Here is a 230,686-nt window from a genome sequence, read left to right on the forward strand (position 1 = left end):
TGGTTTGTAATTTTCTTGGCTGTTAAAACAAAGTCCGATATTATATAGAGTCCGGCCCATTAATTGTGGCTGCTGTTCTGCCTCTGCCATGGCATAAGCCTTTTTAAAATGCTGAATTGCTTCATCATATTGCTTTAAGTCAAGAAAGTTGGTAGCGAACAATGAATGGCACTGAAGCACCCTTATATTATATGCCTCCTGCTTATGATAAATTTTATAAGCCTGCCGGGCATAATCCATAGAAAAATAAGTCTGTTTCATATAATAGTAGGACTCTGACATCTTAAAATAAAATTCAGCTTTCTCGATACAATCTTTGACAAAATCAAGCTTATATTCAGCTTTCTTAAAAAACTGAATCGCTGAAAGATATTCACGGCATTCCAGCTCATACATCCCCCGGAAAAAATTAAAATAATAATCAAGACGTCCGGTCAGCCGGGCCTGCTTTTTATCAATATCCGCGAGCAGATCCGATAGTCTCGGCTGTTCTTCTATCCGCTGCGATTCCAGCGGTTCGAGGTATTCGAGCATCAGATTGTGGCGGAATTCCATGAGAGAATAGTATAGATGAAGATCCTGATCATCTTCCAGACCTGCAAGTTCTTCTTTGATTTCTCTCCGCAAGTACTCGGCGTCCGGGATGCTGAACCTTCGAATGTACATATACCATTCGTTGATTTTTTCTCCAACCGCTGAAGATGATAAAACACTCGCCACTATTCCGAATCCCTCCCTTCCACGTTATGTATATGACATATTTTATCATTTTCATTCGGAAGGATAGCGCAAAAATACCGCAATGTTTTCTTTCGTTAAAACCGCATGTCTGCGGATATCATTTCAAAAATCCACTATTATCCCCACAATTTGTACAAGCAAACAAATCCACCTTCCCATATTCTGTTGTATCTGCGTGAGCAGTGTATGTCTGAAAAGGAAGTGAAGATATGAGAAATAACAAGCTTTCCTTTAAAGAAAAAGCAGGAGCCGCACAAGAAGAATGTTTATGTTTTTGCGAGGAAGAAGCAAGCCGTGAAGCGATGTTTCAAGCGCCGATTGAATTGCCTGAGGGGTTTGTCGTTGATCCGGCTGAAGCTGTTGCAAACGTGACGTGGAATGCAGACAGCCTTTCTTGTGTCATTGAACGCTGTTTCATTGAGACGGGGCCAGAGCCTGATGAAATCGGTGTTCAATTCGCAGTGCGCCTGCAGGGAACTGTTACGCTTCTCGTCAGTGTCTCACCAGTGCGAAATCAATATGGACAAGGGAACGGGTCTGTTTCTGTCATCCGCAATGCAGAGATTGACCAAGTCGTCTATTATTCTGATGAACCCGATGATTGCCCGGATGTCAGTGACATTACGATTGAGAACCTTATTGTCGTTCCGCCATTCTATGGCAGTCCTTTATCGGTGACGGGCACGATTGTGTTTGTTCCTGAGCCGGAACCCGTTTATGCGTTTACAGCGAATCCAAATGATCAATCAGTTTCTGTGATTGATACAAACACTCATACTGTTGTGACAACGATTGCTCTACCATACCGGCCGACAGGTATTGAAATAACTCCGGATAAAAGTGCTGTGTTTGTTTTGCACTTCAACAATAATGTGATTTCTGTCATCGATTATGACACTTTAACAGTGACAGCATCCATACTGCTGGATCAGCCGCCTGGATCGATAAAATGTATCCCAAATCATGAGTTTGCTTATGTTCTCGGCGATACTGCGATTTATGTGATTGGAATTGATACGTTAACTGTGGATAGGTCGATTCCTGTGGAAGGATTTGATTTTGCAATTGATCCCAATGGGTTATTCGCCTATGTTCTTGATTTTGGTTTAGTGCAAAAAGTGGACCTATTCACCGGTGAAGTCACAGGAACGATTGAACGAGAGCTTATCGTATCATCCATAGAAACAAATTGGCCGGAGCGGTATGCGTATGTCTTAGAACAAGAATTCTTATTCAATTATTTGACGGTTATTGACTTAAATACGTTTACGATCAGCATTACCCAAGAGCTGGAGCCTGATGGCCAATATGTAATGTTTACGAGTGGATCAGAGGTGTATTTACATGACAGCTTCACTGGCAATTTATATGCTGTCAGTCCGAATGGTGCAGGCGTTATAGGAAATGTTCCGCAATCGGCAAGAGACTTTGCGTTTACTCCGAATGGCGAATTTCTGTATGCTGCTCATTTTTTAGAGCAGAACATCACTGTTTACAACACGGATGATTATTCTGTGGAAACTGTGATATCTCTTGGGGTTTCACCGGGAGATATTGTGATTTAACCAACTGCATGCTGTACATTTCTAAAAGGACGTGAATTCATGAAAAAGAATGATCTGTCTGCTTTACAGGAAAATTGTTTCTGTTTTTGTGATGAGGAAATTAGCAGAGAAGCGCCGTTTCAAGTGCCGATTGACATTCCCGAGGGGTTCACCATTGATTCTGCCGAAGCAGCTGCGACGGTTACATGGAGTACTGATCATTTATTATGTATCAGTGAGCCTTGCTTAATCCAGACTGGGCCGGAACCAGAAGATATCGGTGTTCGATATGCCGTGAGAGTAAAAGGGACCGTTACGCTTCTTGTCAGTGTGTCGCCTGTACGAAATCAATATGGACAAGGGGACGGGTCTGTTTCTGTGATTCATACTGAAGAGATTGATCAAGTTGTTTATTATGCAGCGCAGTCTGGCCGCTGTCCTGATTTCAGTCAAATAACAGTGGAAGATCTTCTCATTGTACCGCCTTTCTACGGCAGTCCGCTTACGGTGACCGGGACGCTTGTTTTACCGCCACCGCCAGACCCTCAATCGTATGTGTTTACAGCCAATTCAGGAGACAGCACGGTTTCGGTTATTGATTCAGATTTAAACACTGTTGTAAAAACAATCCCTTTTTCTGACGTGCCAACTAATCTAGGCGTTACTTTCGATAAAGCTTTCACGTATGTCCTCCATGGGAATACCAACCTTGTCTCAGTGCTAGATAATAAAACATTAACCATCATAAATACCATCACTGTTGGAGGAGGGCCGAGAAAGGTTGAATTTGATTCAACAGATGAGTTCGCGTACGTGATGGCCGCCGGATCTATATATATGATCAACATGGCCTCTCAATCGGTCATTGATGTCATTCCGATACCCGGCGCTTTAGACTTTGCTCTTGATCCGAATGGACAGTATGTCTATACCGCTAATGGAAGCAGTTGGTCGGTTGATAAATATGATGTAAATACTGGGCAGTTGGTAGAAAGTATCATAGATACATTTGAATTTCCCAGTTTAATTGCCACTCCTTACGCTGGAAATTTTGCGTATGTGTTGAATGGTGAGCTGCTGCCGAAAGGTGTAACGGAGATCAGTTTGTCACCATTAAGCAGGGGAGGCGACTTCAACCGTTTATTGGAAACGCTGAGGACGATTGTATTTTCTCGCGATAGCACTAGGGCTTATTTTCTAGAGCCATATAGTGAACCGTTTCTCATTAATAACTTATACGTAGTTAATACGGCTGGACAGAGGATCATTGCAAACGTGTCTCTGCCCGGCGCCTTTGACCTCGCCGTAACACCTGATAATCAGTACATTTATGCAGCACAGCCCGGCGACAATACCGTAACCGTGTACCGCACGAGTGATTATACAGCCATGACGGTGATTCCGGTTGGGACTGGTCCGTCAGCGATTGCGATGTAGCTTATTTCACAGGTTGAGAGAAGCAGAGCTGCGATAAAAAAATCGTTTATAAATAAATGAGCCGATCTGCTGGATGGCAGCCAGGATGATTAAAAACAGCAGTTCACTTATGGTGAAACTGAGCATCCGCCAAACCCCTGCTGCTGCCAGCGCTCCCGCATGCTCTTTTTTGAACAGGCTGACATGCTGGAAAAGCTGCAGCAAGTACGTCCGCATAAAATACAATAAATACAAAATCAGTAACACCGCGAGTCCCATTGATACGGCAAGGGGCGTGTGAAAGCGGAAAGGGACGGCTTTGACGATTTCGTACACGCAGCCGAATATGATGACTTGGCATAATACAGCAGCCATCACGTGTGTTTGGCGGACGTTTTTATCGCTGTCACGCAGCGCTTTGACATCGTTGGCATTTCTGCTGCACAATCTATGTTGCCGGAAGTCGCAGCAGCTTCGATGAGACTGTGGGAGTTTCTGATAAGCTGCTGTCATGTTTTTTACGGATTGGGTGACATAGTGATATGATTTCCTCTTCTCATAAGGAACTGCTTTTTATGAGGTTTATCTTCAAATCTAATGAGCAATGATGGTAAGATAGAAGCAGTTGAAGTTTACAAGCTGAATGATTATACTATTCAAGTCAAAGTGGAATGATGAAAAGGACGTGTCAAAATGAAGCAAGAGACACCGATAACACTCCATGTGAAGTCTGTGATCGAGGATGACGGAAATGATGAAGTCATCGAATTCCGTACTACCGGATTTTACTATGTAAAACAACAAAAAGTGTATCTATCTTATTATGAAGAACACGACCTAGGCAAAGTAAAAACGATTGTGAAGGTGAGCGAAGGCGAAGTCCTGATCATGAGGTCAGGCGCTGTTAAAATGAATCAGCGTTTCATAACGGGAGCTTCCACAATTGCGAAATATAAAATGTCATTTGGTGAGCTTGAGCTGGAAACAAGCACAAAATCGATTCAATCTGATCTCGGTGAAGAAAAAGGCCGAATCAGCATCGCATATGACATGCATGTCGGAGACGGGCAGCAGCATTTACATAATATGACGATCACGTATGAGGGAGGAACTCACGCATGAACATTGCGGAACAAATGAAGGACGTGCTGAAGGAAGAAATCAAAGCGGCCGTTCTGAAAGCGGGCCTGGCGGACGAAAGCCAGATTCCAAGCGTACTGTTAGAAACGCCGAAAGAAAAAACACACGGTGATTATTCCACAAACATGGCGATGCAGCTGGCGAGAATCGCAAAAAAAGCGCCGCGCCAAATCGCTGAGGAGATCGTGGCGTCATTTGATAAAGGCAAAGCTTCCATTGAAAAGATGGATATTGCGGGACCTGGCTTTATCAACTTTTACATGAACAACAGCTACTTAACAAAACTGATTCCGTCCGTGCTTGAAGCGGGTGAACATTACGGAGAGACAAACATCGGACAAGGCGAAAAGATTCAGGTCGAATTCGTATCAGCCAACCCGACGGGAGATCTTCACTTAGGCCATGCGCGCGGCGCGGCGGTAGGTGACGCGCTGTGCAGTGTTCTTTCTAAAGCGGGCTATGATGTGAGCCGCGAATACTATATTAATGATGCGGGCAACCAGATTAACAACCTGGCGCTTTCCGTTGAAGTCCGTTATTTTGAAGCGCTCGGTCTCGAGAAACCGATGCCGGAAGACGGCTACCGCGGCGAGGATATTATCGCCATCGGGAAAAAGCTTGCCGAAGATTTCGGCGACCGTTTCGTACATGAAGAGGAGAGCGAACGTCAGGCGTTTTTCCGTGAATACGGCTTAAAGTACGAGCTTGATAAACTTCGCTCCGACCTGGAAAATTTCCGCGTACCGTTTGACGTATGGTATTCTGAAACGTCACTGTACGAAAACGGAAAAATTGATCAGGCGCTTGAGGCGCTTCGCGAAAAGGGCCATGTATACGAAGAGGACGGCGCGACATGGTTCCGCTCCACAACGTTCGGCGACGATAAAGACCGTGTGCTGATCAAAAAAGACGGTTCATACACTTATTTGCTGCCGGATATCGCATACCATAAAGACAAACTTGACCGCGGATTCGACAAGCTCATCAATGTATGGGGCGCGGATCACCACGGGTATATTCCGCGTATGAAAGCGGCGATTGAAGCGCTCGGTTACAAGAAAGGCACATTGGAAGTTGAGATCATTCAGCTCGTTCATTTATACAAAAACGGCGAAAAAATGAAGATGAGCAAACGTACGGGGAAAGCCGTAACGATGCGCGACTTGATTGAAGAAGTCGGCTTGGATGCCGTGCGTTATTTCTTCGCGATGCGCAGTGCTGATACGCACATGGATTTTGACTTGGATCTTGCCGTATCCACATCTAACGAAAACCCTGTGTATTATGCACAATACGCACATGCACGTATTTGCAGCATGCTTCGCCAAGGGGAGGAGCAGGGACTTAAACCGGCGGCAGATCTTGATTTCAGCCATATTCAATCAGAAAAAGAATATGACCTGCTGAAAACGATCGGCGGCTTCCCTGAGGCAGTGGCAGAAGCGGCGGAAAAACGCATTCCTCACCGTGTCACAAACTATATTTATGATCTGGCTTCCGCTCTGCACAGCTTCTACAATGCGGAGAAAGTCATCGATCCGGAAAATAAAGAGAAGAGCCGCGCGCGTCTCGCTTTAATGAAGGCGACGCAAATTACGCTGAACAATGCGCTTCAGCTGATCGGCGTATCCGCTCCGGAAAAAATGTAATGATGATCAAAGGACAAAGTCTTCGGGCTTTGTTCTTTTTTTGTATATAAAGCGTGTGATGTAATTCACAATCCCGCACACTGAGTTTTTGTATGATAAGACTGATATTGAATCAGTGAAAGGGGCAAGCCGAATGATCAATCGTCAACATATTCAATTATCGTTGCAGTCATTAAGCTTAGTGGCAGGGTTTATGGTGTGGGTGCTGATTTCATCGCTCATTTCTCAAATGACATCAGATATTCATTTAAGCAAAGGCGAAATTTCATTGGTGACGGCGATTCCCGTTATTCTCGGATCGCTTCTCCGTATTCCTTTAGGATATTTAACGAACAGGTACGGGGCGCGGCTGATGTTTATGATCAGCTTCATCCTGCTTTTGTTTCCTGTATTTTGGATCAGTATCGCGGATTCTTTATTTGATTTAATCGCGGGCGGCTTTTTCTTAGGGATCGGGGGAGCGGTATTCTCCATCGGAGTGACGTCCCTCCCGAAATATTATCCGAAAGAAAAGCACGGTGTCGTCAATGGGATTTACGGTGCCGGAAACATCGGGACCGCCGTTACTACCTTTGCGGCGCCGGTTATCGCTCAAGCCGCGGGATGGAAAGCAACCGTGCAGATGTATCTTGTTTTGCTGGCTGTTTTCGCATTACTGCACGTTTTGTTCGGCGACCGGCATGAGAAGAAAGTCAAAGTTTCCATAAAGACACAAATGAAAGCCGTTTACCGAAATCATGTGCTGTGGATGTTGAGCCTGTTTTATTTTATTACGTTCGGCGCCTTTGTCGCCTTTACCATCTATCTTCCGAATTTTTTGGTTGAGCATTTTGGGCTGAGCCCTGCGGACGCCGGTCTGCGGACGGCCGGCTTTATTGCGGTCTCTACGCTGCTCAGGCCTGTGGGAGGGTTTCTTGCAGATAAACTGAGCCCGCTCCGCATTCTGATGTTCGTTTTCGCAGGGCTTACGCTGTCAGGGGTCATGCTGTCATTCTCCCCGACGATCGGCCTTTATGCGTTTGGATCGCTGACGGTGGCAGTCTGCTCAGGGATTGGAAACGGGACGGTATTTAAACTGGTGCCTTTCTATTTTTCGAAGCAAGCGGGGATTGCCAACGGTATTGTGTCTGCTATGGGCGGACTGGGCGGTTTTTTCCCTCCGCTGATTCTGGCAAGTGTATTTCAGGCAACAGGCCAATACGCGATCGGGTTTATGGCGCTTTCAGAGGTCGCGTTAGCCAGCTTTGTTCTTGTGATCTGGATGTATTGGCAGGAAAGAATGAAAACACATACGGAGAGAAACAGTCAGAGCCTCAATTCATAATGATCCATTCACAAGATTGTTAGTTTTTTCTGGGTGAGTGCAAATCAAGTCACGTTACAATATACATACGCAACGTGACTTTCTTCGAGGTGAGCTCATGAATATTCTCTCTGTCCGAAAATCTGATAAAGAACTTCTTTCCCGCGAACTGCATGAATTGCTGGAATCGATCAGTACGAAAAGGAAAATGAAAAAACATACTTATTTGTTTCAAGAAGGAATGGATGCAAAAGAGCTTTATCTGATTCAGTCAGGACTCATTGAAATCGGCAAGCTGACATCTGACGGAAAAGACCTGACGCTTAGAATCTGCCAAAAAAACGATATTGTCGGGGAATTGACGCTATTCACAGATGAGCCGAGATATATGCTCAGTGCGAAAGTGTTAGAGGATGGCGAGGTGCTCGTCATTAATAAAAACAAGCTGGAAAAGGAATTGATCCAAAACGGTGTTTTGACGTTTGAATTTATGAAATGGATGAGCACCCATCTTCGAAAAATCCAGTCCAAGATCAGGGACCTGCTTCTTCACGGCAAAAAGGGGGCGCTCTATTCCACCCTTATCCGCTTATCAAACAGCTACGGGGTGGAACGAAGCGACGGGATTCTGATTAACATTGTGCTGACAAATCAGGATTTGGCCAAGTTTTGCGCGGCGGCAAGGGAGAGCGTCAACCGCATGCTGGGAGACCTCCGCAAACAAGGGGTTATTTCGATAGACGAAACCGGAAAAATTATTTTGCACAAGCGGGACTATTTACGATGCGAGATCGAGTGTGAAAATTGTCCGCTTGAGATCTGCAATATTGACTGAAAAAAAACAAGGGCAGCCGGTGTCCTTGTTTTTCAGCTTGTGATACATATACACATGACGGCGAAAAAGAAGCCGGCATTTACGATTTCCAGAATGCCGATCGTTTTCACCGGCCAGTCTCTTCCGTGAAAAAACCAGGCCCGCAGACTGCTTGGGATAAAAGCGAGAAACGCCCAGCCTGCCCCAAGAAGAGCCGATAAAAAGGGGAGCAAGAGGTGATATCCCCACGACCAGTATGCAAAGGTTCTGTTTTTTCTCTCCCGTATGACCGATTTCACATAAAAAGAACTCCCGACAAAAAATAAAGCGGATTGCAAGAATAGAAACCAAGCCCAGCCGTCAAGGGTTCCCGTTCCCAGCCAGCAGCTCGCAAGCCCGCCTGAACAAAAGAACAGAACACCCGCAATATCATTCGTGAGCGCCCGTTCGTTTTTTCGGCGGGCATAATGCGTATGTATGAGAAACAGCGGCAATAAAAAAACGCCGATCCAGACGAGCTGCGGCCTATGATAGACAGAAATGATCAAAAAGCAGCAGGCCGGAAAACCGTAATACCATATCCACTTTTGATAGGGCTGAAGCTGTTTCTTTTTCAAAGCGAGCGAAACGGGATAAACCGTCAAGTAAAGGAACAGCCAGCCCAGAAAGAGCGGAATATGCCAGAAAACCGGGCCTCCCTTGACCATGCCGAGTAAAAATGGAATCAGCAGCATCGCCCATGCGCCGTGCTGCTTCGGAATCATCGCCTTCATCGAAACCCTCCTTTTTATTTCATTATAAGTACAAACACTCTCCTGATAAGTGACTTTTATCATACAAGCTGTGAAATACATCACTGCCGCGCGGGCTCAATCGGGCTACACTAAAGCTATCCTTAGCACAGGAGGCTTTCCTATGAATCAGTGTGACTATTTATTATTTCTGAAACAACTTCCTATGTTTAATGAAGTGCCTCTGTCCATTGTCGAAACCTTGCTGAAAAACGGGACGTTTATCCGCGGCTCATCTGACCAATCTCCATCCTTTCTTCATTCACAATCCGTTTATATTGTATTAAAAGGCAATATCCGTTTTACGGACAGCAGGCTCCCTGAAGGGTCGCAAACCGTTGCGCTGTGGGAAAAAGGCGATGTGTTTCCGATTGATGAAAAAGGCGGGCTCTCTTTATCGCCTTTTATCTCAGTCAATGCCTCACCGGATATTCTGGTACTCCATATTCCATATTCCGTATTTAAGCAAATGATGTCTTACCATCCGAGGCTGCAAATGAACTTTTTGGCGATGCTTCAGCAAAATGTCTTCTGTTCCTATCAGTTGTTTTTGCGGTATCTGCATACATCACGGGATGAAAACGCCGAACCCGGTTCTTAAACAGAACCGGTTTTTTTTGATGACGCCGGGCATCCCCATATCGTTTGAAAATCCTTCCTGCTGCTCTATGTGAACGTTTTGTGAAAAAAGCAGAGTGTGTGACATAGTTCACAAGGAAACGCGCCGTCTCTGTTTATAGTGTACATAGCATCACCTGACTCGGAAGGAGTGAACGATCATGAAGAAAAAGAAAATGAGTCCGTTGCTCAGGAGATTAAACTATTTTTCTCCTATCGAACATCATTCAAATAACCATAGCCAAACGACAAGCGAAGATCGTGATTGGGAGAATGTATACAGAAACAGATGGCAGTACGACAAAGTCGTTCGCTCCACCCACGGCGTCAACTGCACGGGTTCTTGCAGCTGGAATATTTATGTGAAAAACGGAATTGTCACGTGGGAAGGACAAAACTTGAATTATCCATCAACAGGCCCGGATATGCCTGATTTCGAACCGAGAGGCTGCCCGCGGGGGGCCAGTTTTTCATGGTACATTTACAGCCCGCTCCGTGTGAAATATCCATATGTGCGAGGTGTGCTGATCAATTTGTGGCGGGAAGCATTGCAGGCGCATCAAAATCCGCTGGATGCCTGGAAATCGATCGTTGAAAACCCTGAAAAAGCGAAGTCCTATAAACAGGCAAGAGGGAAAGGCGGCTTTGTCCGCGCGGAATGGCCGGAGGTGCTGAAGCTGATTTCAGCCTCTCTGCTGTATACAGTGATGAAATACGGGCCTGACCGGAATGTCGGTTTTTCTCCGATCCCGGCGATGTCCATGATCAGCCACGCATCAGGTTCGCGATTCATGTCGTTAATCGGCGGCCCAATGCTCAGTTTTTATGACTGGTATGCGGATCTTCCGCCGGCGTCCCCGCAAATTTGGGGCGACCAGACGGACGTTCCGGAGAGCAGTGATTGGTACAATTCAGGCTATATCATCACATGGGGCTCCAACGTTCCGTTAACGAGAACGCCTGATGCGCATTTTCTGGCGGAAGCCCGCTATAAAGGCGCTAAAGTCATTTCGATCAGTCCCGATTTTGCGGAATCCTCAAAGTTCGCAGATGACTGGCTGAGTATCCGCCAGGGGACTGACGGGGCGCTTGCGATGGCGATGGGTCACGTCATTTTGCAGGAATTTTACGTGAACCAAGAAACTGAACGTTTTATTGAGTACGCGAAGCAATACACCGATTTTCCATTCTTCGTCACTCTTTCAAAAGAGAACGGCGTGTATACAGCGGGACGGTTTCTGCATGCAAAAGACATCGGGCGGCAGACAAAAAATGATCAGTGGAAGCCGGCGGTCTGGAATGAACAGACAGGTGCGTTTGCCATACCGCAAGGCACAATGGGCTCCCGCTGGGACGGGCAGCAGAAATGGAATCTGCACATGATCGACGAAGACACCGGGGAACCGATTGAACCCCGTCTCTCCGTGCTCGGAATAGAGGACGAAATCGGCATGGTGCGCATTCCGTATTTTTCAGATGACGGAAACAAAGTGCTTGAGCGGGATCTTCCTATTAAAAAACTGGATCTGAATGGTGAAGAGACGTACGTCACGACCGTGTTTGACTTGATATTGGCCAACTACGGCGTGAACCGGGGCATCGGCGGACAATCAGCCGCATCCTATGATGATCCCCGTCCGTTCACACCTGCCTGGCAGGAACAGATCACGGGAATTAAAAGAGAAGCCGTTATACAGATTGCCAGGGAGTTTGCCCAAAATGCGATTGATACAGACGGCAGATCCATGATTATCGTAGGGGCGGGGATCAACCACTGGTTCAACTCCGACACGATTTACCGTGCGGTGTTAAATCTTGTTTTACTCGTAGGCGCCCAAGGTGTAAACGGCGGAGGCTGGGCCCATTACGTGGGGCAGGAAAAACTCCGTCCGGCTGAAGGGTGGCAGACGATTGCAACCGCAAAGGACTGGGAAGGCGTGCCTAAGCTGCAAAACGGCACCTCGTTTTTCTACTTTGCGACAGACCAGTGGCGTTATGAAGACCAGCCGATCAGTGACTTGGCTTCACCGATCGCCGCGTCATCCCGCTACAAGCATCACGCCGATTACAATGTGCTGGCGGCGCGATTAGGGTGGCTTCCGTCTTACCCGACATTCAATCAAAACGGCATTGATCTGTACAAAGAAGCTGAGAAAGCGGGGGCGGCGACACCTGAAGACGTAGGTGCGTACGTGGCCTCACGGCTTCAAGAGAAAAAACTGAAATTCGCGATTGAAGACCCTGACAATGAAGTGAATTTCCCAAGGAATCTCTTCGTATGGCGGGCAAACCTGATCTCAAGCTCAGGGAAAGGGCATGAATATTTTCTCAAGCATCTGCTGGGGACGACGAACGGTCTGATGAATGACGACAGCGACAGCATCCGCCCTGAAGAAATCAAATGGCGGGAGCAGGCGCCGGAAGGCAAGCTCGACTTGTTAATCAATCTTGATTTTCGAATGGCGGGTACGGCGCTGTATTCCGATATCGTGCTGCCGGCGGCGACATGGTATGAAAAACACGACCTCAGCAGCACGGATATGCATCCGTTTATTCATCCATTTGCTCCGGCCATCTCGGCGCCATGGGAATCGAAGTCAGACTGGGATATTTTTAAGGCGCTGTCAAAAGCCGTTTCCGATCTGGCGGAAGAAGTCGATATGGAGCCGGTGAAAGAGGTAGTCGCAACGCCGCTCCTCCACGACACCATGCAGGAATTGGCCCAGCCATTCGGCAAAATCAATGACTGGAGCAAAGGCGAATGTGAAGCCATTCCGGGAAAAACGATGCCGAACATCCATGTCGTTGAACGGGATTACAAACACATTTTTCATAAAATGACCGCGCTCGGCCCTCATACGGCTTTAAAACCGAGCGGAACAAAAGGGATGAGCTGGTCGATTGCGGATGAATATGAATCACTCAAACAGAGACTGGGAGAAACCGATTCAAACAGCGTTGCCAAAGGATGCCCGAATATAAGTGAAGCGAAGCAGGCGGCGGAAGCGATTTTAACCCTGTCGTCCACCTCAAATGGAAAAGTCGCCGTGAAAGCATGGGAATCACTTGAAAACATTACCAATCTGGAGCTGAAAGACCTGGCGGAAGAGCGCAAGGAAGAATGCTTTACGTTCGAGCAAATTACAGCCCAGCCGAAAACGGTCATCACCTCTCCGGCCTTTACCGGTTCAGAAAAAGGAGGGCGCAGGTACTCGCCGTTTACGACGAATGTGGAAAAATTAATTCCGTGGCGGACGCTGACAGGCAGACAATCCTATTATGTCGATCATGAACTGATGATGGAATTCGGTGAAACGATGGCGACATTTAAACCGATCCTCCAGCACCGTCCGTTCCTAAGCAAGCGGCCTGATCAAGAGGGCAAAGAAATAGTTCTTAATTATTTGACGCCGCATAATAAATGGTCCGTCCACAGCATGTATTTTGATTCTCTGCCGATGCTGACGCTGTTCCGCGGCGGGCCGACTGTGTGGATGAATAAAGATGATGCTGCGGATACGGATATCAAAGACAACGATTGGATTGAATGCTTCAACCGAAACGGCGTTGTCGTCGCGAGAGCGGTTTTGTCTCACCGGATTCCTAAAGGAATGGCGTTTATGCACCATGCCCAAGACCGCCACATCAATGTGCCCGGCACAAAACTGACGAATAACCGCGGAGGCACCCATAACAGCCCGACAAGGATTCACGTCAAGCCGACCCAGATGATCGGCGGCTATGCCCAGCTCAGCTACGGCTTTAACTACTATGGCCCTACGGGGAATCAGCGCGACCTGAATGTCGTCATCCGCAAGCTGAAGGAGGTCGATTGGCTTGAAGATTAAAGCGCAGATCGGGATGGTCATGAACTTGGATAAATGCATCGGCTGCCACACGTGCAGCGTCACCTGCAAAAACACGTGGACAAACCGTTCCGGTGCGGAATATATGTATTTTAATAATGTAGAAACAAAGCCCGGCATCGGCTACCCGAAGCAATGGGAGGACCAGGACAAATATAAAGGCGGCTGGACGTTGAAAAAAGGAAAGCTTGAACTGAAATCAGGCCCGAAAACAAACCGGCTTGCAGGCCTTTTCTATAATCCGAATCAGCCGACGATTGATGACTACTATGAACCTTGGAACTATGATTATGAAACATTAACAAACAGCCCGCAAAAAAAGCACCAGCCGGTGGCGCGGCCGAAATCGTCCTTAACGGGGGATTTCATGAATATCGAATGGGGCCCGAACTGGGAGGATGATCTCGCTGGCGGCCACATTACAGGGCTTGAAGATCCAAACGTGCAAAAGATGGAGGAATCGATCAAAACTGAATTCGATGAAGTCTTTATGATGTATCTTCCGCGTATTTGTGAGCACTGCATTAATCCGGCGTGCGTGTCCTCCTGCCCGTCCGGCGCCATGTACAAACGTGAGGAGGACGGCATTGTGCTTGTGGATCAAAACGCATGCCGTTCATGGAGATATTGCGTCTCATCCTGTCCTTATAAAAAAGTCTATTTTAACTGGCAAACGAACAAAGCGGAAAAATGCACACTCTGCTTTCCGCGCTTGGAGGCGGGGCTGCCGACTATTTGCTCTGAAACGTGTGTTGGCAGAATCCGCTATCTCGGCGTCATGCTGTATGACGCGGACAAAGTGGAGGAAGCGGCATCGGTTGAAAATGAAAAGGATCTCTACCATTCCCAACTGGACGTTTTTCTTGATCCGAATGATCCTGAGATTGCCAAACTGGCAAAAGAACAAGGCATCCCGGCTGAATGGATAGAAGCGGCGCAGCAATCGCCGATCTATAAAATGATCATTGACTGGAAGATTGCGCTGCCGCTTCATCCAGAGTACCGCACGCTGCCAATGGTGTGGTACATTCCGCCGCTCAGTCCGATTATGAATCTCTTTGAAGGAAAAGGAAGCCGGCAAACGGCGGAAGCTATTTTTCCGGCTATCGACCAAATGAGAATTCCGATTGACTATTTGGCGCAGCTGTTAACAGCCGGTGATACGGATCATATTCGGTCAACGTTAAAGAAAATGTCTGTCATGCGCCAGTATATGAGGGCGGTTCAGACGAATAAATCCATCGACCCGGCATTGGTCTCCAGTGTCGGCTTAACAGAACAGCAAATTAAAGACATGTATCGGCTGCTGGCAATCGCCAAATATGATGACCGTTTTGTGATCCCGAGCAGCCATCGAGAAGAAGTGTCAGATTTATATGCTGAACAAGGGAGCTGCGGTTTATCATTTTCAGGCGGCCCCGGCTCTTGTTTCTAATTTTTCATAAATGAGGTGTAATAACATGAACACCACAGACCGGCAAATGACGTTCTTCGCTCTTTCCGTTCTTCTCTCTTATCCGGATGAAGAGTGGAGAGCCGAGATTCCCGATTGGAAGGCTCTTATCCATGACATCACCAATCAGCAAATCCGGGAGAAATTGCTGCACTTTTTAGAGGTGGCAGCAGGCTTTTCTCCGCAAGCGCTGATTGAACACTATGTGTATACGTTCGATTTCGGAAAAAAAACGAATATGTACGTCACCTACTTTAACTCAGGCGAACAAAGGGAACGCGGCATTGAATTGCTGCATTTAAAAAACACCTACCAGCAATCCGGTTTCCTGCCGACAGAGAAAGAACTGCCTGATTACCTGCCGCTGATGCTGGAATTCGCCGCGGTTGCGGAGATTGAAGCGGCGAGAAGCGTGTTTGAAAAATATCTGTCCAATGTGAGGGAGCTGGCTTCGCGCCTCGAAAAAAATAACAGCATCTATGCTGAGCTGCTGCACGTACTGCAGGCCGCACTGGAAAACATCGGTGTACGTGAAAGCACTGAAGAAGGGGCTGTTCAGGCATGAGCGGGCAGATCCTCTGGGGCGTGATGCCATACATTGTATTGACAATCTTTATCGGCGGGCATATTTACCGCTATCAGCATGACCAATTCGGCTGGACGGCGAAATCAAGCGAGCTGTTAGAAAAGAAAAAACTCGCCGCTGGTAGCACACTTTTTCATTGGGGACTGCTGTTCGTTGTCGGCGGACATGTCATGGGAATTCTGATCCCGGAAGGCGTGTATACTGCACTTGGCATTTCAGAGCATACGTATCACAAAATGGCGATCGGCGCTGGCCTGCCGGCGGGGATGGCGGCATGTACCGGACTAGTGATCCTGACGTACAGAAGGCTGTTTGACAAAAGAATCCGCAAAACCAGCTCGCCATCGGATATCCTTACGCTCATCCTGCTTCTGTTCATGATGCTGTCAGGTGTTGCGGCCACGTTTCTCAACATTGATTCGAAAGGATTTGATTACAGGGCAACGGTGGGGCCGTGGTTCAGGGAAATTGTTTTGTTCCGGCCTGACGCTTCTTTGATGGAGAGTGTCCCGCTATGGTTTAAGTTTCATATCATGATCGGATACGTCGTTTTTATCCTTTGGCCGTTTACAAGATTGGTTCACGTATTCAGCCTGCCGCTCAAGTATTTGACCCGCAGCTATGTCGTGTATCGGAAACGCTCGTGAAAATCCCCCTTGCAAGAGGGGGATTTTTTTATAAACGTGAGATATTTTCTGCCAATGAAATGGCTGGGCGGCCGCGATTCCTGTTATGTTTGATGTGGAAATAACATCAACAAAAGGAGCGTGAAGAATGAAGCGGATTTTACTCATTTTAACTGCTTGTCTGATGACAAGCGCCGGGGTCCTGACGCTCAGACATTCTCATGTGTTGACCGGCGGCACAGCCGGACTGTCACTAAGCCTGACATACTTGTTTCATTCCCCGTTTTCCATTATCTTCTTTCTGATCAATATCCCGTTTTATGTGTTTTCTTTCGTCAGAATGGGCGTCAAATTCACCCTATCCACCGTTTTTGCAGTCACAGCGCTGACTTTGTTTACAAGCGCGGATCACTGGCTGCCGTCTGTCTCTTTTTCACCGCTTGCCGGGTCGATTTGCGGCGGAGCGCTGATCGGGTTCGGCCTGTCGCTCATGTTTTATCATCAGGCATCGCTCGGCGGCGCCAATATCCTCGCTTTATTTCTGCAAAAGCGCTGCGGATGGAATCCGGGCGCGGTTAATTTCCTCTTCGATTTTGGGGTAGTGCTGGCGGGCATTTTTTCCGTCGGATTGCTGAGAGGGATCTTCTCCTTAGTGTCGATTGCGGTCACGGGCCTGATCGTCGGCTTCTTCAAAAATAAAATCAAAGGCAGCTACTCCCTCAATCCGGCATTGCTTCAGAACATCACACCCGGCCAATCACAGGAAGCTTCATCATAAGCCTTTCCGCTCGTGCGGAGAGGCTTTTTCATATGTTTACAAGCCGGAAAACAGAGGGTATACAGAGATATCGGATCAGATGGGAGAGAGTCGGGATGCTGAAAAGGAGACTGGAATTTTGCTTTTTATATATGATGCTTATCGGAGCATATGTCATATGGTTTTTTCCGGTTTCCAGGCTTGAGTTTTACGGAGGGGTGCTTTGCTATGCAAGCATTATTTTGTTCAGCATCTATTCGTTAATTCTTGAAAACCGCACCTCGCAGCACACGCTGTTATGGATTCATATTCTTGTGTTTTTTCCGATCGCCGGGTACTTATTTTACCTTTTTTCCGGCCAGCTTTATGAAAAAGGCAAGCTGTTCAGGTCGAAACGGACATACAACCGGGAAAAGCTGAGAACGATATTTGATATGGAACAAACTCCCGACCTGTCCGGGCTGAAAGGAAATCAGAAGCGTTTCTTTCAATATTCAATCAAGGCGTCCCATATGAATATTAATACAAAAAGCAGGCTGAAGGTGCTCAAAAACGGGGACGAAACATTTCCGGAGCTGTTTGAGGCGCTCCGGGAGGCCGCGTCATTTATACATATTGAGTATTACATGTTCAAATCAGACATGCTCGGGCACAAGATGATGGACATTATGATGGAAAAGGCGCGTCAAGGTGTGGAAGTGCGGTTTTTGTTCGACGCGGCCGGCAGCCTGAAGCTGGCCGGAAAAGATATTAAAAAACTGAAACGCGCGGGTGTGAACATCGTCCCGTTTCTGCCGCTGAAATACGGTTTTTTCAACCAAAAATTCAATTTCAGAAATCACCGCAAGATCGTCATCGTTGACGGGAAAGTCGGTTTTGTCGGCGGGCTGAATGTCGGCAAGGAGTATATCGGCAAAGACCAAGATGTCGGCTTTTGGCGGGACACACATATGAAAGTCGAAGGAGAAATCGTTCAGACACTCCACAGCATTTTTATGCTTGATTGGGAATACGTTTCGGATGAGGTGCTGATTGATCAGAAAGCATATACCCGCCCGGTTGCGGCAGAAAGCGGCGGCGTCTATCAAGTCGTTCCGACAGGCCCCGATATGAAGGAGCGGATGAGCGATCTGTATTATGCCATGATAGCGGCGGCCGAATCGTCTGTATGGATCGCGACGCCTTATTTCGTGCCGAATGAGCCGATCCGCACAGCGCTAAAGGAGGCTGCTGCCAGAGGCGTCCGGGTGCGTGTCATGGTGCCGGAAACCAATGACGGGTTTTTAACCCAGTACGCGACGAGATCGTATTTCCCCGAGCTTCTTCGCGAAGGAATCGAAGTCTATTCTTATCAAAAAGGCTTTATGCATCAAAAGGTGCTCATCACTGACGGAAACCTCGCCTCTGTCGGGACGGCGAATATGGACATGAGAAGCTTTCAGCTGAACTTTGAAGTCAATGTCTTTTTTACGGATCAAGAGGCGATCAAAGATCTTGAAGCGCATTACCTGGAGGATATGAAGGAGTCTGAAAAAATCAGCCCCGTCCGTTTCTATAAGCGCACATTATGGGAAAGAACGAAGGAATCCTTCGCACGGTTATTTTCCGGCGTTTTATAAAAAACGCTTTTAAAACTCCTTGTGTATAGTATAATTGAGAAATATTATCATTAAGAACGAGGCACAAGGAGGACGGAATCGTGCTGCGACAATTTTTTTCTTATTATAAACCGTACAAAAAGCTGTTTTTTCTCGACTTCTTTTCTGCCATCGCCGGCGGATTGATGGAGCTGAGTTTTCCTCTGATTGTCAATTACTTTATCGATACATTGCTCCCGGGGCGGGATTGGAGTCTGATTATTTTGACTTCCGCTGCTTTATTCGGGGTCTACGCCCTCAGCTCGGCACTTCAGTATGTTGTGACGTATTGGGGCCATATGCTCGGCATTAACATTGAAACGGATATGCGGAAAAAGCTTTTCGACCATCTGCAAAAGCTTCCGTTCAAATTTTACGATAACAACAAAACGGGCAGTTTAATGTCCAAGCTCACCAATGATTTGATGTATATCGGAGAAACCGCCCACCACGGGCCTGAAGACCTGTTTATCGCGATCATGACGATTTTGGGCGCGTTCGGTGTGATGCTGTTTATTAACTGGCAGCTTGCGCTGTTGACTTTTATCATTATGCCGGTCGTCATATGGCTTGCTTTGTATTTCAATAAAAAAATGACCTCTGCGTTTACAAAACTGAACAAAGACGTCGGAGACTTCAGCGCGAGGGTTGAAAACAATATCGGCGGCATCCGTCTTGTTCAGGCTTTCAGCAATGAAGCGTTTGAAACGCAGCGGTTTGACGTGAACAATCAGCGTTTCCGCAAAACAAAGCTGACGTCTTATAAAATCATGGCGAAAAACGGCTCGATCAGTTACATGCTGACAAGATTCGTCACGCTGTTCGTCTTATTGTGCGGCACATGGTTCGTGATCCGCGGATCGTTATCTTACGGGGAATTCGTCGCTTTTGTGCTGCTGACGAACGTTCTGTTCCGTCCGATTGATAAAATCAACGCGATTATTGAGATGTATCCGAGAGGCATTGCCGGTTTTAAAAGCTTTATAGAAATACTGGAAACGGAGCCTGATATCAAGGACGCCCCGAACGCGAGACATGTGTCCGGTTTAAAAGGGAATATCCGTTATGATGGTGTGTCATTCGGTTACGAAGAAAACAGTCCGGTTCTGTCGGGAATCAATTTGTCCATTCATGCCGGGGAGACAGTCGCATTCGTCGGGCCTTCGGGAGCGGGAAAATCAACGCTGACAAGTCTGCTGCCGCGCTTTTATGAGCCGTCTGAAGGCGTGATTTCCATCGACGGAATCGATATTAAGGACATGACGCTGTCATCATTGCGCGGACAAATCGGCGTCGTCCAGCAGGATGTCTTTCTGTTTTCCGGCACATTGCGGGAAAACATTGCTTACGGGCGGCTCGATGCGTCTGAGGAAGAAATCTGGCAGGCCGTCCGCCAGGCGCATTTAGAGGATTTGGTAAACGGGTATCCCGACGGTTTAAACACGGTGATCGGCGAGCGCGGCGTGAAGCTGTCAGGCGGGCAGAAGCAGCGGCTTTCCATCGCCAGAATGTTTTTGAAAAACCCGTCGATCTTAATTTTAGACGAGGCTACATCAGCCCTCGATACAGAAACGGAAGCCGCCATTCAAAAATCGCTGCAAGAGCTGTCTGAAGGACGCACAACGCTTGTGATCGCCCATCGGCTGGCTACGATTAAGGATGCGGACCGGATCGTCGTCGTCACGAAAGATGGCATCGCTGAACAAGGTCATCATAAGGAACTGCTGGCATCCGGCGGCATGTACCAGAGACTTCATCAGGCCCAATTCGGCGAGCTGATACATCAATAAAAGAAAAAGGATAGACGAGCGGGGGCCGGGCAGCCTCCTGTCTATCCTTGTTTTATGTAGTCCGTATTTAATGGGCTTCTTTTTGCGCAGGTTCGATGATATGTTTGAAACGGTCAACAAGCTGCACCGCTTTCTTTCCTTCCACTACAATTAAATATTCTTGTTCTTTATGGGCCATTCTGAACGTTTCCAGCTCAATGATATCTTTGATTTTGCACATCGTTTTTTTAGAGTAGATATACAGCTCGTGGCCTCCCGTGTGGCAAAGCTGATAAAGCTGAAGCATGTTTCGTAAAGTGAACTTCTTAGCTGCTATTTTCAAAGATGTAATGTTTTTCATATGTTTTCTCCTCCGTCTGATGGTCTGTTATTTCGGAAATTCCCCATATAAACGGGTGATAAACCTGGTTATGCCTTCCACTTCAGCACTCCGCCCGCCAGGCGTTTGACTCCGCGGATGGCGCTTAATTCTTCGACGAGCCGGAGCAGCGCCCGGTCTTTCTCTTTCGCCTCAATCATAAAATCGATGTCCGTATCCCATTGTCTGAACCGCTCCAGCACCGGCAGAATAAAATTCGCATCCACATAGTCCGCATGACTGCGTATGGCTGATTCTGATTTTGGCGAGGAGAGATGGACCTTCGGCTTTAAGCCGATCCGCTGCCATGTTTTGATCATCCGCGGAAGAATGTCATCTAAATCAGCGTCATCGGTCGGATTGGCGTAAAAATGGTGATAATCAAACACAAACGGAATGCCTTCTTGTTCACATACACTGAGTGTTTCCTCGGACGTATATGTTTTATCATCGTTTTCTAAAGTCATCCGCTGTTTGATGACATCGGGAAGTTCTTTCAGATTCACGCGGAAACGGCCAAGCGCGCTTTGTTTGTCACCGTAAGCGCCTCCGACATGGATGTTGATGACGGAACGGTCCGCGATGTCCATTGCGTCCAGCATGTCATAATGATAGGCCATATCCTTGACCGCATTTGCGGTAATCTCCTGTTTCGGGCTTGTAAAAAGCGTGAATTGGTTCGGATGAAAGCTCGTTCTGAGGTCATATTTTCTGACCAGCCCGCCGATCTCACGAAACTCCTGGCGAAACGGCGTGACAAAATCCCACAGCACATCCGGATGGGTGGCGAGCGGCACAATCGAGCTTGAGAACCTGTACAGCGGGATGCCGTGGCCGACCACATAGTGGATGGTGCGCAGCGTATTGGTAAGATTTGCTTTCGTCACAGAAAGCAGGGCGTCTTTCCGCTCACTGCGGGAAAGCTTGGTATAGCGCGCATATGTTAAGGTTTTGGCGGGGGACGCGTCCCAAAGGCGCATGGCGTTTGCGACGAATCCGAATCTGAACAGCATATGGTTTCTCCTTTATAAAAAGTAAGATATGGCCTTTCCGAGCCATTCTGCAGGAAGCTGTCTGACGGAGCGCTGTTTCACTTTTTCTAATGTGAGAAGCTCGGATTTTTCAATGTCCTGCTTTATGGTTGAAAGCACTTCCTTTGTAAAGGTTTCATCATGAATGATGACATTCACCTCTTCATTCCAGAACAGACTCCGTTTATCAAAATTCGGCGTGCCGATAATGCTGATGCGGTCATCAATAATGAAAGCTTTGACATGATAAAAGCCTTGATAATACCGATAGATGAGGCAGCCGGCCTTCAGAAGCTCGGGATAATAGGTAAAAGCTGTTTCCCGAACGAGCGGGTGGTCTGACTTCATCGGCACGATCAAGATGACTTTGACGCCTTTTCGGCAGGCTGAAATAAGCGCTTCCTGAAGCTTTTTGCTCGGTACATAATAAGGCGTGCCGATAATGATTTTTTTCTCCGCCTTACGGATGCAGTTTTCATAATGCGATTCAAGCGAAAAACCGTCAGATGCATATGTCCTATGAGAGATATTCCCTTCGGATAATGCGGGATAAACCCCGGGTGATCCGAGTGCCTTTCCGGTGTTTCGTTTCAGATCGCTTACAAAAAGAGTCTGAAGATCCGCCGTGCCTTCGCCGGTCATCCGCAGGTGATAATCCTCCCAGTTTCCGAACTTCGCTTTTTTGCCGAGGTACTCTTCAGCGATATTAAAACCGCCGACATAGCCGATTTTGCCGTCAATGACGGTCACTTTCCGGTGATTCCGTTTTTGCAGCCTGAAAAATAGAAACGGAAATGCCGGTTTATTTAGAAAATGAACGTGAACGCCGGCTTTTTTCATCGTTTGAATGGAAGGCTTTTTCACTTGGCGGCTGCCCGCCCAATCGAGCAGCAGATATACGGAGATGCCGGCCTGGGCCTTTTCTTTCAATAAATCAAACATCTCATGGCTGACTTGGTCGTTCTTCATAATAAAAAACATCATATGAATAGAAGAGACGGCTTGGCGGATATCGGCCGTCATCTGCCGCACAAGCTCGCTGCCGCAGTGAATGAGTGTGATATCACTCTTTTTCGGGTCAAAAACGGGCTCATACGCCTGTTTTTTGTACGCCGCCCGGCCAAGCAGCATATCAAGCAGCATAAGTGCGATCAATATGATAAAAATGACAAGCAACACAAAAATGACCTTCATACCGACGCTCCTTTCCGAAGTATTCGTAGTGTGCCCTGAGAATGTGAATTTAATTATTGACTGAACACTCATTCATTATTTATGATAAAGTAAAGATATGACAATGAAGAGGGGTATCAGAACAAAGGGGGAGACAAGATGAACGCATTTCTCATGGTAAACGCGCTGCTGTTTTCAGCTGTAACCGCTTACGCCGTTTATTTATTCGTTTACCTGATCAGAACGAGGATCGCTTATATTAAGCTCGGCCAAAGGGAAGAATTTGATAAACGCCTGAAAGAACGTCTTCAGAAGATATGGGTGAATGTATTCGGACAGAAAAAACTGCTGAAAGATAAAAAGAGCGGCATCATCCACGTTCTGTTTTTTTACGGTTTTATACTCGTTCAGTTCGGCGCAATTGATTTTATTCTGAAAGGGCTGCTTCCTGACCGTCATCTGCCGTTCGGTCCGCTTTATCCGGCGTTTACCTTTTTTCAGGAAATCGTCACGTTTCTGATTTTAGTCGCCGTAGTCTGGGCGTTTTACCGGCGCTACATTGAAAAACTCGTCAGACTGAAACGCGGGTTTAAAGCGGGGCTTGTCCTGCTGTTTATCGGCGGACTGATGGTGACGGTGCTTCTCGGGAACGCCATGAACCTTTTATGGCACGATCATTCTCTGTCTTGGACGGAGCCGATCGCCTCCTCCATTGCGATTGTGCTCGGCGGTCTTTCAGCGCCGGCGGCCGCCGCCGTGTTTTATGTTTCATGGTGGCTTCATCTGTTGTTTTTGCTCAGCTTTTTAGTGTACGTGCCGCAATCAAAGCATGCGCACTTAATTGCAGGTCCGGCGAATGTGTTCCTCAGCAGGCTGGATTCAAAAGGAAAGCTGGAAAAAATCGATTTCACCGATGAGACGAAAGAAAGCTACGGCGTCGGAAAGATTGAAGACTTCCGCCGTTCTCAGCTTGTCGACCTTTACGCCTGCGTCGAATGCGGCCGCTGTACAAATATGTGTCCGGCCTCCGGTACGGGCAAGATGCTCTCGCCGATGGACCTCATTTTAAAACTCAGAGACCATTTGACGGAAAAAGGCGCTGCCGTGACGTCAAAATCTCCGTGGGTGCCCGCACCCGTTTTTCAGCACACGAAAGCGAATCAGCTCGCCGCGGCTTCCTCAGGGGGAGGATCGCGTGAAGCGGCCGCAGCCATCGATTACAACCCGAGCTTAATCGGCGATGTCATCACGGAAGAGGAGATTTGGGCGTGCACGACTTGCCGCAACTGTGAAGATCAATGTCCGGTCATGAATGAACACGTTGATAAAATTATCGATCTGCGCCGCTATCTTGTGCTTACGGAAGGGAAGATGGACAGCGACGCACAGCGGGCCATGACAAGCATTGAAAGACAGGGAAACCCGTGGGGCTTAAACCGGAAAGAGCGGGAGAACTGGCGGGAGCAGGCCGATACAGAGATTCCGACAGTGAAAGAAATGAAAAAACAAGACAAAGAGTTCGACTATTTGTTTTGGGTCGGCTCAATGGGTTCCTACGACAACAGGAGCCAAAAGATTGCCGTCTCATTTGCAAAGCTGCTTAATGAAGCGGGCGTATCCTTTGCGATTCTCGGCAATAAGGAAAAAAACTCAGGCGATACGCCGCGCCGTTTGGGCAACGAGTTTCTGTTCCAAGAGCTGGCGGAACACAACATCGGCGAATTTGAAAAACACGGGATCAAAAAAATCGTCACGATTGATCCGCACGCTTATAATATGTTCAAAAATGAATATCCTGATTTCGGATTCCGGGCCGAAGTCTATCATCATACTGAATTATTAGCCGAGCTTGTGTCACAGGGAAGACTAAAACCGCTTCACCCGGTGAATGAAACGATTACCTTCCATGACTCGTGCTATTTAGGAAGATACAATGAAGTGTATGAGCCGCCGAGAGCGATCTTAAAAGCCATTCCGGGCGTTCAATTGAAGGAAATGGAGCGCAGCCGCGAAAACGGGATGTGCTGCGGCGCCGGGGGAGGGCTCATGTGGATGGAAGAAGAAACGGGGGCCAGAATCAACACGGCCCGGACTGAGCAGGCGCTTTCTGTCAGTCCGACGGTCATCAGCTCCGGATGTCCTTACTGTCTGACCATGCTCGGTGACGGTACGAAAGCGAAAGAAGCCGAAGACGCGATCGGCACTTATGATGTCAGTGAATTGCTCGCCATGTCTGTATTCGGCGCCGAAAAACAAGAGTCTTTATAGAAAGAAGCGGGCCGCCGGTGCATATGCCGGCGGCTTTGTTTTCGCACATCAGCCGATTTATGAAGGGACGGCTCTAAAATTTCTTAAATTACGCTGTTAAGGGTAGCATATTCTGTTTTAATTTGTTTATAATGAGAGGTATGGTTTATGAACAAAACAATACAAATTCGTTCTTATTATAGGATAGAAACAGATACATATAAGTAATAGAAAGGGAGTGTCCGACCTTGAGTATCAAACAATATTCTCAGGAACAGCTGAAGCAGATGGCTTTAGTTGAAATCGCTCACGAAATTTTCTCAGAACATAAAAAACCGGTTCCGTTCCAGGAGCTGCTGAATGAAATGATCTCCTTGCTCGGTGTTACGAAAGAGGAATTGGGCGACCGTATCGCCCAATTTTATACAGACCTGAACATTGACGGCCGCTTTATTGCTCTGTCAGACCAGACGTGGGGGCTTCGCAGCTGGTATCCGTACGATCAGCTGGATGAAGAAACACAGCCGACTGTAAAAGCGAAAAAGAAAAAAGCGAAAAAAGTCGTTGAGGAAGATCTCGACCTTGATGAATTCGAGGAAGTTGACGAAGATGACATCGATCTCGATGAAATAGAAGAAGATATTGACCTTGAAGCAGACAGCTTTGACGACGAAGATATCGATGAAGAAGATGACGACGAGCTTGAGATCGAAGACGAGATGATTGAAGAAGATGAGGAAGATTATGATGATGAGGAAGAGGATCGCAAAGACTGATTTTATATCAGCAAAACGATCTTGACTTTCATTGTCGAACTATGTAGTATGTATTTTGGGCTCTTCAAAAAGAAGAGAATTCATAAGAGTGCTACGCTCCCTTTCAAGAAATTGAAAGGGAGCTTTCTTATTTTCATCTCCCAAATTCTTTTACACATCATTTGTTTTTAGTGAAATGATTTTCTATAAAACGGCACATTTTAAGGAATGTAGCGCAGACCGAAGAGAGGAGCAAACGAAATGACGAAATATATTTTTGTAACCGGGGGAGTTGTATCATCACTCGGAAAAGGAATTGTGGCTGCGTCACTTGGCCGCCTTTTGAAAAACAGAGGCATGAGCGTCACCATCCAAAAATTTGACCCTTATATCAACGTTGACCCGGGAACGATGAGCCCGTACCAGCACGGTGAGGTATTCGTTACCGATGACGGCGCTGAGACTGACCTTGACTTAGGGCATTATGAGCGGTTCATTGACATTAATCTGAACAGATTCAGCAACGTGACGACTGGTAAAATCTATTCTGCCGTATTGAAAAAAGAGCGCCGCGGGGACTACCTCGGCGGAACGGTTCAGGTCATTCCGCACATCACAAATGAACTGAAAGACCGCGTGTACCGTGCAGGCAAAGAAACAAACGCAGATGTAGTCATTACTGAGATCGGCGGAACAGTGGGAGACATCGAATCCCTTCCGTTCCTTGAAGCCATCCGTCAAATGAAAAGCGACATCGGCCACGAAAACGTGATGTACATTCACTGTACGCTTGTTCCGTACATCAAAGCGGCGGGCGAGCTGAAAACAAAACCGACGCAGCACAGCGTAAAAGAGCTGAGAAGCCTCGGTATTCAGCCTAATATCATCGTCGTGCGCACGGAAATGCCGATTTCTCAAGATATGAAAGATAAAATCGCGCTCTTCTGCGATATTGACACGAAAGCGGTCATCGAGTGCGAAGATGCGGACAACCTTTACTCCATCCCGCTTAACCTTCAGGAGCAGGGACTCGATAAGCTTGTCTGCGATCATATGAAATTAGAATGCAAAGACCCGGATATGACGGAATGGAAAGACCTTGTCACGAAAGTGAAAAACTTGTCTAAAACCATTACAATCAGCCTCGTCGGTAAATACGTCGAGCTTCAGGACGCTTACATTTCAGTCGTTGAATCACTGCGCCACGCCGGCTATGCGTTTGACGCTGATGTGAAGATCAAATGGATTAACGCCGAAGAAGTGACAGAAAGCAATATTCAAGAGCTGACTAGCGGCACAGACGGAATCATCGTGCCCGGCGGTTTCGGAGACCGCGGTGTAGAAGGGAAAATCATCGCCGCCAAGTATGCGCGTGAGAATAAAATTCCGTTCTTCGGCATCTGCCTCGGTATGCAGATTGCATCCATTGAATATGCGCGAAACGTATTAGGTCTGGAAGGGGCTCACTCTGCGGAGATCGATCCGTCCACTCCTTATCCGATCATCGACCTTCTGCCGGAACAAAAAGATGTCGAGGATCTTGGAGGGACGCTCCGTCTCGGACTGTACCCTTGTAAGCTTCAGGAAGACACGAAAGCCTTCGAAGCGTATGCGGATGAAGTGGTATACGAACGCCACCGCCACCGTTATGAATTCAACAACGAATACAGACAGCAAATGGAAGAGAACGGTTTTGTGTTCTCAGGAACAAGCCCTGACGGCCGTCTTGTGGAAATCATCGAGCTGAAAGACCATCCTTGGTATGTCGCTTGCCAGTTCCACCCTGAGTTCAAATCAAGACCGACAAGACCTCAGCCTTTATTCAAAGACTTTATCGGCGCTTCCGTACAAGCTGCAGAACAGAAGTAATAAAAAAAGACTTGCCTCCTTTAAAAGCGGCAAGTCTTTTTTCTGCATCAGGCATATTCCTGCATCATTTCCTTTAACGTAAAGGACAGTGCGTGATAGACATACAGGCCTGTCATTAATGAAGGAAAGCCGTATCTTGTCCCGTCTTCATCAGGCAGAAGCGGCATTTTTAATTTGCTGTCAATATGAACATCACAAAATTCTTCAATCCCGGTTTGATCTTTGATGACAGGAGATACGCCAACGAGGCCGATCCCTTTTTCATAAAGCTTTTGAGCCAGCGCCTGTTCTTCAGCCGTGCCCGGACCTGAACAAAACATCAGCACCCTGTCGCTTTCTGTAATCGAATCAGCTGTATCCGGAAACGCTTTGACGGAAGGCATCGGTTCTGAGCCGAGTTCCGCCTCGCACAAAATGCCCTGCATCTCATTTGCGCCGTATAAATAAATGGTATGGCCGCTGACGGCTGCCTGCGCCAGCAGGCGCGCGCCGTCTTCTATTGCTTCGGATTCCTTATCCTGAATGCGGGAAAAAATGCCTGCAAGCTGCGTCGTAAATATCTTTAACATGAGTGAAACCTCCTTTACACATACAAGAACAGTATACAACAAAAGAGAAAATGCTCAGAAAATGTCGGAAAGTAGACTATTATAATTAAAGGAAATGTGAAAATCAAACAGAATACATAAACAACTGCTTCCTTTTGACGAAAATGATAATATTGGGGTGTAAAATGATGAATGAAAAGATTTTAATCGTAGATGACCAATACGGTATACGCATATTGCTCAATGAAGTGTTTCATAAAGAAGGGTACCAGACGTTTCAGGCCGCCAACGGCATACAGGCGCTGGACATCGTAACGAAAGAACGGCCCGATCTCGTGCTTTTAGATATGAAAATCCCCGGCATGGACGGAATCGAAATTCTCAAGCGCATGAAGATGATCGACGAATCTATCCGCGTCATTATCATGACCGCTTACGGAGAACTCGATATGATTAAGGAATCAAAAGAGCTCGGAGCGCTGACTCATTTTGCGAAACCTTTTGACATTGATGAGATCAGAGACGCGGTGAAAAAATATTTACCTCTAAAATCGAATTAATAAAATTAGAAACAATTATGTCATTGTGTTGCCGATTTGTCGAAAAGTTGGTATCCTAGAGATGGAGAAAAAGCGATCTGTTGTTTTACATATGACAGGTTTTTATGGTCATGCTATAGGTGGAAAGCTTTTTTCGAGAAGAAGCAAATCAGGCTACATAAGGAGGACTTTCGACATGCCTTTAGTTTCAATGACGGAAATGTTGAATACAGCTAAAGAAAAAGGATATGCTGTTGGACAATTTAACTTAAATAACCTTGAGTTCACTCAAGCTATTTTACAAGCAGCAGAAGAGGAAAAATCCCCGGTTATTCTTGGTGTTTCAGAAGGCGCGGGACGCTACATGGGCGGCTTCAAAACAGTGGTTGCCATGGTTAAAGCTCTTATGGAAGAATACAAAGTGACAGTTCCTGTCGCCATTCACTTAGACCACGGTTCAAGCTTTGAATCTTGTGCGAAAGCGATTCATGCAGGCTTCACTTCTGTAATGATCGACGCATCTCACCACCCGTTTGAGGAAAACGTAGCAACTACAGCTAAAGTGGTTGAGCTTGCTCATTTCCACGGCGTTTCAGTTGAAGCTGAGCTTGGAACTGTAGGCGGACAGGAAGATGACGTGATCGCTGAAGGCGTAATCTATGCTGACCCTAAAGAGTGTCAAGAACTTGTAGAGCGCACTGGCATCGACTGCCTTGCACCTGCACTGGGTTCTGTTCACGGCCCTTACAAAGGCGAACCGAACCTCGGTTTCAAAGAAATGGAAGATATCGGAAAATCAACCGGCCTTCCATTAGTACTTCACGGCGGTACAGGAATTCCGACTGCCGACATTAAAAAATCAATCTCACTTGGTACGGCTAAAATCAACGTAAACACTGAAAACCAAATTTCTTCTGCAAAAGCTGTCCGCGAAACATTGGCAGCTAAGCCGAACGAATACGATCCTCGTAAATATCTTGGACCTGCTCGTGAAGCGATCAAAGAAACGGTTATCGGCAAAATGCGTGAGTTCGGTTCTTCAAACCAAGCTTAATCCAATGTAACATCCATAAACCGCCTGACAGGATTGACAGGCGGTTTTATGTCTTACCTTTAGAAAGCGCAATCATGTTTTACAGTTCTGAAAATTTATTACTGGGGAGGCTTTCCTTATGTTATTTTTCATTGATACAGCAAACATTGACGAGATTAAAGAAGCTTATGAACTTGGCGTTCTTGCCGGAGTTACGACAAACCCTAGTTTAGTGGCGAAAGAAGCTGACGTGTCTTTCCATGACAGACTTCGTGAGATTACGGAAGTCGTGAGCGGATCAGTAAGCGCGGAAGTCATTTCCCTGAATGCTGAAGAAATGATTGAAGAAGGTAAAGAACTTGCGAAAATCGCACCGAATATCACGGTGAAAATACCGATGACGTCTGAAGGGTTAAAAGCCGTAAAAGCGCTGAGCGACCTGAACATTAAAACAAACGTAACGCTCATCTTCAGTGCCAACCAGGCGCTTTTGGCGGCAAGAGCCGGGGCGACTTATGTATCTCCGTTCTTAGGCCGTCTGGATGACATCGGCCATAACGGTCTTGAACTGATTTCAGAAATAAGACAGATTTTTGACATTCATGACATTGATACACAAATCATCGCAGCTTCCATCCGTCATGCGCAGCACGTGACTGAAGCCGCTTTACGCGGTGCACATATCGGTACGATGCCGCTGAAAGTCATTCACCAGCTGGCGAAACATCCGTTAACGGATAAAGGCATCGAGCAATTCTTGGCAGACTGGAATAAATAAGGGTGAAAAGGGCGGCAAACCGGTTGCATCCGTTTGCCGCACCCTTATGTTTTCCTGTTTGGCAGCGGGCCTTAAGTATCAAAGTGAAGAGTGTGTTTCCCCGGAATGTGAACCCGGCGGGCCTCTGTGCATCCTGTGTTAAAAATGCCCCGCAAAGCTTCGCTATTTTCTTCCTGTTATTTTATAATGTCCTTGTATTCTTTCTCTTCGAATTGGCTACATTTTGGACAAGAGCTTTATTTGCAGAGACAGAATAAAATGCCATTTTATTTACGCTCCGCAGCTATCTTCTTATGGAAGGAGACTATCATGGAAAAGTTGAATATTGCCGGCGGCGATCCGTTAAACGGAACCGTACATATCAGCGGCGCGAAAAACAGCGCCGTCGCATTGATACCCGCAACCATTCTGGCAAATTCCGAAGTAACGATCGAAGGGCTTCCGGAGATCTCAGATATTGAAACGCTGCGTGACCTGCTGAAAGAAATCGGCGGAAACGTCCATTTTGAAAAAGGAGAAATGGTCGTCGACCCTTCCCCGATGATCAGCATGCCGCTTCCCAACGGCAAAGTGAAAAAACTCCGCGCTTCCTATTACTTAATGGGCGCGATGCTGGGCCGCTTCAAACAGGCGGTCATCGGACTGCCGGGCGGATGCCATCTCGGGCCGCGGCCGATTGACCAGCACATCAAAGGGTTTGAAGCGCTTGGGGCGGAAGTCACCAATGAACAAGGCGCGATTTATCTGCGCGCCGAAAGGCTGAGAGGCGCACGGATTTATTTAGATGTCGTCAGCGTCGGAGCGACGATCAATATCATGCTTGCCGCTGTACTGGCTGAAGGTAAAACCGTGATAGAAAACGCCGCCAAGGAACCTGAGATTATTGATGTTGCCACATTGCTCACCAGCATGGGCGCAAAGATCAAAGGCGCGGGAACCAATGTAATCAGAATCGACGGCGTAAAAGAGCTGCACGGATGCAGGCATACGATCATTCCGGACAGAATTGAGGCGGGCACCTTTATGATCGCCGGCGCCGCGATGGGGAAAGAAGTCATTATTGATAATGTCATACCGACTCACCTGGAGTCTTTAACGGCGAAGCTCAGGGAAATGGGTTTTCACATTGAGACGAGTGACGATCAGCTTCTTATGCTCGGCGGGCAGAAGCAGATAAAACCGGTCGACGTAAAAACGCTTGTTTACCCGGGATTCCCGACTGATCTTCAGCAGCCGATGACATCTCTGTTAACGAGAGCCAGCGGTACGAGCGTCGTAACCGACACCATCTACTCGGCCCGATTTAAACATATAGATGAGCTGAGACGGATGGGGGCCAACATGAAAGTGGAAGGCAGATCGGCCATTATCACAGGTCCGGCCGAGCTTCAGGGCGCAAAAGTAAAGGCGAGCGATCTGCGTGCAGGTGCTTGTCTGGTCGTCGCCGGGCTCATGGCTGACGGCGTAACCGAAATTACCGGTCTTGAGCATTTAGACCGCGGCTACAGCAATCTTGAGAAAAAACTCGAAGGTCTGGGCGCCACAATCTGGCGGCAAAGGCTGACGGACGAAGAGATAGAACAGCTCCAAAATTCATAGAAATGCGGACTTTTGAGAGGAGATCGTGTTGAAATGGAAAGAAGCTTATCGATGGAATTGGTTCGAGTCACTGAAGCGGCGGCTTTAGCATCTGCCAGATGGATGGGCCGCGGGAAAAAAGATGAAGCTGATGATGCGGCGACAAGCGCAATGCGTGACGTGTTTGACACGGTGCCGATGAAAGGCACGGTCGTGATCGGGGAAGGCGAGATGGATGAAGCGCCGATGCTTTACATCGGCGAAAAACTCGGAAACGGATACGGCCCGCGCGTCGATGTCGCCGTCGATCCTCTTGAAGGCACAAACATCGTAGCGAGCGGCGGCTGGAATGCGCTGACGGTGATCGCGGTCGCCGACCATGGAACACTGCTGAACGCCCCGGATATGTATATGGAAAAAATCGCGGTCGGTCCCGAAGCGGTAGGCTGCATCGATATTGAAGCGCCTGTCATTGATAACTTAAAAGCCGTTGCGAAAGCGAAAAACAAAGACATTGAAGATGTCGTGGCAACCATTTTAAATCGTGACAGACATGAAAAAATCATCTCTGAATTGCGTGAGGCGGGCGCCAGAATCAAACTGATCAACGACGGTGATGTCGCGGGCGCCATCAATACGGCCTTTGACCATACGGGAGTAGACATTCTCTTCGGTTCAGGCGGGGCTCCTGAAGGCGTGCTGTCTGCCGTTGCGTTAAAAGCGCTCGGCGGCGAAATCATCGGCAGGCTTCTGCCGCAAAGTGCGGAAGAGCAGGCCCGCTGTGAGCGAATGGGCCTTGATGTATCCAAAGTGCTCCGGATGGAGGACCTTGTGAGAGGGGATGACGCCATTTTTGCCGCAACGGGCGTCACGGACGGAGAGCTGCTGAAAGGCGTTCAGTTCAAAGGCTCCGTCGGCACGACTGAAAGTCTGGTCATCCGGGCGAAATCAGGAACGGTCCGATTCGTTGACGGAAGACACAGCCTGAAGAAAAAACCAAATCTTGTGATCCGGCCATAAATAGAGAAAAGCGGGACGGAAAGTCCCGCTTTTCTTTTGCAATAAAGAGTCAACCCTATCATTTATATGTCAAAGCATTATTTAAGTTGAATAATTTTTTGAAATGAGGTAAAAATAAAGAGTGCTGCGATTTTTCTGTGTCATTCCTTCTTTTGAGTACTGGGAAATTTTCAAATTCTACCGCATACAGACGATATAAATATTGATCTTCTCAAGTTTTTGTCCTCGCTTCCTTCAAAACTCATTAAGACATTCCTTTTTTAAAAAAGCGCCGATCATGGGTGGAAGTGTTACCGATAGAAGTTCCTGAACGTTTTATAAAAGAATGTGCTTTGGCGGAATCATGCGAAGCAGCCGATTTGAATGAAAACAGCAATACATTGACTATGAAAAGCGTGGTGTTTTTATGAAAGACGTATCTATTTCCTCTTTGGAAAATATGAAATTAAAAGAACTATATGAACTGGCCAGACATTATAAAATCTCCTACTACAGCAAACTGACTAAAAAAGAATTAATCTTTGCCATTCTGAAAGCCAACGCCGAGCAGGAGGATCTTCTGTTTATGGAAGGCGTGCTCGAAATCATCCAATCGGAAGGATTCGGCTTCCTCAGACCGATTAATTACTCGCCAAGCTCAGAAGACATCTACATTTCTGCTTCCCAGATCCGCCGCTTTGATTTAAGAAACGGTGACAAAGTATCCGGCAAGGTGCGTCCGCCGAAAGAAAACGAACGCTATTACGGACTTTTGCACGTTGAAGCGGTAAATGGAGACGATCCGGAATCTGCGAAAGAGCGCGTCCATTTTCCTGCACTGACTCCGCTTTATCCGGACCGCCAAATGGTGCTTGAGACGAAACCGAATTATCTCTCAACAAGAATTCTCGATATGATGGCTCCCGTCGGTTTCGGCCAGCGCGGTCTGATCGTAGCGCCGCCGAAAGCCGGTAAAACCATGCTGTTGAAAGAAATCGCTAACAGCATTACGACAAATCAGCCTGACGCTGAATTGATTGTTCTCTTAATTGATGAAAGACCGGAAGAAGTAACGGATATTGAACGTTCCGTAGCGGGCGATGTCGTCAGCTCGACGTTCGATGAAGTGCCGGAAAATCACATTAAGGTAGCGGAGCTTGTGCTTGAACGGGCGATGCGTCTCGTTGAACACAAAAAAGACGTTATCATTCTGATGGACAGCATTACCCGCCTGGCACGGGCCTACAACCTCGTTATCCCGCCAAGCGGACGTACGCTTTCCGGCGGGATTGACCCGGCTGCGTTCCATCGTCCGAAGCGCTTTTTCGGTGCCGCGAGAAACATTGAAGAGGGCGGCAGCCTGACCATTTTGGCGACGGCGCTCGTAGACACGGGCTCCCGGATGGATGACGTCATCTATGAAGAGTTTAAAGGAACGGGCAACATGGAGCTTCACCTTGACCGTTCTCTTGCGGAAAGACGGATTTTCCCGGCGATCGATATCCGCCGCTCCGGCACACGGAAGGAAGAGCTGCTCGTGCCGAAAGAGCATCTTGACCGTCTATGGGCGATCCGCAAATCGATGTCTGATTCTCCGGACTTCGCAGAGAAGTTTATGAGAAAAATGAAAAAAACAAAAACGAATCAGGAATTCTTCGATTTGATCAACCAAGAATGGAAGCAGGCAAACCTTTCATCATCAGCCCGCCGCTGATAAAAAATGTATTTGCAAATGCAGTAAATGACTGATATAATTCTCTCATATGCGTTCCGGATTACTCCGGAATAATAACTCTGTTTCCACACGGGATTCAGGGCGGAAGGAGATGGATACAATGAAAGCAGGAATTCATCCTAATTTCAAAAAAGCAACAGTTAAATGCGCTTGCGGAAATGAATTTGAAACAGGCTCAGTAAAAGAAGAGGTACGCGTTGAGATTTGCTCTGAATGCCACCCATTCTACACTGGACGTCAAAAATTCGCTTCTGCTGATGGTCGTGTTGATCGCTTTAACAAAAAATACGGTCTTAAGTAATAATAGATTTTACAGGCAGGCAAGAATTGCTTCTTGCCTGTTTTTTATGTCCATAAACAGGAAAAAAAGGGGAGCGGATAGCCTATGTACATAATGAAGCAAAGCGGATGGCTTGAGCTGATATGCGGCAGCATGTTCTCTGGGAAATCAGAAGAGCTGATCCGCAGAGTGAAAAGAGCGACATATGCGAAGCAGGAGGTCAAGGTGTTCAAACCTGCCATTGATAATCGCTACAGTGAGGAGGCCGTCGTTTCTCACAACGGCACATCCATGACAAGCCACGTCATCTCGTCTTCGGCTGAAATATGGGATCATGTCAGTGAAAGCACGGACGTCATCGCGGTAGATGAGGTGCAGTTTTTCGGCGAATCGATCATCGGCGACTTATCCTCGCTTGCGGATAAAGGCTATCGTGTCATCGCGGCCGGACTTGATATGGATTTCCGGGGAGAGCCGTTCGGCGTGGTGCCGAATCTGATGGCGGTTGCCGAATCGGTGACGAAGCTGCAGGCGGTCTGCTCCGTTTGCGGGTCGCCGGCAAGCCGTACGCAGCGTTTGATTGACGGGAAGCCCGCTTCCTATGATGATCCGGTCATTTTAGTCGGCGCGTCGGAGTCATACGAAGCGAGATGCAGACATCATCACAAAGTGCCGAAAAAAACAGACTGATAAATAACCCTTTTCATGAAAACATCGGTAAAAAATCCGGTGTTTTTTTGACGTTTTTTCAAAAATTGTAGTTAAATAACTTAAAAAAGAGTATGAAAAAATTAAGTAATTTTCATCTCTTGAATTTTCATTTTTACAGGCATAAAATGACTAAGTAATGTAAATAGTTATGAGACATTGTTCGAATAATTGTCAAAAAAAGATATAGCAGATCGCGATCACACTAGCCAAAATGGGTAATTACTTAACTTTGTTAACTATTTGAAGAAAGAAGGAGATTTTCTTGAATAATATTAAAGTAACGAAGGAAGGCAACTTAGAAACTACTTTAAGAGGAAAAGAAGTTCTATCTATCCCTACTTTAAATAAAGGTGTTGCGTTTTCGGCAGAAGAAAGAAAAAGCCTTGGATTAGACGGGCTGCTTCCTCCGACAATTCTGTCTCTTGATGAGCAGGCAAAACGCGCATACGAGCAGTTTCAAGCTCAGCCGGACCGCCTTCGCCAAAACGTATATTTGAATGATTTGCAAAATCGTAACGAAGTTCTTTTCTTTAAATTGCTTCAAAACCATCTTCGTGAAATGCTGCCGGTTGTTTACACACCGACTGTCGGTGAAGCGATTCAAGAATACAGCCATGAGTACAGAAGACCTCAAGGGATTTACCTTTCTATCGATAACGTGGAAGGGATTGAAGAGGCATTTGAAAACCTTCATGCCACTGCCGGAGATATTGATCTGATCGTTGCGACAGACTCAGAAAGCATCCTCGGAATCGGTGACTGGGGTGTAGGCGGTATCAACATCGCCATCGGTAAATTAGCGGTATACACAGCTGCCGCCGGTATTGACCCAAGCCGTGTTATTCCTGTCGTTCTTGACGTCGGTACGAACAATGAAAAACTTCTGAACGATCCTTTATACATCGGTAACCGCCATGAACGTATCCAAGGCGAACGTTACGAAGCTTTCGTTGACGCTTATGTAAAAGCTGCGCTTAAATATTTCCCTAAAGCTCTTCTTCACTGGGAAGACCTTGGAAACAAAAACGCGCGCAATATCATGAAGAAATACAACCATGAAATTCTTACATTCAACGATGACATTCAAGGAACAGGCGCGATTACGCTTGCAGGTGTGCTTGCGGCTATGAAGAAAACAGGCGCGTCTATTAAAGACCAGCGTGTGGTTGTCTTCGGTGCGGGATCTGCCGGAATCGGAATCGCTGACCAAATCCGCGACACTATGGTGCTTGCCGGTCTTTCTGAAGAAGAAGCCAACAAAGCGTTCTACACAATGGACTACAGAGGCTTGTTAATTGAAGGTATGGAAAACATTCTTGATTTCCAAGAGCCGTACCTGCGCACAGCTGAAGAAATTAAAGATTGGAAACGCGATGAAAATGGACAAATTCCTTTCATTGAAGTGATCCGTCAAGCGAAACCGACAATCTTAATCGGTACATCAGGCCAAAGCGGCGCGTTCAGTGAAGAAATCGTCAAAGAAATGGCAAAACACGTTGAGCGTCCGGTCATCATGCCGATGTCTAACCCGACACCGCTTGCTGAAGCCGTTCCTAGCGATCTTTTCAAATGGACTGACGGCAAAGTGCTTGTGGCGACAGGAAGCCCGTTTGACAATGTAGAGTACAATGGCGTTTCTCATGAAATCGGACAATCTAACAACGCATTCGCGTTCCCTGGACTTGGTCTCGGTTCAATCGTTGTAGAAGCGAAAGTGATTACTCCTGCAATGTTTGCAGCAACTGCTGACGCAATCGCAGAAAGCGTTGATTTTGAAACACCGGGTGCAGGCCTTCTGCCGAGCATGAGCGACTTACAAGAAGTTTCAATTAAAGTTGCGATCGCCGTAGCGGAAACTGCCATTAAAGAAGGCGTGGCAAACCGCATTCCTGAAAATGTAGAACAAGCCGTTCTTGATGCAATGTGGAAACCGCAATATAAGCAAGTTGTCGCTAAATAATTTTTACGATTAATTTTACAGTCCGAGGGAAAGCTTTTATGTAAAGGCTAAAGTATACGGACATTAAGGATTTGGAGGAGAACATTTTGAGCTTCTTAGATATTTTAATCCTCCTGGCGCCGATCTTTTTCGTGATCGTGCTGGGATGGTTCGCAGGTCGCTTCGGAAGTTATGACGCGAAGTCAGCAAAAGGGGTAAGCACCTTAGTTACGAAGTACGCGCTTCCGGCGCATTTTATCGCTAGTATTTTAACCACTTCAAGAAGTGCGTTTTTATCACAGGTTCCTTTGATGGTCGCTTTGATCATTGGGATTGTCGGATTCTTTATCGTCATTCTGTTGGTTTGCAAATTTATCTTCAAGTATGATTTAACGAATTCATCTGTATTTTCTTTAAACTCTGCACAGCCGACATTTGCTTTTATGGGTATTCCCGTACTAGGAAGCTTATTCGGAGCAAGCGAAGTAGCGATTCCTATCGCCGTTACGGGTATCGTGGTTAACGCCATCCTTGACCCGCTTGCGATCATTATCGCTACTGTCGGTGAGTCATCTAAGAAAAAAGACACTGAAAACGAGAACTTCTGGAAAATGACTGGTAAGTCTATTCTTCACGGTCTTTCCGAACCGCTTGCGGCTGCACCGCTTATCAGTATCATTCTGGTACTCTGCGGTGTAACACTCCCTGGCTTGGGAGAAAAAATGCTTGATCAGCTCGGAAGCACAACGTCAGGTGTTGCGCTCTTCGCCGTCGGTGTAACTGTCGGTATCCGCAACATTAAGCTCAGTCTGCCGGCTTTCGGTATCGCTTTGTTAAAAGTTGCCGTTCAGCCTGCGCTGATGTACTTGATCGCTCTTGCAGTCGGACTTCCGGCTGACCAGATCACTAAAGCGGTATTGCTCGTTGCATTCCCTGGATCTGCGGTAGCGGCGATGATTGCCACACGTTTCGAAAAACAAGAGGAAGAAACTGCGTCCGCGTTCGTGATCAGTGCGATTTTATCTCTCATCTCACTGCCGATCATCATTGCGCTGACTGCATAATGAAAAGCTCCCTGTTTCAGGGAGCTTTTTTGATTAGAATTGAAATTTAAAAGGCGAAAATCTCGTTTTTTTTCTGGGTTTCTTATGTTCTGAAGAAGCGGCTGTTTCTGAGAGGGGAGCTGTCTGGGCAAGTTCCTGGATGCGGGAGGCCAATGTCTGCAATTCGGTATTGAGGTCGTCAATTTCCCGCCTGTGCTGAAGAAGCTGATAAGACACCCCTTCATCCGCCTTTTGTTTCAGCTGGCGTTCAAGCTCCTCTATCCTTGAAAGCAGATGGCTCTCACCTTGTTTCTCTTTCGTGAGAATGTCCAGTTTGCGCTCCAGCTCTGCCAATCTTTGTTCAGCGCCGCCATTGATTTTCGGACGCTGCAAAATGAAGCCCGTCCGTTTTTTCGGCTGCCGGGGCACTTGAACGTCCAGAAGGGCAGTGCCTTCAGAAATTTGCCGTTTGACCGATTTCAGCACATCAAGATCCTCAGGTGTAAAGGAATAATGTCCGAGCTCATTCCGTTCAGCCGGAAGATTCAGCTGCTTGACCCACCTTTGCACCGTTTTTGCGGAGACGCCGAGCTCTTTCGCGGCCATGTTTGTATTCATGATCACATACCTCCTTTTTGCTAGGTATTCGACCATGAGGCGGCGTTCCCTTCATGTTAGACAAAACAAGAAGGAATTCGCCAAAGAAAGCGGCATTTCTTCAAAAAACGTTACGCTTCATACAATTCAAGCGGAAGCTTGTCGGGATCAAAGAAAAAGGTATACCGTTTCCCCGTCAGCGGATCGGTTCTGATCGGTTCTGTGCCGACGCCCTTTTCCTTTAACTCCCTGACGGCTGCTTCAAGATCGTTTACGGTGAAGGCGAGATGCCGGAGACCCGCGGCTTCCGGTCTGGTCGGCCGTTCGGGCGGGTCGGGAAAGGAAAACAATTCAATTGCATACGCGCCGTCCAGCGCAAGATCAAGTTTATAAGATCCGCGTTCCTTTCGGTATGTTTCTTTTATAATGCCGAAACCGAGAATCTCGGTGTAAAAAGCTTTCGACTTTTCATAATCAGAGCATATGATTGCTATATGGTGGATGGATTTCAGCATATCCGCCCCTCCTTTTTTGCTTCAGTATAACAGAGGCGAATTGCTTTTGACTGGCGATAAGCCCTATACTATAATGAGAATGTTACGCACAGGAAAACAGAGGTGAAGACCGTGTTAGACCGTTTACAGTCAATTGAACAACGATACGAAAAATTAAATGAGCTTTTAAGTGATCCGGAAGTGGTCAACGATCCGAAAAAGCTTAGAGAATATTCGAAAGAGCAATCTGATATACAAGAAACCGTTGAAGTCTATAGACAATACAGAGACGCATCAGAACAGCTTGCCGATGCGAAAGCGATGCTTGAGGAAAAGCTTGATGCCGATATGAGAGAAATGGTGAAGGAAGAAATCTCCGAACTGCAGGGAGAGACGGAAACCTTATCAGAGCGTTTGAAAGTACTCCTCATCCCGAAAGACCCGAACGATGACAAAAACGTAATCATGGAGATCCGCGGAGCAGCGGGAGGAGAAGAAGCCGCGCTGTTTGCGGGAAATCTCTACAGAATGTACTCCCGTTATGCCGAAATCCAAGGCTGGAAGACTGAAGTCATGGAAGCAAACGTGACCGGAACGGGCGGTTACAAAGAAATCATCTTTATGATTACGGGAAAAGGCGCATACTCCAAGCTGAAGTATGAAAATGGCGCGCACCGCGTACAGCGTGTTCCGGAAACGGAATCAGGCGGCCGTATTCATACATCCACGGCGACGGTGGCGTGTCTTCCTGAAGCGGAAGAAGTAGAAGTGGACATCCACGAAAAAGACATCCGCGTCGATACATTCGCATCAAGCGGACCGGGCGGACAAAGCGTAAACACGACGATGTCGGCCGTACGCCTGACGCATTTACCGACCGGTGTCGTCGTTTCCTGTCAGGATGAAAAATCTCAGATTAAAAACAAAGAAAAAGCGATGAAGGTGCTCCGCGCCAGAATCTATGACAAATTCCAGCAGGAAGCTCAGGCTGAATATGATCAGACCCGTAAATCAGCCGTCGGTTCAGGCGACCGTTCCGAGCGTATCCGCACATACAATTTCCCGCAAAACCGTGTGACGGATCACCGCATCGGCCTGACGATTCAAAAGCTGGATCAAATCCTGGAAGGCAAGCTTGATGAAGTGGTTGAAGCGTTAATCGTAGAAGACCAGTCAAGCAAGCTCCAGCAGGCGGAAAATTAAGATGAAGACCGTTTTTGAAGCCCTAAGCTGGGCTTCTTCTTATTTAACCGAAGCGGGAAGAGAAAAAAACGCGGCCGAGCTGCTGCTGTTAAATGATACCGGAATGGATCGGAGCAAACTTCTCGCAAGTCTGCAGGAGCCCGTAGGCGAGGACGAGCTTTATCGATTCAGACGGCACGTGGAGATGCATAAAGAAGGTATTCCGATTCAATATATTATCGGGAAAGAACAGTTTTACGGCAGGGAATTTTTTGTGAATGACGATGTTCTCATTCCGCGTCCGGAAACGGAAGAAGTCGTCTTTCATCTGCTGGACAGACAGAAGCGGGCATTTTCCGAGGCAGAACGCCTGAACGTCATTGATATCGGTACGGGGAGCGGTGCCATTGCGGTGACGCTCGCCCTTGAATGCGGACATTTTTCAGTATCGGCTTCGGATATTTCAAAAGAAGCGCTGCAGGTGGCAGAAAGAAATGCGCAAAACCTCGGAGCGGACGTCTGTTTTTTGCAGGGAGATCTGTTAACTCCTTTTATTTCATCAGGGAAAAAAGCGGATATTATTGTTTCCAATCCGCCGTATATTTCTGAAGAAGAAATGGCGGATTTGTCGGATATCGTCCGTTTCCATGAGCCGCTTCATGCTCTTACGGACGGCGGTGACGGTTTGAAATTCTACAAGCGGTTTATGGAGGAGCTGCCTCTTGTCATGAAAGATAAAGCGCTTGTCGTCTTTGAAATCGGATATAATCAGGGGAAAGCCGTGAAAGACCTGTTCCGTCATTCCTTTCCGAATGCGGAAGTGGAAGTCGTACAGGACATCAACGGAAAAGACAGAACCGTATCCGCGGTCATCACATCATGAAAAAAGCCCGCCGGTGACGCACACGGCGGGCTTTTGTTACAATGGAAAGAAAATGAAAGGGGCATCCGCCTTGAAAAAAGCGTTCGCCTTCGGATGTATACTCGCCGCCGCAGCTTATGCGGCGGGGTTTGTTCTGCCGTTTGGCGTTGATATCATTTTCGGCGCCGTTACGGCTGTTCTTATCGTCACAGCGATCATCGTTTCCGGGTTGGCCGTAAGCGGAGCGGAGCATCGGGCCAATTATCATTCTGAAACAGAAGAAGGACGGCACGCCCGTTTAAAGATGGCCGCCGTTTTCTTTTGCGCCGCTCTCCCTTCAGCCGGCTGTCTGCTGATTACGCTTCTGTAGCCGGATTTTGTCTTTGCAGCAATACGGAATCCCATACCCAATAGACGACGGCTGTTAAAACCGCAAAGATATAAAAGGCTGAATTAGAAAACAGAGATTGGCCTGACGGCTGCAAAAGACCGAAGATGATCCCGTTTGCAATGAATGACACCCCTAAATAATAAAGAAGATACAGCGGATGAAATCTCTTCGGCTTTTTATTCAGAAAGTATTGAAGCGGCAGTGCAAAAATCAAATAAGGAAACAAAAAATAAAACGCCATCGAAATGAAAGCCGCGATAATGAATTGATGAACATACAAAATAGAATAAATGACAGACATACATGCCGCCGACAGCAGCACGGTGTAATTATATTTCATCTGAAAACCTCCTATCAAAATAATATCGTACCATATTTTGAATCTGTCAATGCAGATTATCAGCTTGCTAGATTTTTTTCTTCCCGCCGGTTTAAACCTTTTCCGTCATGTCCATAATGGGACTAGATAAAAAAAGCACGGAGAGGAACGGTGGGGACCGATGAAACATACAATGATGATCTGCATATATATTTTTCTTTTATTATCAGGAGCGCTTGCGGGTTTGACAAAAGAAGAAACGGCGCGGGCATCAGCCGATGAGCCCGTCGTCATACCGGATGAAGCGATCCGGCTCAGAATTTTGGCCAACAGTGATAACGATGAGGATCAAAAGCTCAAGCGCCAGATCAGAGATGCTGTAAACAAGCAAATCACGGACTGGGTGAAAGATATCACTTCCATTGAAGAAGCGCGGCGGCTCATTCGTTCGAAGCTTCCTGAAATTAAAGAAATCGCCAAACAAACGATGAAAGAAAAGGGTGCGCATCAATCCGTTTCAGTTCAATTCAATAAAATCTCGTTTCCGACAAAGCTCTACGGCAATATGGTCTATCCGGCCGGAAAATATGAAGCGATTTTAATTACACTCGGCAATGGCGAGGGCGCCAACTGGTGGTGCGTCTTGTTTCCGCCGCTGTGCTTCCTTGATTTCTCAAACGGCGAAGCGGTGAAAGATCAGGAAGAGGGCGGACAGAAGCAGGAAGAAACGCAGAAACAGACTAAAAAAGTGCTGGATGACGTAAAAGCAAAGGCTGATAAAGCGAAGAAAGAAAATAAAGATGACGATGATACCGAAGTGAAGTTTTTCCTCGTCGATTGGATTTCAGATCTATTTTCCTGAAGTAAAAGGCATAAATCCGGATTCGATTCATAGATTGGAAGAAAGAGTTGATCGAAACGGAGGGAAATATATGTTTTATCAGCTGAGAGTGGCAAGAGATCAAGATACGGAGGCGCTGGAGGCCTTTTTGAAAAAGGCTGATACGGCACATGCGGAAATCGATCAGCAGATCAGCCGGTTTATCGTACTGGAAGACAGCGAAAAAATGATTGCCGCCTGTCTCGGGATCGAAAAATTCAGCGGCGGAAAAGGGCTTCTCCGTTCACTCGTCATGTCAGACAGGCTGAATCAAAGCCATATCGTTACACTGTTTCAAAGTATGGATGTGCTGTGCAAAAAACATGAGATTCAAGATGTCTACTTAGTCGCCAATCAGCCCTCATCTGCTGAGTTTCTGAATGTGATGGGATTTGAAGCGTGCGCCGATGCGCCTGATGAACTGTATACGTCCGAACATTTCCGCAACTCGTTATGCACAGAAGGTTCGTTTTTAATGGTGAAAACCTCTGCCTGATCTAACTTATACACAAGGTTATCCACTTATTAAAAAGTGTTGTCCACAGTTTGTGGATAACACTTGTTTTATTAAAGGACATCTTTTATACTTTCAAAAGGAATACACGAGAGAAAATAAAGTTTTACCGCTTTAAAATAAGGAGTTTGGTTATACATGAAAACAAGAAGATGGTTTGTGGATTGTTCCGCAGAATTATCCACAACCGATCCCCAGATTACACAAGCCGCGGAATTGCTGCGGCAGAATGAGGTTGTGGCTTTTCCGACAGAAACCGTTTACGGACTGGGCGCTAACGCTGAAAATACGGAAGCCGTAACGAAAATATATGAGGCGAAAGGAAGGCCGAGCGATAACCCGCTGATTGTGCATATATCCCATATCAGCCAGCTTGATCGTTTTATCAGCCATATTCCTGAGACGGCGAAAAAGCTTATGAAGCTATTCTGGCCGGGGGCGCTGACCCTTGTTCTGCCGTGTAAGCCCGGTGTGCTGTCACCCCGTGTCACCGCGGGACTTGAGACGGTAGCGGTCAGAATGCCTGATCATCCGGTAGCATTAGCCCTCATCAGCTCGGCCGGACTGCCGATCGCCGCGCCGAGCGCCAATTTATCAGGAAAACCGAGCCCGACGAAGGCCGAGCATGTAGCCCATGATTTAAACGGCCGCATTGCCGGCATTGTGGACGGCGGCGCGACGGGAATCGGAGTGGAATCAACCGTTCTGTCCTGTACGGGGAAACAGCCCGTGCTGCTTCGTCCGGGCGGCGTGACAAAAGAGCAGATTGAATCCGCCGCCGGTCCGGTTCTTGTGGATAAAGGGCTGACCGAAGAAGATGAGGTTCCTATTTCTCCCGGTATGAAATATACACATTACGCGCCTTCTGCGCCGATGGCTATTGCCGACGGCGGCGCCCGGAGAATTCAAGAACTGGCAGACGCATATAAAAGCCGGGGGAAACGAATCGGCATTCTGACAACAGAAGAGAACGCCAATAGTTACCAGGCTGATTATATCAAGGTCTGCGGCAGACGCGCCGACCTTGAAACAGTGGCGTCCGCCTTATACGATGCGCTCCGCAGCTTTGATGAAGCGGAAGTGGACATGATTATTTCTGAGTCCTTTCCGGATACCGGAGTGGGGCTTGCCATTATGAACAGGCTGATGAAAGCCGCAGGCGGCACCGTTATCCATTAACTTGTTCTACCCCTTATCGGACATGCATAAGCTAAACAAGCGGGCACGTCCAAGGGGGTTTTTATTTCATGTCGAATCTATTCATCGGGGAACTTGTCTCCTTAAGCATCATGGCATTTGCTTTGGGGACGGATGCCTTTTCCGTCGGACTCGGAATGGGAATGATTCAGCTGAAGAAAAAACAGATTTTTCATATAGGGGTTGTCATCGGGCTGTTTCATGTCATGATGCCGCTTGCGGGAATGGCGGCCGGGCATCTGCTGTCCGGTTTTTTGGGGATGCTCGCCGTTTACATCGGCGGATCTCTTCTTTTCATTTTAGGGGTGCAGATGATCATCGCCGCGTTTAAACAATCAGACGGGCCGCTCATATCTCCGGCAGGCTCGGGACTGTTGCTGTTCGCGGTCGGTGTCAGTCTGGACAGCTTTTCTGTCGGGCTCAGTCTCGGGATGAACGGTTCCAATCCGTTTCTGGCCGTTACGCTGTTCGGGGTCTTCAGCACCGTTTTAACATGGGCGGGCCTTTTGGCGGGAAGAAAGGTGCAGTCGTGGCTCGGCTCGTACAGCGAAGCGCTTGGCGGAGCCATTTTGATCGGATTCGGGCTGAAACTGCTTTTACCGGTATAAGATACGTAAAAAAAGAAACGAAGATGCCGTTTCTTTTTTCTTCATTTATAATAGGCAGTAAGAGGTGACGGACATGAAAATAATCTTTGTATGTACAGGCAATACGTGCCGCAGTCCTATGGCTGAGGCTCTTTTTAAATCCATTGCAGAAACGAAAGGGCTGGACGTCAGCGTAAGTTCGGCCGGCGTATTCGCGTCTCCGAACGGAAAAGCGTCAGCCCATGCCGTGGAAGCGCTGTTTGAAAAACGGATCGCTCTCAATCACAGTTCATCTCCCTTATCGGAAGAACATATCGAGACGGCTGATCTGGTGCTGGCGATGACGGAACAGCACAAACAGCTGATTGAAGGCCGATATCAAAACAGTCAGGGCAAAGTCTTTACCATTAAAGAATACGTAACGGGGGAAAACGGCGATATCTCTGACCCGTTCGGCGGTCCGCTTGATGTTTATAAACAGACGCGGGACGAACTGGAGGAGCTGCTGACCCTTTTGGCTGATCAATTGCTTGACGGAAAAAGCAAGTGATCTGTCAGAAAATCTGCAAACAGGTCATTTGCAAAACGAATGTGAAAGAGTAGAATGAAATCAACGGATTTCGTAATAAAAAGGACAAGCACACTGGGCTGTCTTCGCCCAGCCACACCTAGGAGGTAAATGAATGAAAGTAGCTATTGCGTCAGATCACGGCGGCGTCCATATCCGCGAAGAAATAAAAAGTCTTTTGGATGAATTGCAGATTGAATACATTGATATGGGCTGTGAATGCGGCGCCGGCTCTGTCGATTATTCAGACTACGCTTTTCCGGTAGCGGAAAAAGTGGTGAACGGCGAAGCTGACAGGGGAATTTTAATTTGCGGCACAGGTATCGGCATGAGCATCTCCGCAAATAAGGTAAAGGGCATACGCTGTGCGCTTGCCCATGACACCTTCAGCGCAAAAGCGACGCGTGAACACAATGACACGAATGTTCTTGCGATGGGCGAACGCGTCATCGGCCCGGGGCTGGCGCGCGAAATCGCAAAAGTCTGGCTGACGACTGAATTTACGGGCGGCCGCCACGAACGGCGGATCGGCAAAATCGCAGATTACGAAGAAAAAAATCTGTAAGAGGTGCTGGACAATGGAAGAGATGAAGCAAAAATGGACGGACATGCTGACTGAGTTTCAAGAGCAGGCAGGACTGACGGACGGCAGTCTGCTGGTGATCGGGTGCAGTACAAGTGAAGCCGCCGGAAGCCAAATCGGCACCGCCGGAAGCGGGGATTGGGCTGAATTGATATACGGCGGACTTAACCGGTTTAAGGAAAAAACGGGTGTACATCTTGCTTTTCAATGCTGCGAGCATTTAAACAGGGCGCTTGTCATTGAAGCGGAAACGGCCGAGCGGTTCAGGCTCCCCATTGTTTCAGCCGTCCCCGTCCCGAAAGCGGGCGGAGCAATGGCCTCTTATGCATACCGGCAGATGCGTTCTCCCGTGCTCGCCGAATCGATTCAGGCTGACGCCGGGATCGACATCGGCGATACGTTCATCGGCATGCATCTGAAACCCGTTGCCGTCCCTGTCCGGATATCAAGCCGTGAGCTTGGAGAAGCACATGTGACGATGGCCCGGACAAGGCCGAAGCTGATAGGCGGAATTCGCGCCGTTTATGAATGCGAATGATGAAAATGCTTTTCCTGTATAATGTTCGTGTTTTCTAATTAAATTTTGTGATTTTTTTAAATAAGCTGTTACATTCACCTGAAAAACCATGTACAATAAGGGTGGTAAAAATAAAGAACAGGAAACGGATAGGAGAGGATCTCGCTGATGAAACATTTACCTGTACAAGACAAACAAGTGTTTAACGCCATCAAAGATGAGCGTAAGCGTCAACAGACTAAGATCGAATTAATTGCTTCTGAAAACTTCGTGACGGAAGCGGTAATGGAAGCACAAGGCTCTGTTTTAACAAACAAATATGCTGAAGGCTACCCCGGCAAACGCTACTACGGCGGCTGTGAGCATGTTGATGTCGTTGAGGACATCGCCCGCGACCGCGCGAAAGAGATTTTCGGAGCTGAGCATGTAAACGTTCAGCCGCACTCAGGCGCTCAAGCGAACATGGCTGTTTACTTCACGATTTTAGAGCACGGCGACACGGTGCTCGGGATGAACCTCTCCCACGGCGGCCACTTAACACACGGAAGCCCGGTTAATTTCAGCGGTGTTCAATACAACTTTGTAGAATACGGTGTCGATAAAGACACGCAATATATAGATTATGAAGATGTGCGTGAAAAAGCGCTGGCGCATAAGCCGAAACTCATCGTTGCCGGAGCGAGCGCGTACCCCCGCACGATCGACTTTAAAAAATTCCGCGAAATCGCTGATGAAGTCGGCGCTTACTTCATGGTAGACATGGCGCATATCGCGGGTCTTGTCGCAGCCGATCTTCATCCGAATCCGGTTCCTTACGCTGACTTTGTAACGACAACGACTCACAAAACACTTCGCGGACCCCGCGGAGGAATGATCCTTTGCCGTGAAGAGTTCGGCAAAAAGATTGATAAATCCATTTTCCCGGGAATCCAAGGCGGACCGCTTATGCATGTCATCGCGGCCAAAGCCGTTTCTTTCGGAGAAGTGCTTGAAGATGATTTCAAAACATATGCGCAAAACGTCATCTCGAACGCGAAGCGCCTGGCTGAGTCTCTGAACAAAGAGGGCATTCAGCTCGTATCAGGCGGAACGGATAACCACCTTGTGCTTGTCGACCTCCGTTCTCTCGGTCTGACCGGAAAAGTCGCTGAACACGTTCTTGATGAAATCGGCATTACATCTAATAAAAACGCGATCCCTTACGATCCGGAAAAACCGTTCGTCACAAGCGGAATCCGCCTCGGTACGGCAGCTGTGACAAGCCGCGGCTTTGACGGTGACGCGCTTGAAGAAGTCGGCGCCATCATCGGCCTCGCGCTGAAACATCATGAAGACGAAGCAAAACTTGAAGAAGCGAGACAGCGCGTATCTGCCTTGACTGAAAAGTTTCCTTTATATAAAGAACTGGACTATTAATAAGGAAGAAACCCGACGGAACCTTAATCCGGCGGGTTTTTTTATGATTTTCTTGAAACTGTTTGTCTTTTTCTGTAGAATCAATAGAAGTGTGAAAAAGTCACTCGGACAACAAAAAAGGAGCTGAACACAGTATGGGAAAGGTTTACGTATTTGATCATCCTTTAATCCAGCATAAACTGACATATATTCGGAATGAAAATACAGGCACAAAGGATTTCAGAGACCTTGTGGACGAAGTCGCGTCACTGATGGCGTTTGAAATTACACGTGATCTTCCTCTTAAAGAAGTGGAAGTGAAAACACCTGTTCAAACAGCGACATCCAAAGTGATTTCAGGGAAGAAACTCGGTATCGTGCCGATCCTGAGAGCGGGTCTCGGAATGGTTGACGGCATGCTGAAATTAATCCCGGCCGCTAAAGTGGGACATGTCGGATTATACCGTGATCCGGAAACCTTAAAACCGGTGGAATACTATGTCAAGCTTCCTTCTGATGTAGAAGAACGCGAATTTATTGTCGTGGATCCGATGCTTGCTACGGGAGGCTCTGCGGTGGAAGCGATAAACAGCCTGAAAAAGCGCGGCGCGAGAAACATTCGTTTTATGTGTCTTGTAGCGGCTCCGGAAGGCGTGGAAGAGCTGCAGAAACACCATTCTGACGTTGATATTTACATCGCCGCCCTTGATGAAAAACTGAATGAAAAAGGCTATATCGTTCCGGGCCTCGGTGACGCGGGTGACAGACTGTACGGAACCAAATAAATCGGAAAACCTCATTCAGGGGTTTTCTTTTTTTATCCAGATATTTGCTGAATGGGCAGAGTTCATACATTTATAGGTGAAATTGTGAACATTCTGTGTATGCTTTCGGTATAAAAAGTTTTTTAACTTTAAACAGATTGACACATGTTAGGGGCTATTGTATGCTAAACGAGGGTATTATGAGAAGGTTTTCATTCCTTTCATTTCTAGTATCCATCCTCATTTTAAATCCTCCAAAAAAACCCGTTATATGAGGATTTATCTAAGCGAATGAAACAGCATCCCGTGGCATCAGGAGGATGAGTGGTTTTTTCGAACAGGCCGTTTTGCGGACAAAAAAGGCCTTCTGCAAGGGTTAACCGCATGTTTTGCCGTATCCAGGAATTATATTACATTTTCATCAGGAGACAGATAGTTGATGGACGATCCCAATCTTACATTCAGCAGACAACGGAGATATGTATTTGTAATCTTAGCAATCTATTTGCTGGGATATGGTCTTACGGCGTATAAAACTGTTTTTTTAGGCCTCTTTTTGGGAACTGTTTTCAGTTTGTTTAATTTGTGGCTCTTGACCAGAAGAATGAATGCTTTTGACAAGGCCGTGGCGAAAGGAAAGTCCATACGATCACTCGGGAGCGCAGCGCGTTGGTGCAATGCGATACTTGCGATGGCTGTCGCCTTTAAATATCCCGATAAAGTCAGTGTGGCAAGTGTGATTATTGGATTAATGACAATTTATCCCGTCATTATGATAGATTCCATTATTCAGCTCAAACGTTCATCAATGGAAGAGAGGTGAAAACCCATTGAATCACGATTACAGAACTATTGATTTGTTTGGTCTTACTTTTAATCTGACAAACATTCTGATGATTACTGTGGCAAGTGTGATTGTGCTGCTGATTGCGATTCTCACTACGAGAACGCTGTCCATCCGTCCGGGAAAAGCCCAGAACTTCATGGAATGGATTGTTGATTTTGTCCGCAATATTATAGGCAGTACAATGGATTTAAAAACAGGGGCTAACTTCTTGGCGCTTGGTGTAACCTTGCTGATGTACATATTTGTATCAAATATGCTGGGGCTGCCGTTTTCTGTAACGGTCGGACACGAGCTTTGGTGGAAATCACCGACGGCCGATCCGGCTATTACTCTGACTCTAGCCGTTATGGTTGTGTCGTTAACGCACTATTACGGCGTGAAGATGAAAGGTTTGAAGGAATACTCTAAGGATTACCTCAGACCGGTTCCGCTTATGTTCCCGATGAAGATCATTGAGGAGTTTGCGAATACGCTGACACTCGGACTTCGTCTTTACGGTAACATTTTCGCCGGGGAAATTCTTCTTGGCCTGCTTGCGAATCTGGCGACGAATTTCTACTCAAACAGCTTCTTTCTCGGTTTGGTCGGCACAGTCGGAGCCATTCTTCCGATGCTTGCATGGCAGGCGTTCAGCTTGTTCATCGGTACCATCCAGGCATTTATCTTTACGATGCTGACGATGGTGTACATGTCACACAAAATCAGTCATGATCATTAAAATCATATATCCATTCGGATAACATTTTAAAGGAGGAACTTTTTCATGAATTTAATAGCAGCTGCAATTGCAATCGGTTTAGGTGCACTTGGTGCAGGTATTGGTAACGGTCTGATCGTTTCACGTACGGTAGAGGGAATCGCCCGTCAGCCGGAAGCAGGAAAAGAACTTAGAACTCTTATGTTCATGGGTATCGCATTGGTTGAGGCCCTTCCGATTATCGCTGTCGTTATCGCGTTCTTAGCGTTCTTTGGCTAAGCAAAAAAGCCTTATATGAACTAAAAATGGCGAAGATCACTCTAAGAGAACCTTCGCCATTGCTTTATGTCTGATAAGCAGGCCGTCCCGAAACGGCTTTTTATCAGCAGAGAAAACCTGCAGAAGGGAGTTGCCGTAGTAGATGTCTCAATTACCTCTTGAATTAGGACTGTCGTTTAACGGCGGAGATATCCTATTCCAATTGTTAGCTATGTTAGTTTTATTAGCGCTTCTCAAGAAATTCGCTCTTGGACCGCTATTAAATATAATGAAACAGCGTGAAGATCATATCGCCGGCGAAATTACGTCCGCTGAAGAAAGAAATAAAGAAGCGCAGAAGCTGATTGAAGAGCAGCGCGTTCTTTTAAAAGAAGCGAAACAGGAATCACAATCACTCATTGAAAATGCGAAAAAACTGGGTGAAAAGCAGAAGGAAGACATTATCCAGGCTGCACGCGCCGAGTCTGAAAGATTGAAAGAAGCGGCGAGAACCGAAATTGTCAAAGAAAAAGAACAAGCGGTTTCCGCACTTCGCGAGCAAGTCGCATCACTTTCTGTCTTAATCGCATCGAAAGTGATTGAAAAAGAGCTTGATGAACAAGCCCAGGAACAACTGATTCAGGACTATCTTAAAGAGGTAGGAGAAAGCCGATGAGTGGATCTGCTGTCTCTAAACGATACGCGTCAGCGCTTTTCGACATTGCCGTTGAGACTTCTCAAATCAATGAAATCGAAGAAGAGCTTACCGTACTAAAAGAAGTGTTCCGGAACGAAGCCGGATTACAGGAAGTGTTAAGCCATCCGAAGGTATCGGCCGCTAAGAAAAAAGAGCTGATTCAGCAATCGTTCGGCGCACTGTCTGAGTCTGTGCTGCATACGATTTTTCTTCTGATTGACCGCCGCCGGTCTTCGATTGTGCCTGATCTCACAGACGAGTTTATCAAACTTGCCAATCAGGCCCGTCAGACAGAGGACGCGGTTGTTTATTCAGTAAAACCGCTGTCAGAAGCGGAAATGTTATCATTGTCTCAAGTGTTTGCAAAAAAAGCCGGAATCGCTTCGCTCAGAATCAGAAATGAAGTGCAGACGGATTTAATAGGCGGCATTAAAGTCCGCATTGGAAACCGGATTTATGACGGAAGCGTAAGCGGAAAGCTTGAGCGCATGGAACGTCAACTTGCCGGAGGAAATCGATAGAAGGGGTGAAACCTAAGTGAGCATCAAAGCTGAAGAGATTAGCACGCTGATAAAGCAGCAAATTCAAAATTACCAATCTGAAATTGAAGTTCATGACGTAGGTACAGTCATCCAAGTCGGAGACGGTATTGCGCGTGTGCACGGCCTTGACAATTGTATGGCCGGTGAACTTGTTGAGTTTTCAAACGGCGTTTTGGGTATGGCTCAAAACCTTGAAGAATCCAACGTAGGTATCGTTATCTTAGGACCTTACAGAGATATCCGTGAAGGTGATGAGGTCAAAAGAACGGGCCGCATCATGGAAGTTCCTGTAGGTGAAGAATTAATCGGACGTATCGTCAACCCGCTCGGACAGCCGGTAGACGGACTGGGTCCGATTCTGACAAGCAAAACACGTCCGATCGAAAGCCAGGCTCCAGGCGTAATGGACCGTAAATCGGTACATGAGCCGCTGCAAACGGGTATCAAAGCGATCGACGCGTTAATTCCGATCGGCCGCGGACAGCGTGAGCTGATTATCGGTGACCGTCAGACAGGTAAAACATCTGTTGCGATTGATACAATCTTAAACCAAAAAGATCAAGACATGATCTGTGTGTACGTAGCGATCGGTCAAAAAGAATCTACAGTGCGCGGCGTGGTGGAAACACTTCGTAAGCATGGCGCGCTTGATTACACGATTGTCGTGACAGCGTCCGCTTCACAGCCGGCTCCGCTTCTGTACCTTGCACCGTATGCAGGGGTGACAATGGGTGAAGAATTCATGTACAACGGCAAGCACGTTCTCGTCGTATATGATGATTTATCCAAACAAGCGGCCGCTTACCGTGAGCTGTCATTGCTTCTTCGCCGTCCGCCGGGCCGTGAAGCATTCCCTGGGGATGTATTCTATCTTCACTCCCGTCTGCTTGAGCGCGCAGCTAAGCTGAGTGACGCAAAAGGCGCAGGATCAATTACGGCGCTGCCGTTCGTCGAAACACAAGCAGGAGATATCTCCGCTTATATCCCGACAAACGTCATTTCCATTACTGACGGACAGATTTTCCTTCAATCCGACCTATTCTTCTCAGGCGTGCGTCCTGCGATCAATGCCGGATTATCCGTATCCCGTGTCGGCGGATCAGCCCAAATCAAAGCGATGAAAAAGGTAGCGGGAACTTTGCGTCTTGACCTGGCTTCATACCGTGAACTTGAAGCGTTCGCCCAATTCGGATCTGATCTTGACCAGGCGACTCAGGCGAAACTGAACCGCGGTGCGCGTACAGTTGAAGTGCTGAAACAAGACTTGAATAAACCGCTCCCGGTTGAAAAACAGGTAGCCATTCTTTATGCGCTGACAAAAGGATATCTTGATGATATTCCGGTTGCGGATATCAGACGTTTTGAAGAAGAGTACTACATGTACCTTGATCAAAACCATAAAGATCTGCTTGACGGCATTGCGAAAACAGGAAACCTTCCTGCTGATGAAGACTTCAAAGCTGCAATCGAAGGCTTCAAACGCACATTTGCACCAAGCAACTAACCCTTAGAAGATGAGAGAAAAAGGTTCTCTTTTTCTCTCTTTTTACGCAAATGAAGAATAAAGGTGGTGAAATCTTTGGCCTCATTACGCGATATTAAGTCAAGGATCACGTCAACGAAAAAAACAAGCCAGATTACAAAAGCCATGCAGATGGTATCCGCTGCGAAGCTGAACCGTGCGGAAACCAACGCGAAGTCATTTGCTCCGTATATGGATAAGATCCAGGAGGTTGTGTTTAACGTCGGAAAAGGCGCGAAAAACGCGAAACACCCGATGCTTGTCTCAAGAGAAGTGAAAAAGACGGCGTATCTCGTCATTACGTCTGACCGCGGGCTTGCGGGTGCGTTTAACAGTTCGGTTTTGCGAAACGCTTACCGCACCATTCAAGAACGCCATCAGTCTAAAGATGAATACACGGTGATTGCAATCGGCAGAGTCGGCCGCGATTTCTTCAAAAAACGGGAAATGCCGATTTTGTCTGAGTTAGTGGGGCTTGGCGACGAGGTCACTTTTGCTCAGATTAAAGATTTGACCCGTCAGACGGTTCAAATGTTTATCGACGGCGCTTTTGATGAACTGCATTTGGTGTATAACCATTTCGTCAGTGCGATTTCACAGGAAGTGACGGAGAAAAAAGTGCTGCCTTTAACGGATTTCGGAACGAGCGGCGGGAAGCGCACGGCTTCTTACGAGTTCGAACCGGATGAAGAAGAGGTGCTCGAAGTGCTGCTTCCTCAATATGCGGAAAGCTTAATTTACGGCGCGCTTCTTGACAGTAAAGCAAGTGAACACGCTGCGAGAATGACAGCAATGAAAAATGCGACTGATAATGCGAAAGAACTCATTGATTCACTTTCGCTTTCATATAACCGCGCGCGTCAAGCGGCGATTACACAAGAAATTACCGAAATTGTCGGCGGTGCAGCCGCTTTAGAATAGAAAGATTTTGTCAGGAGGGATAGCGATGAAGAAAGGACGCGTAAGTCAGGTGCTTGGACCGGTTGTCGACGTACGTTTCGAGGACGGCCACTTGCCTGCGATTTATAATGCGATTAAAGTTTCACAGCCAGCTACAGGCGAAAATGAAGTAGGCATCGACCTAACGCTAGAGGTTGCTCTTCATTTAGGCGATGATACAGTCCGTACAATTGCCATGGCATCTACGGACGGAATTCAGCGCGGAATGGAAGCTGTTGATACAGGTGCGCCGATTTCCGTTCCTGTCGGTGATGTGACTCTCGGACGCGTATTTAACGTACTGGGAGATAAAATTGATTTAAATGAACCGCTGCCTGCGGATGCTCAAAAGGACCCGATCCACAGATCAGCTCCTTCATTCGATGAGCTTTCAACTGAGGTTGAAATTCTTGAAACGGGAATTAAGGTTGTTGACCTGCTCGCTCCTTACATCAAGGGCGGTAAAATCGGATTGTTCGGCGGCGCCGGCGTAGGTAAAACCGTATTAATCCAGGAATTAATCAACAACATCGCGCAAGAGCACGGCGGTATTTCCGTATTCGCCGGTGTAGGAGAGCGTACTCGTGAAGGGAACGACCTTTTCTACGAAATGAGCGATTCAGGCGTTATCAAGAAAACAGCCATGGTCTTCGGACAAATGAACGAGCCGCCGGGCGCACGTATGCGTGTAGCACTGACGGGTCTTACAATGGCTGAGCATTTCCGTGATAAACAAGGACAGGACGTACTGTTCTTTATCGATAACATTTTCCGTTTCACACAAGCGGGTTCAGAGGTTTCCGCGCTTCTCGGCCGTATGCCTTCTGCGGTTGGTTATCAGCCGACGCTTGCGACAGAAATGGGTCAGCTTCAAGAGCGTATTACGTCTACAAACGTTGGTTCAGTTACATCTATCCAGGCGATCTACGTGCCTGCCGATGACTACACTGACCCGGCTCCGGCGACAACGTTCGCTCACTTGGATGCGACGACTAACCTTGAGCGTAAATTAACTGAAATGGGTATCTACCCTGCGGTTGATCCGCTGGCTTCCACTTCCCGCGCGCTTGCTCCGGAAATTGTCGGAGAAGAGCATTATGCGGTGGCGCGTGAAGTCCAGTCAACGCTTCAGCGTTACAAAGAACTTCAGGATATTATCGCGATTCTCGGTATGGACGAATTAGGTGAAGAAGACAAGCTTGTCGTTCACCGCGCACGCCGTATCCAGTTCTTCCTTTCTCAAAACTTCCACGTAGCTGAGCAGTTTACGGGACAAAAGGGTTCTTACGTGCCTGTTAAAGAAACGGTACGAGGCTTTAAAGAAATCCTTTCCGGTAAATATGACCATCTTCCGGAAGATGCATTCCGTCTTGTGGGACGCATTGAAGAAGTCATTGAGAATGCAAAAGAGATGGGTGTAGAAGTTTAATCTGGTCCTAGGAGGGTAAAAGCATGAAGACCGTTAAAGTCAATATCGTTACTCCCGACGGCCCAGTATATGATGCTGATATTGAAATGGTAAGTGTAAGAGCCGAGAGCGGTGATCTCGGTATCTTGCCTGGCCATATTCCGACCGTGGCTCCGCTTAAAATCGGCGCTGTCCGCCTTAAAAAAGACGGACAGACCGAATTGGCGGCTGTCAGCGGCGGATTTTTAGAAGTCCGTCCTGATCAGGTCACTATCCTTGCACAAGCCGCTGAAACAGCGGAAAGCATTGATAAAGAGCGCGCCCTTGCTGCGAAAAAGCGGGCGGAAGACCGTTTGAACAAACGATCAGATGATACTGACATTCGTCGGGCTGAGCTTGCGCTACAGCGGGCTGTAAACAGATTGGATGTTGCAGGAAACTAAAAAAGAATCCTTCTCGGCTGTCTGAGAAGGATTCTTTTTCTATATTAACGCATAAGAGATTCATAGACGCCGATAAGCGGATGATCCTCTTCTTTTTGCAGATATAAATGTTCGCAGCAGTTGTCGGTGTGCCACGTTTTGTTTCCTCTCCGCACACCCGTCGTATAAGCGCCGTCCGTATACGGATAAGGTTTGACGACCCATTCGGCATCGTCATGGTGTCTGATGGCGCAATCGATGACATACACGCTGAGCATTTTCTCAAATTCGTCAATCGGCAGGTTCCAATCCGCCAAAAGCAGCTCTTTTATGCTGCGGAAGTAAAGAGCTTCCACTTCCAGCAGGCTGCCGCGTGAATAATCAAGAGAAATGTTGAAAAACTGACATAATTCTTTCAGTTCCTCTGTTTGAGACTGTCTATAATCATAGTAGAATGCTATCGCTTCCCACTCGTGGTCAAATACGGGAAGTGTTTCTCCATACTGCTTTTCCGGATGAAAAAAGGAATGATTCATATTCCCATCTCCTTTCCAAAAAAGTATACCATGCCGGAGAACGGACATTTAAGCGGGGATTGCCCCTAATTTTGGATAAAAATTCTGATGTAAAAATGATCATCTTTCTCTCTTCTTCTTATATAATAAGAGAGGATATGAGGGGCGGAAAAAATGAAAGGAGATGGAATTTGTGAATGTATTGGGGCAGCAGGCCGCAATCAGCATCCTGGTTCACCTGGTATGCATTGCGGTGACATGGTGGGCGCTTCAGGCCGTCAACTTTGATCCGCTGATCCGAAAAGGAAAAATAGTGCAGGCGAGGCTGCTGATCATTCTTCTTACCATTGCGATCGGTACGGCAGTCGCCAACTTCTTTTTAGATTATCTTACCTATTCGAAACAGCTTCCATACTTATTTTAAGATGTTTCGTCTGTTGAAATGAAGGGAATCGCTGGGTGAGAAACCAATTTTTCTTCACCCGCTTGGCGAGTTTTGACGAAGTTTTCCATGTATCGCTTTCCCCGGCTCCGGCAAAAATGGGAGTAAGGGGGAGAGATCGATATGAAGAAAAAAAGAGCAGGCCGCATCATCTTATTTTTTGTTTTTTTAAGCGCCTTAATAGCGGTATTTCATTCCATTCATGCAAGTGAGCTGTCTCCGCTTGCCCAGATTGCCGAAGGAATGGAGCGGCAGCAGGTCACTGTAGATGAATGGACGCTTCATGCGAAAGAAAATCTGAACCTGTCACTGAGTGAATTTGATGACAAGGTAAAAGAACTGAAGACGCAGTATCCGCAATATCATTGGGAATCCGCGCGGGAAGATAAAATCGTAAAGACCGTCGGCACGTATTCTGACAAAAAAAATCACACAACTTTTAAACTGCAGCTCGTCACTACCCTCAAAAACCAGAACCCAACTTCGTATTTATTATATGAGCAAATGAGCCCGGAGCAACCGGAAAACTGGAATGATACATATGAACAGTTTGAACGGCAGGCACATGACATATTTCAAAATAAAGTATTTATTTTTACTTGTCTAAAGGGTCATTTAAATGATAATATGAGTATTGTTTTGCAAAAAAAAGCAGAACAGCTCATGAAAGAATTTGAAGCAAGTCCAGTTGAACATGTAGTTGAGCCTCATTTCGTTTCTGTTTCTGCATTTACATATAAGTGGACAGATTACATCATGACATCGAAACATAAGATGAATGTGCAAGTTGCGCTTAGAAGTGCGGGAATGGGCGAAAAACATACCGTTACGGTTGGCACACCAATCGTGACGACTGAATATTAATATAGAGAATATAGGGACGCGGAGGGGAATACCTTGGAAAAAATCATCGTCCGCGGCGGTCAGAAGTTAAACGGCACAGTGAAAGTTGAAGGAGCAAAAAATGCCGTTTTACCAGTTATCGCTGCATCTTTATTAGCAAGTGAAGAAAAAAGCGTAATATGTGATGTACCTACGCTCTCCGATGTATATACAATTAATGAAGTGTTGCGTCATTTAGGAGCAGATGTGCATTTTGAGAATAATGAAGTTACCGTAAACGCTTCTTACGCTTTAGAAACAGAAGCACCTTTTGAATATGTGCGCAAAATGCGTGCGTCAGTGCTTGTTATGGGCCCTCTGTTAGCCCGTACGGGTCATTCAAGAGTAGCGCTTCCGGGCGGCTGCGCAATCGGCTCAAGACCGATTGATCAGCATTTAAAAGGCTTTGAAGCAATGGGTGCAAAAATCAAAGTAGGCAACGGCTTTATTGAAGCAGAAGTAGAAGGCCGTCTGCAGGGCGCAAAAATCTATTTAGATTTCCCAAGTGTGGGTGCGACAGAAAACTTGATTATGGCAGCTGCTTTAGCTGAAGGAACAACAACGCTTGAAAACGTGGCAAAAGAGCCTGAAATCGTTGACTTAGCGAACTATATCAATGCGATGGGCGGAAAAATCCGCGGAGCCGGCACAGGCACCATTAAAATTGAAGGTGTCGAGAAGCTTCACGGCGTAAGACACAACATCATTCCTGACCGTATTGAAGCGGGTACTTTCATGGTTGCTGCGGCTATCACGGAAGGAAATGTATTAGTCAAAGGTGCGGTTCCTGAGCATCTTACGTCTTTAATTGCGAAGATGGAAGAAATGGGAGTCAAAATTACGGATGAAGGAGAAGGCCTTCGTGTCATCGGTCCTGCCCAGCTGAAGCCGATCGACATTAAAACGATGCCTCACCCAGGATTCCCGACTGATATGCAGTCGCAAATGATGGCGCTGCTTCTCCGTGCGAGCGGAACAAGCATGATTACTGAAACTGTGTTTGAAAACCGTTTTATGCATGCTGAAGAATTCCGCCGGATGAATGGCGACATTAAAATTGAAGGACGTTCTGTGATCATTAACGGTCCTGTACAGCTGCAAGGCGCAGAAGTTGCCGCTACGGACCTGCGTGCGGGCGCGGCGCTGATTCTTGCGGGATTAGTGGCTGAAGGTCATACACGCGTCACGGAACTGAAGCACTTGGATCGCGGTTATGTGAATTTCCATCAAAAACTTGCGGCTCTCGGCGCTGACATCGAGCGTGTCGTTGATGAAACGGCCGCTGAACAAGAAAGCAAAGAAGTCGTAACTGACCTAAACGCATAATGGCTGTAAAAACAGTATGTCAATCTGGCATACTGTTTTTTTATGGTTTATCATCATTATTATGCTCTGATTTCCAAAAAAGAATACGTTTTTCGCGTGAAAAATGGAATAAAGATTCTGTCCAAAAGGAAGTCATATTAGCTTGTCCCTGCCCATAAGATGAAGTAGAGTCGAATCCCAAGCAGGAGGCAGCTGATATATGAAACCGATTGTATTTCTACTATCCGGGCTGTGTATACTTATTCTTCTAGTCCCCACCATTCTCGTCCTTCCGTTTCAGGCAGAAAAAGGAGCAGCCGTAAACAGAGAGCCCGGACACAAAACAGCACACACCACACGAGAAACAAAAGGAGCAGAAACATTGAAAGAATCACCTGTATCCATTCCGGTTTATCGGACATCCAATCATTCTGTAGAAAACATTCCGCTTGAAGAGTACGTGATCGGTGTCGTGGCTTCCGAAATGCCCGCAGATTTTAAACCGGAGGCCTTAAAAGCCCAGGCGCTCGCCGCCCGGACATTCATCGTCAGACTGATGGTCGCTGACTCAGCCGTCCAGGCGCCGAAAGGATCACTGGTGGATGATACGCAAATGTTCCAAGTCTATCAAAGCAAAAGCCAGCTGAAAAAAGAATGGGGTTCTAAGTACGCACACAACCTCAAGAAAATCACAAACGCGGTGGCCGGCACGCAAGGAAAGATTTTAACGTACGATAACAAGCCGATTGAGGCATCTTTCTTCTCTACGAGTAACGGGTATACGGAAAATGCGGAAGCCTATTGGACAAGCGCCATTCCTTATTTAAAAAGCGTGAAAAGTCCGTGGGATAAGCAATCGCCGAAATATCTTGCCACCCAGACCTTCAGTGTGCCGGAGTTTCAGCAAAAGCTCGGCGTACGGCTCTCAGGACAAAACACGGTGGGACAGATTACAGCCAGAACGCCGGGCCATCAAGTGGCAACGGCCGTCATCAACGGCAAAAAGCTGAAGGGAAGAGACATCCGGGAAAAACTCGGACTCCGTTCTGCCGACTTTGAATGGAAACGAAACGGCGGCAGCATCACCATTACGACAAAAGGATTCGGCCACGGCGTCGGCATGAGCCAGTACGGGGCCAATTACATGGCGGAGCAGGGAAAATCAGTGGCGGACATCGTCAAGCATTATTATCAGGGAGTGGACATTTCCGAAGCAGATTCATTTTTAAACAAATATATGGCGAAAAAATAGACGCTTTCATGAGCGTCTGTTTTTTTGAAAACTATTCCATAAACGGTAAAGCAACCAACAGACTCATATAACGAAAGCCTAAAGGCTGACAAATGTCGATTGAAGGCTGAGCGCCGGGTGTAAATCACTGATAAAAATGCCGCTTCTATGTGAATATACGCAAAAATAATGAGGAACGCCGTCCTATTTATTTCCCTTTTCATCTCATTTACGATAAATATTGTTCGGCGTTGAACGTAAATCTATTGAAAAGGGGAAAAAGCAATGAAAAAAACATTTTCACTCATACTCATGCTCGGATTGATGCTGACTGCTGCATCTCCTGCTTTTGCTGCCGAGAATGCAAACGAGAAGACTCTTTCATTTAAAAACAATACCGCCATTTTACTTGATGCGAGCGGCAGTATGGCAAAACGGATTGACGGTGTTTCTAAATACAACATGGCAAAAGAAGAAATTGTCCGTTTTGCGGATCAAATTAAATCTAAATCACAGGTCAGAATGACGGTTTTCGGTTCGGAAGGCAATAATAAAAACTCCGGAAAGGTTCAATCTTGTGAATCCATTCGCGGTGTGTACGGATTCCAAAGGTTTGACAGACAGAGCTTCCTTAACTCTCTTAACGGAATCGGGCCTACGGGCTGGACACCGATTGCAAAAGCATTAGAGGATGCGAAGGCTTCCTTTACCGGTTTGCACAAACTTGGCAGTAAATCCGTTTTCCTGTTGACGGACGGCGAGGAGACATGCGGAGGAGATCCTGTTAAGACAGCGAAAGAACTTCGCAAACAGCATATTAAAGTCAACGTGATCGGCTTTGACTTTAAGGAAGGCTTCAACGGCCAGCTTCACGAGATTGCCAAAGCGGGCGGAGGAAAATATTACGAAGCTCACAGCCAAAAGGATATGAACCGCATCTTTACAATGGCAGCGAGTTCATTAGCGGAATAAGAAAAGGTGCCGTTTATCGGCCCTTTTTTTTATTTTTATTTAACAAAAATTTCAAGAAAAGGTGAAGAGAAAACTGTAAAAAGAATCAGATTCCGGACTTATATTACAAAAAGGGCGAAAAAGGCATTAAATCTGTCATCATTTATCCAATCTTTTTAGGATGATGCGCATAATTCTGTTCATTTTTAACGGCGTACAGCCGCTTATACAAAAGGAATCCCGCCCTATATCTTTTTGCATACACGTCATCTAGCATAGAGAAGAGCCGGGGGCCCATCGGCCAAAAACAAACGGAGAGGAATGAAGGAAATGAAAAAAATGTTCACTGCGGGGATTGTCGGACTTTTGACGCTTTCACTCGGATCACCTGTTTTTGCAGCTGAGAAAAAGCACGAAGAAACAAACGTTGCTGTGCTGTTTGATGCAAGCGGAAGCATGATACAAAAAACAGGGGGAGAGCGTAAAATAGATGTTGCGAAAGAGTCTGTCACTTCTTTTGCGGAAGTTCTTCCTGAAGACACGAATCTGATGCTTCGGGTATTCGGGCATAAGGGCAATAATAAAAACTCAGGCAAAGCCGTATCATGTAATGCGACAGAAACGTTATACGGCCTTCAGCCGTACGCCGTGACTCCATTTGAGCAATCACTCAGCAAGATTAAACCGACCGGCTGGACACCGATTGCGAAAGCGCTTTCTGATACGCGTGAAGAATTTGAGCGGGCCGGCGCCACAGGGAAAAACGTCGTATATCTGATCACAGACGGTGAAGAAACATGCGGCGGTAATCCTCAGGCCGAAATTCAAAAGCTCCGTAAAGCGAACGTCAACACGATCGTCAATATCATCGGCTTCAACTTCGGCATGAAAGGAAGCGAAAGCCTTGAAAAAGCGGCGGAAGCGGGAGGCGGCACATATGTCTCAGCTGACAGCGCGGACGAGTTCAAACAGGCTTGGGAAGACGCTGCAAAGGATTTAGCAAAAGAATAGGTTAAAAAAGGACGCCCGCGCGGCGTCTTTTTTGTTTAGAAAACGGAACCGCGGGAATGATACGGATAAAAGGAGATGAACGCTGTTGTTAAAAGGAGCAGGCATTATATTAGTGCTGGCGGCAGTCGTTTTTGTTCTGATGGGAATTTTTCTGAAGCTTGCCGCCTTCATATTCGTCAGTATATTGGCCATTATCGCCGCAGTTATTTTATTCACCATTCTGAGCAGACATCATCGCAATGAAACATAGAGTCCTAAGAGGGCTCTTTTTTTAAACCGCAAATTCGACAAAATACAGGGATTGTGGAAGAATAAAAGAGAAGGATACTGCGGAGGGGAAAACAGTGGATGAAAAAACAACAGCGGTAAGAGACATATACCGCTATGAAAAAGGGGTATTAACAAAGACGGCAGATCGGATGGTTTCAGAGTATCCGCTGACCGTCATGGTGAACGGGCAGGAATTTGTTACGCTCGTCTGCACGCCTGACCATTTAGAGGAACTCGTCATCGGATTTCTCGCATCAGAAGGCGTCATTCGTTTTGAAAAAGAAATCAAAAGCTTTACTATAGATGAAAGTCTCGGGTTTGCATATGTTGAACTGACGAATCCCGGAGTGCTTGAGCAAAAAGACTATACGAAGAGGGTCATCGGTTCATGCTGCGGGAAAGGCCGCCATTTTTACTTTCAGCAGGATGTGAAAACGGCCAAAACCGCCGTCAGCCGTATCACTATAACTCCTGAGACGTGCCTTCGCCTGATGAAGGAGATGCAAAGAGGAAGCGGCACCTTCCAGGAAACGGGCGGCGTCCATAATGCGGCGCTGTGCGATACGGAAAAGCTGCTCTTCATGAGGACGGACATCGGGCGCCACAACGCGCTGGATAAGCTGTACGGCTGCTGTTTGAAAAACGGAATGCCGGTCCGTGACAAGCTGATCGTCTTCAGCGGCCGGATTTCCTCGGAGGTTTTATTAAAAGCCGCAAAAATCGGCGTGTCGATTGTCATTTCAAAATCGGCGCCGACGGAGCTCGCGCTGCAAATGGCGGAAGAGCTGAACATAACCGCGATAGGTTTTGTCAGAAACGGATCATTTAACGTATACACACATCCTGAACGGGTTGAACAATAGAAAGGGGTCTTGGGCTTATGAATACAGAAACGCGCCGGGTGACAGACAAAAGGGAAAGGCCGCTCAGGGATCTTCGTATCTCTGTAACCGACCGCTGCAACTTCAGATGCACGTACTGTATGCCAGCCGAATTATTCGGACCGGATTATCCATTTTTACAAAAGACGGAATTGCTCTCCTTCGAGGAGCTTGAGCGGCTTGCGAAGCTGTTTGTCGGCCGCTTCGGCGTTGAAAAAATCAGGCTGACGGGCGGAGAGCCGCTCATGAGAAAAGATATGCCTGAATTGATCAAAAAACTTGCGCGCATCCCCGGACTTAAAGATATCGCGATGACGACAAACGGCTCTCTGCTTCCCGTGTATGCGGAAAAACTGAAGCAGGCGGGGCTGCATCGCGTGACAGTCAGCCTCGATTCTTTAGAGGATGAGCGGTTTAAGGCCATTAACGGCCGCGGGGTTTCGGTGAACAAGGTGCTTGAGGGCATTGAGGCGGCAAAAGCGGCCGGACTCGGTGTGAAAATCAATATGGTTGTTCAAAAGGGTGTCAATGAAAAAGATATCCTGCCGATGGCCCGCTATTTTAAAGAAAAGGGTCATATTCTCCGGTTTATTGAATTTATGGATGTAGGCAATACGAATCAATGGAATAAAAAAGACGTGATCACGAAGGCAGAGATTATTGATCTGATCAACCAGCACATGCCGACGGAGCCGATAGAAGCGAATTATAAAGGAGAGGTCGCTTCCAGGTTCCGCTATCTTGACGGTTCCGGCGAAATCGGCGTGATTTCCTCCGTCTCGGATGCATTCTGCGCCTCCTGCAACAGAGCGCGCCTGTCGGCGAGAGGCGAGCTGTTTACGTGCCTGTTTGCGTCAAGCGGCTATGATGTTCGGAAACTCGTGCGCGGCGGTCTGACCGATGATGAATTGACGGAATCCATCGCTTCTGTCTGGAGAAATCGCACGGATCAGTATTCAATTGACCGCGCGCTTTCTAAAACGGATGGGAAAAAGAAAGTGGAAATGTCTTATATAGGCGGATGAAGAAAAGCTTGCCCGGACAAGGGCAGGCTTTTTTATTCACAATATGAGAGCGGTCTGTTCAAAAAATACCGATGACAGCCGAAATATATGATAGGAATTTTGATGCAGGACAATCAAGTTATGCAATTCCAAAGCCATACAATATGTTAAAATATAACCAATAGAAATTAGAAAAGGTTGTGAAAGGGGCATGACCGCATACGAGATTCCGTCATCTCAAGTTGGAGTCAAGATCAACAAATGGTACAAGCACATTTTAGCGTTTCAAGCGGCTGATGCCATAAAGCTGAAAGAGGAAATTGATGAGGATATACAACGTATGGAGGAAGACCAGCTGCTGCTGTTATATTATCAGCTGATCAGCTACCGCCATCATATTATGCTTGATTACGTCAAGCCGGAATGCACCGAACAATCACAGATTCAGTACAGCGAGCTGCAAAAGACGATCGAAAGCACGGACAGCATATCGGGACTGTCTGAGTATTATTTCCATTTGTTCAGAGGGATGTATGAATTCGATCACAATAACTATGTTGCGGCTATTTCTTTTTACCGGAAAGCGGAAAAACTCCTTTCATTTGTCGAGGATGATATAGAGAGGGCGGAATTCCATTTCAAGATGTCTGAAGTGTTTTATGTCATGAAGCAGACTCATTTTTCCATGAATCACGGGATTCAGGCGCTGGATACGTATATGAAACACGATTTCTACAGAGTGCGGAGAATTCAATGCCATTTCGTCATCTCAGGAAACTACATCGACTGCAAAAACTACGACAAAGCGCTTGAGCATTTAGACGAAGCCCTCCGCCTTTCTTTGCTTGAAGGACAGCCCCGCCTGATCGGGTCTTCGCTTTACAATCTGGGGAATTGTTATTCTGAAAAGCGAGATCTGGATGAAGCGGCCCGGTACTTTAGAAAAGCGGTTCCCGTTTTTGAAGAGCATCAGCTTGAACAGCTTCCGAAGGCGCTGTTCAGCTTAACGCACACCCTTTTCAGGCTGCATGATGACCAAGCGGCCCTTACCTATTATGAAAGAGGGGTCATGATTGCGAAAGAACGGGGCGATCGATTCAGTTTAGAGAAGTATAAGTTTTTACAAGCGCTTTATTTGGAGTCACTCAATATGGATTTAATCCATGAAGTGTTTGACTATATGAATGAAAAATCGCTGTATGTGTATATTGAAGATTTCGCCTTGGAGGCCGCCGTTTACACAAGCGCACATGAGCAATATAAAGAAGCGGCGTATTTTTATGAAAAAGCGATTCGCATGAGAGAAAACATTCAAAAAGAACAATGTTTATACGATATATAATTTTCTTAACCATCTGATCAGCAGATGGTTATTTTTTTTATGCACATTATAACGTTTGACCATAGAAAAAAACGGAAAAATCGCAAAAGAGAGAAAAAAGTATGATGGGAAGGAGGGATTTGTTGTTCGGATTCAATGATATGATAAAGTTTTTCGTATCATTTCTCATCATTCTGCCGATGGTGTCTGTCATTCATGTGTCGGGACACAGCTTTATGGCCATGCTGTTCGGAGGCAAGGCATCATTGGATATCGGAATGGGGAAACGTCTTTTAAAAGTAGGGCCGATTCAGGTTCGGCGTATCTACTTCATAGATTCTTTCTGCAAGTTCGGCGAATTGCGGATAGATAACCGTCTGACGAGCGCGCTCGTCTATTCCGGAGGCTGTCTGTTTAATCTCGCTTCTATCTTTTTAATAAATCTGCTGATCATAAAAGATGTCCTCGAGCCAAACTTATTTTTTTACCAATTTGTCTATTTTTCAACTTATTATGTTTTCTTTGCCCTTCTGCCGGTGCAATACGGGGATAATAAGCTGTCAGACGGATTGGCTGTTTACAAAGTGCTCCGCTACGGGGAACGCTGTGAAATCAATAATTGAGAGTTGAAATGTTTGCTATCAGGCTGAAAGGGAAGAAAACAAGTACACAGAACAAAAAAGGAGCTGAAGAGATCATGAGTCAAGATAACGGTTTAAAAGACAAAGTAAAAGGCGGCATGAACAAAATGAAAGGGGAAGCAAAGGACAAAGCAGGCGACATGGCAAACAAGTCCGACTTAAAAGCGGAAGGTAAAAAAGACAAAGCGAAAGGCAGCCTGCAAAAGGGTGTGGGCAAAACGAAAGATAAACTCAGTGATGATTAATTTGATAGTGAAACACAGCAAAAGCCCAAAATATTTTGGGCTTTTTGTTATGAGAAATGACAAAAATTCCAGTTCATTTGGTTAATATTCACTAAATTTTTAAATATTCTATAAATTCACCGGCGATTTCTTTATAATATTCACAAAGAATGTAACCTTTCTTCACATTTGATTAAACGTTTGTTGAAGAAAAAAATGAGAAATCGGTAATTTCTGCAAAAGGAATCGGGTCGTTCACCGTCGAATAACTTTTATCACTTAACATTTCATGAGGTGAAGGGGGTGACGGCCGCCTGCATCGTTTCGGTATGACCATGCGGATTGTGTTTGACTATCACTAAGGGGGAATACAGATGAAACTGACACCGGTTGAACAAGAAAAATTGCTTATTTTTACGGCGGGAGAGCTCGCTAAGCAGCGGAAGGCGCGCGGCGTTCTGCTGAATTATCCCGAAGCCGCCGCATATTTGACCTGTTATCTGATGGAAGGCGCGAGAGACGGAAAAAGCGTTGCTGAGCTGATGGAATCCGGCCGCAATGTATTGACGGAAAAAGACGTTATGGAAGGCGTTCCGGAAATGCTGGACAGCATTCAGGTGGAAGCGACGTTCCCGGACGGGGTTAAGCTTGTCACCGTTCATCAGCCGATCAAGGCGGAGGTGAAGTCATGAAGCCGGGAGCGATTCAAGTCGCAAAGGGGATCATCACCATTAACGAAGGCCGGAAGACGCTGGAGGTGTCAGTCACCAATAACGGAACACGGTCAGTGCAGGTAGGATCGCATTTTCATTTTGCCGAAGCCAACGGCGCCCTTTCCTTCAATCGGGACAAAGCAATCGGCATGCGCCTTGATATCCCGTCAGGCACATCTGTCCGTTTTGAACCGGGAGAAGAGAAAACCGTCACGCTCGTGGAAATCGGAGGGCGAAAAACGGTCAGAGGTCTCAACGGCATGGCCGATACGTATATGGATGAGCGGGGAAAAGAGAAGACTCTGTCAAATCTTAAAAAAGCCGGATGGATGGAGGAGGCGATCCGATGAAAATGTCACGTGAGCAATACGCAGAACTGTTCGGACCGACAACGGGAGACAAAGTCAGACTCGGAGATACGGATTTATGGATTGAAGTCGAAAAAGATTTCACGAATTACGGTGAAGAAATGATTTTCGGCGGAGGGAAAACAATCCGGGACGGCATGGGGCAGAACGGGCGTATCACCGGGAAAGACGGAGCGCTTGATCTGGTCATTACAAACGCCGTTATCCTGGATTATACCGGAATCGTCAAGGCGGATATCGGGGTGAAGGACGGCCGGATTGTCGGCGTCGGAAAAAGCGGCAATCCTGATATTATGGATGGGGTGGACCCGCACATGATTATCGGTGCCGGAACAGAAGTCATTTCCGGCGAAGGGAAAATCGTAACGGCCGGCGGGGTGGATACGCATATCCACTTTATCTGCCCGCAGCAGATGGAAGTCGCGCTTTCTTCAGGCGTGACCACGCTTCTCGGCGGCGGAACGGGTCCTGCGACGGGAAGTAAAGCGACGACTTGTACATCCGGTGCATGGTACATGTCGAGAATGCTGGAAGCGGCCGAGGAGTTTCCGATCAATGTCGGTTTCTTAGGAAAAGGGAATGCATCCGATAAAGCGCCGCTGATCGAGCAGGTGGAAGCAGGCGCGATCGGCCTGAAGCTGCATGAAGATTGGGGATCAACGCCAAGCGCCATTAAAGCTTGCATGGAAGCAGCGGATGAGGCGGACATTCAGGTGGCGATCCATACAGACACGATAAATGAAGCGGGCTTTTTAGAAAATACGCTTGATGCGATCGGCGACCGGGTTATCCATACATATCACATAGAGGGAGCCGGCGGAGGCCACGCACCGGATATTATGAAACTCGCATCTTACGCCAATATCCTGCCGTCCTCTACGACGCCGACGATCCCGTATACCGTCAACACGATGGACGAGCATCTTGATATGATGATGGTCTGCCATCATTTAGATTCAAAAGTGCCTGAAGACGTGGCGTTCAGTCATTCACGCATCAGAGCGGCCACCATTGCGGCGGAGGATATTCTGCACGATATCGGCGCGATCAGCATGACGTCATCTGACTCGCAGGCGATGGGCAGGGTGGGAGAAGTGATTATCCGGACATGGCAGGTGGCCGATAAAATGAAAAAACAGCGCGGCGCTCTATCAGGAGAAAACGGCAATGACAATGTGCGCGCCAAACGCTATATCGCCAAATACACGATCAACCCGGCCGTCACTCACGGCCTGAGCCATGAAGTCGGTTCCGTTGAAAAAGGAAAGCTCGCCGACCTTGTACTATGGGACCCGGTTTTCTTCGGCGTCAAACCTGAACTTGTGCTCAAAGGCGGCATGATCGCCCGCGCCCAGATGGGAGATCCGAATGCTTCCATTCCGACGCCTGAGCCCGTGTTTATGCGGCAGATGTACGCATCATACGGTAAAGCAAACCGAAATACCTCTATTACATTTATGTCCCAGGCCGGTATCGCAAACGGTGTGCCGGAAAAGCTCGGCCTTGAAAAAATGATTTCTCCCGTACGGAATATCCGTAAGCTGAGTAAGCTCGACATGAAGCTGAATGACGCGATGCCGAATATACAAGTCGATCCGAAAACTTATCAGGTGTTCGCCGACGGAGAAGAGCTGGCATGCCAGCCCGTCAGCTATGTTCCGCTCGGACAGCGTTATTTCTTATTTTAATCCCTCTTCGGCCGGTTTCCCGCCGGCCTGTTTACACCTCTATTGCCAACTTGATTTCATCCTGCCGCCCGTTTTAGTGTATATTAGTAGTTGACAAACAAATGAAATGTAACTATTTCGGTTACAACGGTGGTGAAAAACATGATTAACAGCCGTCTTGCTGTGGCCATTCACATTCTATCGCTGATCTCAACGGATGAACGGGCGTCATCGGATATGATTGCGGGCAGCGTAAACACCAATCCCGTCGTCGTGCGGAGAACGATCAGCCAGCTGAAAAAAGCGGGTATTCTGACATCCCGAGCGGGTGTTCCGGGAGCCAGCCTGAAAAAAGATCCGTCGGAGATCACCCTCTTAGAGGTTTACAGGGCGGTGCAGAATAAGGAAGAGCTTTTTGCGGTTCACGACAATCCGAACCCCGACTGTCCGGTCGGCAAAAATATTCAGCGCGCGCTCGATGAGACGTTCGGAAGCGTACAGCGGGCAATGGAGAATGAACTTGCGAGCAAGTCCCTTTATGATGTAATGAATCATCTCTTTTGTTAAAAAGAGATGGGTTCATGCCGCTAGCGTTGTAACAAAAATGGTTGCAAGTGATAATGAGGAAATCACGGTTTTGGCTCCATATTCAGACAAGCCTGGATGCGGGATTGCGATCTGTTTAATGAAGAATCCTCCGAAACTAAAGGAGGTGGTTACCGGGATATTTTTATTTTGCTTAAGACTTATGTGAAGGTGTCAGCTGTGAGCAAGTTAAACAAAAAATGATATCCTGCCTCCAGCAATGCCAAAACCGTTCGCCTCTTAACAATCATTATAAAATTTCTCTAGGAACGATCAGCAGCCCGTTAGCTGCCCCTAATTAAAGATGAGCTGTTACCACACTGTTACATTAGAACTTCCGCTGCTTTTATATCCTTCTGTCGCTAAGACTTGATAAGCCCAATTACTGCCCAGATTCATTCCATGGCTCTTCCATGCGTTAACATGATTGCTGAAAGTGATTGCAGCGTTGCTTCCGGTCGGTCTCTTCGACTGGCGAACACTCCAGTACTGCGTAAAAGTAGTGTTATCGCCATCGATGGAAGGTGCGTTATAACGTGTTGTTGTATATATGTCATATGTACCTCCATCACTCTTTACAGTACCTTTATACGTTCCGGTAGGTCTGTAAGTACCCCATGAATCCACTACATAATATTCGATGAGAGGTGCTCTCGTCCAGCCATATAAAGTCAAATATCCATTGCCATTCGGCGCCCAGACTCCGGCATTATAGTTTATTGTTCTAAATGGCGAGCCTGTAGTCCAGCCTTTACCAACAACGAAATTTCCGGTATTAGACCAATTAACACTGTAATTCCCGCCAGATCCATTGACTGCGTTGACTGTTCCGCCCCCATCTGTCCAATTTTGCCAGTAATCTGTGCCAGCTGCAGAGGCGGTTGCCGAAAACATGCTGATACTCATGAAAGCTGCCGTTAATCCAACTAAGAATTTCTTTTTAAACTTAAACATATGTTACCTCCTATACTATTTTTTCTGACTTTGACATGAGGCAGCACTCGTAAATATTTAACGAACGCCAACGCTTTTGATCGTTCCTTTCAATATAATAGCATGAATACATGAGTGAATATTAAGAACAATTGTAATTTAATTACAAAGACCCAAAAAACTGTATGATAAGTGGTCTTGTTCCGCCATGGCTTTTATCCTTATTTTGCAGAATCACAATTCTTGCTTCTAAACCTGATCAGGAACAGTCGAACAATTGAGTGATTTCAGTTGAAACTCTGAGGAAAATTGAATAAACTTTTTTGAGCTGAAGCCGGAATGTCTGAAAGAATATTTGCAGACAGCTGCATCAGCTGCGCCATTATGCCATCGCCGTATTGGAAAATCCAAAGCAGAAAAACTTTCCCGTTATCGAAGAAGCGGAATAAGAAAAAATCCCGGGCGGATGCGCCGGGATTTTCCTTTTTAATATGTATTGGCATCAATATTATTAAACACGCCGTCCACGATGCCGAGCGTCATGAGGACAATGAAGAGAATGATACCGAGAACGGACAAGCCGACCGTAACAATCAGGTAGATCCCCTGCATTTTCACGAACTTTGCATAATTCTCCAGCATATGTTCCTCTGTCAGTTCATTGAACTGCTCCGCCATCTGTCCCGCTTCATTTGCCGAGCGCATCAGAAAAATGCCGGCAATGATCTGCAGAACGCCGGGAATGGCTCCGATTAAAAAGAAAAACGCGCCCGACAGCGCCGCAAACGCACCCACGATAATAAATAAAATACCTGTCGCTTTTCCCCATTTCGAAATAGAAATAAGCGAACGATTCACTGATTCAGGTTTCAAACTTTGGCACTCCTTTACAAAAAAATACTCACTTTTCATTTATACACTATTCGGTCATTCTTTTGAATATAAAATGTGTTTTTTCATGCCGTGTCCGTTTTTATATCAGAAAATTCCCGAGAAACACCTCGGGAATTACAAAATCGGCGAAAGAAGTCTTGAAATCGATTCTTTAATGCGGATCCACAGCGAACGCTCCTGATATTCTTCATACGTATATTTTCTGGAGACGAGCAGATCTTCTTTAAATGAGGAAATGAGTTTTTTCGCAATGGTGACGTCATAAATAAAGGCGTTGACTTCAAAATTAAGTCTGAAGCTTCTGACGTCGATATTCGCCGTACCGACTGAAGCCGTCTCATCATCGACGACAATCGTTTTTGCATGAATAAAGCCGTTATCGTAAATGTAGACTGAGGCTCCGGCTTTCAAAAGATCGCCGATGTAAGATAAAGTCGCCCAGTAAACGAAAGCGTGATCCGGCTTGTTCGGAATCATGATTTTGACGTCGATGCCTGACAGACAGGCGATCCTGAGGGCATCTAAAAGACTTGAGTCAGGAATAAAGTAAGGCGTCTGAATCAGGATTGACCGTTTGGCCGTTGAGATCATCTTGATATAGCCGTTTTTAATTTGTTCCCATTCTGAGTCCGGTCCGCTCGTGACAATCTGCATCCCGACATTGCCCTTCGGCTCGCATTCCGGAAAATGATTCGGAACGTATGTGAGCGTATGATGATGGGAGGCTTGGTTCCAATCGAGGATAAACCGTGTCTGAATGGCGTGTACCGCCGTGCCTTGAAGCCTGAGGTGCGTATCGCGCCAGTAGCCGAATTTCGGATTCAGGCCGAGATACTCATCTCCGACGTTAAAGCCGCCGACATAGCCGATTTCGCCGTCAATGATGACGAGCTTGCGGTGATTCCGGTAATTGAGCCGCAAATTAATCGGACGAAGCCTGGAAGGAAAAAAGACTTCCACATGGCCGCCGGCGTCCCGCAGCGGTTTGAAGAATTTTTTTCTGAGTGATCTTGAACCGAGTTCATCATATAACACTCTGACTTTTACGCCTTCGCGTGCTTTTTTCACTAAGGCATCGCGCAATTTTTTTCCCAGTTCATCACCTTTATAAATATAGTATTGAAGGTGAATGTGATCTTTTGCGTTGGAAATGTCCTTCATTAAGCGTTTGAACTTATCGCGCCCGTCCGTCAATATCTCCACCGAATTATCCTCTGTAAAGACTGCGTGGTTGTTCATGACAAGCATATAGATGAGGTCTTTATTATCCACAGTCGCCCTGTTGTTAAATTGGAATTGCCTCGACTTCAGATCTTTCAGCTGAAACTTCAGCAGCTTTTCTATCCCGATTTTTTTACGGTCTTCCCACTGAAACAGATGCTTGCGTCTCAGGTTATGGCCGAATAACAGGTATAAAATAAACCCTAAAATGGGAATAAAAAAAAGAACCAAGAGCCAAGCCCATGAAGCGCTGGCATCGCGTCTTTCTTTGAAAATCATGATGACGGCCAAAAGTATATTTAAAACGAAAAAAAATCCGAATAAAATAAATGAAATGCTCACTTTGCAACCCCGCTATATCATATTTATCAAGACTGTGCCCATTAGTATTCCGACAAGTGCAGCAATCTGATTCCCATTTCAAATTATAACATTGACATTTTGAAAGAATAAAGAGCCGGAATCAAAGATGAATGCAGTTTTCTTTCAAAGAAAGTTCCGGGTGCGGTAAAATATGCATATATGAAAAAGAAGACAAAAATGACAGCAAAGGGGAGAGGGCATGAAGCTGGAGCATGCGGAACAATTGCCGGGATTCATAAAAAAAGAAATTCAGAAAATACAAATCGCCATCGCGCCGCTGATGAAAAAAAGCATCATTTACCGTTTTCTTGCTTTCCCGCTCGCCGCTTTTAGTCTGTTTCATCTGGCATCGCTTTTGATTCAGGCCCCTTCCGGGAGAGGAGCTCTCGTATCGGCCGGCATTTTTGCCCTCCTTGCGGCTCTGGGTCTTGCGTTTTTTAAGGAAGCCGGCTATCAGCGGAAACAGGTGCAAAAAACGATCCGCCTTTATATGCTGAACAGAATCAGAAAAAGCGACATTCTGTCCGAGGAACGGAAAAGCGCCTATACCCGGCTGATTGCCGAGGAGCCGTCTGCGATGAAGAGCTTTATTGAATTTTTAACGGAAGAAGACCGGAAAAAAGAAATGCTTTATTAAAAAAGAGCTGACACGCGATCAGCTCTTTTTGTCATTCAAACACCGGGTCGTTCTCATAGTAATATGAATCAGGCGTGTCATACGTATCAGTGCTGTGATAAGCGATAATTCCGATGACAGCGAAGATGACGACTAAAATAAAAGCGAGAATGCCCAATACCACACTGGATGCCGCGTAAAAAAACTGCATTTTGATAAATGACGCGTAATGTGCAAGCATATTTTCTTCCGCGTTTTCTTCTAGTCCTTCCTGAAGGGCGGCAGCCGCTTTTGCCGAGCGCATCAGCATGACGCCGGAAATGATGAGCAGAACCCCCGGAATGGCTCCGAGCAGCGTCACAATGGCTGACAGAGCGGAAAGAGAGCCCGTGATGATCAGAAACACGGCGGTGATCTTTCCCCATTTGGCGATGTCGGCAAGGGAACGGGCTTTTTTATTGAGCGGCTGGTTTTCGTCTTTGTCTTTATCGATGGTGATCATGACAGTTCTCTCCCTAAAATGTTCAAGTCATATCGTTTTCCGTCCATTTCGGCGATACCCGGGAATACGCCCCATTCGGTAAAACCGAATTTTTCAAACAGCTTAATGCTCGGCACATTATGTCCGAAGATAAAAGCCATCAGGCTGCGGATGCCGATTGCCGGAGCGAGTGCCAGGGCTTCTTTCAGCAGAAAGCTTCCTGCTCCTTTGCCGCGGCAATCCTGATGCAGATAGATGCTGATTTCCGCCGTTTTGTCATAGGCAGGACGGCCGTAAAACGTTTCAAAGCTGATCCAGGCCGCCACTTTGCCGGTCTCATCTTCCGCGACCATCAGCGGGCGCCGGTCCGTGTGCCGCAAAAACCAATCCATCCGGTCTGCGGGCGTCACTTCTTCCGTATCAGCCGTTACCATCCGTGAGGCAATCGTCGAGTTGTATATGGCCACCACCGCATCTAAATCCTCCAATACGGCTTTGCGCAGGGTCAAATTCATATTCCGGGATCTCCCTTCACATTTTATTACATAATCAAGTGCAATCTGCACATACTATTTCCAAAAAAGTTTTTTATGGATGTGTATATATTTTCAGAAAAGTGTTCAGAATGTTGCTGAGGTGATGAACAAATGAGAGAGGAAGAAAAGAAAACTTCTCAAGTCAAAAAACTTCAGCGGTTTTTTCGCAAACGCTGGATATTCCCTGCAATCTACTTAGTCAGTGCGGCCGTCATTTTAACAGCTGTCCTTTGGTATCAATCCGTTTCGAATGATGTGAAGGACAATCTGACGAACAACGGCGGAAACTCCGCGTATGACAGCGGCAAAGACGATGCCGTCGAAGTAGGCAAGTCAATGGAAAACGTCGCAATGCCGGCTGCTCATTCTGAAAATGTTTCTGTTGTGAAAAAGTTTTATGAAACTGATGCCGCAAAAAAAGAGAAAGAAGCAGCACTTGTTAACTATAATAACACGTACAGCCTCAGTAAAGGAATTGACTTAGCTGAGAAAGACGGAAAATCATTTGATGTTTCTGCTTCTCTGAGCGGTACGGTTGTTAAAGCTGCTAAAGACCCGGTACTGGGATATGTGGTTGAAATTGAACACTCAGACGGCCTGTCTACTGTCTATCAGTCTTTATCTGAAGTCAGCGTCGATCAGGGCGACAAAGTAAAGCAGAACCAGGTCATCGGTAAATCCGGAAAAAACCTTTACAGTGAAGAAAGCGGAAATCACGTGCACTTTGAAATCCGCAAGGACGGCGTAGCGATGAACCCGCTCAATTTTATGGACAAGCCGGTAACATCTATTGAAAAAGCGGCGGCTGAAGAGAAAAACGCTGTGACAGAAGAAACGGAAGGGTCAATTCAGCAGTCTTCCGAGAAAAAAGATGTGACGCCTAAAAAAGAAACCGAAGAAAAACCAGGTGACAAAGAGGACGGCACAAAAGACAAGACAGATGGTAAAGATGACGGCTCAATGAAAGATTCGGGCAAGTAATCTTGATCCCAAAGCGCCTATCAGCTCTGATAGGCGCTTTTCATATTGCCGCATGTGCCTTTATACTAGTAGAAAACGAAGGAGATGCTGAATGAATAAATGTCTGGCGGCCGGGTGGCTCGTCTTTGTTTTCGTTTCGGCTTTGACGGAAAGCTTTCACGATATGATTGTGTCGCAGACGGTGTCCTTCCGTTTCACGCCGCATCCGGATGTGTCCGGTTTCTTTGTGTTCGATATGGCGGAGCTCGCCATACCGGAAGCGGCGATTCAAAAGCTCGGGCACGCGTTTTCATTTTTTGTGCTCGCCTATTTGTTTTTCAGGGAGCGCAGGCGCATGAAGAGGGCGGTGCTGTATGCATTGGCCGCCGCTTTCCTGACAGAAATCGTCCAGCTCTTTTTCGGCAGAAACGGATGCCTCCGCGATGTGCTGATTGACAGTCTCGGCATTGCCGCATTCTGTGCTTTACAAAGGAAAAAGCACACAGCCAAACATACAAAAACCGGCAGTCTGTGACAGACGCCGGCTTTTTTTTTATATATTATGGTTTGTCGATTTGCTTTTATGAACGATACTTTCATAGATTCGCACGATCAGATCGACAATCGGACGAAGCACATTTGAAAATCTGAACAGCAGGAATCCGACAATGAGGGAAACGATAATGCTTCCGAGCACATCGATCGGATAATGGTGGCCGACCCAAATTCTTGAGAAGCCGGTCAAAAGGCCGAAAATCACAAGCGGCCAGCCGAGTTTTTTGTTGCGGAACAGAATCGCAATTGAAATCGCCAAAGCGCCTGTCGTATGGTCACTCGGAAATGAAGCATCCGCGGCATGGGGGATCAGCGTATGAACCGTATGCTCGACAAAGGGGCGCGGCTCGACATAGACTTTCGTGATGAGGTAGTTGATGATAAGCGCTGCAACACCCGTGAAGCCCGCGTACAGGGCGTTTTGTCTGCCTTTTGTGCTTCCGAACAGCCACATGGCAAGCAGGAAAAGGGCGTAGGCGTAAATGGCGTATTCCGTAATAAATACCATGATAGAGTCGAGAATGGCACTATGGTGCGACAAACCATTGATCGCTTTAAATAGTTCGTAATTCACAAATATCACCTTTTATCTTTATTTTATATGAACAGTGTAATGCTTTTTTCTATGAGACACAATTGGTATTAAAAATAATCATAAAAAAGTAAACAGAATGAAACGTGACTGTATTACTGTGCGTCAAGTATGCGGGAAAAGAATAGCCGAAGGAGTTTTGTCCGTTGCTGAAACGTTTGAAAAACGCCGATCTGCCGCTTGTGTTTGTCATTATGCTGCTTTGCGGATTCGGCTTGTTAATGGTGTACAGCGCCAGTGATGTGATGGGGTCTCAGCGGTATGGAGATCCATCCTATTTCTTCCATAAACAAAGTACCTCTTTACTGATCGGATTATGCTTATTTCTATTTGCCGCCTGTCTGCCGTATAAGCGGTATGCGCGGCTTGTACCGCTGTTTGTGGTCGGTTCGCTGGTATTGCTGCTGCTCGTATTGATACCGGGAATCGGGCTGGAGCGGAATTTTTCCCGCAGGTGGCTGGGAGCGGGCCCGCTTGTCGTACAGCCGTCTGAATTGGCTAAGATCGCGATGATTTTGTATTTCGCTTCGATTTATACGAAAAAGCAGCCGTACATTCATCAATTTGTGAAAGGGGTTCTGCCGCCTTTAGTGATTTTGGGAACTGCTTTTCTGCTGACATTGGCGGAGCCTGATTTAGGGACGGCTTCCTTAATCCTGGCGGCGTGCGGGTCGATTTTATTATGTGCCGGCTTGAAAAAGCGCCATCTGTTCGTGCTCGGCGCGACGGCGGTGTCCGGGGTTGTTTATCTCGCATTTTCGGCTTCCTATCGTGTGAAGCGCCTCGTTTCCTTTACCAATCCGTTTGGTGACGCGAACGGGGACGGCTATCAGCTGATTCAATCCTATTTTGCTATTTCCGGAGGCGGGTTTTTCGGAAGAGGGCTTGGAAACAGTGTTGAAAAAATGAACTATCTGCCTGAGGCGCATACCGATTTCATTATGGCCGTGATCAGCGAAGAACTGGGGATATTCGGTGTTCTGATCGTTTTGGGATTATATTTTGCGTTAATGCTTCTCGGCGTAAAAACGGCCGTGCGGGCTGATGACCCGTTCGGGAAGCTTCTTGCCATCGGAATTACGTTTCAATTAATGTTTCAGGTTGTATTGAATTTGGGAGCGATGAGCGGACTTCTCCCGGTTACGGGTGTGCCGCTTCCGTTTATCAGCTACGGCGGTTCTTCATTAATTATGACGCTGTTTTTGTGCGGCATACTGGTCAATATCAGTACATATGCGAAAAAACAACCCGTACGGCATAAGCGGCCTGTCCCGCATGAAAAAAAGGTTTCTTCTTTTTAATGAAGCTGAAAAAACGCCCGGGACATTTCTGTCTCCGGGCGTTCTGCCTGTTTATAAAGCTCCTGGTCCTTCTTCTCCGGTGCGGATATTAATCGTGTTTCCGATTTCATAGACGAATATTTTGCCGTCTCCGGGCTCTCCCGTTTTCAGCACTTTTTTCGCCGTTTCCACGACTTGATCAACGGGGACCTTGCTGACAACGATTTCCACTTTCAGCCGTTCATACACATTGCTTTCAATTTTGACTCCGCGGTACAGTTCGGTGTGGGCTTTTTGAAGGCCGCAGCCGTGTACGTTGGAGAAGGTCAGCGATGTGACTCCGATTTTACCGAGTTCCTGTTTCAATGTTTCAAACTTAGCCGGACGCGTAACGATTTCTACCTTGAACATTTGACCGCTCATCTAAGCCACTCCTCACTTTATAAGTCCTGATATGCTTTTTCCCCGTGCATCGTTAAATCAAGCCCAAGTGACTCTTCTTCTTCACTGGCGCGCAGGGGAATGAACAGACCTACAATTTTAATGATAACGAAAGTGACAATAAATACAAATACATAGGTTGCCGCAATGGCCGCAATCTGCTTCCAGAGCAGTCCCGGATCGCCGTAAAACAGCCCGTTTGCCCCGCCGTCATTGACGGAAGTGGTTGCGAATAAACCGGTCGCGATGCCGCCCCATGTCCCGCCGATCCCATGCAGGCCGAAAGCGTCAAGCGCATCATCATAACCGAAAGTCTTTTTGAGCCAATAAACGCCCCAAAAGCAGACAAGCCCGCCGATGAAACCGATTACGATGGAAGAGAACGGCGTAACGAACCCGGCAGCCGGCGTAATGGCGACAAGCCCGGCGATTGCGCCTGATACAGCACCCAGCATGGTCGGTTTTTTATTCAGCATCCATTCGATTAAAATCCAGCCGATAATTCCAGCTGCAGCCGCGGTGTTTGTGTTAATGAAGGCAAACATCGCGATACTGTCAAGCGTGAGGGCGCTGCCGACATTGAAGCCGAACCATCCGAACCAGATGAGCGCTCCGCCCAAGAACGTGTAAATTAAGTTGTGAGGCGAAGCAGCCGTGCCGTCCTTGCGTTTCCCGAGCACAATCGCCAGCACAAGCCCGGCGACTCCGGAAGAAATGTGGACGACGTTTCCGCCTGCGAAGTCAAGCGCGCCCATTTGGCCGATCCAGCCGCCGCCCCATACCCAGTGCGCAACGGGCGTATATACGAGGGAAGCCCATAAAAAGGAAAATACAAGAAAAGCACTGAATCTCATGCGTTCAGCAAATGCTCCGGAAATAATGGCCGTCGTCAGTACGGCAAACGTCATTTGGAACATCATGAACAAGGAATGCGGGATCGTATCACTGTAACTTCCGGGTTCAAAGCCGACCCCCTTCAGCCCGGCCCATTCAATCCCGCCAAGCCATGTATTGCCGGGGGCAAAAGCAAGTGAATATCCGTACAAAACCCAAACGACGGATACGATGGCGAGAGAAGAAAAACTATGCATCGCCGTGCTGAGCACGTTTTTGCTTTTTACCATTCCGCCGTAAAACAAAGCCAGCCCGGGGGTCATCAGCCACACGAGTAAAGCGCAAAAGAACATAAATACTGTATCGCCCATCTGCATGTTGTATTCCTCCGTCTCATTCAGAATGTAATTGTGATTAATTCATTATTATAGAGAAAAAAGAACGATAAAACATTTTCGTGTAAGGTTATCTGACATGGTTTTTTGCGTTCATAATGCTGCTTTTTCAAATGGGTGCCGTGCGACTTTATATCCATAAAAAGAGCGCCGGAGCACGGCGGAAGAAATCCTGTCCGGGAAAGAGTAAAATAAACGGGGTGAGAAACACTAACTGCATCAGGAGGAATCATTATGACAACATCATTAAATCTGCAATTTGAAAAAACGGCTTTGGTCCTTATTGATTTACAAAAAGGCATTGTGCCGATGGATAAAAGCGGTACCGTTGTGCCGAACGCGAAAAAATTAATTGAGGTGTTCCGGGAAAAAGGCGGATTTATCAGCTTTGTGAACGTGGATTTTCATGACGGAGCGGATGCGCTGAAGCCGCTGACGGATGAAGAGGCGGCGGGCCATTCGGCTCCGCCGGCGGACTGGGCTGAATTTGTGCCTGACATCGGAGTGAAAGAAAATGATTATACGGTAACAAAACGGCAGTGGGGCGCGTTTTTCGGCACGGACCTGGACCTTCAGCTCAGAAGACGGGGGATCGACACGATTGTGTTATGCGGGATTGCGACAAACATCGGTGTGGAGAGCACGGCGCGAGAAGCTTTTCAGCTCGGGTATCAGCAAGTTTTCGTAACTGACGCGATGGCGACATTCAGCGATGAACAGCACGAAGCGACACTCAAGTTTATCTTCCCGAAAATCGGCAGAAGCCGGACGACGGAAGAATTTATCGCACAGACAAAATGACAATCTCCAAAAAAAGCCGCGTCCTGTTCTTGACAGCCGTGGCTTCGGGGACGATGCTGAACCCATTGAACTCGTCGATGATTTCTCTTGCGCTTCACAGTATTCAGCATGAATTTCACCTGTCGTTTACAACGGTGTCCTGGCTGATATCGTCCTTTTATCTGGCCAGCGCGGTGGCGCAGCCTGTTACCGGGAAGCTCGGTGATATGCTCGGCAGGAAGAAGCTGTTTTTGATCGGGCTTCTGCTTGTTGCCGTCTCAGCGGTCGGCGCGCCGTTTGCGCCGACTTTTATGACTTTGCTGGTCATGCGGCTTTTTCAATCAATCGGAAGCAGCGCGATATATCCGTCCGGCGTCGGATTGATCCGTTCAAATATACGGGAGAAGCAGGCTTCGGCGCTGGCCGTCCTGTCAATCTTTGCATCAGCCATGACGGCGCTCGGTCCGACTCTCGGCGGTTTTCTGATCGTTTGGGGAGGGTGGCCGGCAATCTTTTTCGTCAATCTGCCGTTTATCATTCTCAGCTTTTTTCTCGGAATGTATATGTTTCCGAAAGATGAAAAACGCGAGATCGGCGGCTTGAAAGGTGTGCTCCGCCAGCTTGATACGATCGGGATACTCCTGTTTGCCGGGGCGATTATCCTTCTCCTGTCGTTTTTATTGTCCTTCAGTACGAAGCCTCACTATACAGAAGGCGTATTCGGGCTTTTGTTTGTCGGGCTGTTTATCTGGCGCGAGCTGAAAACAGAGAAACCGTTTATTGATGTCAGGCTGTTTAAAACGCATCGGAAACTATCGTCGGTGTATATTCAATTTATTTTGCTGAATATATTCTTTTACTGCATCTTTTTCGGGCTTCCGAGCTATTTTCAGGATGAAATGCATTTGTCCGTTCAGACAAGCGGGTTGATTATGCTGTTTATGTCGGGCATGAGTATTCTGGTGTCGCCTCTGACCGGAAAATGGATAGATAAGAAAGGGCTTCTTCAGCCGATTGTTGCCGGAACCTGCCTGACCGCGATCGGAGCGGTGCTGTTAACGTTTTTCTTTCTTCAGGCGCCCATGATAGGAAAAGGGCTGATCCTGTCCGTGCTGGGTGTCGGCTACGGCTTCGGAAATGTCACGTTTCAGGCGGCCATGCTGACAACGAGCCCCGCCGACATGGTCGGAACAACGTCCGGCCTGTTTCAGACCTGCCGGTATCTCGGTTCGATTTTGTCTTCTGTCATTTTGGGCATTCTTTTCGGAAAAGAAATTACCGCCGGCCATTTTCATATGCTTGGGACGATTCTTATCGTTGTCGGCGCTGTAAGCCTTTTGATGGCGTTCCGGTTTTCGGTTCTCCTCAAAAAAGCCTCTTAACAGGCGCAACAAAAAGAGACGGGCTCTCCCCGTCTCTTTTTTTGTGTAATGTGCTCAAAAATCAAAACGATTATTGTCGATAGCGACCAATGTTATTTACGGAATTTTCAGTTATATTTTTTCACATGTGATGTAAGAAAAACGTACATGTGGGAGGGAGAAAATGAAAAAAACAACGAGTGATCGGCTAAGCAATAAAGATTTACTGCCTTTAGAAGACGGCGAACGGACATGGAAAGCGGTGAATTTTGCATCCATCTGGATGGGTTGTATTCATAATATCCCGACCTACGCGACTGTGGGCGGGCTCATTGCGATCGGCCTTTCTCCGTGGCAGGTGCTCGCCATTATCGTGACGGCGTCACTGATTTTGTTCGCCGCTTTGGCCTTGAACGGCCATGCCGGAACGAAATACGGCCTGCCGTTTCCGGTCATTATCAGGGCTTCTTACGGAATATACGGGGCTAACATTCCGGCGCTTCTCAGGGCGTTTACAGCCATCATGTGGCTCGGAATTCAAACATTTGCCGGGAGCACGGCTTTGCACATTCTGCTTTTGAACATATGGCCGGGCTGGGGGAGTCTCGGCGGAGATTGGAATATACTCGGGCTTCATCTGCCGGGTTTTCTGTCGTTCATTTTCTTTTGGGGCATTCATCTGCTTGTACTGCGGCACGGCATGGAATCGATCAAAAAATTTGAAGTGTGGGCGGGCCCGCTTGTTTATCTCGTCTTCGGCGGCATGGTCTGGTGGGCGATAGATATTGCCGGCGGGCTCGGACCGATTTACTCACAGCCGGGAAAGTTCCATACCTTTTCTGAAACGTTTTGGCCGTTTGCCGCCGGAGTGACGGGCATTATCGGAATATGGGCGACGCTGATTCTGAATATCCCTGACTTCACCCGGTTCGCCGCGTCGCAAAAAGAACAGATTCGCGGCCAGTTTTACGGGCTGCCGGGAACGTTTGCGCTGTTCGCGTTTGCAAGCATCACGGTGACATCCGGATCACAGGTAGCATTCGGAGAACCGATTTGGGATGTGGTGGAGATTTTGGCCCGGTTTGATAATCCTTTCGTTATCGCTCTTTCGGTCATCACACTTTGCATCGCCGCCGTCTCGGTTAACGTGGCGGCAAACATCGTGTCACCGGCCTATGACTTGGCGAATGTCCTGCCGAAGTATATTACATTCAGGAGGGGAGGGTATCTGGCCGCCGTTTTGGCCCTGTTCACAATACCGTGGAAGCTGATGGAGAGCGCCACGAATGTTTATGCGTTTCTCGGGCTCATCGGCGGGATGCTCGGACCGGTGGCCGGGGTGATGATGGCTGATTATTTTATCATCAGAAAAAGGCAGCTCTCAGTTGAAGACCTTTATTCGGAAACCGGACAGTACACTTATTACAAAGGCTATAATTACCGGGCCTTTGCCGCGACTTTTCTCGGCGCGTTTATTTCTTTAATCGGGATGTACGTCCCGGCGTTCGCCGGCATCTATGATATCTCCTGGTTTGCGGGTGTCATTTTGTCATGTCTCGGTTATACGGCGCTTATGTATATTCATCCTCCTTATGTAAAAGCGGCGGGACGAATCGCGCAGGAAAGAGCGGCCGAATAAAAAAAGCCGGGGCTGCCCCCGGCTTTTTGTCATATTAGTCTGCGATTGAAACGTTTCCGTCCGCTTGAAGCGGCGTTCTTTTTTTCTGGCTCCAGCCATACAGGAGTAAAGCAATCAGGACGAACAGCCCCGCGGCCAGATAAATCGAATGGAATCCGGCCGAAGCGACAAAGAGGCCGAATACATAGGATCCGCCGGCAATCCCGCTGTCAAAGAAAGTGAAGAAGGTAGCCGTCGCAAAGCCTGAACGGTGTCCGGGCGAGTTCTGAATCGCCAGCGTCTGCATGCACGGTACGATAGAGCCGTATCCGAGACCGATTACCGCACCGGACAAGAGAAGCATGAGGGCGCTGTTTGTCATCGCCAGCATGCAAAGCCCCGCGGAGAACACGATAATCGACGGATAGATGACGATTCCCGGCCCCACTCTGTCAAACAGCTTTCCTGTGAAAGGACGGGCGGCCATCATCGTCACTGCGAAACAGACGAAGAAATAGCCGCTGACATCCAACAGGTGGATCGTCTTGGCATAAACGGATAAATATGAAGTCACACTTGAATAACAGAAAGAAATGGACAACCCGACAATCGCGATTTTAAGCGCGCCTTTTTCAAACATGTCGGAGAAAGAAAAACGGAAGACAGTCGTTCCGCTGTTGTTTTGATCCGGCACACGAATCATAAAAGCAATCAGCAAGCCTAAAGAAACAAATACGGCAAAAATCGTAAAGAAAACCGGGAACGAAATGACTTTCACAAGACTCAGCCCGAGAAAAGGACCGATCGCCATGGCAAGGTTCATAGACATCGCAAAATAACCGAGCCCCTCGCCGCGCCGCTTGGCGGGAATAATGTCAGCGGCAATTGCGCCCGTGACCGTCGTTAAAATGCTGAACCAGATGCCTTGGAAAAAACGCAGTCCGAGCAGCAGATAGAAATTGTGTAGCGGCAAATACAGATAAGAAGACAGGGCGAACAGCGCCAAGGATACAATCGTCATTCTTTTCTTGCCGAACCGTTCAATAATCGCCCCTGAAAAAGGACGGGTAATAATAGCAGATAACAGGAACAGGCTGATCAAAAGCCCTCCTTGCGATTCACTGCCGCCAAGCTCCTGAATCATATAGATAGGCAGCACGGCCAAAAATGTATAAAAGAACACAAAGACAAATAAATTCACGAGTACGACCATAATAAAATCTTTGGTCCAGATCGAGTCAGATTTACTCAAAAGTACAGCACTTCCCTTTCTTTTCTATTTCGTTAAAAACACATTCAGAAACTCAGAAAAAGCTTCCTTATCTCCATCTTGGAAATCCGCAAGCATGTCTTCCTCGAACTTCAGCATCTCTTGATTGATGCTGTCGTATTTCAATTCAGCTTCCTTCGTCAGGACGACGAGCTTTTCCCGCTTGTCTTCTCCCTGTTCCCGCTGAATCCAGCCGTTTTCTTCAAGGCGTTTGATCGTTCTGGTAACGGTCGGCGCCTCTACGTTCAGATAGGACCAGATTTCTTTTTGGGTCATCGGTCCGATCGTTTTTAAGCAATATAGGATTGACCATTGAGAGGAGTACAGGCCGAATGGTTCCAGCCGTTCATTGGCTTTCTTCGTAATCAGGCGGGCGCATTGATTGATTTGGTGAATGAGGCGTCTGTTGACGTGGATCATTTCCGTTCTCCTTTTCAAAAAACTTACCTAAGTAACTAATTGTGCTGTTTCATTCTACAGCAGGATCGCGCGGATGTAAACCCCCCGATCAAAAAGCAGAAAATTATGACCCGCCCCTTGTCCTTATTGAGTTTTTAGCATATTCCCAATTCATTGCTAATACACTGTTACAAACCTATCAAAGAGAGTGTTTGAGGTGAGGGATCGTGGGCATATTTCTAAAACCTTCTTATATAATCGGACAACGAAGAAGCTGCATCATCAGTGAATCTGTTACAGAATACGGATCTCATTTCACACTTCTCACATCCAACTGGGGAGGTCGAGTGGTGTGCACGATTACATCAAAGAGCGAACAATCAAGATTGGCAAGTATATCGTGGAGACGAAAAAAACCGTTCGTGTCATTGCGAAAGAGTTTGGTGTTTCCAAAAGTACCGTACACAAAGATCTGACAGAGCGCCTGCCTGAAATCAATCCTGACTTGGCGAATGAAGTAAAAGAAATACTCGATTATCATAAATCCATCAGACATTTAAGAGGGGGAGAGGCGACGAAACTAAAGTACAAGAAGGATGAAATTCTTGAAGGGGAGCCCGTTCAGCAGCCGTAGCGCCTGACGTCTGCCGGGCCCTTTTTTCTCCTCCCGGGCGGTTTCGCGAATATCCGCAAAATTTTGTCAAGAACTTATATCGTTCAGCAGCTTTTTTTTGATAAATTATGATAATATATATAATTAGGGCACAATGTGGATATTTTACTGTGAAACAGATATCAAGGAGGATATAAATAGATGTTTGCAAGGGATATTGGAATTGACCTCGGTACTGCAAATGTACTGATCCATGTAAAAGGAAAAGGAATTGTTCTGAATGAGCCTTCCGTTGTGGCACTTGATAAAAACAGCGGCAAAGTGCTGGCTGTCGGTGAAGAAGCCAGACGAATGGTTGGACGTACACCTGGGAATATTGTTGCGATCCGTCCGCTGAAAGACGGCGTAATCGCAGACTTCGAAGTAACAGAAGCCATGCTGAAACATTTCATTAATAAGCTGAATGTAAAAGGACTTTTCTCAAAACCGCGCATGCTGATCTGCTGCCCGACGAATATTACATCCGTTGAGCAAAAAGCGATTAAAGAAGCAGCTGAAAAAAGCGGCGGAAAGCATGTGTACCTTGAAGAAGAACCGAAAGTTGCCGCTATCGGCGCGGGTATGGAAATCTTCCAGCCGAGCGGTAACATGGTTGTTGACATCGGAGGCGGTACGACAGATATCGCAGTTATTTCTATGGGCGATATTGTCACCTCCTCTTCTATTAAGATGGCTGGGGACAAGTTTGACATGGAAATCTTAAATTATATCAAACGCGAGTATAAGCTGCTGATCGGTGAACGTACCGCTGAAGATATTAAGGTGAAGGTCGCAACGGTTTTCCCAGACGCACGTCATGAAGAAATCACCATCCGCGGCCGTGACATGGTTTCCGGTCTGCCGAGAACGATTACAGTAAACAGCAAAGAAGTAGAAGAAGCCCTTCGTGAATCAGTTGCCGTCATTGTGCAGGCCGCCAAGCAGGTTCTTGAAAGAACACCGCCTGAATTGTCCGCTGACATCATCGACCGCGGCGTTATCATTACCGGCGGGGGAGCGCTGTTAAACGGGCTTGACCAGCTTCTTGCCGAAGAGCTGAGGGTGCCTGTTCTTGTTGCTGAGAACCCGATGGATTGTGTTGCGGTCGGAACCGGCGTCATGCTGGATAACATGGACAAGCTTCCAAAACGCAAACTGAGCTGATGATAAAACCTCATTCTGAAAAAGAATGGGGTTTTTTTCTGTCAAACCCTTCACGAACGGGAATGTAAATCCGATAATAAGAAAAAATGCTGATTTTCATTATAGAACAAATGTTCCGGTGAGGCAACTGGAAATAATGCTATTTCAGAGGTGGAAGACTTGTTAAAAGGATTATATACCGCAACGTCCGCAATGATTACACAGCAGAGAAGAACGGAAATGCTGTCAAATAACATCGCAAACGCGAATACATCAGGGTACAAAGAGGATCAAGGTTCAATCCGCGCCTTTCCCGAGATGCTTCTGAGCCGAATAGAAGGCGATAAAAAAACGAAAATCGGTTCCGTCAACACAGGCGTATACATGCAGGAGCTGAAACCGTTGTTTACGCAGGGAAGCCTGAAAACGACCGATCAGCCGACGGATATTGCGCTTATGGAGAATCAGGTTCCCAAGAATGCCGAAACGAATGAAAACGCCGAGCTGTTTTATCCCGTGCAGACCGCAGGCGGCGTCCGCTATTCAAAAAGCAGCACTTTCTCATTAAATGAAAACAATCAGCTTACGATAAACGGAAACCTTGTGTTATCAACAAACGGACAGCCGATTACAGTCGACAATGAAAAATTCACCGTATCAGAAAACGGAACGGTCACGACAAACGGCCGGCCGGCGGGGCAGATTGATATCAGAATGGAAGAAGACGTGCGCAATCTGAAACGGGACGGCAATGACCTATACAGCACGGCCGACGGCTCTGAACTGCCGAGCGCGGCGGCGAATCCCCAAGTCTCGTATTCATTAAAGCAAGGCGTCTCGGAGCTTTCGAACGTGGACGTGACGAGCACGTATACAGAAATGACGGAAGCATACAGATCATTTGAAGCCAATCAAAAAGTCATTCAGGCTTACGATAAAAGCATGGATAAAGCCGCAAATGAAATCGGCAAAGTGTAACAAAATGGGGGACATTCAATTATGATGCTCAGATCAATGCTGACGGCTTCAACAGCCTTACATCAGCTTCAGCAGCAGATGGATACAGTCAGCAGCAACCTTTCAAACAGTGATACGACAGGCTATAAAGCGAGGGATTCCCGCTTTTCCGAGCTGATCAGACAGCAGTATGACCATATAGATGACAAAAAGGAAAATTCGCCGAACATGCGGAAAACGCCGCCCGGCCTGCGTCTCGGCGCCGGAACGGTCATGACTCCGCAGCTGGACTCAGGGCAGGGAAGCATCAAAAAAACCGACCGTGACCTTGATATCGCGTTCACATCACCTTATCAATATCTTCAGGCAGAAGCGGACGGACGGCGGGTGTATACAAGGGACGGCTCACTTTCCCTCAAGCCGGCCGGCGGAAATGACCGGCTGCTTCAGCTGATGACAGCGGGAGGCAATCCCATTCTCGATGAGAACGGTCAGCCTATACAAATTGACAGTTCGCTGACTCAGCTGAAAATCAGCAAAACCGGAACGCTGACTGCTTCAGACCAGGCGGGAACCCGTTCGCAGACGTTTAATCTCGGCATCGTCAATGTCAATAATCCTCAGGCGCTTCATGCGGAAGGGGATAATCTGTTTTCCGTAAACGGCGCGGGGGCTTCAGCGATTGAAGAGCTTACCGGCGCAAACCGGCAGGCAATCGGCATGGAGCAGGGCGCGCTTGAAGGTTCAAATGTCGATATGTCAAAAGAAATGACCGGCTTAATCGTGTCTCAGCGTTCCTATCAGCTGAACAGCCGCACGATTACATTGGGAGACCAAATGCTGGGCTTAATCAACTCAGTCAGATAAAAGAAGGGGCGTTTTGATCAGCCGCGCATGATAAAAAATGCGGCTTTCTCAAAATCGCCCTTTTTTTTGTAGTAATCAGTAATATCCTGAAGCAGCACTTCCAAATCCACCCACGCTTCAATTTTCTGCAGCTCCAGCACGAGCTTCTGCAATCGGTCGTACGGGTCCTCCTGAGCGGTGTACAGTATGTTGAGCGCGGTCAGCTTCAATTTCATAATCTTGTTCTGCACTTTTTCAGATATGTATAAACCTTTCTGCAGCACGGTTTGTCCTTCGGCGGCAGATCCGGTTTTAAAAAGTGCTCTGACCGCTTCATACACACAATGAAGGTAGGAAACGGGAGACTCTTTCTCGAAACGCTGATTGCCCAATACCTTTTTGTAAAAAGGGAGGGCCTCTTTATCTTTTTTCTGGGCGGTCTTTAAAAAACCAAAATTATAATAGGCGTGGCACAGCAGGTTATTGTCATTGATCCGGTCCGTTATCTTTATGGATTCATTGAAGAGCTGTTCTGCGTCGTCATAGCGTGCCTCGTCTATATAATTCACGGCGAGAAGCAGCCGGCAGCTGAGCGTTTTTTTGATGTAGCCGAATTCACCTTGATAGATTTCCAGCGCTTTATTGACATATTGAATGGAGAGCGCAGGCGACTTCATCATGTAATATGCACCCGCTGTTTTATAATAAAATTCAGCGGCTTCGAAACGGTCCTGAATGGCCGGCAGGTACTGTTCAGCTTCTTTAAAGCGGCAGACAGCACGGTTCGGAGCGCCATTCACCATATGGAATAACCCTTTGAAAAAATAGAAATAATAAGTTAATTCATGATCCATCTCATCTTTGCGCCGCTTCAGCTCGCAGAACAGCTTATTCAGACCGTCTTTTTTCTCAAACAGCAGCTGGAACCGTGCGAAAAACAGCTGATATCTGAGTTTGAGCTTTGCATTCTTTTGTAATTTGGGGAGATGCTGATTGATTTGTTCGTGAAGGGAACGGGCTAGATCGAATTGGCGTTTTCCCATGGCGTCATACCACTCATTCAGCATCACCAGCGTACGTTTTTCAGTAAACTTAGCAATCATCTTCCAACCTCTTTGCATAGGGTAAAAATCTTTATTTATCATAACACATTAATGGACGAGGCTCATTGCCAGCTGGTTACAGTTTACAGCGCGGTTGAAAAAGAAATTGATTCATAATATACTTCCAAATGTACAGATTGGTTGCCACATATGCCTTCTATACATACTATTGTCGATGAAGGAGATGTCAAGAGAATGCTTGATACTCAGCAAATTAAAGAAATTATTCCCCATCGCTATCCGTTTCTTCTGGTAGACAGAATTACGGAAGTCGAAGAAGGAAAACGGGCGGCGGGATATAAAAATGTGACGGCGAATGAAGATTTTTTCAACGGCCATTTTCCTGAATACCCTGTTATGCCGGGCGTATTAATCGTAGAGGCTTTGGCGCAGGTCGGAGCGGTTGCGATGCTGATTAAAGAAGAAAACCGGGGCAGACTCGCATTTTTTGCGGGGATTGATAACTGTCGTTTCAAAAAGCAGGTAAAACCGGGTGACAAGCTGGAGCTTGAGGTTGATATTACCCGCGCGCGCGGTACGATCGGACGCGGCAAAGGCGTTGCCAAAGTTGACGGCGAGCTCGTGTGTGAAGCTGAATTAACTTTTGCGCTCGGAGAATAAAAGCAAACAAATGGGCTTATAAAAAAGCCCATTTTGTATAGAAAGAGGTGAATGTAATGTGGTCAGAATTTAAAAGCTTTGCGATGCGGGGCAATATCATGGATCTGGCTATCGGTGTCGTCATCGGCGGCGCTTTCGGCAAAATCGTGACGTCGCTCGTTGAAGACATCATCATGCCGCTTGTCGGCCTGCTTCTTGGCGGTCTTGACTTTTCAGGGCTGGCCGTGACATTCGGCGATGCTCATATCAAGTACGGAAGCTTCATTCAAACGATTGTGAACTTCTTTATTATTTCATTTTCTATTTTTATCGTCATCCGCACAATAGGCAAGCTGAGACGTAAAAAAGAAGCAGAAGAAGAGGCTGAAGAAGCAGAAGACACAGATCAGCAGACGGAACTGCTGACTGAAATCAGAGATCTGCTGAAACAGCGGGCTCCTCACAATGACTAGGGCACAAAAAAAGGCTGGATGATTAACGTCCGGCCTTTTTCATGATCATAATTTTTGTTTAAACGCTTCAATCAGCCGGCTGCCCGAGTAGCCTTCTTTCACGAGCGACTCCAGAATGCTTTCTGATCCGGGGTGGTTTCTTGACACCATTTGACCGTAAATTAAAACTTGTATACTTCTTTCCAGCTCGACGATATTTTTGATGCTTCCCGTCAGCTGGGCGGGGCGGTTGCTTTTTTTCGTAATCGTTACAAACACCTTCGCTTCTTTCTGGCTTTTCATCAGCATGTCAAAAAAAGACAAGTGTTCGGCCGGGACCAGTGCTTCAATTAACCAATGATTTTCTCCGTCCTCTTTATTGATAATCAATCCGTCTAAAAGGGGAAACTGCTCAATTGGCTGATCGTCTTTATCTAAACGTTCCACATTCAGATCAACCAGTTTAAAGGTTTTCATCTCTTATTTTCACCCCTGTTGTCCATGTTTTTCGTTCATTTATTATAACACATATCATTTTTCCCGGGAAAATGCTGTAAGACATGCTTCATCATTTTTGTAGGCGGTCAACATTTAATCATTTCTATTTTTTCATTATAATGTAAAAGAATATGGTCATGGAGAGATGCTTATGAATCAATTGCGCCTGAAGGAAATCTATATAGAAGACGGTTCAAGGCGAAAAGACGATCATTCCTACTTGGTATGCAAAAAGGAAGATTGTGAGGTGCATCTTAACAGAAGGGGAAATGTCGTCTTTTTATATGAAACAAAAGACCGCATGGAACAGTATAAAATTCAGCTTTCACTGACTGATAAAAAGCTGAGTTTTTACTGGTTCGCATGGGATGGCGGAAAGTTTGTCCGCATGTTTGAGAAAGACTGGCTCAAAACGAAACTTTTCTCGCGGCTGCTCAAAAATACATATTACATAAGCGGTCAAAAACAAAAGTTTTTTTTATCAGAAAGAAAAACGAAAACATAAGAGCAGCCTGAACGAATAACGGCTTTATCCGCTTTTTGCTTTCACGAGCCCTTGTACTACAATGAAGCCAGCCTCGAAAAAGAGAGGAGGATACGGCTTGTTTAACCACGTTATGCTTGTCGGCCGGCTGACGAAAGACCCGGATCTCCGTTTTACAGCAGCGGGCATTCCCGTCGCGCATATTACGTTGGCGGTAAACCGCAATTTTAAAAGCGCGTCGGGTGAAACCGGAACCGACTTCGTCAACTGTACCATCTGGAGAAAAAACGCTGAAAACACGGCATTGTACTGCCAAAAAGGGTCAATGGTCGGTGTAAGCGGCAGAATCCTGACGAGAAGCTATGAAAAGACAGACGGCGTAAAAGTTTATGTGACCGAGGTCATGGCTGATACCGTTCGGTTTATGGATCAAAAACGGAAAGAGCCGCTGGCTGAATAGCATGCTTTTTTCCTCGATTTCCCGCCTTTCAGCGGGCCCCGCAATACCTCCTTCCCACTCGCCAGTCGAAAGACTGGTTTTTTTGTGCGGGAGCTAAAAAATGGTTAAAAAGAAGTGATTTCGCTTATGAATACTTAAAAACATTGAATATATTGGGATAAAAACTTATAATTACTTACAGATAAGTGACGAAAAAGGGAATGAGGACGTGTATCAAGAAGAAAGACTGATTGCGATAATGGAATATTTGAAACAGCATCGGCGGATCACCGCTGAACAGATATGTTCGCTGCTTCATATTTCAAGAGATACCGCAAGAAGGGACCTTGTAAAGCTGAAAGAGCGCGGGGCCATTATCAGAACACGGGGCGGCGCGATTCTGCCGTCGGTGAATCAGGAAGTTCCGGGCTATTCGGGCCGGCTGAAAACCGTTTCTGAAGAGAAAAACAAAATCGGCAAGCTGGCCGCATCCCTGATCCATAAAGGAGACCGGATCATCCTGGACACTTCGACAACCGTGCAGGCCTGCGCGGAGCATTTAAATGTCACCGGCTGCACTGTTATTACAAATTCGATCAATCAGGCCGATATCCTTTCCGCAAAAGAGGGAATTGATATTCACCTGCTCGGCGGAAAGCTCCAGAAGGAACACCGGTTTTTATACGGGGCTTCCGTTGTAGAAAAACTGGGGGATTATCACGCCGATAAGGTGCTGATCGGCGTTGTCGGCATCTCGGAAAACGGCCTGACGATTCCGCATGAAGAAGACGGCATGGTAAAGCGTAAAATGATCCGACAGGCTGAACAGGTGATTGCGCTGAGCGATCACTCCAAGCTTGGCCGTACGAGTTTTTATCAGTATGCAGACCTGCACGAGGTTGACCTGCTGATTACCGATCGGCTGCCTGATCAGGATTTTTGCGATCTGCTCGACCGGCACGGCGTAGAATTGCTTGTAACTGAATCTGAAGAAGAGGATGAGGACATGTGAAACTGATTGCCATAGATCTGGACGGCACACTGCTGAACAGCAGTCATCAAGTAAGCGATGAAAATGAGCGGGCTTTAAGGGAAGCCCGGCAAGCGGGAATTGAAATCGTGGTTTCCACGGGACGCGCGCATTTTGACGTGCACTCCATATTCGAACCGCTCGGCATAAAAACATGGATTATCAGCGCAAACGGAGCCGCCATTTATGCTCCTGACGGCAGCCTGTACCACTGTGATGCGATTGAAGAAACAAGAGCCCGCGGGATTTTGTCATGGCTTGAAGAGAATCAATATTACTATGAGGTGTTTACAAACAAAGCCATCTATACGCCTGAAACCGGCAGGCAGCTGCTCGATATCGAAATGGACCGGGTGAAAAGCGCCAATCCTGAAGCCGATCTTTCCGTTTTGGAACAGGCGGCTTCAGTGCAATACAGCCAGTCCGGCTTTGCTTACATTCATTCATACCGTGAGCTCTTTGAGAAAGAAGAGCATCTGGATTTTTATAATATTCTCGGATTTTCGTTTGATGAGCGGAAGCTGAAAGCGGGCTGGGACCGATTCAGCGGTCAGAAAGATCTCACCCTTGTCAGCTCTGCCGACCACAACTTCGAACTGGCGTCTCGAAACGCCTCTAAAGGGCAGGCGCTCAAACGGCTGGCGCAAAAGCTCGGCATTCCGATGGCTGAAACCGCCGCGGTCGGTGACAGCTTAAATGACTATTCAATGCTTCAGGCGGCCGGAAAAGGCATAGCGATGGGGAATGCGAGAGAAGATATTAAAGAGATCGCTGATGCCGTTACATTGACAAATGATCAAAACGGCGTTGCGCATATGATCAGGAATTTACTGTGAAAGGTATGGCGATACTGTTCATGACTGGCGTGACGCATTCATGGCAAATGCGGCGTAACAGTAAGGACGACATAAAAGACCGGCTCTTCTGAGAGAGCCGGCCTTTTTGCGTTTAATGTGATTGCGCCGATGCGCTGAGGGTGAATAGCTCTTCAAGCTCAGCGGATGACAGCTCGGTAATCCAATTTTCACTTTGGATAATCTGATCGTTCAGCGTTTGTTTCGTTTCAAGCATGGCATCAATTTTTTCTTCAATCGTTCCCGTCGTAATGAGTTTGTGAACGTGGACGAACCGTTCCTGGCCGATTCGGTAGGCGCGGTCGGTTGCCTGGTTTTCCACCGCCGGATTCCACCATCTGTCATAGTGAATGACATGATTGGCAGCCGTCAGGTTCAGGCCGGTTCCGCCCGCTTTCAGTGACAAAATCAGCGTCGGGTATTCTTTCTTCTGGAACCGTTCGACGAGAGAATCGCGTTCCTGCTTGGACAGGCTTCCGTTTAAAAACTGAACCGGTTCTCCGAATGTTTTTTCCAGGAGGCGCTTCATCATATTGCCCATCTGAATGTATTGGGTGAAAATGAGGCAGCTTTCCCCTTGTCCGCGGATCACCGCCATTAAATCAAGCAGCTTTTCCAGTTTGACGGATCTCCCGTTTAACAGCTCTGTCTGTTCTTCCTTCAAATAGAGCGCAGGATGGTCGCATATTTGCTTCAAGCGGCCGAGCATGCTCAGAATCAGCGCTTTCCGCTGCATCCCGGTCAGAGAAGCCATATGTTCAAATGTATCTTTGACAAGCTGTTCATAAAGGGATGCCTGTTCGGCTGAGAGCGGGATAAACTCTTTTTGTTCCAGCTTGTCAGGAAGATTAAGCGCCACTTCTTCATCCCGCTTTGTCCGGCGCAGTAAAAACGGCCGGATTAACTGCTGAAGCTGGTTGATTCTTTTTTCGTCACGGTCTTTTTCAATCGGCAGCACATAGCGTTTATGAAAGCCGGTCAGACTGCCGAGATAGCCTTTGTTCATAAAATCAAAGATCGACCAAAGCTCTGTCAGGCGGTTTTCCATCGGTGTTCCGCTCAGCGCGATATGATGGACGCCTTTCAGCTTTCTGATCGCGCGGGACTGCTTCGTATGCGCGTTTTTAATATTTTGCGCTTCATCAAGGCAGATGGTGCTCCATGTCACGGAAGAAAGCTCTTCCTGATCGGCGTGCGACAGGCCGTAAGAAGTAAGAACGACATCCGCGTCCTGATAGGCCGGGACAAATGCTTCCCCCTTCGGCCGGCGGGGGCCGTAATGAAGCACGGCCTTCAGCTGCGGCGCGAAGGTCTGGAGCTCACGCTGCCAGTTGCCGAGCACAGATGTCGGCGCAATGATTAAGGCAGGCGCTTTTTGCCGGCCGCTTTCCTTCACATGGAGAAAATAAGCGATCATCTGAATCGTCTTTCCAAGTCCCATGTCATCTGCGAGACAGGCGCCGAAGCCGTTTTCCCGTAAAAACAGAAGCCAGTTCATGCCATACATCTGATAAGGGCGGAGCTGGCCCTGAAACGCGGCGCTGACTTCATGCTCCGGCAGATCCCGGGCTTCCGTCAGTTTGCGGATCAGGCTTCTGAGCTGCTTTGATAATTCGATCTTGATCCCGGCAAATGCCGATGAGTCAATGATGTCCGTGTCCTCGGCACCGTTTTCCCCGTGATCCATCAGTTCGCGCGCCAGCACGTCGGACATGTGGAGGCCCTCAGATTCCGCTTTTTCCATCAGTTTTTTCATTTGTTTAATGAATTGAGGATCAATTTTCACCCATTGGCCGCGGATGTTGACGAGACGTCTGTTGTTTGCGACAAGCTCATTGAATTCATCCTCTGTCAGCTCAATTCCGTTTGTGGCGAATCTCCAGTTGAAATCAAGCAGAGCGTTCATGCCGACGAAGGACTCGCCCCGCGGTGAGGATGACACTTTCGCCTTGAGCATCATATTGCTGTCCCGGACAATCTGCCACCATGATGGGAGAAGAATCTCCACACCCATATCGACAAGCGTCTCACTCGCTTCCGATAAGAAGATCCAAGCCTCTTCTTCAGAAATCAGCGTCGTTCCTGAATCAAACGAAAGCCAGGGAACCGTTCTGCGGAAGCGGTCCTGTTCGCGCGCGATTTTTCCGCTGTATGCCTGCCACGCTTTTTTCAGTCCCTTCAGTCCGTCAAAAAAGGTGATGGAGCCGGTTTTTTTCTCACGTAAAAACATTTCGATTTTCCAGTCGTCACCGTCGAAATCAGGCTCGTTTAATCGGAGCCCGACGGTAAACGGCGTCAGATCGTCATGCCAGCCGATTCCCTCCAGAAAATCATCTTCATCCAAAAAGGAGCCTTTAAACGTATGAACGGCCGGCGAGCGGGTTTCGATCTGCCGCCATTTTTCCAGCAGGTCATCATTGTACTGAATGTAGTCCTGGACCGCGGCTGAGAACCAGTCTGCCGTAAAGCCTTCCAGCAAAAGCTCGCGGTCTTTGAAGCGCAGGACGCCATTTTGCCAAGCCTCATAATCCGGAAGAAAATCGCCGTCGGCAATAAATTCGAATATCGTCGAAGCCGCTTCGATTAACGGTTCCGTTTCCTTTGTCAGCTGCACGGTGCTGAATGAATTGAACGAGTTTTTTCCGAGCAGCTCGACGGTCATCCACGGGCTGAGCAGAACGGCCGGGGTGCCGATGAAGCTGACGTCTTCAAGAAACGTTCCGTAAAAGGTGGACTCATGCCATTGGAACAAATGAGTCTTCATCTGACTGAGAGTAAGCGGCTGCTCCTTCTCATCATGGCTTGACAGCGTAAATGTCCAATCTTCCATTTGTTCTACATGAATGAAAATTTCCTTAAGACTCGCCATCAATCAACTTTCCTTTCTGCAATTCTTCTTGAAGGGCGCGCAGCCTCTTGTAACTTGCGCTCAGCCGGCTGATATACCGCTCCCATACCTGCTGTTTTTTTGCCTTTTTATAAAGCGTCCGCAGTTTTTTCAGATGGCGCGCAGCCTCTTTATAGGCGCTGCGGTTTTTTTGGTCGATAAAAAAGGCCGCCGCCCGGTGATAGGAGGGGATGAGCGCTTCCGGATCACTGGCGGCAATTTCCTTCAGGATGTCCTTTTCGATTTCCCAGACGGAAAAACCGACGAGGCTGTGAATCTCCACCCACTCCGCGTACCGCCGTTTTTCGTACAGGTACTGGCTGTATTCGGTAAAGGTATAGGGAAGGCAGCCGGAAGCAAACCGTTCAAACAGCTGATCATCCCGTGAGTGCCGCGCATAATCCGCCAATAGCGCAAACAGCTCTCCAATGATGTCGCGCATTTCTTTAAACGGCTTATCAAGCTTCGTATAGTTCACGGCAAGCGGCTCGATCCGGCCATACCATGCTTTCAGCCGTTTCCAGTCTTTTTTCGCGGTGAGTTCACCGAGCCATTGAAAGGTATACGGCAGCGCTTCAGGAGGGAAGCGGGACATATCTTGGAAGACCGCTTCATCATCTTTTTGCAAAAAGGCCAGATGAAGCCGTCCGAACCGCACTTCCGGCGAAAAACGGCGCCCGCTTTCCTGTGCGAGAATCTCCTGTTCACGCGCAACCCATTTCGGCCGGTTCAAAAGCGCGCTCCACATTTCACCGAATACCCGGAGGCGTTCGTATTGAAAAAGCTCTTCTTTCACAAGCAGTCTGCGGAGCACCGGGGGCGTCCGGTCTAAAAAGGGATCGAGTGAAAAAGACAAAGCGTACGTTTTCAGTCTGTCAATGGAGGAATAAATCGTATCCATCAGCTGTTCCACGTATGGATTGATGCTGTAATAATCTTTTTCGGCATCCAATCTGCCTGACTCAATCAAAGTGAACATGTGAAGCCAGACGGCAAGCGCCGAATGAATCTGATATAAGCTTTTAAGCTCGGGTTTTTTCGGGGCGTGTTTTTTGAGCGCTGACAGATAGCCGTAATAAAGGCCCTGCATCGTCTGGCTTCCGACCGGCGTCCGCGCCTCCCACAGCGAGAATTCCGAATCAAAAAAAGCGAGCCAGCTTGACAGCGACTCTTCATTCGGCAGCACTTTTTCCTGAAACTGCCGGCGGACAAGCTCCCTGCTTTCCTCAAGCTTTTCTCTTTCCAGCCAATGTTCGGTAAAGGTACCGACCCGCTCGAATTGGGCATATACGTAAAGAAAAACGGCCAGCACGTGGCGGCAGATCGCCTCAGACGGGCATGCGCAGCCGCTTTTCACCATGAAAAATAAGTTCAGCGTGACCCTTACAGGCACAACATCCTGCACATATGCGGAAATCTCTGTCGGGGTTTGAACCTGTATACGATAGACGGAATCCTGCCGATATAAAATGAGTGCTTTCTTCATCAGCTGAACATTGTCTTCATTGTAAGGAAGAAGTTCTTTAAGCTGTTCAGCCGCTGCGAGCACATCTTCTTTAGCAATCATATCCTGAAGCATGATTATCGCTCCTAACGAGTCACAAAATAAAAAGATTCCAATTCCTCTATTATATCGCAACACATGGCCCGGAAAAAGTTTTTCCTAAAAAAGGACATAAAAACCCGAATGTGTCGAATGATGTATTAGAGATTGCAAAACAGCACCCGACAGCATATAATAATCTTGTTTTCAATTTAATGGAAGCCGAAAGGAAACGAATGATGAAGAAAACGAAGTTAGATCAAGAGGAGTTTCTGAAGATTTTAATGCATGCGCACGACATTGGTGAGCAGTCCTCTGAGATGACCACAAAAGAAATGCTTGAGAATTTGATTTCTTATATTAAAAATGGATATGCAACATAAAATCCCGCAGGCTCTTTGCCGCGGGATTTTTTAATCTTCCTGTGACACCAGTATTTAAAGCGCTTACAAAAATAAAACAGATTGAAGTGATTGTCTATTTTTGTCGAATTTTGTCATTTGAAAAGGTTAGAAATGACAGTTTAAAGCTGTATAATCGTAATTGGAAAAGATCATTGGAGGGAATGGGAATACGCGGAAAGTGATATGGAGGTTATATGGGAGAATCTACAAGCATAAAGGAAATATTCGCAATACTGAGAAAGCGTCTGCTGTTTATACTTATTATTACCGCGGCGGCAACTGCCGCAGGCGGACTCATCAGTTTCTTCGCTCTTACGCCGGTCTATGAAAACTCAACTCAAATTTTGGTCAGCCAATCCAAAAACAATCAAAAAGAAGTCCAATTCAATGACGTTCAAACCAACCTCCAATTAATCAACACGTATAATGTCATCATCAAAAGTCCGGTCATCCTCGATGAGGTGATTAAACAGCTGCATCTGTCCATGACTTCGAAAGAGCTGGAATCGAAAATCACGGTGTCCAGCGAGCAGGATTCACAAGTCGTGACGATTGCCGTGCGGGATACGGATGCTAAGCGGGCGGCCGTTATGGCAAATGCGGTTGCAGCCGTTTTTCAGGACAAGATTACGGCCATCATGAACGTGGATAATGTCAGCATCCTTTCAAAGGCCGAAGCGGCGGACAGCCAGTCACCGGCAGAGCCTAACCGTAAGCTGAACATCGCGATTGCGTTTGCCGCCGGACTTTTGGGCGGAATCGGTCTCGCCTTTTTGCTGGAACATCTGGATAATACGATCAAATCGGAAGAACAGCTGGAATCGCTGCTCGGCATCCCGATCCTGGGAACGGTTACTTCAATCAGTACTAAAGACAGCGTTGCCAAAAACTTGAGGATGGCGGAAACCAAACAAGCGGGGGGCGGACATGTTGACGCGTAAAAAAGACAAACCCGGAAAACGAAGCGTGATTGCGATGTCTGAGCCGAAATCCATCAACTCAGAACAATATCGCACGATCCGCACAAACATTGAATTTTCTTCCGTTGATACGGAGGTGAAGTCCCTTTTGATCACATCCGCCGGTCCGGAAGAAGGAAAATCGACAACCGCGGCCAACCTTGCCGTCGTATTTGCACAGCAGGGGAAAAAAGTGCTTTTAATTGATGCGGATCTGCGCAAACCGACGGTTCATTTCACCTTCAAATTGGATAACGGAACCGGATTAACGTCGCTGCTGTTAAAACAGATGCCGTTTCAGAAAGCCGTCCTGCCGGCTGATGAAGCAAACCTGGATATTTTAACGAGCGGGCCGATCCCGCCTAATCCGGCGGAGCTTTTATCGACGGGTGCCATGAAAGATCTTCTGTCAGAAGCCGCCGAAGTTTATGATAAGGTGATTTTGGATACGCCTCCCGTCTTGGCCGTAGCCGATACGAAAATATTAGGCAGCTACACTGACGGGGCCATTATGGTGATCTCAAGCGGGAAAACGGACAAGGAAAAAGCGGCCAAGGCGAAAGAAGCGCTCGATTACTGCCCGTGCAAGCTCCTTGGGGCCGTGATGAACGGGAAGAAACAAACGAAACATTCGGACTACGCCTATTACGGACAATAATGTCATAATGGGCGCGGTCCATTCTTTTTAAGGAGGGATTGAAATATGATAGATATCCATTGTCACATCCTTCCTTCCATAGACGACGGCGCGGCGGATGATACAGAAAGCCTGAAGATGGCGAGAGAAGCGGTCAGACAGGGGATTGATACGATCATCGCGACGCCGCATCATGTGAAATACCGCTATGACACGGACCGGCATACGGTCAACGAAGCGGTCAGTCTGTTAAACAAACGTTTGAATAAGGAAGGCATTCCGCTGACTGTTCTGCCCGGCCAGGAAATCAGAATAGACGGAGATCTGCTGGCAGGTCTTCAAAGCGGCTCGCTTGTCCCGCTCCATAATACAAAGTATGTGCTGGCGGAATTTCCGGCGGATCATGTCCCGGCCTACGCTGAAAGGCTGTTTTATGAACTGCAGCTGAACGGATATGTCCCCGTCATCGCCCATCCGGAGCGGAACAGGGAAATTCGCGAAAACCCTTCCGTTCTATACAATCTTGTGAAGAAAGGCGCGGCCGCCCAAGTGACGGCCGGCTGCATTGCCGGAGCATTCGGGCGGAAAGCGAAATCCTTTTCGCTGCAGCTGATGGAAGCGAATTTGATTCACTTTCTCGCATCTGACGCCCATAATCTCGGCCCGAGAAATTTTTATTATCAGGAGGCGCTCGGCGTTCTGAAAAAAGAAGCAGGGGCGGAGCTTATTTACATGCTCACGGAAAATGCGGCGCTTCTCGCTGAAAACAAAGCCGTTTATAAGGAACCTCCGCTGCCTGTGGCCCGCCGTAAGCGCTGGGGTCTTTTTTAATCGTCGTCTCCATCCCGTTTAAATGAAGCGTAAGCGGCTGTTTTGCAAGATGATTCTTTTATGCTTATGCTATTATCAGCGGCCGGCGCCGTTTTTTCCTATCATGACCTCAGGCTTCCGGCATTCAGCCGGCGCCGGGATCATATGATAATAACGGTAAGCTGCCCAGCAGCAATTTCTAAACGGTTGGGGGAACACGATGAAAATAACAGTGATCGGAACAGGCTACGTCGGTCTTGTGACAGGAGTGTCTCTTTCAGAAATCGGCCATGACGTAACATGCATAGATATTGACGAACGTAAGGTTGAGCAGATGAGAAAGGGATTGTCCCCTATCTTTGAACCGGGCCTTGAAGATATGATGAAACGAAATATCGGCCGGCATCGGCTGGCATTCGAAACGAGCTACGAAAAAGGGCTTGCGGAAGCGGACGTTATTTTTATAGCGGTCGGAACGCCGCAAAAAGAAGACGGGCACGCAAACCTTACTTATATTGAAAATGTCGCCGAACGGATTGCCGAACATATTTCTAAAGATGCGATCGTCGTGACAAAAAGCACGGTTCCCGTGGGAACGAATGACAGGATCAGAGAAGTTATTCATTCACGGCTGAAAGCGGACGTGAACATTTCAATCGCCTCGAATCCGGAATTTCTCCGTGAAGGTTCGGCGATTCACGATACCTTTCACGGCGACCGCATCGTGATCGGGGCTGAAGACCGGCAGACGCGGGAAACGCTTGACCGGGTTTTCGCGCCGCTTGCGATTCCGGTATATCATACGGACATCAGAAGCGCTGAGATGATCAAATATGCGTCAAACGCATTTTTAGCGGCAAAAATCAGTTTTATTAATGAAATTTCTCATATATGTGAAAAAGTCGGTGCGGATGTGGAATCAGTCGCACACGGAATGGGATTGGATAAACGGATCGGCAATCAATTCTTAAGAGCCGGCATCGGTTACGGCGGTTCCTGTTTTCCGAAGGATACAAACGCCCTCGTGCAGATCGCGGGACATGTGGAGCATGATTTTGAATTGCTGAAGTCCGTCATTAAAGTCAACAATAACCAGCAGTCCATGCTGGTTGATAAAGTGCTGAACAGGCTCGGCGGTGTGACGGGGAAGACCATCGCGTTATTAGGGCTGTCTTTTAAGCCGAATACAGATGATATGCGGGATGCCCCGTCCATTGTCATTGCGGATCGTCTGGCGGCTCTTGACGCCCGGATGACAGCGTACGATCCGATCGCTTCATTCCGGGCTTCCGGACTGCTTCCGGCTGCGGTTTCCTATCGGGAGTCCATAGAAGAAGCCGTCAGGGGAGCGGATGCCGTCCTGATTCTGACAGATTGGGAACAAATTAAACACTTCCCGCTTGAAGCGTACAAAGAGCTGATGGAAACCCCGGTTATTTTCGACGGGAGAAACTGCCACTCGCTTGAGGAAGCGGAACAGGCGGGCGTGGAATATATCTCAATCGGAAGAAGAGCCGTCGTGCCTCAGACTGATTCTGTCACTTGAAAGGCCGGCGGACCGCGCCGGCCTTTTATCATACAATCATTAGAGACGAAGGGGATATTAATCGTGGAAAACACATGGAAATTGCCGAAGCAAATGGAATCATCCCGCGGTCTGCTGGAAACGTCAGCACGGCCTTTTATCAAACTGCACGTCAAAAAAGCTGAAACGGGACGGTATGACAGTAAAATTGCAGGAGACCCCTATTTTCCGAAACATGAACCATATCCTAAAGATGAAAGCGGCAGGCCGATGAAGCTTCTCGCTCAAATCAATTTTGCGGATATGCCCGGACTCCCTGATTTTCCGGACACCGGCATTCTTCAGTTTTACATATCGGTCAGTGATGACGTATACGGTCTGAATTTTGACGACGGGTGCGTGCAAACGGGTTTCTGCGTCAAATATTTTGAACATGTGACAGCAGAAGAAGCGGAGCTCATGGATGATTTTTCTTTCGTTCAGGTTGAAGAGGAGTACGATTTTCCGATTCAATCAGAAGCGCTGATCACCCCTGAGCTGTCTGCTGAATGGGTGCTCCCGTCTGATTTTCAATTCAGGCAGTATGCCGGGATGGATGCCTTTGACTATTTCGAGCAGTTTGACGATGAGGTGTATGACGAATATACGGCGAACGCATTCGGCCATAAAATCGGCGGCTATGCGTCCTTCACCCAGGAAGATCCGCGGTCTTACTCCCATCAAAACCATACGATTCTGCTTTTGCAAATTGATTCAGATGATGACATTGATTCGATGTGGGGAGATGTGGGAATCGCCAATTTCTTTATCAGACCGGAAGATTTGAAGAGAAAAGATTTCTCAAACGTTTTGTACAACTGGGACTGCAGTTAACGACATTATGATGATCATGATACAAGGCAAAGGAGACGGTTAATCACTGTCTCCTTTTTTTTAGGGAATTTATCATGGATACATAGAGGAGATCGATGAATGGATATGCCGTTTATGTGAGTCTTTTGGCGTTAATGATGAGCATCTCGGCTGTTGAAAATAAGCCATTTAACCTATTTAAGCTGCTTTCTGTCTATTTTAAAATATAATATATGGAAATATAGTATGGAAAAGTCTGTGCTTTTTGTACGACTTTTTGCGTAAGACGAGGTGAAAACAGATGAGCCATTCAAGCACATTAAGCCATATTAACAGCACGATCAGCCATAAACTGGGCGAGGTTGAACACCAAATTGATAAATTAAAAGAAGCGAAAAGAGAGATAGAATCTCTGCAGGAAGAGGGCGTATCTGAAATCAGGGACATCCTCAGGCCGCACCTGGATCATCATTGGACCGGCACTTTTGCTGAAGAATTTGATGACCGGCGCGATCAGGCCCATACAGAAGCATACAGAATCGTCACAGACAAATACGACGGTTATATTTACCGAATCGGCTTAAAGATGACACAGCTTGAAATTGAAAAAGGAGGGCTCCTTGCCGCCAGAAGCATCGCGAGAGAGGCAGAGCACCTGCTGACGCTGGGAGAAGAAGCCCTTGACACGGTCGGAGAAAAAATACAATCAATCAAAAAAAGCTGGAGTTGGTTTTAATGGCAGAAATAAAACTCAAATACGGAGCTGTCATGAAGCAGCTTGAATCCGTCAGCAGCGCTTTGGAGGCCGTTTCGATCGGGAACGCCGGTTCAAACGGAAAAAACAAGCTCGACTATACCTCCAAGTACCAATCCCGCGAAGCAAAGCTTGTATCGATGATCAGCGAATACAAGCAGGCCGTTCATAAGAATATCGCGGACGTTAAAGACAACGTAGATTCTTTGAAAGAACAGGACGAGGCGATCGCCGTAAAATAACGAAAGAAAGGACTTGCCGATGAGCAAAGTGTTTGAATCACAATCGTTAACGGACGAAGCAGATAAGAGAAAGAAACAATACGAAGCCCTTGAAGAGCAGCTGCGTGCGCTCAAACAAGCCTTTCAAGGCGTGGCCGATCTGGGTGATGCTTTGAAAGGGAAAGGCGCAGACAATATAAAAGATTTTTTTCAGGGACAAGCGGAAATCGCCGACAGCTGGCTGACGCTTGTCTCTGCTCAAATTGCGTTTTTAAATGGCATTTCAGGTGACATTAAAGATCAAGAACTCAGCGATACATATGTGGAGACTTCATTTTTGGAGCATGAGCTGCCCAACGCGGATTTGAAAGCTTCAGAGATTGTCTCCGCTCATAAAGCAGAAATCGATTCAATTTTGTCAGGCATCAGCGATATTATTCATCTCGACACATATACGCTGGATGATTACGCTGATAAAATGGGCGATGCCCAGAAAACCAGACGTGACACGATCACGGCAGTCGATACGCTTGATGAATCCCTGACTGCTGAATATCAAAACTTAGAATCTCTGGACAACGCCGTGCTCAGCAAATATTCTGTTCTCATGCAGGCCACCAGCAACGGGAAAAGCGCATCCCCTATGTACTATGACAAAAAAGCCTTTCACAGCAATGAAATCTACAAAAGCGTCACGGCGACAGAAAAACAGGGAACGGACTATATTGACGCAAAAGCCCAGCAGGCTGAAGCAAGACGGCTTCAGGAAAAGGCTGAAGAAGAAGCCAATAAACCATGGTACGAAAAAACATGGGACGGCATCTGCAACTTTACCGGCGAAGTCACCGGCTATTATGATTATAAAAGAGCAGCCGAAGGCGTTGATCCGGTGACCGGAGAAAAGCTCTCCACCGCAGAACGCGTCACAGCAGGAGCGATGGCCGCCGCCGGATTCATACCGGTCGTCGGCTGGGCGGGCCGCGCTTTCAAAGGCGGAAAAGCCATTTACAAAACCGGAAAAACCGTCATTGCCGCAGAACATGCTTTAGATGCCTATAAAACCGGAAAATCCTTAGACATTCTCAAAATGACAGAAATGGGCGCATACGGCCTTGTCGCCTCAAACGGATTCACAGAAGCCGTCACAGGCAGGGATATGTTCGGAAACAAAGTGTCCGAGGAGAAGCGGAAGCAAGGGGCGCTGGAAGCTGCGCTGAGTTTGGTTGGAGCCGGTGCATTGGCGAAGCATGTAAACAAAGGCATACCGCTTGCAAAATCGCCACAAGCATCAAAAGTTGAAAAAGGGAAAAAGATTCTAGACCAAGTAAAAGAATTCAAAGTCCCGACGAATGTAAAAATTCGTGTCCACAAGACTGTCACACCGGATGGCGCAACTTTCCCAATCATTCATGCTGATGTGAAAACGACTGCTGTGAAAGATCTTGGGGTTGTGAAGATGGCGGGTAGTGGTAGCGGGAATAGTAAGAAACTTTTCGGTCAAAATGGAACTCAAATTGCAAGTAAGACAACATGGCAAAATGGGAAGACAGAAAGAATAGACATTGAAAACCCAAATCCAGGGCAAAGAGAAGGTCAAATTCACTATCACGAGCCAAATAATAAAAAATGGTATTTTGATGTAGAAACAAAAAAGTTTTATGACCAAAAAACAGGTGAAGATGCACCTAGCAAAATTCAAAAAGTACTTAAAGACAAGAGTGTTCAGAAAGCTATAAATAAGGGATTGAAATTTTTAGGTGAGGATCCTGTATTTTAGTATAGGAGTGAAGATTATATATGGAATATACAAATAAAAATATGAAAAGACTAAAAGAACGACTTGAAGATCGGAGTAATGCAAATAAAGTTGACCTATCTAAATTAAAGGATATTATTTCACCTAATATAGTTAAAGTAGACGATTGCTATATTCTAGATCTAGAGTATGAGTTAACTGATAATACAACGATAAATTGGAATAGAATTTTGAAAATGTACGGGGATAAAACGGGGTATGAAGCATCGTGTAATGAGCTCCGCATAAACGATTATTTAGACTGCAGTGATTTGTCTGATGAAGAGATTTCACTTTATGCGTTTCAGGTAGTAGACGGTTGGGAACAACATTTAAAAGAAAAATTTCCTGAGCATAAATTTGTTGTAATTATAAGTATTGATGAAGGTTTTGCGACACTTAGATTTCATAAATATAGAGAAGAGGAAAGCGGTTGGCTAAAGGCCGACATTGAAGAGTACGGAAACGAAGCTATCCTTGTAAAAGAAATTAACTTTAGTAATAAAATTTAACTAAAAAAGCAAGTAGTTATATTGGGACTGACCCCTGTTTTTGAGACAGGGATCAAAACACCTTCATACAGCCAATTGCCGATATTGTATCGGCGATTGGCTGTTTAGTTTCGTTTGAATACGAATATTGTTATAATAATGAATGTATTCTATGACAGTGCGTTCTACGATGGCAGTCGTAGTTCGATCAATGCTGTTAAGATAGAACGTTTCAGACTTTAGCGAGGAATGAAACGATTCGATGGAGGCATTATCAGCGGGCGTCCCTTTGCGGGACATGCTCATGGTAATGCCTTTTGTTTTAACAGCTTTTTGATACTCGTAAGATGTATACACAGAACCTTGGTCACTATGTAACACACAGTTCTCTGGCAGTGCGGGCAGCTGATCAAGTGTGTGTAAGACAAAGGCTGTGTCCTGCTTATCCCCAATAGTAAAAGCAATCACTTCTCCATTGTATAAATCTAATATACTGGAAAGGTACAATTGTTTCTGTCCATAAGGCAAATATGTGATATCCGTTACTAGCTTTTCCAGAGGGCGATCATACTGAAAGTTTCGATCTAATATATTCTCGGCCACGGCATATGGCTGCCCATTCTTCTTGCGCTTTTTCACCTTAACCCGGCATTGCCACTGATTCTTCTGCATAATGCGCTGAACCGTTTTATGATTCATGCTGATGTGAAAACCAAAGCTGTGAAAGATCTTGGGATTGTGAAGATGGCGGGTAGTGGTAAAGGCACCAAGGGTACGGGTAATGTAAGGCATTTAGATGATGTACCTAGAATAAGTGAAATTGAAGTGAACTTTAAGAGAAATATAAAACATGATCCTGAAGAATTTGCAAGACAACTAAAAAATCAAGAAAAAGGAATGAACGAATTAACAGTTAACGAATATTTGAAAAATAGAGAAAGATATATTGCTAAAGGTAGAGCGATAGAAGGAAATTCTGCTCAAAAAATGGCTAGACAAGAAGCGCTTAAAGATAAAATTGCTGAACTACGAAAGCAAGGACTCTCAAGAGCTGATGCGACTAAACAAGCTTCAGATTGGATGGACACACAAGCAGCGCTTCACAATCCAGATCAAATAGCTGGAGGAAGGGCAGACAGTATTGGTGGTTTAGGGGATAAAAGAGTTAATTCCTCCTTAGGATCACAATGGAAATATAGAATTGATATTGTTGATGAGCAAATTAGGAAAACGGCAGAGAATATGTCACCTGCAGAAATAAAGAATACTTATTTGAATGTAAAGTTGACCCAATATCAAAAGGGGGCATTTTAATTGGATACCTTTGAGAACTATATTAAATACGATACAGTTGATGAAAGAATTACTTTAAGATATAAAGACAAACTTCCTGCAGAACTGATAGAAGTATGGGATAAATATGGTTTGGGAACATTATTAAACGGTTTTTTAAAAGTTATTAACCCAGACGAGTATTTAGATATCTTAGAAAGATGTTATATGAGGTACGAGCAAGCGATTCCTATTTTCACCACCTCAATGGGTGATATTATAGTATGGGAAAAAGATAAATACGTTAATTTATTAAATTTTAGAAAAGGGCATGTTCATGTTGTTTCATCTGGATTTGATTTCTTTTTTGATGATTTAAAAGATAATGATTTTATGAATGATGAATTAATGTGGGAACCTTATCCTGAAGCTAGTAGAATATACGGTAAACCTGATTATGACGAATGTTTCGGATACACTCCTTTACTAGGTTTAGGTGGATCTGAAAAAGTAAAGAATCTAGAAAAGGTAAAATTAAGAGAACATATTCTTATTATTACTGAATTTATGGGCCCAATTGAATAGGATTGGTGTTAAGACAAGCACTTGATTTGCACTTAAGGCATCAAGTGCTTCTTTGTATGTAACAGGAATAGCTGAACGAAAAATGAATGTTTGCTTTCCAAGGAGGTAAAAATAGTTCATGGCTGAATTTGAATTTATAAATCATTTAGAAAATAAAACATATAAGGTACCTGAAGAGGATATATTAAAAGCTGAACAAAGAATGAAAGTAGATATTCCAAATGATTTAAAACAATTATATTTAGAAGTCGGTTATGGTTTTATTAAAGGTGAAAGTGATAATGCAATTAATAGGATATTGGGGCCAGGGGCAGTAGCCGACATTAGACTAAGAGAAGGAATTTTTGAGTTTGACCCAGATTTAGATGAACTTTATGATGATGAAAATAAACTTATTTTTTTTGAAGTAAACGAGGGTGTTTATATTTCTATATATTTACAATTAGAAAACAATCCAATATTTTATTTTGACACTCAAATAGCTGAGTCGTTAGAGGATTTTTTTAAAAAGTTCCTCAATGATAACGAATATTATATTGATTTAATTGAGGATTAGACTTATAAGAGGGAATGGTTAGAAAAATTAATTAAACTTGATGGCTGCTGAAGCCTTTCAAGGTTTTTTCATAGGTGAATTGTTGTTTTCTGTTTTGTAAATTCTGAATAATTTATTTGGCTTTAGGCTGCGTTCCGGTTACCGGAGAGTTGGTAACCCTACGGTTGTACTTAGGAAAGGTGTATAAAGTAATGAAATACGGACATTATCATAATCAGGTAAAAGAAGTTATTGATTTTTCCAAAACCTTTAAAGCAGTTGCATCACATGATATCTCTTATTTTACTAAAATTATTAATGATGAAGAAAAAGCTAAGTACTATGCTTACGAAGATGTAATTGGTGAAGATGAATATGCGTGGAAAGATATAAAAGAAAACGAGATGAGTGAGGTATGGGGAAAATTTTATGAATTAAACGATGATCAAAAACCACAAAACCTAGACATGCTTCTGAAAATTTTTTCGGAAAATGTCAGAAGTGCTACGACTGAATTTAATACTTTTCTTGAAGAGATCGTAGCAGATCTAAATAATTGTGCAATAAATAGAGCAGTAAACGGGAAAACAGACAATTTTTTTGAAAAACTTTTCAAAATTTATAAAGCGGGCTATTTTCCATGTGGCTGGGATGGAGAGTATCCTTATGGAAGTTTTATTGCATTGTATATCGAAATGAAGAACTTGAACTGAAAAGACGATTTTAGAAATGAAAATGAGGAAAACCAATGAAATGAAAATACATCAAATTCACGATTTTGATCTAAATGATGAATCGGACTTTATTCAAACACAACAATCCCTAATACATAAAATCAACCTATCCCCCGTCATCCATCCAGACTCCGTCAACACATGCGCAGGCGTCGACCTCGCTTATTGGGAGCAGGACGGGGAACCGTACGGCGTATGCAGTATCATCGTGATTGACGCTGATACAAAAGAAGTGATTGAAAAAGTGCACAGCATGGGGAAAATCAGCGTGCCGTATGTTTCCGGTTTTCTTGCGTTTCGCGAGCTGCCGCTGATCATTGAAGCGGCCGAAAAGCTGGAGGCGGAGCCGGATGTGTTTTTGTTTGATGGCAACGGGTATCTGCACTACAATCATATGGGCGTTGCCACCCATGCGGCTTTTTTTCTGGGTAAGCCTACAATTGGGATTGCGAAAACCTATCTCAAAATCAAAGGATGCGATTTTGAGATGCCCGAAAATGAAGTCGGCGCCTGCACCGATATTCTCATTGACGGCGAGGTATATGGCCGGGCGCTTCGGACACGGCGGGACGTGAAGCCTATCTTCTTGTCTTGCGGACATAACATTGATTTAGAAATCAGCTATCAGATCACAATGAAAATGATCAATCGAGACAGCAGGCTGCCGATCCCTGTCCGTCTGGCTGACCTTGAAACGCATGTTTTGCGAACGTTTTATCGGAAAAATCACGTGTAACACTTGCAGTCCGGGAGGCTGCAAATGTTTTTTATTGATCAGGCCATCTGGGAGGATGACAGGAACCACATGTAAGAAGCATAGACGAAGAAACAGTTATCTATATCGAACAATATATCGGGACTGAAACAAAAAGCACCTATCCAGGTGCTTTTCTTTATAAATGAGGAACCACAAGACCTCCATACAAAAACGCCGCGATAATCAGGAAGGCCGGATGCATCTTGAATTTTGTCAAGGCAAGAAGGGAAATCCCCGCAATCACTATCGCTTGAACCCAGCCGATCGCTTTGATGCCGTCTGCGCCGATTTGCCAGGTAAGAATGAGCATCATGACGGCGATGACAGGCTGGACGGACAGCGTCATGCCTTTGATGACGGGTGATTGGCGGAAGCGCTGAATGATGCGCAAGAGGACGATCAATGCGAGCGCCGACGGTACGACGGTGGCGATCAGCGCAATCAGGAACCCGGGCCACCCGCCTGCGCTGTAGCCGACATACGCCGCGATTTTGGTGGCGATCGGGCCTGGCAATGCGTTCGCAAGCGCGAGCATATTTGAGAATTGATCGTTTGAGAGCCAGCTGTATCTGTTGACGACTTCTTCAAACATCAGCGGGATTGACGCCGGTCCGCCTCCATATCCGAGTGCGTTTGCGACAAAAAACGCCATAAATACATAAATCATGATCATGAGGCCGACATTCCTTTATCTTTTGAACGTTTATTTGTGATTTTGTCCTTTAATTTAAAATGAAACGCGCCGTATGCTAAGAAAATAATAATGACAAAGCCGGGATTGATCTGCAGCGTTTGCAGGCCGATAAAAGCGATGATAAAAAACAGAATGCCGGTGACCCAGCCGAAACCTTTAAGCGCTTTTTGGCCAAACTCGTACGCCATAATGCCGAGCATGACGGCGATTACCGGTGTTACGGCGCCAATCATGCCGGCAGCAATTGCTGAGTGGCTTAAGACATTGACAGCCGCAAACAAGCCCGCCATAGCAAGGCATGTAGGCAGAATATGGGTAAGGGTTGCCACGATTGCGCCTAACGTGCCTTTCAGCTTAAAGCCCAGATACGCGGCCATTTTTGTGGCAATCGGTCCGGGAAGCGCATTTGCGATCGCTAATATTTCTCCGAATTCATCATCATCTATCCATTTGTATTTATTGACGGCTTCATGGCGGATGAGCGGGATCACGGAAGGTCCGCCTCCGAATCCGAAAATGCCCGTTCGGACCATCGCCGCCGTAATGTCCCAATAGGGATGTCTCATGGCTATGTCCTCCTTACAGCTTCATGCCCGTTCTGCTTTTATACCGTTTAATCAGCATTTGGCAGTCGACGCTGACGACGCCTTTTTGCGTATAGAGCCGTTTTGTCAAAAACTCTTCCATCTCCTGATCATTTGCGAAAATACCGTGCATATGCAGCTTGCTCGGTCCGGTCATATGATAAAGGCTTGTCACTGCCGGTTCCTTTTCAAGCTTTAATGCGGTTTCCTCCAAATACTGCGGCTCCACCTCCACATTAAAAAACACGGACACATGGCGGCCGATTTTCGCCGGGTTGATGACAGCGGTGAATTTTTCAATCACACCGGCATCGAGTAAATGCTGAATGCGGTGCTGAACCGCCACTCGCGACAGGTTAACCCGCTTTCCTACGTCTGTATAGGAAATCCTCCCTTCCTCGTGCAAAATCGAAAGAATCTGTTTATCCGTTTCATCAAGGACAAGATTCGGAATGCTGTATTCATGTTCCAACCCGCTTCACCTTCCTTCATTTGGTAGACATTATTGTATCATGAAACGTTACGGTATGAAGGGAGAAATTTTTTATTGTTTTCGATACGTAATGACTTAGAATTATTTCTTATCGAAAAGTAAATAGTGTGTGAGATTTTCTTTCAGGAATGTGGATGGCCGCGAAGCCGCTTTTTATAATTGAGAAAATTTGTAAAGGGGCTTGCCATGAATACTTCAACCATCGGAACGAAACAAATGGTCGTCAGTCCGCATTATCTCGCTTCTCAGGCGGGGGCCGGCATTCTGGAAAAGGGCGGAAACGCGTTTGACGCGGCAGTGGCGGTCAGCGCCTGTCTGGCAGTCGTGTATCCGCATATGACGGGCCTTGGCGGGGATTCATTTTGGCTCACTTACCATAAAGAAACGGGACGAATCAAAGCTTATAACGGAAGCGGCCGTTCAGGGAAGCATGTGACGAGAGACTTGTATCGGGGCAGAGAAGCGATCCCTCTGCGCGGGACAGAAAGCGCCATTACCGTTCCGGGAATGGCGGACAGCTGGGATGCCGTGCTTTCGGCGTACGGGCGTCTTTCGCTCGCTGAGGTGCTGAAGCCAGCTCTTGATTATGCGGCAAACGGATTTCCGGTCTCTGCCGACCAATGCGCCCACACAGAACGCAATCTCGCTCTTTTAGCCTCGATGCCTTACACCTCGGCCATTTATACGAGAAACAAAAAAGCGCCCATGCCCGGTGAACGGTTTGTCCAAAAGGATCTGGCGGCCAGCTTGGAGCAGCTTGCCGAGAAAGGCAGAAGCGCTTTTTATGAAGGAGACCTCGCTCAACGCATCACATCCTTTCTGCAAAACAACGGCAGCCGTCTGACACTTGATGACTTTAAAGCCCACCGCGGCGAGTGGACGAACCCGGTATCCTCCGATTACCGCGGGTGCAAAATCTATCAGGCTCCGCCGAATTCACAGGGCTTTACAGGCTTAATGACGCTCAATATATTGGAAAACTATGATTTTTCTCAGATCGAACACGGTTCATTTGACTATTATCATCTGCTGATCGAGGCGCTGAAGAAGAGTTTTCAGCACCGGAATGAAGTGCTGACTGATCCGGCATTTTCTCATATTCCGCTGGATCGGCTGCTTGATAAACGGTATGCAAAGCAGCTTGCGGAAGAAATCGGTAACGTGGCTGCGCCGGCGGTAAGCCGGCCGGTCGGAAGCGACACAGCTTATGCCGCCGTCGCCGATGCGGAAGGAAATGCCGTTTCCTTTATTCAGAGCCTCTATTTCGAGTTCGGATCTGCCGTTACAGCGGGGGAGACGGGCATTCTGCTGCAAAACCGCGGGTCATTTTTTTCGTTGGACGAATCCCATGTCAATACACTTGAACCCGGCAAGCGGACGTTCCACACCCTCATGCCGGCGATGGCCTGTAAAGAAGGAAAGCCTCACATCCTGTACGGAACCCAGGGAGGAGAAGGCCAGCCGCAAACTCAGACAGCGATGATTACGCGCATCATTGATTACAAAATGGACCCCCAGCAGGCGATCAATGAGCCGCGCTGGGTCTGGGGACGGACATGGGGAGAGGAGTATGAAGGGCTGAGGGTTGAAAGCAGAATCAGCCCTGAGACGAGAGAAGCTCTAAGGCAGAGCGGCCACCGCGTCGAGACCGTTGGTGATTTTGACGGGCTTATGGGCCATGCGGCAGCGATCGTCATTGATGAAGAAGGCTTTCTCCAAGGCGGGGCCGACCCGCGCGGCGACGGAGCGGCCGCAGGAGTATAGAGCTACGCTGACTGATGAAAAAAATAAGCACGCCAAGCGCGGCAGAAAGACCCGCGTAAAACGAATCGTACACATATTGCTTTTCCTCCCGCCGGTGCCGCCATTCCATTATGCCGCTGCAGCAAAATAGAAACAACTCCCGCAAATACGTACATTTCATTGAAAAAAGTCACCGCTGCGATGCCCGTAATAAGCAGTGTGATTTCGATTAATCGATATTGAGAACTTTGACGGCAAATACTTGAAACATAAGGCTGAGCAAAATAAATATGGCTGAAAAAATCAGTAACTGAATGAAATCCATCATCTTCCTCCTAAAAATGTGTCTCTCGTTTCATACGAGTGATGGCCTTGTAAGTTTCGGCATTCTATAAGACATTAGGCTGAGTTACATGGTAAAAGACTCAAAAAGACCCCTTTCGAAAGGGGTCTTTTTGACTAGTTTCTTCTATTATAATGGTTCCTGCTTCAGGTCGGGCGGACAAGCGTATATGTCTTCCCGAGTCTGACGTATTCATTCCCCGCGAGCCTTGCCGCAGGCTTCAGCTCATCTGTCCGTATGTAGCCTTTATCGGCGTCATATACTTGGTCATTCAAATGAAAACAAACGACTCTGCCGATGATGAGGTCTGTCGTCGTTTCTCCGCTGTCATTTTGGAACGGAAGATGGCGTTCGAGTATACATTCAAACCTCACTTTTGCTTCTTTTATACCGGGAACGCTGATGCAAGCGCTGTCTGTCACAGAAAGGTCTGTCATGCCAAGCTCACTGACATCAGGATCAAGCCTTGCCGCCGTTTTGTTAATGTCTTCAATAATGGACTCATCACTGACGTGCACCACGAATTCCCGATGAGCGAGTGCGTTTCTCGCGGTGTCTTTCTGCCGACCGTCCGCGCGGCTGACTGAGATGGCCAGAAGCGGCGGTTCTGCGGAGACAACGTTATAGAAACTGAAGGGCGCCGCGTTTACGGCGCCGTTGATGGATGACCGCGTAGTGACAAATGCGATCGGCCGGGGAACGACTGTGCCCGAAAGCAATTTGTAAGTGTCTTTTGCGTTCAGTTCGTCTGCTCGTAAGATATGCATGATTTCGGCCGCCTTTCTTTATCGTATGACCTGATTATACAGAAAGAAAATTCGGAAACACAACAAAAGAAAACCGGCTGCATATCTTATCACGTGGCATATATCTGATTGAGGAAAAAGGCTTCCGTTTAGCCGGCAGCCTATTTACGAATGGTGTTACTTGTAGTTTTTCTTTACAACCCAGATGTTCCCGTCTTTCCAGTACTCTGTTTTGCTGCAGTAATCGTCTTTTTTGCAAGGGTCTTTTTTCTGAGGACGATAAGGTTTTTTCTGCGTGCGTTTTTTCTTGCGGCGGCATGATTTTTTGTGGCTGCGTGATTTTTTGTGAGACCGGCATGATTTTTTACGGCTGCGAGATTTTTTGTGAGAGCGGGATTTTTTATGGCTGCGAGATTTTTTGTGAGAACGGGATTTTTTATGGCTGCGAGATTTTTTGTGAGAACGGGACTTTTTATGGCTGCGCGATTTTTTGTGAGAACGGGATTTTTTATGGCTGCGAGATCTTTTGTGAGAGCGGCACGATTTTTTATGACTGCGAGATTTTTTGTGAGAGCGGCATGATTTTTTATGACTGCGAGATTTTTTGTGAGAACGGGATTTTTTATGCTTGCGAGATTTTCTCTTCTTACTGCTTTTTGGTTCTTGGTACAAATAATCTTCCAATCCCTCGGTGCTTGCGGACTTTACTGCTTCTTCGATATCAGAATGGGAATAGTGGCCCATTTTGAAACCTCCTCATGATATATGTTTTAAGGATGCGATCCTTACTACCACATAGTACGCATGAATGAAAAAAGTGTATGTGTGATTCGCTGAGTTTTATATAAAAAGCACAGCCTAAATTAATACAGGGAGGTTTACTGATGAAAGACCAATCAACATTGCCTCTATACCAGCTGTTTATTCACCCGAAAGACTTAATGGAGCTGAAAAAAGACATTTGGGATGATGATCCGGTGCCCGCGGTGCTGAGAGTGAATCAAAAACGGCTTGACATTGATCTGGCGTACCGCGGCTCGCATATAAGAGATTTTAAGAAAAAATCGTATCATATCGCTTTTTATTCGCCGAAAACATTTCGCAGGGCGAAAGAGATACATTTAAACGCTGAATACAAAGATCCGTCGATGATGCGGAATAAGCTGTCTCTCGATTTCTTCGCGGAGCTTGGGACGCTGTCACCAAAGGCGAATTTCGTAACCCTGCAAATCAATGGCAGACATGAGGGGGTGTATCTTGAGCTGGAGTCAGTGGATGAATATTTTCTGGCGAAACGGAATTTGGCGGACGGCGCTGTTTTTTACGCGGTTGATGACGACGCCAATTTCTCCCTCGTCAGTGATCTGGAGCGGGATACGAAAACATCGCTCGAACTTGGTTATGAAAAGAAAACGGGAACGAAAGAAGACGATTTATACTTGCAGGATATGATCTATAAAATTAATACCGTGCCGAAGTCAGAGTTCAAGGGGGAGATCGTCAAACACTTGGACGCCGATAAGTATTTGCGGTGGCTTGCGGGCATCGTGTTTACCTCAAACTACGATGGATTTGTCCATAATTACGCTTTGTACCGGAATCATGAAACGGGACTTTTTGAAGTCATTCCGTGGGATTACGATGCGACGTGGGGAAGAGACATTCATGGTGATCGGATGGAGGCCGATTATGTCAGAATACAAGGGTTTAATACCTTGACTGCAAGGCTTCTGGATGAACCGTATTTCCGCAAAGCGTACAAACGGCTTTTGGAAGAGACGCTTCAGACCCGGTTTACCATTGAACATATGAAGCCGAAGGTCATGTCACTGTATGAGCAGATCAGGCCGCATGTCGCGAAGGATCCATATAAGAAAGAAGAGATGGATTGCTTTGACCGGGAGCCTGAAGTGATTTGCGAATACATTAAGGAGCGGTCAGCCTTCATCAGCAGTGAGTTAGAGCGGTGGAATATCTGATTTGGAAATGAAGAAAGATTTTTTACAAATAGGCTGGTGAATCAGTTCCCGAAAATAATCGTGATACGTATATATGCATTATGCTTTTTACATTATGAGAAAAATGACTAGGAGGACAATAGATGAAACGCAATACGAAGCGGCAGCGGTCTGATGACAACTTTTTGCATGCGATGGAAGGAAAAGTGATTACTGTCTACCGGGGAGGCCCGGAGTCCAAGACAGGGAGATTAGCAGACATTCAATCGGATTATATCGCTCTTCAGGTTGATAATAAAATCGTTTATTATCAATGGAAACACGTGAAAAGTGTGACGGAAAATACGAGTGAAACCGTATCGCCGGCCGAAGCGGCAGAATGTGAAAAAGCTGATGATTTTCAAGACCTGATCAGCCGGATGACCAATCGCACGGTGCAATTGAATCAGGGAGGTCCCGAATCGAAAAGAGGAAAGCTTCACGAAACAGGGGATGATTTTCTCGTGCTGGAAACGGAAGATGACGGAATTGTATATTTTAACGCCGACCATGTCAAAAGCATCAGCGCGGAACAAGAAGAGGACGGCCAAGAGGAGGAGCGCCCGGAATTTGAAATGGCTGATGATTTTCACGGCATATTTAAACGCCTGATCCACAAATGGGTATCCATCAACCGCGGAGGTCCTGAAGCCGTTGAAGGTATACTTGTGGATAATTCCGACGGCCACTACACTCTTGTGAAAGATAAAGAAGTGCTGCGGATCTATCCTTTTCATATCAAGAGCATCAGCGAAGGGGCAAAAGGAGCAGCTAAAAAAGAGGAGAATAAAGAAGACGAGAATAAAGGTGAGAAAGAGAGCGCCGAAGAAGAAAAGCCGCATGAAGAAGAATCACGCGAAGAGCAGCGTACTTCCTCTAAAAAGTCGAAAAGATCATCAAAATCCGTTCGATCCTCAAAACGGGAGAAAGAGGTCTCTTATAGCTACGCCACTGTATTAAGGACAATAGATTATCGGTGGAAACGCGGCCGTAAATGATTGGAAAGATTGTCCGTAAACGCGGGAGAGGGGGGAATGAAATGGCTGGATTAAGCAGATTTCTGGATAAACAAGTCGATATTGAGATATCGGGGAATACGACATTTTCAGGAACTCTTTTGGATATCGGTCAGGATATCATTGTGATTCATGACGGCCGGACGTTTCTTTATATTCCGCTGCTGCATCTTCAGCGGATGACATTGACGCTCCCGGACGAAGAGAATAAAGAACCGTACGCAAGAAAAAAAAGTCCGCATCCCGAAAAACAGGAACATTCCTTTTCTTACCGGAATACCCTCCAGCATATAAAAGGCAGATTCACAGAAATATTTGTTACGGGAGACCGTTCCATTCATGGGTATGTGACAAGTGTTTTAAATGATTATTTTGTTTTCTTCTCTCCGGTTTATAAGACTCTTTTCATCTCGATGCATCATTTGAAATGGCTGACACCCTATTCCGATGAGCAGACGCCGTATACATTAAACAGTTCAGAGCTGCCGGTTGTTCCCGCTAATGTGCCCCTTGTCCGGAATTTTGAGGAGCAATTAAAAAGATATATCGGTAAGCTGATTATTCTGGATTTAGGAGATATACCGAATAAAGTGGGGCTGTTGCAGGATGTCTCAGATAATATTCTTGAACTGACCAATGCAGACGGCGATACTGTTTTTTGGAAATTGAATCATTTAAAAACCATGCACCTGCCATAAATGATAAAACTGCCTCTCTTATACAGCAGGCAGTTTTTTTTCATGGGAGCTAAAGGTAAATCCAACTGATCCAAACATATAAAACGGTAATGGTAAACACGACAGTGAGAGGGACAACGATAATGGTCGTTTTGATATATTCTGACCAAGAAACTTTTTCGCCGTGCTGTCTGATGATATGCATCCAGATCAGCGTGGCTAATGTCCCGATCGGCAGAAGCAATGATCCGATATCACTGCCGATAATATTAGCCAGATAAATGATTTTTACGGTTAATGGGTCGATGGACATTTCAGTTAATGTCAAAGTGCTGATCATTAAGGCGGGATGGTTATTGAACAAATTAGAGAGGACGGATGTAGCAATGCCCATAATAGATGCAGCGTGGGCAATGCTTTGTGAGACATAAGGCTCAATAGACTGAACAAGCAGCGCCGTCAGTCCGATATTATGCAGTCCGTAGATGATAATGTACATCGTGAAGGCAAAAATAAAGATATGCCAAGGCGCTTTCCTTAATAAATCTGCCGGTCCGATTTTTAAATAAAACCATCTCCAGCCAAGCAGGATGACTGAACTGATGACAGCCACGAGCGAAACGGATATGCCGTTGTAAGAAGCTGCAAACAGACTGATCCGGACGAACAATACAAATGCCAAAACACAAAACATGATGTTCGTACGGCTGTTTTGGGTCGGGTCTGGCGGAGGCTGAAGCGGATGATATCGTTTGTGTTCCAGCGAGTCAAAATGAACCGGAATATCGGGGAGCTGTTTCGGCAAACGGCGGTAAAAAACGGCAAACAGCAGAAAGGCCATAAACACCAGTCCCAGCGTGCCGGGGATAAACATCATATTGGTGTACAAATAAAGGTCCATGCCTATCATTTTGAGAGAAATTAAATTGACGATATTACTGACGCCGATCGGGGTGCTTGCCGCCGTCGCAATTAATACGCCGCTTATTAAATACGGTGTTTTCTGATGTCTTTTAAGTCCGAGATATTGTAAGACCAATAGTAAAATAGGAGTGGTGATTAAGACGCTGCCGTCATTATTCAGAAAGAGCGTCATTGAAAAACAGAGCAGGTTGGTCAGCCAAAAAAGCCGGATGCCCGATCCCTTGGCGCGGTGAAGCAGTTTGGCCGCCGCCCAGTTAAAAAAACCGAAGCTTTCCAGCGCGATCGCCATAATCATTGTGGAGATAATGGTTATTGAGGCTCCGGTGACTTTTGACCCTATATCCCCCAAATCATGAAAGGAAACGGTTCCGCATAACAAAACGAGAATGGCGCCCAGCGACGCCGGAACGGCTTCATTTAATCCCCCGGGTCTCCAAAATATAAAAATAATGGTCACAAAGAAAGAAATCAGGGTCAAAATGACGGTAATATGTGTAATGTGTTCTGCCTCCTTTTAGATGGGTCATTGCCGCCCCGTTATTTTTATCCCTCCTGATCAGTTGTACTGTATGTATACGGGTACAGGTCGTAAGGTGTACTGAGCGTTTCTACCAATTTAGTAAAAATCCATAAAAGCACAAAAAAAAGAGGCTGCTTTCGGCGGCCCTCTTTTTTATGCATTTTCCTTATCCGCCTGCAATAAAGCCTGGCGTTTATTCATAATATCCAGAAAATGTTTCAGGATCGGATTTTGATTATCCTTGCGGTAGGCAATGACCCATTCGGCCGTGAGCTGCACCTGATTAATGCCGCGGTAGGCGACTTCGAGATTAAACAGCTTTTTAGCAGAAGAAGGCACGAAGGTTACACCGATGCCGGCACTAACCAATCCGATCACCATTTGATACTCCGTCGCTTCCTGAACGATTTTCGGTTTGAAGCCCGCCTGCTCGCAGTAGTTTACAAACTCTAGGTATAAAGTCGGCCATGTTTCTTTCGACAGTGTGATAATCGGTTCATTTTTTAAATCCTGAATGTCGATTGTCTGTTTAGCGGTAAGCGGGTGCTGCTTCGGCAAAGCCAGAATGCACGGACTGCTCTGCACCTTTTCCATATGTAACGCGGAATGCTGTAAAGGCGGATGAAGGATGCCGATATCAATGTTCCCCTTCAGAAGTTCTTCCTGCTGTCTGAAAGAAGAAATTTCACGCAGATCAAGCTTGACGGAGGGGAATTTTTCGCGGAATTCCCGAATGATCGGCGGCAGAAATTCATATGTGGCCGAGCCGACAAAACCGACGACAAGGCGGCCGAGCTCTCCCCGCGCCGTTCTCTGCGCCATTTCAATCGCTTTGTCTATTTCTTCGATCGCGTTTCTGCTGTGTTTTAAAAAACTTTCTCCGGCAGCTGAAAGCTCTACAACCCGTTTCGTGCGCTTTAATAAGGTCACGCCGACTTCCTTCTCAAGCTGTTTGATCTGCTGGCTGAGAGGCGGCTGTGTCATATTTAACCGAAGCGCAGCTTTGCCGAAATGAAGTTCTTCGGCAACGGCAATAAAGTATTGAAGATGGCGAAGCTCCATCCTTATCCATTCCTTTCTCTTTGTTAATTATTCGTGAAACATATTAATCATACGGCGAATTGATATTGGAGGTCAATTTCCAAAGAGTGTATAGTGAATAATATCACAAATTACTTAAAATTTTATATTTAATATGCATAATAAGGAGTGAGGGTGTTGGCAAAAGCAACAAATGAACTAAAAACCTCTGGAAAAAATCGGGGGGCGGAGCTTGTTGTTGATTGCTTAGTGGAGCAAGGTGTCACACATGTTTTTGGCATTCCGGGTGCAAAAATTGATGCAGTATTTGATGCGTTAAAAGATAAAGGACCTGAACTGGTTTTATGCCGTCACGAACAGAACGCTGCATTTATGGCTGCGGCTGTCGGAAGACTGACTGGAAAACCAGGCGTTTGTCTCGTTACTTCAGGCCCGGGGGCATCCAACTTGGCGACCGGCTTGTTAACGGCTAATACAGAAGGTGATCCGGTAGTGGCGCTGGCGGGTAACGTAATTCGCGCAGACCGGTTAAAACGGACACACCAATCATTGGACAATGCGGCGCTATTTCAGCCGATTACAAAATACAGTGTAGAAGTACAGGAAACAGGGAATATACCAGAAGCGGTAACAAACGCCTTCAGGGCAGCGTCAGCAGGTCAGGCAGGCGCGGCTTTCGTGAGCTTTCCGCAGGATGTTGTGAATGAAATCACAAATGTGAAAAACGTACGCAGCGTGCCGGCGCCGAAACAAGGCCCTGCACCGGAAGAAGCGGTCAGCGCGGCTATCGCGAAAATCCAGACGGCAAAACTTCCCGTTCTGTTAGTCGGCATGAAAGGCGGAAGACCGGAGGCGGTAAAACAAATCCGCAAACTGCTTGCCAAAACAAAACTGCCTTTCGTAGAAACGTACCAAGGGGCCGGCACATTGTCCAGAGAGCTGGAAGACCAATATTTCGGCCGGATCGGACTGTTCCGCAACCAGCCGGGCGATCTTCTGCTTGAACAGGCGGATGTCGTATTAACGATCGGTTATGATCCGATTGAATACGATCCGAAGTTCTGGAACGTAAACGGTGACCGTGCTATTATCCATCTTGACGAAATCCAGGCCGATATCGATCATGCCTATCAGCCGGAATTAGAATTATTAGGCGATATCGCCGCTACGGTTAAACAAATTGAACACGACGCTGTGACATTTGATATGGGCAGCCGTGAACAAGAAGTGCTGAGCGAATTAAAACAGATGCTCACAGACAGCGAGAAGGCGCCAAGCGACCATAAATCCGACAGAGTGCATCCTCTGCAAATCGTCCAAGAACTGCGCAATGCAATTGATGACGACGTAACCGTCACTTGCGATATCGGTTCGCACGCGATCTGGATGTCCCGCTACTTCCGCGCTTATGAGCCGCTGAAACTGTTGATCAGCAACGGCATGCAGACATTGGGCGTAGCGCTTCCTTGGGCGATTGCCGCCACATTGGTGAATCCGGGTGAAAAAGTCGTATCCGTTTCAGGGGACGGAGGATTCCTGTTCTCTGCAATGGAATTGGAAACGGCAGTCCGCTTAAAAGCGCCGATCGTTCACCTTGTATGGAATGACAGCACATATGATATGGTCGCATTCCAGCAAATGAAAAAATATAACCGTACATCATGCGTAGATTTCGGAAACATTGACATCGTAAAATATGCAGAAAGCTTCGGCGCCACCGGCTTGCGCGTTGAGTCACCGGAACAGCTGGCAGACGTGCTGCAAAAAGGCTTGAACACAGAAGGCCCTGTCATCATTGACATTCCTGTCGATTACAGTGACAATGTCCATTTATCAAGCGACATGCTTCCGAAGCAATTCAAAGAAAAAATGAAAGCAAAAGCTCTCTAGCACTCTGCGCACCATGACCTGTTTTCTAAAACAGCCCAATTTAAAAGGAGTGAAGGGAATATGAAAAACGCAAGCGACATCCATATGATGAGCCGCGGAGAAAAAGGCTCACCTGAGGATCAGATCTATCAAGTCTCAACAATGACATCTCTGCTGGACGGAGTATATGACGGAGATTTTGATATGGCTGACATTCCGAAGTTCGGTGATTTCGGAATCGGCACGTTCAATAAACTGGACGGCGAATTAATCGGATTTGACGGAGAATTTTACCGTCTGCGCGGCGACGGAACGGCTACGCCTGTTAAAGGCGGAGACCTGTCACCATTCTGCTCATTCACATTTTTCACGCCTGATATGACGCATACGATCGACGGCGAAATGACCCGTGAAGAATTCGAGCAGGAAATCGCCAGCCTTCTGCCTAGTAAAAACTTATTTTATGCGATCCGTTTAGACGGCGTATTTAAAAAGGTGCAGACAAGAACGGTAGAACGCCAGGAGAAACCGTACGTTCCGATGATCGAAGCGGTGAAAACACAGCCTGTGTTCAACTTTGACGACATTCAGGGTACAATCGCCGGCTTCTGGACGCCGGGGTACGCAAACGGCATCGCTGTTTCCGGATATCACCTGCACTTCATTGATGAAGGACGCAATTCCGGCGGACACGTATTTGACTATGTCATTAAAGATTGTAAAGTGACCATTTCTCAAAAAATGAATATGAACCTCATGCTTCCGAATACGGCGGACTTTTTCAACGCAAATTTAGATAATCCGAATTTTGCGAAGGATATCGAAACAACCGAAGGAAGCCCGGAATAAATTAAAAAAGAAAGCCCCATTTTTCTCGGGGGCTTTCTTTTTATTTGGCTGAACCGGCAAAGATTAGGTAAAATACAGTCAAAAGGGAAAGGTGTGGTAGCTGTGAAAGTATTGGTATTAGCGGTTCATCCTGACATGAACAACTCAGCGGTCAATAAGGCGTGGACAGAAGAATTAAAAAATCATGATGAAATCACGGTCCGTGAGCTTTATAAAGAATATCCGGACGGGAAAATAGATGCGGAAAAGGAACGGCAGCTGTGTGAACAGTATGACCGGATCGTATTTCAATTCCCGCTGTATTGGTACAGTGCGCCTCCGCTTTTAAAAACATGGATGGATCATGTGCTGGCGTATGGCTGGGCTTACGGCTCCAAAGGAAAGGCGCTGCACGGCAAAGAATTGCTGCTGGCTGTTTCCGTAGGTGCCGGAGAGGATGCATATCAGGCAGGCGGGTCTAACCATTTTTCACTGAGCGAGCTCTTAAGGCCGTTTCAGGCAATGGCTAATTTTACGGGTATGACCTATTTGCCTGCTTTCGCGATGTACGGGGTTAGCAGCGCCGATGCTGCGGCTATCCGTGACAATGCCAAACGCCTGGCGGATTACATAAAGAAGCCATTTTAGAGTCGTATGCATTCATCTTCATTTGACAATATTTCCTGAGAAATATTTCGAACCTTAGACGTTTCTGACTGCTCAAGAAAGAAAAAACGGATTTCGCGCTGAATTTGCGAAATCCGTTTTGATATTATGTCAGTTTTTGCAGATCTTTTGTGCTGATATATCCCGTTGCGCCCCCGTAATCGACAAGCGCCCAGCCGAAGTCAATGCCGCCGCCGGCTGTCTTTTTCCATCCGAGGAAAGAAACGCTCGTGTTTTTAGCAAGGGAAGCTTTGACCGCTTGTTTGTCTGTATATACTTTTGTTTTTTTCGTCGTTTTTACGGTTGTTGCTTCTTTAACAATATAATGAGTAGATACAAATCCTGTTTTTCCGTTTTTATAATGTACTTTAGCCCAGTCAGCGTTCTGGAATGAAACGATCTTTAAGCTGTCGCCTAAATGAAGGGTATCAGCTCTCGGACTGGCTGCTGATGCTTTTGTTCTGACGTTCAATGCTTCCGCGGAAACGAGATAAGAGTCAAGCGGGTAGCTGTACAGATCGTCAATTTTGACCGCTTCCTGCGCGTGTGTCTCGGGAAGAGGCGTTATTCCGGCAGCTGAAGCCGCTGTTATTCCCGCTGCAAGGGTCAGAATGGATGCCGCTTTGGCTGTTTTCTTCATCTGTATCTCTCCTTTTACTTCATCCTTTCACGTTTTACCGGAAGTCTAAACATCGGCCGGTTATTTTTGTGTTTGAAGTTTCAATGGAGCGGAAATGGTTTTTTTGACTTTTTCTCCTTTGAGCACCTGCTCCGCCGCTTCGGCCGCCAGTTTTCCGATCAGCTCCGGCTGCTGGGCGACCGTGGCTGTCAGCTTTCCGTTTTTAATGGAAGAAATCGCATCTTTATTTCCGTCGAAACCGACGACCAAAATGTGTTTGCCCGAGCTGTTAATCGCTTCGAGCGCGCCGAGTGCCATTTCATCATTATGGGCGAACACGGCTTTGATATCCGGCTGTCCCTGCAGCAGGTTTTCCATGACGGTCAATCCTTTTGTACGGTCAAAATCCGCCGCTTGCTTTGTTACGACATCCAGCTTTTTGTCGGCAATATGATGAAAGCCCGTTCCGCGTTCCCGTGTTGCGGATGCGCCCGGCACCCCTTGCAATTCCGCTACTTTGGCGCCTTTTCCGAGCTGATCGGCGAGGTAGTCAGCCGCCATTTCTCCTCCTTTGACATTGTCAGAGGCGACAAGCGTTTCGACTTTGCCGTGTTCGGCTGAACGATCAAGCGCAATGACGGGAATGCCGAGGGAATTTGCCGATTCGACGGCTGTTGAAATCGCTGATGAATCGGTCGGGTTGATCAGCAGCGCATCGACTCCCTGCTGGATCAAATCTTCTACGTCATTTGACTGTTTAGATGAATCATTTTGAGCATCGACAATAATGACCTTCATGCCCCGTTTTTTGGCTTCCTTTACAACGCCTTCTTTTAATGAAACGAAGAACGGATTGTTCAATGTGGAGACGGAGAGCCCGATAGTGAATTCTTTTTTATGTTTTGTGTTTGACGGTTTTGCCCATTGTGGCGGTTCAAGTGAACAGGCGGACAGCAAAAACAGTGATAATGCCGCAATCGTGATGATGGCTTTCTTCATAATGGTCCTCCTACTATGCCGATTTTTTGCGGTCCAGCAGCACCGCGATTAAAATGACGATTCCTTTGACGACGAGCTGATAAAAAGATGATACGCCGAGAAGGTTCAAGCCGTTGTTCAGCGTACCGATAATCAAAACCCCGATCAGTGTACCGATGATGCGCCCTCGACCGCCGGACAGGCTCGTTCCGCCGAGAACGACCGCTGCGATGGCGTCCAGCTCGTATGATTCCCCGGCCGTCGGCTGTGCGGAATTTAAGCGTGATGTCAGAATCGCTCCCGCCAGCGCCGATAATAAACCTGTCAGAGAATAGATCATGATCTTGATGCGGGGCACTTTGATTCCCGATATCAGCGCCGCTTTCTCATTGCCGCCGATGGCGTATGTCCGGCGGCCGAACGGTGTTTTATGCAGAAGAACCCACAGGGCCGCAAATGCAATCAGCATCGTAATGGCAGGTACGGGAATGCCGAGAAAATAACCGCGCCCGAATAATTGAAATGCGTAACTTGAACCGAGCCCCGTAATCGGATTTCCGTCCGTATAGACGAGGGTCAGTCCGCGAAAGACGGTCATTGTCGCCAAAGTGGCGATGAACGGCGCCATTTTTCCTTTTGTGATTAATAATCCGTTTATCATGCCGAGTACGGCGCCGATTACGCAGCCGATGATGACGGCTAAGATCGGGTCGATGCCTGAGACCATCATACCTGCGACCAATGCGCTCGATAAGGCGAGGATGGCTCCGACAGAGAGATCAATGCCTCCCGTTAAAATGACAAACGTCATTCCGAATGCAATCAGAGCGTTAATCGCAACCTGCCGAAGAAGGTTGAGAATATTGAGGGGTTCAAGAAAACTCGGGTTTAAAACGGAAACGATCAGCACAAGAATCAGTAAGCCGAGAAACGGACCGAGTTTTTGCGTAAAGGTGTGAATGGAAAATCGCTTTTGTTCAGTTGATGTCATTGGTTCAGTTTTCATACTGCTGCCCTCCCGTGGCAAGTGTCATGATGTGTTCTTGTGTTGCGCCGGCCGCATTGATTTCTCCGCTGATGCGCCCTTCGTGGACGACGATGATTCTGTCACTCATGCCGAGAATTTCCGGCAGCTCGGAAGACACCATGATGATGGCGACTCCGCGATCGGTCAGTTCATTCATTAATGAATAGATTTCCCTTTTCGCGCCTACGTCGACGCCTCTTGTCGGTTCATCAAGGATGAGAACTTTCGGGCCGATTCCGATCCATTTGGCGATGACGACTTTTTGCTGATTTCCTCCTGATAAATGCCGGGCGGCGGTTTCCGGAGATGCGGTCTTAATGGTCAGACGCTTGATGAGCAGCTCAACGAACTCCGCCTCGCGTTTTCGGTCAATGATGCCTTTCGGAGAGAAGCTGGTCAGGTTCGGCAATGAGATATTTTCACGAATGGACGTATCCAGCAGCAGCCCTTCATCTTTGCGGTTCTCCGTAATCAGGCCGAGTCCCTTACGGATGGCATCGTACGGACCCCGAATGCCGGTTTTTCGGCCGGAAATCCAGATCTCTCCGGAATCGAGCCTGTCAATTCCGAACAGCGCCCTCATGATTTCTGTCCGTCCGGCACCCATTAAGCCGGAAACGCCGAGGATTTCTCCGGCGCTCACATGGAAACTGATCTGTGAAAAGCTTCCTTTTTTTGAGGCGTTTTTCACTTCGAGCACCTTATCGCCGAGTGACGGCGTGCGAGTCGGATACCGATCGGTCAGCTCCCGCCCGACCATTTTTTTGACCACTTCATCAAAATTAGTGTCTTTAATATGCGCCGTATCGACAGTGAGGCCGTCCCGCATAATGGTGATCCGGTCGCAAATCGAAAATATCTCTTCCATTCGGTGCGAAATATAGACGATGGATACGCCGTCCCGCTTTAACGCCGTCATCACGTCAAACAGTTTGCTGATTTCCCGTTCGGTCAGCGCCGCGGTCGGTTCGTCCATAATAATGACTTCGGCGTTTGTCATCAGCGCTTTGGCAATCTCAATCATCTGCTGCTGTCCGACGGAACATTGTCCGGCTTCCCGGTCAAGAGGAAGAGAGACTCCCAGTTTTTCAAGCTGTGATTTTGCTAGCGCTTTCATTTTCTTCGTTTCCAAAACGCCGAACGCCGTCGTCAGCTCTTTGCCGATAAAAAGGTTTTCAAGCACCGTCATGTCCGGCCATATATTCAGTTCCTGATGGATAAAGGCGATTCCGTGCTTTTCGGCTTCCTTTGGATTGGAGAAGCTCATATTTGTTCCGTTTATCGTAATGTTTCCCTTGTCGAGCCGGTAGAGCCCGGTGAGCAGATTCATTAACGTCGATTTGCCCGCTCCGTTTTCTCCCATTAAAGCGTGGATTTCTCCCGGCAGAAGCTCAAATGAGACGCCGGAGAGCACTTGGTTTTTGCCGAATGCTTTATGAATGTCTGTCATGCCGATGTGCATGCTGGATCCCTTCTTTCTAGAAAATCACACCCGCCTGCAGGATGCAGTTGGCGTATGGTGTCATTTCACCCGTTCGGATGACGGCTTTTGCTTTCTGTGTGAGCCGTTTGAATTCCTCGTGGGACATGTACTCGATCGTCTGCGCTGAGAAATGGCTTTCTATGAAACTTGCATTCTCGGGGTTTGCGTCTTTGATCTCGGAAGCGGCCATCACCTTTTCGACTGCCATCTCCCCGGCTACCAGGCTGGTCACGTCGCGAAAGGCGGGAACGCCCGCCGTTAAGGACAAATCAATTTTAGGGACACCGTCAGGGACGGGGAGACCCGCATCGGCGATTGCGATGAGGTCTGTATGCCCGAGATCGGCTAATACTTTGGCAATGTGGCTGTTTAACATTCCGTGTTTTTTCATGACAGCAGCTCCTCAACTTCTTTTCTGGCCGGCATCCCGCCTTGGGCGCCGAAGTGCTGCACGGACAGGGAGGCGGCGCGGTTGGCAAACAGGAGCGCTTGCTCAATGTCCCGTCCTTCCGCGAGTGCGACGGCAAGTGCCGCATTAAAGGTATCGCCGGCTCCCGTCGTGTCGACCGCTTCTGCAGGGAAGGCGGGAACAAGCCGTTCCGCGGTGCCGTCTGAGTAGCGCACGCCTTGTTTTCCTTCGGTAATGAACAGTTTGCCGGGATAGCCGGCGAGCGCTTCTTCTTTCGTCCGGTCAGGAAATAAAATGGACGCTTCATGTTCGTTCGGCGTAAGATATGCGGCATCCTCAATCGTCGATTGTTTCAGCGGCCGGGCCGGCGCGGGATTCAGGATAACCGGAATTTGCTGCGCGCGGCAGTAGCTGCACACTTCTTCAACGGTTTCTTCAGGAATCTCCTGCTGGATCAGCACGATATCAATGCCGGGAAGTTTTGCCAGCGCACTTTTGGCATAATCGGGGGAGATGTCATCGTTTGCGCCTTTTACGACGACGATGCTGTTGTCTCCTTCTGCGAGCACAATATGAGCCGTTCCGCTTTTTTTATGTGTAACCGTTTCCATGTAGTCCGTATTGACACCGTTTGCCTTCAGGTTTTCAATAATCGCTTTTCCGTAGCTGTCACTTCCAGCTTTTCCTACCATATATACGTTTGCGCCAAGGCGGGAAGCGGCTACGGCCTGGTTTGCGCCTTTTCCTCCGGGCACGGTTTGAAAGTCTGTGCCCAGTACGGTTTCTCCGGCTTTCGGACGCCGTTCGGATGTGACGACCAGATCCATAGAACAGCTTCCGATAACACAAATTTCACTCATGGTGATCATCCTTTCTCGTCGTTTGTCTTCGTATGTAAGTCACGGGCAGTTGAATGGCCGTCTCTTTCGGCGGCTCTTTCTTTATCAATTGCAGCAGCAGGTTTGCCGCTTGTTTTCCCATCTCATATGCAGGCTGGCGGATGGTTGAAAGAGGCGGAAACAAAAGCCTGCTCTGCGGAATATCGTCGTATCCGATGATCTGAATCTCCTCCGGAACTTTTTTGCCGAGCCGCAGCGCCTCATGGAGGACGGCAGCCGCCGCAATGTCGTTGCTGGCAATGACTCCGTCGGTTTCAGGGTATGCTGCAAACAATTCTTCTGCTAAAATGGCGGCATCCTTGATGGAAAATGAAGCGGCGGAGATGACATTGAACTGCGCGTTCGCTTTTTGCAGCACGTTAAGTGCGCCGTTAAAACGTTCCTGAGCGGTCGAAAGGTGGGCTGGGCCTTTGACAAGCGTGATGCTTGTGCTTTTGCCGCGAAGCATTTCCTCAGCCGCCCGTTTTCCGCCTGCCCGCCCGTCACTGAATACGGATGGGGCGCCTTCTTTTGTCCGGTCCAGAAATACGACCGGGTAAAGGCTGCCGCTGTATTCGGGAAGGTCGGGGTAATGGGTGGCCGCCAAAATACCGGCAACTTGATTTTGTTTAAATGTTTGCAGGTAGTCGAGTTCTTTTTCCAATTCTTCATCGCTGTTGCCGATGATCAGCCGGTATCCTTCCCGCTGCAACTCGTCTTCAGCGCCGCGGGCAAGCTGAGGGAAAAAGGGATTCGTAATATCCGGAAGCAAGAGCCCGACCAGTCTGGATTCTCTTTTATAAAGAGAGCGGGCAACTTCATTCGGATAATAATTCAGCTTCTCCATGGCAAGCATGACCTTCGTTCGTGTATCTTCATGCACGTAGCCGTTGTCATTGAGGACACGCGAGACCGTGGCAACAGAGACGCCGGCAGCGCCTGCGACATCTTTAATCGTTGCCAACAAACACTCCTCCTTCACTTATGTAACCGTTTACATAAAAAGAGTAACACGAATCATTTCGGTTGGCAACAAAAAAAGAGACCGGGGTCTCTTTTAGTTCACGATGCCGATTTGTGAGATATTCACTTTGATATCAGGGATGATCTCGATGGAAGGATAGACCTTACGCCAATTAAGCCGCTTGCCCCGCTCATAATAATGGGTTTGATATTTCCGGCCGATGCCGAGGATATCCGAGTTGTGCTCCTGAATATGGCTGATCACCGATCTGGCCTGGCTGTTCAAATTTGCTGAGGCTTGTTTGTTTATTTGGTCGATTGCCGTATAAGAATTCAGCTTGTCCTTTGGATATTCCAAGACGCGTGCATTCAGTTTTAAACGGATTTTCACTTTTATATGCTGCGGATCTGTATCTATAAATACAATCTTTCGCGTGGCATCCGTGATGCCGAGAGAAAGATAATTTTCAATATCCATTTTGTATTTGTCCCACAGCTTCAGATTAATATTAGCCGATTTATTAAATTGCCCGCTTAAAAGGGTCAGGAGGGTTGAATCCTGACCGAGCACCTCAGTCACTTTCCGCTGGCCGCTGAACAGGGCAGAACCCTCTATCTTTATCGTCTGTCCGTTAATCGATAAATAAGGTAGGGCGAAATCCTTATCAGCCGTCAGCATGCTTGAACGGATGGATTGCAAATTCTCCATGCTGATATTTGATTCCGCATTAGCGCTTGTTAATAAATTCGTTAAATACTTGCTGACGATCAATTTCTGCCGGACGATCAGCTTCAGCACTTCAATCGCCTCGCCGTCTTTTACAACCGCCGGATGAGCGAGAAGCGGGCTTTTCGGATCTCTGTAAAAGACATCGAGATAAGGAAAAAGCGGTTTTTCCGCCATTTTCTCACCGATTAATAAGACTCTTTGCTTGGACGTGTCAATGCGCTGGTCGACAAGCTTATCCAATTGAAACCGCGCTTCACGGATGGTGTGCCCGGAAGCGCTGAGCACCGTCGTAATGAATGAGCCGCCCGTTTCCTGTTCCGCCTGGGAGGACTGAACCTTCCGATAGGTGATGCCGATTTTATTTTTACCGTCATGATCAACATCAAGGCTTGCGGTCAGCACGAGAGAAATATCTTTCAGCAAATTTTGATCCCAGCAGCCCGCAAGTGTCAGGCTTGCGCACATGAGACTGATAAGAACCGCTTTTTTAATGCGCATGGCGGACACCCTTTTTGCGTACAAGGATAATCAATACCATAAACAAAGGAAACAAATACACAAACACAATATCGGAAATGCGGAAAAACTGATCCAGCTGCTGTATCGTTTTATCTGTGCTTGTGGCCCAAATAGACAGAAGGAAGACGAGCAGGGCCAGCGGATAAACAAACCGGCTGTGATCTTTTTGATTGAACAGCTTGGCAATGCCGGTGCTTGCCAAGTAAAACACGTTGGCCAGCGTTGAAAAGACGGTCACGAACCAAAACGTCAAAAAGAGCAGATCCGTCCGTTCGATAATTCTGAATGAAACGGTTTTTAACAGGTACAGCACAGGCTCCGGGATCATTTTTATTTCTTCGGGGCTGATTGTGACAAAGCAAGTAAGGGTGATATACAGGTAATAAAGGATAATCAAGATGTTTGAAATCGTCAGTATTTTGTAGCGCTGGCTGACGGTGCAGTTGATTAGGGGCCCGATCACGAGCGCCGCCTGAAAGCCGGTAATGCTGACAAGTGTTTGCTGCACCCCGGTAAGCATGTCTTTTGCGGTTCCGTGAAAAATCGGCATAATGTATGTGATATCGGCTTTTCCCAGCGTGTATAAAAGCGGCAGAGAGATCAGCAGCAAAAACGGCGTTAAAATAAAGCTGAACCTGGCGATCGCATTCAGCGGAGCCTGGGCGATATAGACAGAACCGAGGATCAGCATTAAGCTGATCACCCAATTCGGAGTCTGAGGGAGCACCCAGATATCCAATATCCGTGTAAATACAGAAAGAATGAGCGTGCAGAGAAACGCGAAATATAAAATATACAGCACCTGCACCCCTTTGCCGGCAAGTGTTCCGAACACCTCCTCCAGCATTTCGTACAGGTTCAGCTTCGGAAACCGGTGAAATAATATCATATACAGGCTGAATGTAAGCTGGACGAGCAATCCGGTAAGCAGAATGGAAATCCATCCGCTGCTTCCCGATTTCATCATCAGTAAATGGGGCAGCGCCAAAATGCCGATGCTGATCTGCGTCTGATTAATGAAAAACACGCCTTGAAGCGGGCTTATTTTTTTAGGCTTCATCTTTTCTCCACCCCCGAACATGTTTCATCTGCTTTGAGTCTTGCGGTCTCAAATAAAAAGGCCTTCTTTTAATAAACCAAGCCGGCAGCCGGATAAATGCATCCTTCAAGTCACTGAAATGAAACGGCGTCAGAGATGATAAATAAGGAACGCCGAGTGATTCAAGCTTGCACAGGTTCATCAGAATAAGCCCGAAACCGAGTGCGATGCCGATAAAACCGAACGAGGATGCCAGAAACATAAGCGGAAATCTGAGCGTTCGGATGGACGTGCTCATTTCATATGAAGGAAGCACAAAAGAAGAAACAGCCGTAACGGCTACGACGATAATCATCATATTAGAAATGAGTCCCGCCTGAACGACTGCGTCACCGATCACGAGACCGCCGACAATGCCGATCGTCTGACTGATCGGTCTCGGCAGCCTGATACCGGCTTCGCGGATCAGTTCAATCGTAATTTCCATAATCATGGCTTCTATCAGCGGGGGAAAGGGAATATCAACAATCGAATTTTTCATGGTGATAATCAGATCGTTGGGAATGACTTCAAAATGAAACGCAATCAGCGCGATATAAAAAGCGGGCAGCGTAATCGCGATCATAAAGGCGAAAAATCTCAGCACTCTTAAAAAACTGGCAGAAATCCACCTCGTGCTGTAGTCATCCGGAGATTGAAAAAAGGAAAAGAATGTGATCGGCGCAATCAAAGCCGACGGACTCCCGTCCATCATGATCAGTACACAGCCTTCCATCACGCATGCTTTTGCTTTATCCGGCCGTTCCGTATGAATGATCTGCGGAAAAATGGAAAACGAATTATCTTCTATTGATTCCTCGATAATCCCGGGCGCAAGCACGCTGTCTATACGCAAGTATGACAGGCGCCGCTTCACTTCCTCGACAATCTCCGGATTGGCGATATTCTCAACAAAGATAACCGCAACCTTTGATTTGGCTCTTTCCCCGATATCCATATAATGAACGGAGAGATGGCGGTCCTGTATGTGAAACCGCAGCTGATGAATGTTCGTTTCCAAACTTTCCACAAACCCGTCATGGGCGCCGCGGACGATACTTTCAGATTCGGGTTCCATAATGGAACGCAGCGGATTCTGCCCGACGGAAAACAGCTTCGCTTTCCTCGATGCATCGCTGAGAAAAACAACCTGGCCGGCCAAAATCCCGTCAATGAGTTTTCTGGTTTCATCCGTTTCCGCACTGCTGACGGCATTCATCGTTTCCTCAAGCGGGCCGTTCTGCAGGGTGTCGCTTAACAGAAACTCATTCAGCTTCTGTTCTTCTATCATTTGTTCAATATAAAAGAAAGCGGTATGACGGTCCTGCAGTTTGATCCTTCGTATTTTAAAATCACCGCAAACACACATCAGCTCCTGCATTTCCCGTACAGCCGATTCAAAATCGCCGGGAATCCGTTTGTTTTGTTTATCCGCAGACATCAGACCGCCTCCTTTCCTGGTTATCTGTAGTTTTCAGCGGGTATTCCTTTTTTATGCATTTTATAAAATAGAGGAGTTCCTCGATGTTTTACCAAGAACTTCACAATTATGGATGAATATTTCTTGAACGAATATAAAGATTTATTAAAATTATTTCAAAAGAGTGATAAACGTCCTGTAAATGGTTTAAAAGGAGAAAGGCTTTCCGCATATAAAATGTGTATTTCTTGTAAACACTCCGGACCCGTCTTATTCTGTCATGTACCAGTCATTCCGCTAGTTATTTTGGAATGGGACTGAAAGCAGGATACGGGGGAAAAATGAATGACTTTAAGACCTTATCCTTAACAAAACAGGCAGTCTGCACACAGCGGACAGAGAGTCCCGAAACGTATGCGCAGTGCGAAAAACGCTGATACAAACGGGCTGGAAAAGATGGATTATCATTACATCTTTTTCTTCCGGAACGCGAATAGTTCCATTGGTCCAAATGAATTTCTGCGTGAAAATGTAAACGCATTCATTTTTCTTTTGAAAAATTGAAGTAAGGTTGAAGTCCTGCCTATTCCCAAAAAAAGCAATTCGATAATAGGAAGAATAGCGTCACTAATAGAGAAGTTTGGCTCAGTGAAAGCGGGAACATTATGTTACATAATGCCGATTGAGAATTCATAGTGAAGCTATATACTGATGAATGAATTTATCAATACAGAAGGAGATGTCAAAAATCAATGTGGTTACTCATTATAGCCTGTGCTGCCGTACTAATCATCGGAATCATTGAAAAAAGGCGGCATCAGAAGAATATCGATGCTCTGCCAGTACGCGTCAATATTAATGGTATCCGCGGAAAGTCAACCGTAACGAGGCTGACGACCGGAATACTGATGGAGGCGGGCTACAAAACAGTCGGAAAAACGACGGGAACAGATGCAAGGATGATCTATTGGGATACACCTGAGGAGAAACCGATCAAACGGAAACCGCAGGGCCCGAATATCGGCGAGCAAAAAGAAGTAATGAAGGAAACCGTAGAACGGGGCGCCAATGCCATTGTCAGTGAATGTATGGCGGTAAACCCGGATTATCAGATTATCTTTCAGGAAGAACTCCTTCAAGCCAACATCGGCGTCATCGTGAATGTGCTTGAAGACCATATGGACGTCATGGGGCCGACGCTTGATGAAATCGCTGAAGCATTTACCGCGACGATACCGTATAACGGTCACCTTGTCATTACAGACAGTGAATACACAGACTTCTTTAAAGAAAAAGCCGCAGAGCGGAATACCGAGGTCATTATTGCGGATAACTCTAAAATTACAGATGAATACCTTCGTAAATTTGAATATATGGTCTTTCCTGATAACGCTTCCCTTGCGCTCGGCGTTGCCCAGGCTCTTGGGATAGATGAAGAAACGGCGTTTAAAGGAATGCTGAATGCGCCGCCTGATCCTGGCGCCATGAGAATCCTGCCGCTGCTCAGCACGAAGGAGCCCGGTCATTTCGTAAACGGCTTTGCCGCAAATGATGCATCTTCTACTTTAAATATATGGAAACGTGTAAAGGAAATCGGCTACCCGACAGATGAACCGATCGTTATCATGAACTGCCGCGCCGACCGTGTGGACAGAACGATTCAGTTCGCAAACGACGTGCTTCCGTACATTAAAACGAAGGAACTCATACTCATCGGCGAGACGACTGAACCGATCGTCAGAGCTTATGAAGAAGGCAAGATTCCTGCCGATACATTGCACGATCTGGAATATAAATCAACAGACGAAATCATGGACGTGCTGAAAACAAGAATGCAAAACCGTGTCATATATGGCGTCGGCAATATCCACGGTTCAGCGGAACCATTAATTGAAAAAATTCAAGAGTATAAGGTGAAACAGCTCGTTAGCTAGGAGGAAAAGGATAAATGTTCGGATCAGATTTATACATCTCACTTATTTTAGGCGTGTTAATCAGTTTAATTTTCGCGGAAAAAACAGGTATCGTACCTGCCGGTTTAGTCGTGCCGGGTTATTTAGGGCTCGTTTTTAACCAGCCGGTCTTTATTTTACTCGTATTGTTAGTGAGTCTTCTTACATACGTGATCGTCAAATACGGTTTATCCAGATTTATGATTTTGTACGGACGCAGAAAATTCGCAGCCATGCTGATAACGGGAATCTGCTTAAAAATCGCCCTTGATTTCCTTTACCCGATCGTACCGTTTGAGATATCAGAATTCCGAGGAATCGGTATCATCGTACCGGGTCTGATCGCCAATACCATTCAGAAACAGGGATTAACGATTACATTTGCCAGCACGCTGTTCTTAAGCGGCGCAACTTTTGCCATTATGTTTGCTTACTACTTAATCTAATGTAAGGTGTGTCAAACGATGAAAAAACAATTAAGCTTTCAAGAAAAACTGCTGAAGCTGACCAAACAGCAGAAAAAGAAGACCAATCTTCACGTTTTTATCGCGCTGCCGATCGTCTTTTGCCTGATGTTCGTCTGCATCCTGACAGGGAAGGCGGAAACGCCGAGTGTGAAAAGAAATGCCGATGACCTTGTATCAGCCTCATTCGTCGGAGATATTATGATGGGCCGGAATGTCGAGAAAGTGACAAAGCATAAAGGCACGGAGAGTGTCTTCCGTTACGCAAAGCCATTCTTCGAAGCATCCGACTATGTGTCGGGGAACTTTGAAAACCCGGTTACATATAAAAAGAACTACAAAGAAGCAGAAAAAAATATCCACCTTCAGTCAAACAAAGATGCCGTAAAAGTATTGAAGGACATGAATTTCACCGTTCTCACGGCAGCCAACAACCATGCGATGGATTACGGCCCTCAGGGAATGCGGGATACGGTTGAAGAGTTTTCAAAGCAAAATCTTGAACTTGTCGGCGCGGGCCTCACGCTGAAGGAAGCCGAGCAGAACATTTCGTATCAAGATGTAAACGGAATCAAAATCGCAACACTGGGTTTCACTGATGTTTCCGGAAAAGGCTTTGCAGCTAAACGAAATGCGCCGGGTGTGCTTCCGGCCGATCCAGAGCTGTTTATTCCGATGATTTCTAAAGCCAAAAAGAAAGCCGATCTTGTCATTGTTCAAACACACTGGGGACAGGAATACGATAATGATCCGAATGACAGACAGCGCCAATTGGCAAGAGCAATGTCAGATGCCGGAGCGGATATTATCGTCGGACACCATCCGCACGTGCTAGAACCGATCGAAATGTACCACGGCACTGTTATTTTCTACAGCCTGGGCAACTTCGTATTCGACCAGGGGTGGACAAGAACGAGAGACACGGCGCTTGTTCAATATCATCTGCAGAAAAACGGCACGGGACGCTTTGAAGTCACGCCGATGAATATTCATGAAGCCACGCCTGCACCGGTTAAAAAAGGCAGCATCAATCATAAAACGATCGTACGTGAACTGACGAAAGAATCGAATTTCGATTGGAGCGTCAAGGATGGAAAATTAACGTTTGATGTGGATCACAGCGATATCTTAAAAAAGAAAGCGGAGTGAAAAACAAATGAAAATCATTAAAGCGGGATGGCCGTTTGCCGCGATCATTATGGTATTTATGTTTATGTCAGCGTTTAAATACAATGATCAGCTCACAGATCAGGAAAAACAAAAAATTGACACGGAAATGCAAAAGATTCAGCAAGAGGACACAGCGAGCGCAAAATAAGCGCATGATTCCGCTTGCCGGCATATTGTTTGTTCCGAATCCAGTAAAGAATGCCCATATCGGGCATTCTTTTTTTGTGTGCTCTCCTAAACATTTGTTAAAAGTTACCGATGTAAAAACTACTAAAAATGAGGAGAGTGAATAGAAAACATGCTCACAAGCTGGAGGAAGTACATCCTTGCCGGCCTTATGATTTGTCTTGTGGCACCCGCAGTAACGAGAACGGAAATTGCTGAAGCGGATTCTCAAGTTTCTGTCCTGATGGTTTCAGACGCGCAAAAACTTGTCGGAAATAAATATGTTTACGGAGGCGAAGAGCCTGAGGACGGTTTTGATCCGTCCGGATTGATGCATTATCTTTTCAGCAGGCAGAACATCCATCTGCCGAGAACGGTAAGTGATCAATGGAAAGTCGGAACCGCCGTCAACGAAAATGACCTTTTACCGGGAGATCTTGTGTTTTTCAAAAAGTCGGATTCAACACAAAACGCGCCCGTCCATGACGGTCTTTATATCGGAAACGGAGAGATGATACACAGTTCTCCGTCAGAAGGCGTAACCGTCAAACGGTTTCAAAAAAGCAGTTATTGGATGAATTTATATCTTGGCGCAAAGCGGATTACAAAAGATCCGGAACTGGCTGATGACCCGATCGTTCAGGAGGCAGCCCGTTACCTTGACATTCCGTATGTATTCGGCGGAAGCACGCCCGAGGAGGGATTCGACTGTTCGGGGCTGGTCCAATATGTTTTTGAAAACAAGCTTCACATTTACCTGCCGAGATCAGCGGAACAGCAGTGGCTGGTCGGTGAGAAAATCAAACTGAGCGGCATAAAGCCCGGGGACGTGATTTATTTCAGCGACACGTATAAAAAAGGAATTTCCCATGCGGGCATTTATGCGGGAGAGGGAAGGTTCATCCAAGCAAGCCGCTCCGAAAAAGTCACCATTTCTTACTTGTCGGAAGATTACTGGAAAAAACATTTTACAGGTGTGCGCCGATTCAGCAATTTAGCCATTTCTAAAGAAAATCCCGTTGTGTCCACAGCGGCCGATCATATCGGAATTTCTTATCTGAAAGGCGGCGTTTCACCGGAAACCGGCTTTGATACGGCGGGATTTGTTCAATACATCTATCAAAAAGCGAAAGGAATCAGCCTGCCGCGTTATGCGGACAAGCAGATGCAGGCGGGCGTTCCGGTCGATAAACAAGATCTGAAGCCCGGCGATCTGGTCTTCTTTAAAGCGGAAAGCCTGAATCCGGCCATTTATATCGGGAACGGACAAGTGATTCATGTCACCGTGTCCGCAGGCGTTACCATAACAAATATGAACACAAGCGCTTATTGGAAGGACAAATATGCGGGCGGCATCCGGCTTCCGTAAAAAAAGACGTCAGAGAGTGTCTCTGACGTCTTTTTCTTTTACCGTTTCGGCGCTCTGTATCCGGCCGCTACCGCATCCTCTACGGAACAGAACATTTCCGCGGGATCTGTCGTCCGGTCGTAGTATGTACTTCCCGGCGTGTGATAAATGCCGTTCCGGCTGCCTTTAATGTCGCATCCCTGTGAGGTGCCGGCTGCTTTCGTTTCGGCATGTCCGCCGGAGGAAGGGGCGTTGTTTTGCGCCGTTTCCGCGTTTTCGAATGTTTTTGTTTCTGCTTTCTGCCGCTTTAAAGTTTTATTTTTTGACTGAAGCGTTTCAGCGGTCTTTTCGAGCTTCTTTTGTGAATTTTTTAATTTCTCATTGTCTTGTTTGAGTGATTTGTTTGTTTTTTTCAGCTCGCTTATCTCTTGGCTGAGTTTGCTGAGTTTTTCTTCATTGCCGGCTTCGGCTTCGGATTTCTCCTATTCGGCCGCGGCACTGATGCTTTCATATTTTTTCTCAAGCGCCTGGTGTTCCTTCGTCAATTTTTGATAAGCGGTATCAAGGGTGCTGTATTTCTCCTCTGCCTTCACGGCCGAGGCGTCCGGCTCTGCGAGGGAGGCGCCGGTCAGAAGCAGGATAAATCCGCCGATGAGAAGGGGCCAATACAGCTTTTTTGAAAAACGTTTTTCTTTTTTTGCCGCTTTGCATATGAGGTGGAATATTCCGTATCCGACTGCGCAGAGAAAAGCTAAACATCCTATAATAGCGATTGCATTCGACATCATGAAACTCCTTTTTTCTTTATCTTACAATTTATTTTCATTTTTGGGAATTTCTTTTTTGGAAAACGTGAAAAGCCAGGCCGTGAAAGACCTGGCTTTTTCCTTTTATTGATCGTTGTCGAGAAGCCGGTTGATGAAATATGCGACGCCGTTTTCATCGTTGCTTTTTGTAATATACGTGCTTTTTTCCTTCAGTTCATCAATCGCATTGCCCATGGCGATGCGGTTTCCCGCCGCTTCAAACATGGAGAAATCATTCGGGCTGTCGCCGATGGCGTAAATATCCTGTTTTTCAATTCCGTACAGTGAGGCAAGCTCCGTCAGAGCACGTCCCTTTCCGGAACCGGCAGGGAGGATTTCGATAATGTGTTTTCCGGAAGATGTCTGGGATAATTTCGGATGATGTGTAATTTCTTCTTTGGCGTTTCTCAGTTTTTCCATATCAAAAGAGAAACAAAGAAGCTTGTAAACATGTTCGTCTCCGTTAAAAATCGCCTGTATATCCTGTACGGGTTTAATGCCGAATTGTTTGAACTGCGTCTTTGCGCCCTCCCATAATGTCTGAATATCTTCCTTGGGATTGGCGCTTTTCAGAATATCCAGTTCTGCCTGCAGTTTGGACTCGCCGTCAAATGGGGACAGCAGATGATCATCTGTATAGACCTCAAAGTAAATGTCTTTGTCCGTTAAATAAGCGGCGATATCCTTCCCGGCCTGCTGATCCATTAAGAGCCGGCTGACGGAGCGGTATCCTTTGTCATGGACTGTCCCGCCGTTTGCCGCAATGATCGGAATATCTAAATCCTTCAAGAGCGCTTTTACATCAAACGTGGCTCTGCCCGTGCAGATGGCCACGAGAATGCCCGCTTCATCCGCTCTTTGTAAAGCCGCTCTGTTTTCCGGAGAAATCACACTGTCCGAGTTCAGTAATGTGCCGTCTAAGTCAATGGCTATCAATTTCATATGTATGGATGCCCTCCTTAAAAATAAAGCTGCTTCATGTAGTATGTTCAGCTTTGTGCGAAATCAGCAGAAAGCCTTCAGTTAAAAGGCTATACCTTCATGTCCTTTTTTTCAACAGAAAAACGGCGGGGTTTCTAAAACCCCGCCGTGACGTCTTACGCGTCTAAATCATTTTTTAATTTTGTTTTTACTTCTTGAAGGTTTTCCTCATTCAGCTTGAAGTAATAAATATTTTTGCCGTACTGAGGAGTGTAAATATAGCTGTCTGAACCTGTCAGCTGCAAAGAATCCACCGATTTCAGCGATGTGATAAACGGAAACAGACCGATGGCGTCATTAAGAGATAAGTTCATTTTTAAGTTTTTCCCTAAGCTGTCGACGATATCGTCATAAGATGGGATCGAGCTTAACGATTTAGATTTTTTAATAATGGCGCTCAGCACTTCCATCTGTCTTTGTCCGCGCATCAGATCGGTGTCCGCTTTGCGTGTTCTTACATAAGCCAGTGCCTGCTCACCGTCAAGCGTCTGGACGCCCGGCTTCAGCACGACTTTTCCTTTTGTATCGACTTTAATACGATCGGCAATTTTCTGGCTTTTCACATTTACCGTAACGCCGTTCAACTCATTGACGACATCGCGGAACGCGTCGAAGTTGCTCTCAACCACATAATCTACCGGAATATCAAGCATGTTTTCTACTGTTTTATAAGTTAAATTATAACCGCCGTAAGCATGTGCGTGCGCGAATTTGTCATAGCCGTGTCCCGGGATGTTGACATAGGAATCCCGCGGAATGCTGAGCATCGTCGCTGTTTTCTTTTTCCGGTTGAAGGTGACGAGCACGTTGGCGTCACTTCTTGCGTCATCTACTGATTCGCCCTTATTGTCACGGGCGTCTATTCCTAAAAGCAATACGGTGAAAGAATCCTTCTTCGGGTCAAATTCTTTGATCCGTTTTACGGACTGGTCGCCGCGGTCAAGGCTGACGTGCGCTTCTTTGGTCGCATTATTCAATTTCACAAATGCGTAGGTGCCGACGGAACCGGCGATCACCAATAAGAAAGCGGCGAATACCAGTACAAATTTCACCCATTTTCTGAGGCGTCTTTTCTTTTTTCTGCGTTGAGATCGTTCTTCCATATCATTACCTCTCGTTTCTATTCTTTGTGAAGCGTACCATAATTGTTGACTTGGAGCAACTCTGCAAATGAGAAAATTCCAAATCTTTCTCTCTATTTCGACAACATCTACTGTTATTTTTGCATCAGGTTCACATTATATTGGACGGCAGGAAGCGGGAAATGTTTCGTCGCTTTGTAAAAAATAATTAGTAAAATAATGGATATTAACGGTGCGGAAGGTTTGAAACGGACGGAAACAGGCAAAAGAAGCAGTAGAACAATTCCGCGCGGATACAGCGTTGGATGAAGGGAGTCTATATAACATGAAAAGCATACACTCGAATAAATGGCTCTATTTTTTCGGCGCACTCGGCGGCGCGTTATACGGATATGATACCGGAGTCATTTCCGGAGCTATTTTATTTATGAAAAAAGAACTGGGACTGAACGCCTTTACAGAAGGCCTCGTCGTCAGTTCGTTATTGGCGGGGGCGATTCTCGGGTCGGGGTTCGCCGGCAAACTGACCGACCGGTTCGGCAGGCGGAAGGCCATCATGGGAGCGGCGCTGCTGTTTTGTATAGGCGGTTTAGGAGTCGCTTTTGCCCCGAATACAGAGGTGATGGTTCTTTTCCGGATCATTCTCGGACTGGCTGTCGGAACATCTACAACGATCGTTCCGCTCTATTTATCGGAGCTGGCTCCGAAGCATAAACGAGGGGCGCTTTCTTCGCTGAATCAGCTGATGATTACGGTCGGAATCCTCGTTTCTTATATCGTGAACTATATATTTGCCGATGCAGGCGCTTGGCGCTGGATGCTTGGACTTGCGGTTGTGCCGTCAGTCATTCTGCTGATCGGAATCCTATTTATGCCGGAAAGCCCGCGCTGGCTGTTTACGATCGGCAAAGAAGAGAAAGCAAGAGAAATCCTTTCATCATTGCGGGGAACGAAGAATATTGATGATGAGATTGATCAGATGAAAGAAGCGGAAAAGGAAAACGAAGGCGGCTTGAAAGAATTGTTTGAGCCGTGGGTGAGACCCGCGCTGATTGCCGGCCTCGGACTTGCCTTTTTGCAGCAATTCATCGGGACAAATACAATTATTTATTACGCCCCGAAAACATTTACCAGTGTCGGGTTCGGCAATTCCGCGTCTATATTGGGAACGGTCGGAATCGGCGCCGTCAATGTCATCATGACGCTTGCGGCTATTAAAGTCATTGATAAGATCGGCCGGAAGCCGCTGCTGCTGGCCGGTAATGCGGGCATGGTCATCAGTCTGCTCGTATTGGCCGCGGTCAATCTTTTCTTTGAACATTCAGCAGCCGCATCATGGACAACGGTGATTTGTTTAGGCCTGTTTATTGTTGTATTTGCGGTCAGCTGGGGGCCTGCCGTGTGGGTCATGCTTCCTGAATTATTCCCGCTGCATGTCCGGGGTATCGGGACGGGTGTCTCCACTTTGATGCTGCATGCCGGAACATTGATTGTCTCATTAACCTATCCGATGTTAATGGAAGCAGTCGGCATCAGCTATTTATTTCTCATTTATGCCGCGATCGGGATACTGGCATTCCTGTTCGTCCGGTTTAAAGTGACCGAGACGAAGGGGAAAAGCCTTGAAGAAATTGAGCAGGATCTGAAAAGCCGTAACGGAGGCTCGGGATCAGAATCAAATCGGCGGACAGTTCATCCGTAATATTCAGTTTTAGGGGGCGGTTATTCACCGGCCCCTCAAAACGGATGCCGTGCGGGCGCCCGGTCACATAAATGACGGGGATATGTCATACGTTGTATAAAGTCACGATAAAGGCGGGGATGCCGGTGAAAACGAGTATTATTATCCTTACATATAATGAACTTGAGCTGACGAAAAAATGTCTGGCCAGCATTGAACGATACACCGACAAAGATAAGATTGAACTGATTATAGTTGACAACGGTTCCTCAGACGGAACGAGAGAATACATATCAAATCTGCCTGACGTCAAAGTCATCCTAAATGAAAAAAACCTCGGGTTCGCCAAGGGGTGCAACCAGGGAATCGAAGCGGCAGGGGGAGAAAATCTGCTGTTTCTGAACAACGATACGATGGTCACGAAAAATTGGCTCACCTCCATGCTGAGGGTGCTGTATCAATCTGAAAAAACCGGTATGGTCGGGCCTGTCAGCAACTATGTCAGCGGCGCGCAAATGATCCACGACGCATATCAATCGCTTGATGAGCTGGAGTCATTCGCGGAGGCATATTGCGCACGGGAAAAGCATCATACAAAGCGGGTGCTGCGCCTTGTCGGCTTCTGTCTTCTGGTGAAAAGAAGCGTCATTGAAGACATCGGCCCGTTCGATGAGCAATTCGGATACGGTTCTTTTGAAGATGATGACTTATGTCTGCGCGCCCTGCAAAAAGGCTACAGCCTGCACATCGCCCTCGATGCCTTTGTGCATCACCACGGGCACGCGACGTTTACGGCTAATCAGGATATCAATATCAATCAGTTATATTCGGAGAACCGCCAGCGTTTTACGGAAAAATGGGGCACTGATTTCACGTACTTTACTCATCCGAGACCGGAAATTGCGGAGCTCGTTCCCCGGGAGGCGAAACGGATACTTGATGTCGGCTGCGGCGCGGGGGCTACGGGGCTGGAACTTCAAAACAGACAGCCTTGCGAACTGTACGGAATAGAACTGCACCCGCTGGCGGCGCAAGCGGCAAAAGGATACTATGAAGCGGTGCTGCAGGAAGATGTCGAAGAAGTGAAGCTGCCTTATCCGGAAGGCTTTTTTGATTGCATCATTTTCGCGGACATCCTTGAGCACTTAAAAGACCCGTGGCGCGTCATTGAAACGTACTCATCCTATTTGTCGCCTGCCGGATCAATCGTTTGCAGCATTCCGAATATTTCCCACGCCGAAGCGCTGTTTCCGCTTCTGCTCGGTGACTGGACATACAGAGACGCCGGCATACTCGACCGCACCCACTTGCGGTTTTTTACGCCGCAGACGGTGCGCACGCTCTTTCCGGAAGAGACATTTGCTGTGAAAAAGCAGTCCTATACGTATGTTCACGTGGATGAGCGGGTGCAGCTGTTTTTACAGGAAATCACACGAATGGCGCAATCGATGCAATTTCCGGTGACACAGCTGCCCGAACAAAGCCGGATTTATCAGATTCTCCTCCGTGTCGAAAAAACAGGCTGAAGGCTACCGTCCCATCGTTCCGAAGTTGGTAATCTGAATGGAAACATCATAGTCAAAAGCCGCTTCGGAGAAGGTCTCATCCCAATGATGCTTTACTTTCTTCCAATAGTCGGGATATTGAATGCGGACTCTGTCAGAAAAGAATACAGGGTCCGTTTCATATTGATTCTGCAGCTTATCGATGACTTCTTTCACATCGCTTTTCAGTTTTTTTTCGAAAATCTTTTCCAGCCCGTTTAAATAGTGCTGATCGAATGAATCTTCTCCGGCATATTGATCCTCTGACAAAAGTCCTTTTGTTTTTACCGCTACATGAAATGAAAGCTTCCCGTTTTTCAGCCTGGGAGTGATGGCGGATGTTGATTTTTTGATCTCGAAGGTAATCGGGTGCCCCCCTTTATCCAAAGCGGGCAGCACGCCGCCCCGTATCGTCCCCATCAGCCAATTCAGGCTCTGTATTTCGTATGATGACAGAAAGCCCGCCAATCTGTTTTGTTTTGCGTTTTTGATAATGGCCGCTCCGTCATACACCGTTTTTCCTTTTTGATTGCTGACGGCCTGAATGAGAAAACTGAGTTTATTATGGCAGTAAATCGAAGCTCTCCCGATTCGGAGCGGTTTTAAAATCTTCCCGTTGTAGCCGCCGTTGTTCGTAAGGTCGATCAGCTTTTCCGCGGCCATGGGCTGCTGCTGATTCGGCGTCGGCTCCGTCAGAATATCGGACGCTTTTCCTCTTGCCGCGAAGAGATAGCTGCTCCGCCGTAATTCATCATCGCGGATAAAATGATTCATCATCTGCAGTATATTTTGGTCGGCCAGCAATTTGTCGCTGAATATCAGCACTTTTAAATGATCGCTGTAAACAGGCGGATCTTTTAAAGAGACTTCACTGACGGCTTCAAGAATGGTATCCCCCCGCGTCGTCACATTGACAAACACGGGCCGGCCGGAAGCCTGGCTGTTTTCGCTTTGGGGCAGCAGGTTTTGATAGGTTAATTTATATCGGCGGTCACTCGTCTCGTCTATCGCCAGCCCCCGGGCGAAAGACAGCTTTTCGACTTCCTTCGCGTCCCAGCATCCTGAAAGCGTCATCAGTATGAAAAGCGCCGCCGCCCATTTTATGAAAAGTGTCATGACGTCTGTTTCCTCCCGGCTATTTTTTTCATCCAGCTGACAAACCAGATGAGAAAAGGAATCATAATGACGGCAAAAAACGCATATCCGAGAATATTCGCAAATGCAAACACACTATTGATATCATCGGGGTACATCGAAAGGCCGAATGTCACTGCCAATAAGCCTCCCAGCAGCCAGGCATTGTTTTTATTTTTCAGTTTGAAAATGGTGTTTAATCCGAGATGCGCTCCTTTAAAAGAACCGAGCATACAGGTGAACTGCTGGCATGTCCACGTAATTAAAAGAAAGATATCAAACCGCTCAATGAAAATGCCCCGGATTTCCAAGGCATGAATCAGGGAAATGGTCGGATACGTCACCGTTTTGGCTTCAGCGACCGACATACAGCCGATGACGACAAGCAGCGTAAAGCTGTAAAAAATGCTCGCGCCTGCGATGCCGAAGACAGCCGCCTTTTTCGCCTGCTTCGGGTTTTTCATAAACGGCACCAGATAAAGAATCACCTCAAGTCCCGAAAAATACAGAAGGGTCCGCGGAAACAGCTCAAAAAAGCTTTTGTAGCCTCCTTCCATGACCGGGCGGACGAAATCCAGCTTAAACAGTCTCAAACTGAATATGAGCAGCGTAATCAGAATGACGATCGCAATCGGAAACAGATAGGCATAAAGCTTTGAAATGGGATAGACCCCGCCGGTCACATGGTAAATGCCGACCGCCAGAAAGATGAATATGACGACACCCATCGGCGTATTTTTCAGTAAAAAGTAATTGATGACTTCACCGAGAAAACGTGCTTGAAAACAGACGGTGACGACAAAATAACAACTGATGAATAAATTCAGAAGAGAACCGATGGCGCGGCCCATGATGCTTTGATTCAGCTCATAAATGGTTTCCCCGCTGTTTTTCTGCAAAAACGGCATAAAGAGCAGGACGATGCCGATAAACACGACACTCTGCACAAGAATAATGATCCATCCGCTCGGACTGTCCGCTGTTGCGGCGGAGCGCGGCAGTGTTAACACGCCCGCTCCGATCATTGTTCCGCTTACCATGAGAAGTGTCTGCATAAACGACAGCTTGTCTTCCGGTTTTTTCATGGGGATCACCTTTGCTTGATTTTATCTTTCGTCTCTTTTCTGGTCGGCCGTTTTTTCAAAAGAGGCGTCGGCAGTCTGACGATCGTATCCTTTAAGTCCTGGCCAGGCTGCGCCATGATCGGAATAAGATAGTCCTGACCGAAGCTTTTCAGACGCATCAGATGGCCGATGACAAGCAGATAGCACATGATCAGTCCGTATAAACCTAATATCGCCGACAAAATCATCGAAAAAATACGGATGAGCCTCAGCGGAAAATTGAACGCATAGGAGGGCGCCGTAAAAGAAGCCAACGCCGTAACGGATACGACAATGACCATCATCGCGCTGACAATATTCGCCTGAACGGCGGCCTGTCCGATCACCACGCCCCCGATCAGGCCGATCGTCTGTCCGATCGGCTTCGGCAGCCTGAGTCCGGCTTCTCTGATCATCTCAATCGTAAAAATCATGATAAACGCTTCAACAAAAGGGGGGAACGGGACATTCAATCTGCTCCCGGCAATCGTAACCGCCATTCTCGTCGGTAAGAGCCCCGTGTGAAACGTAACGAGCGATATGTAAAGGCCGGGTAAATAAATCGTGATTAAAATGCATGTATACCGAAGCAGCCTGAGAAAGGTAACCGGAACCCACCGCTGATTATAATCGTCAGGGGAGTGGATAAATTCATCAACGGTGGCCGGCACCAAAAGGGTAAAAGGCGTTCCGTCTACAAGAATGGAAACCCTTCCTTCCAAAAGAGCGCCCATAACCCGGTCGGGCCGTTCGGTCGTCAAGACGGTCGGGAAAATAGAATACGTGTTATCTTCAATAAGCTGCTCGATCGCTCCTGATTCCGGAATGTCGTCAATGGTGATGGACTCCAGTCTTTTCATCACTTCTTTTACAACATCATCAGGGGCAATATCCCGAATGTAGGCAACGGCGATCCTCTTTTTTGTCCGTTCGCCGAGTGTGATCTCTTTGATCTGGAGGTTAGGATCACCGGACTGCTCGCGCAAAAGCGCCGTGTTCGTCCGAAGCTTTTCGACAAAACCTATCCTCGGCCCCCGTTCAAGCACTTCTGAAGACGGTTCTTCAATATCACGCATTTTAAATGTTTCCGTCTCAAACGAAAGAGCTTCCTCCCACCCCTCCGCCAGCAAAACCGATTTGCCGGAGAAAATGTCTGCCTCCGCGTCCTTAAGTGAAGAAAGCCGGGTATGACGATAGCCGAAAGAGATGGATGACGGCGGTGTTTCAGCCGGTTCCTCTTGATGCCGGGCGGCCGCCTGCACGGGCGAAATAATATATTCTGCAAGCAATTGATTGTCGGTCAGTCCGTCTATATAGATAAGACAGGCGTCACATTTGCCGTTTCCGTACGTAAACGAATAAAACATCATGTCATCGCTTTGGCCGAACCGTTTTTTCAGCACTTCAAGGTTTTTGCCGAGCTCCGCATGTATCGTCACAATGTTCCCCCCTTTTTCCATCAGTTATTTTAATTTGCGACAAACAAGGCATTTTATTCTGGAATAGGAAATGACTGAGCATTCCGCCCCATCCGAATGGTATAATGAGCAGGTCAGCCATTTTATACATATTGTTTTTAACCGCGGCTCCCTCCGTGTTTTAAAAAAGACACAGGGGGAATGGGATATGAGCCGCTTTTTAAGGGGAGGGGAACGAACATGACGCAAGAGCCGATTTTTTTACAGCCTGTATGTAAAGAAAAACTATGGGGCGGCACGTTATTACGCGAACGATTCGGATATGACATACCTTCAGAAACAACCGGCGAATGCTGGGCGATATCAGCCCATCCGCACGGAATGAGCACGGTCAAAAGCGGTCCGTATCAAGGGAAAACCTTGATGGAACTGTGGGATCAGCATAGAGAATTATTCGGCGGAACGGAAGGGGACCGGTTTCCGCTGCTGACGAAAATACTGGACGTCAAACAACATCTGTCCGTTAAAGTCCATCCTGACGATTATGACGCCGAGGAGCATGGACTGGGCGAAACGGGGAAATCTGAGTGCTGGTACATTATTGACTGTAAAGAAAATGCGGAAATCATATACGGTCACACGGCCCGTTCGAAAGCGGAACTTGTCACCATGATTAACAGCGGTGACTGGGAAGGCCTGCTGCGCCGTGTGAAGATCAAACCCGGCGATTTTTATTATGTGCCGAGCGGTACCATCCATGCCATTTGCGCGGGGGCGCTCGTGCTTGAAACACAGCAGAATTCAGAGGCCGCCTACCGGATATATGATTACGGGCGTACAGATCAAAACGGCCAGGCGCGTGAGCTGCATATCCGCGATGCCGTCAACGCAGCCACCGTTCCTCATGTGGACGGATTTTTAGATGAATCAACTGAAACGAGAAAAGGCGTCACCATCAAAACCTTTGTGCAGGGAGAATATTTTTCTGTATACAAATGGGATATCAGCGGGACGGCGGAAATGACCCAGGACGCTCCGTTTATGCTGTGCAGCGTCACAGAAGGAAGCGGCTCCATCATCTGTGAAGGCAAGTCCGCCAAGCTTGAAAAAGGCGCGCATTTCATACTGCCGGATCAGATGCCTGACTTTACGATAAACGGAGATTGCACGATCATCGTTTCTCATATATAAAACCAAACTTAATCCCAGCTCTGGGATTAAGTTTTTTTATTTGGAAAATTGGGTGATTTCTCTCTGTAAAAATGAAGAAGGCCGGCCGATAAATAAACTAGTTTGATAGAAACCAATTGAATCAGAAAGAGGAGAAGGAATGAAAAAGAGATTCGTTGCACCTATGTTATTGTCCGCCGTTTTCCTTGTCTTTTGCACCCTTACACAGCCCGCTGAGGCCGCATACAGCGACTACTCCGTTTACGAGCTGGAAACGAAGCAGCAATTTGCTTCTGAGAACGAGGCGCTTCAAGCGGCAGCGAAATTGAAAAAGGATACGGGATGGCAGGCTGACGCAAAGAAAGCCGGAAATACGCCGCTCACTTATCAAATCTCAGCTTCAGGCTTACACGATGAAACGGATGCGAAAACCGTGCTGAAAGATTTTACGAAGCAGACGGGCGTGTCCGGCACTTACAGCGCAAGCGGAAGCAAACAGCCGTACGTGACCGTCACATCAGGCGTCCTATCAGACGAGCGGCAGACGAAAAATCTTCTTGCCGAACTGACGAAAAAAACGGGCGTGACCGGCGCCGTCAAGCCGGCGGGGACAAAACAGCCGTACATGCAGGTCGTGACTGCTGAGATGGCGGCCGAAGCGGACGCAAAAGCGCTCTCGCAAGCGTTGACGAAGCAGACGGGCGTGAAAGCGTCATACCGTCAGATCAAACGGGAAACAGCCCGGTTTCAGATCCAATCAGGAACAATCTCCGGCGATCAAAAAGCCGCTCAAATCCAAACTGATTTTCAAAAGGAAACAGGATTGCAGGCGTCGCTGAAAGTCACGGCAAAGGCCAGTCCGAATATCACCGTGACAGCCTCTGACATTTCAAATGCAAATGATGCGGCAGGTTTAGCGAAACAGCTGCAGCAGAAAACGGGCGTCAAAGGGAATGTTCAAAAGTATGCCCAAAGCAAAACAGCAACCGTGTACAACGTGCAGTCAGGATATTTTAACGGAGTAAGCGCCGTACAAAATGCTATCACCCAAATCAAGAAGAATACGGGTGTGAGCGGAAGCTATCAAAAAGCCGGCAAGAAAAACAATTACACGGTCGCGATGAGCGGACTGACGGCTAAGCAGCTGCAAAGTGTTCAAGCTTTCTTTAAAAAGAAAAAATGGCATTGCGACGCATCGCCTGTCAAAAAGACAGCATCAGTGTCCGTTTATCGGATCACGGCAGGGCAGCTTACCGCTGCAAAGGCAGATCAAGCGGAGGCGTTTTTCCGCCAGCAGCATGTAAAGACGGCAAGAACCGCGGCGGTAAAAACAGCAGAAAGCGAATATCAGCTGCTTTCTCAGCAGACGGCAGACCAGTCGAAGATAAAAAAAGGATTGAATCTGCTGGCGGGATATAAACTGACCGCCATTACAAAAACGATATCCAAGCAGACGGACACAACGTACCAAGTCACAACCGAATCACTGCTTGATACGGCAAAGATCAATCGTTCGCTGGACTTTTTCAAAGGGAAAAAAGTATCCGCCTCCGCGCAGAAAACAGGTGAAGCAGCGTATACACAATTCAGAATTGAAACGGCACCGCTGCTTAAAAAGGAAGACATTGACCGCGTGACTGCTTTTTTCAAGCAAAACAAAGCGGCCGGCACTGTGAAGGAGACGGGGAAAACCGGCTCTGCACAGTACGTCATCAAAACCGATACATTCAGCAGTAAAACCGTTTTAAATAAAAGCATGAGCTTTTTCAGCGCCAAACAATTACAGGCCGGCTATACGAGTGAAAGCCATCCGGTTTATGAACTCCGCATTCGCGATCAATTCACGGGAGCGCAGTCAGCGGACGCCGCCTCCCAAAAGCTGAAAAAGCTGTATGGATGGACGATGGGTATTTTGAAAATAAAAAACGGACCGCAAATCATGAATACCAATTACAACATCTCGCTGGCAGATATGGTCAAAAAACAAATGACAGTCAGTCCGCAGACTGATGCCGCGGCTTATGCATCGCTTACGTACATCAATACGGCCTCCGGAACGGTCACAGCCGACGTCCTGAACGTCCGGTCAACCCCGGAAGTCAGCTCCGGCAATATTATCGGGCAGTTGAAAAAAGGCGATAAAGTCAGCATCACAGGCCAGACAAACGGCTGGGCCAAACTCAGCATGGGCTGGAGAAACGCCAGCAGTGACGAAGTCGGGCAGTATGTCAATCCGGCTCACTTCGCACAAGACAGCAAGTATTACTTTCAATTTCTGAAGCTCTCTCAGACAGCCGGACTGAACGCATCGGAACTGAATCAAAAAGTGCTGGTCAATAAAGGAATACTGACAGGGAAAGGCCAGGCCTTTATTACAGCCGCCGGCAAATACAGCATCAATGAAGTGTATTTGATTTCGCATGCTTTGCTTGAAACTGGCAATGGCACGTCAGAGCTTGCGAACGGCATTATGTATAATGGTAAAAAGGTTTACAACATGTACGGCATCGGGGCTTATGACAGCAACCCGAATTACTACGGCGCACAATACGCGTATAATCAAGGCTGGTTTACTCCGGAAGCCGCGATTATCGGCGGAGCCCAATTTATCGGTGCGTCTTATATTCACAATCCTTCATACGAGCAGGATACGCTGTATAAAATGAGATGGTCTCCAGCCGCGGCCCATCAGTATGCGACAGACATCGGCTGGGCGTATAAGCAGGTAAACCGCATGTACAGCTTATACTCACTGCTGGATGACTATACGCTTTACTATGATGTTCCCGTGTATATGAAAGTATAAAAAAAGGGCTGAAGTGTATGCTTCAGCCCTTTCTTCATGCAAAAAACACCCGCTGTCGGATTCAGGCAGGTGCTTCAGCACAATTCTTCATTTTTGTTTCCGCAAATTTCAATAACGCTTCACTCGAATTCCCATCTGAATACATATTCCATTTGTCCGAGAACCGCTTCATTTCTTCTGCACGAAATGGCTTTTTCGTCATTTCCTCCAGAAGGGCTTCGCTGTTATGACAAGCCTTTCCGGGGATGACGGAAGTATAATTGTCGATTAAACCGCGCTTTTGATCATATTCTTCCAGATCATACGTGAAAAAGAAAATCGGTTTATTTAAGAGCGCGAATTCAAAAGGCACGGAAGAGTAATCCGTAATTAAAATATCAGCCGCTTTCAAGAGATCATGAAGACGCATGTCAGACACGTTCTTGATCAGTTCGCTTTCAAACGAAGCCGAAATCTGATGCAAAACGGCAGGATGAAGCTTTACAAGCAGCATATACTCTCCGTTTAACGCGTTTGTGAGCTGTTCTTCGGTGAATGGCAGCCGAAAGGATTGCATATCATAATCCCTGAATGTCGGTGCGTACAGGATGATTTTTTTCGGCCATTTGTGCTTCAGTTCGGGCTTGTGTTCTTCATAATAGACGTCAGTCAGGGGGACACCCGTTTTTAACAGCTGGCCGTCCCGTATGCCGAACGACTTTTTAAAAACGTCAGCCATCGCGTCTGAACCGACGGTGACAAAGTCAAACGAGCGGTACACTTTTTTAAACCGGCTGATATCTGATGCCGGACGGTTTTGATTCGTCACATCCTCAAGGCCGAACTTTTTCAAAGAGCCGTTCGCATGCCACACCTGAATGCATGTCGTTTGCGGCCGGCGGTTTAAGACGCTTGTCATGAGGAAATAGTTATCCGTTATCACCGCTTTGCTCTTAAAAAGGATCAAAACCGCCTTCAAAAGATGCAGCGGATGTTTTTCGTTCAGATAAAAAGAGCCGATACCTTCCAGCTCTTCTTTCAGACTGACGGCATGTCTCGTATACAAAACCGTCATTTCATAAGAAAGCGATTCAGCGTGCGCTTTGTAAGAACGGATGAGAGCCTGTGCATTCTCTTCAAAAGATACCAGCAGGGTCAGGTGGTTCTTGGGCTTTACAGGCTTGAACAAAACGCCGAGAACAGACAGATATATAGAATAAAAAGCGGCGAATAAAGATCGCAAGTTCATAGATTACCAATCTCTTTTGCTGTTTTATTTGTTTAAAGCTGTTTCGTTTGATCTTCTGCCTGCTTGGAATACAGGCTTTTATTTGATTTATTATTTCTCAAAACGGTAAAAGCATACTTCGGAATGTTCAGCATCCTTTTCCATCTCCACGGATTCGTCAACAGTCTGTACAGCCATTCCAGATTCGTTTTGATCATCCATTCAGGGGCGCGTTTCACCGTTCCGCTGAACACATCAAAGCTTCCGCCCAAACCGATCGATACAGCCTGAGGGAAAAGATGTTTGTATTCATAAATAAATTGTTCCTGATGGGGATATCCTAAGGCGACAAACACGAGATCGGGTTTCGCCCGGGAAATCTGTTTGGCGACGAAGCGTTTATCCGCTTCATAACCGTTGCTGGCTCCGACAACCTCAATATTCGGATACTCTTTGCTGATCCGGTTCAAAACGGCGTCAAGCACGTCTTGCTTAGCTCCGTATAAAAATATTTTTTTAGACTGCCGGTTTGCGAGGCCGAGCAGCGCAAGAAACACATCGAATCCCGCAATTCTTGATTTCAGCGGGTGCTGCGTCAAACGTGACATTAACACGACGCCGATACCATCCGGCAGGACGAAATCCGCGGAAGAAATGACTTGATGATAACCTTTGTCTTTCGCCGCAGCGTATCCGATCTCAGGATTGACCGTCGCAATGACGGCTCCTTGCTTCTGTGCGATATAATAAGTGTCTAAATATGAAATAAACTCCTGTAAATTTCCATTAACATAAGAAAGGTTGTGCACCATTTCAGTCTGCATCTGCCGTCCTCCTTTTTGTACGGGATTTTCTTTCACTTTTTCGTGAATTAGGCTAAGCTTTATTTTAACATAATACCTTCAGATAAACTTAACAATAGTTTTACAAAAATATAAATAAGATAACAATTTCTTTAATCATACGCGCAAAAACCCTGCTAAACTCCTATTGTAATAACATTTGTTAATAAGTGGATTTTAACTTCGTTTTACATTGGCTTAACCTTTTCAGGGCTATGTGATATAATGAGGTTCCATGAGTACGAAATTGGCACTTTAGTGATTAAGGATACAGCTGCGCAGCATTTCAGGGCAGTTGCTTGTTATACGTATGATGATAGAAAGGAGCTTTTGTTTCATGAAGAAGGTCATTACTTACGGTACGTTTGATTTACTGCATTGGGGTCATATTAAACTGCTTGAGCGCGCAAAGCAGCTTGGAGATTACCTTGTTGTTGCCATCTCAACAGACGAGTTCAACCTGCAAAAACAAAAAAAGGCCTACCACAGCTATGAACACAGAAAGCTGATTCTGGAAACGATCCGTTATGTCGACGAAGTCATTCCGGAAAACAGCTGGGATCAAAAAGTACGTGACGTAGCGGATCACAACATCGACGTGTTCGTAATGGGAGACGATTGGGAAGGCAAATTCGATTTCCTTAAAGATCAATGCGAAGTCATCTACCTCCCTAGAACCGAAGGCATTTCCACCACACAGATTAAAAAAGAAATTGCCGGGGTGTAATTGAAACATTCGGATATACAGATGATAAAGAAGTACTCCCTCCGGATAGGGAGTACTTCTTGTAATATAAGGTTATTTTCGCTATATTTGTTATGCGCTTTTGAAAAAAAGCTAGACAATAAGAGGAGAATTTAAAGATGAATCTTAGTAACTTTTTTAAGTTGAATAAAAAAGAGTCCAAGCCGTCCGTAGAAGAACGCGAATATACCATTTTAAACAAAGAAGCATTGGCGGAAGAGAAGAAGGTAGCGGTAGTCGTTCCTGTTTATAATGCAGAAGAATATGTAAGGAAAACAGTTGATTCAGTGATCCTTCAAAACATCGGCTTTCAGCATATTTCTTTAATTCTTGTCGATGATTGCTCTACTGATGATTCCAGAAACATCCTGACTGAGTACGCCGAGTTGTATGAAAATATTACAGTCGTCTTTTTGAAAGACAACACGGGAACCCCGGCTTATCCGAGAAACTTGGGAATTGAGCTGGCAAATGCAAAGTACATTACATTTTTGGATGCGGATGATTGGTTTGCGCCGAACGGAGTTAAAATCTTATTCGACATGCTTGAAAGAGATCAGGTAAATTATGCGGTCGGAAAAACGATCGAAATGCAGGTGAACGGTCAAAAAACGATCGGGAAACATGAGTCTTCTCTGAACAGAGCGAAGGTATCGCCTTTTTCAATCCGGCATATTTTCTATCATCTCGGCCCGCGGGCAAGAATGATGAACTTACAATTTCTAAAAGATAATGATATCAGATATCCGGAAATGAAATTTGCTGAAGATAAGCAATTTTTTATGGATGTTCTTTTGGCGTGCGGAGATATTTCAACGTCAACCGAACCGGTCTATTATCTGAACAGAATGGACAATAATGAGTCGCTGACAAAGCAGACTAATATAATGGAAAAAACCGACACGAACATAGCCGTAATGAAGTATATTCTGAACAAAAAATTAGATACTGAAAAAGAGAAGATGGCGATGAACCGCCTGATCGAATTCGATTCCATTACGCGTCTTTTCGATCGGATGCACTTCCTGAAAAGCGAAAACAAAGAAGCCTACTACAATAAATTCAATGAAATTCTGAATGTGTTAAAGAAGACGAAATACGATATTTCCGAGACATTTTTTCATCCGATTCATAAAACAGCCTTCCGTCTGCTGACTCAAAAACGGTATGATGAGGTCGAAAAGCTGTTCCGCTGGTCCAAAAAAGAGCCCGATAAAACCATCGTGACGCAAGGCGGACTGGCTTATTTAGAAAGCCCGCTGACGGATGAAGAAAATAAACTGGTCGAACTTCGCATGCACGGAGAAACGGAAAGCGCGGTGTTCGCCGATCATAAATTCACCGTTACGTTCCGCTTGTTCGGACAGGACAGAAATAATGCCCAATATATTCAGTTTCAGCACAGAGATAACATGAAAGTAGTCCACCAGTTTCCGGTTCAGTCACTGGGAGACGGGCGGTACGTCCTTGAAATCCCGTTACGTGACATTGAAAAAGTCGGACTTGGCGGTTATATTATGTATGTTATTTATAACGATTATGAACGTGTCATGTTAAACAGAGACGACGGTGAAAAGGTGACGGCAGAAGCGAACGGACTGCAATATCAATTCTACCGGACGGTGAAGGAGAACCTTTCGCTGAAAGTAACAAAATGATGATTGTGATTGGATATGTTTAATTGAAACAGAGGAGTAGACTTATTTTATGGGTATAGAAAATCCTGTCAGATACAAGTTAAAACATCTTAACATAAAGGAAGAGACATTCAGCATTACGATATCCTGTGAAAATGTCACTGCAGGGGAAGAGCCTTCTCTTCAGATTATAAATCGTAAGACAAAAGCGGAACTTTCCGTCCCTCTGAAACGGTTGGCCGGAGAAGGCGGGGAGTACCATGCTGTTATGAGCACGGATCTGCTTTCTGACCATACGGACGGCAAAGGATGTCTGGATTTCTATGTCTCCTTTATCAATGATGACAGTGATATCAGTAAAAAACGGTTAAAATCCAGCCTTGAACCTATTGAACTGTCTTCTTATAAAGATGAGGCTCATCATATGTTCTTTTTCCCTTACACGACGAAGAAAGGGAATTTCTCCTTAAAGCTGCTGCAGAAAAAGTTCGTCACGCGGATTGATGAAATGGAGCTCGAATCTGACGGCAGCTTACATCTGAAAGGTTTTGCATTCCGGCTGAATGCGGCAGAAACCTTAAAGATAAAAGAAAAAAACCTGATTCTGAAAATGAAAAAAGGAAAAGAAGAGGAGCCTCTCATTCTGAAGTATCCGCTTCACGACGTGCCGAGACACGACCTTGATGAATATGTTCAGGACACAACGATGCTTGACACGATAGGCTTTGATACAAAAATTGATTTGAATGCCGTTTATAAAGAATTGAATCAGCAGCTAACCTTTCAATTCCATATTCAATTCATTTTTGAAGATGCCGGGACGGGTGAAGAGATTATCACCAACAGCAAACCGTTAAAGGTTCTGAAATCTGAACAAGTAAACCCTAACCAATTCACGATCCTGAAAACGGAGAAAGGGCCTGCCAGATTTCACGTTTTCACGAAAAAGAAAACGAAAAATCTCCACCTGAGAATGAACGATTACAGCTTCAGCACCCGCGTGGAGTATTTTGTGAAAGGAAAGCTGAAACGGGGCGCTTCCTTTGTACGCAAGAGAAAGAATAAGCTGAAAAAGTTCATTGAGAAAAGAATACAAAACACTTATAAAGCGGGATTCAGGGTTGCGGGGAAACTGCCTGTCAAACAGAAATTTGTCATGTTTGAAAGCTTTGCCGGAAAACAGTACAGCTGCAATCCGCGGGCGATTTATGAATACATGAGCAAAGAGATGCCGGAATACCGTCTCTGCTGGAGTGTAAACCCCGCTTACTCACAGACATTTAAAGATAAAGGAATTCCTTATATCGAACGCTTTACGTTCAAATGGCTGTTTGCCATGGCAAGAGCCGAGTACTGGGTTGTCAACAGCCGTATGCCGCTGTGGATTCCGAAACCTGAGCATACGACATATGTCCAGACATGGCATGGCACGCCTTTAAAGCGCCTTGCCGTAGATATGGATGAAGTGCATATGCCCGGAACAAACACTGAAAAATACAAGCGCAACTTTACGACAGAGGCTTCAAAGTGGGATTACCTGATTTCACCGAACGCATATTCAACCGAAATATTCGCCCGGGCGTTTCAGTTTAATAAAACCATGATTGAATCGGGATATCCGCGGAATGACTTCCTTCAAACGGATAACAGCCCTTCTGTCATCAAAGCGCTGAAAGAAAAAATGAATCTTCCGCAAGATAAAAAAGTGATTATCTACGCACCGACATGGCGGGATGACCAATTTTATAAGAAGGGAAAATACAAGTTTGACCTTGATTTAGACCTTCATCAATTGAGAGAAGCGATCGGCGATCGTTATGTCATTATTTTACGAATGCATTATCTCGTGGCGGAAAACTTTGATCTCGGACCGTATGAAGGATTTGCTTATGATTTCTCCAGCTACGAAGATATCCGTGAGCTGTATATGGTCTCTGATTTACTCATAACGGACTATTCCTCTGTCTTTTTTGACTATGCAAATCTGAAAAGACCGATGCTGTTTTATGTGCCTGATATCGAAACGTACCGGGATAAACTCAGAGGGTTTTACTTTGACTTTGAAAAAGAAGCGCCTGGCCCGCTTGTCAAAGAAACAGGTGACGTTATCAAATGGGTCAATGAAACGGAATCAGATGATTATAAGCTTCCGGATTCATTCGGGCCTTTTTACGAGAAGTTCTGTTATTTAGAAACCGGAGAATCGTCTGAAAAAGCCGTAAAAGTGATTTTCGGGGACAAGTAAATAGGTGCAAAAAAGCATAATTTAACCACGTTAATTATGCTTTTTTGCTTAAGTGACGGCATGTTGCGCTCATGGGATTCAGGCTTGTTATGAAGTGAAAAATACATCGTAATCTGTTACAATTATGAGCGGTGCTTTTGTAAGTCAAAGCTATTACCTAAAACTTACGACTAAGGAAGATTAGAATGAATGCATTGGTAAAAATTCTGAAAGAGCAATTCAACTCATTTCCGCTGATTATGCGGCTTGCAGTGTACGAAACGAAATCAAAGTATCAAGTGAACTATTTGGGTATATTGTGGCAGTTTCTCAACCCTATGATTCAAATGCTGGCTTACTGGTTCGTATTTGGTCTCGGGATTCGCGGCGGACATGATATGGTGCTTGGAAATGGAGACAGCGTACCGTTCATCGTCTGGATGCTGGCCGGCTTAATTCCTTGGTTCTTTATCAGTCCGACGATACTGGATGCATCTAACAGCGTTTTTAAACGGATAAATTTAGTGTCGAAAATGAACTTTCCGATCAGTTCACTGCCTTCTGTAGTGATAGCATCGAATTTATTCAGTTACTTTGTGATGATGGCGATTTATATTATTGTGCTGCTGAGCAACGGACTGTTTCCGACGCTTCACTGGCTGCAATATATTTATTACTTGTTTTGCATGATCAGTTTTATGTTTGCTTTCGGCCTGTTTAATTCAACCATCAGCGTTTTAATCAGGGACTATCAGTTTTTGCTTCAAGCCGTCACAAGGCTGCTCTTTTTTCTTCTGCCGATTTTCTGGGACATTGCGGAGAAATTTGGAAACAGACCTGAAGTTTTGACCATCTTGAAGTTAAACCCTCTTTTCTATATTATCGAGGGCTTTAGAGACAGCTTTATGGAAGGGCAGTGGTTTTTCCACGATGTGAAATACACGCTGTATTTCTGGTTCGTCACACTGCTGTTATTAACAGTCGGTTCACTTCTTCATATGAAATTCAGAGATAAGTTTGTTGACTTTCTTTAATATAGTAAGGAGATTATACGATGAAACTAAAAGTTTCGTTCAGAAATGTTTCAAAACAGTATTTTCTATATAAAAAACAGTCTGACAAAATTAAAGGACTGTTTTTCCCAAACAGAAATCAAAAAGGTTTTTTCGCTGTCCGAAATGTTTCTTTTGACGTCTATGAAGGGGAAACGATCGGATTCGTAGGGATCAACGGCTCGGGAAAATCAACGATGTCCAATTTGCTTGCAAAGATCATTCCGCCGACAAGCGGTGAGATTGATATGAACGGGCAGCCGTCTTTAATCGCGATTTCTGCCGGATTAAACAATCAATTAAGCGGTAAAGACAACATTCGTTTAAAATGCTTGATGATGGGTCTCAACAATCGGCAGATAGACGAGCTTTATGAAAAAATCGTTGAATTCGCGGATATCGGCGACTTTATAGATCAGCCTGTTAAAAGCTATTCAAGCGGTATGAAATCACGTCTCGGTTTTGCCATATCGGCGCATATGGACCCTGACATCCTTATTATTGATGAGGCGCTCTCAGTAGGGGACCAGACTTTCTATCAGAAATGTGTGGACCGCATTACGGAATTTAAAGAACGCGGCAAAACGATCTTTTTCGTCAGTCATTCCATCGGACAGATTGAGAAAATGTGTGATCGGGTGGCTTGGATGCATTACGGCGAAATGCGCATGTTCGACGAAACGAAAGCCGTTGTGAAAGAATATAAAGCTTTTGTGGATTGGTTCAACAAGCTTTCAAAGAAAGAAAAGAAGAAATATCAAAACGAGCAGATTGAAGGCAGAACGCGGGCAGCCGAGGAACAGAAAATCACTCAGGCGCAGCAAAAGAAAGCGAAGCCTAAATTCATTGCCAATACGATTCAGATTACGCTGCTTGCATTGCTGGCTGTCGGCGCGGGTGCTTCGATGTTTTCAGACAAGCCACTGCGTGCGATTACATCTTTCGGTGACGTCAAACAGAGCGATGCCGGCCTTTATGAGTCTGTGAATAAACCTGCTTTGATAAAAGCTGAAAAGGCGAACCTTTATACTGAAAAAGATATAAAAGGAAAAGCCTCCGCAAGTGTAAGTTTCGGCACGAAGGTGCAGGTAGAAGCCGAGAATAACCAGGCGGCCAAAGTGAAATTAAACGATAAAGAGTACTTTATGAAAAAGACTGATCTGTATAAAGTGAACGCTTTAAAAAAGACGGATGTTCAGCTTAATGATTTCAGCGGCAGTTTATCAAGCCAAACAGCAGAAGAGTTTCTCTCATATCTCAATAAAAGCGGGGACGATGTACAGAGTAAATTGAAAAATCCAGCTGCCGGACAAACGGCTGACGGACGGAACGTATTAAAAACATCCGATGCAAAAACGGAGGTAGTGATTGACAATGATACAGTCTCCGAAGTGGTTTTTCATTTATCGCGTCCTGCAGACATCTCAGCTTTAAGTGAAAAAGGCGGCAGCAAAATCAATCAGAATTTGCTCATGCTTAAAAACCAGGAATATACTTTTTCGGTGAACAATGCTGATAAAACACTGACGGTAACGTCTAAAAAGTAAAGATCACATAAAAAAAGCTGCCGGATTCGGCAGCTTTTTCTATTCGTCAGCTTCTTCTTTTTCAAGAAGATCCTTCATGAACGGAATTAATTTATGGCGGATATCCTGATCCTGTAAGGCAAATTCAAGCGTCGTCTCGATAAATCCGAGTTTTTCACCGACATCGTAACGTTTTCCTTCGAAATCATAAGCGAAGACACGCTGAATGTCATTGAGCTTTTGGATGGCGTCCGTTAATTGAATTTCTCCTCCTGCACCGACTTCCTGCTGTTCCAGGTACATGAAAATTTCAGGAGTGAAAACGTATCTTCCTAAAATAGCCAAGTTGGAAGGAGCTGTGCCCGGTTCAGGCTTCTCTACAAAATTTTTCACCTGGTAACGGCGGCCTTCATTTGTTAACGGATCGATAATTCCGTAGCGGTGTGTGTCGTTTTCAGGAACTTGCTGAACACCGATGATTGAAGACAATGTTTTTTCGTATTCATCCATCAGCTGACGAAGTCCCGGTTTTTCAGCCTGGACAATATCATCGCCGAGAAGAACGGCGAAAGGTTCATCGCCGATGAAGTTGCGTGCGCACCAAACGGCATGACCGAGTCCTTTTGGCTCTTTTTGGCGAATATAGTGGATATCCGCAATATTTGACGATTTTTTCACTTTTTGAAGCAGTTCGATTTTCCCTTTTTCTTCTAAATTGCGTTCCAGTTCAGGGGCATTGTCGAAATGGTCTTCTATTGCTCTTTTTCCTTTTCCGGTTACGATAATAATATCTTCGATGCCGGATTCGACAGCTTCTTCGATAATATACTGAATTGTCGGCTTATCAACGATTGGAAGCATTTCTTTAGGCATTGCTTTTGTGGCCGGCAAAAAACGAGTGCCTAAACCTGCTGCCGGAATAATGGCTTTGCGTACTTTCTTCACTGAATAACACCATCCTTGTTTCTGCAAAATCTTTTTTTCAGAACTATAACCTAGTCTTTTTCCACTTTACCACAATTGATTAAAATTCACACCTTTTAATCCGCTTTCAAAGAGTCTTGGAACGGTTTTTGCTTTGTTTGCCATTAAGCTTTACAATATCTAAGAAACGGCATAAATATGTTAACATGAAGGGATATCCGACATATAAAACGAGGTGCAGACAAACCGTTGAAAAAACTAAAAGTAATGACCGTATTCGGTACAAGACCTGAAGCAATTAAAATGGCTCCGCTCGTATTAGAGCTTGAAAAATATCAGGAAATTGATTCGCTGGTGACTGTAACCGCGCAGCACAGACAGATGCTGGATCAAGTGCTTGAAGCATTCAGCATTACGCCTGATTTTGATTTGAATATTATGAAAGAGCGTCAAACGCTTTCAGAAATTACATCTCATGCTTTGCTGAAACTGGACAAGCTGTTCCAAGAAGTAAAACCAGATATCGTTTTGGTCCACGGAGATACGACGACAACGTTCGCCGGAAGCCTTGCCGCCTTTTACCATCAAATCGCTATCGGCCATGTGGAAGCCGGTCTGCGTACGCATAATAAATACTCTCCTTTCCCCGAGGAAATCAATCGGCAGATGACGGGCGTGATGGCTGATGTGAATTTTGCGCCGACAAGCCAGGCCGAGCAGAATCTGCTTTCTGAAAATAAAAAGCCGGATTCTATATTTGTCACGGGAAATACGGCGATAGACGCGCTTCAAACGACAGTGCGGGAAGATTATTTTCATCCGATTTTTGACAAGCTGGAAGGAAGCAGGATGATTCTTTTAACAGCGCACAGACGTGAAAATTTAGGCAGGCCGATGGAACAGATGTTTAAGGCCGTCAGAAGAGTCGTTGAAGAGTTTGAGGACGTACAAGTCGTTTATCCCGTTCATTTGAATCCCGCAGTTCGTGAGGCCGCAGAAGCACATTTTGCTGATTCGGACAGGGTGCACTTAATAGAACCTCTGGAGGTCGTGGATTTCCATAACTTCGCTGCGAAAGCAAGTTTCATTTTGACCGACTCGGGCGGAGTGCAGGAGGAAGCGCCTTCTCTCGGAAAGCCGGTCTTGGTGCTTCGGGACACAACCGAGCGCCCCGAAGGAGTGAAAGCCGGGACATTAAAGCTGGCGGGTACAGATGAAGAAACGGTGTATCAGCTGACAAAACAGCTCTTAACCGATCAGGCTGAATATGAACGGATGTCAAAGGCGTCAAACCCTTATGGTGACGGATCGGCTTCAAAACGGATTGTGGAAGAACTGCTTTATCGGTACGGCTATAGAAAAACCCGTCCGCAGCCTTTTACAGAATAAAAAAACTCTGCATCATATGCAGAGTTTTTTATTATTTCAGGCTTTCTTTTAATTCTTTTTTGACTGAAGCGAGGCTTGCTTCATCTAATTTGTAATAATAGATATTGTTGATTCTCGTTCCCGTTCCCTTCAGTTCATGCTGAGTGACTTTGCTGCGGGCGTTTTTATAGTCAGTCATAACCGTCCACATATCATCGAATGACATGTTTGTTTTCATATTGTTTTCAATGACCTTAAACATATCTCCGAATTTCGTGACAGACGAGATGTTTGCCCCTTTAGAAATAATCCCTTCAATCACTTGGCGCTGGCGCTGCTGCCTGCCGAAATCCCCCCGGGGATCTTCTTTTCTCATACGCGTGTAGGCCAGTGCTTCTTCGCCGTTCAGGCTGATGTTCCCCGTTCCGAAAGAGTGCCCGTCGTAGTTGAAGGCAAACGTGCTGTTCACCGTAATCCCGCCGAGTGTATCCACGGTATCTTTGAAGCTCTCCATGTTTACTTTCACAAAATAATCTACCGGCACGTCAAGCAGGTCCTCGACGGTATCCGCGGCCATCTGCGTTCCGCCGAAAGCATAGGAGTGGTTGATTTTATCCATCGTACCTTTGCCGGAGATTTTCGTATACGTATCACGCGGAATGCTGACCATTTCTGTTGTATTCGTTTTAGGATTGACGGTCATATAAATCATCGTATCCGCGCGCCCCTTGTCATTTTTCCGCTCATCGACGCCCATGATTAAAACAGAAATCGGATCCTTCTTTCCGAGATCTATATCCGTGTCACGTTTGTCCGATTTTTTCAAGTCTTCCTGAATGCTTGCCACCGTTGAAGCCGCTTTGTGCCACAAGTAGTAGACGTAGCCTCCTGATGATAAAACTAACAGCCCGATGATTGTTACGATTGTCAGAAGAACTTTTTTCTTCTTTCTTTTTCGTTCAGCTCTCATTTGTCATCACCTTTTCTATTAACTTTCCTGATACAATTTACTAATCTTTATAAACCCAGTCATATTTTTACTTATAACCATGTAATAGACGAAATTCTTAAAAAAAGGTTACAAAAAGACCTTAAAATTACCTTAAAAAAAAGTTAGTATAAGACGATACATAAAGATGAGGTGAAAAAAATGAAAAAAACTATTGCAGCTTCGTTCTTAATACTGCTTTTTTCTGTTGTATTGGCAGCGTGCGGAACGGCGGATCAATCAAAGAAGGGAAGCGGTTCTTCGGAGAACCAGGCTCAAAAAGAAACGGCATATTATGTCGGTATGGCGGATACGCACACAATTGAAGTAAAAGTGGATGATCAGCCCGTCAGCTTTGAATTTTCTGATGATTTCTCTGATGTTCTGAATAAATTCAGCGAAAATGACAAAGTCAGCATTACTTATTTCACAAATGATAAAGGCCAAAAAGAGATCAAGGAAATCGAGAAAGCAAAATAATACACCATGATCAGCAAAAGGCGGGATAAAAATTGAAGAAAACAATATGGGCTGTCTGTTTTTCTGTGATATTCAGCCTGGCTTTATTACCGGAAAGCACTTTTGCGTCCAGTTCTGATATCTCAGTAAAACTGACGAATTATATTGGTAATAAATCGACTCTGAATATCGAACCTTCAGGAACTTATAAACTGACGGGAAGCGATGTCTCCTCCGTTGCCAGATTGGGAGGCGCGTCCAAATATGATACGGCTAACGCGGCGACATCCAAGTATTGGAAAAACCCGTCCAACGTAGTCGTCGTTAATACGGATGCTTATTTTGCGGACACGCTTTCCGTCATTCCTTTAGCGAATAAACTGAAAGCGCCTGTTCTGCTGACTGAAGCGAAAAAGCTGAGCAGCAGCACAGAAGCGCAAATCAAGAAATTCAGTCCGGATAATATTTTAATCATCGGCGGGACGAACAGTATTTCGTCAGCCGCGGAAAAGACATTGAAGAAATACGGCCGTACGAAACGGATCAGCGGAAAAAACAGATATGATCTGTCCAAAAATATTGCGGCCGAAATGGGCAGCTATGACCAGGCGGTCGTAGTAACGGGGGATGTATATACGGATGCGCTGGCAATCGCGCCTTATGCTGCGCAAAACGGCTATCCGATTCTCCTGACGAAAAAAGACTCCCTTCCGAGCTACAATCTGCCTAAAAAAGTGATCATCATGGGAGGCACTTCAAGCGTCAGCAAAGATGTGGAGAATCAAATTAAAAAGAAGGCCTCGGTCACCAAAAGAATTACCGGATCAAACAGATATCAAATATCAGCAAACGCAGTCACTTCGCTCGGCATGGATGCAAGCAAAACGGTGGCTGCCAACGGGACTAAATTAGCGGACATCGTTGTCGGATCAAATATTGCCGCCGCAAATCACATGCCGCTTGTATACATCAAAAAAAGCGAAACACCCGCCGACGAGGCCAGCCTTTTTAAAACGAAAGGCACCTATTCTTATACATTAATAGGCAGCGCGAATTCAATTGCCGATTCAGTTAAGGCTGCTTACGCAAAAGAGTTTTATCTCGTAAACGGAAAGACGTACCGTATTGAAACGTCCGGCGGCAAATTAGGCGTTGCAGGCATTAACAGCGGAAAAACGTCTTTCAAGGCGGTTCCTGAAAAATATTCAACAGCAAACACAATCAGCATTGACGGGAAGCCATATCTGGGGAATATGAGTTTCACTGCGGAATCCGGCAAATATGTAAGACCTGTTAATGAAAACATTCCTTTTGAGGATTATCTGAAAGGTGTCCTGCCGAATGAAATGCCGGGAAGCTGGCCGACAGAAGCGCTGAAAGCCCAGGCTGTTGCCGCCCGCACCTACTCTATCGGCAAGATGGGACAAACAGTCGCGGATACAACGGCCTTTCAGGTTTACGGGGGATACAGCTGGTATCCAAACGCCACCGCAGCCGTTAACGGAACAAAAGGGAAAGTGCTCACTTATTCCGGCAGATTGATAGATGCCACTTACTCATCAAGCAATGGCGGTTACATGGAAGCCGGCGATGAAGTGTGGGGATCGAAAGTGCCGTATTTAGTAGCCAAAAAGGATACAAAAGATCCGGAAATCAGCTGGTCTTTAACATTGCAGAAGCAACAGCTGCCAGCGGGTCTGGATATGAAAAATCCCGCATCCTGGTGGTCTAAAACAAACGAAGCAAATGCCGCGCAGCTCAACGGAATAAAAAATTGGCTGATGAAAAATAAAGAAACCAATGCAAGTTCCATAAAAATTGCAAGCATCTCTGATCTCTCGCTCACCGGAAAAACAAAAGGCCAGCGCGCGGAAGACGCCGCGGTGAAGGTCACGTACCATGTGAATGACAAGTCGAAGGGCTATGTCATGAACAAGACTGCATCTGTTGAGGTGAAAGCGTCTGAACTCAGGACGATGATCGGAGCTTCATCTTTTAAAAGCACATACGCCAGTGCGTCCGGTAATTCTTCGCAAATCACGATATCAGGAAAGGGATACGGTCACGGCGTAGGAATGAGTCAATACGGAGCAAAAGAAAGAGCGGAGGCCGGAGAGCCGTATACTTCTATTCTTGCGTTCTATTACCCTAATACAGCACTTACAAACTACTAAACTTCTGTGGAGGAGATCGGATTGAAATTCATCATAAAATGTCTCCCCGTCTTTATTCTCGGGGTCATTCTATTTGTCCCTTCCGCTTTGGCTGACAACACGGTTAAAAGGATCGGCGGAAGCACCCGGTATGATACGGCTGTACTGGCGGCAAAACAATCATGGGGTGAAGCGAAAACGGTAATTATCACCGGCGGAACTTCATATGCCGATGCAATTGCCGCTGCGCCGCTTTCATATCAAAAAAATGCGCCGCTGCTGTTTACAAATAAAGATCAGCTGTCTGCCGGCACAAAAAAGGGATTAATTGATTTAAAAACGAAAAATGTGATTATCGTAGGCGGCACACCTGCCGTTTCGAAAAATACTGAAAATCAAATTGCTAAATTAGGCATCAGTGTCAAACGATTATCAGGGAGCACGAGATATGCCACAGCCGCAAAAGTGGCGGGTGAAATGACAAGATCTTCTACAGCCCTTGTGGTCAACGGGTTTGTTGATGCAGATGGAATGGCTGCGATTTCTTATGCGTCCGCTAAAAAATATCCGATTTTATTCACTAATGATTCGACATTAAATGGTTCTACGTCCAATGCGATCAAAAGCTTAGGGATTAAAAACACGATTGTCATTGGCGGGACAAGCAGCATCAGCAGCTCACTTTACAATAAACTGCCGAACCCTTCAAGAATCAGCGGCAAAAACCGCTATAACCTGTCTGTGAATCTTGCAAAAAAGACAGGCTTAAGCACAGGCTATACGTTTGTTACCAATGGTTTTAAAGAGGCGGATACCATCGTCGGAGGCGTGCTGAGCGCCAAACAGGGAAGAGTTCACCTGCTGACGAATGGAGACAGTCTGTCAAAAGACGTCCGGACGTATATCGGAAGTAAAAACATCACCAGCTTCACCGTCATAGGAAGTGCTTCATCTTTAAGCAACAATGCCGCGTCGCAGCTTAAAAATCCGGTTGTCGGCAAAACGGTCTTTATTGATCCGGGGCACGGCTATCAGGATTCAGGAGCAACCGGCAACGGCTTGCTTGAGAAAAATGTAAATCTTGATATCGCTACGCGTCTTAACAATCAATTATACGGCGCGGGCGCGCTTACTGTAATGTCGAGGAAGGGCGACACCTTTGACTCGCTTGAGGAGAGAGTGAACAAAGGGGCGAAGGCGAACGCCGATATTTTCATCAGCGTCCATGCGAACGCAAATGATAACAGCAGTGCAAACGGTACGGAGACGTATTATGATAAAACGTACCAATCCGCAAACAGTTTGAGGCTTGCCCAAAATATTCAGCCGAGAATGGTTTCTGCTCTCGGCACGCGTGACCGCAGTGTGAAAACTGCCGGGTTTTACGTCATTAAGTATTCTAAAATGCCGAGTGTCTTGTTAGAAACCGGTTTTGTCACAAGCCCGATTGATGCCAATATTTTAAAACAATCAACGAAAAAGGACAGACTCGCGGCGGGGATCACCCAAGGCGTTTCCTCCTATTTCCGATAATTTTTTCATGGAAACAGACCGGTTCATACCGGTCTGTTTTTTTATTTTTCATTATGCTTTGTCTCAAATATGGATATGAATAGATTTACAATAAAAAAACAATAATCGAAACATTCTAATAAACATTAACGCTTCCTTTACTTCCAATTAACATCCATCTGCTAAACTCACGGCATAGGTCATCAAACATCCCAACAAATCGTGAGGTGTGTGTCAGTGGGAGCAGAGAAAAGCATGAATGTAAATAATAACTATGCAGTGCGGCAGGGGACTTCCGCTGCCGTTACGGAAAGAACGGCCCGTTATTTGGCTTTTAAGCGATTCATGGACATTGTGTTTGCGCTTGCGGGGCTTTTGGCGGCGCTCCCGGTGATGGGCCTGTTCTCCATACTGATTCGTTTGGAGTCGCCCGGCCCGGCTTTTTATAAGCAGGAGCGGGTAGGCAAAGACGGGAAGCCGTTTTATTTGTATAAGCTCCGCTCTATGAAAATAGATGCTGAAAAATCGGGGGCGGTCTGGGCGCTGAAAAAGGATCCCCGCGTGACAAAGGTCGGCGCTTTTATCAGAAGGACCCGTATTGATGAGCTGCCGCAGCTGGTAAATGTGCTTCGGGGAGAAATGAGCCTGATCGGCCCGCGTCCCGAGCGTCCCGTGTTTACGGAACAGTTTCAGGCTGAGATTCCGGGGTTTACGGAGCGGCTGGCCGTTAAGCCGGGATTAAGCGGCTGGGCGCAGGTCAACGGGGGATATGACATGACACCGAGGGAAAAACTGATGTTTGACTTATATTATATCCGCAACCTGACCTTTTCATTGGAACTGAAGATTATGCTCAAAACGTGCAAAGTGATCTGGACCGGTGACGGGGCGCGATAAAAATTCTGGTCAGCAGACAAAAAAGTAGGGAAAACGATGCCTAGTATTACAAATCAAATCTTGAGCGGCGCCAAATGGACAAGTATTTCGACAGCGTGTATTACGGTCATTCAAATCATCCAATTCGCCCTGCTCGGGCGGGTCATGTCACTGGCTGAATTCGGCCTTGTCGGCATGATCACAACGGTAGTGGTGTTTGCCCAAATTGCGCTTGATATGGGTTTTGGCGCCGCGCTCATTCAAAAAGATCATGTGACTGATAAACAGATGTCTTCCTTGTACTGGCTGAATATCATAACGGGGCTTGCGCTGTTTGCACTGCTGTTTTTCAGCAGTCCGCTCATCGCCGATTTTTATCGGCGGGAGGAGCTTTTCTATTTAATCCGCGTGCTGGCCGTCATGTTTTTAATCGCGCCGATCGGTCAGCAATACCAGTATATGCTGCAAAAAGCGCTGGCATTTAACACGTTAAGCAAGATTGAAATCTTTTCAAATGTGCTGTCCTTCGTGTATTTGGCGGCCGCGGTTTTTTATACGGACCCGATTCTCGCCTATGTGATTTCCCAGGTGCTCCTGCAATCGTCAAAAGGTATTCTGTACTGGATGGCCTGCAGAAAAACATGGAGACCGGCGTTGGTTTTTGATCTGAAAGGAATGAAAGGCTTCTTTTCTTTCGGGGCCTTTCAGCTGTCTTCCCGGCTTGTGAACCGGCTCGGAGCGAATATTGATATGATTCTGATCGGCAGTTTTATCGGCGCTGAGGCGCTCGGCATTTACAATCTGGCCTACCAGATTGTCACGCTTCCGGTATTAAAAATTAATCCGATCATTACGAGAGTCGCGTTTCCCGTCTTTGCGAAAAACAAGCATGAAAACAGCGTTATCAGAGAAGGATTTCTCAATATGACCAAAATACTCGCGCTGATATCCTTTCCGCTTTTGCTCGGTTTGGTTTCAGTGTCGGATGCATTCGTGGCTTCGGTATTCGGAGAAAAATGGCTGGCGGCTGTCCCGGTTTTAAACGTTCTCGCCATCGTCGGGATATTAAGGGTTCTGATGAATCCGAACGGATCTGTGCTGCTCGCAAAAGGGCGGGCCGATCTGGCGTTTTATTGGGACGCCGGGGTGATGCTGCTGTATGGTGCATCTTTGTACGCCGCCGTGCTGTCCGGAAATCTCTTGACGGTAGCCTGGACGTACGCTTTCATCAGCATCCTGAATTTCCTGATCGGGCGCTGGCTGTTGGCATATGTCATTAAGCTGCGGCTGTCGGCTTACTTCAAAGCCGTGGCCAAACCGTTTCTGCTTACGGCGGCAATGGGTGTCATCGCTTTTACAGCCAGCTTCGGCACGGAGCGGATCAGCCTTGATGTCAAGCTGCGGCTGGCGATCTCCGTAGCCTGCGGCGCGTTGTGTTATTTATTCCTGTTAGGAAAAGCTTATCCGCATATGAAAAGTAAATTAAGAAAAGGACGTTTGCTATGAAGGTATTGTGGATGACAAGTGTCTATCCGAGCAGTGAGAAGCCGGGAGAAGGCGTTTTTCATGAGACGCAGGCCCAAGAACTGAGAAAGCTTGGCGCGGAGATGACCGTCATTTGTCCGCGGCCGAAACTCGCCGCGCCATTCCGGGTGCTGAAAAAGACGTATCGGCAAAAGGATATCAGGCCGGCGCATGAATGGCGGAAAGGCGTGTCCGTCCACCGGCCGTTTTATCAGGCGGTTCCCGGGCAGCTGAAATGGGCGCAGCCGCATAAAAGAATGGCGTCATCGGTTCTTTCCGCGATTAAAAATCATGGCCTGAAGCCCGATCTGATTCACGCGCATTTCGCCATGCCGTCAGGCGGAGCGGCCGCCATTGTGTCAAAGGCTTTAGGCATTCCGTATGTGCTGACCTTGCATGGCAGTGATGTCAATGTCTATCCGCATTACAGCAAAAGCGCTCATCGCGCATTTACATTTGCGGTGCGGGAAGCAGCCGATATTTACGCTGTGAGCGGCAGTCTGCGGGAACAAATGAAAAAGTTCACCGAAGCGGAGTGCAGCGTGCTTCCGATCGGCATCACGCTTGACGCCTTCCGAAAAAGGAACGAGACGAAAGAAGCCGTCAGAAAACGGCTCGGCCTTCCTTCGGATAAAAAACTGATTGTGTTCATCGGCAGGCTTGTCAAGGAGAAAGGCGTTTTCGACTTATCAAAAGCCGTTCAATCATTGGATGAAAGATATGAAGCCGTCTTTGTCGGTGACGGTCCCGCCGCATCTTCATTGCGTGAAGCCGCTCATATCGTCACGGGGCAAGTGCCGAACGACAAGGTACAGGACTATCTGCTGGCCTCGGATGTAATGGCGCTGCCGTCCTACAGCGAAGGCATGCCGACTGTGGTCATTGAGGCGCTCGCTCTGAAGGTGCCGGTGATCTGTACCGATGTCGGAGGATTGGCTTCTTTATTCGGGAAACACCGGGGGTTGCTGATCAAGCCGGGTTCACCTGAGACGCTGGCAAAATCGATTCTGCAATATGACGAAGGAGAGGCTTGGACGCCGCAAACAGCCGAGGAACTTTATCAAACCGTCCGCACGTATTTTGACGCAAGCCAAAACGCGAAAACGCTGAAAGAGAAATACCGATCCGTAATGAACCGGGCCGGGCAAGAGGAGAACCTTTCGAAAGAGGGATGAAGCTGTGAAAAAAATCGCTGTATTAGGAACAGGGTATGTAGGTCTTGTATCTGGAACTTGTTTTGCGGAAATCGGCCATCATGTGACTTGCTGTGACATCAATGAAGCGAAAATCAGAAGCTTGCAAAACGGAGTCATCCCGATATATGAACCGGGGCTTGAGGAATTAGCCGAAAAAAATGTCAGTGTCGGGCGCTTATCCTTTACGGCCGGCATTGAGCCGGCTGTGAAAGCCGCTGATATCATCTATATCGCCGTCGGTACGCCGATGTCAAAGTCGGGTGAAGCCGATCTGACCTACATTAAGGCAGCGGCGCAAACAATCGGAGAACAGCTGAACGGATACAAAATCATTGTCACCAAAAGCACTGTTCCGGTCGGGACAGGAAAGCTCGTTTACCAAATCGTCAGCGAAGCGTCAAAGGGAAAATATCCGTTTGATGTCGCGTCAAATCCTGAATTCCTCCGCGAAGGTTCGGCGGTGCGGGATACGATGCAGATGGAGCGGGCGGTCATCGGCGCCACAAGCGAACATGCCGCTTCGGTCATTGAAGAGCTTCATAAGCCGTTCCGTACGAAGATCGTAAAGACCAATCTTGAAAGCGCGGAAATGATTAAGTATGCCGCAAATGCTTTTTTAGCCGCCAAAATATCTTTTATTAACGATATCGCCAATATTTGCGAACGTGTCGGGGCGGACATTTCCCACGTGTCAGAAGGCGTCGGTCTTGACAGCCGGATCGGGAATAAATTTCTCCAGGCGGGCATCGGATTCGGCGGATCCTGCTTTCCGAAGGATACAACGGCTTTATTGCATATCGCAAACGCCGCCGGCTATCCGTTTCAAATGATGGAAGCCGTCATTGAAACCAATCAGAAGCAGCGGGTCCGTATTACGGAAAAATTGAACCGCGCCATCGGTCCCTTAAAAGGGAAAACCGTGGCCGTACTGGGGCTGGCCTTTAAACCGCACACAAATGACGTCCGCTCCGCCCCGGCTCTTGATATCATCACAAGCCTTAAAGAGCAGGGCGCTCACGTGAAAGCGTATGATCCGATCGCGATTCCCGAAGCGTCAGCGATATTAGGAGACGGCGGCATTGAATATCACACAGAGCTGAACAGTGCCATCAAAAACGCGGACGCATGCCTGATTACAACAGATTGGCCGGAAGTCAAGGAGATGGATCTTCAGAGAGTGAAGCAGCTGCTCAAACAGCCGGTTATCATTGACGGCAGAAATATGTTTCCGCTGGAATATATGAGGGTTTCAGGATTCACTTATCATTCCGTCGGACGTCCGGCGATTCATGCCGATCGGCAAATAAAAGAACTGGCAAGATAGAAAAAGATTGTCTTCAGGCTCTCGGCAGCCCGGCTCGGCTGACGGTTTTGGAAAGGGGTTTGCCATGTGAGTATCAAACGTTCAGCGGCACATGTTCTTGTGCTGCTTGCCGCTCTCATTACAGGAGGATTCATCATGCTGGAGGCGGTCAGGGCGGATGCCGGCTTCGGAAAAATCACCGTGCTGCTGTTTGCCGCCATGATCGGCTTTGCCGGACTTGCTTTGCTATCCGCCTTTACAACAAACGGTCAGATGTTTATGGGGCTCATTTATATACTGATCGCGTGTACATTTTTAAACCAGGCCTTCTTTGCGGTCCATCTCGGATTTTTCAGCTTATTTATATACCGGCTGTTATTAATCGGAGCGGGCGCCCTTCACGTCGCCGGCATCCTGACAAACCGTCATCATATTGACAGATGGAATCGGGTGAATGTAAAAGGGGTTCTGATGTTTTTCGCCTTATGGTTTACATACGGTCTCCTATCGTTATTGTGGGCAAAATCCGTGACGTACGGGATTAAATATTTAGCTTTAATGGGAATGGGCATGTTTCTGATTTATCTTATTGTCATGTTCATTCAGCGCTTTGATCAGCTGATGGTTTTTTACGGCATATGGCTTGTGATGACCATTTTTGTGATGGCGATCGGCTTTTACAATCATTTTACACACCACCATCTGCCGAGCTCCACGCTTTATAACGGCCCGCAGTACAAACAGCATTATCCGACGTCCGTTTTCTTTAATCAAAATGATTTCGCAACGTTTTTGTGCATCAGTTTCTTTCTGTATGCGGCGGCGGTGAAAAATATGAAAAACGGCTATGTGAAGGCCGTCAGCCTGCTCTTTGCGATCTGCGCTTTGTATTTAATCATTTTGACCGGTTCGCGCGCGAGTCTGCTGGGCATATGCGCGGGGGCGGCTGTATACGTCTTCATCCTGCTGCCTTCCCTGTTGAAAAAACTCGCGCTGTACGCAGCGGGAGCGGGTGCGGCGCTGTTTGCGGTTTTATTTGCGGGCCGTATCACCAATGCCGTCTTGAATCTGTTTTCAGCTCCGCAGGCGATGCCGGGACAGCATCCGCTTCCTTCCAACCTCGCGAGGGCGAATCTTTTAAAAAACGCCTTTCACTATGTGATTGATTCCTGGGGGTTCGGAGTGGGTGCCGGAAACGTCTCTTACTATTTAAAAGCAGAGCCCGTTTATGATACGGGCGGCGTAGTTGAGGTGCACAACTGGCTCGTCGAGATTATGGCGAACTTCGGCGTTCTTACGATGCTCGGTTACCTGACAGTCTATTTGTTCCTTTTTTGGACACTTTATAAATGTCATGAAAGAAAATCGGAAAATCAGTCAAGACTGATCACAGAAGGACTTATCACGGCGATGGCCGGTTTTTTGGTAAGCAGCATCAGCCCAAGCTCCGTATCAAATTTATTTTTCCACTGGGTATTTCTCTCGCTCGTGATCGCGGCGGTCAATATATTGAGGCGTTTACAAAAGGAGCCTGCCGTCACGGCGTACTATGAAAAACAGGGAGATGCGAGATGAAGGATATGTTGACAAGAATAACCCGGCGTATCAAAAAGAATATCATTTGGATCATTGCGCTGCCCGTTGTGTTAGGGGCAGCGGGATATGTATTGCCGTCAAAAATCAGCGGAAGCAGCAGTTTTACATCAGAAGCCGCGATCGCCGCGGGAAATTATGATCATCCGCTTTATAACAATACAAAAGAAATCCCGCTCCTTTTGACGAGCGATGCCTTTTTAAAGCAGGCTTTGCCTGATAAAACAGACGAAGAAAGAGCGGCCGTGAAAAGTAAACTGACTGTCGAAACACAATCAGATTCATTGATCACGGTCAGCTACAGCGGCCAAAACAAACAGGAGACCGAATCGGTGTTTCAAGCCGTCATAAAAACTTTTCTGAAGAATGATCAGGACCTGTTTGAAAAACGGGCAAAAGTAGTGCGGCAGAGTATTGCTGCGCTTGAAGGAGAAACCGTCAGCGCGGACGCCAAAGTGGATAAGGAACGATTTTTATACGAATTGAAAAATACGCAGCTGAACCTGAAAGCGGCCGGCATCATCAATTCAGAGCCGATGAATGAAACGGCGGGACAAGGCATGCCGCCGAAAAAGAAAGCGGTTCTGGGCGTTTTAATCGGCATTGCAGTTGCATTTATGTTCATTGTCATTCCTGAGTTTTTTAGAGAGTCCTTGTAAAAATCTGCGATGGAGATGTGACCATGACAAACTGGAAACCTTTCGTATCTGTCATTACACCGTCTTATAATGCAAGTGAATATATCGAAGACACGATTCAGTCTGTTTTACATCAAAGCCACCCGCATTGGGAAATGATTATCGCGGATGATTGTTCAACGGACGGAACGAGAGATATTTTACGGCAATATGAACAAAAGGATGAGCGGATCCGCGTCGTTTATTTAGAGAAAAACGGGGGAGCCGCGGCTGCCAGAAATACAGCCCTTAAACATGCCAAGGGCCGTTATGTCGCATTTCTGGACAGCGATGACAGATGGAAAAAGGAAAAGCTTCAAAAACAGCTTGCGTTTATGGCAGAGCGGTCCTGCGCTTTTTCATTTACGGGCTACAGCGTCATGGAGCAGGACGGAACGCCGACGGACAAAACGATTCAAGCCCCTGAAAGCCTGTCATATGATGAAGCTTTAAAAAACACGATTATCGGATGTTTAACGGTCATGATTGACAGAGAGCAGACGGGGCAGGTTCAAATGCCTGATATCAGAACGCGGCAGGATTTAGCGACATGGCTTTCCCTGCTGAAAAGGGGATTTACGGCTTACGGCCTGAATGAGTGCCTTTCAGAATACAGGCTTGTGCAGAATTCGATTTCAAGCAACAAGTGGAAAGCCGCAAAAAAAACGTGGTTTGTTTATAGAGAAATTGAGCGCCTGCATTTTATCAAGGCTTCGTGGTGTTTTATGCAATATGCAAAAAACGCGGTCTTGAAAAGACTGTAGGCGTCAGAGGAGCTGGGTGATGAAGGTGGAACCGATTATTCACGTAATCGTCGGAGCGGCGGAATGGGGGCATGACCGGCTGAGATACAGACGGCACCGGCTGGCTGAATTTCTCGCCCGGCAAAAAGAAACGAAAAGCGTCATTTGGGTATGCCCGTCTCCGCAAGCCAATGATGGTCAGATGGCCGGGATCGCCGAGGGAATCCGGCAGTTCACTGTAAAGGATCTCATGCGGCAAAAAGCTTTCCGCTTCGGCAGGTATACAGACATGTGCTACAGGCATAAGCTTTCACCATTGTTGAACATGCTGAAGGAAGAAGGAGAAGGGGCCCGCTGCTGCTTATGGTACACCTTCCCCGGTTTTCCGCTTCTGGCAGATCTGTTTCCTTGGGATGAAGTGATTTACGATTGCAGTGATCTGTGGGCCGCTCCGATCAGCGGCCGGTCCGGGGTGCTGTCAAATGTTAGAAGAAACATCATTAAACAGGCGGAAATGAGAATCATTCAGCGTGCCGATTCCATTACGTGTACATCTGACTGTCTGCACCAGGAGGTCGGAAAAAAGCTGGAGAACCCGCACCAGAAAGTGTTCACCATTGAAAACGGAGTGGAATATGACCTGTTTTCACGGGAAAATAAACAGCCGGATGAAGACATTTTACGGGGACGGAACGGAACGGTTCTCGGTTTTATCGGCGGAATCAAACCGAAGCTCGATTTTGCGCTTATGGCGGAAACGGCAGATGTGAGGCCTGACTGGACGATTTTATTGGTAGGCCCGAACACGGCTCAGGACGATCCGGATTTCAAGTCGCTTCTGGAGCGTCCGAATGTCATCTGGACGGGACCTGCCGCGCCGAATGAAGTGCCGTCCTATATGCAGCTTGTCGACATCGGCATCATGCCTTATAAAAATTCACCTTATAATGACGCGGTATTTCCGCTCAAGCTTTTTGAATTTTTAGCCGCCGGAAAACCGGTTGTCGGCTGCAACCTTTCTTCTACGTCAAAAATCAAAAGGCCTTTCGTTTATGAACACGTTGAAGGCAGTGACCCCGCAGATTTCATCGCGGCCTGCGACGCGCTTCTGGCAGCGGACCGCAGCGGATCATACGAGGCTTTGCGCCGTGAATTGGCCCGGAGACGGGATTGGAATGTTTTATTCGGCCGAATGCTCGAATGCACGGGTATATTGAAAAATGCGCAATCCCATTAAAAGGGAAAGCGCATTTTTTCATTTGCGTGTTTCTTTTTGATGATGCTTGTTATAATAACTAGTAAGAATTATAATGGAAGGAACGGTTCAATATCAGAAAAGACTTCATATAATTCCAAAGGAGACTTCTTTATGCTTGACGAACGCATGTTTCGCATAGTTGTTGCGTTTTTTGTCTCTCTGCTAACGGTTTTAATCCTAACTCCTATCGTAAAAAAAATTGCGATCAAAATAGGTGCAGTTGACCAGCCCAGCAACCGAAAAGTACATGATAAAATAATGCCCCGTATGGGCGGCCTGGCCATCTTTATCGGCGTAGCGGCGGGTGTGCTCGCGGCCGGCATATATAATGAAACAAAAATGACCGCCATTACAGTGGGTGCGTTTATTATTGTTATTTTAGGAATCCTCGATGATAAATACCAATTAAGCGCAAAGGTAAAGTTTTTCGTCCAGCTGGCCGTGGCCATTATGATTGTGAGCACGGGACTGAAAATGGACTTTTTCTCCGTACCGTTTTTAACGGAACGTTTAGAATTGGGATGGGTCGCTTACCCGCTGACTGTGTTATGGATCGTCGGTATTACGAACGCGATGAACCTGATTGACGGTTTGGACGGACTCGCTGCCGGCCTGTCGGTCATCGGACTCTCCACTATCGCCGTTATGGCGTTGTCCGGAGGGAAAATCCTTATTCTGTCACTTTCACTTGTCGTGATAGGAAGCACACTCGGATTTTTATTTTATAATTTTCATCCGGCAAAGATATTTATGGGAGATACCGGATCGCTCTTTCTCGGATACGTCATCTCAGTACTCTCATTATTAGGTCTTTATAAAAGTGTTACTTTATTCAGTATCATCATTCCGATCATCATTTTGGGCGTGCCGATTTTTGATACGACATTCGCCGTCATCAGGCGGATTTTAAACAAACAGCCGATTTCGGCGCCTGATAAGTCACATATACACCACCGGCTGATGGCCTTCGGGCTGTCACACCGAACGGCTGTCATTATCATTTATTTAATCGGCTTTATTTTCAGCGTCAGTGCCATCCTGCTGAAAAGCGCGACCATATGGCTTTCGCTGTTTATTATTTTTGTATTGATTGTATTTATGCAAATCATAGCAGAGGTCACAGGGTTAGTAAATGAACAATTTAAACCATTTACCAAGTTTTACAAGAGACTGGTAAAGAAAAATTAAAAAGAGCAGATCATGCGAATGGTCTGCTTTTTTGTGGATTCTGCTATTCTCTTATTATATAAAAAAACCCGATCCTGCTCAAAGGATCGGGTTTACTCTTAATAGCCTGTTGTGCCGCCGGACTGTGTGCCGCCGGACTGTGTGCTGTCCGTACCGTTTGCACCGGCAGTACCGTTGGTTGAATCAGTGGTACCGCTTGTTCCTGCGCTGCCGGAAGTCGAATCAGCCGTACCGCCTGTTCCTGTGCTGTCAGAAGTCGAATCAGTCGTACTGTCCGTTCCGGTGCTGTCAGAAGCAGGATCGGACGCCGTGCTGCTTCCGGACGGGTAATCCAGGTGTTTCTGCAATTCCTGCCGTACTTTTTCGAGATTGGTCGGATCGGGCTGGAAATAATACGTTCCGCCCGTAGACGCGGTTCCGCCGCCGCCTAAATATAAATCTGATCCTGTTATGGTCAGTGTATCAATCTTTTTGCTGGTAAAGCCGTTGTAAATCTGCTGAAGGGCGAGTCCTTCAGTGATTCGAATATTCGTTTGGACATTATTGCTTGCTGTTTCAGCGATTTTATCGATTTTAGCAATATTTCCAGCCTTAGACATTTGGTCGATCAGTGCATTTAGGATTTGCTTTTGGCGGTCATTACGGCCGAAGTCTCCGCGTTTATCCTGCTTTCTCATGCGTGCGTAAGCCAGAGCCTGCTCACCGTTCAAATGCATGTTTCCTTTCTTGAAGTAGATCCGTTTCTTTTTACTGACGTCACTCATCTCGTCGAAGTCAAAAGGCACTTTTACATTGACTCCGCCGACTTCATCAATAACATCCTTAAAGCCGTTAAAATCGACAGTGACATACTTATCAATCGGTATGCCTAATAAGTCTTCGACGGTTGAGACGGTTTCATCCGCCCCGCCTTTAGCAAAAGCCGCATTGATTTTTGATTTTTTACCGGTTGTATCGCCGGCAAGCGTCACCCGCGTATCACGCGGAATACTCAGCATTTTCATTGTTTTATTTCTCGGATCAAGGGTAACGACAATAAGAGAGTCTGATCGTCCGCCTTTTCCGCTTGTAGCATAATTTTCGATCCCCATAAACAAAATGGAGAACGGTTTTTTCTTCATATCGATGACTTTATCCCGAAGTTTTGATTTGTCTCCGCGGGAAAGGGCATCATATGCATTATCTGCCGCATTGATCGTTTTGTATACTTTGTATCCGCCAAACCCGGCAGCGACTAACAAAACGAGGGTAAGCAGCAGCAAAATTCGTTTGAATATGATCTTTCGTTTGCTTTTCTTTTTCTTTCGAACACGCACTCTTACACGTTCAGCCATTACATTAGTCTCCTTTAGGGCTGACGTCTGTTTCTAAATACGTCAGTTCTCCCTCTGTATTCTTACTCTTGCCGTTCGTCAGCTCTGTCATCCATTTGATAAACGCTTCTTTGTCTTTTTCTTCAACGTACGTTTCAAATTCGACATGATCCGCATAATGGATATCTTTCAGTAAAAAAACTGATTCTCTCAGTTCGTTCTCTATCTTGCCGAGCCACGTATAATCCGCTGATGTATGCATAATCCGCATCAGCTTCCGCTCCGTAACTCCTATATGATTTAAGCCTTCAGACACTGACTTCCCATATGCACGAATCAATCCGCCTGCACCGAGCTTTATTCCGCCGAAATACCGGGTAACCACCGCGCAGGTATCTTTCAGACCGCGTTTTTTTAGCACTTCCAGCATGGGGACGCCGGCTGTGCCGCTTGGTTCTCCGTCATCATTCGCCTTTTGTATATGGTCGGTTTCGCCGATCAGATAAGCTGAGCAGTTATGAGTCGCATTCCAGTGCTGTTTTTTTATCTTTTGTATAAATTCCTGCGCTTCCTCTTCAGAAGCAGCACGGCTCAGGTGACAGATAAAACGCGATTTTTCAATCACAATCTCATGTTCACCCGTTTCTTTAACTGTTAAATAGCTGTGCAGCATGATTGCTGGACCCTCCTGACAAGCATTAAAAGACTTGTTTCTACAAATTCGAACAGACTTTAGAATTTTTGCGCATATTTTGGTATCATGAAAGAGTAAGATACTATATAAAAATGTTTTTTTCTAGAATATACGCATTCTTTCATTATAATTCGACATAAATTGCAGTTCAATTACATTTATAATAAAAATACATAACAACACCGTTACGGAGGGAGACAGATGAATAAATCGAAGATGGACTCCAAAGTTTTGGATTCTATACTTATGAAAATGCTGAAAACCGTGGACGGGAGTAAGGACGAGGTTTTTCAAATCGGAGAGCAGTCGCGCCAGCAATATGAGCAGCTGGTTGAAGAACTTAAACAGATCAAACAGCAGGTCTACGAAGTCATTGAGCTGGGCGACAAACTTGAAGTTCATACGCGGCACGCACGAAACCGCTTGTCTGAAGTAAGCAGAAATTTCCATAAGTTCAGCGAAGAAGAAATTCGCAACGCCTATGAAAAGGCGCACAAACTTCAAGTGGAACTGACGATGATCCAACAGCGTGAAAAGCAGCTGCGGGAGCGCAGAGATGATTTAGAACGCCGGCTTTTGGGGCTTCAGGAAATCATTGAACGGTCAGAATCATTGGTCAGCCAAATAACCGTCGTTCTGAATTACCTGAATCAAGACCTTCGCCAAGTAGGGCTTCTTCTTGCCGATGCGCAGGCTAAACAAGATTTCGGTTTAAGAATCATTGAAGCCCAAGAGGAAGAAAGAAAAAGAGTTTCCAGAGAAATTCATGACGGTCCCGCGCAAATGCTGGCAAATGTCATGATGAGATCGGAATTAATTGAACGGATCTTCCGCGACCGCGGCACGGAGGACGGATTTCAGGAAATCAGAAATCTGCGGCAGAATGTGCGGAATGCCCTTTACGAAGTCAGAAGGATTATATATGATTTAAGACCGATGGCATTGGACGATCTCGGGCTGATTCCGACACTGAGAAAATATCTTTATACAACTGAAGAATACAACGGAAAGGTGAAAATACATTTTCAGTGTATCGGAGACACGGAGAACCAAAGGCTTGCCCCGCAATTTGAAGTGGCGCTTTTCCGTCTCGCTCAGGAAGCCGTCACAAATGCACTCAAGCATTCAGAATCAGAGGAAATTACAGTAAAAGTGGAAGTAACCGCTGATTTTGTCGTTCTCATCATTAAGGACAACGGAAAAGGCTTTGATATTAAGGATGCTAAACAAAAGAAAAACAAGTCATTCGGCTTGCTGGGAATGAAAGAAAGAGTAGATCTGCTTGAAGGAACGATAACGATAGACTCTAAAATAGGTCTTGGGACATTTATCATGATTAAGGTTCCGTTATCTCTCGGCCTATAATTTGTTAAATAGAGCCAAAAGACATATTGACCGAACAGCGGCGTATATAGAACAATAGGATAAGGAGGCGTAGCGTGTGACTAAAGTAAATATTGTTATTATCGACGACCATCAACTATTCCGTGAGGGTGTAAAAAGAATATTGGATTTTGAACCTACCTTTGAAGTGGTAGCAGAAGGTGACGATGGAGATGAGGCGGCTCGAATCGTCGAGCATTATCATCCCGATGTTGTCATAATGGACATCAATATGCCGAATGTAAATGGAGTAGAGGCTACTAAACAGCTTGTTGAGCTGTACCCTGAATCTAAGGTGATTATCCTCTCCATCCATGATGATGAAAACTATGTGACTCATGCTTTAAAAACAGGTGCAAGAGGCTATCTCCTGAAAGAGATGGACGCAGATACTTTAATCGAAGCAGTGAAAGTGGTAGCCGAGGGCGGTTCTTACCTTCACCCGAAAGTAACCCACAATCTTGTCAACGAATTCCGCCGTCTTGCGACAAGCGGAGTTTCTGCTCATCCTCAGCATGAGGTTTACCCGGAAATCCGGAGACCATTACATATATTAACGAGACGGGAATGTGAAGTGCTGCAAATGCTTGCAGACGGAAAAAGCAACCGCGGAATCGGTGAATCATTGTTTATCAGTGAGAAAACAGTGAAAAACCACGTGAGTAATATTTTGCAGAAAATGAACGTTAATGACCGGACACAAGCCGTTGTCGTGGCCATTAAAAACGGCTGGGTAGAGATGCGTTAGCCATGTGTGAGAAGACTTGCCTGTTATGGCAAGTCTTTTTTTACAGCTGCATATCTATTAAAATACTTATTAAGTACTTAATAAGGCAGGTAAAGTGATGAAGATTGCAGTTGTAACAGACAGTACAGCATATATTCCGAAAGAGATGAGAGAAGAACATCATATTCATATGATTCCTCTCCAAGTGGTTTTCGGTGAAAAAACATTCCGCGAAGAAACAGAACTCGACTGGAGAAGTTTTTATATAGAAGTAAAAAATCATGATGAGCTGCCGACTACGTCTCAGCCTTCTTTCGGTGAATTAATCGCATTGTACGAAGAACTGGGCAAAACATATGATGCAGTCATAAGCATACATTTGTCCAGCGGAATCAGCGGAACATATAACAGCGCCGCCTCGGCAAACACTATGGTTGATCATATTAAAGTTTATCCCTTTGATTCAGAGATCAGCTGTTTGGCACAAGGTTTTTATGCGTTAAAGGCAGCACAGCTCATTAAAGACGGTGTTGACTCACCGGAAGAGATTATAAAAGAGCTGGAAGAAATGAAAAAAACAGTCCGTGCGTATTTTATGGTGGACGATTTATCACACCTCCAGCGGGGCGGGCGTCTAAGCAGTGCTCAGGCTTTTATCGGCGGTCTGTTAAAGGTAAAGCCTATTCTTCATTTTGACAATAAGGTAATTGTTCCTTTTGAGAAGATTCGGACACGCAAAAAAGCGATTTCGAGAATTTTTGAGCTGTTTGGGGAGGATGCAAGTAAAGGAATCCCGATGCGGGCAGCTGTCATCCATGCAAACAGGGAAGAAGAAGCGGCGGATATTATACAGGAGTTAAGCGGTAAATATCCTCATGTCGAATTCTATAACAGCTATTTCGGTGCCGTGATCGGAACCCATTTGGGCGAAGGCGCCATCGGAATCGGCTGGTGCTTTAAAAACTAAGTGAAAATCTCCGTTTTCAAGGGCGGAGATTTTTTTATTTTTTAATTTTCGCAATTCGACAAGTGGGTTCCCGACAAGGCATACTTTGAGCAGAAAGGAGGCAGGGAGATGTCCGAAGGTGCTTCAGAATTTTCAGAGGTGCGGGATTTCTTTTACGGCCGGCATTTATTGAGATCTGAGATACCGTTTTCAGACCAGCGCATCAAGCGTTTTATAGAAAAAGAATATATAACGGCCGAGCCGTCAATCATCCGCCGGAAAAACCGTTACGTCTGCCAACGATGCGGTCAGTCTGATCAAGCCTGCTTTGCGGCATTTTGGGCGCCCTCTGCCAAAAGGCAGATTACCTATTGCCGTGCCTGTGTCATGATGGGAAGGGCTGATGAACTGACATCATTATATTATTGGAATCAGGCCTATGAAAACAGCTGGGAACCTGTAAAGCTTTCTTGGGAAGGAACACTGACAGACGGACAGAAGCGGGCGGCCGCCGCGCTTACAGATGCGATAAAAGAGAGACAAGAGCTGTTAGTATGGGCGGTTTGCGGATCGGGGAAAACAGAGATGCTGTTTCCGGGTATCGAGTTTGCTCTGAATCACGGTTTGCGCGTCTGTGTCGCGACTCCGCGTACAGATGTCGTACTTGAACTGCTGCCGAGACTGAAAAAAGCATTTGAGAAAGTCGAAGTTTCTGCTTTGTACGGCGGCAGCGAGGACAAAGGCCGTCTGACTCCGTTAATGATTTCAACCGCTCACCAGCTGATGCGCTACCGAGACATTTTTGATGTCATGATAATAGATGAAGTAGATGCGTTTCCTTTTTCAGCCGATGAGACATTAAGATTCGCTGTTGATAAAGCGAGGAAGAAAAACAGCGCCCTTGTTTATGTAACGGCAACTCCTTCAGACACATTAAAAAAGAAGGCTGAAGCCGGTTTGCTGAAAAGCGTCCGCATACCGGCCAGATATCATCGGAAACCCCTCCCGGAGCCGCGTTTTTTGTGGTGCGGCAATTGGAAGAAGAAGCTTCAGAAAGGAAAACTGCCGCGCTCTGTAACCGATTGGGTCCGCCAAAAACTTCAATCACAGCTGCCGGTTTTCTTATTCGTTCCGTCTGTACATGTATTGAAAAAGACAACGGATTATTTTCAGAAATTAAATGTAAGGGCAGAAGGCGTTTATGCGGAAGACACATTCAGAAAGGATAAAGTGAAACGGTTCAGAGACGGCCGGCTTGACCTGCTGGTAACGACTACGATTTTAGAAAGAGGGGTTACCGTGCCCAAAGTTCAGACATGTGTCCTCGGCGCAGAAGCACCTATCTTTACTGAGAGCGCGCTCGTACAGATCGCGGGCAGAACGGGAAGGCATTATAAACATTTCAGCGGTGATGTCGTCATGTTTCATTTCGGAATTACAAACGGAATGAAAAAAGCAAAAAAACATATAGAACATATGAACAAATTGGCACAAAAAAGTAAATTGTTGGACTAGTTAATTTCAGAAAACGTGATACAGTATACTCATACTTTCCTATGAGGAGCTGTCAGCATGCTTGTCAATTCAAAAGAAATCGTATTAAAGGAACTTCTCGACCGCCATATGTCTCAGCTTCATATGAAATGCACATGCCGGGTATGCAAAAATGATGTACTGGCACTTTCATTAAACCGGGCTGAGCCGGCATATGTTACAGATAAAAAGAAAGTTGCTTATGCAAAAGCAGAGATAGTTGATAAACAGAAAAATACGGCGCTGCTTGTCATTCTGGCTGAATCAGCGGCGATTGTTTCGGTTAATCCAAGCGAGTTCTGTGAAACTCGGGAAGGAGCGTAATATCTCTGAATTGTTTATTGTGTGACTCACCAATTTCAAGTTCATTGACTTGGAGATCTCTGTTTTCTCTGGCGCCCGAGCAAGAGATATGCAGCATATGCAGCAGCCAATTCGAAAAAATTGAAGGCCCCGTATGCAGTATATGCGGGAGGCCTCAGGAGTCAAATGAAAAATGCGCTGATTGTGCGGCCCGGGAATCAAAAACGGAAAAGCGCTTTTTGCTGCGGCAAAACCGTTCGGTATATTTATATAATGATGCGATGAAGGACTCATTGGCCCGTTTTAAATTCAGGGGTGATGCGAAAATCATTCAAGCATTTGAACGTGACTTTGCTGCCGGCTTTAAAGCGGCATATCCATCAAATACACATACTCTCATCCCTATTCCGCTGAGCGGCGAACGGCTGGCGGAACGCGGATTCAATCAATCCGAACTGCTGGCCTCTCTGCTCGGAATGCCCGTCATTTCCCCCCTCATCCGACTGAACAACGAAAAACAATCCAAAAAGAGCAAAACAGACAGGCTGTCTGCAGAAAAAAAGTTTTCAGCAGCCGAAAACTCCGCCGAAGGTATGAACGTCATTTTAATAGATGATATTTATACGACGGGCGCCACACTTCACCAAGCCGCCGAAGTCCTGCTGACAGTGGGTAAAGCGTCATCGGTCTCCTCTTTTACTTTAATCAGGAGCTAAATCATTCTTTTTTTCTGCCGATATAATTGATAGAAATATAAGGCAGATTAAAGAAGGAATAGGAGTTAATACGATGGGTGAATTGGCGAATTGTCCAAAATGCAATGCTTTATTTTTTAAAACGAACCTGCAGACCGTGTGCCAGGCATGTATTAAAGAAGAAGAAAAAGCATTTGAAACCGTCTATAAATTTTTGAGAAAGCAGATCAACAGACAGTCGACGATGCAGCAGATCACTGAGGAAACAGGTGTGGATGAAGAGCTGATCCTCAAGTTTATCAAACAAAAAAGAATTCAGATCAGCCAGCTTCCGAATTTGGCATATCCTTGCGAAAGGTGCGGAAATCCAATCAGGACGGGGAAATTTTGCAAGTCCTGTCAGACAGATATTGAGTCACAATTAGACCATATGAACCAAAAAACAGCCGCTGAATTCGAAGAGAAAAACAGTACAAAAGACACATACTATGCCTATAATACCAAAAACACCTGATTCCCTAAACTAACTGATAACGCAGTCGATAAAAGAATTAGACTGCGAACAGAAAGCGAGAGGAATCCTATGAAAATCAATCAGTACGGAACACAATCCGTTAATCCATACCAAAAAAATTACGAAAAGCAAGCCGTACAAAAAGAGGCTGCAAAGCCGAAGGACAAAGTGGAAATTTCTTCTCATGCAAAAGAGCTTCAAAATGCGTCAGATGCGGTCACTAAAACACGTCAGGAAAAAATCGCTCAGCTTAAAGCGGATATAGAGAGCGGAACATATAAAATAGATTCAAACAGCATCGCTGAAAACATAGTAAATTTCTATAAAAAGCAATAAAAAGGAGAAAGCCAATGTCAGCAAAGCCAATTATTGATCAACTGAAGCGACTTTGCGCACTGCATGAACATCTGCTCACGCTGTCTGAGGAGAAAACGGAAGCGCTGAAAGCAGGTAAAACAAAAGAGCTCTCCAACATATTGACCAAAGAGCAAAAGTATATTCAGGCAATCGGGCAGACTGAGGAAGAACGAATCAGGTTAACTTCTCAGTTTCTCAGCCGCGGTGAGGACAATACAATTGCTGCATGCATCTCCAGAACTTCAGGCAGTGAAAAACAGGAGCTTGAAGGGTTATTTCACTCTTTGTCTGCGCTTCTTGACCGTCTGAAAGAAGTGAATGAGATGAACAAACAGCTCACGATTCAGGCTTTACAATTCATCTCCGGGGCATTCGATATGATCATGCCGGGTGAAAAAGAGAATATGAATTATAAAGAGCCGCAAGCGGCGCGCAAGCCTGTCAGCCGTTTGACATTATTCGATTCAAAAGCTTAGAACGGAGGATTTTCAATGCCATCGACTTTTATGGGGCTGGAAACAGCAAGGCGTGCATTGAGTGCGCAGCAGACTGCATTGAGCACAGTTTCAAATAACGTTGCAAATGCAAATACAGAAGGATATACGAGGCAGCGCGTCACATTACAATCGACAAGCCCTTATCCCGCAGTATCAAAAAACAGTGATCTGACGGCCGGCCAAATCGGAACAGGAGTAAAAGCCGGTTCAGTTGAGCGCGTCAGAGACAGTTTTTTAGACTATCAGTACAGAACTGAAAATACAAAATTAGGGTACTATACAGCCCGTTCCAATTCATTGTCACAAATGGAAGGCGTCATGAAAGAGCTTGACGATAACGGATTAAACGGATCGCTCAGTTCGTTTTGGAATGCCCTTCAGGATCTGGCGACGAATCCGGAAAATACGGGAGCGCGCTCAGTTTTGCAGGAGCAGGGGAAATCTCTTGCCGAAAGTTTTAACTATATATCTACCTCTTTGACTAACATTCAGGGTGATATTAAAAAGAACCTGGATAACACAGCGGATCAGGTCAATTCCATTCTCAATCAGCTGAATGACCTTAACAATCAAATAGCGGCAGTTGAGCCGAGCGGTATGCTCCCTAATGATTTGTATGACCAAAGAGACAGATTGATTGATCAATTATCTTCTATGGCAAATATAAAAGTTTCATATAATAAGTCGGGCGGACATGCCTTGGCGACTGCTGAGGGCACGGTTAACGTCGAATTGCTGAACGGGAACAACAATTCTCTCGGTACGCTGCTCGACGGTAAAACAAAAACAGTTTCAGAAATGAAAATCAACTACGACAAGGACAGCGGCCTCGTGTCGAGTGTGTCAGTCGGCAGCAGTACGGTGAATGCGGATGCATTTACCGGAAAAGGCTCACTTTTAGGTCTTATTGAATCATACGGCTATATGTCAAACGGAGAAGAAAAAGGTCTTTATCCTGAAATGCTGACGGCTCTTGACAATATGGCGCTGTCCTTTGCTGACGCGTTTAATGCAGTTCATGAAAAAGGGAAGACCTATACAGGCGAACAGGGTGCAGCATTTTTTGATTTCAGCGGTGGTGAAGCGGTGCCGGCAAAAGGTGCGGCAGCGAAAATAAAAGTCAGTGACAAAATCCTTGCGTCTACTGATAATATCGCAGCGTCGTTAAACGGAGAAAAAAGTGACGGCACCAACGCGACAAATCTTGCAGCCGTACAGAACAGCAAGTTGACTATTAACGGTGAAACCACTACAATTAATGACTTTTATGAATCCCTTATCGGAAAGCTGGGCGTTAATTCACAAAAAGCGGCCAATCTTATGAACAACTCTGAAAGCAACACCCTTTCAGCCGATGAACGGAGACAATCAGTCAGTGCAGTGTCTTTAGATGAAGAAATGACAAATATGATTCAGTTTCAGCACGCTTATAATGCTGCTGCGCGGATCATAACGATGCAAGATGAAATATTCGATAAAATTATTAACGGTATGGGCACCGGAGGAAGATAGGAGATAAGTAAATGAGAGTAACTCAAGGGATGATCGCAAAAAATTCTCTTCGATTTATCGGCTCAAGTTATGACAAGCTCGATCGGCTTCAGCAGCAAGTGTCTACGGGGAAAAAAATCACGAAAGCTTCTGATGATCCGGTCGTTGCAATGAAGGGAATGCAGTACCGTACTCAGCTTGCGCAGGTAAACCAGTATCAGCGGAATGTTTCGCAAGGCTTTACATGGCTGGAAAACTCGGAATCAAGCGTAAACTCGGAAACGGATATTATGGGGAAAATCCGGGACTTGATGGTTCAGGCGAAAAGTGATTCGAACGGTGAAACAGAATTGAAAGCAATCGGTACAGAAATCGGCCAGCTGAAAAAGCAGCTCGTTTCTGTCGCGAATACTCAGGTAAACGGACGTTATCTGTTTAACGGAACAAATTCAGACGTCCCGCCGATCACTGAAAATGCCGACGGCACATATACGTACAACTATGAGAATTATACAGGTGCTTCGGATGTTAACATCAACATCTCGAACGGAGCAGTGCTGAAAGTGAATTCTGATCCAAACTCAGCTTTCGGAGGCGTCGCACAAAATGGAGATAATGTTTTTGAATTTCTTAACTCCTTAGAAGCTTCTTTAAGCAAAGGCACGCTGTCCGAAGCAGATTCAGATCAAATTCTGTCAGATATTGACGGTTTTACTGATAAAATGAATGCTGAAAAATCCAATATCGGCGCACGCACAAACCGGTTGGAACTCATTCAGACAAGATTGGAATCACAAGCGGCAACCGCTGAAAAAGTATTGTCCGATAACGAAGATGTAGAAATGGAAGATGTAATTGTTGATTATTTATCTCAACAGACGGTTCATAGAGCAGCACTGTCAGTGAATGCGAATATCATTCAGCCGTCACTGATCGACTTCCTGAAATAATAGAACTGATCGTCTTCAATATATAAAAAAAGCGACTCACAACAGGGAGATCGCTTTTTTTACTAAAATACTATAAACAGGAGGGGTCTCTGTGCAGATGCCGAGATTGATTATTGACAGTGTGCCTGCTAAAATCGGTATAACCTTTCAAAAGGAAGAAATCGAGATGGAACAGCCGCCCGCTGACCTGGAAATCGAGCAGCCGCCGGCAGAGCTGAACATTGAAAGCACGCCGGCCAAACTGACGATTGACCAGACGAGGGCGTGGGAGAACTTGAATCTCAAATCATTTGAAAAGCTGAACGCTGAAGCCGCTCAAAAAGGTGCGGAAGCCTGCAGCGAGTTTATCGCAAAAACAGTCAGGGAAGGGAAGGAAATGGCGGCTATCGAAAAGAAAACGGGCAATGTGATGGCCCGGCAGGCAGCAGATGTCAGACCGCCCGATCCATTTGGCGAATTCAGCGACTTTCTGCCTGCGCAGTTTCTCGTCGACATTGACTGCATTCCTTCAAAGCTTACGATTGATATTGAAGCCCGCAAACCTTCAATTGAAGCAGCCGTCAATAAACCTGTATGGAATTATACGCCGGGGAAAGTTCAGATTGATATGATGCAAGACCCTAAGGTGACGATTTCGGTTGACGATGGCAACGCAGAATAAAAGATGAAAGTGGTAAAGGATTGTGAAGCATGATAATTAAAACAAAATATCACGGAGAAATCAGAATAGACGAAGGGCAGATTATCTCATTTGAAAACGGCCTGCCGGGATTTAATGACGAGACTCAATTTGTTGTTCTTCCTTTGTCGGAAGATTCACCGTTTTTGGCGCTGCAGTCTGTGAAACAGGAGCACATCGCCTTTATTGTCGCCAGTCCGTTTATTTTCTTTAAAGGGTACGAATTTGACATTGACCATGCGACGCTTGAACTTTTGCATATTGAAGATATAGAGGACGTCGAAGTGATGGCGATTTTAACGCTGGAAGAGCCTTTTGAAAACACGACCGCCAATTTAAAAGCGCCGATTATCGTCAATAAAAAGGAAATGAAGGCGAAACAAATCATTTTACATGATGCTTCCTATGAAACAAAACATCTGATAGGAGGAGGATCATGCTAGTTCTCTCAAGAAAAGTGAATGAGTCCATTCAGATCGGGCCGGATATTGAAATAAAGGTGATCGCCATCGAAGGAGAACAAGTGAAGCTGGGAATTGAAGCGCCTCAGCACGTAGATATTCACAGGAAAGAAATCTACTTGTCGATCCTGGAAGAGAACAACAGAGCTGTATCTTTTAATACTGATTTATTACTTAACCTATCCTCACAAAAAAAGTGAGGATTTTTTTATTTTCAATATAAACAATAGAAGCGGCCATCCGATATATATAGTGTAGCCAATGAGAGGAAAAATTTTCTTCGGAAATGACGCTGCACAAATGCACAAGGACGTGCGAAAAACAATTCAGGGAGGAAATACACAATGAGAATCAACCACAATATCGCGGCTCTTAACACTAGCCGTCAGCTGAATGCAGGTTCAAACTCTGCTGCAAAAAACATGGAAAAATTATCTTCAGGTCTTCGCATCAACCGCGCTGGTGATGACGCTGCGGGTCTTGCGATCTCTGAAAAAATGCGTTCTCAAATCCGCGGTTTAGACATGGCGTCTAAAAACGCTCAAGACGGAATCTCTCTTATCCAAACATCTGAGGGTGCATTGAACGAAACTCACAGCATTCTTCAGCGTATGAGCGAGCTTGCTACACAAGCGGCGAACGATACAAACACTGATTCTGACCGTTCTGAGCTTCAAAAAGAGATGGACCAATTAGCTTCTGAAGTAACAAGAATCTCTACTGACACTGAGTTCAACACGAAAAAACTTCTTGACGGAACTGCGCAAAACCTTACGTTCCAAATCGGAGCTAACGAAGGCCAAACAATGAGCCTGTCTATCAATAAAATGGACTCTGAAAGCCTGAAAGTTGGTACGACTTATACAGTATCCAATGATCAAAATACATTGACATCAACTGACGGAAAAAGCACTGCTACTTGGGCGGATGAAGAAACAGATCCAGATGGTAAGGTTACAAAAGCAGCCGGCTATTATGATACTGACGGTAAAGTTGTTGCATCTGAAAAATTAGCTGCAGATTCTAAAGTAACAAAAGGTATCGACATCTCATCTTCAGCTAAAGCTGCGTCTTCAGCTCTTACAACAATCAAAACAGCTATCGACACAGTATCTAGCGAGCGCGCTAAACTTGGTGCGGTTCAAAACCGTTTAGAGCATACAATCAACAACCTTGGTACTTCTTCTGAGAACCTGACTTCTGCTGAATCACGTATCCGTGACGTAGACATGGCTTCTGAGATGATGGAGTACACGAAAAACAACATCCTTACTCAGGCTTCTCAAGCTATGCTTGCGCAAGCTAACCAACAGCCTCAGCAAGTTCTTCAATTGCTTAAAGGTTAATGACGGAAAGATCCTGGTTCTCCAGGGTCTTTTTTTTATTTCTTCAGCTATCTCCCCCTTCAGCAAGCCAAAGAACCCTATTGACAAAATGAAACATTATATTTTGCAGTTAAATTATTGAAAACCTTTTAATATGACCGATATAAGAATAAGATCATACATTTATGGAGCTGTGATATGATAAACAGTCGGAAACTCACTGTTGTCATAGAGCCGTCTACGACTAAACGCCGAAAAGGAGAGGGTACATATGGTCACAAGAATCACAGGCCTTAATTCCGGTCTTGATGTAGATTCTCTGGTGAAAAAAATGATGGATGCCGAAAAGCAGCCGCTTAATAAATTAAACCAGCAAAAGCAGACGCTTGAATGGAAGCGCGATGCTTATCGGGAAGTGAATACCCAGATTGCCGACATGTATTCTACGACATTTAATAATATGCTGATGTCCACAAACTGGAATAAAAAAACAGTAACAAGTTCGGATTCCAGTGTCAGCGCGGTGGCCGTCAGTGCTGAGCAGAATATTTCAACGAGTATGTCTGTACAGCAGCTGGCCACTTCGACGACATATAAATCATCAGGGGCCATCAATTTCACTTCAGGTCAGAGCCAAACATTGAAATTCAATGTCACAAATCCGGGTGAAACGAAGCCGACTGAGGTAAACGTCACGATCGCCGCAACCGATACGATTGACGATGTCATTTCCAAACTGAACAGCTCGGGTCTCGGAGTGACGGCTTTAAAAGAGAAAATTTCCAACGGCACGGATTATGTGGACACGATTGCGTTCACTTCCAATAAAACGGGGGAAGGATTTACCCTTTCAGCAGGTGATGACGCAACCAAAAGCTTTCTGAAAGATCAGCTCGGTTTTGCCGTTGATGATGCAACAAATGAACTGACGGCCAATGCCGAAGGGAAAAACGCGAAGTTTACGTTCAACGGGCTTGAAATGACAAAAACGTCAAATAACTTTACGATCAACGGCATCAAATACACGCTGAACAGCGTGACGGACAGCAATAAAACGGTTACGATTAACAGCACGACTGATACGGACGGCATTTTTGACAACATTAAAGATTTCGTTGATAAATACAATACGTTAATTAAAAGTGCAAACGAGAAGGTAACAGAATCAAAATACCGCGATTATAAGCCGCTAACCGATGAACAAAGAGAAGCGATGACCGATAAGCAGATTGAGCAGTGGGAGGCAAAGGCCAAAAGCGGGTTATTACGGAGCGACAGCACGCTGCAGAACGGTTTGGCTGAAATGCGGCTTGATCTGTACTCAACGGTTACGATTGACGGAAAAAAATATCAGCTTGCAGATTTCGGAATTGAGACGTCTGATAGTTATACGGATCAAGGAAAGCTTGTCATTAAAGACGAAGCGAAACTGAAACAGAAAATTACCGAGAATCCTGCTCTCGTGGCTAAACTGTTTAATGCAGACAGCCCTGATACAGCGAAAACCAAAAACCCGGAGGAGCAGGGGATTGCCCGGAGATTAAAAGACACATTAAACAAAATGCAGACTCAAATTTCAAAACAGGCGGGTACAGAAAGCTCGGTATCATCCAGCTTTGCCATCGGAAAAAGTTTGAATGAAATAGAAACAAATATTTCCAATATGAAAACGAAGCTGGATGACATCGAATCGAGATATTATAAAAAGTTCAGCGCACTGGATACGGCATTGGAGAAATTGAACAGCCAATCTTCGTATCTCACGTCAATGTTAGGATCTTCAACATCATAACCTTGGAGGTTTTATAAAAATGGCAATAAATAATCCTTTTGCTGCTTATCAGCAGACATCCGTCTTTACAGCCGCTCCGGAAGAGCTGACCCTTATGCTTTATAACGGCTGCCTGCGATTCATTAAGCTGGCCAGGCAGGCGATGAAGCAAAACAACCTTGAAGCCAAAAATGAAAATATCGTAAAGGCGCAAAACATCATTCAAGAGCTCAGCATCACGTTAAACCGGGAGATTGAGATTTCTGAACAGATGTCATCCATTTATGATTACATCCGCCGCCGGCTGATCGACGCGAACGTGCAGAATAACGGAGAATTTTTAGATGAAGCGGAAAAACTCGTTACTGAATTTCGCGACACGTGGAAGCAGGCCATGCAGAGTGAACGGAAAAACAGCCATGGCGCGGGCGGCCTTGCCTGATGAACAGCAATGTCTTTTCTTTGTATAACGAAACGAAGAACATGTACGCCGCACTGAAGGACGCCCCGGAAAGCGACGGTCTTATCAGCAGCGTTACGGCATTTACGGAGAAAAGGGAGGAGATGCTTGCGGGCATAAAGCCGCCTTTTTCCGAAGAAGAAAAAACGCTGCTTCAGCAGGTGGCCGCGATGGACCGCCTGATTACCGGCGAAGTGAAACGGATTCAGGATGGTATCCGAAATGAAATAAAAACGCTTAAGAAAAAACGAATCTACCATAATACGTATTTCAATCCGTATCATCAAACGACAAGTGACGGCCGTTATTACGACAAACGCAAATAGGTGAGTGTTTTGAGAAGTTTGAACGATTACCATTTGGTGTCAGCCTATTACCAGCTTCTTTTTACGATTGATGAGGGGCTTTGCTACCTGTTGGACACGCAGGATGATTTTTTTAAGACGGAGGGCGAGCGGATTTACAACGATTTGATTCAGGCTTTTTTTCATCTAGATTCCTCTCATGCGCTTCTGCTGTCTATCATTGAGTGCCGATGCGTGGAGACGGCGATCCGCTCATTTGACGAGATCTTTCAGGATTTCAGCATGTTAAATGATTATGATTTCCCGTCCGCCCCTTTTCAGGAGTTTTTAAAAACCATCTTTCTGCCGCATTATAAGCTGTGGATGGAGCAGACGCACGACTGCATCAAACCGTATGTTCTTCACTAGACCTGCTGCAAGCGGCAGGTCTTTTGCCTGCGTCCTCCGCATATACTTATAATCCTGGCGGAAGCTGCCGGATAAAACCGACACCATTCGTCATCGTTCACCGAATTTACACATTATTTTAACGTTTCAGCAGGGATCAGAAGGGGTAAAAGAGAAATAGTTACATATCCTTAGATAAAGGGAGGCGTTCTTTGATGAACTACAATATCAGAGGAGAAAACATTGAGGTTACACCTGCGTTAAAGGATCATGTGGAGAGAAAAATCGGCAAGCTGGAGCGATATTTCGAGCAGAGCGTCAATGCCGATGTGAACGTCAACTTAAAATTCTATAATGATAAGGAATCCAAAGTTGAAGTCACCATTCCGATGACTGATCTGGCGCTTCGTTCTGAAGTGCATAACGAGGATATGTACAATGCAATTGATCTCGCAACAAACAAGCTGGAACGTCAAATCCGAAAGCATAAAACTAAAGTCAACCGAAAATTCCGCGAGCAGGGTCTTCCGAAACATTATTTCGAGAACGGCAGCGCTGCTGATACGGGCGTAGCGGTTCAGGACGAAATTGAAGATGACAGCCCGGAAATTGTCCGTCAAAAGCGTTTTAATTTAAAACCGATGGATAATGAAGAAGCGATTCTCCAAATGAATATGCTCGGACATAATTTCTTCGTATTCACCAACGCGGAGACGAATCTCACAAACGTCGTTTACCGCAGAAATGACGGCAAATACGGATTAATTGAACCGACTGAATAAACCCATCCAGCCTTCCGTGAACGCGCGGAAGGTTTTTCTCTATCTTTACCTGCAAATTCTTTGGAAATAGCAAAAGGTATGTTATGATAATGAGAGGTATACATGGACAGAAAATTATCATTTATTCCATGCAAAATCTGCATGTGAACATAGAGGAGCGTTATAGATGCTTGGGATTTTAAATAAAATGTTTGATCCGACCAAACGTGCGCTGAACAAATACGAAAAAATAGCAAATGACATTGATGCCGTAAGAGGAGATTATGAAAATCTCTCTGACGAGGCGCTTAAACATAAAACGGCAGAATTTAAAGAGCGGCTTGAAAAAGGAGAAACGACGGATGACCTTCTTGTCGAAGCGTTTGCCGTCGTTCGTGAAGCTTCCCGCCGCGTAACCGGCATGTTCCCGTTTAAAGTACAGCTGATGGGGGGCATCGCCCTCCATGAAGGGAACATCTCCGAAATGAAAACAGGGGAAGGGAAAACGCTGACGTCCACGCTTCCTGTGTATTTAAATGCGTTGACGGGAAAAGGCGTTCACGTCGTAACGGTCAACGAATATCTGGCGAGCCGTGATGCCCAGCAAATGGGAGAAATTTTTGCGTTTCTCGGGCTTACAGTCGGCCTGAACCTGAATTCGATGTCAAAAGACGAAAAGCGTGAAGCTTACGCAGCCGATATCACGTATTCAACGAACAATGAACTCGGCTTTGATTATTTGCGTGACAACATGGTGCTCTATAAAGAACAAATGGTACAGCGCCCGCTTCATTTTGCCGTTATTGATGAAGTCGATTCAATTTTAGTCGATGAAGCGAGAACGCCATTGATTATTTCCGGACAAGCTCAGAAGTCCACAAAACTTTACGTGCAGGCAAATGCGTTTGTCCGCACACTCAAGAAAGATCAGGATTATACGTATGACGTCAAAACGAAGGGCGTTCAGCTGACGGAAGAAGGAATGACGAAGGCTGAAAAAACGTTCGGCATCGACAACCTGTTTGATGTCAAAAACGTGGCCTTGAACCACCATATCAACCAGGCTTTAAAAGCCCATGCGGCGATGCAGAAAGACGTGGATTATGTTGTTGAGGACGGCCAGGTCGTCATCGTTGATTCCTTCACCGGCCGTCTGATGAAAGGACGCCGCTACAGCGAAGGTCTTCACCAGGCAATTGAGGCGAAAGAAGGCCTGGAGATTCAAAATGAAAGCATGACATTGGCGACGATTACGTTCCAAAACTATTTCCGTATGTACGAAAAGCTGGCCGGTATGACCGGTACCGCAAAAACGGAAGAGGAAGAATTCCGCAATATTTATAACATGCAGGTTGTATCCATCCCGACCAACCAGCCGGTCATCCGTGACGACCGTCCGGATTTGATCTACCGCTCAATGGAAGGAAAATTCAAGGCGGTGGCGGAGGATGTCGCCCAGCGCTACATGACCGGACAGCCGGTTCTTGTCGGTACGGTTGCCGTTGAAACGTCTGAATTGATTTCTAAACTTCTGAAAAACAAAGGGATTCCGCATCAGGTGCTGAATGCCAAAAACCATGAGCGTGAAGCTCAGATTATTGAAGAAGCGGGACAAAAAGGCGCTGTCACGATTGCGACCAACATGGCGGGACGCGGAACCGACATTAAACTCGGCGAAGGCGTAAAAGAGCTTGGCGGCCTTGCAGTCGTCGGTACGGAACGCCACGAATCCCGCCGGATTGACAATCAGCTCCGCGGACGTTCAGGACGTCAGGGAGACCCGGGCATCACACAATTTTATCTTTCAATGGAAGATGAATTGATGCGCCGTTTCGGAGCTGAACGGACGATGGCGATGCTTGACCGATTCGGTATGGATGACTCCACGCCGATTCAGAGCAAAATGGTGTCACGCGCCGTGGAATCATCTCAAAAACGTGTCGAAGGAAACAACTTTGATTCACGTAAACAGCTTCTTCAATATGACGACGTGCTCCGTCAGCAGCGCGAAGTCATATACAAGCAGCGTTTTGAAGTCATTGACTCTGAAAACCTGCGTGACATTGTGGAAGGCATGATCAAGTCTTCTCTGGAGCGTGCGATTGCCGCTTATACGCCGAAAGAGGAGCTTCCGGAAGAATGGAATCTCGACGGCCTCGTGGAGCTGGTGAATTCAACGTATCTTGATGAAGGCGCACTTGAAAAGAGCGATATCTTCGGAAAAGAACCGGATGAAATGCATGAGATGATCATGGACCGCATCATGACAAAATATAATGATAAAGAAGAGAATTTCGGCACAGAGCAGATGCGTGAATTTGAAAAAGTCATCGTATTGCGTGCCGTTGATTCAAAATGGATGGATCATATTGATGCGATGGATCAGCTGCGTCAAGGGATTCACCTCCGCGCTTATGCGCAGACAAATCCGCTGCGTGAATATCAAATGGAAGGTTTCGCAATGTTTGAGCACATGATTGAGTCCATTGAGGACGAAGTTGCGAAGTTCGTCATGAAGGCCGAGATTGAAAGCAATCTGGAACGCGAAGAAGTTGTTCAGGGCCAAACGACGGCTCATCAGCCGCAGGACGGCGATGAGGCCAAACAAGCGAAAAAAGCGCCGGTGCGCAAAGTTGTGGATATCGGACGCAACGCGCCTTGCCATTGCGGCAGCGGAAAAAAATATAAAAATTGCTGCGGCCGGACAGAATAGTCTCGACTGTATGAAGCGAACATGACCGGGTCTGCGTCTTATGGCGCCCCGGATCTTTTAATGAGGTGAATGGAATGGAATTATCAGAAATCAGGGCAGAGCTCGAAAATATGGCTTCTCGTTTAGCGGACTTCAGGGGGTCTCTTTGACCTCGAATCAAAGGAAGCCCGCATTGCAGAATTAGATGAAAAGATGGCGGAACCGGAATTCTGGAATGACCAGCAGAAGGCCCAAACCGTCATCAATGAAGCGAACGGTCTGAAAGAATACGTGAACTCCTATCATCAGCTGAGCGAGTCTCACGAAGAGCTGCAAATGACACATGATCTTTTAAAAGAAGAACCTGACCAGGACCTTCAGCAAGAGCTTGAGAAAGAGCTGAAGTCATTAACGAAGGAATTGAATGAATTTGAGCTTCAGCTGCTGCTCAGTGAACCATACGACAAAAATAACGCGATTTTAGAACTTCATCCGGGGGCCGGCGGTACGGAATCCCAGGACTGGGGTTCCATGCTGCTCAGAATGTATACCCGCTGGGCGGAAAGACGCGGTTTCAAAGTTGAAACGCTTGATTATCTCCCAGGAGATGAAGCAGGAATTAAGTCAGTCACACTGCTTATTAAAGGCCACAATGCATACGGCTACTTAAAAGCGGAAAAAGGCGTACACCGTCTCGTGCGGATTTCTCCATTTGATTCATCAGGACGCCGCCACACGTCATTCGTGTCTTGTGAAGTCATGCCTGAATTCAATGAAGAAATCGACATTGAAATTCGTACCGAAGATATTAAAGTTGATACGTACCGGGCGAGCGGTGCCGGCGGACAGCACGTCAATACGACTGATTCAGCCGTTCGGATCACCCACTTGCCGACAAATGTAGTCGTCACGTGCCAGACGGAACGTTCACAAATCAAAAACCGCGACCGGGCGATGAAAATGCTCAAAGCGAAGCTGTATCAGCGCAGAATTGAAGAACAGCAGGCGGAGCTTGACGAAATCCGCGGCGAACAGAAAGAAATCGGCTGGGGCAGCCAAATCCGCTCGTACGTCTTCCATCCGTACTCCATGGTGAAAGATCACCGCACCAATACGGAAATGGGGAACGTGCAGGCGGTTATGGACGGAGATATCGATATCTTCATTGACGCCTATTTACGTTCTAAACTGTCGTAATCCGGGAACACACCTGCCTTTGGCAAGGTGTGTTTTTTTATCCGTTCTCTTTTTCCATTTTTCACAACAGCGCTTTAGCAAATTAATACGGTATTTGGCTGTTATTTACTTCTAAGCCGGGAAGACTTAAAATGCTATCGAGAGAAAATCGGAGAACGGAGGATTTTGCATGGATGTGAATCACAATAAGCCGCTCCGTCTGATCAAAGATTATATATACATCATGATCGGCGCGGCGATTACGGGGGGCGTGTTTAACGTATTTTTGCTGCCGAACCGTATAGCAGCGGGGGGAGTAAGCGGGATCAGCACCATTTTAGAAACGTTTGGTTTTGAACCGGCTTACGTGCAGTGGATTATTAACATCCCTTTGTTTATCGCCGGAGTGATTATTCTCGGCGGGAAGTTCGGAATGAAGACACTGGTCGGTTCCATCGTTCTGCCGCTCGCCGTCTATTTAACAAGAGATCTGCCTGCCGCGACGACCCATGAACTGCTGGCGGCGATTTTCGGAGGCGTCGGGATCGGAACGGGAATCGGCATCGTGTATCTCGGCAAAGGCTCCACGGGGGGAACGGCTCTGGCGGGCCAGATCATTCACAAATACACGGGGCTGTCGCTGGGAACGTGCCTCGCCATCATGGACGGATTAATTGTGCTGAGCGCGATGCTCGTTTTCGGAGTGGAGCAGGGACTGTATGCGATGCTCGGGGTATTTATTTCAAGCAAAACGATTGATGTCGTGCAGGTCGGGTTCAACCGCTCCAAAATGGCTTTAATCATTACGCAGCATGAAGAAGCCGTCAGATCGGCCGTGTTTAAAGAAATCGACAGGGGCGTGACGAAGATTTCCGCAGTCGGCGGGTATACGGAACATGACCGGCCGATCTTAATGTGTGTCGTCGGCCAGACCGAATTCACAAAACTGAAACAAATCGTCAAACAAATTGATGAGTCGGCCTTTGTCATTGTCGCAGACGCAAGCGAGGTGCTCGGCGAGGGTTTCAAACGCGCGTAAACGGGGTTATAATAGCGAAGGGGTGCATCTTACATATGAAATCAAAATGGGCGCTGCTGGCGCTGGTTCTGACCATGTCCGTCCTGCTGGCGGCATGCGGCGGATCCAATGAATCGAAAAAAGAAAGCTCTGACAGCTCAGGCGGATCAAAAGCATCTGCGTCAGCAGGAGAAGAGCTTTATCAGCAAAGCTGTATCGGCTGTCACGGAAAAGACTTAGAAGGCGGCGGAGGCCCGAATTTACAGGAAGTCGGCGGGAAGTATGATGAAGCTAAAATTGAAAGCATCATTAAAAACGGACGCGGCAATATGCCGAGCCATCTTGTAAATGATGAGGAAGCCGCGAAGATCGCAAAATGGCTGTCACAGAAAAAATAACAGAAAAACCTTGCCTGTTATAGGGGCAAGGTTTTTTCACGGTCTGGGAATGAAAAGAAACTGTAATAGTAATATGTCTAAATTTGACGTATAATGAAGTGTACTGAGGAAAAGGAACTTTCAGATTTTTCATCTGTTTCCTGGTAAATCGGCCATAAACCGCAGTATTTTTACGAACTCTATGGCTGCAAGACATAATTAAAAGATTAGGTGATTTCATGATAGAGATGAAAGAAGTATATAAATCCTATCCGAACGGTGTAAAAGCGATTAACGGGCTGTCAGTCATGATTCATCCCGGAGAATTTGTATATGTCGTAGGACCGAGCGGAGCCGGTAAATCTACTTTTATTAAAATGATTTACAGAGAAGAAAAACCGACAAAAGGGCAAATATTGATTAATCATAAAGATCTCGCGTCTGTAAAAGAAAAAGAGATTCCTTTCGTGCGGCGTAAAATAGGTGTTGTTTTCCAGGACTTCAAACTTCTTCCAAAACTGACGGTATTTGAAAACGTCGCGTTCGCGCTTGAGGTGATCGGAGAGCAGCAGTCAGTCATTAAAAAACGCGTGCTCGAAGTGCTCGATCTTGTGCAGCTGAAGCATAAAGCGCGGCAGTTTCCCGACCAGCTTTCCGGAGGAGAACAGCAGCGTGTTTCCATCGCAAGATCTATCGTCAACAATCCTGACGTCGTGATAGCTGATGAACCGACGGGCAACCTTGATCCGGTAACATCATGGGAAGTCATGAAGACGCTGGAAGAGATTAATAACCGCGGAACGACCGTCGTGATGGCGACACACAATAAAGAAATAGTAAACACCATGAAGAAACGGGTCATCGCGATCGAAGACGGAATTATTGTGCGTGATGAGTCAAGAGGGGAGTATGGTTCTTATGATTAAAATTCTCGGGCGCCATTTGCGTGAGAGTTTTAAATCTCTCGGAAGAAACACATGGATGACATTTGCATCCATCAGTGCCGTTACCGTTACATTGATTTTGGTCGGCGTGTTTTTAGTCATTATGCTGAATTTAAACAACATGGCTAAAAATGCTGAAAAAGAAGTGGAAATTAAAGTATTAATCGATCTGACTTCCAATAAGAAAACGCAGGATACGCTGCAGAATGAGATTAAAGACATCTCGGGAATCCAAAGCGTAGAGTTTTCATCTAAAGATAAAGAGCTTGATCAATTGGTCAAAAGCTTCGGCGACAGCGGAAAGGCCATGAAAATGCAAGATCAGGAAAACCCGCTGAACAACGCGTTTATCGTCAAAACGACAGATCCGCATGATACGCCGAAAGTCGCGAAAAAAATTGAGAAGCTGGATCATGTGTATAAAGTGACATACGGGAAAGAAGAAGTCAGCCGTCTGTTTAAGATCGTCGGGGTGTCACGCAACATCGGGATTGCGTTAATCATCGGCCTTCTGTTCACGGCGATGTTCTTAATTTCAAATACGATTAAAATCACGATTTTCGCCAGAAGAAAAGAGATTGAAATCATGAAGCTTGTCGGCGCGACAAACTGGTTTATCCGCTGGCCGTTCTTCCTGGAAGGGCTGCTGCTGGGGGTATTCGGTTCTATCATACCGATCGCTCTCGTGCTGAGTACGTACCAGTCGATGGTCGCTTGGGTGGCCCCGAAAGTTCAGGGATCATTTGTTTCACTTCTGCCGTACAGTCCGTTTGTGTTCCAAGTATCACTTGTGCTCATTCTGATCGGCGCGGTTATCGGAGTATGGGGAAGTCTGACTTCCATCCGGAAATTCCTACGTGTATAAATACAAAAGCCAGTCTGATATAGACTGGCTTTTTTTAATGGTTTCGTTACTGAATGACGGGCACGGCCGGTGATCCGGGCTTTAATGTAAAGTCATAAGACGATTCGTCACGGTACATCGGGTCCGCATAAATAGAATCCGAATCGTTTGCCGTTCCTTTTTGGTACGCTGTGAATGAATCATATTCTCTGTTCTTCCAATTCCAAATGCCGTCTTTTCCGGCTTCTTTGTGATAGACGTTATGATTAACGGTATTGCCTTCGTTTTTTGTATAATCATTTGCGATAAAAATCCTTGAACCGCTTGCCGTCATGATGTTTTTTTCGATCGTGTTCCCTTTTGTGCCGTACTGCAGCAGCAGCTGGCCGCCGTCAAGGTCCTTCGTGTCATTTCGATACATAATGTTATGAGCGATCACCGAATTGATGGTGCCGCCGCGTTTCGTGTCATAGCCTCCGATTGAAATACCGGTGTAAGCATTGCCGTACACCTTGTTATCTGTAATCCGGATATCTTGTGCGTATTTCCCTTTATGTTCGGAAGTGGCTTCAATGCCGAGGTCATTGTTGTAAACGGTGTTCTTCTTAATGTCCACATGTTCTGCGCCGTCAACGTAAATACCGCCCGCTGAATATTCATCTCCGTAAGCGGGATTTCCGTAAGAAGAGTTATGGCTCACCGTATTGTTTTCAATGACGCCGTTTCGCGCATAGTCGTTTTGCTTGGACGTTCCTTCGTATCCGATTACGTCAATCCCGATATTGTTATTGTCCCGAATGGTATTGCCGGCAATCTTAAATCCGTCAACATTCCCGTTCAGCACGACCGCTTCGCTTGCGCCGAGCGTCAGTTTTTCAACCGTATTATTTGTGATGCTGACATCCTTCATGGCGCCTGTGCCGTAAAACGCGATGCCGTGTGCATTTCCCTCATCAGCCGTGGTTTTAATGTTTCGGATATGGTTGCCGTCAATGTTGATATGACTGCTTGATCCGGTGACATAGATTCCCATGGCCGTCGCATCTTCTGATGATACGGAGAGATTCTCAAGCGTAACGCCGTGAATGGTAATGTACTGTTTATTGCGGATTTGAATTAACGGAGTTTCAGAATCGCTTTTTGGCGCAGATTTGCCGCTGATGGCGACATGCTCATTCTGATAGTTCCGAAATGTAATCGGCTTTTCGGCCGTGCCGCTGTGCTTTACTTCAAACGTTTCATCGTACGTCCCTCCCCGAATCAATACGGTTGTCCCGGCCTCTGCCTTTTCAGCCGCATGTTTTAATGTGCGGAACGGCTTTTCTAACGTTCCTTCATTTTGGTCGCTGCCTGCGGGAGAAACATACAAGGCGTCCGTCTGCGTTTTTTCATTGGCCTCTGTTTTTGGCCAGACAAAGGCGGTAATTCCTGCGGCCAGAATCGCCGCGGATAAAATCGATAATTTTATTTTCATATCGCATTCTCCTGTATATTTAATGAATTGCATACAAAATATTATACGTTACCCATATATATGTAACAATCTCGCGTTTTCATTTTTTTGTTGCCGTTACATGAATTCTTTGCAATTTACACATACTATCTCCAGGTTTTCGTAAAAGGACTAAGAGGAGGTAAACGATGAAGCAGAAAATGATCGCAGTGATAGCGGCCGTCAGCATCATGTGCGGCGGAGCTCATATTGCCGGGGCAGTACAGCCGAATTCATCAGACGCAGAAAGAAGCCGGGCAATGGAAAAAATCGAAAAAGCATATGAGCTGATCTCGAACGAATACGTGGAAAATGTAGATAAAGAAAAGCTTCTTGAAGGAGCGATTCAGGGGATGCTGTCTACATTAAACGACCCTTATTCCGTTTATATGGACAAGCAGACCGCTAAGCAGTTTTCCGATTCTCTTGATTCTTCTTTCGAAGGGATCGGCGCTGAAGTCGGTATGGAGGACAATAAAATCATTATCGTATCACCGTTTAAGCAATCTCCGGCGGAAAAAGCGGGACTCAAGCCGAATGATGAAATCATCAGCATAAACGGCGAGTCAATGAACGGGAAAGGTTTAAACGAAGCCGTGCTGAAAATCAGAGGAAAAAAAGGATCGAAGGTTTCTATTAAAATACAGCGTCCGGGTACTGATAAACAGCTGTCATTCCGGATTAAAAGAGCGGAAATCCCGCTTGAAACCGTATTTGCTTCCCGCAAAGAATCAGGCGGTCATCATGTCGGCTACATCGGAATATCGACATTTTCCGAGCATACCGCCCAGGACTTCGCCGCGGCGCTGAAAAAGCTTGAAAAACAAGGGATTGACGGTCTCGTCCTTGATGTAAGAGGGAATCCCGGCGGCTACCTTCAAAGCGTCGAACAAATTTTAAAGCATTTCATCACAAAAGACATGCCGTATATCCAAATTGCGGAGCGTAACGGCGATAAAAAACAATATTTCTCAACCTTAAAACATAAGAAGCCGTATCCCGTCAATGTCATCACGGATAAAGGAAGCGCCTCCGCTTCAGAAATTCTTGCGGGCGCGTTAAAAGAAGCGGGACATTATGACGTTGTCGGCGACACTTCTTTCGGTAAAGGAACGGTTCAGCAGGCCGTGCCTATGGGAGACGGGAGCAACATTAAATTGACGCTTTACAAATGGCTGACACCGAAAGGCAATTGGATCCACAAAAAAGGCATTGCTCCGACAATCGCCGTGAGCCAGCCGGATTATTTTGCGGCGGGACCGCTTCAGCTGAAACAGCCGCTTCAGCCTGATATGAACAGCGCGGATGTCAAACACGCCCAAATCCTGCTGAAAGGCCTAGGCTTCGACCCGGGCAGAGCGGACGGCTATTTCAGCAAAACAATGAAAAAAGCCGTTCTGGCGTTTCAAGACCGGTACAAGCTTGATAAAACAGCGGTCATTGATAAAAAGACAGCGGAAAAAATGAATCAGCTGATGAATGAAAAGAAATCTGACGAAAAAAATGATTTACAGCTGCAAATGGCGTTAAAATCATTATTTGTAAAATAAATGAAGAGGAGGCGTTTTTTTCGTCTCCTGTTTCTTTTGTCATACTCTAAAAACGAACCAAAAGACATATAATTATGTCGGTTTTGACAAGATATTAAAAAAATTTTCACATTTAAACATTTATAAAGGACAAACATTACCCGATATTTATAGAGAAGAGAGACTTTATGCCGAGTTAATATGTATTCAAAATGAAACTTTTGAAAGTTGCCTCAGTCAGTTTTAGTTCTTACAATAAAAGAAGGTTCTAATAGAGAACAGTTTTAGTTTGGCAGCTGCATTTCAGTATCGAAAGCAGAAGTGTTTGCGGCGCTTCAGCACGGCAGCTGTAATCACCCGTGCTTATCTGGATAAAAAAATGGGGGTTCACAATTGAAGAGGGCAAGTATTGTGCGTGAAAAAAAATATTATGAATTAGTGGAACAACTAAAAGACCGAACAAAAGACGTTACATTTTCATCAACAAAAGCACTAAGTCTTCTTATGCTGTTCAGCAGATACCTGGTCAATTACACAAATGTTGAATGTGTTCACGATATCAATGAGGAGTGTGCAAAGCATTATTTCACCTACTTAATGAAAAACCATAAACGTTTAGGAATCAATCTGACGGATATTAAACGGTCCATGCTTCTGATCAGCGGTGTGATCGAGGTGGAGGTTGACCACTATCTGAAAGATTTCTCTCTCTCAAATGTAACGCTGTGGATGACGGAAGAGAGATAGACGTTTGAGATATTCAAGCCAATGATTATTTGGTAGAATAGAATTAAAATGTTTGGCTTGAGGCGGTGAAAGCAATGTCTGTTCAATGGGGAATTGAACTTCTGAAAAGTATCGGTCTGTTTTTTTTGCACCCGATGTTCTGGTTTTTTATCATCATAAGTCTCGCATGCGGATATTTGCGGATCAAACGTGAACGCCATACGTTTCATACAAAAATCGCGGATATGTATGACGAGCTTATCTTTACATACATAAAAGGACTTATACCGGGTATTCTTCTCTCCATATTATTTTTTGGACTGGGAATTTCGATTCCATTCGGTCTTCTCGGCATAATCGCGGCCGTGACGGCTTTAGCTTCGCTGACGTTCCGTATGAATTGGCTGTCCTCAGCTTATATTGTCAGCGCCGGCATGTTCATTGCGTTTCTCCTTCAGTATACCCACACAGTGCCGTTTGCGGATCGGTTTCCGCAGGCATTCGGCGTGAATTGGGCATCGGCGGCCGTGTTTATGGGCCTTTTGATTATCACGGAGGGAGCGGCTGCCTGCCGTTCAGCGCATCTGAAAACATCTCCGGCGCTTGTCGTCAGCAGCAGAGGCCTGCCCATCGGCCGTCAATTGGCGAATCGCGCATGGCTGCTTCCGCTTTTCTTATTGGTGCCGGGCAGCGGGCTTGAGTCACACCTTTCTTGGTGGCCTGTCTTTACCGTGCCGGGCGGCTCTTTCCATTTGATCTGGATTCCTTATATCGCCGGCTTCGGACAGCGTGTGCAGGGGTCACTTCCGGAAGTCAGCATAAGGATAACGGCGAAACGTGTCATGATTCTCGGGGTTATCGTGACCGCATTCGGGGCAGCGGCCCTTTGGTGGACTCCGCTTGCCGGAGCTGCCGCTTGTATTGCGGTGCTCGGACGCCTGTTTTTATCATTAAGACAGCGGCTGAACGATAACGCGGCTCCGTTTTATTTCTCTAAGCGGGATCAGGGCTTAATGGTGCTCGGCATCATTCCGAATACACCCGCGGACGATCTTGAGCTGAAGATCGGTGAGATTATTACGAAAGTAAACGGCATCCCCGTGAAGCATGTATCGGATTTTTATGAAGCACTTCAAAAAAACCGCGCATTTGTAAAAATGGAGATCATCGGCCTGAACGGTGAGATCCGGTTTGATCAGCGCGCGTCCTATGAAGGCGAACATCATGAATTAGGTATTTTATTCGTGCAGGATGAACACGAGCACGAAGAAATGACAGCATTATAATGTGATTTTTCATAATTATTCGGAATAGTTTCAAGAACTCCTAAAAACTAGATTTCAAAATAAAACAGCTAAGAAAATTATATTTTCTTAGCTGTTTTATTTTGAAATAATAAAAAAATAAATGAAGGAGAGGTATGGCTTATTGGAAAGGTTATTGCTAACTCCAAAACCTTTAGAAGATGAATCTTTAGCAGGATATATATTAAGAATAACTGATTATAATGGTTATGTTGGATAGGGGGAGTACATTATAAAAAAGCTTTTACTTAAGAGATTACCGTTGATTTCACTTGGAGTTATAGCTTACATACTGACAAAATACGCGCAGAACCATCAGGATTGGGCGGAAAAATACAGTAGGTCTGTATATCCGTTATTGTCAAAAATAGTAGGACTTGTACCTTCTTGGGTCACATTTTCTGTTAGTGAATGGCTCGTCGTGTTGGTTGTGTTACTATTTCTATTTTATATCGTTTATTATGTGCGCAAGGTCATCATGAGTAAAGGTGCACGTAGGATGGTAGTTTATCGTGGTGCTCTAGGAATCGTTACGATCTGTAGCGTGATATATTTTTGTTATACTATTTTGGGTGGAATAAACTATCACAGATATTCTTTTTTGTCTCATACCGAATATAAAGAAGAGAACTACAGCAAGGAAGAACTGGTTAAATTGAGTAAGTCACTTGCCGTTGAAATGGAATTGGCAAGGGAAAAGTTAGCGGATACTGATCTTTTGGCTCATGTACCAGAGGTTTTTGATTATTATGCACAACACGCAGTGTTCTCGATGCAAATGTTATCAAAGAAATATCCTGTTTTGGAGCATTCATATTCAACACCAAAACCAGTGGTGATGTCAAAACTAATGTCGCATGCAGGGATACATGGTATTTTTGTCCCTTTTACTTATGAATCCAATATCAATGTTAATGTGCCAGTTTTTTTGGTGCCTGCTACTATGGCGCATGAATTGGCACATCAGAGTGGTTTCATGCATGAGGATGAGGCTAATTTTATAGCTTATCTGGCATGTAAGCAGCAGGATGATCCAATGATACTATACAGTGGTTTATTTCTGGCATTTGATTATTCTATATCTGAGCTAAAGAAAGTGGATCCAGATAAGGCGTCTGATATAATGTCCAGTCTGTCCAAAGCGGTGCGGCATGATATAGAACAAAATGAGCAGTACCGGGATAAGTATGAGGGTGTTATTTCAAGTATTTCAAGAAATGTAAATGACGTATATCTGAAGGCAAATAATCAGACAGACGGTTTGAATAGCTATAGTGATATGGTGAATTTGTTGCTGGCAGAGCAGCGAGAGATAGAGAAGTACAATTAAATGTATCTTGAATACTTATAGGTTTATATAGTAATGATAGTGGGCTCAAGTTGAACATAGGAGTGAGTGAAATAAATAAAATAAAAGTAATTCCTATTCCATATGCTGGAGCGTCGGTAAATGTATTTCATGAATGGAAAAAACTATTGCCGGATAGATATGAATTGTTTATGAGTGAATTGGCTGGAAGAGGAACTCGATTCAGCGAGCCTTGCTACCAGTCTGTTGATGAAGCAAGTGAAGATATCGCCAAAAGAATAAGTGAACAATTAGAATATGACGATGAATATGTTATATTTGGACACAGTATGGGAGCCTTATTGACTTATGAGATATATTATAAACTTAAGCAAATGGGAATTAAGGAACCAAGGCATCTGTTTTTTTCTGGGCGAGATGCTCCACATATTTTTGAAAAGAGAGAAGACATTGAAAATATGACTAATGAAACTTTCTTGACAAAGGTGGAACAATATGGGGGAATACCAGAGGAGTTTTATACAAAAGAGATTATGGATATGTTTCTTCCGATTTTGCGAGCAGATTTTATAATTTTGGACAATTATAAGTTTCAGCCCAAAGCAGAAAAAATAAGTTGTGGAGTAAGCGTTTTTTATGCGGATAGCGATTTTTCGACTCATATCAATGAAATGCATAAATGGAGTGAAGTTGTTGAAGGAAACGTGAAATTTCATAAGTTTAAAGGAGAACATTTTTTTTTGAATCGGTATCCTAATGATATTGTAAATACTATTGTTAAAGATACAGAGACTCAAAATATTTACCAGGCCACCCACCTGGATCGCCTGGAAATACGGGGGTAATCTCCCCCAATAATTCTATTTTGAATTAATTCAAATGAGAGAAACGTTAAAGTCTCAAGTAGTGGTGTAAAAAAGAACTGTGCCTTTTGACAAGGGAAGCCACGGTATGATTCTACTAAAGTGACGCGACTCAACTTTAGAAGGAGGATCAATGTGTTTTGAAATATTATATTTAAAATAAATTTTATCAGTCTGAGAATCCTTCAATGATTGTTACTTAATTTTGCTTAATTATAAAAGTAATATTCAATAATTGTTTTAGGTAGGTTTTAGTAAGGAGAATTATGAAAAAAATTAAGAAAAAACATTGGAAATAATAAGCTTTGCAGTTTTATTAATTATGAAAAATCACATATAAAAAGCCTGGTGCCGCTAACAACACGGCGGCCGGGCTTTTTTTACGGCCGGATTACGATGTCAGCGCCGAACTTGATCGGAACTCTCAGCCATTTACATTCCCCTTTTCTCTTGTAAATCAAAAGATTCTCATAGAGCAAACGGCATTGCGGTGACACTTTCGAGAGAGAAAAATAAGAAGGAAAACTGGAAAAGGTTCCGGAAAGCAGATGCTTACGGAACCTTTTTCGTTTACGCCGAATGGCTTTTTTTCGTCTGAACGGTTTCCCCGGACTTGATACCAAGCGATACGAACAAGCCGATCACAGAAACTCCGATCAATATGATAAACAGAATATGAAACCCGGAGATTAAACCGATCAGCGCTGAAGAAATAATGCTTCCGAAATAACGGAAGGTGGAGAAAATCCCGGATGCGATGCCGGACATGCCCGGTTCTACCGTCGCAAGAGAAGATACCTGCATGCTCGTCAGCCCCGCACCTGACGCGATGCCTCCGACAATAAGCGATGCCATAAGAAACGGAACGGAATGGGAATAAACCAAAAGAAAAAATAAGAGATTGGCTACGGCCATCAGCCCGAAGGACAGAAAAATCATTCTTCGCGCGCCCCATTTCTGATGCAGCTGAGCTCCGCCCCAGTTGCTGGCGGACATGAAAACAGAAAAGACTGACAGCGCCATGCCGCTGTGCGACGTGTTCATGCTGAAGTGGCCGGTCATAAAGAGCGGCATAATCAATAACACGGCGTACATCATTAAATTGCTTAACAGAACCGACAGATTGGCGCTCGTAAAGGTTGTGTTTTTAAACAGATCAAAATCAATAATCGGATGTTTTGTGCGCAGCTCCCGCCTGAAAAATAGCGGAACAAATACGAGAATGAGCAGTGCGTACACCCAATAGCCCAAAGAGCTTTCATTTTTCGTCAGAAGAATAATAGATACAATGCTTCCGGCAAGCAAAACGGACCCGATGATATCAAGCGGAGCGTCAGACGTTTCTTCTTTATATTTAGGAAACATCACTAATGCCGTCACGAGTGCGATTGCAAGAAACGGAATGTTGACCCAAAAGATCGAATGCCAGCTGAAGCTCTCAATTAAAAGAGAGCCGATAAACGGACCGAGAGCCGCGCCCAGCCCGGCACCGAGGCCGAAAAAGCCGAATACTTTCGGAAGCCGTTTTTCAGACACGACATGGCGGATGATGGCGATGCTGTTTGGCGTAAGCAAAGCGCCGCCGGCAGCCTGAAGCGCCCGGAAGAAAATCAATAAGAAAAAACTTGGCGAGAGGGCGCACCCCAATGATGCGATGAGAAAAAGGCCGACGCCCCATAAATACATTTTTTTGTTTCCGTACATATCACCGAGTTTGCCGGCAATGGGCTGTGTCACGGCCATCACGATTAAATACACGGTCACTACCCATGTGATGCTGGCAATTGATTCGCTGAATGAGCGGGAAATGGATGAAAGGGCGACTGCGATCATCGTAGAATTGATGGGAACGAGTATGGCTCCCAGCAAAAGCGAAACGATCAGCGCCCATTCTTTCTTTGAACCCATCCTTCATCCTCCTTGGAGCCGGAAAATGACCGGCCGGTAATGCCTTTCATGAAAATCTCAGTGCTGTGTTTCAGCATCGTTTCCTCAGAGAGAGTGATGACTCTTTTCCCCAGCTGCAGCCGGTGTATAAAATAACCGAAAATCATCGTCATAAAGACGTCTGCATTAGCTTCTTCACTGCCGGGGCTTATCATATTTTTCTTTGTCAGCTCCTTAAAGTAAACGATTAAATGCTTTTTCACGGATTGCGGATATACGACAATATCCTGCAGGACGTCTTCGAATAGTTCCGGTTCGCGCAGGCAGATGCGAAATACTTCTTTTTTTTGTTCCAATTGCTGAAGAAGGGTCGTGGCGAAATGAAGAAGATCCTCATACAAATCGCCTTCCGCCTTAGTGATCATGCTTTCCGGAACCGGCGTCTGCTGTTCAATCATGGCTTTCATTAATCCTTGTTTGTTTTTAAAATTACGGAAAATCGTTGCTTCGCTTACTTTTGCTTTTTCTGCGATTTCTTTTGTTGTCGCTGCGCGGTATCCTTTTTGGATGATCAGATTCATCGCGGCGTCAATAATTCTCTTGTTCGTCGTTCTCAACATGTTTCACCTCGCGTAAATACTGGCAGGACAAGTATACACCCACCCTGCCCGTCAATAAAGAGGGAAACCTAGCATGAAGCGCGTTTGACAATCGTAATCTTGCCGTTTGTCCCGTCCACCGTGACGATATCTCCGTCGTTGAGCCTGTCAGTCGCGGCACGTGTGCCGAGAACGGCCGGGAGCCCGTATTCCCTCGCGATGATCGCCGCATGTGACAGGATGCCGCCCGTGTCCGTAATGACGGCCTTTGCATCCTGGAACAGACTGGTCCACAGCGGTGTCGTCATTTTGCAGACAAGCACGTCTCCTGTTGAAAAACGGGAAAATTCACTTGCGTCACGAATGACTTTCACAGGGCCGCTTGCGATTCCGCTTGACGCCGCAAGTCCGTAAATTTGATGTTCAGTGTTTTTTTCATCTTCTGTGATGGAGCCGGTAATCTGTTCAGCCATTTTCAGCTGTTCCGAAGTCGGAGTCCCGAGATAAGCGGGGGCTTCAAGCAATTGATATTGCTGGAAGAGCTGTTTTCGTTCAGCGGCTTTTTCCTGCATCGGAACCGGCGACACGAGCGCTTTCTCGACTTCATCGCTGTATAAGTACCACATATCCTCCCGATCATCGATTACGCCTTGTTTTTGAAGCAGCTCGCCGATTTTCAGAAGGCAAAGGCGCGCTTTGGCGTCCAGCATCGCATCAATATAAAAATGGTGATCATCTTTGATGACGGATGAAGACAATGTCCACTGATAATAGCGGTCAAACGTCTCCCGGAAGCCGTCATCTTCAATTCTATCCATAAAGTCGGCGTAGAGCTGTTTTCGTTTTTCTATCGTTTTATGAAACTCACTGTCAAAATCGTATCCGTTCCGGACATAGTTCTGAATGTTGGCCAAAGCGAAATAAGGGTTTTCCGCCCAAGTTTCTTCAATGAGATCATGACTTTTCACGGATCTCCAGCCGTATTCCTGTAAAAATTCACCGACTTGTTCGAGAAAGCGTTTTCCCTCATTTGATTGCAGAAGCGTCTGATGCAGCTCATCGGCATGAGAAACCGTAAAAACGCGCCGCAGCTCAGGGCTGTCTTTTACTTGTCCGGAAAGCAGCCAGAGCTGTCTGTCGGTCTCCAATGACTTATTCATGACGCCAGCCAGCATTTCGTACAGAAGGGAGGTGTTTTCTTTCTCAACCTGTCCGTACATAGATTCCAGCATCATGTTTAACGCAACCTGCGGAAAGATAATATTGAAATGTTCTGCGTATCCTTTTAAATAGAAGTCTTGCAGGTTTCGGAACGCATCAAGGGCAGTCTCCGGCGTATGATGGTCTGTATGCGCCAGTTCGTCCAGCTTTTGATAAAAAGGCAGAAAGGTTTCCTGAATAATATCGTACATACGGTCAGCCAAAACGGGGAAAAGCGCTTCTAACTGTTCTGCAGGCAGCTTGTCGTCCGTCTTATGCTGTCTGGAAAAAACACGGCCCTGATGAAGTTTGACACGCTCGATTTCGATGCCCATTACAGGGAATGCCTTCGTGCTCTCTTTGAGGCCGTATTCCAAAGCCGGCACAATGAGTGAGGCGAATAACGGGCTGACGGGGCCTTCTATATTGGCCTCCATATTGAGCCAAAAATCTTTCTGATCCCGGGGCGTCATGATAAATTCCCGTTCTTCGTCTGCCGCTTTCTGATCCTGCACGATCGTTGTAATCGGCCTGGCCTGAAGCAGATACAGCTTATTTTCGGCAAATCCGAATTCAAGATCCACGGGATAACCGTACAGTTCTTCCGTCTTTATCGTCAGCATGGCAAGCTCTTTGATGCTCTCGTCATCAAGGCAGAAGCGGCTTCTCATGTCAGCGGTCGTCTCTTTTTCCGTCACGCCTTCGTCTTTAGAAACGATATACATTTCTTTTAAGCCGATTTCTTTTTCAATCTGAAATGTATCTTTATTGACGATAAATGTGTCGGGCGTCACGCTGCCGGAGACGATTGCTTCTCCGAGACCGTAGCTCGCGCTGATCATCAGTTCTCCGTCATCGTGTGTGACGGGGTTGCGGCTGAAAATGACTCCTGAAACCTCGGAATTGATCAGCCCTTGCACGACAACGCCCATTAACGGTTCTGCGGTGTCATTGTTCATTTTCTCTTTATAGCCGCTGACCCGCGCCGAGAAGAAGGAAGCCCAGCATTCTTTCACTTTTCCGAGAAACTCTTCTTCTGTTTTGATATTTAAATAGGTTTCGTACTGGCCTGCGAAAGAAGCCCCTTCAAGATCTTCGGACGCGGAGGAGGAACGTACGGCGACAGAGGCGTATGATTCTCTCAATTCATAAAACGACGCGGTCAGTTCCTCCCGAAGCTCTTTTGAAAACGTGCCGTTCATAATGGCGCGCTCCATCTGTTCCTGATCTGCTTGAAGCCCGTTGTCTTCCATAAAACGTGTCAGGGCATTCGTCTGAATGATGAAACCGCCGGGAACGGGCAGCCCGTTTTTCGTCAGTTTAATCAGGTTCATTCCTTTTGCTCCTGCAGAGCGGCTCGATTCTTCCGCTTTTTGAAATCGCACTGAATACATGCGGTATGACCCCCTTTTTTTCTTCATCCAAGAAAAATGATAGTAAACACTATCATTACATTGTAAAGAGGGAGGAAGAAACTGTCAAAGATACAAAGACCTAAACCTTCTCATCCTTTCGGCTGAAGAAAGGTAATTCGATTCATCTGGTTAATGGTTCAATGGATTTATATTCACAATTTTTTTGACAGATGATTGAAGACTGCCGAAAAAGGGTATTGTGATAGCAGGGGAACGATTGTCCGATTCTTCATTTTTTACTATAATCAGATGAGATGAAGAATTCCCGAGGAGGGTTTTTGTGATTACAAAAGCCGTTTTTGCATTATGTTTCCCTTTTATGCTGGTCGTCCTTTTTACGCGCGTCACGTTTAACCACTATGTGGCGATCGCTCTCACAGCCGCACTGCTTTTCGCATCCTATTTAAAGGGTTACACCGAAACGTATTTTATCGTTGGATTGGATGTCGTATCGCTGGTGGCCGGAGGGCTGTACATGGCCAAAAAAGAAGCAGACAAAAAGAAAGACAATGCCTGACATGGTGAATATGAAATAGAATGCCTGCTTTTACGCCATAAAAGCAGGTTTTTTATACAAAAATTGACTTGGTAAAAATAAACCATCGAACTTTAGTTCGTATTTTTAGTGATTTTGCCCGTCATTGTGTTACTATATCAATAGGAAGATTTCGTAAAGAAACGGAGGCTTTTTTGTGAAAGATCGTTTTGAGTTAGTCTCGAAATATCAGCCCCAGGGAGATCAGCCGCAAGCGATTGAGAAGCTTGTCAAAGGAATACAGGAAGGCAGAAAACACCAGACTCTCCTGGGTGCGACAGGGACGGGCAAAACCTTTACCGTGTCCAATCTGATTAAAGAAGTGAATAAACCGACACTGGTCATTGCCCATAACAAAACCCTTGCCGGACAGCTGTACAGCGAGTTTAAGGAGTTTTTCCCGAACAACGCTGTCGAATATTTTGTCAGCTATTACGATTACTATCAGCCGGAGGCGTACGTGCCTCAAACGGATACTTTTATAGAGAAAGACGCAAGCATTAATGATGAAATTGATAAACTGAGACACTCCGCGACATCCTCTCTGTTTGAACGGAGAGATGTCATTATTATCGCAAGTGTGTCATGCATATACGGTCTCGGTTCGCCTGAAGAATACCGGGAGATGGTTGTGTCGCTCAGACCGGAAATGGAGATTGAGCGGAACGAGCTGCTGAGAAAGCTTGTGGATATCCAGTATGCCCGCAATGATATCGACTTTCAGCGCGGGACGTTCCGCGTGCGCGGAGACGTTGTGGAAATCTTCCCGGCTTCCCGTGACGAACATTGTATCAGAGTGGAATTTTTCGGAGATGAAATTGAGCGGATCAGAGAGGTCGACGCTTTGACAGGAGAAATTCTCGGCGACCGTGACCATGTCGCGATTTTCCCGGCTTCCCACTTCGTCACCCGGGCGGAAAAGATGGAAAAAGCGATTCTGAATATTGAACAGGAGCTTGAGGAGCGCTTGAAAGTGATGCACGAAAACGGCAAGCTCCTTGAAGCGCAGCGGCTTGAGCAGCGGACGAGATACGATCTTGAAATGATGCGGGAAATGGGTTTTTGCTCAGGGATCGAGAACTATTCAAGACATTTGACACTCCGTCCGCCGGGCTCTACGCCATATACGCTGCTTGATTATTTTCCGGACGATTTTATGATTGTCGTTGATGAATCACATGTGACGATTCCGCAGGTGCGCGGCATGTTCAACGGTGACCAGGCGAGAAAACAGGTGCTTGTCGATCACGGGTTCCGCCTGCCGTCAGCGCTTGACAACCGTCCGCTCCGATTCGAGGAATTTGAGAAACACATGCACAATATCGTGTACGTGTCGGCGACTCCGGGACCGTATGAAATTGAGCATACGCCGGAAATGATCGAGCAGATCATCAGACCGACGGGACTCCTCGATCCCCTCATTGACGTCCGGCCGATCGAAGGACAGATTGATGATCTGATCGGTGAGATTCAGGCGAGGATAGAACGGAATGAACGCGTTCTCGTGACGACTTTAACGAAAAAAATGTCAGAGGATCTGACCGATTATCTCAAGGAAATCGGCATCAAGGTCAATTATCTGCATTCCGAGATTAAGACGCTTGAACGGATTGAAATCATCCGTGACCTCCGCCTTGGAAAACATGATGTGTTAATCGGCATCAACCTGCTGAGGGAAGGGCTTGATATTCCGGAAGTGTCACTTGTCGCCATTCTCGATGCGGATAAAGAAGGCTTCCTTCGTTCTGAACGTTCGCTGATTCAGACGATCGGACGGGCGGCACGAAACGCGGAAGGCCGCGTCATCATGTATGCCGATAAAATCACGAATTCGATGGAAATCGCGATTAATGAAACGAAGCGCCGCCGGGAACAGCAGGAGCGCTTTAACGAAATTCACGGCATTACGCCGCAAACGATCAATAAGGAAATCCGCGATGTGATCCGCGCGACGCAGGCCGCTGAGGATAAAGAAGAATATAAAACAAAAGCCGCGCCTAAACTGGCGAAGATGACGAAGAAAGAACGCCAGAAAGTCGTTGAGCAAATGGAGCACGAAATGAAAGAAGCGGCCAGAGCGCTTGATTTCGAGCGGGCGGCAGAGCTTCGTGATTTACTGTTAGAGCTTAAAGCGGAAGGATGATGAACACATGGCAATTGACCGGATCGAGGTGAAAGGCGCAAGGGCGCACAATTTAAAAAACATTGATGTAACGATTCCCCGGGATCAGCTCGTCGTCGTGACGGGGCTGTCCGGATCGGGAAAATCATCCCTTGCCTTTGACACCATTTACGCGGAAGGACAGAGGCGGTATGTTGAATCGCTTTCTGCCTATGCGCGCCAATTTTTAGGGCAGATGGATAAGCCGGACGTTGATGCGATCGAAGGGCTTTCTCCGGCGATCAGCATTGATCAGAAAACGACAAGCCGCAATCCGCGGTCAACCGTCGGAACGGTAACAGAGATTTATGATTATCTCCGGCTGCTGTACGCGAGGGTCGGGAAGCCGCACTGCCCGGAGCACGGCATTGAAATTACGTCGCAAACGATCGAACAGATGGTTGACCGGATTCTTGAATATCCGGAGCGGACGAAGCTTCAAGTGCTTGCGCCGATCATCTCAGGCAGAAAAGGCGCCCATGTCAAAGTGCTTGACCAAATCAGAAAGCAAGGTTACGTAAGGGTGCGGATTGACGGAGAAATGGCCGAGCTTTCCGAGGATATTGAACTTGAAAAAAACAAAAAGCATTCCATTGAAGTAGTCATTGACCGGATCGTTGTCAAGGAAGGGGTTGCCGCCCGGCTTTCCGACTCGCTGGAAACCGCGCTCCGCTTAGGGGAAGGCCGTGTCATGATAGATGTCATCGGTCAGGAGGAGCTGATGTTCAGCGAGCATCACGCCTGTCCGCTGTGCGGTTTTTCTATCGGAGAGCTTGAACCCCGGCTGTTTTCGTTTAACAGCCCGTTCGGCGCCTGTCCGACTTGCGACGGTCTCGGCTTGAAGCTGGAAGTGGACCCTGAGCTCGTCATCCCCAATCCCGAGCTGTCATTAAAGGAACACGCCATCGCGCCGTGGACGCCGATCAGTTCACAATATTATCCGCAGCTGCTTCAGGCGGTCTGCCGCCATTACGGCATTGATATGGAGACTCCGGTCAAAGACCTGCCGAAGCATCAGCTTGATAAAGTGCTGTACGGCAGCGGCAATGAACGGATTTACTTTAAATACGAGAATGATTTCGGACAAGTGCGCGAAAATGAAATTGAATTTGAAGGTGTGCTGCGCAATATTGAGAGACGGTATAAAGAGACAAGCTCCGATTATATCCGTGAACAGATGGAGCAGTACATGTCACAGAAATCGTGCCCGACGTGCAAAGGCTACCGGCTGAAGAAAGAAGCGCTTGCCGTTTTGGTCAACGGGCGTCATATCGGAACCATTACCGAACTTTCTGTCGGCGACGCGCTTGAATTTTTCAAAAACCTGACGCTGTCGGAGAAAGATATGCAGATTGCCGATTTAATTTTAAGAGAGATTGTGGAGCGGCTCAGCTTCTTAGATAAAGTCGGTCTTGATTATCTGACGCTGAGCCGGGCGGCGGGAACGCTGTCAGGCGGAGAAGCCCAGCGTATCAGGCTTGCGACGCAGATCGGCTCCCGTTTGTCTGGCGTCCTGTATATTCTTGATGAGCCGTCCATCGGCCTTCACCAGCGTGACAATGACCGTCTGATCAGCGCGCTGAAAAACATGAGGGATCTCGGCAACACACTGATTGTCGTTGAGCATGATGAGGATACGATGATGGCTGCCGATTATTTGATAGATATCGGTCCGGGCGCAGGCATTCACGGCGGCCGCGTCATATCGGCGGGGACGCCTGAAGAAGTGATGAATGATGCGGACTCTCTGACCGGACGCTATTTGTCAGGGGCTCAATTCATCCCGATGCCTCCGGAGAGAAGAAAGCCTGACGGTCGGTTCATTGAAATCAAAGGCGCTTCAGAAAACAACCTGAAAAAAGCGAACGCCAAATTCCCGCTCGGCACTTTTACGGCGGTGACAGGTGTGTCCGGTTCCGGAAAAAGCACGCTTGTGAATGAAATTCTGCATAAGGCGCTTGCGCAAAAGCTTCATAAAGCCAAAGCGAAACCGGGAAGCCATAAAGAAATCAAAGGCCTTGACCACCTTGATAAGGTGATCGACATCGACCAGGCGCCGATCGGCCGGACACCGAGATCAAACCCGGCAACTTATACGGGCGTGTTTGATGATATCCGCGATGTATTCGCACAGACAAATGAAGCAAAGGTGCGAGGCTATAAAAAAGGCCGGTTCAGTTTTAATGTAAAAGGCGGGCGCTGTGAGGCCTGCCGCGGCGACGGCATCATCAAAATTGAGATGCATTTCCTTCCTGACGTGTACGTCCCGTGTGAAGTGTGCCACGGCAAACGTTACAACCGGGAGACGCTGGAGGTCACATACAAAGGAAAAAGCATTTCTGACGTTCTGGATATGACGGTGGAAGATGCTCTGTCTTTCTTTGAAAATATCCCGAAAATCAAACGCAAGCTTCAAACGCTTGCCGATGTCGGACTCGGGTATGTGACGCTCGGCCAGCCGGCGACGACGCTGTCAGGCGGAGAAGCGCAGCGCGTTAAGCTTGCTTCCGAACTGCATAAGCGTTCCACAGGCCGGACGCTGTATATTCTGGACGAACCGACGACAGGACTCCACGTTGATGATATCGCAAGGCTTTTGGTTGTGCTTCAAAGACTCGTCGATAACGGTGATACCGTTTTGGTCATTGAACACAATCTCGATATCATTAAAACGGCGGACTACATCGTCGATCTGGGACCTGAAGGCGGAGCGGGCGGCGGCACGATCGTAGCCTCCGGGACGCCTGAAGAAGTTGTCGAAGTGAAAGAATCATATACGGGCCGCTATCTGAAACCGGTAATGGAACGTGATAAAAAACGGATGAAAACATTGCTGGCTGAAAAAGAAACGGCAGCCACATAATAGATCAATAAAAACAGCCCAAAACTCACCGGTTTTGGGCTGTTGTGTTACAGGCTTTTTTCTGTTGGGGAAGCTGTTTGCTTAAATGCATTAAGTCCTGCAGAATATGGGTGCTGCTGCTGTCCAGCAGCACTTTTATATATTGGATATCATGGGAAATGGGAAGAGGGGCTGCTTTGATCTGTTCCAATTCAGCCAGCATTTCGCTGTTCATTCTTTTCTGTTCGCGAATTAAATTTCGCAGACTCTCTTCCGTTACTTGGGCGTTTTCGGGATCTTTCTCCATTTGTATGTCCTCCTTGCATACGGTCAGGCTTTGTTACATATTGTAATCGGTTCGGGGAAAAGATTCTATAGTGAAATCTCTGAAATCAAAAATTACGTATAACGAAGCATGTCCTTAGCATGAAAATGAAACCCGCCCATTCGTCATACGTATGTATAAGGAAGGGTTTTTACATCAAGGCACAGGGAGTGTTTTTATTGAACCGAAATCAAGCGATTATCGCATCAATCTGTTATTTCAGCGTGTTTCTCGCGCCGCTCATTCTTCCGATTGTGGCTTACTTTGTCGTCGATGAAAAAGAGACGAAGCGGCATGCCATGCGAGCTCTGATTTCCCATATCATTCCGTTTGCGGGATTGCTGATTGTGACCGCGGGTGTTGTCGGCGGATTGATTACGGCTCAGGGGGAGAGTATGGTGCCCGTTTTTGTTATGATAACAGGAGCAGCTGTTTATTTTCTGATCCTCATCGGAATGGTCATTTGGAATATTGTGCAGGGAATTAAGGTGTTACGCCAGGTGTAAGAAAAGTCGGGGGAGGCGTTTTGTATGAAACAGGAGAAAGAACGGATTTTAAAGCTTGTGGAAGACGGCATGCTGACGGCGCAGGAAGCACTGACGCTCATTGAAAAACTGGATCATGAATATAAAGAAAAAGAAGAGCAGATCACCGCATTATCTGCGGAGGTCCAGGAACCTGCGGAAGATTTCGAAAGCGGGGCAAAAGGAAGCCAAAAGCCGTCGCTCGGGGCGAAGCTGTTCGACTGGATTGATTCTGCCGTCAAAAAAGTGAAGGAAGCGGATCTTGATCTGAATTTCGGCCACGCACACGAAGTGCAGCATATTTTTCAATTTAAAGACAGTGAATTCTCGGCCATTGATATGCAGATCGCAAACGGCAGCGTCAATATCGTGCCGTGGGCGGATGAAGATATCAGAGCGGAGTGCCAGGCGAAAGTGTACCGGGCGGACAGTCAGGAGGCGGCGCGCACCGCATTTCTTCAGCACATTGAGTGTGAAGTGAAGGGCAATAAGTTTTTTGTCCGCACGGAAAAGAAAACGATGAAAACCAATGTCACGCTTTATGTTCCCCAGAAAGAGTACGATAAGATAAGAGTGAAGCTGTTTAACGGACCGATCAGAGGGGAACATTTACATGTAAAAGAATTCTCGGCGAAAACGACAAACGGCGTTCTGTCATTCTCTCATTTGACGGCTGATAAAGCGTCGGCGGAAACGGCTAACGGACAAATCAAGCTGGCCGGACATCAATGCGGCGCGATTGAAGCGGAAACGATCAACGGCTTGATTGATTTGCGCGGATCGAGTGAATCCATTGACGTTCAAAGCTTTAACGGCAATATCATGCTTACCGTGACAGCGCCGCACTGCCGCTCCATCTACACGAAAACGACGACGGGAAACGTGGATATCGCTCTGCCTGATGATTCGGCGGTGAAAGCGGAGCTGAAAAGCAATCTCGGCTCTCTCAGCCATGAGCTGATTGATGCGGAAATTTTAAAGGAAAAGAATGATACCATTCAAAAAGAACTGATGCTGGCATCAAATCAAGGCCATGATCAGCATCTCTCGATTTTCTCAGAATCGTTAACAGGAGCCATTAAGCTCAAGCATACTCAGAGGTGATTGGATGAAAAGACTTTACCGTTCAGAAAAAAACCGTAAAATCGCCGGCGTCGTCGGCGGTTTGGCGGAGTACGTCAATATGGATGCGTCGCTTTTGCGCATTATCACCGTTGTATTAGCGCTTGTCACGAGCGGAATCGTGCCGATTGTATATATTATCTGGTGTTTTGTTGTACCTTTAGAAGGAGATTTGAAATAAATGATCAAATGGGCAGTCAGCATTTTAGTAAATGCTTTATTATTAATCGTTATCGCGGGATATTTTGATTCCGTCCATATCAGCAGTATCGGAGCGGCTGTCATCGCCAGTGTGATTCTTTCTGTGTTAAATGTGCTGATCAAGCCGATCATCGTCATATTGACATTGCCCGTCACGGTTGTGACCCTCGGCCTCTTTCTGTTTGTCATCAACGCCATTACGTTAATGATGACCGCAGCCTTGATGGGAGACAGCTTTCAGATTGATGGGTTCGGCACCGCCATTTGGGCATCCGTCGTGCTGTCCGTTTTCCACTTGCTGATCCAAAAAGGCATATTGGAGCCGCTTAGAAAAAGGTAAAAAACGAGCTGTCCCGAGAGGGCAGCTTTTTTATGTGTGATTTACATAAGCGGCAGCCTCCTGACGCAACATAATGTATAGGGAGGTAATGAGATGAAACTTGTGATGACGCTCTTTTTTCTGATTGGTTTGCTTTGTGTGAGTCCTTCTGCGGATGCGGCGCGCAAAGAATCGGCAATCCCCGTGAATCAGCAGGAATTCGGACAGCCGCCTCATTACATACCGCTTCTGGAGAATCCTCCCCAAATCGAAGTAAAGGCGGAAATGAAAAGAAACCTGTTCATACAGGCTCATGTACGGAATGCTGACTATCAAGCGTTTTCGGCGTTTCTTTTTTATAAACAAAGCAATGAGCTGGGGTTTAAAATGGTGCCGATGGAGCCCACGCCAGGCGCAATCCGGCTGTTTACGGCCCAGGTTTCAAAACGGGATATCTGGAATGGAGAATTGGAATATTACCTCGTTTTCACCAACGGCAGACAGCGGGCGGAATCGGAGAAAAAGCGGCTGAAGCTGGACGGCTATCAAGCCGATTTGAATCATATTCCCGAGCTGATGATTACGGAGCTTGCGGTTGATACGAAAAATGAAGACGGCGCTGATGCCTATGAATTTATCGAGGTGTATAACACGACGGACAGACCCATTCATTTTAAAGACTATCACATCCGCTACCGCTATCCGAAGGAAGGGCCGGAATCAGATATGATATGGAGGCCGAAAGAAGATACCGTCATTCCGTCAGGCGGGACTTACGTGTTTTGGCTGAGACGCGCCGCATCAGAACTGACGATAGATGATTTCAACCGCTATTACGGGACACGCCTGAAGGAGGGAGAACATCTCGCCGTCATCGAAGGGACGGACGGAATGTCCAACGGCCGCCCGCGTACGGTGGTGCTGTCGGCAAATACCGGCAAGGGTATCGCCTCAGCGCAATACCGGAAACACGCTTTTCGCCGGCTGACTTCTTTGCTGTACAAATATCCGCTGAACGGAACGGGAGAATTGCTGAAGATCTCCACGAGCGAGCATAAGCCGTCACCGGGCTCTGTTTTTCAGGCGCAGATCCCGCAGCAGAAAAGGGTGATCAAACCTGACAAGGAAAAACCGGTCATCGAAGACCTTACAGACAGAAAGCCCGTCCGGCCCGCTGAAAGCATTGAATTAAAGGCTGACATAAAAGACAAAAACCTTGTCAAAACAGCCGCGTTTTATTACCGGACCAATGAGAAAAAACCATTCAAACGAATTCTGGCCGAAAAAGACCGCAACGACAGCTTATACCATCACATTCTTTATTCCCCGGAACTGCTCGGCCAGGATCAGCTTGAGTATTATATCGCAGCCAGTGATGGAGAAAATGAAGCAAAAACGCCCGTCAAGATGATTGACATTGAACAGACGAGCAAATCACACGGACTCAGAATGAATGTTGAACCCGAAGATACGATATCCGGCACCTATCTGCTCAAAGCGACTTCCGACGTCAGCGCCGATAAGATCAAGCTGTGGATTGACGGCAAGCGGCAGGAGACCCGGCCGGCGCTGGAAAAAGAGGTCTATTTCGCCTTCGATGCCCGGAAAACGAATCTTTATTTTCAAAACACCGTCATAATGGAAAATGAGGTGCTGCACATTTTTGACGATCCGTCTCACCGCTACAGAACGCACTCGGTTCTCCTTCCGGAACGTCTGCTGCAAAAAGGGGGCAAAACGCAGAAAGTATCCATCCGTTCGGGCTCAAAGGTTTCTCCGTATGACACGGGAGAGAATCGGGATGATTTTGTCGTGAAACATGCCCGTCTGGTGCTTTCGGATGGAACGGTGATCAAAGACGGGAAGACGGATCCGGCTGAGCAGCTGTTTATCGGTGACGGCAGGCGGGCGAATCAGCAGAAGACCTTCTCATTCAGCCTGCCGGATCATTTGTTTACGTCACGGCTGCTGCCGTGGAACACGACGAAGCTTTCTGAAGGCTATCACCATATTTTTGTTAGCGACGGTGAGGAGCAGCTGAGCCAATCTGTGCGGGTGGACAATACAGGGCCGAAGATTGTCCCGGGTATCAAAGAAGGCGCGGCGCTGAAAGGTAATGTTGAGCTGAATGCGGACATTCGTGACAAATGGAGCAAAGTGGAAGAGGTCAAAGCGTTTTTGGACGGAGAAAGCATTACGCTCCCGCATCACACGTCATCAGCCGATCTCAAGCCCGGAAAACATACCCTTACCATTATTGCGGCAGACCTTGCCGGAAATGAAACAAGGTCCGTCCGCACCTTCCATATCAAACGGGAGGAGCCGAACCAGCCGGAGCTTGCCGATCAAAAAATCGGCGCCCACAAAGCAAAGCTGTCCGTCCGGGTAAAAGACCCGACGAAGGATGACATGAATGTATCATTTTATCGCGGCTTCCGTTATACCGCGCGGAATCCGGGCAGCGTGAAAGTGTATAAACACGCCTCATTAACGGAACCGCCGAGGGGCATAAAAGAAAATGAAATGCCGTTTACCCTGCCGGAAATGAACCGCATCTCGGCAAATGACGGAAAAACCGTTTCGGCGGAAAGTATGGAGCGTTTTCCTTATCACCGGTTCGAAGTCTCCGTTGACCCGTCTATCGACGAAACGGATCTGGCCGAGGCGGTCTGGAAAGGAAGCTCTCTGCCCGGCCGAAAGGTAACCATGTATATTTGGAATTACCGGACAAGCCGCTGGCAGGAGGCGGACAGCGTTCTTGCCAAAGATAAAAAGCCG

General features: G+C 46.4%; 226 protein-coding genes and 5 pseudogenes (2 of these 231 cut by a window edge). 170 read left to right on the forward strand and 61 right to left on the reverse strand.

Going from position 1 to position 230,686, the window contains the following annotated elements:
• A protein-coding gene (locus tag ABK447_RS01805; protein WP_007407638.1) for a tetratricopeptide repeat protein crosses the window boundary here: on the reverse strand, positions 1–720 show its 5' portion. The gene continues 426 nt to the left of window position 1, outside the view; only the first 720 of its 1,146 coding nucleotides appear in the window; the start codon lies at positions 718–720; its stop codon lies off the left edge, out of view.
• 230 nt (positions 721–950) lie between these two features.
• Between ABK447_RS01805 and ABK447_RS01810 the strand changes: the two genes are divergently transcribed.
• Together ABK447_RS01810 and ABK447_RS01815 are read left to right on the forward strand one after the other, a co-directional pair.
• Positions 951–2,306 carry a YncE family protein gene (locus ABK447_RS01810; RefSeq protein ID WP_015240776.1) on the forward strand — a complete coding sequence of 452 codons (1,356 nt, stop codon included), beginning with the start codon at positions 951–953 and terminating at the stop codon, positions 2,304–2,306.
• 39 nt (positions 2,307–2,345) lie between these two features.
• On the forward strand, positions 2,346–3,722 hold the full coding sequence (locus tag ABK447_RS01815; protein ID WP_094031367.1) for a YncE family protein: 1,377 nt from the start codon (positions 2,346–2,348) through the stop codon (positions 3,720–3,722).
• Between the two features lie 6 nt (positions 3,723–3,728).
• Here the strand turns inward: ABK447_RS01815 and ABK447_RS01820 are convergent.
• Positions 3,729–4,241, reverse strand: a pseudogene (locus ABK447_RS01820) (bacteriocin biosynthesis protein AlbG); the annotation flags it as partial.
• Positions 4,242–4,394: 153 nt separating this feature from the next.
• Between ABK447_RS01820 and ABK447_RS01825 the strand changes: the two are divergent.
• From ABK447_RS01825 to ABK447_RS01840, 4 genes are all read left to right on the forward strand, one after another.
• Complete coding sequence (locus tag ABK447_RS01825) at positions 4,395–4,823, forward strand: DUF1934 domain-containing protein (RefSeq protein ID WP_007407634.1); 429 nt, start codon at positions 4,395–4,397, stop codon at positions 4,821–4,823.
• Positions 4,820–6,490, forward strand: coding sequence for an arginine--tRNA ligase (argS, locus tag ABK447_RS01830; RefSeq protein ID WP_007407633.1), 1,671 nt, complete (start codon positions 4,820–4,822; stop codon positions 6,488–6,490). The genes ABK447_RS01825 and argS overlap by 4 nt, the downstream gene beginning before the upstream one ends.
• A gap of 133 nt (positions 6,491–6,623) precedes the next feature.
• Complete coding sequence (narK, locus tag ABK447_RS01835; RefSeq protein ID WP_007407632.1) at positions 6,624–7,814, forward strand: nitrate transporter NarK; 1,191 nt, start codon at positions 6,624–6,626, stop codon at positions 7,812–7,814.
• 97 nt (positions 7,815–7,911) lie between these two features.
• Complete coding sequence (locus ABK447_RS01840; protein ID WP_007407631.1) at positions 7,912–8,628, forward strand: Crp/Fnr family transcriptional regulator; 717 nt, start codon at positions 7,912–7,914, stop codon at positions 8,626–8,628.
• A gap of 32 nt (positions 8,629–8,660) precedes the next feature.
• Here ABK447_RS01840 and ABK447_RS01845 read toward each other — a convergent pair whose 3' ends face one another.
• The gene (locus tag ABK447_RS01845) at positions 8,661–9,380 is read right to left on the reverse strand and encodes a YwiC-like family protein (RefSeq protein WP_094031365.1); all 720 of its coding nucleotides are present in this window, start codon (positions 9,378–9,380) and stop codon (positions 8,661–8,663) included.
• 142 nt (positions 9,381–9,522) lie between these two features.
• Here ABK447_RS01845 and ABK447_RS01850 point away from each other — a divergent pair, with 142 nt between their 5' ends.
• The 8 genes from ABK447_RS01850 to ABK447_RS01885 all read left to right on the forward strand — a co-directional run bounded on the left by ABK447_RS01850 (position 9,523) and on the right by ABK447_RS01885 (position 20,731).
• Complete coding sequence (locus ABK447_RS01850; protein ID WP_007407629.1) at positions 9,523–9,999, forward strand: Crp/Fnr family transcriptional regulator; 477 nt, start codon at positions 9,523–9,525, stop codon at positions 9,997–9,999.
• 178 nt (positions 10,000–10,177) lie between these two features.
• Positions 10,178–13,864: a nitrate reductase subunit alpha gene (locus ABK447_RS01855; protein ID WP_094031364.1), complete on the forward strand. Its 3,687-nt coding sequence runs from the start codon at positions 10,178–10,180 to the stop codon at positions 13,862–13,864.
• Positions 13,854–15,317, forward strand: a complete 1,464-nt coding sequence (gene narH / locus ABK447_RS01860; protein WP_015418432.1) for a nitrate reductase subunit beta — start codon at positions 13,854–13,856, stop codon at positions 15,315–15,317. Before ABK447_RS01855 ends, narH begins: the two co-directional genes overlap by 11 nt.
• Before the next feature lie 25 nt (positions 15,318–15,342).
• Positions 15,343–15,900: a nitrate reductase molybdenum cofactor assembly chaperone gene (gene narJ / locus ABK447_RS01865; protein ID WP_094031363.1), complete on the forward strand. Its 558-nt coding sequence runs from the start codon at positions 15,343–15,345 to the stop codon at positions 15,898–15,900.
• Positions 15,897–16,568, forward strand: coding sequence for a respiratory nitrate reductase subunit gamma (gene narI, locus ABK447_RS01870; protein WP_094031362.1), 672 nt, complete (start codon positions 15,897–15,899; stop codon positions 16,566–16,568). The genes narJ and narI overlap by 4 nt, the downstream gene beginning before the upstream one ends.
• Before the next feature lie 127 nt (positions 16,569–16,695).
• Positions 16,696–17,325: a YitT family protein gene (locus ABK447_RS01875; RefSeq protein WP_094031361.1), complete on the forward strand. Its 630-nt coding sequence runs from the start codon at positions 16,696–16,698 to the stop codon at positions 17,323–17,325.
• A gap of 95 nt (positions 17,326–17,420) precedes the next feature.
• Complete coding sequence (gene cls / locus ABK447_RS01880) at positions 17,421–18,923, forward strand: cardiolipin synthase (RefSeq protein WP_021494799.1); 1,503 nt, start codon at positions 17,421–17,423, stop codon at positions 18,921–18,923.
• Between the two features lie 80 nt (positions 18,924–19,003).
• Positions 19,004–20,731, forward strand: a complete 1,728-nt coding sequence (locus ABK447_RS01885; RefSeq protein WP_094031360.1) for an ABC transporter ATP-binding protein — start codon at positions 19,004–19,006, stop codon at positions 20,729–20,731.
• Positions 20,732–20,798: 67 nt separating this feature from the next.
• Here ABK447_RS01885 and ABK447_RS01890 read toward each other — a convergent pair whose 3' ends face one another.
• From ABK447_RS01890 to cls (ABK447_RS01900), 3 genes are all read right to left on the reverse strand, one after another.
• On the reverse strand, positions 20,799–21,071 hold the full coding sequence (locus tag ABK447_RS01890) for a hypothetical protein (protein ID WP_003151087.1): 273 nt from the start codon (positions 21,069–21,071) through the stop codon (positions 20,799–20,801).
• Between the two features lie 68 nt (positions 21,072–21,139).
• The gene (gene uvsE, locus ABK447_RS01895) at positions 21,140–22,102 is read right to left on the reverse strand and encodes a UV DNA damage repair endonuclease UvsE (protein WP_094031359.1); all 963 of its coding nucleotides are present in this window, start codon (positions 22,100–22,102) and stop codon (positions 21,140–21,142) included.
• Between the two features lie 12 nt (positions 22,103–22,114).
• Complete coding sequence (gene cls / locus ABK447_RS01900) at positions 22,115–23,314, reverse strand: cardiolipin synthase (protein WP_094031358.1); 1,200 nt, start codon at positions 23,312–23,314, stop codon at positions 22,115–22,117.
• 138 nt (positions 23,315–23,452) lie between these two features.
• Here cls (ABK447_RS01900) and ABK447_RS01905 point away from each other — a divergent pair, with 138 nt between their 5' ends.
• The 3 genes from ABK447_RS01905 to pyrG all read left to right on the forward strand — a co-directional run bounded on the left by ABK447_RS01905 (position 23,453) and on the right by pyrG (position 28,164).
• Positions 23,453–25,561 (forward strand): (Fe-S)-binding protein, encoded by a 2,109-nt coding sequence (locus ABK447_RS01905; RefSeq protein ID WP_100001630.1) that lies wholly within the window; start codon positions 23,453–23,455, stop codon positions 25,559–25,561.
• Positions 25,562–25,788: 227 nt separating this feature from the next.
• Positions 25,789–26,316 carry a DNA-directed RNA polymerase subunit delta gene (gene rpoE, locus ABK447_RS01910; protein WP_007407616.1) on the forward strand — a complete coding sequence of 176 codons (528 nt, stop codon included), beginning with the start codon at positions 25,789–25,791 and terminating at the stop codon, positions 26,314–26,316.
• Positions 26,317–26,556: 240 nt separating this feature from the next.
• Complete coding sequence (gene pyrG, locus ABK447_RS01915; RefSeq protein WP_007407615.1) at positions 26,557–28,164, forward strand: glutamine hydrolyzing CTP synthase; 1,608 nt, start codon at positions 26,557–26,559, stop codon at positions 28,162–28,164.
• Between the two features lie 47 nt (positions 28,165–28,211).
• Here pyrG and ABK447_RS01920 read toward each other — a convergent pair whose 3' ends face one another.
• Positions 28,212–28,733, reverse strand: a complete 522-nt coding sequence (locus ABK447_RS01920; RefSeq protein WP_007407614.1) for a DUF2529 domain-containing protein — start codon at positions 28,731–28,733, stop codon at positions 28,212–28,214.
• Positions 28,734–28,897: 164 nt separating this feature from the next.
• Between ABK447_RS01920 and spo0F the strand changes: the two genes are divergently transcribed.
• The 11 genes and pseudogenes from spo0F to ABK447_RS01975 all read left to right on the forward strand — a co-directional run bounded on the left by spo0F (position 28,898) and on the right by ABK447_RS01975 (position 39,368).
• The gene (spo0F, locus tag ABK447_RS01925; RefSeq protein WP_012118670.1) at positions 28,898–29,272 is read left to right on the forward strand and encodes a sporulation initiation phosphotransferase Spo0F; all 375 of its coding nucleotides are present in this window, start codon (positions 28,898–28,900) and stop codon (positions 29,270–29,272) included.
• 175 nt (positions 29,273–29,447) lie between these two features.
• Positions 29,448–30,305, forward strand: a complete 858-nt coding sequence (locus tag ABK447_RS01930) for a class II fructose-bisphosphate aldolase (protein WP_003151102.1) — start codon at positions 29,448–29,450, stop codon at positions 30,303–30,305.
• Positions 30,306–30,423: 118 nt separating this feature from the next.
• Positions 30,424–31,062, forward strand: a complete 639-nt coding sequence (gene fsa, locus ABK447_RS01935) for a fructose-6-phosphate aldolase (protein WP_007407613.1) — start codon at positions 30,424–30,426, stop codon at positions 31,060–31,062.
• Between the two features lie 309 nt (positions 31,063–31,371).
• The gene (locus tag ABK447_RS01940) at positions 31,372–32,661 is read left to right on the forward strand and encodes a UDP-N-acetylglucosamine 1-carboxyvinyltransferase (RefSeq protein ID WP_007407612.1); all 1,290 of its coding nucleotides are present in this window, start codon (positions 31,372–31,374) and stop codon (positions 32,659–32,661) included.
• A gap of 33 nt (positions 32,662–32,694) precedes the next feature.
• Positions 32,695–33,660, forward strand: coding sequence for a class II fructose-bisphosphatase (gene glpX / locus ABK447_RS01945; protein ID WP_003151105.1), 966 nt, complete (start codon positions 32,695–32,697; stop codon positions 33,658–33,660).
• A gap of 201 nt (positions 33,661–33,861) precedes the next feature.
• A pseudogene (locus tag ABK447_RS20880) lies at positions 33,862–34,070 on the forward strand (hypothetical protein).
• Positions 34,067–35,353, forward strand: coding sequence for a transcription termination factor Rho (gene rho / locus ABK447_RS01955; RefSeq protein ID WP_003151107.1), 1,287 nt, complete (start codon positions 34,067–34,069; stop codon positions 35,351–35,353). Before ABK447_RS20880 ends, rho begins: the two are co-directional and overlap by 4 nt.
• 121 nt (positions 35,354–35,474) lie before the next feature.
• Positions 35,475–35,675: a 50S ribosomal protein L31 gene (rpmE, locus tag ABK447_RS01960; RefSeq protein ID WP_003151132.1), complete on the forward strand. Its 201-nt coding sequence runs from the start codon at positions 35,475–35,477 to the stop codon at positions 35,673–35,675.
• An 84-nt stretch (positions 35,676–35,759) separates the two neighbouring features.
• The gene (locus tag ABK447_RS01965) at positions 35,760–36,344 is read left to right on the forward strand and encodes a thymidine kinase (protein WP_094031357.1); all 585 of its coding nucleotides are present in this window, start codon (positions 35,760–35,762) and stop codon (positions 36,342–36,344) included.
• A 283-nt stretch (positions 36,345–36,627) separates the two neighbouring features.
• Positions 36,628–38,325 (forward strand): oxaloacetate-decarboxylating malate dehydrogenase, encoded by a 1,698-nt coding sequence (gene malS / locus ABK447_RS01970; protein ID WP_007407609.1) that lies wholly within the window; start codon positions 36,628–36,630, stop codon positions 38,323–38,325.
• Positions 38,326–38,411: 86 nt separating this feature from the next.
• Positions 38,412–39,368 (forward strand): AEC family transporter, encoded by a 957-nt coding sequence (locus ABK447_RS01975; protein ID WP_007407608.1) that lies wholly within the window; start codon positions 38,412–38,414, stop codon positions 39,366–39,368.
• A gap of 33 nt (positions 39,369–39,401) precedes the next feature.
• Here the strand turns inward: ABK447_RS01975 and racA are convergent, their stop codons facing one another.
• Positions 39,402–39,965 carry a chromosome-anchoring protein RacA gene (gene racA, locus ABK447_RS01980; protein ID WP_012118668.1) on the reverse strand — a complete coding sequence of 188 codons (564 nt, stop codon included), beginning with the start codon at positions 39,963–39,965 and terminating at the stop codon, positions 39,402–39,404.
• Positions 39,966–40,075: 110 nt separating this feature from the next.
• The gene (locus tag ABK447_RS01985; protein WP_015240761.1) at positions 40,076–40,459 is read right to left on the reverse strand and encodes a VOC family protein; all 384 of its coding nucleotides are present in this window, start codon (positions 40,457–40,459) and stop codon (positions 40,076–40,078) included.
• Positions 40,460–40,570: 111 nt separating this feature from the next.
• Here ABK447_RS01985 and prfA point away from each other — a divergent pair, with 111 nt between their 5' ends.
• From prfA to ABK447_RS02000, 3 genes are all read left to right on the forward strand, one after another.
• Positions 40,571–41,641: a peptide chain release factor 1 gene (prfA, locus tag ABK447_RS01990; RefSeq protein WP_003151139.1), complete on the forward strand. Its 1,071-nt coding sequence runs from the start codon at positions 40,571–40,573 to the stop codon at positions 41,639–41,641.
• Position 41,642: 1 nt separating this feature from the next.
• Positions 41,643–42,503 carry a peptide chain release factor N(5)-glutamine methyltransferase gene (gene prmC / locus ABK447_RS01995; protein WP_015240760.1) on the forward strand — a complete coding sequence of 287 codons (861 nt, stop codon included), beginning with the start codon at positions 41,643–41,645 and terminating at the stop codon, positions 42,501–42,503.
• A gap of 70 nt (positions 42,504–42,573) precedes the next feature.
• Positions 42,574–42,852: a DUF5316 family protein gene (locus ABK447_RS02000; RefSeq protein ID WP_094031356.1), complete on the forward strand. Its 279-nt coding sequence runs from the start codon at positions 42,574–42,576 to the stop codon at positions 42,850–42,852.
• Here ABK447_RS02000 and ABK447_RS02005 read toward each other — a convergent pair.
• Positions 42,839–43,213: a UPF0715 family protein gene (locus tag ABK447_RS02005; RefSeq protein ID WP_032869468.1), complete on the reverse strand. Its 375-nt coding sequence runs from the start codon at positions 43,211–43,213 to the stop codon at positions 42,839–42,841. The genes ABK447_RS02000 and ABK447_RS02005 overlap by 14 nt on opposite strands.
• Positions 43,214–43,373: 160 nt before the next feature.
• Between ABK447_RS02005 and spoIIR the strand changes: the two genes are divergently transcribed.
• The 18 genes from spoIIR (at position 43,374) to ABK447_RS02095 (ending at position 57,550) form a co-directional block, all read left to right on the forward strand.
• The gene (spoIIR, locus tag ABK447_RS02010; protein WP_015240758.1) at positions 43,374–44,054 is read left to right on the forward strand and encodes a stage II sporulation protein R; all 681 of its coding nucleotides are present in this window, start codon (positions 43,374–43,376) and stop codon (positions 44,052–44,054) included.
• 70 nt (positions 44,055–44,124) lie between these two features.
• A complete protein-coding gene (locus tag ABK447_RS02015; protein ID WP_007407603.1) occupies positions 44,125–44,568 on the forward strand; it encodes a hypothetical protein in 444 nt (147 codons plus the stop codon).
• Between the two features lie 156 nt (positions 44,569–44,724).
• Positions 44,725–45,765 (forward strand): L-threonylcarbamoyladenylate synthase, encoded by a 1,041-nt coding sequence (locus tag ABK447_RS02020; protein ID WP_094031355.1) that lies wholly within the window; start codon positions 44,725–44,727, stop codon positions 45,763–45,765.
• A 68-nt stretch (positions 45,766–45,833) separates the two neighbouring features.
• Positions 45,834–46,391, forward strand: a complete 558-nt coding sequence (locus ABK447_RS02025; RefSeq protein WP_007407601.1) for a manganese efflux pump MntP family protein — start codon at positions 45,834–45,836, stop codon at positions 46,389–46,391.
• Positions 46,392–46,464: 73 nt separating this feature from the next.
• Entirely contained in the window at positions 46,465–46,920 is a 456-nt protein-coding gene (locus tag ABK447_RS02030) for a low molecular weight protein arginine phosphatase (protein ID WP_007407600.1), read from the forward strand.
• Positions 46,921–47,053: 133 nt separating this feature from the next.
• Positions 47,054–47,503 (forward strand): ribose 5-phosphate isomerase B, encoded by a 450-nt coding sequence (gene rpiB / locus ABK447_RS02035; RefSeq protein ID WP_003151149.1) that lies wholly within the window; start codon positions 47,054–47,056, stop codon positions 47,501–47,503.
• Positions 47,504–47,516: 13 nt separating this feature from the next.
• Positions 47,517–48,059, forward strand: coding sequence for a TIGR01440 family protein (locus ABK447_RS02040; RefSeq protein ID WP_100001628.1), 543 nt, complete (start codon positions 47,517–47,519; stop codon positions 48,057–48,059).
• A gap of 147 nt (positions 48,060–48,206) precedes the next feature.
• Positions 48,207–49,454, forward strand: a complete 1,248-nt coding sequence (gene glyA, locus ABK447_RS02045) for a serine hydroxymethyltransferase (RefSeq protein ID WP_094031354.1) — start codon at positions 48,207–48,209, stop codon at positions 49,452–49,454.
• 134 nt (positions 49,455–49,588) lie between these two features.
• Positions 49,589–50,218: a uracil phosphoribosyltransferase gene (gene upp, locus ABK447_RS02050; RefSeq protein WP_003151154.1), complete on the forward strand. Its 630-nt coding sequence runs from the start codon at positions 49,589–49,591 to the stop codon at positions 50,216–50,218.
• 418 nt (positions 50,219–50,636) lie between these two features.
• Positions 50,637–51,020 (forward strand): ATP synthase subunit I, encoded by a 384-nt coding sequence (gene atpI, locus ABK447_RS02055; RefSeq protein WP_003151155.1) that lies wholly within the window; start codon positions 50,637–50,639, stop codon positions 51,018–51,020.
• 7 nt (positions 51,021–51,027) lie between these two features.
• Positions 51,028–51,762, forward strand: coding sequence for a F0F1 ATP synthase subunit A (gene atpB, locus ABK447_RS02060; RefSeq protein ID WP_014419099.1), 735 nt, complete (start codon positions 51,028–51,030; stop codon positions 51,760–51,762).
• Positions 51,763–51,807: 45 nt separating this feature from the next.
• Entirely contained in the window at positions 51,808–52,020 is a 213-nt protein-coding gene (gene atpE, locus ABK447_RS02065; protein WP_003151167.1) for a F0F1 ATP synthase subunit C, read from the forward strand.
• Between the two features lie 142 nt (positions 52,021–52,162).
• Complete coding sequence (atpF, locus tag ABK447_RS02070) at positions 52,163–52,675, forward strand: F0F1 ATP synthase subunit B (RefSeq protein WP_003151168.1); 513 nt, start codon at positions 52,163–52,165, stop codon at positions 52,673–52,675.
• Positions 52,672–53,217, forward strand: a complete 546-nt coding sequence (locus ABK447_RS02075) for a F0F1 ATP synthase subunit delta (protein ID WP_003151169.1) — start codon at positions 52,672–52,674, stop codon at positions 53,215–53,217. The genes atpF and ABK447_RS02075 overlap by 4 nt, the downstream gene beginning before the upstream one ends.
• A 16-nt stretch (positions 53,218–53,233) precedes the next feature.
• Positions 53,234–54,742 carry a F0F1 ATP synthase subunit alpha gene (gene atpA, locus ABK447_RS02080; RefSeq protein WP_003151170.1) on the forward strand — a complete coding sequence of 503 codons (1,509 nt, stop codon included), beginning with the start codon at positions 53,234–53,236 and terminating at the stop codon, positions 54,740–54,742.
• 75 nt (positions 54,743–54,817) lie between these two features.
• Positions 54,818–55,681, forward strand: coding sequence for an ATP synthase F1 subunit gamma (gene atpG / locus ABK447_RS02085; RefSeq protein ID WP_003151172.1), 864 nt, complete (start codon positions 54,818–54,820; stop codon positions 55,679–55,681).
• Between the two features lie 25 nt (positions 55,682–55,706).
• Entirely contained in the window at positions 55,707–57,128 is a 1,422-nt protein-coding gene (gene atpD, locus ABK447_RS02090) for a F0F1 ATP synthase subunit beta (protein WP_003151173.1), read from the forward strand.
• Positions 57,129–57,151: 23 nt separating this feature from the next.
• The gene (locus ABK447_RS02095; RefSeq protein ID WP_003151176.1) at positions 57,152–57,550 is read left to right on the forward strand and encodes a F0F1 ATP synthase subunit epsilon; all 399 of its coding nucleotides are present in this window, start codon (positions 57,152–57,154) and stop codon (positions 57,548–57,550) included.
• A gap of 44 nt (positions 57,551–57,594) precedes the next feature.
• Here ABK447_RS02095 and ABK447_RS02100 read toward each other — a convergent pair whose 3' ends face one another.
• Positions 57,595–58,065: a hypothetical protein gene (locus ABK447_RS02100; protein ID WP_014419098.1), complete on the reverse strand. Its 471-nt coding sequence runs from the start codon at positions 58,063–58,065 to the stop codon at positions 57,595–57,597.
• Between the two features lie 172 nt (positions 58,066–58,237).
• On the opposite strand from ABK447_RS02100, the gene ABK447_RS02105 reads away from it, so the two are divergent.
• The 16 genes from ABK447_RS02105 (at position 58,238) to ABK447_RS02180 (ending at position 71,522) form a co-directional block, all read left to right on the forward strand.
• Positions 58,238–58,468, forward strand: coding sequence for a DUF1146 family protein (locus ABK447_RS02105; RefSeq protein ID WP_003151181.1), 231 nt, complete (start codon positions 58,238–58,240; stop codon positions 58,466–58,468).
• Positions 58,469–58,609: 141 nt separating this feature from the next.
• Positions 58,610–59,350, forward strand: a complete 741-nt coding sequence (locus ABK447_RS02110; protein WP_007407593.1) for a YwmB family TATA-box binding protein — start codon at positions 58,610–58,612, stop codon at positions 59,348–59,350.
• Between the two features lie 33 nt (positions 59,351–59,383).
• Positions 59,384–60,694: a UDP-N-acetylglucosamine 1-carboxyvinyltransferase gene (gene murA / locus ABK447_RS02115; RefSeq protein WP_007614362.1), complete on the forward strand. Its 1,311-nt coding sequence runs from the start codon at positions 59,384–59,386 to the stop codon at positions 60,692–60,694.
• A gap of 199 nt (positions 60,695–60,893) precedes the next feature.
• Positions 60,894–61,925 carry a stage II sporulation protein D gene (gene spoIID, locus ABK447_RS02120; protein ID WP_061581666.1) on the forward strand — a complete coding sequence of 344 codons (1,032 nt, stop codon included), beginning with the start codon at positions 60,894–60,896 and terminating at the stop codon, positions 61,923–61,925.
• Between the two features lie 264 nt (positions 61,926–62,189).
• Positions 62,190–62,876: a VWA domain-containing protein gene (locus ABK447_RS02125; protein ID WP_007407590.1), complete on the forward strand. Its 687-nt coding sequence runs from the start codon at positions 62,190–62,192 to the stop codon at positions 62,874–62,876.
• A gap of 309 nt (positions 62,877–63,185) precedes the next feature.
• Positions 63,186–63,866: a VWA domain-containing protein gene (locus tag ABK447_RS02130; protein WP_012118657.1), complete on the forward strand. Its 681-nt coding sequence runs from the start codon at positions 63,186–63,188 to the stop codon at positions 63,864–63,866.
• An 85-nt stretch (positions 63,867–63,951) separates the two neighbouring features.
• On the forward strand, positions 63,952–64,116 hold the full coding sequence (locus ABK447_RS02135) for a hypothetical protein (protein ID WP_007407587.1): 165 nt from the start codon (positions 63,952–63,954) through the stop codon (positions 64,114–64,116).
• Positions 64,117–64,210: 94 nt separating this feature from the next.
• Positions 64,211–64,999 (forward strand): formate dehydrogenase accessory sulfurtransferase FdhD, encoded by a 789-nt coding sequence (gene fdhD, locus ABK447_RS02140; protein ID WP_007407586.1) that lies wholly within the window; start codon positions 64,211–64,213, stop codon positions 64,997–64,999.
• Between the two features lie 17 nt (positions 65,000–65,016).
• Positions 65,017–66,042, forward strand: a complete 1,026-nt coding sequence (moaA, locus tag ABK447_RS02145) for a GTP 3',8-cyclase MoaA (protein WP_012118655.1) — start codon at positions 65,017–65,019, stop codon at positions 66,040–66,042.
• A 190-nt stretch (positions 66,043–66,232) separates the two neighbouring features.
• The gene (locus ABK447_RS02150; protein ID WP_007407584.1) at positions 66,233–67,363 is read left to right on the forward strand and encodes a tetratricopeptide repeat protein; all 1,131 of its coding nucleotides are present in this window, start codon (positions 66,233–66,235) and stop codon (positions 67,361–67,363) included.
• Between the two features lie 122 nt (positions 67,364–67,485).
• A complete protein-coding gene (locus tag ABK447_RS02155) occupies positions 67,486–67,965 on the forward strand; it encodes a hypothetical protein (RefSeq protein WP_007407583.1) in 480 nt (159 codons plus the stop codon).
• A 74-nt stretch (positions 67,966–68,039) separates the two neighbouring features.
• Positions 68,040–68,228, forward strand: a complete 189-nt coding sequence (locus tag ABK447_RS02160) for a CsbD family protein (protein ID WP_012118653.1) — start codon at positions 68,040–68,042, stop codon at positions 68,226–68,228.
• A gap of 353 nt (positions 68,229–68,581) precedes the next feature.
• Positions 68,582–68,899, forward strand: a complete 318-nt coding sequence (gene ureA, locus ABK447_RS02165; protein WP_007407581.1) for an urease subunit gamma — start codon at positions 68,582–68,584, stop codon at positions 68,897–68,899.
• Positions 68,896–69,270, forward strand: a complete 375-nt coding sequence (ureB, locus tag ABK447_RS02170; protein ID WP_012118652.1) for an urease subunit beta — start codon at positions 68,896–68,898, stop codon at positions 69,268–69,270. The genes ureA and ureB overlap by 4 nt, the downstream gene beginning before the upstream one ends.
• Positions 69,267–70,976, forward strand: coding sequence for an urease subunit alpha (gene ureC, locus ABK447_RS02175; RefSeq protein WP_007407580.1), 1,710 nt, complete (start codon positions 69,267–69,269; stop codon positions 70,974–70,976). Before ureB ends, ureC begins: the two co-directional genes overlap by 4 nt.
• A gap of 141 nt (positions 70,977–71,117) precedes the next feature.
• Positions 71,118–71,522: an Rrf2 family transcriptional regulator gene (locus tag ABK447_RS02180; protein ID WP_003151203.1), complete on the forward strand. Its 405-nt coding sequence runs from the start codon at positions 71,118–71,120 to the stop codon at positions 71,520–71,522.
• Between the two features lie 330 nt (positions 71,523–71,852).
• Here the strand turns inward: ABK447_RS02180 and xynA are convergent, their stop codons facing one another.
• From xynA to cls (ABK447_RS02195), 3 genes are all read right to left on the reverse strand, one after another.
• Complete coding sequence (gene xynA / locus ABK447_RS02185; protein WP_007407578.1) at positions 71,853–72,494, reverse strand: endo-1,4-beta-xylanase XynA; 642 nt, start codon at positions 72,492–72,494, stop codon at positions 71,853–71,855.
• Between the two features lie 465 nt (positions 72,495–72,959).
• Positions 72,960–73,346, reverse strand: coding sequence for a DUF5362 family protein (locus ABK447_RS02190; protein ID WP_061581668.1), 387 nt, complete (start codon positions 73,344–73,346; stop codon positions 72,960–72,962).
• Positions 73,347–73,481: 135 nt separating this feature from the next.
• Positions 73,482–74,930 carry a cardiolipin synthase gene (cls, locus tag ABK447_RS02195; RefSeq protein WP_059367652.1) on the reverse strand — a complete coding sequence of 483 codons (1,449 nt, stop codon included), beginning with the start codon at positions 74,928–74,930 and terminating at the stop codon, positions 73,482–73,484.
• 220 nt (positions 74,931–75,150) lie between these two features.
• On the opposite strand from cls (ABK447_RS02195), the gene ABK447_RS02200 reads away from it, so the two are divergent.
• Entirely contained in the window at positions 75,151–75,588 is a 438-nt protein-coding gene (locus tag ABK447_RS02200) for a DUF5392 family protein (RefSeq protein ID WP_007614328.1), read from the forward strand.
• A 31-nt stretch (positions 75,589–75,619) separates the two neighbouring features.
• Here the strand turns inward: ABK447_RS02200 and ABK447_RS02205 are convergent, their stop codons facing one another.
• Complete coding sequence (locus ABK447_RS02205) at positions 75,620–76,069, reverse strand: DUF5362 family protein (protein WP_007407573.1); 450 nt, start codon at positions 76,067–76,069, stop codon at positions 75,620–75,622.
• Positions 76,066–76,557, reverse strand: coding sequence for a GNAT family N-acetyltransferase (locus tag ABK447_RS02210; RefSeq protein WP_087920810.1), 492 nt, complete (start codon positions 76,555–76,557; stop codon positions 76,066–76,068). Before ABK447_RS02210 ends, ABK447_RS02205 begins: the two co-directional genes overlap by 4 nt.
• 138 nt (positions 76,558–76,695) lie before the next feature.
• On the opposite strand from ABK447_RS02210, the gene ABK447_RS02215 reads away from it, so the two are divergent.
• Positions 76,696–77,565, forward strand: a complete 870-nt coding sequence (locus tag ABK447_RS02215; RefSeq protein ID WP_007407571.1) for a M23 family metallopeptidase — start codon at positions 76,696–76,698, stop codon at positions 77,563–77,565.
• A 91-nt stretch (positions 77,566–77,656) separates the two neighbouring features.
• Positions 77,657–78,079: a VanZ family protein gene (locus tag ABK447_RS02220; protein WP_007407570.1), complete on the forward strand. Its 423-nt coding sequence runs from the start codon at positions 77,657–77,659 to the stop codon at positions 78,077–78,079.
• Positions 78,080–78,097: 18 nt separating this feature from the next.
• Here ABK447_RS02220 and ABK447_RS02225 read toward each other — a convergent pair whose 3' ends face one another.
• Positions 78,098–78,673 (reverse strand): undecaprenyl-diphosphatase, encoded by a 576-nt coding sequence (locus ABK447_RS02225; protein WP_003151220.1) that lies wholly within the window; start codon positions 78,671–78,673, stop codon positions 78,098–78,100.
• Positions 78,674–78,837: 164 nt separating this feature from the next.
• On the opposite strand from ABK447_RS02225, the gene ftsW reads away from it, so the two are divergent.
• A complete protein-coding gene (ftsW, locus tag ABK447_RS02230; RefSeq protein WP_015418402.1) occupies positions 78,838–79,992 on the forward strand; it encodes a putative lipid II flippase FtsW in 1,155 nt (384 codons plus the stop codon).
• Between the two features lie 51 nt (positions 79,993–80,043).
• Here ftsW and ABK447_RS02235 read toward each other — a convergent pair whose 3' ends face one another.
• Positions 80,044–80,394 (reverse strand): P-II family nitrogen regulator, encoded by a 351-nt coding sequence (locus tag ABK447_RS02235; RefSeq protein WP_003151222.1) that lies wholly within the window; start codon positions 80,392–80,394, stop codon positions 80,044–80,046.
• A gap of 17 nt (positions 80,395–80,411) precedes the next feature.
• Entirely contained in the window at positions 80,412–81,623 is a 1,212-nt protein-coding gene (locus tag ABK447_RS02240; RefSeq protein WP_003151223.1) for an ammonium transporter, read from the reverse strand.
• Between the two features lie 252 nt (positions 81,624–81,875).
• On the opposite strand from ABK447_RS02240, the gene ABK447_RS02245 reads away from it, so the two are divergent.
• The 3 genes from ABK447_RS02245 (at position 81,876) to ABK447_RS02255 (ending at position 85,421) form a co-directional block, all read left to right on the forward strand.
• Positions 81,876–82,442 carry an isochorismatase family protein gene (locus ABK447_RS02245; protein ID WP_020956462.1) on the forward strand — a complete coding sequence of 189 codons (567 nt, stop codon included), beginning with the start codon at positions 81,876–81,878 and terminating at the stop codon, positions 82,440–82,442.
• The gene (locus ABK447_RS02250; RefSeq protein ID WP_020956461.1) at positions 82,439–83,803 is read left to right on the forward strand and encodes an MFS transporter; all 1,365 of its coding nucleotides are present in this window, start codon (positions 82,439–82,441) and stop codon (positions 83,801–83,803) included. The genes ABK447_RS02245 and ABK447_RS02250 overlap by 4 nt, the downstream gene beginning before the upstream one ends.
• A 163-nt stretch (positions 83,804–83,966) precedes the next feature.
• Positions 83,967–85,421 carry an NCS1 family nucleobase:cation symporter-1 gene (locus ABK447_RS02255; RefSeq protein WP_039063774.1) on the forward strand — a complete coding sequence of 485 codons (1,455 nt, stop codon included), beginning with the start codon at positions 83,967–83,969 and terminating at the stop codon, positions 85,419–85,421.
• A 34-nt stretch (positions 85,422–85,455) separates the two neighbouring features.
• Here the strand turns inward: ABK447_RS02255 and ABK447_RS02260 are convergent, their stop codons facing one another.
• A complete protein-coding gene (locus ABK447_RS02260; RefSeq protein WP_039063773.1) occupies positions 85,456–86,652 on the reverse strand; it encodes an MFS transporter in 1,197 nt (398 codons plus the stop codon).
• Positions 86,653–86,676: 24 nt separating this feature from the next.
• Positions 86,677–87,090, reverse strand: coding sequence for a MarR family winged helix-turn-helix transcriptional regulator (locus tag ABK447_RS02265; RefSeq protein WP_007407562.1), 414 nt, complete (start codon positions 87,088–87,090; stop codon positions 86,677–86,679).
• A 331-nt stretch (positions 87,091–87,421) separates the two neighbouring features.
• Here ABK447_RS02265 and spoIIID point away from each other — a divergent pair, with 331 nt between their 5' ends.
• From spoIIID to ABK447_RS02285, 4 genes are all read left to right on the forward strand, one after another.
• Positions 87,422–87,703 (forward strand): sporulation transcriptional regulator SpoIIID, encoded by a 282-nt coding sequence (spoIIID, locus tag ABK447_RS02270; RefSeq protein WP_003151236.1) that lies wholly within the window; start codon positions 87,422–87,424, stop codon positions 87,701–87,703.
• Between the two features lie 180 nt (positions 87,704–87,883).
• Positions 87,884–88,885 (forward strand): cell shape-determining protein Mbl, encoded by a 1,002-nt coding sequence (mbl, locus tag ABK447_RS02275; protein ID WP_003151237.1) that lies wholly within the window; start codon positions 87,884–87,886, stop codon positions 88,883–88,885.
• Positions 88,886–89,044: 159 nt separating this feature from the next.
• Positions 89,045–89,842, forward strand: coding sequence for a flagellar hook-basal body protein (locus tag ABK447_RS02280; RefSeq protein ID WP_007614310.1), 798 nt, complete (start codon positions 89,045–89,047; stop codon positions 89,840–89,842).
• A 24-nt stretch (positions 89,843–89,866) separates the two neighbouring features.
• Positions 89,867–90,688, forward strand: a complete 822-nt coding sequence (locus ABK447_RS02285) for a flagellar hook-basal body protein (protein ID WP_012118640.1) — start codon at positions 89,867–89,869, stop codon at positions 90,686–90,688.
• Between the two features lie 17 nt (positions 90,689–90,705).
• On the opposite strand, the gene ABK447_RS02290 is transcribed toward ABK447_RS02285, so the two are convergent.
• Complete coding sequence (locus ABK447_RS02290; protein WP_040238774.1) at positions 90,706–91,770, reverse strand: tetratricopeptide repeat protein; 1,065 nt, start codon at positions 91,768–91,770, stop codon at positions 90,706–90,708.
• A 195-nt stretch (positions 91,771–91,965) separates the two neighbouring features.
• Here ABK447_RS02290 and fabZ point away from each other — a divergent pair, with 195 nt between their 5' ends.
• Both fabZ and mscL read left to right on the forward strand, forming a co-directional pair.
• Complete coding sequence (fabZ, locus tag ABK447_RS02295; protein WP_003151242.1) at positions 91,966–92,391, forward strand: 3-hydroxyacyl-ACP dehydratase FabZ; 426 nt, start codon at positions 91,966–91,968, stop codon at positions 92,389–92,391.
• A 56-nt stretch (positions 92,392–92,447) separates the two neighbouring features.
• Positions 92,448–92,843 carry a large conductance mechanosensitive channel protein MscL gene (gene mscL / locus ABK447_RS02300; protein WP_015418395.1) on the forward strand — a complete coding sequence of 132 codons (396 nt, stop codon included), beginning with the start codon at positions 92,448–92,450 and terminating at the stop codon, positions 92,841–92,843.
• 45 nt (positions 92,844–92,888) lie between these two features.
• Here mscL and ABK447_RS02305 read toward each other — a convergent pair whose 3' ends face one another.
• A complete protein-coding gene (locus ABK447_RS02305) occupies positions 92,889–93,299 on the reverse strand; it encodes a YwpF-like family protein (RefSeq protein ID WP_012118638.1) in 411 nt (136 codons plus the stop codon).
• Between the two features lie 172 nt (positions 93,300–93,471).
• Here ABK447_RS02305 and ABK447_RS02310 point away from each other — a divergent pair, with 172 nt between their 5' ends.
• The 4 genes from ABK447_RS02310 (at position 93,472) to ABK447_RS02325 (ending at position 96,109) form a co-directional block, all read left to right on the forward strand.
• Entirely contained in the window at positions 93,472–93,825 is a 354-nt protein-coding gene (locus ABK447_RS02310) for a hypothetical protein (protein WP_003151247.1), read from the forward strand.
• Between the two features lie 97 nt (positions 93,826–93,922).
• Positions 93,923–94,264, forward strand: a complete 342-nt coding sequence (locus ABK447_RS02315) for a single-stranded DNA-binding protein (RefSeq protein WP_094031351.1) — start codon at positions 93,923–93,925, stop codon at positions 94,262–94,264.
• Between the two features lie 208 nt (positions 94,265–94,472).
• Positions 94,473–95,255 carry a DeoR/GlpR family DNA-binding transcription regulator gene (locus ABK447_RS02320; protein ID WP_003151250.1) on the forward strand — a complete coding sequence of 261 codons (783 nt, stop codon included), beginning with the start codon at positions 94,473–94,475 and terminating at the stop codon, positions 95,253–95,255.
• Complete coding sequence (locus ABK447_RS02325; protein WP_094031350.1) at positions 95,252–96,109, forward strand: Cof-type HAD-IIB family hydrolase; 858 nt, start codon at positions 95,252–95,254, stop codon at positions 96,107–96,109. Before ABK447_RS02320 ends, ABK447_RS02325 begins: the two co-directional genes overlap by 4 nt.
• Positions 96,110–96,221: 112 nt before the next feature.
• Here the strand turns inward: ABK447_RS02325 and ABK447_RS02330 are convergent, their stop codons facing one another.
• Together ABK447_RS02330 and ABK447_RS02335 are read right to left on the reverse strand one after the other, a co-directional pair.
• Complete coding sequence (locus tag ABK447_RS02330; protein WP_094031349.1) at positions 96,222–98,996, reverse strand: DEAD/DEAH box helicase; 2,775 nt, start codon at positions 98,994–98,996, stop codon at positions 96,222–96,224.
• Entirely contained in the window at positions 98,983–100,593 is a 1,611-nt protein-coding gene (locus ABK447_RS02335) for an SWIM zinc finger family protein (protein ID WP_094031348.1), read from the reverse strand. The genes ABK447_RS02330 and ABK447_RS02335 overlap by 14 nt, the downstream gene beginning before the upstream one ends.
• Before the next feature lie 203 nt (positions 100,594–100,796).
• On the opposite strand from ABK447_RS02335, the gene ABK447_RS02340 reads away from it, so the two are divergent.
• From ABK447_RS02340 to ABK447_RS02385, 10 genes are all read left to right on the forward strand, one after another.
• Complete coding sequence (locus ABK447_RS02340; protein ID WP_003151259.1) at positions 100,797–100,940, forward strand: hypothetical protein; 144 nt, start codon at positions 100,797–100,799, stop codon at positions 100,938–100,940.
• Between the two features lie 215 nt (positions 100,941–101,155).
• Positions 101,156–101,902, forward strand: a complete 747-nt coding sequence (locus tag ABK447_RS02345; protein WP_015418390.1) for a YveK family protein — start codon at positions 101,156–101,158, stop codon at positions 101,900–101,902.
• Positions 101,889–102,578, forward strand: a complete 690-nt coding sequence (locus ABK447_RS02350; RefSeq protein ID WP_012118633.1) for a CpsD/CapB family tyrosine-protein kinase — start codon at positions 101,889–101,891, stop codon at positions 102,576–102,578. Before ABK447_RS02345 ends, ABK447_RS02350 begins: the two co-directional genes overlap by 14 nt.
• A gap of 45 nt (positions 102,579–102,623) precedes the next feature.
• Positions 102,624–103,388: a tyrosine-protein phosphatase gene (locus tag ABK447_RS02355; RefSeq protein WP_015418388.1), complete on the forward strand. Its 765-nt coding sequence runs from the start codon at positions 102,624–102,626 to the stop codon at positions 103,386–103,388.
• A 199-nt stretch (positions 103,389–103,587) separates the two neighbouring features.
• A complete protein-coding gene (locus ABK447_RS02360; RefSeq protein ID WP_014419067.1) occupies positions 103,588–104,913 on the forward strand; it encodes a UDP-glucose/GDP-mannose dehydrogenase family protein in 1,326 nt (441 codons plus the stop codon).
• 63 nt (positions 104,914–104,976) lie between these two features.
• Positions 104,977–105,765 (forward strand): YwqG family protein, encoded by a 789-nt coding sequence (locus ABK447_RS02365; RefSeq protein ID WP_094031347.1) that lies wholly within the window; start codon positions 104,977–104,979, stop codon positions 105,763–105,765.
• Positions 105,766–106,045: 280 nt separating this feature from the next.
• Complete coding sequence (locus ABK447_RS02370) at positions 106,046–106,480, forward strand: DUF5082 family protein (protein WP_015418385.1); 435 nt, start codon at positions 106,046–106,048, stop codon at positions 106,478–106,480.
• Positions 106,480–106,740 carry a YwqI/YxiC family protein gene (locus ABK447_RS02375; RefSeq protein ID WP_007614257.1) on the forward strand — a complete coding sequence of 87 codons (261 nt, stop codon included), beginning with the start codon at positions 106,480–106,482 and terminating at the stop codon, positions 106,738–106,740. The genes ABK447_RS02370 and ABK447_RS02375 overlap by 1 nt, the downstream gene beginning before the upstream one ends.
• 19 nt (positions 106,741–106,759) lie before the next feature.
• Complete coding sequence (locus ABK447_RS02380) at positions 106,760–108,496, forward strand: ribonuclease YeeF family protein (RefSeq protein ID WP_094031346.1); 1,737 nt, start codon at positions 106,760–106,762, stop codon at positions 108,494–108,496.
• A gap of 20 nt (positions 108,497–108,516) precedes the next feature.
• A complete protein-coding gene (locus tag ABK447_RS02385; protein ID WP_015418379.1) occupies positions 108,517–109,026 on the forward strand; it encodes a hypothetical protein in 510 nt (169 codons plus the stop codon).
• A 63-nt stretch (positions 109,027–109,089) separates the two neighbouring features.
• On the opposite strand, the pseudogene ABK447_RS02390 reads toward ABK447_RS02385, so the two are convergent.
• Positions 109,090–109,704, reverse strand: a pseudogene (locus ABK447_RS02390) (IS3 family transposase); the annotation flags it as partial.
• Between ABK447_RS02390 and ABK447_RS02395 the strand changes: the two are divergent.
• The 5 genes from ABK447_RS02395 (at position 109,696) to ABK447_RS02415 (ending at position 112,867) form a co-directional block, all read left to right on the forward strand.
• Positions 109,696–110,319: a polymorphic toxin type 15 domain-containing protein gene (locus ABK447_RS02395; RefSeq protein WP_077411092.1), complete on the forward strand. Its 624-nt coding sequence runs from the start codon at positions 109,696–109,698 to the stop codon at positions 110,317–110,319. The pseudogene ABK447_RS02390 and the gene ABK447_RS02395 sit on opposite strands and share 9 nt — an antisense overlap.
• The gene (locus ABK447_RS02400; RefSeq protein WP_012118623.1) at positions 110,320–110,862 is read left to right on the forward strand and encodes a T6SS immunity protein Tdi1 domain-containing protein; all 543 of its coding nucleotides are present in this window, start codon (positions 110,320–110,322) and stop codon (positions 110,860–110,862) included.
• Positions 110,863–110,980: 118 nt separating this feature from the next.
• Positions 110,981–111,418 carry an SMI1/KNR4 family protein gene (locus tag ABK447_RS02405; protein WP_099320011.1) on the forward strand — a complete coding sequence of 146 codons (438 nt, stop codon included), beginning with the start codon at positions 110,981–110,983 and terminating at the stop codon, positions 111,416–111,418.
• Positions 111,419–111,609: 191 nt separating this feature from the next.
• Entirely contained in the window at positions 111,610–112,110 is a 501-nt protein-coding gene (locus ABK447_RS02410) for a hypothetical protein (protein WP_099320010.1), read from the forward strand.
• 40 nt (positions 112,111–112,150) lie between these two features.
• Complete coding sequence (locus ABK447_RS02415) at positions 112,151–112,867, forward strand: endonuclease V (RefSeq protein ID WP_094031345.1); 717 nt, start codon at positions 112,151–112,153, stop codon at positions 112,865–112,867.
• A 157-nt stretch (positions 112,868–113,024) separates the two neighbouring features.
• Here the strand turns inward: ABK447_RS02415 and chrA are convergent, their stop codons facing one another.
• The 3 genes from chrA to ABK447_RS02430 are packed head-to-tail and all read right to left on the reverse strand — an operon-like array spanning position 113,025 to position 114,638.
• A complete protein-coding gene (gene chrA, locus ABK447_RS02420) occupies positions 113,025–113,561 on the reverse strand; it encodes a chromate resistance efflux protein ChrA (protein ID WP_015240730.1) in 537 nt (178 codons plus the stop codon).
• Positions 113,558–114,148 (reverse strand): chromate efflux transporter subunit ChrB, encoded by a 591-nt coding sequence (gene chrB, locus ABK447_RS02425; RefSeq protein WP_094031344.1) that lies wholly within the window; start codon positions 114,146–114,148, stop codon positions 113,558–113,560. Before chrB ends, chrA begins: the two co-directional genes overlap by 4 nt.
• Before the next feature lie 13 nt (positions 114,149–114,161).
• Positions 114,162–114,638: an Lrp/AsnC family transcriptional regulator gene (locus ABK447_RS02430; protein ID WP_007407537.1), complete on the reverse strand. Its 477-nt coding sequence runs from the start codon at positions 114,636–114,638 to the stop codon at positions 114,162–114,164.
• A gap of 207 nt (positions 114,639–114,845) precedes the next feature.
• On the opposite strand from ABK447_RS02430, the gene ggt reads away from it, so the two are divergent.
• Entirely contained in the window at positions 114,846–116,423 is a 1,578-nt protein-coding gene (gene ggt, locus ABK447_RS02435) for a gamma-glutamyltransferase (RefSeq protein ID WP_094031343.1), read from the forward strand.
• Positions 116,424–116,433: 10 nt separating this feature from the next.
• Here ggt and ABK447_RS02440 read toward each other — a convergent pair.
• The 3 genes and pseudogenes from ABK447_RS02440 to cotG form a co-directional block, all read right to left on the reverse strand.
• Positions 116,434–116,727, reverse strand: a pseudogene (locus tag ABK447_RS02440) (hypothetical protein); the annotation flags it as partial.
• Positions 116,728–116,891: 164 nt separating this feature from the next.
• Positions 116,892–117,512: a flavin reductase family protein gene (locus ABK447_RS02445; RefSeq protein ID WP_043020917.1), complete on the reverse strand. Its 621-nt coding sequence runs from the start codon at positions 117,510–117,512 to the stop codon at positions 116,892–116,894.
• A 156-nt stretch (positions 117,513–117,668) separates the two neighbouring features.
• The gene (gene cotG, locus ABK447_RS02450) at positions 117,669–118,235 is read right to left on the reverse strand and encodes a spore coat protein CotG (protein ID WP_094031342.1); all 567 of its coding nucleotides are present in this window, start codon (positions 118,233–118,235) and stop codon (positions 117,669–117,671) included.
• A gap of 140 nt (positions 118,236–118,375) precedes the next feature.
• Between cotG and ABK447_RS02455 the strand changes: the two genes are divergently transcribed.
• The 3 genes from ABK447_RS02455 (at position 118,376) to ABK447_RS02465 (ending at position 121,202) form a co-directional block, all read left to right on the forward strand.
• Complete coding sequence (locus ABK447_RS02455; protein ID WP_025285385.1) at positions 118,376–119,470, forward strand: CotH kinase family protein; 1,095 nt, start codon at positions 118,376–118,378, stop codon at positions 119,468–119,470.
• 122 nt (positions 119,471–119,592) lie between these two features.
• The gene (locus ABK447_RS02460) at positions 119,593–120,486 is read left to right on the forward strand and encodes a spore coat protein (RefSeq protein ID WP_094031341.1); all 894 of its coding nucleotides are present in this window, start codon (positions 119,593–119,595) and stop codon (positions 120,484–120,486) included.
• Positions 120,487–120,527: 41 nt separating this feature from the next.
• Positions 120,528–121,202, forward strand: a complete 675-nt coding sequence (locus tag ABK447_RS02465; RefSeq protein ID WP_007407530.1) for a hypothetical protein — start codon at positions 120,528–120,530, stop codon at positions 121,200–121,202.
• Positions 121,203–121,251: 49 nt separating this feature from the next.
• On the opposite strand, the gene ABK447_RS02470 is transcribed toward ABK447_RS02465, so the two are convergent.
• Together ABK447_RS02470 and alsR are read right to left on the reverse strand one after the other, a co-directional pair.
• Positions 121,252–122,583, reverse strand: a complete 1,332-nt coding sequence (locus tag ABK447_RS02470) for an arsenic transporter (RefSeq protein ID WP_012118610.1) — start codon at positions 122,581–122,583, stop codon at positions 121,252–121,254.
• A 195-nt stretch (positions 122,584–122,778) separates the two neighbouring features.
• Positions 122,779–123,687 carry an acetoin biosynthesis transcriptional regulator AlsR gene (gene alsR, locus ABK447_RS02475; RefSeq protein ID WP_007407528.1) on the reverse strand — a complete coding sequence of 303 codons (909 nt, stop codon included), beginning with the start codon at positions 123,685–123,687 and terminating at the stop codon, positions 122,779–122,781.
• Positions 123,688–123,843: 156 nt separating this feature from the next.
• Here alsR and alsS point away from each other — a divergent pair, with 156 nt between their 5' ends.
• The 3 genes from alsS (at position 123,844) to ABK447_RS02490 (ending at position 127,011) form a co-directional block, all read left to right on the forward strand.
• Positions 123,844–125,556, forward strand: coding sequence for an acetolactate synthase AlsS (gene alsS, locus ABK447_RS02480; protein ID WP_007407527.1), 1,713 nt, complete (start codon positions 123,844–123,846; stop codon positions 125,554–125,556).
• Between the two features lie 60 nt (positions 125,557–125,616).
• Positions 125,617–126,384 (forward strand): acetolactate decarboxylase, encoded by a 768-nt coding sequence (gene budA, locus ABK447_RS02485; protein WP_124935051.1) that lies wholly within the window; start codon positions 125,617–125,619, stop codon positions 126,382–126,384.
• 102 nt (positions 126,385–126,486) lie between these two features.
• Positions 126,487–127,011: an NAD(P)H-dependent oxidoreductase gene (locus tag ABK447_RS02490; protein ID WP_020956445.1), complete on the forward strand. Its 525-nt coding sequence runs from the start codon at positions 126,487–126,489 to the stop codon at positions 127,009–127,011.
• A 124-nt stretch (positions 127,012–127,135) separates the two neighbouring features.
• On the opposite strand, the gene ABK447_RS02495 is transcribed toward ABK447_RS02490, so the two are convergent.
• The 10 genes from ABK447_RS02495 to ABK447_RS02540 form a co-directional block, all read right to left on the reverse strand.
• Entirely contained in the window at positions 127,136–127,669 is a 534-nt protein-coding gene (locus tag ABK447_RS02495; RefSeq protein WP_012118607.1) for an SH3 domain-containing protein, read from the reverse strand.
• A gap of 60 nt (positions 127,670–127,729) precedes the next feature.
• Positions 127,730–128,647, reverse strand: coding sequence for a ribose ABC transporter substrate-binding protein RbsB (rbsB, locus tag ABK447_RS02500; protein WP_349909413.1), 918 nt, complete (start codon positions 128,645–128,647; stop codon positions 127,730–127,732).
• A 13-nt stretch (positions 128,648–128,660) separates the two neighbouring features.
• Positions 128,661–129,632 carry a ribose ABC transporter permease RbsC gene (gene rbsC / locus ABK447_RS02505; protein ID WP_015240722.1) on the reverse strand — a complete coding sequence of 324 codons (972 nt, stop codon included), beginning with the start codon at positions 129,630–129,632 and terminating at the stop codon, positions 128,661–128,663.
• A complete protein-coding gene (locus ABK447_RS02510) occupies positions 129,622–131,115 on the reverse strand; it encodes a sugar ABC transporter ATP-binding protein (protein WP_094031340.1) in 1,494 nt (497 codons plus the stop codon). The genes rbsC and ABK447_RS02510 overlap by 11 nt, the downstream gene beginning before the upstream one ends.
• A gap of 16 nt (positions 131,116–131,131) precedes the next feature.
• Entirely contained in the window at positions 131,132–131,527 is a 396-nt protein-coding gene (rbsD, locus tag ABK447_RS02515; RefSeq protein WP_020956442.1) for a D-ribose pyranase, read from the reverse strand.
• Positions 131,524–132,405 carry a ribokinase gene (gene rbsK, locus ABK447_RS02520; RefSeq protein ID WP_032869519.1) on the reverse strand — a complete coding sequence of 294 codons (882 nt, stop codon included), beginning with the start codon at positions 132,403–132,405 and terminating at the stop codon, positions 131,524–131,526. Before rbsK ends, rbsD begins: the two co-directional genes overlap by 4 nt.
• Complete coding sequence (locus tag ABK447_RS02525; protein WP_039063758.1) at positions 132,398–133,387, reverse strand: LacI family DNA-binding transcriptional regulator; 990 nt, start codon at positions 133,385–133,387, stop codon at positions 132,398–132,400. Before ABK447_RS02525 ends, rbsK begins: the two co-directional genes overlap by 8 nt.
• Before the next feature lie 93 nt (positions 133,388–133,480).
• The gene (locus tag ABK447_RS02530) at positions 133,481–134,614 is read right to left on the reverse strand and encodes a Ger(x)C family spore germination protein (protein WP_007407518.1); all 1,134 of its coding nucleotides are present in this window, start codon (positions 134,612–134,614) and stop codon (positions 133,481–133,483) included.
• Complete coding sequence (locus tag ABK447_RS02535; RefSeq protein ID WP_349909418.1) at positions 134,604–135,695, reverse strand: endospore germination permease; 1,092 nt, start codon at positions 135,693–135,695, stop codon at positions 134,604–134,606. Before ABK447_RS02535 ends, ABK447_RS02530 begins: the two co-directional genes overlap by 11 nt.
• On the reverse strand, positions 135,685–137,154 hold the full coding sequence (locus tag ABK447_RS02540; protein WP_023357161.1) for a spore germination protein: 1,470 nt from the start codon (positions 137,152–137,154) through the stop codon (positions 135,685–135,687). Before ABK447_RS02540 ends, ABK447_RS02535 begins: the two co-directional genes overlap by 11 nt.
• Positions 137,155–137,885: 731 nt before the next feature.
• Between ABK447_RS02540 and pgsB the strand changes: the two genes are divergently transcribed.
• From pgsB to ABK447_RS02565, 5 genes are all read left to right on the forward strand, one after another.
• Positions 137,886–139,067 carry a poly-gamma-glutamate synthase PgsB gene (pgsB, locus tag ABK447_RS02545; protein ID WP_003151337.1) on the forward strand — a complete coding sequence of 394 codons (1,182 nt, stop codon included), beginning with the start codon at positions 137,886–137,888 and terminating at the stop codon, positions 139,065–139,067.
• 14 nt (positions 139,068–139,081) lie between these two features.
• Positions 139,082–139,531, forward strand: a complete 450-nt coding sequence (gene pgsC, locus ABK447_RS02550) for a poly-gamma-glutamate biosynthesis protein PgsC (protein WP_003151340.1) — start codon at positions 139,082–139,084, stop codon at positions 139,529–139,531.
• Between the two features lie 18 nt (positions 139,532–139,549).
• Positions 139,550–140,698, forward strand: a complete 1,149-nt coding sequence (locus ABK447_RS02555; protein ID WP_007614174.1) for a CapA family protein — start codon at positions 139,550–139,552, stop codon at positions 140,696–140,698.
• Between the two features lie 7 nt (positions 140,699–140,705).
• The gene (locus ABK447_RS02560; RefSeq protein ID WP_088461759.1) at positions 140,706–140,867 is read left to right on the forward strand and encodes a hypothetical protein; all 162 of its coding nucleotides are present in this window, start codon (positions 140,706–140,708) and stop codon (positions 140,865–140,867) included.
• A 150-nt stretch (positions 140,868–141,017) separates the two neighbouring features.
• Positions 141,018–142,253 carry a C40 family peptidase gene (locus ABK447_RS02565; RefSeq protein ID WP_094031338.1) on the forward strand — a complete coding sequence of 412 codons (1,236 nt, stop codon included), beginning with the start codon at positions 141,018–141,020 and terminating at the stop codon, positions 142,251–142,253.
• 38 nt (positions 142,254–142,291) lie between these two features.
• Here ABK447_RS02565 and ABK447_RS02570 read toward each other — a convergent pair.
• From ABK447_RS02570 to ABK447_RS02580, 3 genes and pseudogenes are all read right to left on the reverse strand, one after another.
• Positions 142,292–143,017: pseudogene (locus ABK447_RS02570) on the reverse strand (hypothetical protein).
• A gap of 105 nt (positions 143,018–143,122) precedes the next feature.
• Positions 143,123–143,980, reverse strand: coding sequence for a Cof-type HAD-IIB family hydrolase (locus tag ABK447_RS02575; RefSeq protein ID WP_025285373.1), 858 nt, complete (start codon positions 143,978–143,980; stop codon positions 143,123–143,125).
• 155 nt (positions 143,981–144,135) lie between these two features.
• Entirely contained in the window at positions 144,136–145,122 is a 987-nt protein-coding gene (locus ABK447_RS02580) for an LCP family protein (protein WP_012118595.1), read from the reverse strand.
• A 304-nt stretch (positions 145,123–145,426) separates the two neighbouring features.
• Between ABK447_RS02580 and ABK447_RS02585 the strand changes: the two genes are divergently transcribed.
• Together ABK447_RS02585 and ABK447_RS02590 are read left to right on the forward strand one after the other, a co-directional pair.
• On the forward strand, positions 145,427–146,803 hold the full coding sequence (locus ABK447_RS02585) for a sugar porter family MFS transporter (protein WP_025285372.1): 1,377 nt from the start codon (positions 145,427–145,429) through the stop codon (positions 146,801–146,803).
• Positions 146,804–146,895: 92 nt separating this feature from the next.
• Positions 146,896–148,308 carry a bifunctional glycosyltransferase family 2 protein/class I SAM-dependent methyltransferase gene (locus ABK447_RS02590; RefSeq protein ID WP_083673807.1) on the forward strand — a complete coding sequence of 471 codons (1,413 nt, stop codon included), beginning with the start codon at positions 146,896–146,898 and terminating at the stop codon, positions 148,306–148,308.
• Between the two features lie 3 nt (positions 148,309–148,311).
• Here ABK447_RS02590 and ABK447_RS02595 read toward each other — a convergent pair whose 3' ends face one another.
• From ABK447_RS02595 to ABK447_RS02605, 3 genes are read right to left on the reverse strand one after another with little or no spacing between them, the layout of a single operon-like run.
• Positions 148,312–149,442, reverse strand: a complete 1,131-nt coding sequence (locus ABK447_RS02595; protein WP_020956435.1) for a Ger(x)C family spore germination protein — start codon at positions 149,440–149,442, stop codon at positions 148,312–148,314.
• A complete protein-coding gene (locus tag ABK447_RS02600) occupies positions 149,439–150,545 on the reverse strand; it encodes a GerAB/ArcD/ProY family transporter (protein WP_007614158.1) in 1,107 nt (368 codons plus the stop codon). Before ABK447_RS02600 ends, ABK447_RS02595 begins: the two co-directional genes overlap by 4 nt.
• Before the next feature lie 5 nt (positions 150,546–150,550).
• Positions 150,551–152,002 carry a spore germination protein gene (locus tag ABK447_RS02605; protein WP_007407505.1) on the reverse strand — a complete coding sequence of 484 codons (1,452 nt, stop codon included), beginning with the start codon at positions 152,000–152,002 and terminating at the stop codon, positions 150,551–150,553.
• Between the two features lie 219 nt (positions 152,003–152,221).
• On the opposite strand from ABK447_RS02605, the gene manA reads away from it, so the two are divergent.
• Together manA and ABK447_RS02615 are read left to right on the forward strand one after the other, a co-directional pair.
• The gene (manA, locus tag ABK447_RS02610) at positions 152,222–153,172 is read left to right on the forward strand and encodes a mannose-6-phosphate isomerase, class I (RefSeq protein ID WP_015418352.1); all 951 of its coding nucleotides are present in this window, start codon (positions 152,222–152,224) and stop codon (positions 153,170–153,172) included.
• Between the two features lie 139 nt (positions 153,173–153,311).
• On the forward strand, positions 153,312–155,957 hold the full coding sequence (locus ABK447_RS02615; RefSeq protein WP_221663932.1) for an N-acetylglucosaminidase: 2,646 nt from the start codon (positions 153,312–153,314) through the stop codon (positions 155,955–155,957).
• Positions 155,958–156,018: 61 nt separating this feature from the next.
• Here the strand turns inward: ABK447_RS02615 and ABK447_RS02620 are convergent, their stop codons facing one another.
• Positions 156,019–157,185 carry a CDP-glycerol glycerophosphotransferase family protein gene (locus ABK447_RS02620; protein WP_094031336.1) on the reverse strand — a complete coding sequence of 389 codons (1,167 nt, stop codon included), beginning with the start codon at positions 157,183–157,185 and terminating at the stop codon, positions 156,019–156,021.
• A gap of 32 nt (positions 157,186–157,217) precedes the next feature.
• Positions 157,218–157,988 carry a WecB/TagA/CpsF family glycosyltransferase gene (locus ABK447_RS02625; protein WP_012118587.1) on the reverse strand — a complete coding sequence of 257 codons (771 nt, stop codon included), beginning with the start codon at positions 157,986–157,988 and terminating at the stop codon, positions 157,218–157,220.
• A gap of 355 nt (positions 157,989–158,343) precedes the next feature.
• Between ABK447_RS02625 and tagD the strand changes: the two genes are divergently transcribed.
• The 5 genes from tagD (at position 158,344) to tagH (ending at position 165,211) form a co-directional block, all read left to right on the forward strand.
• Entirely contained in the window at positions 158,344–158,733 is a 390-nt protein-coding gene (gene tagD, locus ABK447_RS02630; RefSeq protein ID WP_003151361.1) for a glycerol-3-phosphate cytidylyltransferase, read from the forward strand.
• Positions 158,734–158,870: 137 nt separating this feature from the next.
• Positions 158,871–160,409, forward strand: coding sequence for a glycosyltransferase family 2 protein (locus ABK447_RS02635; RefSeq protein ID WP_094031335.1), 1,539 nt, complete (start codon positions 158,871–158,873; stop codon positions 160,407–160,409).
• A gap of 49 nt (positions 160,410–160,458) precedes the next feature.
• Entirely contained in the window at positions 160,459–162,633 is a 2,175-nt protein-coding gene (locus tag ABK447_RS02640) for a CDP-glycerol glycerophosphotransferase family protein (RefSeq protein ID WP_032867490.1), read from the forward strand.
• 185 nt (positions 162,634–162,818) lie between these two features.
• Positions 162,819–163,646 carry an ABC transporter permease gene (locus ABK447_RS02645; protein WP_003151365.1) on the forward strand — a complete coding sequence of 276 codons (828 nt, stop codon included), beginning with the start codon at positions 162,819–162,821 and terminating at the stop codon, positions 163,644–163,646.
• 20 nt (positions 163,647–163,666) lie between these two features.
• Positions 163,667–165,211, forward strand: coding sequence for a teichoic acids export ABC transporter ATP-binding subunit TagH (gene tagH / locus ABK447_RS02650; protein WP_099320009.1), 1,545 nt, complete (start codon positions 163,667–163,669; stop codon positions 165,209–165,211).
• Between the two features lie 39 nt (positions 165,212–165,250).
• On the opposite strand, the gene galU is transcribed toward tagH, so the two are convergent.
• The gene (galU, locus tag ABK447_RS02655; RefSeq protein ID WP_020956427.1) at positions 165,251–166,135 is read right to left on the reverse strand and encodes a UTP--glucose-1-phosphate uridylyltransferase GalU; all 885 of its coding nucleotides are present in this window, start codon (positions 166,133–166,135) and stop codon (positions 165,251–165,253) included.
• Positions 166,136–166,363: 228 nt separating this feature from the next.
• Between galU and wecB the strand changes: the two genes are divergently transcribed.
• Positions 166,364–167,503 carry a non-hydrolyzing UDP-N-acetylglucosamine 2-epimerase gene (gene wecB / locus ABK447_RS02660; protein ID WP_094031334.1) on the forward strand — a complete coding sequence of 380 codons (1,140 nt, stop codon included), beginning with the start codon at positions 166,364–166,366 and terminating at the stop codon, positions 167,501–167,503.
• Between the two features lie 31 nt (positions 167,504–167,534).
• Here wecB and ABK447_RS02665 read toward each other — a convergent pair whose 3' ends face one another.
• Positions 167,535–168,452, reverse strand: a complete 918-nt coding sequence (locus ABK447_RS02665) for a LytR family transcriptional regulator (RefSeq protein ID WP_003151369.1) — start codon at positions 168,450–168,452, stop codon at positions 167,535–167,537.
• Positions 168,453–168,632: 180 nt separating this feature from the next.
• Between ABK447_RS02665 and ABK447_RS02670 the strand changes: the two genes are divergently transcribed.
• From ABK447_RS02670 to ABK447_RS02725, 12 genes are all read left to right on the forward strand, one after another.
• On the forward strand, positions 168,633–168,950 hold the full coding sequence (locus tag ABK447_RS02670) for a hypothetical protein (RefSeq protein ID WP_007407496.1): 318 nt from the start codon (positions 168,633–168,635) through the stop codon (positions 168,948–168,950).
• Between the two features lie 32 nt (positions 168,951–168,982).
• The gene (locus tag ABK447_RS02675; RefSeq protein ID WP_007614131.1) at positions 168,983–171,103 is read left to right on the forward strand and encodes a SpoIID/LytB domain-containing protein; all 2,121 of its coding nucleotides are present in this window, start codon (positions 168,983–168,985) and stop codon (positions 171,101–171,103) included.
• Positions 171,104–171,124: 21 nt separating this feature from the next.
• Complete coding sequence (locus ABK447_RS02680) at positions 171,125–172,615, forward strand: N-acetylmuramoyl-L-alanine amidase (protein ID WP_012118582.1); 1,491 nt, start codon at positions 171,125–171,127, stop codon at positions 172,613–172,615.
• Between the two features lie 216 nt (positions 172,616–172,831).
• Positions 172,832–173,491: an exopolysaccharide biosynthesis polyprenyl glycosylphosphotransferase gene (locus tag ABK447_RS02685; protein WP_003151373.1), complete on the forward strand. Its 660-nt coding sequence runs from the start codon at positions 172,832–172,834 to the stop codon at positions 173,489–173,491.
• Positions 173,492–173,527: 36 nt separating this feature from the next.
• A complete protein-coding gene (locus ABK447_RS02690) occupies positions 173,528–174,976 on the forward strand; it encodes an MOP flippase family protein (RefSeq protein ID WP_060673969.1) in 1,449 nt (482 codons plus the stop codon).
• Positions 174,973–176,169 carry a glycosyltransferase family 4 protein gene (locus tag ABK447_RS02695; RefSeq protein ID WP_094031333.1) on the forward strand — a complete coding sequence of 399 codons (1,197 nt, stop codon included), beginning with the start codon at positions 174,973–174,975 and terminating at the stop codon, positions 176,167–176,169. Before ABK447_RS02690 ends, ABK447_RS02695 begins: the two co-directional genes overlap by 4 nt.
• A gap of 4 nt (positions 176,170–176,173) precedes the next feature.
• On the forward strand, positions 176,174–177,514 hold the full coding sequence (locus ABK447_RS02700) for a UDP-glucose/GDP-mannose dehydrogenase family protein (protein WP_094031332.1): 1,341 nt from the start codon (positions 176,174–176,176) through the stop codon (positions 177,512–177,514).
• 66 nt (positions 177,515–177,580) lie between these two features.
• Positions 177,581–179,068, forward strand: a complete 1,488-nt coding sequence (locus ABK447_RS02705) for an O-antigen ligase (protein ID WP_043021845.1) — start codon at positions 177,581–177,583, stop codon at positions 179,066–179,068.
• On the forward strand, positions 179,065–179,745 hold the full coding sequence (locus tag ABK447_RS02710) for a Teichuronic acid biosynthesis protein TuaF (protein WP_033575219.1): 681 nt from the start codon (positions 179,065–179,067) through the stop codon (positions 179,743–179,745). The genes ABK447_RS02705 and ABK447_RS02710 overlap by 4 nt, the downstream gene beginning before the upstream one ends.
• Positions 179,746–179,768: 23 nt before the next feature.
• Positions 179,769–180,527 carry a glycosyltransferase family 2 protein gene (locus ABK447_RS02715; protein WP_094031331.1) on the forward strand — a complete coding sequence of 253 codons (759 nt, stop codon included), beginning with the start codon at positions 179,769–179,771 and terminating at the stop codon, positions 180,525–180,527.
• Between the two features lie 19 nt (positions 180,528–180,546).
• Positions 180,547–181,743 (forward strand): glycosyltransferase, encoded by a 1,197-nt coding sequence (locus ABK447_RS02720; protein ID WP_094031330.1) that lies wholly within the window; start codon positions 180,547–180,549, stop codon positions 181,741–181,743.
• A gap of 132 nt (positions 181,744–181,875) precedes the next feature.
• On the forward strand, positions 181,876–182,952 hold the full coding sequence (locus tag ABK447_RS02725) for a glycosyltransferase family 4 protein (protein ID WP_003151382.1): 1,077 nt from the start codon (positions 181,876–181,878) through the stop codon (positions 182,950–182,952).
• A gap of 98 nt (positions 182,953–183,050) precedes the next feature.
• On the opposite strand, the gene ABK447_RS02730 is transcribed toward ABK447_RS02725, so the two are convergent.
• On the reverse strand, positions 183,051–184,286 hold the full coding sequence (locus ABK447_RS02730) for an LCP family protein (protein ID WP_025285355.1): 1,236 nt from the start codon (positions 184,284–184,286) through the stop codon (positions 183,051–183,053).
• A 4-nt stretch (positions 184,287–184,290) separates the two neighbouring features.
• Positions 184,291–184,938 carry a YigZ family protein gene (locus ABK447_RS02735; protein ID WP_007407485.1) on the reverse strand — a complete coding sequence of 216 codons (648 nt, stop codon included), beginning with the start codon at positions 184,936–184,938 and terminating at the stop codon, positions 184,291–184,293.
• A 222-nt stretch (positions 184,939–185,160) separates the two neighbouring features.
• Between ABK447_RS02735 and degS the strand changes: the two genes are divergently transcribed.
• The 26 genes from degS (at position 185,161) to ftsX (ending at position 207,576) form a co-directional block, all read left to right on the forward strand.
• Positions 185,161–186,324, forward strand: coding sequence for a two-component sensor histidine kinase DegS (gene degS / locus ABK447_RS02740; RefSeq protein WP_007407484.1), 1,164 nt, complete (start codon positions 185,161–185,163; stop codon positions 186,322–186,324).
• Between the two features lie 76 nt (positions 186,325–186,400).
• A complete protein-coding gene (degU, locus tag ABK447_RS02745; RefSeq protein ID WP_003219701.1) occupies positions 186,401–187,090 on the forward strand; it encodes a two-component system response regulator DegU in 690 nt (229 codons plus the stop codon).
• Positions 187,091–187,187: 97 nt separating this feature from the next.
• Complete coding sequence (locus tag ABK447_RS02750) at positions 187,188–188,036, forward strand: DegV family protein (RefSeq protein ID WP_094031329.1); 849 nt, start codon at positions 187,188–187,190, stop codon at positions 188,034–188,036.
• Positions 188,037–188,144: 108 nt separating this feature from the next.
• The gene (locus tag ABK447_RS02755; RefSeq protein ID WP_099320008.1) at positions 188,145–189,530 is read left to right on the forward strand and encodes a DEAD/DEAH box helicase; all 1,386 of its coding nucleotides are present in this window, start codon (positions 188,145–188,147) and stop codon (positions 189,528–189,530) included.
• Between the two features lie 57 nt (positions 189,531–189,587).
• Complete coding sequence (locus ABK447_RS02760; protein WP_007407481.1) at positions 189,588–189,872, forward strand: late competence development ComFB family protein; 285 nt, start codon at positions 189,588–189,590, stop codon at positions 189,870–189,872.
• 5 nt (positions 189,873–189,877) lie between these two features.
• Positions 189,878–190,567, forward strand: coding sequence for a phosphoribosyltransferase family protein (locus tag ABK447_RS02765; RefSeq protein WP_197200179.1), 690 nt, complete (start codon positions 189,878–189,880; stop codon positions 190,565–190,567).
• A gap of 73 nt (positions 190,568–190,640) precedes the next feature.
• Positions 190,641–191,060 (forward strand): TIGR03826 family flagellar region protein, encoded by a 420-nt coding sequence (locus ABK447_RS02770; protein ID WP_012118571.1) that lies wholly within the window; start codon positions 190,641–190,643, stop codon positions 191,058–191,060.
• 69 nt (positions 191,061–191,129) lie between these two features.
• Positions 191,130–191,396 (forward strand): flagellar biosynthesis anti-sigma factor FlgM, encoded by a 267-nt coding sequence (gene flgM / locus ABK447_RS02775; protein WP_003151393.1) that lies wholly within the window; start codon positions 191,130–191,132, stop codon positions 191,394–191,396.
• Positions 191,397–191,410: 14 nt separating this feature from the next.
• A complete protein-coding gene (locus ABK447_RS02780; RefSeq protein WP_003151394.1) occupies positions 191,411–191,893 on the forward strand; it encodes a flagellar protein FlgN in 483 nt (160 codons plus the stop codon).
• Positions 191,894–191,908: 15 nt separating this feature from the next.
• Positions 191,909–193,426 carry a flagellar hook-associated protein FlgK gene (gene flgK / locus ABK447_RS02785; RefSeq protein ID WP_025285351.1) on the forward strand — a complete coding sequence of 506 codons (1,518 nt, stop codon included), beginning with the start codon at positions 191,909–191,911 and terminating at the stop codon, positions 193,424–193,426.
• Between the two features lie 11 nt (positions 193,427–193,437).
• Positions 193,438–194,355, forward strand: coding sequence for a flagellar hook-associated protein FlgL (gene flgL / locus ABK447_RS02790; protein WP_007407477.1), 918 nt, complete (start codon positions 193,438–193,440; stop codon positions 194,353–194,355).
• Positions 194,356–194,446: 91 nt separating this feature from the next.
• Complete coding sequence (locus tag ABK447_RS02795) at positions 194,447–195,016, forward strand: DUF6470 family protein (protein ID WP_007407476.1); 570 nt, start codon at positions 194,447–194,449, stop codon at positions 195,014–195,016.
• Positions 195,017–195,045: 29 nt separating this feature from the next.
• Complete coding sequence (gene fliW / locus ABK447_RS02800) at positions 195,046–195,477, forward strand: flagellar assembly protein FliW (RefSeq protein WP_007407475.1); 432 nt, start codon at positions 195,046–195,048, stop codon at positions 195,475–195,477.
• Entirely contained in the window at positions 195,471–195,695 is a 225-nt protein-coding gene (gene csrA / locus ABK447_RS02805; protein WP_003151402.1) for a carbon storage regulator CsrA, read from the forward strand. The genes fliW and csrA overlap by 7 nt, the downstream gene beginning before the upstream one ends.
• Before the next feature lie 144 nt (positions 195,696–195,839).
• The gene (locus ABK447_RS02810; RefSeq protein WP_063094261.1) at positions 195,840–196,841 is read left to right on the forward strand and encodes a flagellin; all 1,002 of its coding nucleotides are present in this window, start codon (positions 195,840–195,842) and stop codon (positions 196,839–196,841) included.
• A gap of 250 nt (positions 196,842–197,091) precedes the next feature.
• Positions 197,092–198,612: a flagellar hook-associated protein 2 gene (locus ABK447_RS02815; protein WP_094031328.1), complete on the forward strand. Its 1,521-nt coding sequence runs from the start codon at positions 197,092–197,094 to the stop codon at positions 198,610–198,612.
• 19 nt (positions 198,613–198,631) lie between these two features.
• The gene (gene fliS, locus ABK447_RS02820; protein WP_003151407.1) at positions 198,632–199,033 is read left to right on the forward strand and encodes a flagellar export chaperone FliS; all 402 of its coding nucleotides are present in this window, start codon (positions 198,632–198,634) and stop codon (positions 199,031–199,033) included.
• Positions 199,033–199,377, forward strand: a complete 345-nt coding sequence (gene fliT, locus ABK447_RS02825; protein ID WP_007407472.1) for a flagella biosynthesis regulatory protein FliT — start codon at positions 199,033–199,035, stop codon at positions 199,375–199,377. Before fliS ends, fliT begins: the two co-directional genes overlap by 1 nt.
• A gap of 9 nt (positions 199,378–199,386) precedes the next feature.
• On the forward strand, positions 199,387–199,764 hold the full coding sequence (locus tag ABK447_RS02830; RefSeq protein WP_003151412.1) for a hypothetical protein: 378 nt from the start codon (positions 199,387–199,389) through the stop codon (positions 199,762–199,764).
• 194 nt (positions 199,765–199,958) lie between these two features.
• Positions 199,959–200,525, forward strand: a complete 567-nt coding sequence (gene hpf / locus ABK447_RS02835; protein ID WP_003151413.1) for a ribosome hibernation-promoting factor, HPF/YfiA family — start codon at positions 199,959–199,961, stop codon at positions 200,523–200,525.
• Positions 200,526–200,691: 166 nt separating this feature from the next.
• Positions 200,692–203,217 carry a preprotein translocase subunit SecA gene (secA, locus tag ABK447_RS02840; protein ID WP_015240681.1) on the forward strand — a complete coding sequence of 842 codons (2,526 nt, stop codon included), beginning with the start codon at positions 200,692–200,694 and terminating at the stop codon, positions 203,215–203,217.
• A gap of 74 nt (positions 203,218–203,291) precedes the next feature.
• A protein-coding gene (gene prfB / locus ABK447_RS02845) for a peptide chain release factor 2 (RefSeq protein WP_098081803.1) occupies positions 203,292–204,393 on the forward strand; the annotation gives its coding sequence in 2 pieces (ribosomal slippage) (positions 203,292–203,363 and positions 203,365–204,393; 1,101 coding nt in all).
• 169 nt (positions 204,394–204,562) lie between these two features.
• The gene (locus tag ABK447_RS02850; protein WP_094031327.1) at positions 204,563–205,411 is read left to right on the forward strand and encodes a YitT family protein; all 849 of its coding nucleotides are present in this window, start codon (positions 204,563–204,565) and stop codon (positions 205,409–205,411) included.
• Positions 205,412–205,446: 35 nt separating this feature from the next.
• Positions 205,447–205,788: a cytochrome c551 gene (gene cccB, locus ABK447_RS02855; protein WP_003151417.1), complete on the forward strand. Its 342-nt coding sequence runs from the start codon at positions 205,447–205,449 to the stop codon at positions 205,786–205,788.
• A 218-nt stretch (positions 205,789–206,006) separates the two neighbouring features.
• Positions 206,007–206,693 (forward strand): cell division ATP-binding protein FtsE, encoded by a 687-nt coding sequence (gene ftsE, locus ABK447_RS02860; RefSeq protein WP_007407465.1) that lies wholly within the window; start codon positions 206,007–206,009, stop codon positions 206,691–206,693.
• Positions 206,686–207,576, forward strand: coding sequence for a permease-like cell division protein FtsX (gene ftsX / locus ABK447_RS02865; RefSeq protein ID WP_007407464.1), 891 nt, complete (start codon positions 206,686–206,688; stop codon positions 207,574–207,576). The genes ftsE and ftsX overlap by 8 nt, the downstream gene beginning before the upstream one ends.
• Before the next feature lie 46 nt (positions 207,577–207,622).
• Here ftsX and ABK447_RS02870 read toward each other — a convergent pair whose 3' ends face one another.
• Positions 207,623–209,029: a nitrous oxide reductase family maturation protein NosD gene (locus ABK447_RS02870; RefSeq protein WP_094031326.1), complete on the reverse strand. Its 1,407-nt coding sequence runs from the start codon at positions 209,027–209,029 to the stop codon at positions 207,623–207,625.
• 209 nt (positions 209,030–209,238) lie between these two features.
• Between ABK447_RS02870 and ABK447_RS02875 the strand changes: the two genes are divergently transcribed.
• The 5 genes from ABK447_RS02875 to ABK447_RS02895 all read left to right on the forward strand — a co-directional run bounded on the left by ABK447_RS02875 (position 209,239) and on the right by ABK447_RS02895 (position 214,760).
• Entirely contained in the window at positions 209,239–210,597 is a 1,359-nt protein-coding gene (locus ABK447_RS02875; RefSeq protein WP_372703470.1) for a S41 family peptidase, read from the forward strand.
• A 372-nt stretch (positions 210,598–210,969) separates the two neighbouring features.
• Positions 210,970–211,323, forward strand: coding sequence for a swarming motility protein SwrAA (gene swrA / locus ABK447_RS02880; RefSeq protein WP_012118562.1), 354 nt, complete (start codon positions 210,970–210,972; stop codon positions 211,321–211,323).
• Positions 211,324–211,397: 74 nt separating this feature from the next.
• Complete coding sequence (locus ABK447_RS02885) at positions 211,398–212,588, forward strand: S1C family serine protease (RefSeq protein ID WP_007407459.1); 1,191 nt, start codon at positions 211,398–211,400, stop codon at positions 212,586–212,588.
• A 280-nt stretch (positions 212,589–212,868) separates the two neighbouring features.
• On the forward strand, positions 212,869–213,936 hold the full coding sequence (locus tag ABK447_RS02890) for a DUF3810 domain-containing protein (RefSeq protein WP_094031325.1): 1,068 nt from the start codon (positions 212,869–212,871) through the stop codon (positions 213,934–213,936).
• Positions 213,937–213,986: 50 nt separating this feature from the next.
• Positions 213,987–214,760: a thioesterase II family protein gene (locus ABK447_RS02895; protein WP_094031324.1), complete on the forward strand. Its 774-nt coding sequence runs from the start codon at positions 213,987–213,989 to the stop codon at positions 214,758–214,760.
• A gap of 588 nt (positions 214,761–215,348) precedes the next feature.
• On the opposite strand, the gene ABK447_RS02900 is transcribed toward ABK447_RS02895, so the two are convergent.
• From ABK447_RS02900 to ABK447_RS02910, 3 genes are all read right to left on the reverse strand, one after another.
• Positions 215,349–216,686: an MFS transporter gene (locus ABK447_RS02900; RefSeq protein ID WP_094031323.1), complete on the reverse strand. Its 1,338-nt coding sequence runs from the start codon at positions 216,684–216,686 to the stop codon at positions 215,349–215,351.
• Positions 216,659–217,282 carry a TetR/AcrR family transcriptional regulator gene (locus ABK447_RS02905; protein WP_045208990.1) on the reverse strand — a complete coding sequence of 208 codons (624 nt, stop codon included), beginning with the start codon at positions 217,280–217,282 and terminating at the stop codon, positions 216,659–216,661. Before ABK447_RS02905 ends, ABK447_RS02900 begins: the two co-directional genes overlap by 28 nt.
• 71 nt (positions 217,283–217,353) lie before the next feature.
• Positions 217,354–219,858, reverse strand: coding sequence for a PEP/pyruvate-binding domain-containing protein (locus ABK447_RS02910; protein WP_094031322.1), 2,505 nt, complete (start codon positions 219,856–219,858; stop codon positions 217,354–217,356).
• A 301-nt stretch (positions 219,859–220,159) separates the two neighbouring features.
• On the opposite strand from ABK447_RS02910, the gene ABK447_RS02915 reads away from it, so the two are divergent.
• From ABK447_RS02915 to uvrA, 3 genes are all read left to right on the forward strand, one after another.
• Positions 220,160–220,396: a CsbA family protein gene (locus ABK447_RS02915; protein ID WP_003151438.1), complete on the forward strand. Its 237-nt coding sequence runs from the start codon at positions 220,160–220,162 to the stop codon at positions 220,394–220,396.
• Positions 220,397–220,571: 175 nt separating this feature from the next.
• Positions 220,572–222,557, forward strand: a complete 1,986-nt coding sequence (uvrB, locus tag ABK447_RS02920) for an excinuclease ABC subunit UvrB (RefSeq protein ID WP_003151439.1) — start codon at positions 220,572–220,574, stop codon at positions 222,555–222,557.
• Positions 222,558–222,564: 7 nt separating this feature from the next.
• Entirely contained in the window at positions 222,565–225,438 is a 2,874-nt protein-coding gene (gene uvrA / locus ABK447_RS02925) for an excinuclease ABC subunit UvrA (RefSeq protein WP_064115334.1), read from the forward strand.
• Between the two features lie 25 nt (positions 225,439–225,463).
• Here uvrA and ABK447_RS02930 read toward each other — a convergent pair whose 3' ends face one another.
• A complete protein-coding gene (locus tag ABK447_RS02930) occupies positions 225,464–225,724 on the reverse strand; it encodes a hypothetical protein (protein ID WP_012118557.1) in 261 nt (86 codons plus the stop codon).
• Positions 225,725–225,921: 197 nt separating this feature from the next.
• Here ABK447_RS02930 and ABK447_RS02935 point away from each other — a divergent pair, with 197 nt between their 5' ends.
• The 5 genes from ABK447_RS02935 to ABK447_RS02955 all read left to right on the forward strand — a co-directional run.
• The gene (locus tag ABK447_RS02935; RefSeq protein ID WP_003151444.1) at positions 225,922–226,248 is read left to right on the forward strand and encodes a hypothetical protein; all 327 of its coding nucleotides are present in this window, start codon (positions 225,922–225,924) and stop codon (positions 226,246–226,248) included.
• 24 nt (positions 226,249–226,272) lie between these two features.
• Positions 226,273–227,370 (forward strand): DUF4097 domain-containing protein, encoded by a 1,098-nt coding sequence (locus ABK447_RS02940; RefSeq protein WP_007614045.1) that lies wholly within the window; start codon positions 226,273–226,275, stop codon positions 227,368–227,370.
• 4 nt (positions 227,371–227,374) lie between these two features.
• Positions 227,375–227,569, forward strand: coding sequence for a PspC domain-containing protein (locus ABK447_RS02945; RefSeq protein WP_007407447.1), 195 nt, complete (start codon positions 227,375–227,377; stop codon positions 227,567–227,569).
• Complete coding sequence (locus ABK447_RS02950; RefSeq protein WP_007407446.1) at positions 227,570–227,929, forward strand: phage holin family protein; 360 nt, start codon at positions 227,570–227,572, stop codon at positions 227,927–227,929. It begins immediately after the preceding gene.
• 93 nt (positions 227,930–228,022) lie between these two features.
• Positions 228,023–230,686, forward strand: the 5' portion of a protein-coding gene (locus ABK447_RS02955; protein ID WP_094031321.1) for a metallophosphoesterase. Its footprint extends 1,206 nt past the window's final position; only the first 2,664 of its 3,870 coding nucleotides appear in the window; it begins with the start codon at positions 228,023–228,025; its stop codon lies beyond the right edge, outside the window.

This window comes from Bacillus sp. hwrm1 (assembly GCF_040207805.1).
GTDB lineage: Bacteria > Bacillota > Bacilli > Bacillales > Bacillaceae > Bacillus > Bacillus velezensis.

Excerpts from the sequence above, each read along its gene's own strand:
- ABK447_RS01810 (WP_015240776.1), top strand. The coding sequence starts at position 951 with ATGAGAAATAACAAGCTTTCCTTTAAAGAAAAAGCAGGAGCCGCACAA.
- ABK447_RS01815 (WP_094031367.1), top strand. The coding sequence starts at position 2,346 with ATGAAAAAGAATGATCTGTCTGCTTTACAGGAAAATTGTTTCTGTTTT.
- ABK447_RS01825 (WP_007407634.1), top strand. The coding sequence starts at position 4,395 with ATGAAGCAAGAGACACCGATAACACTCCATGTGAAGTCTGTGATCGAG.
- argS (WP_007407633.1), top strand. The coding sequence starts at position 4,820 with ATGAACATTGCGGAACAAATGAAGGACGTGCTGAAGGAAGAAATCAAA.
- narK (WP_007407632.1), top strand. The coding sequence starts at position 6,624 with ATGATCAATCGTCAACATATTCAATTATCGTTGCAGTCATTAAGCTTA.
- ABK447_RS01840 (WP_007407631.1), top strand. The coding sequence starts at position 7,912 with ATGAATATTCTCTCTGTCCGAAAATCTGATAAAGAACTTCTTTCCCGC.
- ABK447_RS01845 (WP_094031365.1), bottom strand. The coding sequence starts at position 9,380 with ATGAAGGCGATGATTCCGAAGCAGCACGGCGCATGGGCGATGCTGCTG.
- ABK447_RS01850 (WP_007407629.1), top strand. The coding sequence starts at position 9,523 with ATGAATCAGTGTGACTATTTATTATTTCTGAAACAACTTCCTATGTTT.
- ABK447_RS01855 (WP_094031364.1), top strand. The coding sequence starts at position 10,178 with ATGAAGAAAAAGAAAATGAGTCCGTTGCTCAGGAGATTAAACTATTTT.
- narJ (WP_094031363.1), top strand. The coding sequence starts at position 15,343 with ATGAACACCACAGACCGGCAAATGACGTTCTTCGCTCTTTCCGTTCTT.
- narI (WP_094031362.1), top strand. The coding sequence starts at position 15,897 with ATGAGCGGGCAGATCCTCTGGGGCGTGATGCCATACATTGTATTGACA.
- ABK447_RS01875 (WP_094031361.1), top strand. The coding sequence starts at position 16,696 with ATGAAGCGGATTTTACTCATTTTAACTGCTTGTCTGATGACAAGCGCC.
- cls (WP_021494799.1), top strand. The coding sequence starts at position 17,421 with ATGCTGAAAAGGAGACTGGAATTTTGCTTTTTATATATGATGCTTATC.
- ABK447_RS01890 (WP_003151087.1), bottom strand. The coding sequence starts at position 21,071 with ATGAAAAACATTACATCTTTGAAAATAGCAGCTAAGAAGTTCACTTTA.
- uvsE (WP_094031359.1), bottom strand. The coding sequence starts at position 22,102 with ATGCTGTTCAGATTCGGATTCGTCGCAAACGCCATGCGCCTTTGGGAC.
- cls (WP_094031358.1), bottom strand. The coding sequence starts at position 23,314 with ATGAAGGTCATTTTTGTGTTGCTTGTCATTTTTATCATATTGATCGCA.
- ABK447_RS01905 (WP_100001630.1), top strand. The coding sequence starts at position 23,453 with ATGAACGCATTTCTCATGGTAAACGCGCTGCTGTTTTCAGCTGTAACC.
- pyrG (WP_007407615.1), top strand. The coding sequence starts at position 26,557 with ATGACGAAATATATTTTTGTAACCGGGGGAGTTGTATCATCACTCGGA.
- ABK447_RS01920 (WP_007407614.1), bottom strand. The coding sequence starts at position 28,733 with ATGTTAAAGATATTTACGACGCAGCTTGCAGGCATTTTTTCCCGCATT.
- spo0F (WP_012118670.1), top strand. The coding sequence starts at position 28,898 with ATGATGAATGAAAAGATTTTAATCGTAGATGACCAATACGGTATACGC.
- ABK447_RS01930 (WP_003151102.1), top strand. The coding sequence starts at position 29,448 with ATGCCTTTAGTTTCAATGACGGAAATGTTGAATACAGCTAAAGAAAAA.
- fsa (WP_007407613.1), top strand. The coding sequence starts at position 30,424 with ATGTTATTTTTCATTGATACAGCAAACATTGACGAGATTAAAGAAGCT.
- ABK447_RS01940 (WP_007407612.1), top strand. The coding sequence starts at position 31,372 with ATGGAAAAGTTGAATATTGCCGGCGGCGATCCGTTAAACGGAACCGTA.
- glpX (WP_003151105.1), top strand. The coding sequence starts at position 32,695 with ATGGAAAGAAGCTTATCGATGGAATTGGTTCGAGTCACTGAAGCGGCG.
- rho (WP_003151107.1), top strand. The coding sequence starts at position 34,067 with ATGAAAGACGTATCTATTTCCTCTTTGGAAAATATGAAATTAAAAGAA.
- rpmE (WP_003151132.1), top strand. The coding sequence starts at position 35,475 with ATGAAAGCAGGAATTCATCCTAATTTCAAAAAAGCAACAGTTAAATGC.
- ABK447_RS01965 (WP_094031357.1), top strand. The coding sequence starts at position 35,760 with ATGTACATAATGAAGCAAAGCGGATGGCTTGAGCTGATATGCGGCAGC.
- racA (WP_012118668.1), bottom strand. The coding sequence starts at position 39,965 with ATGAATACAAACATGGCCGCGAAAGAGCTCGGCGTCTCCGCAAAAACG.
- ABK447_RS01985 (WP_015240761.1), bottom strand. The coding sequence starts at position 40,459 with ATGCTGAAATCCATCCACCATATAGCAATCATATGCTCTGATTATGAA.
- prmC (WP_015240760.1), top strand. The coding sequence starts at position 41,643 with ATGAAGACCGTTTTTGAAGCCCTAAGCTGGGCTTCTTCTTATTTAACC.
- ABK447_RS02005 (WP_032869468.1), bottom strand. The coding sequence starts at position 43,213 with ATGAAATATAATTACACCGTGCTGCTGTCGGCGGCATGTATGTCTGTC.
- spoIIR (WP_015240758.1), top strand. The coding sequence starts at position 43,374 with ATGAAACATACAATGATGATCTGCATATATATTTTTCTTTTATTATCA.
- ABK447_RS02015 (WP_007407603.1), top strand. The coding sequence starts at position 44,125 with ATGTTTTATCAGCTGAGAGTGGCAAGAGATCAAGATACGGAGGCGCTG.
- ABK447_RS02020 (WP_094031355.1), top strand. The coding sequence starts at position 44,725 with ATGAAAACAAGAAGATGGTTTGTGGATTGTTCCGCAGAATTATCCACA.
- ABK447_RS02025 (WP_007407601.1), top strand. The coding sequence starts at position 45,834 with ATGTCGAATCTATTCATCGGGGAACTTGTCTCCTTAAGCATCATGGCA.
- ABK447_RS02030 (WP_007407600.1), top strand. The coding sequence starts at position 46,465 with ATGAAAATAATCTTTGTATGTACAGGCAATACGTGCCGCAGTCCTATG.
- rpiB (WP_003151149.1), top strand. The coding sequence starts at position 47,054 with ATGAAAGTAGCTATTGCGTCAGATCACGGCGGCGTCCATATCCGCGAA.
- ABK447_RS02040 (WP_100001628.1), top strand. The coding sequence starts at position 47,517 with ATGGAAGAGATGAAGCAAAAATGGACGGACATGCTGACTGAGTTTCAA.
- glyA (WP_094031354.1), top strand. The coding sequence starts at position 48,207 with ATGAAACATTTACCTGTACAAGACAAACAAGTGTTTAACGCCATCAAA.
- upp (WP_003151154.1), top strand. The coding sequence starts at position 49,589 with ATGGGAAAGGTTTACGTATTTGATCATCCTTTAATCCAGCATAAACTG.
- atpI (WP_003151155.1), top strand. The coding sequence starts at position 50,637 with ATGGACGATCCCAATCTTACATTCAGCAGACAACGGAGATATGTATTT.
- atpE (WP_003151167.1), top strand. The coding sequence starts at position 51,808 with ATGAATTTAATAGCAGCTGCAATTGCAATCGGTTTAGGTGCACTTGGT.
- atpF (WP_003151168.1), top strand. The coding sequence starts at position 52,163 with ATGTCTCAATTACCTCTTGAATTAGGACTGTCGTTTAACGGCGGAGAT.
- ABK447_RS02075 (WP_003151169.1), top strand. The coding sequence starts at position 52,672 with ATGAGTGGATCTGCTGTCTCTAAACGATACGCGTCAGCGCTTTTCGAC.
- atpD (WP_003151173.1), top strand. The coding sequence starts at position 55,707 with ATGAAGAAAGGACGCGTAAGTCAGGTGCTTGGACCGGTTGTCGACGTA.
- ABK447_RS02095 (WP_003151176.1), top strand. The coding sequence starts at position 57,152 with ATGAAGACCGTTAAAGTCAATATCGTTACTCCCGACGGCCCAGTATAT.
- ABK447_RS02100 (WP_014419098.1), bottom strand. The coding sequence starts at position 58,065 with ATGAATCATTCCTTTTTTCATCCGGAAAAGCAGTATGGAGAAACACTT.
- ABK447_RS02110 (WP_007407593.1), top strand. The coding sequence starts at position 58,610 with ATGAAGAAAAAAAGAGCAGGCCGCATCATCTTATTTTTTGTTTTTTTA.
- spoIID (WP_061581666.1), top strand. The coding sequence starts at position 60,894 with ATGAAACCGATTGTATTTCTACTATCCGGGCTGTGTATACTTATTCTT.
- ABK447_RS02125 (WP_007407590.1), top strand. The coding sequence starts at position 62,190 with ATGAAAAAAACATTTTCACTCATACTCATGCTCGGATTGATGCTGACT.
- ABK447_RS02130 (WP_012118657.1), top strand. The coding sequence starts at position 63,186 with ATGAAAAAAATGTTCACTGCGGGGATTGTCGGACTTTTGACGCTTTCA.
- moaA (WP_012118655.1), top strand. The coding sequence starts at position 65,017 with ATGAATACAGAAACGCGCCGGGTGACAGACAAAAGGGAAAGGCCGCTC.
- ABK447_RS02150 (WP_007407584.1), top strand. The coding sequence starts at position 66,233 with ATGACCGCATACGAGATTCCGTCATCTCAAGTTGGAGTCAAGATCAAC.
- ABK447_RS02160 (WP_012118653.1), top strand. The coding sequence starts at position 68,040 with ATGAGTCAAGATAACGGTTTAAAAGACAAAGTAAAAGGCGGCATGAAC.
- ureA (WP_007407581.1), top strand. The coding sequence starts at position 68,582 with ATGAAACTGACACCGGTTGAACAAGAAAAATTGCTTATTTTTACGGCG.
- ureB (WP_012118652.1), top strand. The coding sequence starts at position 68,896 with ATGAAGCCGGGAGCGATTCAAGTCGCAAAGGGGATCATCACCATTAAC.
- ureC (WP_007407580.1), top strand. The coding sequence starts at position 69,267 with ATGAAAATGTCACGTGAGCAATACGCAGAACTGTTCGGACCGACAACG.
- ABK447_RS02180 (WP_003151203.1), top strand. The coding sequence starts at position 71,118 with ATGATTAACAGCCGTCTTGCTGTGGCCATTCACATTCTATCGCTGATC.
- xynA (WP_007407578.1), bottom strand. The coding sequence starts at position 72,494 with ATGTTTAAGTTTAAAAAGAAATTCTTAGTTGGATTAACGGCAGCTTTC.
- ABK447_RS02200 (WP_007614328.1), top strand. The coding sequence starts at position 75,151 with ATGAAGCTGGAGCATGCGGAACAATTGCCGGGATTCATAAAAAAAGAA.
- ABK447_RS02205 (WP_007407573.1), bottom strand. The coding sequence starts at position 76,069 with ATGATCACCATCGATAAAGACAAAGACGAAAACCAGCCGCTCAATAAA.
- ABK447_RS02215 (WP_007407571.1), top strand. The coding sequence starts at position 76,696 with ATGAGAGAGGAAGAAAAGAAAACTTCTCAAGTCAAAAAACTTCAGCGG.
- ABK447_RS02220 (WP_007407570.1), top strand. The coding sequence starts at position 77,657 with ATGAATAAATGTCTGGCGGCCGGGTGGCTCGTCTTTGTTTTCGTTTCG.
- ABK447_RS02235 (WP_003151222.1), bottom strand. The coding sequence starts at position 80,394 with ATGAGCGGTCAAATGTTCAAGGTAGAAATCGTTACGCGTCCGGCTAAG.
- ABK447_RS02240 (WP_003151223.1), bottom strand. The coding sequence starts at position 81,623 with ATGCAGATGGGCGATACAGTATTTATGTTCTTTTGCGCTTTACTCGTG.
- ABK447_RS02245 (WP_020956462.1), top strand. The coding sequence starts at position 81,876 with ATGACAACATCATTAAATCTGCAATTTGAAAAAACGGCTTTGGTCCTT.
- ABK447_RS02250 (WP_020956461.1), top strand. The coding sequence starts at position 82,439 with ATGACAATCTCCAAAAAAAGCCGCGTCCTGTTCTTGACAGCCGTGGCT.
- ABK447_RS02255 (WP_039063774.1), top strand. The coding sequence starts at position 83,967 with ATGAAAAAAACAACGAGTGATCGGCTAAGCAATAAAGATTTACTGCCT.
- ABK447_RS02265 (WP_007407562.1), bottom strand. The coding sequence starts at position 87,090 with ATGATCCACGTCAACAGACGCCTCATTCACCAAATCAATCAATGCGCC.
- mbl (WP_003151237.1), top strand. The coding sequence starts at position 87,884 with ATGTTTGCAAGGGATATTGGAATTGACCTCGGTACTGCAAATGTACTG.
- ABK447_RS02285 (WP_012118640.1), top strand. The coding sequence starts at position 89,867 with ATGCTCAGATCAATGCTGACGGCTTCAACAGCCTTACATCAGCTTCAG.
- ABK447_RS02290 (WP_040238774.1), bottom strand. The coding sequence starts at position 91,770 with ATGATTGCTAAGTTTACTGAAAAACGTACGCTGGTGATGCTGAATGAG.
- fabZ (WP_003151242.1), top strand. The coding sequence starts at position 91,966 with ATGCTTGATACTCAGCAAATTAAAGAAATTATTCCCCATCGCTATCCG.
- mscL (WP_015418395.1), top strand. The coding sequence starts at position 92,448 with ATGTGGTCAGAATTTAAAAGCTTTGCGATGCGGGGCAATATCATGGAT.
- ABK447_RS02305 (WP_012118638.1), bottom strand. The coding sequence starts at position 93,299 with ATGAAAACCTTTAAACTGGTTGATCTGAATGTGGAACGTTTAGATAAA.
- ABK447_RS02310 (WP_003151247.1), top strand. The coding sequence starts at position 93,472 with ATGAATCAATTGCGCCTGAAGGAAATCTATATAGAAGACGGTTCAAGG.
- ABK447_RS02330 (WP_094031349.1), bottom strand. The coding sequence starts at position 98,996 with ATGGCGAGTCTTAAGGAAATTTTCATTCATGTAGAACAAATGGAAGAT.
- ABK447_RS02335 (WP_094031348.1), bottom strand. The coding sequence starts at position 100,593 with ATGCTTCAGGATATGATTGCTAAAGAAGATGTGCTCGCAGCGGCTGAA.
- ABK447_RS02340 (WP_003151259.1), top strand. The coding sequence starts at position 100,797 with ATGAAGAAAACGAAGTTAGATCAAGAGGAGTTTCTGAAGATTTTAATG.
- ABK447_RS02345 (WP_015418390.1), top strand. The coding sequence starts at position 101,156 with ATGGGAGAATCTACAAGCATAAAGGAAATATTCGCAATACTGAGAAAG.
- ABK447_RS02350 (WP_012118633.1), top strand. The coding sequence starts at position 101,889 with ATGTTGACGCGTAAAAAAGACAAACCCGGAAAACGAAGCGTGATTGCG.
- ABK447_RS02355 (WP_015418388.1), top strand. The coding sequence starts at position 102,624 with ATGATAGATATCCATTGTCACATCCTTCCTTCCATAGACGACGGCGCG.
- ABK447_RS02360 (WP_014419067.1), top strand. The coding sequence starts at position 103,588 with ATGAAAATAACAGTGATCGGAACAGGCTACGTCGGTCTTGTGACAGGA.
- ABK447_RS02370 (WP_015418385.1), top strand. The coding sequence starts at position 106,046 with ATGAGCCATTCAAGCACATTAAGCCATATTAACAGCACGATCAGCCAT.
- ABK447_RS02375 (WP_007614257.1), top strand. The coding sequence starts at position 106,480 with ATGGCAGAAATAAAACTCAAATACGGAGCTGTCATGAAGCAGCTTGAA.
- ABK447_RS02380 (WP_094031346.1), top strand. The coding sequence starts at position 106,760 with ATGAGCAAAGTGTTTGAATCACAATCGTTAACGGACGAAGCAGATAAG.
- ABK447_RS02385 (WP_015418379.1), top strand. The coding sequence starts at position 108,517 with ATGGAATATACAAATAAAAATATGAAAAGACTAAAAGAACGACTTGAA.
- ABK447_RS02395 (WP_077411092.1), top strand. The coding sequence starts at position 109,696 with ATGATTCATGCTGATGTGAAAACCAAAGCTGTGAAAGATCTTGGGATT.
- ABK447_RS02405 (WP_099320011.1), top strand. The coding sequence starts at position 110,981 with ATGGCTGAATTTGAATTTATAAATCATTTAGAAAATAAAACATATAAG.
- ABK447_RS02410 (WP_099320010.1), top strand. The coding sequence starts at position 111,610 with ATGAAATACGGACATTATCATAATCAGGTAAAAGAAGTTATTGATTTT.
- ABK447_RS02415 (WP_094031345.1), top strand. The coding sequence starts at position 112,151 with ATGAAAATACATCAAATTCACGATTTTGATCTAAATGATGAATCGGAC.
- chrA (WP_015240730.1), bottom strand. The coding sequence starts at position 113,561 with ATGATCATGATTTATGTATTTATGGCGTTTTTTGTCGCAAACGCACTC.
- chrB (WP_094031344.1), bottom strand. The coding sequence starts at position 114,148 with ATGAGACATCCCTATTGGGACATTACGGCGGCGATGGTCCGAACGGGC.
- ggt (WP_094031343.1), top strand. The coding sequence starts at position 114,846 with ATGAATACTTCAACCATCGGAACGAAACAAATGGTCGTCAGTCCGCAT.
- ABK447_RS02445 (WP_043020917.1), bottom strand. The coding sequence starts at position 117,512 with ATGCATATCTTACGAGCAGACGAACTGAACGCAAAAGACACTTACAAA.
- cotG (WP_094031342.1), bottom strand. The coding sequence starts at position 118,235 with ATGGGCCACTATTCCCATTCTGATATCGAAGAAGCAGTAAAGTCCGCA.
- ABK447_RS02455 (WP_025285385.1), top strand. The coding sequence starts at position 118,376 with ATGAAAGACCAATCAACATTGCCTCTATACCAGCTGTTTATTCACCCG.
- ABK447_RS02460 (WP_094031341.1), top strand. The coding sequence starts at position 119,593 with ATGAAACGCAATACGAAGCGGCAGCGGTCTGATGACAACTTTTTGCAT.
- ABK447_RS02465 (WP_007407530.1), top strand. The coding sequence starts at position 120,528 with ATGGCTGGATTAAGCAGATTTCTGGATAAACAAGTCGATATTGAGATA.
- alsR (WP_007407528.1), bottom strand. The coding sequence starts at position 123,687 with ATGGAGCTTCGCCATCTTCAATACTTTATTGCCGTTGCCGAAGAACTT.
- budA (WP_124935051.1), top strand. The coding sequence starts at position 125,617 with ATGAAAAACGCAAGCGACATCCATATGATGAGCCGCGGAGAAAAAGGC.
- ABK447_RS02495 (WP_012118607.1), bottom strand. The coding sequence starts at position 127,669 with ATGAAGAAAACAGCCAAAGCGGCATCCATTCTGACCCTTGCAGCGGGA.
- rbsB (WP_349909413.1), bottom strand. The coding sequence starts at position 128,647 with ATGAAGAAAGCCATCATCACGATTGCGGCATTATCACTGTTTTTGCTG.
- rbsC (WP_015240722.1), bottom strand. The coding sequence starts at position 129,632 with ATGAAAACTGAACCAATGACATCAACTGAACAAAAGCGATTTTCCATT.
- ABK447_RS02510 (WP_094031340.1), bottom strand. The coding sequence starts at position 131,115 with ATGCACATCGGCATGACAGACATTCATAAAGCATTCGGCAAAAACCAA.
- rbsD (WP_020956442.1), bottom strand. The coding sequence starts at position 131,527 with ATGAAAAAACACGGAATGTTAAACAGCCACATTGCCAAAGTATTAGCC.
- rbsK (WP_032869519.1), bottom strand. The coding sequence starts at position 132,405 with ATGAGTGAAATTTGTGTTATCGGAAGCTGTTCTATGGATCTGGTCGTC.
- ABK447_RS02530 (WP_007407518.1), bottom strand. The coding sequence starts at position 134,614 with ATGCGCATTAAAAAAGCGGTTCTTATCAGTCTCATGTGCGCAAGCCTG.
- ABK447_RS02535 (WP_349909418.1), bottom strand. The coding sequence starts at position 135,695 with ATGAAGCCTAAAAAAATAAGCCCGCTTCAAGGCGTGTTTTTCATTAAT.
- ABK447_RS02540 (WP_023357161.1), bottom strand. The coding sequence starts at position 137,154 with ATGTCTGCGGATAAACAAAACAAACGGATTCCCGGCGATTTTGAATCG.
- pgsB (WP_003151337.1), top strand. The coding sequence starts at position 137,886 with ATGTGGTTACTCATTATAGCCTGTGCTGCCGTACTAATCATCGGAATC.
- pgsC (WP_003151340.1), top strand. The coding sequence starts at position 139,082 with ATGTTCGGATCAGATTTATACATCTCACTTATTTTAGGCGTGTTAATC.
- ABK447_RS02555 (WP_007614174.1), top strand. The coding sequence starts at position 139,550 with ATGAAAAAACAATTAAGCTTTCAAGAAAAACTGCTGAAGCTGACCAAA.
- ABK447_RS02560 (WP_088461759.1), top strand. The coding sequence starts at position 140,706 with ATGAAAATCATTAAAGCGGGATGGCCGTTTGCCGCGATCATTATGGTA.
- ABK447_RS02565 (WP_094031338.1), top strand. The coding sequence starts at position 141,018 with ATGCTCACAAGCTGGAGGAAGTACATCCTTGCCGGCCTTATGATTTGT.
- ABK447_RS02575 (WP_025285373.1), bottom strand. The coding sequence starts at position 143,980 with ATGAAATTGATAGCCATTGACTTAGACGGCACATTACTGAACTCGGAC.
- ABK447_RS02580 (WP_012118595.1), bottom strand. The coding sequence starts at position 145,122 with ATGGAAGAACGATCTCAACGCAGAAAAAAGAAAAGACGCCTCAGAAAA.
- ABK447_RS02585 (WP_025285372.1), top strand. The coding sequence starts at position 145,427 with ATGAAAAGCATACACTCGAATAAATGGCTCTATTTTTTCGGCGCACTC.
- ABK447_RS02595 (WP_020956435.1), bottom strand. The coding sequence starts at position 149,442 with ATGACACTTTTCATAAAATGGGCGGCGGCGCTTTTCATACTGATGACG.
- ABK447_RS02600 (WP_007614158.1), bottom strand. The coding sequence starts at position 150,545 with ATGAAAAAACCGGAAGACAAGCTGTCGTTTATGCAGACACTTCTCATG.
- manA (WP_015418352.1), top strand. The coding sequence starts at position 152,222 with ATGACGCAAGAGCCGATTTTTTTACAGCCTGTATGTAAAGAAAAACTA.
- ABK447_RS02615 (WP_221663932.1), top strand. The coding sequence starts at position 153,312 with ATGAAAAAGAGATTCGTTGCACCTATGTTATTGTCCGCCGTTTTCCTT.
- ABK447_RS02620 (WP_094031336.1), bottom strand. The coding sequence starts at position 157,185 with ATGAACTTGCGATCTTTATTCGCCGCTTTTTATTCTATATATCTGTCT.
- ABK447_RS02625 (WP_012118587.1), bottom strand. The coding sequence starts at position 157,988 with ATGCAGACTGAAATGGTGCACAACCTTTCTTATGTTAATGGAAATTTA.
- tagD (WP_003151361.1), top strand. The coding sequence starts at position 158,344 with ATGAAGAAGGTCATTACTTACGGTACGTTTGATTTACTGCATTGGGGT.
- ABK447_RS02635 (WP_094031335.1), top strand. The coding sequence starts at position 158,871 with ATGAATCTTAGTAACTTTTTTAAGTTGAATAAAAAAGAGTCCAAGCCG.
- ABK447_RS02640 (WP_032867490.1), top strand. The coding sequence starts at position 160,459 with ATGGGTATAGAAAATCCTGTCAGATACAAGTTAAAACATCTTAACATA.
- ABK447_RS02645 (WP_003151365.1), top strand. The coding sequence starts at position 162,819 with ATGAATGCATTGGTAAAAATTCTGAAAGAGCAATTCAACTCATTTCCG.
- tagH (WP_099320009.1), top strand. The coding sequence starts at position 163,667 with ATGAAACTAAAAGTTTCGTTCAGAAATGTTTCAAAACAGTATTTTCTA.
- ABK447_RS02665 (WP_003151369.1), bottom strand. The coding sequence starts at position 168,452 with ATGAGAGCTGAACGAAAAAGAAAGAAGAAAAAAGTTCTTCTGACAATC.
- ABK447_RS02670 (WP_007407496.1), top strand. The coding sequence starts at position 168,633 with ATGAAAAAAACTATTGCAGCTTCGTTCTTAATACTGCTTTTTTCTGTT.
- ABK447_RS02690 (WP_060673969.1), top strand. The coding sequence starts at position 173,528 with ATGCCTAGTATTACAAATCAAATCTTGAGCGGCGCCAAATGGACAAGT.
- ABK447_RS02695 (WP_094031333.1), top strand. The coding sequence starts at position 174,973 with ATGAAGGTATTGTGGATGACAAGTGTCTATCCGAGCAGTGAGAAGCCG.
- ABK447_RS02710 (WP_033575219.1), top strand. The coding sequence starts at position 179,065 with ATGAAGGATATGTTGACAAGAATAACCCGGCGTATCAAAAAGAATATC.
- ABK447_RS02715 (WP_094031331.1), top strand. The coding sequence starts at position 179,769 with ATGACAAACTGGAAACCTTTCGTATCTGTCATTACACCGTCTTATAAT.
- ABK447_RS02720 (WP_094031330.1), top strand. The coding sequence starts at position 180,547 with ATGAAGGTGGAACCGATTATTCACGTAATCGTCGGAGCGGCGGAATGG.
- ABK447_RS02725 (WP_003151382.1), top strand. The coding sequence starts at position 181,876 with ATGCTTGACGAACGCATGTTTCGCATAGTTGTTGCGTTTTTTGTCTCT.
- ABK447_RS02730 (WP_025285355.1), bottom strand. The coding sequence starts at position 184,286 with ATGGCTGAACGTGTAAGAGTGCGTGTTCGAAAGAAAAAGAAAAGCAAA.
- ABK447_RS02735 (WP_007407485.1), bottom strand. The coding sequence starts at position 184,938 with ATGCTGCACAGCTATTTAACAGTTAAAGAAACGGGTGAACATGAGATT.
- degS (WP_007407484.1), top strand. The coding sequence starts at position 185,161 with ATGAATAAATCGAAGATGGACTCCAAAGTTTTGGATTCTATACTTATG.
- ABK447_RS02750 (WP_094031329.1), top strand. The coding sequence starts at position 187,188 with ATGAAGATTGCAGTTGTAACAGACAGTACAGCATATATTCCGAAAGAG.
- ABK447_RS02755 (WP_099320008.1), top strand. The coding sequence starts at position 188,145 with ATGTCCGAAGGTGCTTCAGAATTTTCAGAGGTGCGGGATTTCTTTTAC.
- ABK447_RS02760 (WP_007407481.1), top strand. The coding sequence starts at position 189,588 with ATGCTTGTCAATTCAAAAGAAATCGTATTAAAGGAACTTCTCGACCGC.
- ABK447_RS02770 (WP_012118571.1), top strand. The coding sequence starts at position 190,641 with ATGGGTGAATTGGCGAATTGTCCAAAATGCAATGCTTTATTTTTTAAA.
- flgM (WP_003151393.1), top strand. The coding sequence starts at position 191,130 with ATGAAAATCAATCAGTACGGAACACAATCCGTTAATCCATACCAAAAA.
- ABK447_RS02780 (WP_003151394.1), top strand. The coding sequence starts at position 191,411 with ATGTCAGCAAAGCCAATTATTGATCAACTGAAGCGACTTTGCGCACTG.
- flgK (WP_025285351.1), top strand. The coding sequence starts at position 191,909 with ATGCCATCGACTTTTATGGGGCTGGAAACAGCAAGGCGTGCATTGAGT.
- flgL (WP_007407477.1), top strand. The coding sequence starts at position 193,438 with ATGAGAGTAACTCAAGGGATGATCGCAAAAAATTCTCTTCGATTTATC.
- fliW (WP_007407475.1), top strand. The coding sequence starts at position 195,046 with ATGATAATTAAAACAAAATATCACGGAGAAATCAGAATAGACGAAGGG.
- csrA (WP_003151402.1), top strand. The coding sequence starts at position 195,471 with ATGCTAGTTCTCTCAAGAAAAGTGAATGAGTCCATTCAGATCGGGCCG.
- ABK447_RS02810 (WP_063094261.1), top strand. The coding sequence starts at position 195,840 with ATGAGAATCAACCACAATATCGCGGCTCTTAACACTAGCCGTCAGCTG.
- ABK447_RS02815 (WP_094031328.1), top strand. The coding sequence starts at position 197,092 with ATGGTCACAAGAATCACAGGCCTTAATTCCGGTCTTGATGTAGATTCT.
- fliS (WP_003151407.1), top strand. The coding sequence starts at position 198,632 with ATGGCAATAAATAATCCTTTTGCTGCTTATCAGCAGACATCCGTCTTT.
- fliT (WP_007407472.1), top strand. The coding sequence starts at position 199,033 with ATGAACAGCAATGTCTTTTCTTTGTATAACGAAACGAAGAACATGTAC.
- hpf (WP_003151413.1), top strand. The coding sequence starts at position 199,959 with ATGAACTACAATATCAGAGGAGAAAACATTGAGGTTACACCTGCGTTA.
- secA (WP_015240681.1), top strand. The coding sequence starts at position 200,692 with ATGCTTGGGATTTTAAATAAAATGTTTGATCCGACCAAACGTGCGCTG.
- ABK447_RS02850 (WP_094031327.1), top strand. The coding sequence starts at position 204,563 with ATGGATGTGAATCACAATAAGCCGCTCCGTCTGATCAAAGATTATATA.
- cccB (WP_003151417.1), top strand. The coding sequence starts at position 205,447 with ATGAAATCAAAATGGGCGCTGCTGGCGCTGGTTCTGACCATGTCCGTC.
- ftsE (WP_007407465.1), top strand. The coding sequence starts at position 206,007 with ATGATAGAGATGAAAGAAGTATATAAATCCTATCCGAACGGTGTAAAA.
- ftsX (WP_007407464.1), top strand. The coding sequence starts at position 206,686 with ATGATTAAAATTCTCGGGCGCCATTTGCGTGAGAGTTTTAAATCTCTC.
- ABK447_RS02870 (WP_094031326.1), bottom strand. The coding sequence starts at position 209,029 with ATGAAAATAAAATTATCGATTTTATCCGCGGCGATTCTGGCCGCAGGA.
- ABK447_RS02875 (WP_372703470.1), top strand. The coding sequence starts at position 209,239 with ATGTGCGGCGGAGCTCATATTGCCGGGGCAGTACAGCCGAATTCATCA.
- ABK447_RS02885 (WP_007407459.1), top strand. The coding sequence starts at position 211,398 with ATGTCTGTTCAATGGGGAATTGAACTTCTGAAAAGTATCGGTCTGTTT.
- ABK447_RS02900 (WP_094031323.1), bottom strand. The coding sequence starts at position 216,686 with ATGGGTTCAAAGAAAGAATGGGCGCTGATCGTTTCGCTTTTGCTGGGA.
- ABK447_RS02910 (WP_094031322.1), bottom strand. The coding sequence starts at position 219,858 with ATGTATTCAGTGCGATTTCAAAAAGCGGAAGAATCGAGCCGCTCTGCA.
- uvrA (WP_064115334.1), top strand. The coding sequence starts at position 222,565 with ATGGCAATTGACCGGATCGAGGTGAAAGGCGCAAGGGCGCACAATTTA.
- ABK447_RS02930 (WP_012118557.1), bottom strand. The coding sequence starts at position 225,724 with ATGGAGAAAGATCCCGAAAACGCCCAAGTAACGGAAGAGAGTCTGCGA.
- ABK447_RS02940 (WP_007614045.1), top strand. The coding sequence starts at position 226,273 with ATGAAACAGGAGAAAGAACGGATTTTAAAGCTTGTGGAAGACGGCATG.
- ABK447_RS02945 (WP_007407447.1), top strand. The coding sequence starts at position 227,375 with ATGAAAAGACTTTACCGTTCAGAAAAAAACCGTAAAATCGCCGGCGTC.
- ABK447_RS02950 (WP_007407446.1), top strand. The coding sequence starts at position 227,570 with ATGATCAAATGGGCAGTCAGCATTTTAGTAAATGCTTTATTATTAATC.